At 41.8% G+C, this 230,686-nt stretch carries 213 protein-coding genes, 1 tRNA gene and 2 pseudogenes (1 of these 216 cut by a window edge); 107 read left to right on the top strand and 109 right to left on the bottom strand.

Features of this window, described 5'->3' with window-relative positions:
* From ACFQ3S_RS14785 to ACFQ3S_RS14775, 3 genes are all read right to left on the bottom strand, one after another.
* On the bottom strand, window positions 1-1,031 hold the 5' end (the start) of the coding sequence (locus ACFQ3S_RS14785) for a BamA/TamA family outer membrane protein (RefSeq protein WP_377165791.1). 1,546 nt of this gene lie to the left of the window's left edge; 1,031 of the gene's 2,577 nt are visible here — the first part of the coding sequence; the start codon lies at window positions 1,029-1,031; the stop codon falls past the left edge of the window.
* A 27-nt stretch (window positions 1,032-1,058) separates the two neighbouring features.
* Window positions 1,059-1,643 (bottom strand): Pycsar system effector family protein, encoded by a 585-nt coding sequence (locus ACFQ3S_RS14780; RefSeq protein ID WP_377165789.1) that lies wholly within the window; start codon window positions 1,641-1,643, stop codon window positions 1,059-1,061.
* 241 nt (window positions 1,644-1,884) lie between these two features.
* A complete protein-coding gene (locus ACFQ3S_RS14775; protein ID WP_377165787.1) occupies window positions 1,885-2,046 on the bottom strand; it encodes a hypothetical protein in 162 nt (53 codons plus the stop codon).
* A 131-nt stretch (window positions 2,047-2,177) separates the two neighbouring features.
* On the opposite strand from ACFQ3S_RS14775, the gene ACFQ3S_RS14770 reads away from it, so the two are divergent.
* Window positions 2,178-2,396 (top strand): hypothetical protein, encoded by a 219-nt coding sequence (locus tag ACFQ3S_RS14770; RefSeq protein WP_377165785.1) that lies wholly within the window; start codon window positions 2,178-2,180, stop codon window positions 2,394-2,396.
* Window positions 2,397-2,814: 418 nt separating this feature from the next.
* Here ACFQ3S_RS14770 and ACFQ3S_RS14765 read toward each other — a convergent pair whose 3' ends face one another.
* The gene (locus ACFQ3S_RS14765) at window positions 2,815-3,264 is read right to left on the bottom strand and encodes a Crp/Fnr family transcriptional regulator (RefSeq protein WP_377165838.1); all 450 of its coding nucleotides are present in this window, start codon (window positions 3,262-3,264) and stop codon (window positions 2,815-2,817) included.
* Between the two features lie 505 nt (window positions 3,265-3,769).
* Here ACFQ3S_RS14765 and ACFQ3S_RS14760 point away from each other — a divergent pair.
* From ACFQ3S_RS14760 to ACFQ3S_RS14715, 10 genes are all read left to right on the top strand, one after another.
* Window positions 3,770-6,325 (top strand): DUF5686 and carboxypeptidase-like regulatory domain-containing protein, encoded by a 2,556-nt coding sequence (locus ACFQ3S_RS14760; protein WP_377165783.1) that lies wholly within the window; start codon window positions 3,770-3,772, stop codon window positions 6,323-6,325.
* Window positions 6,326-6,544: 219 nt separating this feature from the next.
* Window positions 6,545-7,144, top strand: coding sequence for a TetR/AcrR family transcriptional regulator (locus ACFQ3S_RS14755; protein WP_377165781.1), 600 nt, complete (start codon window positions 6,545-6,547; stop codon window positions 7,142-7,144).
* A 211-nt stretch (window positions 7,145-7,355) separates the two neighbouring features.
* Entirely contained in the window at window positions 7,356-8,492 is a 1,137-nt protein-coding gene (locus ACFQ3S_RS14750; RefSeq protein WP_377165779.1) for an efflux RND transporter periplasmic adaptor subunit, read from the top strand.
* 24 nt (window positions 8,493-8,516) lie between these two features.
* Window positions 8,517-11,714, top strand: coding sequence for an efflux RND transporter permease subunit (locus ACFQ3S_RS14745; RefSeq protein WP_377165777.1), 3,198 nt, complete (start codon window positions 8,517-8,519; stop codon window positions 11,712-11,714).
* 124 nt (window positions 11,715-11,838) lie between these two features.
* Window positions 11,839-13,239, top strand: coding sequence for a TolC family protein (locus ACFQ3S_RS14740; protein WP_377165775.1), 1,401 nt, complete (start codon window positions 11,839-11,841; stop codon window positions 13,237-13,239).
* Window positions 13,240-13,476: 237 nt separating this feature from the next.
* Window positions 13,477-13,677, top strand: a complete 201-nt coding sequence (locus ACFQ3S_RS14735; RefSeq protein ID WP_377165773.1) for a hypothetical protein — start codon at window positions 13,477-13,479, stop codon at window positions 13,675-13,677.
* Window positions 13,678-13,718: 41 nt separating this feature from the next.
* On the top strand, window positions 13,719-14,120 hold the full coding sequence (locus tag ACFQ3S_RS14730) for a type II toxin-antitoxin system HicB family antitoxin (RefSeq protein WP_377165771.1): 402 nt from the start codon (window positions 13,719-13,721) through the stop codon (window positions 14,118-14,120).
* A gap of 22 nt (window positions 14,121-14,142) precedes the next feature.
* Complete coding sequence (locus tag ACFQ3S_RS14725; protein ID WP_377165769.1) at window positions 14,143-14,532, top strand: winged helix-turn-helix transcriptional regulator; 390 nt, start codon at window positions 14,143-14,145, stop codon at window positions 14,530-14,532.
* A gap of 194 nt (window positions 14,533-14,726) precedes the next feature.
* Window positions 14,727-15,614, top strand: coding sequence for a dienelactone hydrolase family protein (locus ACFQ3S_RS14720; protein WP_377165767.1), 888 nt, complete (start codon window positions 14,727-14,729; stop codon window positions 15,612-15,614).
* 152 nt (window positions 15,615-15,766) lie between these two features.
* The gene (locus ACFQ3S_RS14715; RefSeq protein WP_377165765.1) at window positions 15,767-16,492 is read left to right on the top strand and encodes a DoxX family protein; all 726 of its coding nucleotides are present in this window, start codon (window positions 15,767-15,769) and stop codon (window positions 16,490-16,492) included.
* A gap of 77 nt (window positions 16,493-16,569) precedes the next feature.
* Here the strand turns inward: ACFQ3S_RS14715 and ACFQ3S_RS14710 are convergent, their stop codons facing one another.
* From ACFQ3S_RS14710 to ACFQ3S_RS14665, 10 genes are all read right to left on the bottom strand, one after another.
* Window positions 16,570-17,211, bottom strand: coding sequence for a hypothetical protein (locus tag ACFQ3S_RS14710; protein ID WP_377165763.1), 642 nt, complete (start codon window positions 17,209-17,211; stop codon window positions 16,570-16,572).
* A gap of 164 nt (window positions 17,212-17,375) precedes the next feature.
* On the bottom strand, window positions 17,376-18,533 hold the full coding sequence (locus ACFQ3S_RS14705; RefSeq protein WP_377165761.1) for a formylglycine-generating enzyme family protein: 1,158 nt from the start codon (window positions 18,531-18,533) through the stop codon (window positions 17,376-17,378).
* Between the two features lie 63 nt (window positions 18,534-18,596).
* The gene (locus tag ACFQ3S_RS14700) at window positions 18,597-19,502 is read right to left on the bottom strand and encodes a glycerophosphodiester phosphodiesterase (RefSeq protein ID WP_377165759.1); all 906 of its coding nucleotides are present in this window, start codon (window positions 19,500-19,502) and stop codon (window positions 18,597-18,599) included.
* Window positions 19,503-19,621: 119 nt separating this feature from the next.
* The gene (locus ACFQ3S_RS14695) at window positions 19,622-20,317 is read right to left on the bottom strand and encodes a calcineurin-like phosphoesterase C-terminal domain-containing protein (RefSeq protein WP_377165757.1); all 696 of its coding nucleotides are present in this window, start codon (window positions 20,315-20,317) and stop codon (window positions 19,622-19,624) included.
* Window positions 20,235-21,017, bottom strand: a complete 783-nt coding sequence (locus ACFQ3S_RS14690; protein ID WP_377165755.1) for a metallophosphoesterase N-terminal domain-containing protein — start codon at window positions 21,015-21,017, stop codon at window positions 20,235-20,237. The genes ACFQ3S_RS14695 and ACFQ3S_RS14690 overlap by 83 nt, the downstream gene beginning before the upstream one ends.
* Before the next feature lie 121 nt (window positions 21,018-21,138).
* Window positions 21,139-22,638 (bottom strand): DUF5689 domain-containing protein, encoded by a 1,500-nt coding sequence (locus ACFQ3S_RS14685; protein ID WP_377165753.1) that lies wholly within the window; start codon window positions 22,636-22,638, stop codon window positions 21,139-21,141.
* A 29-nt stretch (window positions 22,639-22,667) separates the two neighbouring features.
* Window positions 22,668-24,170, bottom strand: a complete 1,503-nt coding sequence (locus tag ACFQ3S_RS14680; protein WP_377165751.1) for a SusD/RagB family nutrient-binding outer membrane lipoprotein — start codon at window positions 24,168-24,170, stop codon at window positions 22,668-22,670.
* A 10-nt stretch (window positions 24,171-24,180) separates the two neighbouring features.
* Window positions 24,181-27,618, bottom strand: a complete 3,438-nt coding sequence (locus tag ACFQ3S_RS14675) for a SusC/RagA family TonB-linked outer membrane protein (protein WP_377165749.1) — start codon at window positions 27,616-27,618, stop codon at window positions 24,181-24,183.
* Between the two features lie 98 nt (window positions 27,619-27,716).
* Window positions 27,717-28,736, bottom strand: a complete 1,020-nt coding sequence (locus tag ACFQ3S_RS14670; RefSeq protein ID WP_377165747.1) for a FecR family protein — start codon at window positions 28,734-28,736, stop codon at window positions 27,717-27,719.
* An 82-nt stretch (window positions 28,737-28,818) separates the two neighbouring features.
* Window positions 28,819-29,379, bottom strand: a complete 561-nt coding sequence (locus ACFQ3S_RS14665; RefSeq protein WP_377165745.1) for an RNA polymerase sigma factor — start codon at window positions 29,377-29,379, stop codon at window positions 28,819-28,821.
* A 176-nt stretch (window positions 29,380-29,555) separates the two neighbouring features.
* Here ACFQ3S_RS14665 and ACFQ3S_RS14660 point away from each other — a divergent pair, with 176 nt between their 5' ends.
* From ACFQ3S_RS14660 to ACFQ3S_RS14650, 3 genes are all read left to right on the top strand, one after another.
* Window positions 29,556-30,758 carry a serine hydrolase domain-containing protein gene (locus ACFQ3S_RS14660; protein ID WP_377165743.1) on the top strand — a complete coding sequence of 401 codons (1,203 nt, stop codon included), beginning with the start codon at window positions 29,556-29,558 and terminating at the stop codon, window positions 30,756-30,758.
* Between the two features lie 97 nt (window positions 30,759-30,855).
* Window positions 30,856-31,161, top strand: a complete 306-nt coding sequence (locus tag ACFQ3S_RS14655) for a YbaB/EbfC family nucleoid-associated protein (protein WP_377165741.1) — start codon at window positions 30,856-30,858, stop codon at window positions 31,159-31,161.
* A gap of 240 nt (window positions 31,162-31,401) precedes the next feature.
* The gene (locus tag ACFQ3S_RS14650; protein ID WP_377165739.1) at window positions 31,402-32,079 is read left to right on the top strand and encodes a metal-dependent hydrolase; all 678 of its coding nucleotides are present in this window, start codon (window positions 31,402-31,404) and stop codon (window positions 32,077-32,079) included.
* 55 nt (window positions 32,080-32,134) lie between these two features.
* Here ACFQ3S_RS14650 and ACFQ3S_RS14645 read toward each other — a convergent pair whose 3' ends face one another.
* The 3 genes from ACFQ3S_RS14645 to ACFQ3S_RS14635 all read right to left on the bottom strand — a co-directional run bounded on the left by ACFQ3S_RS14645 (window position 32,135) and on the right by ACFQ3S_RS14635 (window position 35,077).
* Window positions 32,135-32,323, bottom strand: a complete 189-nt coding sequence (locus tag ACFQ3S_RS14645) for a hypothetical protein (protein ID WP_377165737.1) — start codon at window positions 32,321-32,323, stop codon at window positions 32,135-32,137.
* Between the two features lie 70 nt (window positions 32,324-32,393).
* Window positions 32,394-33,656, bottom strand: a complete 1,263-nt coding sequence (locus tag ACFQ3S_RS14640; protein ID WP_377165735.1) for a glucose-1-phosphate adenylyltransferase — start codon at window positions 33,654-33,656, stop codon at window positions 32,394-32,396.
* Complete coding sequence (locus ACFQ3S_RS14635; RefSeq protein ID WP_377165733.1) at window positions 33,653-35,077, bottom strand: glycogen synthase; 1,425 nt, start codon at window positions 35,075-35,077, stop codon at window positions 33,653-33,655. The genes ACFQ3S_RS14640 and ACFQ3S_RS14635 overlap by 4 nt, the downstream gene beginning before the upstream one ends.
* A 314-nt stretch (window positions 35,078-35,391) precedes the next feature.
* On the opposite strand from ACFQ3S_RS14635, the gene ACFQ3S_RS14630 reads away from it, so the two are divergent.
* Complete coding sequence (locus ACFQ3S_RS14630) at window positions 35,392-37,890, top strand: MG2 domain-containing protein (RefSeq protein WP_377165731.1); 2,499 nt, start codon at window positions 35,392-35,394, stop codon at window positions 37,888-37,890.
* A 105-nt stretch (window positions 37,891-37,995) separates the two neighbouring features.
* Here the strand turns inward: ACFQ3S_RS14630 and polA are convergent, their stop codons facing one another.
* Window positions 37,996-40,812: a DNA polymerase I gene (polA, locus tag ACFQ3S_RS14625; protein WP_377165729.1), complete on the bottom strand. Its 2,817-nt coding sequence runs from the start codon at window positions 40,810-40,812 to the stop codon at window positions 37,996-37,998.
* Window positions 40,813-40,984: 172 nt separating this feature from the next.
* Window positions 40,985-41,548 carry a DNA-3-methyladenine glycosylase I gene (locus tag ACFQ3S_RS14620; RefSeq protein WP_377165727.1) on the bottom strand — a complete coding sequence of 188 codons (564 nt, stop codon included), beginning with the start codon at window positions 41,546-41,548 and terminating at the stop codon, window positions 40,985-40,987.
* A 320-nt stretch (window positions 41,549-41,868) separates the two neighbouring features.
* Here ACFQ3S_RS14620 and ACFQ3S_RS14615 point away from each other — a divergent pair, with 320 nt between their 5' ends.
* Window positions 41,869-44,142, top strand: coding sequence for a PAS domain-containing hybrid sensor histidine kinase/response regulator (locus tag ACFQ3S_RS14615; protein WP_377165725.1), 2,274 nt, complete (start codon window positions 41,869-41,871; stop codon window positions 44,140-44,142).
* Between the two features lie 115 nt (window positions 44,143-44,257).
* On the opposite strand, the gene ACFQ3S_RS14610 is transcribed toward ACFQ3S_RS14615, so the two are convergent.
* From ACFQ3S_RS14610 to ACFQ3S_RS14600, 3 genes are all read right to left on the bottom strand, one after another.
* Window positions 44,258-44,761, bottom strand: coding sequence for a DinB family protein (locus ACFQ3S_RS14610; RefSeq protein WP_377165723.1), 504 nt, complete (start codon window positions 44,759-44,761; stop codon window positions 44,258-44,260).
* 147 nt (window positions 44,762-44,908) lie between these two features.
* Window positions 44,909-45,601, bottom strand: a complete 693-nt coding sequence (locus tag ACFQ3S_RS14605; RefSeq protein WP_377165721.1) for a response regulator transcription factor — start codon at window positions 45,599-45,601, stop codon at window positions 44,909-44,911.
* A complete protein-coding gene (locus ACFQ3S_RS14600; RefSeq protein ID WP_377165719.1) occupies window positions 45,598-47,424 on the bottom strand; it encodes a sensor histidine kinase in 1,827 nt (608 codons plus the stop codon). The genes ACFQ3S_RS14605 and ACFQ3S_RS14600 overlap by 4 nt, the downstream gene beginning before the upstream one ends.
* 127 nt (window positions 47,425-47,551) lie before the next feature.
* On the opposite strand from ACFQ3S_RS14600, the gene ACFQ3S_RS14595 reads away from it, so the two are divergent.
* Complete coding sequence (locus tag ACFQ3S_RS14595) at window positions 47,552-48,385, top strand: T9SS type A sorting domain-containing protein (RefSeq protein ID WP_377165717.1); 834 nt, start codon at window positions 47,552-47,554, stop codon at window positions 48,383-48,385.
* A gap of 131 nt (window positions 48,386-48,516) precedes the next feature.
* Here ACFQ3S_RS14595 and ACFQ3S_RS14590 read toward each other — a convergent pair whose 3' ends face one another.
* Window positions 48,517-48,879 (bottom strand): DUF3127 domain-containing protein, encoded by a 363-nt coding sequence (locus tag ACFQ3S_RS14590; protein ID WP_377165715.1) that lies wholly within the window; start codon window positions 48,877-48,879, stop codon window positions 48,517-48,519.
* 77 nt (window positions 48,880-48,956) lie between these two features.
* Between ACFQ3S_RS14590 and ACFQ3S_RS14585 the strand changes: the two genes are divergently transcribed.
* From ACFQ3S_RS14585 to ACFQ3S_RS14570, 4 genes are all read left to right on the top strand, one after another.
* On the top strand, window positions 48,957-50,129 hold the full coding sequence (locus ACFQ3S_RS14585; protein WP_377165713.1) for a THUMP domain-containing class I SAM-dependent RNA methyltransferase: 1,173 nt from the start codon (window positions 48,957-48,959) through the stop codon (window positions 50,127-50,129).
* Window positions 50,130-50,624 (top strand): hypothetical protein, encoded by a 495-nt coding sequence (locus tag ACFQ3S_RS14580; RefSeq protein ID WP_377165711.1) that lies wholly within the window; start codon window positions 50,130-50,132, stop codon window positions 50,622-50,624.
* 123 nt (window positions 50,625-50,747) lie between these two features.
* Entirely contained in the window at window positions 50,748-51,020 is a 273-nt protein-coding gene (locus ACFQ3S_RS14575) for a helix-turn-helix domain-containing protein (RefSeq protein ID WP_377165709.1), read from the top strand.
* Window positions 51,021-51,072: 52 nt separating this feature from the next.
* Window positions 51,073-51,729 carry an HD domain-containing protein gene (locus ACFQ3S_RS14570; protein ID WP_377165707.1) on the top strand — a complete coding sequence of 219 codons (657 nt, stop codon included), beginning with the start codon at window positions 51,073-51,075 and terminating at the stop codon, window positions 51,727-51,729.
* A 176-nt stretch (window positions 51,730-51,905) separates the two neighbouring features.
* On the opposite strand, the gene ACFQ3S_RS14565 is transcribed toward ACFQ3S_RS14570, so the two are convergent.
* The 6 genes from ACFQ3S_RS14565 to ACFQ3S_RS14540 all read right to left on the bottom strand — a co-directional run bounded on the left by ACFQ3S_RS14565 (window position 51,906) and on the right by ACFQ3S_RS14540 (window position 61,084).
* Window positions 51,906-53,087 (bottom strand): PepSY-associated TM helix domain-containing protein, encoded by a 1,182-nt coding sequence (locus ACFQ3S_RS14565; protein WP_377165705.1) that lies wholly within the window; start codon window positions 53,085-53,087, stop codon window positions 51,906-51,908.
* Between the two features lie 29 nt (window positions 53,088-53,116).
* On the bottom strand, window positions 53,117-55,540 hold the full coding sequence (locus tag ACFQ3S_RS14560) for a TonB-dependent siderophore receptor (RefSeq protein WP_377165703.1): 2,424 nt from the start codon (window positions 55,538-55,540) through the stop codon (window positions 53,117-53,119).
* 228 nt (window positions 55,541-55,768) lie between these two features.
* Complete coding sequence (locus ACFQ3S_RS14555; protein WP_377165701.1) at window positions 55,769-56,704, bottom strand: hydrogen peroxide-inducible genes activator; 936 nt, start codon at window positions 56,702-56,704, stop codon at window positions 55,769-55,771.
* 119 nt (window positions 56,705-56,823) lie between these two features.
* Window positions 56,824-58,659 carry a glutamine--fructose-6-phosphate transaminase (isomerizing) gene (gene glmS, locus ACFQ3S_RS14550; protein WP_377165699.1) on the bottom strand — a complete coding sequence of 612 codons (1,836 nt, stop codon included), beginning with the start codon at window positions 58,657-58,659 and terminating at the stop codon, window positions 56,824-56,826.
* Window positions 58,660-58,779: 120 nt separating this feature from the next.
* Entirely contained in the window at window positions 58,780-60,243 is a 1,464-nt protein-coding gene (locus tag ACFQ3S_RS14545) for a DUF4270 family protein (protein WP_377165697.1), read from the bottom strand.
* A 16-nt stretch (window positions 60,244-60,259) separates the two neighbouring features.
* Window positions 60,260-61,084 carry a glycogen/starch synthase gene (locus tag ACFQ3S_RS14540; RefSeq protein WP_377165695.1) on the bottom strand — a complete coding sequence of 275 codons (825 nt, stop codon included), beginning with the start codon at window positions 61,082-61,084 and terminating at the stop codon, window positions 60,260-60,262.
* 158 nt (window positions 61,085-61,242) lie between these two features.
* Between ACFQ3S_RS14540 and panC the strand changes: the two genes are divergently transcribed.
* From panC to ACFQ3S_RS14500, 8 genes and pseudogenes are all read left to right on the top strand, one after another.
* Complete coding sequence (gene panC / locus ACFQ3S_RS14535; protein ID WP_377165693.1) at window positions 61,243-62,082, top strand: pantoate--beta-alanine ligase; 840 nt, start codon at window positions 61,243-61,245, stop codon at window positions 62,080-62,082.
* Between the two features lie 36 nt (window positions 62,083-62,118).
* On the top strand, window positions 62,119-62,469 hold the full coding sequence (gene panD / locus ACFQ3S_RS14530) for an aspartate 1-decarboxylase (RefSeq protein WP_377165691.1): 351 nt from the start codon (window positions 62,119-62,121) through the stop codon (window positions 62,467-62,469).
* Window positions 62,470-62,639: 170 nt separating this feature from the next.
* Window positions 62,640-63,617, top strand: a complete 978-nt coding sequence (locus tag ACFQ3S_RS14525) for a hypothetical protein (RefSeq protein ID WP_377165689.1) — start codon at window positions 62,640-62,642, stop codon at window positions 63,615-63,617.
* A gap of 61 nt (window positions 63,618-63,678) precedes the next feature.
* On the top strand, window positions 63,679-64,644 hold the full coding sequence (locus tag ACFQ3S_RS14520; protein WP_377165687.1) for an energy transducer TonB: 966 nt from the start codon (window positions 63,679-63,681) through the stop codon (window positions 64,642-64,644).
* A gap of 220 nt (window positions 64,645-64,864) precedes the next feature.
* Window positions 64,865-65,050, top strand: a pseudogene (locus ACFQ3S_RS14515) (carbamoyl phosphate synthase preATP-grasp domain-containing protein); the annotation flags it as partial.
* A gap of 17 nt (window positions 65,051-65,067) precedes the next feature.
* Window positions 65,068-65,445 (top strand): DoxX family membrane protein, encoded by a 378-nt coding sequence (locus ACFQ3S_RS14510; RefSeq protein WP_377165685.1) that lies wholly within the window; start codon window positions 65,068-65,070, stop codon window positions 65,443-65,445.
* Window positions 65,446-65,479: 34 nt separating this feature from the next.
* The gene (locus tag ACFQ3S_RS14505) at window positions 65,480-65,902 is read left to right on the top strand and encodes an SRPBCC family protein (protein WP_377165683.1); all 423 of its coding nucleotides are present in this window, start codon (window positions 65,480-65,482) and stop codon (window positions 65,900-65,902) included.
* Window positions 65,903-65,987: 85 nt separating this feature from the next.
* Window positions 65,988-67,175 carry a class I SAM-dependent rRNA methyltransferase gene (locus tag ACFQ3S_RS14500; RefSeq protein WP_377165681.1) on the top strand — a complete coding sequence of 396 codons (1,188 nt, stop codon included), beginning with the start codon at window positions 65,988-65,990 and terminating at the stop codon, window positions 67,173-67,175.
* Between the two features lie 232 nt (window positions 67,176-67,407).
* Here the strand turns inward: ACFQ3S_RS14500 and ACFQ3S_RS14495 are convergent, their stop codons facing one another.
* The 8 genes from ACFQ3S_RS14495 to era form a co-directional block, all read right to left on the bottom strand.
* Window positions 67,408-67,833 carry an endonuclease domain-containing protein gene (locus ACFQ3S_RS14495; protein WP_377165679.1) on the bottom strand — a complete coding sequence of 142 codons (426 nt, stop codon included), beginning with the start codon at window positions 67,831-67,833 and terminating at the stop codon, window positions 67,408-67,410.
* A 247-nt stretch (window positions 67,834-68,080) separates the two neighbouring features.
* The gene (locus tag ACFQ3S_RS14490; RefSeq protein ID WP_377165677.1) at window positions 68,081-68,848 is read right to left on the bottom strand and encodes a TerC family protein; all 768 of its coding nucleotides are present in this window, start codon (window positions 68,846-68,848) and stop codon (window positions 68,081-68,083) included.
* 92 nt (window positions 68,849-68,940) lie between these two features.
* Entirely contained in the window at window positions 68,941-70,296 is a 1,356-nt protein-coding gene (locus ACFQ3S_RS14485) for a hypothetical protein (protein WP_377165675.1), read from the bottom strand.
* Window positions 70,277-70,843, bottom strand: a complete 567-nt coding sequence (locus ACFQ3S_RS14480; protein WP_377165673.1) for a hypothetical protein — start codon at window positions 70,841-70,843, stop codon at window positions 70,277-70,279. The genes ACFQ3S_RS14485 and ACFQ3S_RS14480 overlap by 20 nt, the downstream gene beginning before the upstream one ends.
* Entirely contained in the window at window positions 70,843-71,400 is a 558-nt protein-coding gene (locus ACFQ3S_RS14475) for an RNA polymerase sigma factor (protein WP_377165671.1), read from the bottom strand. Before ACFQ3S_RS14475 ends, ACFQ3S_RS14480 begins: the two co-directional genes overlap by 1 nt.
* Before the next feature lie 339 nt (window positions 71,401-71,739).
* The gene (locus ACFQ3S_RS14470; RefSeq protein WP_377165669.1) at window positions 71,740-72,267 is read right to left on the bottom strand and encodes an AAA family ATPase; all 528 of its coding nucleotides are present in this window, start codon (window positions 72,265-72,267) and stop codon (window positions 71,740-71,742) included.
* Between the two features lie 25 nt (window positions 72,268-72,292).
* Window positions 72,293-73,594 (bottom strand): ribosome biogenesis GTPase Der, encoded by a 1,302-nt coding sequence (der, locus tag ACFQ3S_RS14465; protein WP_377165667.1) that lies wholly within the window; start codon window positions 73,592-73,594, stop codon window positions 72,293-72,295.
* Window positions 73,595-73,723: 129 nt separating this feature from the next.
* Complete coding sequence (gene era, locus ACFQ3S_RS14460; RefSeq protein ID WP_377165665.1) at window positions 73,724-74,602, bottom strand: GTPase Era; 879 nt, start codon at window positions 74,600-74,602, stop codon at window positions 73,724-73,726.
* A 78-nt stretch (window positions 74,603-74,680) separates the two neighbouring features.
* On the opposite strand from era, the gene ACFQ3S_RS14455 reads away from it, so the two are divergent.
* Window positions 74,681-74,753, top strand: a tRNA-Met gene (locus ACFQ3S_RS14455).
* Between the two features lie 175 nt (window positions 74,754-74,928).
* Here the strand turns inward: ACFQ3S_RS14455 and ACFQ3S_RS14450 are convergent.
* The 5 genes from ACFQ3S_RS14450 to ACFQ3S_RS14430 all read right to left on the bottom strand — a co-directional run bounded on the left by ACFQ3S_RS14450 (window position 74,929) and on the right by ACFQ3S_RS14430 (window position 78,765).
* Window positions 74,929-75,300, bottom strand: a complete 372-nt coding sequence (locus ACFQ3S_RS14450) for a hypothetical protein (protein WP_377165663.1) — start codon at window positions 75,298-75,300, stop codon at window positions 74,929-74,931.
* Window positions 75,273-75,785 (bottom strand): NAD(P)H-binding protein, encoded by a 513-nt coding sequence (locus ACFQ3S_RS14445; RefSeq protein WP_377165661.1) that lies wholly within the window; start codon window positions 75,783-75,785, stop codon window positions 75,273-75,275. Before ACFQ3S_RS14445 ends, ACFQ3S_RS14450 begins: the two co-directional genes overlap by 28 nt.
* Window positions 75,786-75,905: 120 nt before the next feature.
* Window positions 75,906-76,337, bottom strand: a complete 432-nt coding sequence (locus tag ACFQ3S_RS14440) for a hypothetical protein (RefSeq protein ID WP_377165659.1) — start codon at window positions 76,335-76,337, stop codon at window positions 75,906-75,908.
* A gap of 371 nt (window positions 76,338-76,708) precedes the next feature.
* Window positions 76,709-77,854 (bottom strand): hypothetical protein, encoded by a 1,146-nt coding sequence (locus ACFQ3S_RS14435; RefSeq protein WP_377165657.1) that lies wholly within the window; start codon window positions 77,852-77,854, stop codon window positions 76,709-76,711.
* A gap of 17 nt (window positions 77,855-77,871) precedes the next feature.
* Window positions 77,872-78,765, bottom strand: a complete 894-nt coding sequence (locus ACFQ3S_RS14430) for a TssN family type VI secretion system protein (protein WP_377165655.1) — start codon at window positions 78,763-78,765, stop codon at window positions 77,872-77,874.
* Between the two features lie 118 nt (window positions 78,766-78,883).
* Between ACFQ3S_RS14430 and ACFQ3S_RS14425 the strand changes: the two genes are divergently transcribed.
* Window positions 78,884-79,822 (top strand): type VI secretion system baseplate subunit TssG, encoded by a 939-nt coding sequence (locus ACFQ3S_RS14425; RefSeq protein WP_377165653.1) that lies wholly within the window; start codon window positions 78,884-78,886, stop codon window positions 79,820-79,822.
* On the opposite strand, the gene ACFQ3S_RS14420 is transcribed toward ACFQ3S_RS14425, so the two are convergent.
* Window positions 79,819-81,666: a hypothetical protein gene (locus ACFQ3S_RS14420; protein WP_377165651.1), complete on the bottom strand. Its 1,848-nt coding sequence runs from the start codon at window positions 81,664-81,666 to the stop codon at window positions 79,819-79,821. The two genes, ACFQ3S_RS14425 and ACFQ3S_RS14420, sit on opposite strands and share 4 nt — an antisense overlap.
* A 3-nt stretch (window positions 81,667-81,669) precedes the next feature.
* Window positions 81,670-82,104, bottom strand: coding sequence for a GPW/gp25 family protein (locus tag ACFQ3S_RS14415; protein WP_377165649.1), 435 nt, complete (start codon window positions 82,102-82,104; stop codon window positions 81,670-81,672).
* Window positions 82,105-82,304: 200 nt separating this feature from the next.
* Here ACFQ3S_RS14415 and ACFQ3S_RS14410 point away from each other — a divergent pair, with 200 nt between their 5' ends.
* The 18 genes from ACFQ3S_RS14410 to ACFQ3S_RS14325 all read left to right on the top strand — a co-directional run bounded on the left by ACFQ3S_RS14410 (window position 82,305) and on the right by ACFQ3S_RS14325 (window position 101,430).
* Window positions 82,305-82,823: a hypothetical protein gene (locus ACFQ3S_RS14410; protein ID WP_377165647.1), complete on the top strand. Its 519-nt coding sequence runs from the start codon at window positions 82,305-82,307 to the stop codon at window positions 82,821-82,823.
* A 5-nt stretch (window positions 82,824-82,828) separates the two neighbouring features.
* A complete protein-coding gene (tssO, locus tag ACFQ3S_RS14405) occupies window positions 82,829-83,323 on the top strand; it encodes a type VI secretion system TssO (protein ID WP_377165645.1) in 495 nt (164 codons plus the stop codon).
* A 42-nt stretch (window positions 83,324-83,365) separates the two neighbouring features.
* On the top strand, window positions 83,366-84,322 hold the full coding sequence (locus ACFQ3S_RS14400) for a PKD domain-containing protein (protein WP_377165643.1): 957 nt from the start codon (window positions 83,366-83,368) through the stop codon (window positions 84,320-84,322).
* A 16-nt stretch (window positions 84,323-84,338) separates the two neighbouring features.
* Window positions 84,339-86,720 carry a type VI secretion system protein TssR domain-containing protein gene (gene tssR, locus ACFQ3S_RS14395; protein ID WP_377165641.1) on the top strand — a complete coding sequence of 794 codons (2,382 nt, stop codon included), beginning with the start codon at window positions 84,339-84,341 and terminating at the stop codon, window positions 86,718-86,720.
* Between the two features lie 18 nt (window positions 86,721-86,738).
* Window positions 86,739-89,216, top strand: a complete 2,478-nt coding sequence (locus ACFQ3S_RS14390) for an ATP-dependent Clp protease ATP-binding subunit (protein WP_377165638.1) — start codon at window positions 86,739-86,741, stop codon at window positions 89,214-89,216.
* 98 nt (window positions 89,217-89,314) lie between these two features.
* Entirely contained in the window at window positions 89,315-89,755 is a 441-nt protein-coding gene (locus ACFQ3S_RS14385) for a type VI secretion system contractile sheath small subunit (protein ID WP_377165635.1), read from the top strand.
* A 38-nt stretch (window positions 89,756-89,793) separates the two neighbouring features.
* Complete coding sequence (locus tag ACFQ3S_RS14380) at window positions 89,794-91,182, top strand: DUF5458 family protein (RefSeq protein ID WP_377165633.1); 1,389 nt, start codon at window positions 89,794-89,796, stop codon at window positions 91,180-91,182.
* Window positions 91,183-91,300: 118 nt separating this feature from the next.
* Window positions 91,301-91,870 (top strand): NAD(P)H-dependent oxidoreductase, encoded by a 570-nt coding sequence (locus ACFQ3S_RS14375; RefSeq protein WP_377165631.1) that lies wholly within the window; start codon window positions 91,301-91,303, stop codon window positions 91,868-91,870.
* Between the two features lie 116 nt (window positions 91,871-91,986).
* A complete protein-coding gene (gene tssD / locus ACFQ3S_RS14370; protein ID WP_377165629.1) occupies window positions 91,987-92,388 on the top strand; it encodes a type VI secretion system tube protein TssD in 402 nt (133 codons plus the stop codon).
* A 78-nt stretch (window positions 92,389-92,466) separates the two neighbouring features.
* Window positions 92,467-92,859, top strand: coding sequence for a type VI secretion system tube protein TssD (gene tssD, locus ACFQ3S_RS14365; protein WP_377165627.1), 393 nt, complete (start codon window positions 92,467-92,469; stop codon window positions 92,857-92,859).
* 24 nt (window positions 92,860-92,883) lie between these two features.
* Entirely contained in the window at window positions 92,884-93,846 is a 963-nt protein-coding gene (locus ACFQ3S_RS14360) for a hypothetical protein (protein WP_377165625.1), read from the top strand.
* A gap of 7 nt (window positions 93,847-93,853) precedes the next feature.
* Window positions 93,854-94,456 (top strand): hypothetical protein, encoded by a 603-nt coding sequence (locus ACFQ3S_RS14355; protein ID WP_377165623.1) that lies wholly within the window; start codon window positions 93,854-93,856, stop codon window positions 94,454-94,456.
* 18 nt (window positions 94,457-94,474) lie between these two features.
* Complete coding sequence (locus ACFQ3S_RS14350) at window positions 94,475-96,238, top strand: type VI secretion system Vgr family protein (protein ID WP_377165621.1); 1,764 nt, start codon at window positions 94,475-94,477, stop codon at window positions 96,236-96,238.
* 3 nt (window positions 96,239-96,241) lie between these two features.
* Window positions 96,242-97,243, top strand: a complete 1,002-nt coding sequence (locus ACFQ3S_RS14345; RefSeq protein ID WP_377165619.1) for a hypothetical protein — start codon at window positions 96,242-96,244, stop codon at window positions 97,241-97,243.
* A gap of 25 nt (window positions 97,244-97,268) precedes the next feature.
* Window positions 97,269-98,429, top strand: coding sequence for a hypothetical protein (locus tag ACFQ3S_RS14340; RefSeq protein WP_377165617.1), 1,161 nt, complete (start codon window positions 97,269-97,271; stop codon window positions 98,427-98,429).
* A 1,196-nt stretch (window positions 98,430-99,625) separates the two neighbouring features.
* Window positions 99,626-99,892, top strand: a complete 267-nt coding sequence (locus ACFQ3S_RS14335) for a hypothetical protein (RefSeq protein WP_377165615.1) — start codon at window positions 99,626-99,628, stop codon at window positions 99,890-99,892.
* 945 nt (window positions 99,893-100,837) lie between these two features.
* Window positions 100,838-101,116: a type II toxin-antitoxin system RelE/ParE family toxin gene (locus ACFQ3S_RS14330; protein WP_377165613.1), complete on the top strand. Its 279-nt coding sequence runs from the start codon at window positions 100,838-100,840 to the stop codon at window positions 101,114-101,116.
* Window positions 101,117-101,130: 14 nt separating this feature from the next.
* Window positions 101,131-101,430: a HigA family addiction module antitoxin gene (locus tag ACFQ3S_RS14325; RefSeq protein WP_377165611.1), complete on the top strand. Its 300-nt coding sequence runs from the start codon at window positions 101,131-101,133 to the stop codon at window positions 101,428-101,430.
* A gap of 13 nt (window positions 101,431-101,443) precedes the next feature.
* On the opposite strand, the gene ACFQ3S_RS14320 is transcribed toward ACFQ3S_RS14325, so the two are convergent.
* Complete coding sequence (locus ACFQ3S_RS14320; protein WP_377165609.1) at window positions 101,444-101,593, bottom strand: hypothetical protein; 150 nt, start codon at window positions 101,591-101,593, stop codon at window positions 101,444-101,446.
* 85 nt (window positions 101,594-101,678) lie between these two features.
* Window positions 101,679-102,284: a hypothetical protein gene (locus tag ACFQ3S_RS14315; RefSeq protein WP_377165607.1), complete on the bottom strand. Its 606-nt coding sequence runs from the start codon at window positions 102,282-102,284 to the stop codon at window positions 101,679-101,681.
* 484 nt (window positions 102,285-102,768) lie between these two features.
* On the opposite strand from ACFQ3S_RS14315, the gene ACFQ3S_RS14310 reads away from it, so the two are divergent.
* The 10 genes from ACFQ3S_RS14310 to ACFQ3S_RS14265 all read left to right on the top strand — a co-directional run bounded on the left by ACFQ3S_RS14310 (window position 102,769) and on the right by ACFQ3S_RS14265 (window position 116,123).
* Window positions 102,769-103,110 (top strand): TonB-dependent receptor plug domain-containing protein, encoded by a 342-nt coding sequence (locus ACFQ3S_RS14310; RefSeq protein ID WP_377165836.1) that lies wholly within the window; start codon window positions 102,769-102,771, stop codon window positions 103,108-103,110.
* 89 nt (window positions 103,111-103,199) lie between these two features.
* Window positions 103,200-103,796: an RNA polymerase sigma factor gene (locus ACFQ3S_RS14305; protein WP_377165605.1), complete on the top strand. Its 597-nt coding sequence runs from the start codon at window positions 103,200-103,202 to the stop codon at window positions 103,794-103,796.
* 67 nt (window positions 103,797-103,863) lie between these two features.
* The gene (locus ACFQ3S_RS14300) at window positions 103,864-105,021 is read left to right on the top strand and encodes a FecR family protein (protein WP_377165602.1); all 1,158 of its coding nucleotides are present in this window, start codon (window positions 103,864-103,866) and stop codon (window positions 105,019-105,021) included.
* Window positions 105,022-105,286: 265 nt separating this feature from the next.
* A complete protein-coding gene (locus tag ACFQ3S_RS14295; RefSeq protein WP_377165600.1) occupies window positions 105,287-108,646 on the top strand; it encodes a TonB-dependent receptor in 3,360 nt (1,119 codons plus the stop codon).
* A gap of 4 nt (window positions 108,647-108,650) precedes the next feature.
* Window positions 108,651-110,030: a RagB/SusD family nutrient uptake outer membrane protein gene (locus ACFQ3S_RS14290; protein WP_377165598.1), complete on the top strand. Its 1,380-nt coding sequence runs from the start codon at window positions 108,651-108,653 to the stop codon at window positions 110,028-110,030.
* A gap of 4 nt (window positions 110,031-110,034) precedes the next feature.
* A complete protein-coding gene (locus tag ACFQ3S_RS14285; RefSeq protein WP_377165596.1) occupies window positions 110,035-111,261 on the top strand; it encodes a YdcF family protein in 1,227 nt (408 codons plus the stop codon).
* 13 nt (window positions 111,262-111,274) lie between these two features.
* On the top strand, window positions 111,275-112,480 hold the full coding sequence (locus ACFQ3S_RS14280; protein WP_377165594.1) for a DUF5689 domain-containing protein: 1,206 nt from the start codon (window positions 111,275-111,277) through the stop codon (window positions 112,478-112,480).
* 17 nt (window positions 112,481-112,497) lie between these two features.
* Entirely contained in the window at window positions 112,498-114,111 is a 1,614-nt protein-coding gene (locus ACFQ3S_RS14275; protein WP_377165592.1) for a glycerophosphodiester phosphodiesterase family protein, read from the top strand.
* Between the two features lie 5 nt (window positions 114,112-114,116).
* Entirely contained in the window at window positions 114,117-114,869 is a 753-nt protein-coding gene (locus ACFQ3S_RS14270; protein ID WP_377165590.1) for a hypothetical protein, read from the top strand.
* A gap of 12 nt (window positions 114,870-114,881) precedes the next feature.
* On the top strand, window positions 114,882-116,123 hold the full coding sequence (locus ACFQ3S_RS14265) for a hypothetical protein (RefSeq protein WP_377165588.1): 1,242 nt from the start codon (window positions 114,882-114,884) through the stop codon (window positions 116,121-116,123).
* 216 nt (window positions 116,124-116,339) lie between these two features.
* Here ACFQ3S_RS14265 and ACFQ3S_RS14260 read toward each other — a convergent pair whose 3' ends face one another.
* The 8 genes from ACFQ3S_RS14260 to ACFQ3S_RS14225 all read right to left on the bottom strand — a co-directional run bounded on the left by ACFQ3S_RS14260 (window position 116,340) and on the right by ACFQ3S_RS14225 (window position 126,645).
* Window positions 116,340-117,200: a hypothetical protein gene (locus ACFQ3S_RS14260; protein WP_377165586.1), complete on the bottom strand. Its 861-nt coding sequence runs from the start codon at window positions 117,198-117,200 to the stop codon at window positions 116,340-116,342.
* A gap of 45 nt (window positions 117,201-117,245) precedes the next feature.
* Complete coding sequence (locus ACFQ3S_RS14255) at window positions 117,246-117,446, bottom strand: hypothetical protein (RefSeq protein ID WP_377165584.1); 201 nt, start codon at window positions 117,444-117,446, stop codon at window positions 117,246-117,248.
* A gap of 83 nt (window positions 117,447-117,529) precedes the next feature.
* Entirely contained in the window at window positions 117,530-117,994 is a 465-nt protein-coding gene (locus ACFQ3S_RS14250) for a hypothetical protein (RefSeq protein WP_377165582.1), read from the bottom strand.
* Window position 117,995: 1 nt separating this feature from the next.
* A complete protein-coding gene (locus ACFQ3S_RS14245) occupies window positions 117,996-119,645 on the bottom strand; it encodes a hypothetical protein (protein WP_377165580.1) in 1,650 nt (549 codons plus the stop codon).
* 10 nt (window positions 119,646-119,655) lie between these two features.
* Window positions 119,656-120,525 (bottom strand): glycerophosphodiester phosphodiesterase family protein, encoded by an 870-nt coding sequence (locus ACFQ3S_RS14240; protein WP_377165578.1) that lies wholly within the window; start codon window positions 120,523-120,525, stop codon window positions 119,656-119,658.
* A gap of 1 nt (window position 120,526) precedes the next feature.
* Window positions 120,527-121,933, bottom strand: a complete 1,407-nt coding sequence (locus tag ACFQ3S_RS14235) for a RagB/SusD family nutrient uptake outer membrane protein (protein WP_377165576.1) — start codon at window positions 121,931-121,933, stop codon at window positions 120,527-120,529.
* A gap of 2 nt (window positions 121,934-121,935) precedes the next feature.
* Window positions 121,936-125,421, bottom strand: coding sequence for a TonB-dependent receptor (locus ACFQ3S_RS14230; protein ID WP_377165574.1), 3,486 nt, complete (start codon window positions 125,419-125,421; stop codon window positions 121,936-121,938).
* Between the two features lie 237 nt (window positions 125,422-125,658).
* Window positions 125,659-126,645 (bottom strand): FecR family protein, encoded by a 987-nt coding sequence (locus tag ACFQ3S_RS14225; RefSeq protein WP_377165572.1) that lies wholly within the window; start codon window positions 126,643-126,645, stop codon window positions 125,659-125,661.
* Between the two features lie 145 nt (window positions 126,646-126,790).
* Here ACFQ3S_RS14225 and ACFQ3S_RS14220 point away from each other — a divergent pair, with 145 nt between their 5' ends.
* Window positions 126,791-127,372 (top strand): RNA polymerase sigma factor, encoded by a 582-nt coding sequence (locus ACFQ3S_RS14220; RefSeq protein WP_377165570.1) that lies wholly within the window; start codon window positions 126,791-126,793, stop codon window positions 127,370-127,372.
* A gap of 222 nt (window positions 127,373-127,594) precedes the next feature.
* Here ACFQ3S_RS14220 and ACFQ3S_RS14215 read toward each other — a convergent pair whose 3' ends face one another.
* Together ACFQ3S_RS14215 and ACFQ3S_RS14210 are read right to left on the bottom strand one after the other, a co-directional pair.
* Complete coding sequence (locus ACFQ3S_RS14215; RefSeq protein WP_377165569.1) at window positions 127,595-129,328, bottom strand: alkaline phosphatase D family protein; 1,734 nt, start codon at window positions 129,326-129,328, stop codon at window positions 127,595-127,597.
* A 720-nt stretch (window positions 129,329-130,048) separates the two neighbouring features.
* Window positions 130,049-131,056 carry a hypothetical protein gene (locus tag ACFQ3S_RS14210; RefSeq protein ID WP_377165568.1) on the bottom strand — a complete coding sequence of 336 codons (1,008 nt, stop codon included), beginning with the start codon at window positions 131,054-131,056 and terminating at the stop codon, window positions 130,049-130,051.
* A 243-nt stretch (window positions 131,057-131,299) separates the two neighbouring features.
* Here ACFQ3S_RS14210 and ACFQ3S_RS14205 point away from each other — a divergent pair, with 243 nt between their 5' ends.
* Genes ACFQ3S_RS14205 through ACFQ3S_RS14195 form a run of 3 tightly spaced genes read left to right on the top strand, consistent with a single transcriptional unit; the run spans window position 131,300 to window position 133,276 of the window.
* On the top strand, window positions 131,300-132,094 hold the full coding sequence (locus ACFQ3S_RS14205) for a hypothetical protein (RefSeq protein WP_377165567.1): 795 nt from the start codon (window positions 131,300-131,302) through the stop codon (window positions 132,092-132,094).
* A 48-nt stretch (window positions 132,095-132,142) separates the two neighbouring features.
* Window positions 132,143-132,622 (top strand): hypothetical protein, encoded by a 480-nt coding sequence (locus ACFQ3S_RS14200; RefSeq protein ID WP_377165565.1) that lies wholly within the window; start codon window positions 132,143-132,145, stop codon window positions 132,620-132,622.
* A gap of 36 nt (window positions 132,623-132,658) precedes the next feature.
* Entirely contained in the window at window positions 132,659-133,276 is a 618-nt protein-coding gene (locus ACFQ3S_RS14195; protein WP_377165563.1) for a M949_RS01915 family surface polysaccharide biosynthesis protein, read from the top strand.
* A gap of 4 nt (window positions 133,277-133,280) precedes the next feature.
* Here the strand turns inward: ACFQ3S_RS14195 and ACFQ3S_RS14190 are convergent, their stop codons facing one another.
* The 9 genes from ACFQ3S_RS14190 to kbl form a co-directional block, all read right to left on the bottom strand.
* Window positions 133,281-134,132, bottom strand: a complete 852-nt coding sequence (locus ACFQ3S_RS14190) for a WG repeat-containing protein (RefSeq protein ID WP_377165561.1) — start codon at window positions 134,130-134,132, stop codon at window positions 133,281-133,283.
* 496 nt (window positions 134,133-134,628) lie between these two features.
* Window positions 134,629-136,311, bottom strand: a complete 1,683-nt coding sequence (locus ACFQ3S_RS14185; RefSeq protein WP_377165559.1) for a GH39 family glycosyl hydrolase — start codon at window positions 136,309-136,311, stop codon at window positions 134,629-134,631.
* Between the two features lie 27 nt (window positions 136,312-136,338).
* Window positions 136,339-136,890 carry a helix-turn-helix domain-containing protein gene (locus ACFQ3S_RS14180; RefSeq protein WP_377165557.1) on the bottom strand — a complete coding sequence of 184 codons (552 nt, stop codon included), beginning with the start codon at window positions 136,888-136,890 and terminating at the stop codon, window positions 136,339-136,341.
* A gap of 259 nt (window positions 136,891-137,149) precedes the next feature.
* A complete protein-coding gene (locus ACFQ3S_RS14175; protein ID WP_377165555.1) occupies window positions 137,150-137,734 on the bottom strand; it encodes a TetR/AcrR family transcriptional regulator in 585 nt (194 codons plus the stop codon).
* Between the two features lie 3 nt (window positions 137,735-137,737).
* Entirely contained in the window at window positions 137,738-138,154 is a 417-nt protein-coding gene (locus ACFQ3S_RS14170) for a hypothetical protein (protein WP_377165553.1), read from the bottom strand.
* Window positions 138,154-139,221: a phenylalanine--tRNA ligase subunit alpha gene (gene pheS / locus ACFQ3S_RS14165; RefSeq protein WP_377165551.1), complete on the bottom strand. Its 1,068-nt coding sequence runs from the start codon at window positions 139,219-139,221 to the stop codon at window positions 138,154-138,156. Before pheS ends, ACFQ3S_RS14170 begins: the two co-directional genes overlap by 1 nt.
* A gap of 9 nt (window positions 139,222-139,230) precedes the next feature.
* On the bottom strand, window positions 139,231-139,647 hold the full coding sequence (locus ACFQ3S_RS14160) for a PIN domain-containing protein (protein ID WP_377165549.1): 417 nt from the start codon (window positions 139,645-139,647) through the stop codon (window positions 139,231-139,233).
* A complete protein-coding gene (locus tag ACFQ3S_RS14155) occupies window positions 139,637-139,924 on the bottom strand; it encodes a DUF6364 family protein (RefSeq protein WP_377165547.1) in 288 nt (95 codons plus the stop codon). Before ACFQ3S_RS14155 ends, ACFQ3S_RS14160 begins: the two co-directional genes overlap by 11 nt.
* Window positions 139,925-139,967: 43 nt before the next feature.
* Window positions 139,968-141,158, bottom strand: coding sequence for a glycine C-acetyltransferase (gene kbl, locus ACFQ3S_RS14150; protein WP_377165545.1), 1,191 nt, complete (start codon window positions 141,156-141,158; stop codon window positions 139,968-139,970).
* Between the two features lie 129 nt (window positions 141,159-141,287).
* Here kbl and ACFQ3S_RS14145 point away from each other — a divergent pair, with 129 nt between their 5' ends.
* Together ACFQ3S_RS14145 and trhO are read left to right on the top strand one after the other, a co-directional pair.
* Complete coding sequence (locus ACFQ3S_RS14145) at window positions 141,288-143,801, top strand: DUF5686 and carboxypeptidase regulatory-like domain-containing protein (RefSeq protein WP_377165543.1); 2,514 nt, start codon at window positions 141,288-141,290, stop codon at window positions 143,799-143,801.
* Window positions 143,802-143,958: 157 nt separating this feature from the next.
* A complete protein-coding gene (gene trhO, locus ACFQ3S_RS14140) occupies window positions 143,959-144,927 on the top strand; it encodes an oxygen-dependent tRNA uridine(34) hydroxylase TrhO (RefSeq protein ID WP_377165541.1) in 969 nt (322 codons plus the stop codon).
* A 38-nt stretch (window positions 144,928-144,965) separates the two neighbouring features.
* Here the strand turns inward: trhO and ACFQ3S_RS14135 are convergent, their stop codons facing one another.
* The 7 genes from ACFQ3S_RS14135 to ACFQ3S_RS14105 all read right to left on the bottom strand — a co-directional run bounded on the left by ACFQ3S_RS14135 (window position 144,966) and on the right by ACFQ3S_RS14105 (window position 150,267).
* Window positions 144,966-145,589: a lysophospholipid acyltransferase family protein gene (locus ACFQ3S_RS14135; protein ID WP_377165539.1), complete on the bottom strand. Its 624-nt coding sequence runs from the start codon at window positions 145,587-145,589 to the stop codon at window positions 144,966-144,968.
* Window positions 145,586-146,404: an alpha/beta fold hydrolase gene (locus ACFQ3S_RS14130; protein WP_377165537.1), complete on the bottom strand. Its 819-nt coding sequence runs from the start codon at window positions 146,402-146,404 to the stop codon at window positions 145,586-145,588. Before ACFQ3S_RS14130 ends, ACFQ3S_RS14135 begins: the two co-directional genes overlap by 4 nt.
* A 133-nt stretch (window positions 146,405-146,537) precedes the next feature.
* Window positions 146,538-148,010, bottom strand: a complete 1,473-nt coding sequence (gene crtD, locus ACFQ3S_RS14125; protein WP_377165535.1) for a 1-hydroxycarotenoid 3,4-desaturase CrtD — start codon at window positions 148,008-148,010, stop codon at window positions 146,538-146,540.
* Window positions 148,010-148,444: a type II toxin-antitoxin system VapC family toxin gene (locus tag ACFQ3S_RS14120; protein WP_377165533.1), complete on the bottom strand. Its 435-nt coding sequence runs from the start codon at window positions 148,442-148,444 to the stop codon at window positions 148,010-148,012. Before ACFQ3S_RS14120 ends, crtD begins: the two co-directional genes overlap by 1 nt.
* The gene (locus ACFQ3S_RS14115; RefSeq protein ID WP_377165531.1) at window positions 148,444-148,671 is read right to left on the bottom strand and encodes a hypothetical protein; all 228 of its coding nucleotides are present in this window, start codon (window positions 148,669-148,671) and stop codon (window positions 148,444-148,446) included. The genes ACFQ3S_RS14120 and ACFQ3S_RS14115 overlap by 1 nt, the downstream gene beginning before the upstream one ends.
* 65 nt (window positions 148,672-148,736) lie before the next feature.
* Window positions 148,737-149,288, bottom strand: a complete 552-nt coding sequence (locus tag ACFQ3S_RS14110) for a type 1 glutamine amidotransferase domain-containing protein (RefSeq protein ID WP_377165529.1) — start codon at window positions 149,286-149,288, stop codon at window positions 148,737-148,739.
* 85 nt (window positions 149,289-149,373) lie between these two features.
* Window positions 149,374-150,267 carry a LysR substrate-binding domain-containing protein gene (locus tag ACFQ3S_RS14105; protein WP_377165527.1) on the bottom strand — a complete coding sequence of 298 codons (894 nt, stop codon included), beginning with the start codon at window positions 150,265-150,267 and terminating at the stop codon, window positions 149,374-149,376.
* Between ACFQ3S_RS14105 and ACFQ3S_RS14100 the strand changes: the two genes are divergently transcribed.
* On the top strand, window positions 150,250-151,623 hold the full coding sequence (locus tag ACFQ3S_RS14100) for a glycosyltransferase family 87 protein (RefSeq protein ID WP_377165525.1): 1,374 nt from the start codon (window positions 150,250-150,252) through the stop codon (window positions 151,621-151,623). The genes ACFQ3S_RS14105 and ACFQ3S_RS14100 overlap by 18 nt on opposite strands.
* Here ACFQ3S_RS14100 and ACFQ3S_RS14095 read toward each other — a convergent pair.
* On the bottom strand, window positions 151,620-152,576 hold the full coding sequence (locus ACFQ3S_RS14095; protein WP_377165523.1) for a hypothetical protein: 957 nt from the start codon (window positions 152,574-152,576) through the stop codon (window positions 151,620-151,622). The two genes, ACFQ3S_RS14100 and ACFQ3S_RS14095, sit on opposite strands and share 4 nt — an antisense overlap.
* A gap of 91 nt (window positions 152,577-152,667) precedes the next feature.
* The gene (locus tag ACFQ3S_RS14090; protein ID WP_377165521.1) at window positions 152,668-153,675 is read right to left on the bottom strand and encodes an aspartate-semialdehyde dehydrogenase; all 1,008 of its coding nucleotides are present in this window, start codon (window positions 153,673-153,675) and stop codon (window positions 152,668-152,670) included.
* Window positions 153,676-153,946: 271 nt separating this feature from the next.
* Between ACFQ3S_RS14090 and ACFQ3S_RS14085 the strand changes: the two genes are divergently transcribed.
* The 14 genes from ACFQ3S_RS14085 to ACFQ3S_RS14020 all read left to right on the top strand — a co-directional run bounded on the left by ACFQ3S_RS14085 (window position 153,947) and on the right by ACFQ3S_RS14020 (window position 165,472).
* Complete coding sequence (locus tag ACFQ3S_RS14085) at window positions 153,947-154,903, top strand: NAD-dependent epimerase/dehydratase family protein (RefSeq protein WP_377165519.1); 957 nt, start codon at window positions 153,947-153,949, stop codon at window positions 154,901-154,903.
* A 131-nt stretch (window positions 154,904-155,034) separates the two neighbouring features.
* Window positions 155,035-155,760, top strand: a complete 726-nt coding sequence (locus ACFQ3S_RS14080) for a YebC/PmpR family DNA-binding transcriptional regulator (RefSeq protein ID WP_377165517.1) — start codon at window positions 155,035-155,037, stop codon at window positions 155,758-155,760.
* 190 nt (window positions 155,761-155,950) lie between these two features.
* A complete protein-coding gene (locus tag ACFQ3S_RS14075; protein ID WP_377165515.1) occupies window positions 155,951-156,145 on the top strand; it encodes a hypothetical protein in 195 nt (64 codons plus the stop codon).
* Between the two features lie 25 nt (window positions 156,146-156,170).
* Window positions 156,171-157,016 (top strand): hypothetical protein, encoded by an 846-nt coding sequence (locus ACFQ3S_RS14070; protein WP_377165513.1) that lies wholly within the window; start codon window positions 156,171-156,173, stop codon window positions 157,014-157,016.
* Window positions 157,017-157,154: 138 nt separating this feature from the next.
* Entirely contained in the window at window positions 157,155-157,775 is a 621-nt protein-coding gene (locus ACFQ3S_RS14065; RefSeq protein WP_377165511.1) for a 1-acyl-sn-glycerol-3-phosphate acyltransferase, read from the top strand.
* A 2-nt stretch (window positions 157,776-157,777) separates the two neighbouring features.
* Entirely contained in the window at window positions 157,778-158,866 is a 1,089-nt protein-coding gene (locus tag ACFQ3S_RS14060; RefSeq protein WP_377165509.1) for a glycosyltransferase family 2 protein, read from the top strand.
* Window positions 158,867-158,868: 2 nt separating this feature from the next.
* Entirely contained in the window at window positions 158,869-159,495 is a 627-nt protein-coding gene (locus ACFQ3S_RS14055) for a carotenoid biosynthesis protein (RefSeq protein WP_377165507.1), read from the top strand.
* 112 nt (window positions 159,496-159,607) lie between these two features.
* Window positions 159,608-160,459, top strand: a complete 852-nt coding sequence (locus ACFQ3S_RS14050; protein ID WP_377165505.1) for a 4-hydroxy-3-methylbut-2-enyl diphosphate reductase — start codon at window positions 159,608-159,610, stop codon at window positions 160,457-160,459.
* 165 nt (window positions 160,460-160,624) lie between these two features.
* Complete coding sequence (locus ACFQ3S_RS14045; protein WP_377165503.1) at window positions 160,625-161,224, top strand: fatty acid desaturase; 600 nt, start codon at window positions 160,625-160,627, stop codon at window positions 161,222-161,224.
* A 109-nt stretch (window positions 161,225-161,333) separates the two neighbouring features.
* Entirely contained in the window at window positions 161,334-162,350 is a 1,017-nt protein-coding gene (gene hemH, locus ACFQ3S_RS14040) for a ferrochelatase (protein WP_377165501.1), read from the top strand.
* A gap of 281 nt (window positions 162,351-162,631) precedes the next feature.
* Window positions 162,632-162,817 (top strand): hypothetical protein, encoded by a 186-nt coding sequence (locus ACFQ3S_RS14035; RefSeq protein ID WP_377165499.1) that lies wholly within the window; start codon window positions 162,632-162,634, stop codon window positions 162,815-162,817.
* A gap of 80 nt (window positions 162,818-162,897) precedes the next feature.
* Window positions 162,898-164,370 (top strand): 23S rRNA (uracil(1939)-C(5))-methyltransferase RlmD, encoded by a 1,473-nt coding sequence (gene rlmD / locus ACFQ3S_RS14030; RefSeq protein ID WP_377165497.1) that lies wholly within the window; start codon window positions 162,898-162,900, stop codon window positions 164,368-164,370.
* A 95-nt stretch (window positions 164,371-164,465) separates the two neighbouring features.
* Entirely contained in the window at window positions 164,466-164,855 is a 390-nt protein-coding gene (locus ACFQ3S_RS14025; protein ID WP_377165495.1) for a hypothetical protein, read from the top strand.
* 110 nt (window positions 164,856-164,965) lie between these two features.
* A complete protein-coding gene (locus ACFQ3S_RS14020) occupies window positions 164,966-165,472 on the top strand; it encodes a phosphoribosyltransferase family protein (RefSeq protein WP_377165493.1) in 507 nt (168 codons plus the stop codon).
* Between the two features lie 92 nt (window positions 165,473-165,564).
* Here the strand turns inward: ACFQ3S_RS14020 and treF are convergent, their stop codons facing one another.
* A complete protein-coding gene (gene treF, locus ACFQ3S_RS14015; protein WP_377165491.1) occupies window positions 165,565-167,118 on the bottom strand; it encodes an alpha,alpha-trehalase TreF in 1,554 nt (517 codons plus the stop codon).
* A 119-nt stretch (window positions 167,119-167,237) separates the two neighbouring features.
* Here treF and ACFQ3S_RS14010 point away from each other — a divergent pair, with 119 nt between their 5' ends.
* Together ACFQ3S_RS14010 and ACFQ3S_RS14005 are read left to right on the top strand one after the other, a co-directional pair.
* Window positions 167,238-167,831, top strand: coding sequence for a YceI family protein (locus tag ACFQ3S_RS14010; protein ID WP_377165489.1), 594 nt, complete (start codon window positions 167,238-167,240; stop codon window positions 167,829-167,831).
* 289 nt (window positions 167,832-168,120) lie between these two features.
* The gene (locus tag ACFQ3S_RS14005) at window positions 168,121-168,537 is read left to right on the top strand and encodes a response regulator (protein ID WP_377165487.1); all 417 of its coding nucleotides are present in this window, start codon (window positions 168,121-168,123) and stop codon (window positions 168,535-168,537) included.
* Here the strand turns inward: ACFQ3S_RS14005 and ACFQ3S_RS14000 are convergent.
* Window positions 168,534-169,310 carry an MBL fold metallo-hydrolase gene (locus ACFQ3S_RS14000; protein ID WP_377165485.1) on the bottom strand — a complete coding sequence of 259 codons (777 nt, stop codon included), beginning with the start codon at window positions 169,308-169,310 and terminating at the stop codon, window positions 168,534-168,536. The two genes, ACFQ3S_RS14005 and ACFQ3S_RS14000, sit on opposite strands and share 4 nt — an antisense overlap.
* 89 nt (window positions 169,311-169,399) lie before the next feature.
* Here ACFQ3S_RS14000 and recJ point away from each other — a divergent pair, with 89 nt between their 5' ends.
* The 6 genes from recJ to ACFQ3S_RS13970 all read left to right on the top strand — a co-directional run bounded on the left by recJ (window position 169,400) and on the right by ACFQ3S_RS13970 (window position 175,020).
* Entirely contained in the window at window positions 169,400-171,097 is a 1,698-nt protein-coding gene (recJ, locus tag ACFQ3S_RS13995; protein WP_377165483.1) for a single-stranded-DNA-specific exonuclease RecJ, read from the top strand.
* Window positions 171,098-171,201: 104 nt separating this feature from the next.
* On the top strand, window positions 171,202-171,939 hold the full coding sequence (gene lptB / locus ACFQ3S_RS13990) for an LPS export ABC transporter ATP-binding protein (protein WP_377165834.1): 738 nt from the start codon (window positions 171,202-171,204) through the stop codon (window positions 171,937-171,939).
* 40 nt (window positions 171,940-171,979) lie between these two features.
* The gene (locus tag ACFQ3S_RS13985; protein WP_377165481.1) at window positions 171,980-172,195 is read left to right on the top strand and encodes a hypothetical protein; all 216 of its coding nucleotides are present in this window, start codon (window positions 171,980-171,982) and stop codon (window positions 172,193-172,195) included.
* Complete coding sequence (locus tag ACFQ3S_RS13980) at window positions 172,189-172,479, top strand: type II toxin-antitoxin system RelE/ParE family toxin (protein WP_377165479.1); 291 nt, start codon at window positions 172,189-172,191, stop codon at window positions 172,477-172,479. Before ACFQ3S_RS13985 ends, ACFQ3S_RS13980 begins: the two co-directional genes overlap by 7 nt.
* A gap of 116 nt (window positions 172,480-172,595) precedes the next feature.
* Entirely contained in the window at window positions 172,596-174,107 is a 1,512-nt protein-coding gene (locus ACFQ3S_RS13975) for a GH3 auxin-responsive promoter family protein (protein WP_377165477.1), read from the top strand.
* A gap of 76 nt (window positions 174,108-174,183) precedes the next feature.
* Window positions 174,184-175,020, top strand: a complete 837-nt coding sequence (locus ACFQ3S_RS13970; protein WP_377165475.1) for a sulfurtransferase — start codon at window positions 174,184-174,186, stop codon at window positions 175,018-175,020.
* A 115-nt stretch (window positions 175,021-175,135) separates the two neighbouring features.
* Here the strand turns inward: ACFQ3S_RS13970 and ACFQ3S_RS13965 are convergent, their stop codons facing one another.
* A complete protein-coding gene (locus ACFQ3S_RS13965) occupies window positions 175,136-175,300 on the bottom strand; it encodes a hypothetical protein (protein WP_377165473.1) in 165 nt (54 codons plus the stop codon).
* Between the two features lie 197 nt (window positions 175,301-175,497).
* On the opposite strand from ACFQ3S_RS13965, the gene ACFQ3S_RS13960 reads away from it, so the two are divergent.
* Window positions 175,498-175,995, top strand: a complete 498-nt coding sequence (locus tag ACFQ3S_RS13960) for a hypothetical protein (protein WP_377165471.1) — start codon at window positions 175,498-175,500, stop codon at window positions 175,993-175,995.
* A gap of 52 nt (window positions 175,996-176,047) precedes the next feature.
* The gene (locus ACFQ3S_RS13955; protein ID WP_377165469.1) at window positions 176,048-177,046 is read left to right on the top strand and encodes an acetyl-CoA carboxylase carboxyltransferase subunit alpha; all 999 of its coding nucleotides are present in this window, start codon (window positions 176,048-176,050) and stop codon (window positions 177,044-177,046) included.
* A 100-nt stretch (window positions 177,047-177,146) separates the two neighbouring features.
* On the opposite strand, the gene ACFQ3S_RS13950 is transcribed toward ACFQ3S_RS13955, so the two are convergent.
* Complete coding sequence (locus tag ACFQ3S_RS13950) at window positions 177,147-177,617, bottom strand: DUF4920 domain-containing protein (protein ID WP_377165467.1); 471 nt, start codon at window positions 177,615-177,617, stop codon at window positions 177,147-177,149.
* 296 nt (window positions 177,618-177,913) lie between these two features.
* Here ACFQ3S_RS13950 and ACFQ3S_RS13945 point away from each other — a divergent pair, with 296 nt between their 5' ends.
* Window positions 177,914-179,287, top strand: a complete 1,374-nt coding sequence (locus ACFQ3S_RS13945; protein WP_377165465.1) for an NHL repeat-containing protein — start codon at window positions 177,914-177,916, stop codon at window positions 179,285-179,287.
* A gap of 515 nt (window positions 179,288-179,802) precedes the next feature.
* Here the strand turns inward: ACFQ3S_RS13945 and ACFQ3S_RS13940 are convergent.
* The 4 genes from ACFQ3S_RS13940 to ACFQ3S_RS13925 all read right to left on the bottom strand — a co-directional run bounded on the left by ACFQ3S_RS13940 (window position 179,803) and on the right by ACFQ3S_RS13925 (window position 185,736).
* On the bottom strand, window positions 179,803-183,468 hold the full coding sequence (locus ACFQ3S_RS13940) for a sensor histidine kinase (RefSeq protein ID WP_377165463.1): 3,666 nt from the start codon (window positions 183,466-183,468) through the stop codon (window positions 179,803-179,805).
* A gap of 152 nt (window positions 183,469-183,620) precedes the next feature.
* Window positions 183,621-184,508, bottom strand: a complete 888-nt coding sequence (gene fabD / locus ACFQ3S_RS13935; protein ID WP_377165461.1) for an ACP S-malonyltransferase — start codon at window positions 184,506-184,508, stop codon at window positions 183,621-183,623.
* Between the two features lie 160 nt (window positions 184,509-184,668).
* A complete protein-coding gene (gene folE / locus ACFQ3S_RS13930) occupies window positions 184,669-185,310 on the bottom strand; it encodes a GTP cyclohydrolase I FolE (RefSeq protein WP_377165459.1) in 642 nt (213 codons plus the stop codon).
* 9 nt (window positions 185,311-185,319) lie between these two features.
* Window positions 185,320-185,736: a 6-pyruvoyl trahydropterin synthase family protein gene (locus tag ACFQ3S_RS13925; protein ID WP_377165832.1), complete on the bottom strand. Its 417-nt coding sequence runs from the start codon at window positions 185,734-185,736 to the stop codon at window positions 185,320-185,322.
* A 64-nt stretch (window positions 185,737-185,800) separates the two neighbouring features.
* On the opposite strand from ACFQ3S_RS13925, the gene mqnB reads away from it, so the two are divergent.
* The 3 genes from mqnB to ACFQ3S_RS13910 are packed head-to-tail and all read left to right on the top strand — an operon-like array spanning window position 185,801 to window position 187,557.
* Complete coding sequence (gene mqnB / locus ACFQ3S_RS13920; RefSeq protein ID WP_377165457.1) at window positions 185,801-186,481, top strand: futalosine hydrolase; 681 nt, start codon at window positions 185,801-185,803, stop codon at window positions 186,479-186,481.
* Entirely contained in the window at window positions 186,474-186,683 is a 210-nt protein-coding gene (locus ACFQ3S_RS13915; RefSeq protein WP_377165455.1) for a hypothetical protein, read from the top strand. The genes mqnB and ACFQ3S_RS13915 overlap by 8 nt, the downstream gene beginning before the upstream one ends.
* Window positions 186,684-186,699: 16 nt before the next feature.
* On the top strand, window positions 186,700-187,557 hold the full coding sequence (locus tag ACFQ3S_RS13910) for a menaquinone biosynthesis family protein (protein ID WP_377165453.1): 858 nt from the start codon (window positions 186,700-186,702) through the stop codon (window positions 187,555-187,557).
* A 96-nt stretch (window positions 187,558-187,653) separates the two neighbouring features.
* Here ACFQ3S_RS13910 and kduI read toward each other — a convergent pair whose 3' ends face one another.
* The 3 genes from kduI to ACFQ3S_RS13895 form a co-directional block, all read right to left on the bottom strand.
* On the bottom strand, window positions 187,654-188,484 hold the full coding sequence (gene kduI / locus ACFQ3S_RS13905; RefSeq protein WP_377165451.1) for a 5-dehydro-4-deoxy-D-glucuronate isomerase: 831 nt from the start codon (window positions 188,482-188,484) through the stop codon (window positions 187,654-187,656).
* Between the two features lie 97 nt (window positions 188,485-188,581).
* A complete protein-coding gene (locus tag ACFQ3S_RS13900) occupies window positions 188,582-189,355 on the bottom strand; it encodes an SDR family NAD(P)-dependent oxidoreductase (RefSeq protein ID WP_377165449.1) in 774 nt (257 codons plus the stop codon).
* Between the two features lie 33 nt (window positions 189,356-189,388).
* Complete coding sequence (locus ACFQ3S_RS13895) at window positions 189,389-189,856, bottom strand: nuclear transport factor 2 family protein (RefSeq protein ID WP_377165447.1); 468 nt, start codon at window positions 189,854-189,856, stop codon at window positions 189,389-189,391.
* Between the two features lie 252 nt (window positions 189,857-190,108).
* Here ACFQ3S_RS13895 and ACFQ3S_RS13890 point away from each other — a divergent pair, with 252 nt between their 5' ends.
* Window positions 190,109-190,300: a hypothetical protein gene (locus ACFQ3S_RS13890; RefSeq protein WP_377165445.1), complete on the top strand. Its 192-nt coding sequence runs from the start codon at window positions 190,109-190,111 to the stop codon at window positions 190,298-190,300.
* Window positions 190,301-190,411: 111 nt separating this feature from the next.
* Window positions 190,412-192,121 carry a sodium:solute symporter gene (locus ACFQ3S_RS13885; RefSeq protein WP_377165443.1) on the top strand — a complete coding sequence of 570 codons (1,710 nt, stop codon included), beginning with the start codon at window positions 190,412-190,414 and terminating at the stop codon, window positions 192,119-192,121.
* A gap of 267 nt (window positions 192,122-192,388) precedes the next feature.
* Here the strand turns inward: ACFQ3S_RS13885 and ACFQ3S_RS13880 are convergent, their stop codons facing one another.
* The 3 genes from ACFQ3S_RS13880 to ACFQ3S_RS13870 form a co-directional block, all read right to left on the bottom strand.
* Window positions 192,389-193,105 carry a pyridoxine 5'-phosphate synthase gene (locus tag ACFQ3S_RS13880; RefSeq protein ID WP_377165441.1) on the bottom strand — a complete coding sequence of 239 codons (717 nt, stop codon included), beginning with the start codon at window positions 193,103-193,105 and terminating at the stop codon, window positions 192,389-192,391.
* A gap of 92 nt (window positions 193,106-193,197) precedes the next feature.
* On the bottom strand, window positions 193,198-193,572 hold the full coding sequence (locus ACFQ3S_RS13875; protein ID WP_377165439.1) for a VOC family protein: 375 nt from the start codon (window positions 193,570-193,572) through the stop codon (window positions 193,198-193,200).
* Complete coding sequence (locus ACFQ3S_RS13870) at window positions 193,569-195,299, bottom strand: glycoside hydrolase family 3 protein (protein ID WP_377165437.1); 1,731 nt, start codon at window positions 195,297-195,299, stop codon at window positions 193,569-193,571. The genes ACFQ3S_RS13875 and ACFQ3S_RS13870 overlap by 4 nt, the downstream gene beginning before the upstream one ends.
* Before the next feature lie 225 nt (window positions 195,300-195,524).
* On the opposite strand from ACFQ3S_RS13870, the gene ACFQ3S_RS13865 reads away from it, so the two are divergent.
* Window positions 195,525-196,169 (top strand): porin family protein, encoded by a 645-nt coding sequence (locus ACFQ3S_RS13865; RefSeq protein ID WP_377165435.1) that lies wholly within the window; start codon window positions 195,525-195,527, stop codon window positions 196,167-196,169.
* 50 nt (window positions 196,170-196,219) lie between these two features.
* Here ACFQ3S_RS13865 and gcvP read toward each other — a convergent pair whose 3' ends face one another.
* The gene (gene gcvP / locus ACFQ3S_RS13860) at window positions 196,220-199,129 is read right to left on the bottom strand and encodes an aminomethyl-transferring glycine dehydrogenase (protein WP_377165433.1); all 2,910 of its coding nucleotides are present in this window, start codon (window positions 199,127-199,129) and stop codon (window positions 196,220-196,222) included.
* A gap of 219 nt (window positions 199,130-199,348) precedes the next feature.
* On the opposite strand from gcvP, the gene ACFQ3S_RS13855 reads away from it, so the two are divergent.
* Window positions 199,349-200,164, top strand: a complete 816-nt coding sequence (locus tag ACFQ3S_RS13855) for a DUF5672 family protein (RefSeq protein WP_377165431.1) — start codon at window positions 199,349-199,351, stop codon at window positions 200,162-200,164.
* On the opposite strand, the gene ACFQ3S_RS13850 is transcribed toward ACFQ3S_RS13855, so the two are convergent.
* Window positions 200,161-201,045: a glycosyltransferase gene (locus ACFQ3S_RS13850; protein ID WP_377165429.1), complete on the bottom strand. Its 885-nt coding sequence runs from the start codon at window positions 201,043-201,045 to the stop codon at window positions 200,161-200,163. The genes ACFQ3S_RS13855 and ACFQ3S_RS13850 overlap by 4 nt on opposite strands.
* Before the next feature lie 91 nt (window positions 201,046-201,136).
* Between ACFQ3S_RS13850 and ACFQ3S_RS13845 the strand changes: the two genes are divergently transcribed.
* Complete coding sequence (locus ACFQ3S_RS13845; protein ID WP_377165427.1) at window positions 201,137-202,972, top strand: ABC transporter ATP-binding protein; 1,836 nt, start codon at window positions 201,137-201,139, stop codon at window positions 202,970-202,972.
* 29 nt (window positions 202,973-203,001) lie between these two features.
* Here ACFQ3S_RS13845 and ACFQ3S_RS13840 read toward each other — a convergent pair whose 3' ends face one another.
* Together ACFQ3S_RS13840 and ACFQ3S_RS13835 are read right to left on the bottom strand one after the other, a co-directional pair.
* The gene (locus ACFQ3S_RS13840) at window positions 203,002-204,066 is read right to left on the bottom strand and encodes an acyltransferase family protein (protein WP_377165425.1); all 1,065 of its coding nucleotides are present in this window, start codon (window positions 204,064-204,066) and stop codon (window positions 203,002-203,004) included.
* A gap of 285 nt (window positions 204,067-204,351) precedes the next feature.
* A complete protein-coding gene (locus ACFQ3S_RS13835; protein WP_377165423.1) occupies window positions 204,352-204,723 on the bottom strand; it encodes a BlaI/MecI/CopY family transcriptional regulator in 372 nt (123 codons plus the stop codon).
* A gap of 152 nt (window positions 204,724-204,875) precedes the next feature.
* Between ACFQ3S_RS13835 and ACFQ3S_RS13830 the strand changes: the two genes are divergently transcribed.
* Window positions 204,876-206,276, top strand: a complete 1,401-nt coding sequence (locus tag ACFQ3S_RS13830) for an MBL fold metallo-hydrolase RNA specificity domain-containing protein (RefSeq protein ID WP_377165420.1) — start codon at window positions 204,876-204,878, stop codon at window positions 206,274-206,276.
* Window positions 206,277-206,450: 174 nt separating this feature from the next.
* Here ACFQ3S_RS13830 and ACFQ3S_RS13825 read toward each other — a convergent pair whose 3' ends face one another.
* From ACFQ3S_RS13825 to ACFQ3S_RS13770, 12 genes and pseudogenes are all read right to left on the bottom strand, one after another.
* Window positions 206,451-207,140, bottom strand: a complete 690-nt coding sequence (locus ACFQ3S_RS13825; RefSeq protein ID WP_377165417.1) for an SIR2 family NAD-dependent protein deacylase — start codon at window positions 207,138-207,140, stop codon at window positions 206,451-206,453.
* A gap of 14 nt (window positions 207,141-207,154) precedes the next feature.
* Window positions 207,155-208,201: an endonuclease/exonuclease/phosphatase family protein gene (locus ACFQ3S_RS13820; RefSeq protein WP_377165415.1), complete on the bottom strand. Its 1,047-nt coding sequence runs from the start codon at window positions 208,199-208,201 to the stop codon at window positions 207,155-207,157.
* A 114-nt stretch (window positions 208,202-208,315) separates the two neighbouring features.
* Window positions 208,316-209,881 (bottom strand): M28 family metallopeptidase, encoded by a 1,566-nt coding sequence (locus ACFQ3S_RS13815; protein WP_377165413.1) that lies wholly within the window; start codon window positions 209,879-209,881, stop codon window positions 208,316-208,318.
* A 790-nt stretch (window positions 209,882-210,671) separates the two neighbouring features.
* Window positions 210,672-211,163 (bottom strand): helix-turn-helix domain-containing protein, encoded by a 492-nt coding sequence (locus tag ACFQ3S_RS13810; protein WP_377165830.1) that lies wholly within the window; start codon window positions 211,161-211,163, stop codon window positions 210,672-210,674.
* Window positions 211,164-211,166: 3 nt separating this feature from the next.
* Window positions 211,167-211,508, bottom strand: a pseudogene (locus ACFQ3S_RS13805) (DUF6597 domain-containing transcriptional factor); the annotation flags it as partial.
* A gap of 10 nt (window positions 211,509-211,518) precedes the next feature.
* Window positions 211,519-212,067, bottom strand: a complete 549-nt coding sequence (locus tag ACFQ3S_RS13800; protein WP_377165411.1) for a cupin domain-containing protein — start codon at window positions 212,065-212,067, stop codon at window positions 211,519-211,521.
* Window positions 212,068-212,243: 176 nt separating this feature from the next.
* Window positions 212,244-212,468, bottom strand: a complete 225-nt coding sequence (locus ACFQ3S_RS13795) for an Arm DNA-binding domain-containing protein (RefSeq protein ID WP_377165409.1) — start codon at window positions 212,466-212,468, stop codon at window positions 212,244-212,246.
* Window positions 212,469-213,015: 547 nt separating this feature from the next.
* On the bottom strand, window positions 213,016-214,245 hold the full coding sequence (locus tag ACFQ3S_RS13790) for a PIN domain-containing protein (protein ID WP_377165407.1): 1,230 nt from the start codon (window positions 214,243-214,245) through the stop codon (window positions 213,016-213,018).
* A 12-nt stretch (window positions 214,246-214,257) separates the two neighbouring features.
* Window positions 214,258-214,560: a restriction system modified-DNA reader domain-containing protein gene (locus ACFQ3S_RS13785; protein ID WP_377165405.1), complete on the bottom strand. Its 303-nt coding sequence runs from the start codon at window positions 214,558-214,560 to the stop codon at window positions 214,258-214,260.
* A gap of 170 nt (window positions 214,561-214,730) precedes the next feature.
* A complete protein-coding gene (locus ACFQ3S_RS13780; protein WP_377165403.1) occupies window positions 214,731-215,570 on the bottom strand; it encodes an ImmA/IrrE family metallo-endopeptidase in 840 nt (279 codons plus the stop codon).
* The gene (locus ACFQ3S_RS13775; protein ID WP_377165401.1) at window positions 215,542-215,889 is read right to left on the bottom strand and encodes a hypothetical protein; all 348 of its coding nucleotides are present in this window, start codon (window positions 215,887-215,889) and stop codon (window positions 215,542-215,544) included. The genes ACFQ3S_RS13780 and ACFQ3S_RS13775 overlap by 29 nt, the downstream gene beginning before the upstream one ends.
* Window positions 215,886-216,566: a sigma-70 family RNA polymerase sigma factor gene (locus tag ACFQ3S_RS13770; protein WP_377165399.1), complete on the bottom strand. Its 681-nt coding sequence runs from the start codon at window positions 216,564-216,566 to the stop codon at window positions 215,886-215,888. The genes ACFQ3S_RS13775 and ACFQ3S_RS13770 overlap by 4 nt, the downstream gene beginning before the upstream one ends.
* A gap of 84 nt (window positions 216,567-216,650) precedes the next feature.
* On the opposite strand from ACFQ3S_RS13770, the gene ACFQ3S_RS13765 reads away from it, so the two are divergent.
* From ACFQ3S_RS13765 to ACFQ3S_RS13750, 4 genes are all read left to right on the top strand, one after another.
* Window positions 216,651-217,487, top strand: coding sequence for an SMODS-associated NUDIX domain-containing protein (locus tag ACFQ3S_RS13765; RefSeq protein ID WP_377165397.1), 837 nt, complete (start codon window positions 216,651-216,653; stop codon window positions 217,485-217,487).
* Between the two features lies 1 nt (window position 217,488).
* The gene (locus ACFQ3S_RS13760; protein WP_377165395.1) at window positions 217,489-218,631 is read left to right on the top strand and encodes a nucleotidyltransferase domain-containing protein; all 1,143 of its coding nucleotides are present in this window, start codon (window positions 217,489-217,491) and stop codon (window positions 218,629-218,631) included.
* Window positions 218,621-219,034, top strand: a complete 414-nt coding sequence (locus ACFQ3S_RS13755) for a hypothetical protein (protein WP_377165393.1) — start codon at window positions 218,621-218,623, stop codon at window positions 219,032-219,034. Before ACFQ3S_RS13760 ends, ACFQ3S_RS13755 begins: the two co-directional genes overlap by 11 nt.
* Window positions 219,035-219,126: 92 nt before the next feature.
* Window positions 219,127-220,359, top strand: a complete 1,233-nt coding sequence (locus tag ACFQ3S_RS13750; RefSeq protein WP_377165391.1) for a phospholipase D-like domain-containing protein — start codon at window positions 219,127-219,129, stop codon at window positions 220,357-220,359.
* Here ACFQ3S_RS13750 and ACFQ3S_RS13745 read toward each other — a convergent pair.
* From ACFQ3S_RS13745 to ACFQ3S_RS13735, 3 genes are read right to left on the bottom strand one after another with little or no spacing between them, the layout of a single operon-like run.
* Entirely contained in the window at window positions 220,303-222,591 is a 2,289-nt protein-coding gene (locus tag ACFQ3S_RS13745) for an Eco57I restriction-modification methylase domain-containing protein (RefSeq protein WP_377165389.1), read from the bottom strand. The genes ACFQ3S_RS13750 and ACFQ3S_RS13745 overlap by 57 nt on opposite strands.
* On the bottom strand, window positions 222,584-225,202 hold the full coding sequence (locus ACFQ3S_RS13740) for an Eco57I restriction-modification methylase domain-containing protein (protein WP_377165387.1): 2,619 nt from the start codon (window positions 225,200-225,202) through the stop codon (window positions 222,584-222,586). The genes ACFQ3S_RS13745 and ACFQ3S_RS13740 overlap by 8 nt, the downstream gene beginning before the upstream one ends.
* Complete coding sequence (locus ACFQ3S_RS13735; RefSeq protein ID WP_377165385.1) at window positions 225,159-225,485, bottom strand: helix-turn-helix domain-containing protein; 327 nt, start codon at window positions 225,483-225,485, stop codon at window positions 225,159-225,161. The genes ACFQ3S_RS13740 and ACFQ3S_RS13735 overlap by 44 nt, the downstream gene beginning before the upstream one ends.
* Window positions 225,486-225,858: 373 nt before the next feature.
* Here ACFQ3S_RS13735 and ACFQ3S_RS13730 point away from each other — a divergent pair, with 373 nt between their 5' ends.
* Both ACFQ3S_RS13730 and ACFQ3S_RS13725 read left to right on the top strand, forming a co-directional pair.
* Window positions 225,859-226,218, top strand: a complete 360-nt coding sequence (locus ACFQ3S_RS13730) for a plasmid mobilization protein (RefSeq protein ID WP_377165383.1) — start codon at window positions 225,859-225,861, stop codon at window positions 226,216-226,218.
* A gap of 7 nt (window positions 226,219-226,225) precedes the next feature.
* A complete protein-coding gene (locus tag ACFQ3S_RS13725) occupies window positions 226,226-227,398 on the top strand; it encodes a relaxase/mobilization nuclease domain-containing protein (RefSeq protein WP_377165380.1) in 1,173 nt (390 codons plus the stop codon).
* Window positions 227,399-227,491: 93 nt separating this feature from the next.
* On the opposite strand, the gene ACFQ3S_RS13720 is transcribed toward ACFQ3S_RS13725, so the two are convergent.
* Window positions 227,492-228,091, bottom strand: a complete 600-nt coding sequence (locus ACFQ3S_RS13720) for an RNA polymerase sigma factor (protein ID WP_377165378.1) — start codon at window positions 228,089-228,091, stop codon at window positions 227,492-227,494.
* Window positions 228,092-228,521: 430 nt separating this feature from the next.
* Here ACFQ3S_RS13720 and ACFQ3S_RS13715 point away from each other — a divergent pair, with 430 nt between their 5' ends.
* Window positions 228,522-228,734: a helix-turn-helix transcriptional regulator gene (locus ACFQ3S_RS13715; protein WP_377165376.1), complete on the top strand. Its 213-nt coding sequence runs from the start codon at window positions 228,522-228,524 to the stop codon at window positions 228,732-228,734.
* A 541-nt stretch (window positions 228,735-229,275) separates the two neighbouring features.
* On the opposite strand, the gene ACFQ3S_RS13710 is transcribed toward ACFQ3S_RS13715, so the two are convergent.
* A complete protein-coding gene (locus tag ACFQ3S_RS13710; RefSeq protein ID WP_377165374.1) occupies window positions 229,276-230,508 on the bottom strand; it encodes a site-specific integrase in 1,233 nt (410 codons plus the stop codon).
* Between the last annotated feature and the right edge of the window lie 178 nt (window positions 230,509-230,686).

The following is a 230,686-nucleotide window of genomic DNA, read 5'->3' as shown; positions in this document are numbered from 1 at the left end:
GCATAAACCTCGGGCGGCAGGCGTTTAAGTCCGGCTTCCAGCACCTGGTCAGTTTCTGCCTTTACAAACTCGTTAGCCAGGCGCACCCATTCAGCCTGGCTTAGCTGTGCGTTGGGGAAGGCGTTCATAAACCGCGTTTTATAAATGGCATACTTTACGCTGTTAATATCGGCATCGAAACTTTGCAGCGTGGGTGCCACGTAAGGCAGGGCCGATAGTTTGGGCAGCACACCATCGTTTACGTGAAACACCTGGTCGCGGTCACGGGGGATACCCACATAGTTTTTGCCCACGCCTTTTTTGTTATCTATCCATCGCCACTGATCTTCATGGCGGTCCCAGTCGCCCACTAATAAATCGAGCATACGGGCCTTTAAAAATTGCCTGCCATCAAAACCAATATCATTATCGTTTTGCAAATCGCGCAGTATTTTGAGCGTATTGTCCGATTTTCCGGCCGGTTCGCGTTCTTCCAGTAAAACCACCATGCCGGCAAAAACCTTGCTGTATTCACCCAAGGCGGCATCGGGTGCCATTACCCCAATAACCGGACTGGCTTGCGTTACACCAGCGGCATTGGCCAGCGGCGGCATTATTAAAGCCGAAAACGGGTGCTGGCTGCTCATGGCATCGTCTATCCAATCTACAGCAAAGGTGCCCTGCAAATTTGGGGGAAGCAGTTTTTCGGGCATCTTCTCTACACTACGGATCACATATTCCTTCCCTTGTTTATCGGCCAGGCGCAGAGATTTGGATTGCATGCCGCCGCCCTCGCGCAGCGGTTTCAAGCCACCATATACTTCCGATACTTTAATGAGTGGTAACTTTACCGGCGTACCCCACTCCTTACGGTAGCCCTCGCCAAACAACCAGCGGTGAAAACCGCTTACGCTATCATAAACGGGGTGTACTCTAACGGTAAGGCTGTCCTTAAAAATGGGAGCAGGTGCTTTAATGCCGGTTTTAGGCTGTGCATAGCCTAAGGTTGCGGCACCCAGCAACAGAATGATTAAAGTAAAATTCTTGATCATGACGGTGCAGGTTGAAATAGGTATTGTTTAGTGTTTTACGTTTAATAACGCGGCAATAAAAAAAGCCATGACCGAAGCAATAAGCCCGAACATAAATATATTGTATGACAGGCGCAGCAGGCGGTACTTTTTGCCTAATACCACCCCCTGTGAATAACCATCCATAATTAAATTGCCGTACAGCATATCGCGGTCTTCCATGGTTTTAAGCATGGCGGCTTTATAGTCGGGCAGGTTCATTTTGTAGAAATTGCCAAAAAATAGCAGGTTCACTTTATTGTCGTCCACGTCTTGCGGAGCAAATGTGCCGGGCGGTATATTTGGCCGGGTAGAAAGTATGGCAAACACCATCGCAACCAGGCTTATGGTAATGAGTAACAAGGTAGGCAGTGTTAAATACGGCTGATCTTCTAACCGGCGTACCAGCAAACTGATCACAGCCGAAAGTATAATGGCGTTCACGGTGATCATGATGTTGGCCTTGTTATCGGCCATGTCGCTCAGGCGCTGGTGATTGCTGCTGCTGACCCTGAACATGGTTTCTATCCCTTTATCGGGCAGGTCTTTCTTTACTTTATCGGCTTTTTCTTTCTTTTTATCTGCTGATGCCATGTTCTGTTGCTTTAATGAACTTAATAGTTAACGGTGCCATACTTGCCTTCATCAAAATCGGCGTAGGCCTGTGCCATTTCGGTACGGTGTTCATTATTAACGGGCCCGCATTATTATAGGCTCCGTGTAGGGTTCGCCGCCAAATAAGATGATACTGGCCGGACTAATACCGGGGTTGAAGAGTTCTATCTCAGCATCATCTTGTGCAAAAATAAGCAATTCACTGTTTGAAGTAGTATTGTCAGTTCACTTTAACTTCTGTGGCCGGTATAAAGGCCGCATATTGCAGGTCGGCTTTGGCGGGCAACATAAAATCCGGTTTAGGATTAAGCCTGATATAGCAAATAAACTGGCGGATGTAAGTTTTTACCGGCAATGTTCCTATACCGAAATTACCCTGCAAAGTTGCGGTAACGCCAGGCGTTTACGCATGATGTATAGCAAAAAAGGAATTGACAAATGTTAATGGGAAATGTATGTGAGAAATTTTGTGTATTTTTGAGTAGCACATAATTTCATTTATTCCTGAATTAAATGGCAAAAATCAGAGAGATGGTCATGGCTGTTAACCATGTAAAAATGGATGATGAGGATTCTGTTGATGTTGCCTTTTGGTTAAGTAAAACCCCAGGCGAAAGGCTGGAAGAAGTTTATCGCTTAAGACAACGCTATTTTACATGGGCCAACGGCTCGTTTCCTACTAAAATAGAAAAAGCGGTTCATCAAAAGAAGATGAAAATTAATAAAGGATAGTCTTAATCTACAAAACCCCAATTCTGTCATTTCGAGTGATAACGAAAAATCTTTTTCGAAGTTAGCTATCTTACAAACTCATCTTCATGAGGCACGAAGCAATCCTCCTGCGTATAAAAGTCGCCATTTTTCCTGCCGTGCAGCAATTGATTCGCTACAGATCGCCCAATGTCATTAAGTTAAGGTTTCATGCCCCGTTAGGGGCTACCTGTTTATAGCAATTTGGTGTACCTTAATTTTTTGCGCCGTAGGTGCTAACCTGTATAACAATTAAGGGTAACCTCTATGAGGTATAAAAGCATGCTTATTGTGTTTGCTACAAACAGGTAGCTCCTACGGAGCATCCTCAATCTTCCTCAACTTAACTACATTAGGCGCTCGCAAAGATGATCCTTTGTACTCGCACAAACAATCATGCTCACCCCTCCTTCTTACTCATTATACTATGCTTACGTATCCTGCTCAAGGTTTCGGGGGATATGCCGAGGTACGAGGCGATCATGCTTTGCGGGAAGCGTTGGATGAAAGCCGGGTAGGCATCTTGCAAGTGTTGGTAACGCTCTTCGGCCGTAAGGCTTATGGCGGCATGGATGCGGTTTTGGGTGGCAATGTTGGCGCGGCTGTCCAGCAGTTTAATCATCTCGGCAACAGCCGGTATTTTATCTATAAGCTCCTGCATCTGGCTATTGGTGATCGTTAATAAATCCGAATCTTCTACCGCGTCAACATTATACTTGGTTGGGGTAAGCAGGTTGAAACTTTCGTAATCGCCCATCCACCAGTTCTCTATCCCAAAACGTACAATATGCTCGTGACCTTTTTGGTCTACCGAATAAATGCGCATAGCCCCTTTTATTAAAAACCCGATGTATCTGCTTACATCCCCCTCTTGTAAATAATACTGCTTTTTGCGTAGTTTTTTTCAGTTTAAAGGTATCCTGTATCAGTTGTTTCTCATTATTACGGAGGGTTAACGATGAATAGTTTTCAATGTATGTAAATAGCGGCTCAAACATATGGGTAATGAGTAGTAACAAGTGCCTGGTTTTCAAATTAGTTAAAATTTGATAATATTATGAAGGTAACGTTATCAACCTCATTATAAATGTAAGCTAAATGTAATAGAATTATAATGGGATTGTAATACCGTGTATGGGGTGTTGCAACTTGTAAAATCTACGTGCAACTTTGCCCTGTACAACTTAAACACATGTTCACTAAGATCTCGAAAATCGCGGTCAGTCTGTCACTTACAGGTCACGAAACTACAACTCTTGACAAATATCAATAACATTTCTTAACAAATGTTATGGTGCAGCATCTTACCAATAGTTCAACTTTGTGTTGTTAAAATTACTTAGCCTGTTTGGGTCATGAAACTACTTACAAAAATTATTTTTTCACTACTAATACTTACCGGTACTTACCATTCGCTGTACGCCCAGGGCACCACAGTGAGGGGTACGGTAACCGATGCCAAAACCAAGGAAGGGTTGCCATTTGTAACGGTAACTTTTGCCGGGAGCAGCCAGGGGGCAGCTACCGATAATAATGGCCGATATACCATTAAAAGCAACGATCAGTTTCAGCAAATTAAAGTAACCTATGTGGGTTACAAAACGGTGTTACGCACCATTGAAGCCGGCAAAGAGCAGGTGATCAACATTGCCCTAACCGAAGACAGCCGCCAACTGACCGATGTAGTGGTTAAAGCCGGTAAGAAAAAGAAATACACCAACAAGGGCAATCCGGCTGTTGAACTGATACGCCAGGTAATAGCCCATAAAGAACAAAACCAGGTACAAAACTACAATTATGCCGAGTACAAACAGTACGAGCGCATGGTGTTTTCGCTAAGTAACCTGAGCGAAAAGTTTACGCAAAAAAAGATCTTTAAAAATTACCAGTTCATGTTTCGCCAGCAGGATTCAACTGCCATTGGCGGTAAAACATTGCTGCCTTTATATATGGAGGAGAAACTTTCGCAAAATTATTACCGCAAAGTTCCTTTTACCCAAAAGCAGGTGATAGAGGCCAATAAACAGGTTAAATACGATGAAAACTTTGTAGACAACCAGGGCCTCACCACCTACTTTAACCGCATGTACCAGGATATTAATATTTATGATAATAACGTATCCTTATTAAGCAATCAACTGCTAAGCCCCATAGCCGATCATTCTCCCGATTTTTATAAGTTCTTTATTACCGATACCATTAAAGATGTACAGCCTAACTTAATTGAGCTGAGCTTTACGCCGCGTAATACGGTTACCAAGCTGTTTGAAGGTAAGATTTATATTACCATGGATGGCAATTACGCCGTTCAAAACGCAGTATTAACGGTGAATAAAAACATCGATCTTAATTTTGTGCGCCAAATGGAAGCCACCCTATCGTTCGATAAAAACAACGATGGCCGTTACCACCTGAGCAAAAGCAATTTAAAAATTGAGTTTGGTTTGAACAAAAATAAAGGCGGCGGGGTGTTTGGCGAACGTTTGGTTACCATCAAAAACTTCGAGATCAACAACCCGCGCCCAAAGGTAATATACGATGGTCCGGCCCAGGTAATAGCTGCTAATGCTACCGATCAAAATGACGAGTACTGGATCAATAGTCGCCCCGATACGCTGGATGCCATAGCGGCCAGCGTTTACCATAATGTTGATAGCCTGCAAACCATTCCATCGTTTAAACGCACCATGGATATTGCCACGCTGGTACTGGCCGGTTACAAAAACTTCGGCCCGTTTGAAATGGGCCCGGTGAATACCTTTTACAGCTTTAACCCGGTAGAAGGTTTCCGCGCACGTTTGGGTGGCCGTACCACCACCGCGCTCAGCAAACGTTATTACTTTGAAACCTATGGTGCTTATGGTACCCGCGATCAAAAATTCAAATACTTTTTAAGCTCTACCTATTCGTTAAATAATAAGTCCATCTATTCATTCCCGCAAAATTACATTCGTGCAAGTTTTCAGCACGACACTAAAGTACCTGGACAAGAACTGGAGTTTGTACAGGAAAGCAACTTCTTATTATCCTTTAAACGTGGCGCAAACGACCAATGGTTGTACAATGATATTTTCCGCCTGGACTATGTGAAGGAATATTTAAATCACTTTTCGTACTCAATAGGTTTTAAAAAATGGAACCAAAGCCCTGCCGGTGCATTGGAGTTTCAAAACCTGCTGCCAAACGGAAGTTTAAACAACGTTAACTTAATTCATACCACCGAGCTATCATTAGGCCTGCGCTACGCGCCTAAGGAAAAGTTTTATCAGGGGAAACTTTACCGTACCCCTATACCTGATAAATACCCGGTTTATACCCTGCGCTATACGCAAGGCTTTAAAGGCCTGGTAGGCGGCGATTATGATTATCAAAACGTAGTAGGTAACATTAGCAAGCGTTTTTATTTGTCGCAATTAGGCTTTACCGATGTAAGCACCGAGGGCGGCTACCTGTTTGGCAAAGTGCCTTTCCCGTTGTTGGATATACACCGCGCTAACCAAAGCTACGCGTTTCAGTTCCAGTCGTTCAACTTAATGAACTTCCAGGAGTTTGTGAGTGACCATTACGCCAGCATCACTTTAGATCATAATTTTAACGGCTTCCTGTTTAACCGGGTGCCTTTATTAAAGAAGTTAAAACTGCGCGAAGTGGTGAACTTTAAAAGCCTTTGGGGCGCTGTACGCAGCGAAAACAACCCGGCTAACGATCCGTCGCTGCTGCGTTTTCCAACCAACAGTTCGGGGCAGGCTACTACCTTTAGCTTAAACAAAGGCGCCTACATGGAGGGCAGTGTGGGTGTGGGAAATATATTTAAAGTACTGCGTGTAGACCTGGTTAGGCGCTTTAGCTACCTGGATAACCCTAACACGCCAAAAATGGGTATCCGTACCTTTGTTAAATTCGACTTTTAAAACAATACCGGGACAGACAAGTGGATATTAGCGGGTGGTTAGCAATAATCCCCCCGCATATACACATGAACTGTTAGTTCTTTGAAATAGTAATTCGAAACAGCAATCTTCAATACATTACAATTCATCCACTTACAAATGACATTTGAATGAAACGGTAGGTTCAAATACTTTCTACATTTGCTTAACAGTGTTAAATGATTTAATGCACTTATAAAAATGGCCAGCAAAGACAGGATATTGAGATTGAAAGAAGAAACCAGGGTTAATATTCTGGATGCTGCGCTGCGCATTGGTAAGGAAGAAGGCTGGCAGGCGTTAAGCATGCGCAAAATAGCCGATATTATTGAATACACTGCCCCTATCATATACGAGTATTTTGCCAATAAGGAAGCCATTTTAATGGAACTTACTAAAAAGGGCTATCGTATTTTGGCTAATGATATGCAAACCGCCCGCAATGCGCACCGCCTGCCCGAAAAGCAGCTGGAAGTCATGTGGCTCACCTACTGGAACTTTGCCTTTGCCGAAAAAGAACTGTACCAGCTCATGTTTGGTATTGAGGTGAACTGTTGTGTTTTTGAAAATAAGATTGAAGAGGTAGAAGCCCCGGCCAATATGATATGCGAGGTTATACGCGAATTAATGGGCGACAAAAATGCTTCGGAAGACTTGATTTGTAGAAGATATTACACTTTTTGGTCGGTAGTACACGGTTTAATATCTATTAACCTGGTACGGCAGAGTGTGCCCGATGGCATTAACGAACAGGTTTTGAAAGATACCATTGGCGGTATTATACATGCTATAAAAGATTAATTAAAGTAACATTCCACATCATGATACAAGCTGATCAAACACTAAGTTCGTCATTCACTTAACTTAACACTGTTAAATAATTTAATGTTGTTATAATAGTGATAAAACGCCTGTTTTGTTGACTTAGGTCAGCAGCATATCGCATAATACAAGTACTTCAATACCCACAACTTTGACTACAATAAACAATTACCCCCAATCTTTAAAAAAAATGAAATCATTAGCATTAATACTAACCCTGGCCGTCCTTTACGGATGCTCGCCCAAGCCCGCGCAACAGCAGGCACCAGCCCCGCAAGCCTTACCGGTTAGCGAAGTACATATAGATACCGCCACCACTTACCAGGAATACCCTGCCTCGGTAGAAGGAGCTATTAACGTGGAGATACGCCCGCAGGTAAGCGGTACTTTAGACCGTGTTTACGCCGATGAAGGCGCTTACGTAGCCAAAGGCCAGCCTTTATTTAAAATTAACGAAAACCCTTACCGCCAGGCCTTAAACAACGCCAAAGCCAGCCTTCATGCTGCACAAGGCGCCTTGTCAAATGCCAAACTGGAAGTTGAGAAACTAACCCCGCTGGTACAAAACAAAGTAGTGAGCGAGTACCAGCTAAAAGCGGCCAAAGCGGCCCAGGAAATAGCACAGGGCAATATAGAACAAGCACAGGCCATGGTGGGCACCGCGCAAATCAACCTGGGTTACACTATTATTAAAGCACCGGTGAGCGGTTATATTGGTCGTTTGCTTAAAAAGCAAGGTAGCCTGGTGTCACCAACCGATGCCGAGGCTTTAACCCAGCTATCAGATGTGCACGAGGTACATGTGTATTTCTCGCTTGGTGAAAACGACTTCATCAACTTTAAAGCGCAAAACGCCGGTGGTACACTGCAAGATAAAATTAAGCACCTGGCACCGGTATCACTAATACTGTCAGACCAAAGCGCTTATACCGTACCCGGCCATATCGATATGATAGACGGTCAGTTTGATAAAACTACCGGGGCTATCACCGTAAGGGCCACTTTCCCTAACGCCAACGGTTTACTGCGCTCGGGCAATACAGGTAAGGTTAGGTTAAGCATGCTGCATAGCAATGTAGCTATTATTCCGCAGGATGCTACCATTGAAATGCAGGATAAAGTATTTGTTTACGCCGTTGGCGATAGCAATAAAGTAGCCAAACAGCCCATTACCATTGCAGGCAAAAGTGGTACTAATTACCTGGTTAACGGCGGTGTTAAAGCCGGCCAGCAAATTGTACTGAGCGGTATAGACCACCTGCAGGACGGCATGAAAATAAGCCCGCAAAAAGCACCTGAAAAGGAACCTGCTATCGTTAAAAATTAATTTTCAACGCTAAACATTAAAATCATGTTTCAGAAATTCATAGAAAGACCGGTACTCTCCACCGTTATCTCCATACTATTGGTGATAGTGGGTGTACTTGGCTTAACCAAATTGCCCCTGCAACAGTTCCCGGATATAGCACCACCTGCTGTATTGGTAGCAGCTGTTTACCCCGGCGCTAATGCCGAAACCGTGCTGCGCTCCGTAGCCCCATCGTTAGAAGAGTCGATAAACGGTGTGGAAAATATGAGCTACATGAGCTCTACCGCCAGTAACGATGGTTCGTTGGCTATTACGGTTTATTTTAAACAAGGCACCAACCCCGATCAGGCTGCCGTTAACGTGCAAAACCGGGTAGCCCAGGCAACCAGCCAGCTGCCCGCTGAGGTTATACAACAAGGTATAACCACTACCAAACAACAAAACAGTTTAATTGGTGCCATAGGTTTATATACCAACGACCCTAAAAAGTACGATCAAACCTTTGTAGCCAATTACGCGCAGATCAACATCATTCCCGAAATTAAACGGATACCGGGTGTAGGCTCGGCCGTAATATTTGGTGGTGTTAAAGATTACTCGATGCGTGTTTGGCTTAACCCCGGCCAAATGGCTGCTTATAAGGTTACCCCCGCCGAGGTAATGGGTGCCATACAAGATAAAAACCTGGAAGCCGCTCCTGGTAAACTGGGTGAAAGAAGCTCCGAAGTATTTGAGTATATTATTAAATACAAGGGTAAATTAACCAAGCCCGAAGAATACGGAAACATTGCCGTGCGTGCCAATGCCGATGGCTCGGTACTACATTTAAAAGACGTAGCCCGGGTAGAGTTTGGCGCTTACTCCTACACCAGTTCAACTCATTTAAATGGTAAAGACGGTATAGGTATAGGTGTAATACAATTAGCCGGATCGAACGCTAACGAAATTCAGATAGCGATTGATGAACTGATGGAAAAAGCCGCAAAAGATTTTCCGGCCGGTATTGAATATAACCAGTTTTACCGTACCAAAACCGCTCTCGACGAATCTATAAGCCAGGTTGAACATACCCTGGTAGAAGCCTTTATCCTGGTGTTTATCGTAGTATTCTTATTCCTGCAAGATTTCAGGTCTACCTTAATTCCGGCCATTGCGGTCCCTGTTGCAATATTAGGTACGTTCTTTTTCATGAACCTGTTTGGGTTCTCTATTAACTTACTTACCCTGTTTGCACTGGTATTAGCCATTGGTATTGTGGTTGATGATGCCATTATGGTGGTAGAGGCGGTACACGCCAAAATGGAAAACGAGCATTTAGGTCCTAAAGAAGCTACCAACTCGGCCATGCATGAAATTACTGGTGCTATTATCTCCATTACCTTAGTAATGGCCGCAGTGTTCCTGCCGGTAGGTTTCATGACCGGCTCTACCGGTATATTTTACAGGCAGTTCGCTTTTACCATGTCAATTGCCATTGTAATATCGGCTGTTAACGCGCTGACTTTGAGCCCTGCACTGGCCGCACTGTTTTTAAAGAGCAACCATGCCAACGGTAACGATGCTGCGGTTAAAAAGAGCTTTACGCAAAAGTTTTATGCCGGTTTCAACAGTAGCTTTAACGCTTTAACCAACCGGTATGTTGGCGGTATCAAATTTCTCATCAACCACAAATGGCTGAGCATGGGCGGCCTGGCTTTAATTGTCGTGGCTACCGTGTATATGGTACAAACCACCAAAGCGGGTTTTATTCCAACAGAAGATCAGGGTTTTGTAGCTATTGCAGTTTCAACCCCATCGGGTACTTCGTTAAACCGTACTACCAAAATGCTGGAACAAGCCGAGGTTCAGTTAAGGGCTTTACCGTCCGCTCGTTTTGTTACGGCTATATCGGGCTTCAACCTGTTAACCAACTCTAATAGTCCATCGGCAGCGGTAGTATTCGTATTGTTAAAAGACAATAAAGAGCGCGGCGAGGTTAAGGACATTAATGCCATACAGGATGTAATTAGAGGTAAACTGGCCGCTATTACAGGTGGCAGTTTCTTTGTATTTAGTTTCCCTACCGTGCCGGGCTTTAGTAACGTAGAGGCTTTGGATATGGTACTACAGGATAAAACCGGTGGCAAGCTGGATAAGTTTAGCGGGGTTGCCAATAATTTTATTGGTAAGCTGATGCAAAAACCCGAAATAGCTTATGCCTTTACCTCCTTTAAAGCCGATTATCCGCAACTGCAATTAGAGGTTAATGATGAAAAGGCTAACCAGCTTGGCGTAAATGTAAAAGATGTGCTGCAAACCATGCAGGCTTATTTTGGTAGTGCGCAAGCATCAGACTTTAACCGCTTTGGTAAATACTACCGTGTAATTGTACAGGCCGATGTGGCCGACAAAACCGACCCAGCATCTATTGACCGTGTATTTGTAAAAAACAAAACAGGCGAAATGGTGCCCATTAATACCCTGGTTAAACTAACGCGGGTGTATGGCTCAGAAACCGTATCGCGCTATAACCTGTTCAACTCTATTCAAATTAATGCTATTCCTAAACCGGGCTATAGCTCGGGAGATGCCATTAGAGCTATACAGGAAGTAGCTAAAGAGCAGTTACCGTCGGGCTTTGCCTACGAATTTTCGGGCCAAACCCGCGAAGAAATTTCTTCGGGCGGGCAATCGGCCGTGGTATTCATGCTTTGTTTGGTGTTTGTGTATTTCCTGCTGGCCGCCCAGTACGAAAGTTACATCCTGCCTTTCGCCATTATCCTGTCTATCCCTACCGGTATATTCGGTGTGTTTGCAGCCATTGGTTTAACCGGTATCGAAAACAACATCTACGTACAGGTGGCATTGATTATGCTCATTGGGTTATTAGCCAAAAACGCTATCCTGATAGTTGAGTTTGCCTTGCAGAGAAGGCGTAACCGCGAAGGTTTGGTTGCCTCTGCCTTGCAGGGAGCCAAATCGCGTTTGCGCCCCATCATCATGACCTCGCTTGCCTTTATAGCCGGTATGATACCCATGATGACCGCCACAGGCCCATCGGCACAAGGTAACCACTCTATTAGTATTGGTGCTGCCGGCGGTATGCTCTCAGGGGTTATGTTAGGTTTATTCATCATACCGGTACTGTTCGTCATCTTTCAGCATTTGCAGGAACGGATAAGCGGTGTGCCGGTGATTGTTAAGCATAATGATGCGCATGGCCGTACTGTTGAAGCCCATCACGAAGTAGAAGCACACTAAAGCACCCTCTAAATCTCCCTCGGGAGGGGAGACTTTAAGATAATAACCACAATATATAAGCAGCCTTTCAAAAGCCCTCCCTCCCGGGGAGGGTTGGGAGGGTCTCTTTTTAAAACATATAATCATGAAACATTACCTCTTTTTCGCTTGGCTCATAGTACTGAGCGCGTGTAAGGTATCAAAAGATGTGCAGGTGCCCGATCAGCAATTGCCCACAGCTTACCGCTCGGCCACTACAACCGATACCGCTTCTGTAGCACGCTTGCCCTGGAAAAGTTTCTTTACCGAAACTACCCTGCAAAACCTCATCGATAGCGCTATTACCCGCAACAACGATTTGCAGATAGCCGTTAAAAATATTGAATCGGCACAGTTAACACTGCGCCAGGCGCGTTTGGGCAATATACCAACCGTAACCTTAAATGTAACCGCTAATACCAATCGCCCGAGTGATAACAGCCTGAATGGTTTAAGCCTTAACCAGTTTTTAGGCAGCAAACATATTGAGGATTATACCGCGGCTGCCGCCCTTTCATGGGAGGCCGATATTTGGGGCAAAATCCGCAGCCGCAAGGCATCGGCTTTAGCCACCTATCTGCAAACCGAAGAGGCGCGCAAAGCTGTGCAAACTCAAATTGTAGCCAATGTATCGCAAGGGTATTACAACCTGCTGATGTTGGATGCGCAGTTAGGCGTTGCCCGCAAAAACCTCAAGTTAAACGATAGTACACTGCGCATTATCCGCTTGCAGTTTGATGCCGGCCAGGTTACCTCCTTAGCCGTGCAACAGGCCGAGGCTCAGCAATTGGCTGCTGCCCGTTTAATACCGCAGTTTGAGCAGGATATTACCTTACAGGAAAATGCCATTAGCATACTGGCCGGTAAACTGCCCGATGCCGTTACCCGCAGCAGCACGCTCGACAATGTGCCGGTATCGGCAACCCTATCGGCCGGGTTGCCATCAACCCTGTTAAGCCTGCGCCCCGATGTACGCAGTGCCGAGCTGGCCGTAAACCGAGCAAACGCCGAAGTGGGCGTTGCTAAAGCCGGCATGTACCCCGCATTAACCATTACCGCACAGGGCGGTGTAAACTCGTTTAGGGCCAGTAACTGGTTTAACATTCCAGCCTCCTTATTTGGTACCGTTGCCGGTGGTTTAACACAGCCGCTGTTTCAGCGTAAGCAACTGAAAACACAGTTTGAACTGGCCAAAGTAGAAAGGGAAAAAACCATTATACAGTTCCGTCAGCAGGTATTATTAGCCGTGGGCGAAGTAGCTGACGCGCTGGTACGGATAGATAAGCTGAACCAGCAACAAACTATTGCCGCTAACCGTGCCCGTACCTTGCGCCAGGCCACCGGTAATGCAGGCCTGCTGTTTAAAAATGGCTTGGCTAATTACTTAGAGGTTATTACCGCTCAAAGCAACGTGCTGCAAAGCGAACTGGAACTGGCCTCTATTAAAAAGGCCCAGTTAGATGCCACAGTAGACCTCTACCGCTCTGTTGGTGGTGGCTGGAGATAAGATAGTTTTTTAGATTAGTGATTGGTGGAAAAGGGGCATCCGGGTAACCGGTGTCCCTTTTGTTTTTTGCAACTGAAATTTAGTTGCAAAAATGGCGTATGTTTATTTATATTTGTGTTATCAGTTAGTAAAGCACATTCTGTGTTTAACTGATAGATCCCGAATAAAGTATTTAAAGGAATTAAAAGTAGGAAGGGAAATTTATGATAGAACAAATTTTGCAAAACACTAACACTAATGTCGCGAAAAGAAAAGCTCATCAGTCGGCTATTATCTGTTCCCAAAGATTTTACCTGGGAAGAGTTAGCTAAAGTATTGACCAATTTTGGTTATGAAGAATTTACAGGTGGAAAGACCGGCGGGTTAAGGCGAAAATTTATCGATCAGAATAAAAAATATTATTGGTCTACACAAGCCACATCCTGCCAATATTATTAAAGAATATGCAATAGGTCAGGTAATTGCAGATTTAAAAAAAAATGAACAAATTCAAGATGAACGACATCTTAAAATATAAAGATTACCATGCATCTGTACATTTCAGTACTAATGATGAGGTTTTTTATGGTAAAATTTTAGGCGTTAATGACTTGATAAGCTTCGAAGGCTCATCGGTTACAGAGCTTAAAACTGCATTTGAAGAAGCCGTAGAAGATTATTTGGAAACTTGCAACGCTATTGGCAAGCATCCCGATAAAAGCTACAAAGGTACATTTAATGTAAGGGTATCCAGTTTTCTGCACAAAGAGGCCAGTTTGTTTGCTGCTGCCCATAACCTTACTTTAAACGAATTTGTTAAAGTTGCGCTTTCGTTTACGCTTCAACATAAAGAAGATGTAAACCGAACAATAAGTGATGATGGCCCATTAGAATCGGTTTAGTGAAAATGTTTGAAAGAGAACTATGGAAATTAAAAGAGAAAGGATGGATCATAAATCGGAGGCCTGTATAGCCAGCATTAATGCTGTACGCGATGCCTTATATGTTTTAAACGGCAAATGGAAATTGCCGTTGATATTGGCGCTATCCAACGGCCCGCAAAGATTTAAGGATATTCAACGCGCACTGGGCGAAATTACGCCCAAAATATTATCGAAAGAATTAAAGGAACTGGAAATGAATGAGTTTATAAAACGTGTTGTATTTCCTGGTATGCCGGTTACCGTTACGTATGAAGTAACACCCTATAGCCGGTCTTTAGATAATGTATTGGATGAACTGAGGAGCTGGGGAATGCAGCATCGCCAGCGTATTGTAAACAGCAGGCGCAGCAAACTTGCCGAAACTGCCTGACTATGTAAACCTGTACAAGGTTAACACGATAAACCAAAAGCACGTATAGCTTCAATTTTAGCGGTTAACACCCATATTTGATCAGTATGCCTGTTAATTGATGTTTAATGGTTGCGTTTTAAGTAGCAATACTGTTACAGTTTGGCTGGCAAGCCTTTACACAGAAGTATTATATTTGAAACAAAGCCAATACCATGAGCCAAATTAATAAAGAAGATGTTAAGCAGGAAGTTTTTGACCTGTATGATGATTATGCGCACGACCGGTTAGACAGGCGTGCATTTGTACAAAAACTGTCGTTATTTGCCGTAGGAGGGTTAACCGTATCTGCGCTAATGAGTTTCCTGATGCCCGATTACAAGGGTAACGTACAGATAGGAGCCGATGACCCGCGCTTAAAATCGGAATATATCAATTACCCCTCGCCTAAAGGCGGTGGAACCATCAAAGGTTTATTATCCAAACCTAAGGATGCCAAGAATAAATTAGGCGGTATTATAGTTGTACATGAAAACCGAGGCTTAAACCCGTATATTGAAGATGTAGCCCGAAGAGCAGCTCTGGCCGGTTTTGTTTCACTTGCACCCGATGGCCTTACCCCACTGGGCGGCTATCCTGGTAACGATGATGAAGGACGTACCATGCAAAGCAAAAGAAACAAGGCCGAAATGGAGGAAGACTTTATAGCGGCTTACGAATACCTAAAAAAGCATAAGGACTGTAATGGCAAAGTTGGCGTTGTTGGCTTTTGTTATGGTGGTGGCATAGCCAATATGATGGCCGTGCGCGTACCCGACCTGGCCGCGGCCGTTCCTTTTTATGGCAGCCAGCCTACCGCTGCCGAAGTGCCTCAAATTAAGGCACCGCTGATGCTGCACTACGCCTCACTTGATACCCGGATAACTGCCGGCTGGACAGCCTACGAAGCTGCCTTGAAAGAGAATGGCAAAAAATATCAGGGCTTTGTTTACGAAAACGTAAATCACGGCTTCCATAACGATACCACACCCCGTTATGATAAAGCCGCCGCCGAACTTGCCTGGAAACGTACCATCGACTTTTTTAGCGAAAACTTAAAGTAGCGCTATTTTCAAATAAGATTAATAATATCAGCCTTGCAAGTTAAAATCTGCAAGGCTGTGTTATTTGTAGCCTGTATTAATTTGATATTGAAATAAAATATTAGCAAAATGAAAACAAATATTAACTTTGTATTTGAAAGTACTTTTATAATATGAAAATTATTGCCTCTATCGACAATTTACATACTCAAGTTAAAGCGAACCGGTGGATAGGTTATTTTACTATTTTTTGCCGGATAGCCTTAGCAGCTGGCTTTTTGCCCTCGGGTTATGTAAAGATAATTGGCGAGCGGTTTACCGATCTGCATAACAATCAGCCTATGGGTCATTACCTCGAAGCATTACACCATACGGGCTATTATTATACTTTTATTGGCATACTGCAAATAACAGCAGCCGTGTTGCTGCTCATTCCCCCAACAGCGCTGCTGGGTGCATTGCTCTATTTTCCTATCATTTTAAATATCTGCATACTCTCTTTAGCGGTACGTTTTGAAGGATCGCTTTTAACAGCGCCGTTAATGGTCATAGCCAATTTGTATTTGTTATGCTTGGATTATGATAAGTTGAAATTCATTTTCCCTTTTAATAAGCCGGTGCTTGCAAGCGTTGAGGTAAGCCCAAAAGTTATAAGTAATAAGTTTCCCACCCTGTTTTTCGCAGGAGTGTTTGCAACTGTTGTTTTATGGGGAGTCATCATCACGCATGTTTACGATATTATGCCCCGCAATACTATTAAAGGATGCAAAACGCAGTGTGACGACAATGCTAACCCCAACGCCTGCAATACCTTTTGTGAAAGCATCCATCTAAAAGGCGAAACTTTGGATAAGAGCCTTGATGCATATCATGAAGCCTTAAAGAAAACTAAACATTAGCTAAATGCGATGGCAAGGGGATAGCAACACTTAACTCATCGGCAATGGGTACATTTAAAGAAAAAGCCCTTTGCTCGCTAACGGCTTTTTCTTTTTAAAATCTCAGTCAATACATTACTATACAGATTTTTATCAATAGTTCTTAAAAACATAAGATCATATTTTGAGATACGATTCCATGTAAATATTTCAGTAGCTGTTTTGAAGGCCTCCCCATCATTATACTTTACTTCGATGTATAATACTAACGTTCCATTAGTATTACCAAGTTCTTGTAGATATTTCTCAGATATTGTTTTACGATGAAGTGTTGTTGTATTATCTTGTATATTCAAAAGACTACTTTCCCAAATCTCCAATAACTTGAGATCATTCAATTTGTGATAACTCCATGCTTCAATATGACATGAGACATCTTTAGCAACCTTTTGACCACCATTGTAAATTGGAATTGTGAACAACCTATTATCATTTGTTATAAGTTCCCCAAATTTTGGCGAGCTCATATACATTATTTCAGCATTTTTCTTATTACTTATAAAAGTCCAAATTGTTATTACAAGTGCGGCTGCAAAAAGCCACATCAGCCAATCTGCTGTTCTTGTAGTATTCCACTTATACCACTTGACAATTTCAACTTCGTTTTTAAAGCCTATTAAAGTGATTGCTGATGTAATCAAGAACATCAATATCGTCTGTATAAACTCTTTTGAAAACATATAATAAATATGTAGATTATTTTAACAATAAGTATCATTTTAAGCGTTTTTCTAATGTCAATCCACTTGGGATACCTACTTAACAGAATGCTGGAAAACTCTATGGCCGAACTTTTACAAAACAGTATTATTTAACGCCACAGATGCAAAGCTTTACATGCAATTTACCTAACCTGCACACACCTAAACCCTAAATGCTCCATCCCGCTATCTTCCGTACTGTTCATACGGCGGGCTGCGCGGAAACCGGAGCAGTAGCTGTTATTGCACAGAAACGATCCGCCGCGTATGACGCGTTTAATAGCGTAAGGCTCCTGCGGATCATAACTTCGGGCCGGTCCTTTCGGGTTTTTAGCCGGACTATTCTTATAATAATCGGGGTGATAAAGATCGTTACACCATTCCCAAACGTTACCAGCCATATCATACAAGCCATAGCCATTGGGTTTATAAGATTTAATCGGCGCGGCTAAATAAAACTGATCGTGCAGGGTATTTTTATAAGGAAAGTTACCTTCCCAAATATTAGCTTTAGCTACACCGGCAGTAACGGGTTCGTTTCCCCAGGGATATACTTGGTTTGATAATCCGCCACGGGCGGCAAATTCCCATTCTGCTTCGGTAGGCAGGCTTTTGCCAGCCCATTGGCAGTAAGCTTTAGCATCGTACCAGGATATTTGTATTCCCGGGTAATTACCTTTCCCTTTAATATTGCTTTTGGGGCCATGCGGGTGCCGCCAGTTGGCACCGCTTTGCCAGGTCCACCATTGGCTGAAATCGTTTAAATCAACTTCGTTTTTGGTGGAATGAAACACTAATGATGCTGCGATTAACAGGCTATCGGCAGGTTTGGGTGTACCGGGCGGTAGTTGTTTTTTGAGTTCGTTCCAGTCGGGTTTTTTTTCGGCAGTGGTTATGTAGGCGGTAGCTTTTACAAAAGCCTCAAACTGCGCGTTAGTAACTTCGGTAGCATCCATCCAGAAGCCGGTTAGCGTAACCCGGTGTTGCGAATATTCATCTATCGATGCTTCGCTGTTATTACCGCCCATTTGGTAGGTACCGCCGGCAATCCACACCATGCCTTTATGTTCAGTTAATTGACCGGGCTGTAAATCTTTTTGAGTTTGCAGCTTTACGGTACCAAAACGCGACGGGATATTAGATTCGCAGCATAATGCCTTTTTTGTTTTTGCCGAAGCCGGAACGTTTGTGGTGACAGTTACTTTCTGATCGGGCTGTTGGCACGATGTTAAACCGCATAACAAAAGCAGCATTACTTTGCATAAAGCAATAAACGGTTTAAAAGAATTTAGCTTTTTCACAGAAAGCTAAACTACAATTTTGATCTTATATCTTTATAGGATTTGATATGCTTTATCTCGAAATTACCTTACCAGCAAATCAGGATAATCAGAGATAATCCCATCAACGCCTAAAGCTTTTAATAATGTGATCTCTTCCTTAGTATTTACTGTCCACGGTATAATCTTCACACCTTTATCGTGGCATTGTTTTACCAGTTCGGCTGTTACCAATTTCGAGTTCGGGCTATAAATAAACGGCGTGAAACCCAGGTCGGTGAGGTTGTCGGCGAAGCTGTTCTTATTTTCGATAAGATAGGAAGTTTTAACCTGCGGATATTTTTGATGCAGCACCTGTATGGTACGCTTATCAAACGACTGGATCACCACGTAAGGCGTTATCTTTTTTTGCTCGATAACCCCCATCAGCAACTGCACAAATTTTTCGGGCGAGGGGTTGTAAATATTATCATTTTTAGCGCTGCTCTTGGTTTCTATATTGTAGAAAACCTGCGGCTTACTTTTACCTTTAACATAGCCTTGTACGCTATCAATCACATCGGCCAGTAGAGGGATTTGCGCCTTCAGCTTTTTCTGCTGTGGAAACTTATCATAGTACTTGCTGCCTACATCAAATTTAGCTATTTCTGCATAAGGCATTTGGTATAAAGCGTATTTCGAAGCTTCTTGTTTTGTTATTTCTTTGCCATCGGGCGTTAACGCAAACAGCGGATTAAAGCCATCATCGTGTGAGAGCACAACCTTACCATCAGCTGTAATATGCGTATCCATTTCCAACGTGGTTACGCCAATATCAACAGCGTTAAGCATGGCCGGTATGGTGTTTTCGGGCATTAAACCCCTGCCGCCACGGTGCGCCTCGGTATCAAATGCCGGAAATGCTGTTTGCTTACTGGTTTTGCTCATTTGGGCTTTACAGCTGGTTATGGTTAATAACGCGGTAAGGCTAATGCAGATTGTTTTGATCATGGTAGAAAGTAATTAAACATAAATGCAAGGTACAGACTTTACAGTATATCGGGCGCTACTACACTCCCTGTTTACTACAATTGCCTAATACCTTGCAATTAATATATAGAAAAAATCTATTACGCCTCCGCTTCGCTTTCGTATTTATCGCCAAAGCGGTCGGTAGCTACTACTTTAACTTTTTTAACCTCAGGTGCAAAGTGCGCTACAAACAAATGGTCGGTATCACGCGGTTCGGGGAAAGTACGGCCGGCCGGTAGTTTATCGCCTTTATATAAAGTTACCGCTATGGGGTCCATGCCATGTTCGTTCTTTAACACACCTTTGTACTTTCCGTCAAGCCAATACTCCACCTTCCATTGTGGGTCCCAATTATACACATTGGCTATCATTCGCTTTTGATCGGTAAGCTGGGCAACATTAATAGAAAGCTGGTTAGTCCTGTCTGTCTCCATACCTTTATAGTACCACTTTACCTGGTTGCCTTCTACGGTATAAACAGCATAACCGCGTGGAGTACCGTCTTCGCAAACAGGACCGGTCCACCAGGCACCGCACACGGTTCCGTGATTGTGTTCATAAATATTACCGTTGATGTTGTTGGCATTGAAGTGCGTATGACCCGACAGGATATGCACATTCTTAAACGGCTTTAACAATTTGTACAGGTCGTTCTTGTTTTCTACATGACTGAATACCGGTATGTGCAGGCAAATAAACAACACATCGTCTTTAGCTACATACTTCAGGTCTTTTTCCAGCCAGTTTAATTGCTGCTCGGTAACATAGCCATCGTACTCGCGCTCGCACATCATCCAACATTACATAATGCGCACGGCCACGGTTAAAAGAGTAATAAGTAGGTCCGTAAAACTTTTTAAAGGTTTTGTCGGATGTGGAATCATCGCCCTGGCGATAATCCATATCGTGGTTACCTAAACCCTGGAAAAACGGGATCCCGATTTGCCCTATAGCGGCGTTATAATCGCCGAACAGCTCATGGTTATCCCAAACCAAATCGCCTACGCCAATACCGTGTATTAACTCATCGGGACCAAAGCTGGCCACGGTTTGTTTGGTATCGGGTACCGATTGGGCCATCATTTGGGCCACATCTTTTTTATTCTTCACCTGCGGATCGGCCCACACAATGAAGGTGTGTTTGCTATCAGCTTTTTTAAGCGGCACCAGTTCAAAATTGAAACTGCCGCCCTGGCTTAGCCACTGGTAGTGGCGCGCAATATATTTATCGTGCGGAAACTCGTAACCCGATGGGATACTAATAAAAACAAACTCGGCTTTAGCATCGGTATTAAGCTGGTAGGTGCCGTCTTTGGCAGTGGGCACAATGTTAAAACCATCGCTCACCAGTACATTAGCCAATGGTTTACCTGCGGCAGTAACCTTGCCGGTAACTGCGGTTTTTTTACCGAATGCAAAGGTGTTTTTAAACGTTAGGGCTAATGCACCAGATATAACCAGCGAGCGTTGTATAAATAATCTGCGATTCATCATTTTCAAATAGGTAGTGCTAATTGATGTATTTGTAAAAGCCGGCTACTATTGAACCGGCTTATAAAAGTTGTTGATTGAAGTAAAAGTGAGCCGGTTCCAAATCATCCGGCATCATATAATATTAGTTTACGAGTGTTGTAAATCCAGTACCCACTTCAATGGTGCTCAGTGGCGATGTTGTAGTTAACGGAATACTGGTTACCGTACGGCCGGTTGTCCACCTGCCGGTTAAAGCATCATATACCCCGCCTAACTTACTGAAGTTACCTGTGGCCGGAAGCACTAATTTAGACGTGTTGGTACCGGCGCCGTAAAAGTTTTGCGTTTTGCGGGTACCTGCGTTTATAGTGCTGTAATAATCGGTATTGGTAATGCGGTACCCAATTTCGGGCGGGCCAGCAGCGTAAACCGTGCCGTTACCGCCGTACATAATCACATCTAAAGGCGTAGTATTTACATCAACCACAATACCGGCAAATACGCCAATACCGGCCACGTTACCACTATTGGCTAATAAGTTTGCTGTGGCTGTGCCAAAATCGGCCCCGTTTACGTTGGCATATTGGGTACTGCTGATCCAGTTGGCGGCACTTATATCAGTAGATGTTGAACCCCAGATATTTTTGTTACCCCCCACATAAAAGAACTGACCCTTTTTAACGGTACCCGATGTAAGGTTAATTTTATAGGTACGGGCTAAACCTACCGCCCAGCCATATTGCGGGGCCGGGTTTGTTCCTGCATTATTGGTAGTTACTACCGAAAAGTTAGTTTCCGAAAAGTTAATGTCTTTAGTAGCCAAAAACTGAATGTACTCCTGATTACCATCGCCGCCGCTCGGGTCGGTTAAGTAACCGGAAATTATAAAAGGTGACGGTTTAATTAAAGGTAAAGGAAAAGCATCATCCAGTACACGCGGCCAAATCTGCACGCTGGTAACTGTACCTGAAGTTACCACAACAGGTATGCCTGTGAAATTCGCACTGGCGGGCAAGTCGGCACCCGCAAATGTGGCTGTGGTTTCGGTATGCAGGGTTAACTTGCCAAAGCTGTCATTAATGATCTTGTCGCCCGCGTAAGTATCACCCGGTTTAGGTTCGGGCTCGGTTACGGCGTTACTAACCGATACCAGGGTGCTTTCATAAGCATCGGGGTTGGCTATAATGAGGTTGGAAGGTACTACCCGTAATTTGTGTGCAACGGCAGATGCAACCTTAGTAATTGCCGCCTCGTTTACGCCTTTGATTTGCAAAGAACCGTTTACCCTACCTAATGTGGCTCCGGTTACCTGTATAGCCACAGAATCACCAGGCACAAATTTAGTTGCTGCCGCGCCAATGGCCAGCGAAATTCCTCTAATACCTAATCTTCTTTCGTTTTGCACTACTAAAACACCGGCCGGGGCGTTACCCGAAGTTGCATCTGAAATTACGGTACCCACAATTTTAGATGCACCGTTCATGTTCTCTTCGTTCAGCACCACATCTGCACCTTTGTAAATTGCCCTAAGGTCATATACAGCAATAATAGGACTTAGCGTGGCACCAGGGTATTTGTCTTTTTGGCAGGCGTTAAAACCCGCACAAACTACTAACAGGAAGTATATATATATCTTTTTCATTTTTTATGATTTAAAATTTGAGCTATATATTATGGTTTTTGCCACCAAACTTGTGTAGAAATCAAATCAGCACCTTGTATGGCAACTGCCGCCCGGTAATTATCGGGGTTGGCCGATTGTACGTAAACCGGGTAGGTTAGGCGGGCGGGCATAACACCGTTATTGCGTAAGCCATTCCCTTTTGGCAAAACCGGGTGGCCTGTGCGGCGGTACTCAAACCATTGCTCAAAATCGGTAAAGAACATAGAATAGTATTTTTGCAGATGGATTTGCTCCATTTTGGCATCCAGCGTTCCGGCCTCGTTCCAGGCAATATCGCCAGCGGTTAAATAGGTATCTATAGGTGTTGCAAATGTTGGCACCCACAAGGTAATACCGGTTAAAACACCATTCTTATAATAGTCGTTAGCCGACCCTGTGATCCAGCCTTTGGCAGCGGCTTCAGCCAGTATAAACTGTAGTTCCGAAAAATTCATGATATTACCCAGCAAAGGCTCGGTTTGCAAGGTATTAGGCACATTGCTATCTGTAGCGTAAAAGTAAGATTTACCCTCTATACCCTGCCCGGGCGCATAACCGCTTGGCACGCCGACATAACTGCCTTGGAAAGTTGCAATACCCCAACGGCTTGGGGTAGATATTAAGCGCGGATCGGCCCAGCGGTTTAAATTATTAATAAAGAACTCGGCAATATCGGTAGCCCTAAAATCCTGGGCCCTTACGCCACCTACAAACGGTGATACCAGGTAACCTATACCCGTCCATCTTAAAACGGCCGAATCATCATTGGCAATCATTAGCGGGTATGTAGCCGCGTTAGTATTCACAATGTCTTTGATCTTGGCTATAGCAGTGGCAGCTATTTCGGCCTTGCCCGATATGCGCAGCAGTAACCGCAGGTACAACGTATTACCGAACTTACGCCATTTGGAAGCATTACCGGCATATACCGGGTCGCTGGCCGCGTTAACATTAGCCGAACCTGTTAATAACTTATTTGCTTCTTCCAGCTTTTTAAATATATCCAGGTAAATATCCTGCTGTCTGTCAAATTTTGGTGCAAAAATCCCTTGTTTCGCCTTGTTCGATTCGGAATAAGGAATATCGCCATACGTGTCAGTCAGCAAAGAATAGGTCCACGATTGACAGATCAACGAGATCCCCATATAAGTAGTGCTTAGGTTGGGTTCAACGCTGGCAATATCATAGATATCTTTAAAGTTGGTTAACTGAGCGTACCAGCCGTTCCAGGTATTATCGGCAGCAGAGTTGCGGATATCGTACCTGAAAGCACGGCCTTCGGCATCACTGGGGTCAACCGTTACCTGCATCAGTTCATTGTTTAAATTACGGCTGCGCAGCATGTTTATGGTTACCATATCTACCAGTGCCGGTGCCAGAAGCTGTTGAGGCAAGGCATTGGGCGTACCGTTGGGGTTTGTATTAATTTCAATAAAATCCTTTTTACACGAGGGCATAATTACCGCGCATAATACCAGGAAGAGTACCGTTTTTATAAATGTTGTTTTCATTGATAGGTTATTAAATGCCAATAACTATGTTAAAACCAAATGTGCGGGTTGACGGGAACTGTGCAATTTCAAATCCTTGCACAATATCAGTTCCGGCCAGTGTTCCAAATTCAGGATCAAATGCCGGCCAATTTGACCAGATGAACAGGTTACGACCGTATAATCCTACAGTTGCACGCTGTAATCCTAAGCGTTTAGTAATTTTCGGATTTACCGTATAGTTTAAGCTGGCTTCCCTAAACTTGATGAAATTAGTAGAGAAAGTGTTACCCTCGGCATTATCTATCCCGTAATGTGAGCGGTAATACTCATCTATGTTAGTTGCTATTACATCATTAGGGCGGTAAGAGCCGTCGGCGTTTTGTACTACACCGTTACCAATAATACCGTTGTATCGTCCCGGTAGTGTATTGGTGGTTTTACCTTGCTCAGCCAGTTTGTAGTTGGTTAAGGAGTATGCCACAGCGCCGTATTGCGCATCGAACAGTACGTTTAAATTAAACTGCTTGTATTTGAAATTACTACCTAAACTGGTTGTAAATTTGGGAGAGGTATTACCTAACTTAACCGGTGTAGTAGCAAGTAAAGCATAACCTGTTCTGCTATCGTAAACTATCTGTCCATCGGGCGACCGCTGATAACCCTGACCATACAAATCGCCAAGGCCTCCACCTACGGTGGCAATAATTTGACCGCCGCCTGTTGGCCCGCTGCGCAATAATACAGAGCTGTCGCCAAGTTCTTTAATCGTACCTCTGTTTGCAGTGAACGTACCAAAAACCGACCACTCAAAGTTTCTCGATTTAATCGGGCTTCCGTTCAGGGCAACCTCAACCCCTTTATTATTTACTACACCTAAGTTAACCGTGGCAGTAGAGAAACCGGAAGAGGCATCTAACCTTCTGCTCAAAATTTGATTGGAGGTATTACCTGTGTATAAAGCTACATCCAAACCTAAGCGGCTTTTGAACAACTTAATTTCGGCACCAACCTCATAGTTAAAGGTCTTGGAATAATTTAATTCGGGATTAGCCAGCAAGGAAGGATTTTGCAAACCACCCGGATATACACTACCTGCTGTTTCATAATTGAATGAAGTTAAATAAGGCGTGGTACCGCCACTACCCACACCGGAAAGCGAGAACCTCAGTTTTGCATAGTCAATAACGGCTGGCAGCTTAAAGGCCTCTGAAGGCAAAAAGCTTAAACTGGCCGAAGGATAAAAGAAGCTTACCTTATCGGTACGTTGGGGGGTAGCCAGGGTACTGGTCCAATCCTGACGGCCTGTTAAATCGAGGTACAAATAATCTCTGAAACTGGTAGAAACCAAACCATAAAAACCATTTAAGGCATATCTGGATTTATTGGGAAGGGTAACTAACTGGCCCGCATTGTTTGATAAGGTATATACACCAGGGAAAACCAATGAATCGGCCCTAACCTCATCTTTATTGTAGTTATTGCGTAGCATACTACCACCGGCCGTAGCGGTTACGGTAATATCCTTATTTATTTTCTTGTTGTAGCGTAACAGAAAATCGGCTCCAGCTTCTTGCGAATAAATATTTTGTGTGCGGAACGAACCTTTAGGTAACCTGGTACCAGCATCGAAAGGCCTTTGTTGTGAGCGTTGCTCATATCCCATATCCAGTGTTGCCCTAACCTGCAAACTCAGTTCTTTAGTAATGGCATAGTTAGCTTGTACGTTGCCAGTAATAGCGTTGCGGGTAGATTTGTTCAGGAACTCGTACGATACCGCGTAAGGGTTTTCGGGAAATGAACTGAACGGATAAAATATTTGACGATCGGTTTGTCCGTTTCTCCAGTAATTTTTAAGCCAGTTCAAATCGGCATTGGGCTGCCAAAAAATAAACCAGTACATTAAGGATTGGTTACCATAACCGGCACCCGGCAGGTTATCGCTCGATCTGTTGGTGTAGTTTACCTTAGAACTTATAGTTAACTTATCATTTACTTTCGAGTTTACCGATAGGGCCAGTGTGTTACGGCCATAACCTGTATTAGGCGTAATCCAGCTGTTTTTAACATTGGTTGCCGAAAAACGGGCTGTTGTTTTGTCGGTGCTACCATCTACAGTAACCGTATTGGTAAAAGTTTGACCCGTTTCAAAGAATTCACGGATCTGGTTTTTGTAAGGCACCCAGGGGGTTCTAACTGTACTGCGTACTTGCGTAACGGGGTCCAGCTGAAAAAATTGCTGTCCGTCAAACTTGGGTCCGTATGCCGAGCTGGTTGCGCTGGTACTGGCACCATCGGGCCCGGCCAGGTACGAATAATAGTTTGAACCGGCAGTACCCTGTCCGTATTCATATTGCAGATCGGGCCAGCGGTTAACACTTTCAAATGAGGTGTTGGAATTAATGGTAACGCCTAAGCCCTTCCTTTTAGAATTGCCGGATTTGGTGGTAATAATAATAGCTCCATTGGCACCTCGTTGCCCGTACAAGGCAGCTGCACCGGCACCTTTCAGCACGGTTACAGTTTCAATATCTTCGGGGTTAATATCATTAATATTGCTACCATAATCGGCCGGCATGTTATCACTGCTGGTACCGTAAGCGCTTTCGCCACTTACTGCGGTACGCCTGCCGCTTCCCTGGTTCACAATTATTCCGTCAACTACTATCAGGGCTTCATTATCGCCGGTGAGGTTTTTTTCGCCGCGTAAAATTATTTTGTTTGAACCCGCCGGGCCGCTGTTTGAACGAACCAGTGTTAAACCGGCCACTTTTCCCGATAAGGCATCGGTCCAGTTATTAGATATGGCATCAGTAAGCTGCTCAGTTTTTAAAGTAGTGGCCGAATAACCTAAAGCTTTTTGCTCGCGTTTAATACCCAGCGCTGTAACAACAACCTCGTTCAGTTCGCTCGAGCCGCGTTTAAGGCGTATCGTTAAATTACTTTGGCTACCGGTAACAGGTATGGTTTGAGGAGTATAGCCTATGTAGCCAATAACAAGCTGAGTACCAGCATCAACATTAGCGGTAAAGCGTCCTGCTGTGTTAGTAATAGCTAAAGTCTTTTTTTGATCATCACTAATGGTAACGCCAATAAGCGGCTGTGCATCATCGTCATCAATAACAGAGCCTTCAACCCTAACCGTACCCTGACTTTTAGCGACAATTAAAATGTTATTATCGTTTGATTCTCTATAAGTAAAGGCCGTGCCCTGCAATAACAGGTTCAAGGTTTCCTGCACGGAGCGCTGTGCGCGGCTAATATTAACTATTCGCTTATCGTTCAGCAGGTTATTATTATAACTTATAGATGTATTGCTTGCTTTTTCTAACTGTGTAATGGCATCTTTAAAGGTAATACCGTTGGCGCCAAAAATTATTCTTTTACTTAAAGTTTGGGCGCTAACCAAGGCCAGGCCTAAAAACAGTTGTAAAAAAACCAGTATGGTCAGGAACCATATCTTTTTCATATATTTACTTAATTTATGCTTGTTTTCGTGAGTTTAAATTGATTATGGCCGATGATTGTTACCAGCAATCTTCGGCTTACTTTAATAACAGGTAGTTGTTATTCCATTATTTTCCCTCCCTTTTGATTGTTGTTTGTTAAAAATACTTGATTCCCCTTTTGGGTATAGGCTATTCCCGAAAGCAGGCTGATGTTTTCCATTACTTCCTGTATAGGCAGGTTTTTAAATTTAGCGGTGAGCTTAATCTGCTGCAGATCGGGGTCGGTAAATTCAATTTTAACACCATAATGATGTTCTAACGCAACCGCAATATCTTTTAACGATGTATTGTAAAAAATGAGGTTGTTGGCCGTCCATGACCTTACCGCAGCAGCATCGGTACTATTAAATGCATACAAACCGCTTTGGGTATCAATTTCAATTTGCTCGTTAGGCATTAAAAATTTCACCAGCTTGTTTTTACCCTTTACGTTGGCCATAATGCCAACTTTGCCGGTACTTACCGTAACCGCAACTTTTCGGTTGGTAGCGTAAGCTTTTACGTTAAACGATGTGCCTAAAACAACCGTGGTTATGTTGCCGCTTTGAACCGTAAATGGCCTTTGGGCCTGGTGTACCACATCAAAAAATGCCTCACCGTTAAGGTAAACCCTCCGTTTATCCGTTTTAAAGTCCGACGCGAATTTGATGGTAGTACCTCCGGCCAGGTAAACGTACGAACTGTCGGGCAACATAATTTTGGAACGTTTGCCGTCGGCGTTTTTTATGGTAATATAGGGGGTTTGTTTACTGCTATGCTGTTGAAGTAATAGCCCGCAAGCACATATCAGCAAGCCAATTGCCGCGGCGTAAAGCCATTTAAACGCTGGCTTAACAATAGTGTTTTTAGTATTTGTTAAAGATTTGTTAAGGTGTGTTTGTATTCGCTCCCAGTTTTGAGAAGAATTTTTAGGTTGACTGAAGTAAAACTTCGATGCCTGAAGAATTTGTATAGTTTCACTAAACTCCAGCAAATTTTCATCGCTTTCCTCTATCCATTCCTGTAATTGTGTTAAACCATCATCTGTTATGGTTTTCTCAAAGTACTCAACTATTAACCGGTGTTTTTGCTCTTCCATTGCTTCTGTATGTAAAGACAGGTTTTGGCAACTTAATACGCAGCAAGGTTTGTTATGTAATTATTAAGAAATCTTTAACTGATTAATTGTACCGGTAAGAGTCTTTCAAGATAATACGGAGTTTTTTTACAGTTTGGTATAAAGTGCTTTCCACCGTCCTAACCGATATGCCTAATGTTTTGGCCACTTCGTATTTGTTAATATTGTCTACATGGCTCATTAACAGTACCTCGCGCTGCGAGGCCGGAAGTTGATCAACAACAGCAATCAGCTTGTTATAAGATTCGCGTCCTGTTAAAATGTGTAGTGGTGTTACCCTGTCGGGAATAGTATGGGTTTCAAATTCAATATCTTCAATTGAATCTACCGGAGCTTTTTTCTTTTGTAGGTAATTGAGCGATAGATTTTTAGTAGAAATAAAGAGATAACTTTTTACATTTAAAATTACGGCATTGGCCCGGTTATCCCATAATTTCATAAAAAGATTAGCAACAATTTCTTCTGCTATGGTATAGTCTTTAGTATAAACTTCACTCAATTGGCACAACGATTTATAGTGCCTGTCAAATAATGTTTTGAGTGATAAATCATCACCTTTTGCTAAAAGAGCAATCAACGCTTCATCTGTAAGTTGTTGGTACATGCCAGATCCTGTATATGCCTCCAAAGTTAAGGATGCAATGTTAGGCTAATGTTAAATAAATATTTTACCTCATTACCTGTTGTGTGATCCGGGCGAAAAATAATTTAAACAATACTTCATAACTGAAGTATAATTTCTGATTTTCGTCCTCGTTTAAAAAGTGTAGTTTCTGTATAATGATGTTATTGTATAAAAGTGTTTTAGCTGGCGTGCTGGCAATGGGTATATTAGCTTCTTGCTCACACGCACCTAAAAATGGGGTAACCAACGCCGGTAAACCATTTGAGCCGCAAAAGCTTTTACAATATAATCCTAAAGATGCCGACAAGGAGATAGACGCTTTTATGAAGCACCTGCACCAGAAAAGTGCATTTAACGGTAACGTATTGGTCGCTAAAAAAGGGAAGATCATATATGAAGGTGCTTTTGGCTGGGCCAACCACCTCACACGTGATAGCCTTAAATTAGGATCGAAGTTTGAACTGGCTTCCGTATCAAAAACGATGACCGGCACCGCCATCATGATACTTTGGGAACAAGGCAAATTAAAGCTCGACCAGGATGTGCGCGACTTTTACCCCAACTTTCCGTACGAGGGTATAACCATACGCTTGCTGCTTACCCATCGCTCGGGCATGATGAATTATGTTTACTTTGTAGACGGGCTGTACCGCTCGCAGCATTTGGATCAGAAAAAGGGCATCACCAACAAAGCCGTAATGGACCTGATAGCCCAATACAAACCGGCACCATTTAATAAACCTAACCTTAGATTTTTGTACAACAACTCTAACTACATGGTGCTGGGTTCTATAATTGAAAAAGTTACCGGCATGCCTTATTCACAATTTATGCAGGAAAATATCTTTAAACCTGCAGGCATGACGCATACGGCTGTGTACTCTAAAGCCGTTTACGATAAAATACCGGTAGATGTGGTAGGCCACGACCGCAACAGCTGGCGCTACTCGGTAGCACAAAACTTTTTAGATGGCCCGGTAGGTGATAAAGGTATTTACAGTACCATTGCAGATTTATACCTGTTTGACCAGGCACTTAAAGCCGGAAAGTTAATTAAAGCAGCAACGCAAGACTCGGCCTATACCGGTCGTAACACCGCCCTTCGCGGGCATTTTAATTATGGGTACGGTTGGCGTATATTTGAAGGGCCGGGCGAAAAAGTGGTGTACCATACCGGCTGGTGGCATGGTTTCCGGCATATTTTTTTACGCGACCTGAAAAACGATGTCACCATTATTTTGTTAGGAAACTTAGTGAACGGCAGTTTGTTGCATTTAGACGAACTGTACAAAATTACCGGCATGCCCGTTGTACGTAAAAATGCCTACAGCGGCACCGGCGATGCGGCGGAGGATTAAAGCCCCCCACCCCCTAAAGGGGGAGTAGCAATGCATGGGGCATATAATATATTATTAATTTACTTAAAAATCCCCCTTTAGGGGGTTAGGGGGCAACATGTTCGATAAACTATTTGAAGCACAGCAAAAAGCAGGCGAAGTTAAACAGCGCCTGGATGGTATCAACGTAACCGGTGAAGCCGAAGGTGGCAAAATTACGGTTACCGCTAACGGTAATAAAGTATTACAAAGTATTGCTATTGATGAAGCTTTCTTGAAAGAAGCCGATAAAGAGGAGCTGGAAGAGCTAATGGTGTTAGCCGTAAACAAAGCACTGGAGCAAGCCGAAAATGTAAACCAGGCCGAAATGGCCGCCATGACCAAAAACATGTTTGGCGATTTGGGCGGCATGTTTGGACAATAGAGGTAGCATTAATAAAAAAAGTTTATATTTATATATGGATGCTTCATTAAAATACAAACTGGTTGAAATTTCCTCATGATCAGGTAATGAAAGATATCAAGATTCTTTGCCTATCGTGCTGTAATTAACCGGCAGATAAGTTTTTATTACAGAACCAAAGGAAGCAATATTGAATTACTAATATTTTGGGATAATCGCTTAAACCCTAAAAAGCTTATAAATAACACAATATAAATACTTATGAAACTTACCTATTACGGACATTCGACCATCGAGATACAAACAGGGGGAAAGACCCTGCTATTCGATCCGTTTATTACCCCTAACGAACTGGCCAGACACATTGATGTGAACAGCCTGAAGCCAGACTATATCCTGATCTCTCACGGACACGGCGACCATGTGGCCGATTTGATCCCTATTCAAAAAAACAGCGGCGCACAGGTGATCTGTATTGCCGAAATTGCCGGCTGGCTGGAAAATAATGGCGTAGAAGGAGCCCACGGGATGAACATTGGCGGCAGTTTTGATTTTGATTTCGGCAGAGTTAAAATGGTTTATGCCCTGCACTCCAGCTCTATGCCCGACGGAAGCTACGGAGGTGTACCCGCTGGTTTTGTTATTTACGCGGACGGCAAAAAGATCTACTTTGCCGGCGATACCGCATTAACCTATGATATGAAACTACTGGCCGAAGAAGAACTGAACTGGGCAATATTACCTATCGGCGATAATTATACCATGGGTATTGATGATGCTGTTAAAGCTGCCGGTTTTGTGGCCTGTAATAATGTAATCGGTGTACACTACGATACTTTTCCGGTAATTAAAATTAATAAGGAAGAGGCTCAGGAGAAATTTTTAAAAGGCGGGCTTAATTTAAAATTGCCAGCTATTGGCGAAAGTATAGAATTGTAATTATTAACTACTCATAAAAAAAGGGCCTCCTGATATAATCGGGAGGCCCTTTTTTTTACATTTTCATGGTGTCTCTTTTGGTAGTATCTCTCTTGGTCTTCTTTTTCATTTTGCCATCTTTCTTCTTCTTTTTGATAGTATCTTGCTGCGTAGCATCAGTTTTTACCGAAGTGACAGAGCCATGTGCAAAAACGGTTCCGAAAGAGATAGCCGCAATGGCCATCATACAAATTACTTTTTTCATAACCAGCTGTTTTAAATGTTTTGTTTAACCATTAGTTAACAGCCGGTTTTGAATTTTGTTCCATTTTTTTTTATATAACAGTTCCGTTAGGTATCACCGCGCGTTTTTTAACTACTACAATTCCATCCTGTACGGTGTATGCGCCATAATCGCCATCTTCCAGTTTTTGTCCACAGTTAATGCATACGTCATTTCCTATGTAAACATTTTTATCAATAATGGCATTTTTGATCTTGCAGCGGTCGCCAATACCCATTATAGGCGTTTCACTTTCTTGCGATTCGGCAATCTGCTCCAGCGTTTGGTAAACATCGCCACCCATTACATAACAATTCTCAATTTCGGTATTAAAACCGATACGGGTACGGATACCAATAATAGACCGTTTAATAAGGCTGGCGTTGATGATACAGCCATCGGATATGATCGACCTTTCTAAGTGAGTGCCCGATATTTTTGATGGCGGCAACATGCGTGCGCGGGTAAATATATGGCGCTTATCGAACAGGTTAAACTGTGGTATATCATCCGTTAGGCCAAGGTTAGCTTCAAAAAAAGACGGGATAGTACCAATATCTTCCCAATAGCCCTCATACTGATAGCTGGCAACACGGTGGGTAGCTATGGATTGCGGGATAATTTCCTTACCAAAATCGGGGTGGTCGTTACCCTGCAGCAGTTCGTACAGGGCTTTACGGTTAAATATATATATACCCATAGATGCCAGGTAAAAACGGCCTTGTCCGGCCATAACATCACTCACTTCCGATGCCCAGCTTTCAAAACCACTTTTAGGTTTTTCAATAAAATCGGTAATCAGGTTCTCCTCATCGGTTTTTAAGATCCCAAAGCTGGGAACATCATTGGCATGTACCGGTATGGTGGCAATAGAGATTTCGGCTTTGGTTTCAATATGCTTCTCTACCATGTCCTTAAAGTCCAGTTGATAAAGCTGATCGCCCGAAAGGATCAGTACATAATCGAACTCATGCACCGAAAGGTGGTGCAGGCTTTGACGTACCGCATCGGCCGTGCCTTGAAACCAACCCACGTTTGATGGAGTTTGTTCGGCTGCCAGGATATCTACAAAAGAATCGCTGAAGCTGCTGAAGTGATACGTGTTTTTAATGTGTTTGTTGAGCGATGCGGAGTTAAATTGCGTTAACACAAAAATACGCTCAAAGCCCGAATGCAGGCAGTTAGAAATGGGAATATCAACCAGCCGGTATTTACCGGCAATAGGTACTGCTGGTTTGGAACGGGTTGCGGTTAGCGGAAATAAACGTGTTCCCTGGCCGCCGCCAAGCACAATGCTAATTACTTTGGAGTTCATATAATTGGTGTTAAGCTTTCATAAAGTAGGTTGTACTGTTTGGCCGACTGTGTCCACGAGAAATCCAAGGCCATCATACGTTTACATAACAACTGTAATTGCTCAGTGTTCTTATAAAGTTCAATTGCTCTGCTAATAGAGTAAACTATGTCATTTATATTACTTTCATTAAAGCAAATGCCATATCCTCCTTCATCGCCAAAGTCAATTACGGTATCAATTAAACCACCGGTACGGCGCACTATAGGAACGGTTCCGTAGCGCAAAGCATAGAGTTGATTCAACCCGCAAGGCTCTACGCGCGATGGCATGAGCAAAAAGTCGGCACCTGCATAAATGAGATGGGCCAGCTCCTCGTTATAGCCAATGTAGGTTTTATAATTATCAGGAAACAGATCGTTCAGTTGCGTTAGTGCAGCCTCTGTTTCCTTATCACCTGCACCCAGCATTAGTATATTTACCTCACCCGCGTGTTCGTTTAAGCTTTGGGTAAAGGCTTCGGGTAACAGATCGGCACCTTTTTCAACCACCAAACGGCCAATAAAGGCAATTAACGGCTTCTCGGGTGATAGGCCAAATCGTTTACACAGTGCCTTTTTATTGGTTAACTTACCTTTAGCTGGCAACAGAGGATCAATAGGCCCGGCAATCATAGGGTCGGTATAGGGGTTCCATACTTCGGTATCAATACCGTTAACTATCCCTTGTCCTTTGGCGCGTTCTATATAAAACAAGTACTCTAACCCATTGGAGTTATTGGATAGCTCCATTAAATAACTGGGAGATACAGTAGTGAACTTTGCCACACATTTAACGGCACAGGCCAGCGGGTTAATACCCCCGGCCCAATCCAGCAACCCGGCATAGTTCATGTCTACCTCGGGCAGGTAATTAAACTTTTCGTACCCGAATGCGCCGTGGTATTGCCCGTTATGTATGGTAAATACGGTGGCTGTTTTCGATAGTCTTTTGTACAATGCCGAATGCTGTAGCAGGAAAGGAATTAAACCTACATGATGGTCGTGGCAATGAATTATATCGGGCTTTTGCTGCGACCAGGTAATCCAATCTAAAAACGCCAGCTGAAAGGCAATAAATTGTTCGCGCTCATCGGGGTAGCTATACACTTCGGGCCGGTCTAATAAACCAGGAATATAGATCAAGAACAGTTCAAAACCTAATTTATTGGTACGCTCTTTCCAGATCTGGAATTCGTAACGGCGTTTCCCTAACAGGTTAGAGGCTTCAAACACTACATCAAACTCGTTTTCCTGAACAAATTTGCGATTGTAAAAAGGGAGCACTACGGCGGCTTGCAGGCCGGCCTCGTTCTGGTATTTAGGCAAAGCGCCTACCACATCGGCCAGGCCGCCAACCTTAGCTACCGGATAACACTCTGCTGCAAGGTGATAAACTTTCATTTGATAGGTATGAATGGCTCAATGTAAGCAAAAGTTCACTTACACAAACACAACCTGTAACTATTAAAATGTGTTTTACCAAAGTGTTAATTATTGCGTTAAATCTGTATGATTTATTTAACAGGATTTAAGCTTAACAAAAGTATCTTCAAGCCTTAACAAGGCGGTTACAGATAATCTTACAGCTGATCGCTGTTATTAAACACTTGTATTTGATAAATATGCAGGTACACAAAAACACCATTTTGTGTACATTGCTAAGCTGGGTACAATGCTTATATTTGATGTAATACCAATTACCAGCCACCACCTTCATGAATAGAGCTAAGTTTATGCTGCCTTGGGCTATAATGTTGTTATGTTTTTGCAGCACAACAGCCAATGCCCAGCAAAATCCGTCCATAAAATTTAAGCTGTTTTTTGAGAAAGTGTTTTTACACACCGATAGAAGCACTTACGTTGCCGGCGATAGTGTTTGGTATAAAGCTTACTTAACCGATGCCCAAACAGGTATGCTATCATATAATAGTGCTAACCTTTATGTAGAGCTGATAGCACCTGCGGATACTTTGGTGAGCCGGCAAATTATTCAACTTAAAGGAGGTTTAGGTAATGGTGATTTTGCCTTGCCCGATTCGCTCCCGATGGGAACCTATCGCCTGCGTGCCTACACTAACTGGATGCGTAACTTTGGGAATGAATTTGTGTTTGAGCATCGTATTACCCTATTAGGTAATGCCCTGCCAAACAAAGTAAGCCCGTCCGAAATCATAACACCTAACATTCCCCGGCAGCCCGATGCGCAACCTATTACTAATATTCCTGTTGGCTTTTATCCCGAGGGCGGTTCTCTGGTTAATGGCATTAATAGTTTAGTAACTGTTAAGGTTGAAGACAATGGTAGGGTTTCAGATTTTACTACTATAAAAGGCTCCGTTTATAATTCGTCCGGTAAACCTGTTGCCACCTTTCAGTGCGATTCGTTAGGCATAGCGCAATTTAATTTGCAACCCCAAAGCGGGCAATTGTACAAGGCCGCCGTAACCTGCGGCACAGCTGTATTTACGGTTAGTTTGCCAACCGCATTAAACCAGGGTGCAGCACTACACCTGGTTATAAACGGCAACAACGTGAAAGCGATGATTAGCTGTACCAATATCCTTGATACCTTGACCCCTCGGCAACTAACCCTTGCAGGTAAACACGCCGGAAAAACGTATTTTACCGAGCCTGTTGTTTTAAACGGTACAAAAGCAGAGATAGACATTCCTGTAGAAGTGCTGCCAGCCGGGGTAGCCAGCTTAACCCTTTACGATGCCGGGTTACACCCCCAGGCCGAGCGCCTTATTTTTATACAACCACAATATAGTCCCTTAACTATCCATACAGATAAGCCTGTTTACGGGCCTAAAGACAAAGTAAATGTTTCTTTGAAAGTTGTTGATGATGAGGGCAAACCGGCAGTGTCGTTCCTGTCATTAGCAGCGATAGATGCCAGTACTATTGATACCAATGCGGGCAATATTGCTACCTACCTGTTATTACAGTCGGAATTAAAAGGCCATATAAACCACCCCGAACGCTACTTTGATACGGCCAACGTTAACCGGCAGCAGCAATTAGATCAATTGCTGCTTACCCAAGGCTGGCGTAATTATTTATGGCGACAGCTTGCTGATACTGCTATTGCCATTACATATGCACCCGAAAATGGCTTTACGCTTACTGGCAGTTTACGCCAAAAGTTTGCCAATAAGCCATTGGTTAATAAGAAAGTAGTGGCGACTTTACTACAAGGCCGTAATGATAGCCACATGTATTTAGCCTTAACTGATAGTGCCGGCAAATACCGTTTTGACCACCTGCCTGTTAATGGTGAACGCAATGTAGAACTCTCTGCTTTGGATGACAAGCAAAAAAACATAGGTTGGCTTTTGGTGGATAGTATTAAACCAGATATTCTACCTGTTAAACCATTGCCTCAATTAAAAATGGGCGCACAACAGCAACTAATAACAAAAGCGCAAACTCAGATTGCACAGCAGCGGCAAGCCATACGCAATAGCCAAGCTATAAGGTTAAAAGCAGTAAATGTTAAAGGGCCGCGAACTGCTAATTCTCCTAATTATTCAGCTAACACCTATAAGCCAGACCAGATTTTTAATATCACCCCCAAAGATCATTCTTATAAAACTTTACAATGGTTTTTATTACAAAATTTAAAAGGAGCCTTAGCAAGCAATATAGATTCAGTATCTGGTATTTTAGTACCTGGAGTTGTGAGTATTCTGCCTGGAATGCCTCATAGTATGCTATTATCCCCTGTGTTAAGTATTAATGGAAGGGAGAATCTTTATGAAGAAAGTTCGGCCGAGGCTGACCGCAAAGTCATTTATGATTTACCTATTCAAAATGTTACCAAAGTGGTTTTTAAACATTTATACGGTATCTTATTTAAGCCGCAAAAACAAACTTCAGTTACTTTAATGCATGGCGATATTTATGTATTAGAACTTACACTGAAATCCGGCGCGTTAAAACGGCCCGATGTTACCAAAACTTCCATGGAAATTAACGGCTATTACCAGGCCCGCGAGTTTTACAAACCGGTTTATAATAGCCTGGCAAAAAGCAATACGCCCGACTATCGCTCTACGGTTCACTGGCAACCTCATGTGATAACTGATGCTACCGGCAAGGCCGTTATTAGTTACTACAACGCCGATGCAAAAACAACCGTTAAAGTAATTGTGCAGGGTATAACCGAAAAAGGCATACCTGTATTTGGCACGGCCAGCTATGCTGTAAAGTAGTAATAAACAAAAACGCCATGCCGAACTGCTTCAACATGGCGTTTATAACTTTGCTTTTGGGATGCTGAAATAAATTCGGCATCACCTATAACTGGGGTTTTATACTTAATGCGCTTCCAGCCAGTTAGCGCCAACACCCATTTCTACCATAATAGGCACCTCGGTTTTAATGGCGGTTTTCATGAAGTGGGCTATAATGGGTTTCACCGTTTCAATTTCGTGTTTAGGCACATCGAACACCAACTCATCATGCACCTGCATGGTCATGCGGGCATCCAGGTTTTGAGCCTTAAACTCGCGGTGAATGTTAATCATGGCTATCTTGATCATATCGGCAGCCGATCCTTGTATGGGGGCGTTAATGGCATTTCGTTCGGCAAAACCGCGCACGGTGGCATTGGCCGAATTAATATCGCGCAGGTAACGGCGGCGACCCATCAGGGTTTTCACATAACCGTTCTCCCTGGCAAAGTTCATGGTATCGGCCATGTAATTTTTGATGCCGGCAAACTGCACAAAGTACTGCTCAATAATATCGCTGGCTTCTTTGCGGGGGATGCCCAAACTTTGAGATAATCCAAAGGCCGACTGACCATAGATGATCCCGAAGTTTACTGCCTTAGCATTACGACGCTGTTCGCCGGTTACCTCCTCTAAGGCAATGCCGTACACGTTAGCCGCTGTTGCAGTGTGGATGTCGAGGTTCTTGGCAAACGCATCCAGCATGTTCGGGTCTTTGCTGATCTCGGCTATAATGCGGAGCTCTATCTGTGAATAATCCGCCGATAGCAGCAGGTGGTTCTCATTGCGCGGAATGAAGGCTTTACGCACCTCGCGGCCACGCTCGGTACGGATGGGTATATTTTGCAGGTTAGGGTTTTGCGAACTTAAACGGCCCGTGGCAGCCACCGCCTGGTTATAATTAGTATGGATGCGACCAGTTTTAGGATTTACCATTAAAGGTAACGCATCTACATAGGTTGATTTCAGTTTCAATAACTGGCGAAAATCCAGTATGTCACGCACAATATCGCTTTTACTGGCTAAAGCCAGCAGCACATCCTCACCAGTTTGGTACTGACCTGTTTTAGTTTTTTTGGCTTTAGGGTCGAGCATCAGTTTCTCAAACAACACCTCGCCTAATTGCTTGGGCGACGATACGTTGAATTTGACACCTGCCTTTTCGTAAACCGTTTTTTCCAACCGGGCTATGTCAATTTCCAGTTCTTTAGAAAATTCTTTAAGCGTTGGCTCGTCAATTTTTACGCCTTCAAACTCCACATCAGCTAAAACGTAAACTAAAGGGTTCTCAATTTCGTTAATGAGCTGATCGGCACCGGCGGCTTGCAGTTTAGGGACGAATACCTCTTTAAGCTGTAACGTTATATCGGCATCTTCACCGGCATAATCCTTTACTCGCTCTACGTCTACCTCACGCATGGTACCCTGGTTTTTACCCTTGGGGCCAATCAATTCGGTAATGGAAACCGGTTTGTAACCCAGGTAATTTTCCGACAAAATATCCATGCCGTGGCGGGTATCGGGGTCTAACACATAATGAGCCAGCAAAGTATCAAACAAGCTTCCCTGCACCTGTATGCCGTACCATTTCAGCACTAAAATATCGTACTTCACATTTTGCCCAACCTTTTTAATGTCGGCATTTTCCAGGATTACCTTAAACTCATCGGCAACGGCTTTAGCCTCCTCATAAACCGCCGAAACCGGGATATACCAGGCCTCGCCGGGCTTAATGGCAAAAGATAAACCCACCAGTTCGCAGTTATTAGCATCGATGCCGGTGGTTTCAGTATCGAAAGTTATTTCGGGTTGTTGCAGCAGCAAGGCTATCAAATTGGCACGCTCTTCGGGTGTGCTAACTAAATGATAGTTGTGCGGAACGTTCGTGATGTTCTTAGAGGCGATCTTAATTTCTTCGGGTTGGGCAATATCTTTAACATCAACCGAAAGGGTACGACCGTTGCCATCGTTAGGGTTGCTGAACAGGTCTTGTTGTCCGCCCGGACTTGCTTTATATTCGGTGATACTAAAGTCGTCGCCAAACACACGCCGGCCCAAAGTACGGAACTCCAGTTCGGCAAACAGCGGCTCCAACAGATCGCGGCTGGGGTTGCATAGTTCGAGCCCGGCTTCGTCTAACTCCACCGGCGCATCCAAAATTATGGTAGCCAGTTTTTTCGACATCAAACCCTGATCGACATACTTCTCTACGTTCTCGCGCATTTTGCCTTTCAGCTCGTGGCTGTGGGCAATAATGTTTTCCATGGAACCATATTGCTTGATCAACAGCTTGGCCGTTTTTTCCCCAATGCCGGGGATGCCGGGGATGTTGTCTACCGCATCGCCCCAAAGGCCCAATATATCTATCACCTGGCAAACTTCTTCAATTTCCCATTTGGCTTTTACTTCCTTTACCCCCATGATCTCCATATCATTCCCCATACGGGCGGGCTTATAAATGAAGATATTCTCAGACACCAATTGGGCAAAATCCTTATCGGGAGTCATACAGTAAACCTGGTAGCCTGCTTTTTCGGCCTTTTTAGCCAGGGTACCTATAATATCGTCGGCCTCAAAGCCATCGGAAGTAATAACGGGAATATTGAAGCCCAAGATCAGCTTGATGACATAAGGCATAGCAGCCGAAAGGTCTTCGGGCATTGCCTCGCGGTGACCTTTATAGTCGGCAAAATCAGTATGGCGTTCGGTTGGGGCATCTGTATCAAAAACCACGGCCATGTGGGTGGGTTTTTCTTTTTTCAATACATCCAGCAGGGTATTGGTAAAACCCATTACCGCCGATGTATTGATACCGCCCGATGTAAACCGCGGGTTTTTACTTAACGCAAAATGCGCCCGGTACATCAGGGCCATGCCATCCAAAAGGAATAATTTCTTCATTGATCAGAATTTACTGAATTTAAGAATTACCTGAATTAAGGAATTCTAAATCGGTTGATACAAAAATAGGATTAATGGTTATAAAGCCGCTATGTAAATAATTTTCTGCCGTTACACAAGCATTCTATTAATTCTTAAATTCAGTAAATTCAGTAAATTCAGATTCAGATAATTATTTAAAATCACACCCTACCACATGATCGTTCACCATACCGGTGGCCTGCATATAGGCATAGCAAATGGTGGTACCAAAAAACTTGAAGCCACGCTTTTTCATGTCTTTACTAATAGCGTCGGATATTTCTGTACGGGCAGGGATGCTGACCGGCTGGTTAATGATGGGCTTTCCATCGGGCATAAAGCTGTACAGGTATTTATCAAAAGAACCAAACTCCTGCTGCACTTTGATGAAGTTTTGCGCGTTGGTTATCGTCGTGGTAATTTTTAAACGGTTACGGATAATACCTGCATCCTGCATCAGGCGTTCTGCATCGGGCGGTTGCATGGCAGCAACTGCTTGCACATCGAAACCGGCAAATGCCTTGCGGTAATTTTCGCGACGGCGCAAAATGGTGATCCAGCTTAAACCCGCCTGAGCCGATTCGAGCACTAAAAATTCAAAAAACGTTTCATCATCATGCACAACCTTGCCCCATTCCTCATCGTGGTATTTCCTGTAAAGTGCATCGGTACCGCACCAGGAGCAGCGAGTTGGTTCATCAGGCAATTGGTTCATTAGTTCATAGGTTGAAGTGGCAAATTGCTAAAAATTTCTATCAAAAATTAAAAAGCTATCCGTTTATATGGATCAGTAGGTAAAGTTGGAGAAGAATGAAAAGTTTGTTGCACGATCCATCACGAGGCGATACGAATGACTTGCCCGGTTATCTATTTATATATAAGCCCTGTTTTTGCTGATGACCAAAAAGGAGTTTACGGCGAATGGTAACCAAAGAGCGTGTACTTTATTCAAAGCCTACTCTTTTGCTTGAAACGCACTTTAATCACAAAACAATTTAGCTCCAACAATCGTAAAAGAATTGTTACATTTATAGTATGGTTCCCCTGATTAAGCCAGTTGTGTTTGAACGTTGTTTAGATCATGTCCCTTGTATCTTATTCGAGATCAACGTATATAAGGACAGATGTGCTTTTAATTTTGTCAATCAGGCTATAGTAACAGAATTAGAATTAGAGATTAAGGATGCCATGAGCGACTTCAACGCTTTTACCGCCTTCTTAGATATTCCTGATCACGAATCTTTAACCCGATCTTTAAAGCAGAGCGCAAAAGAGCTTACGGATTGGCGCTGGGAAGGACAATTCCAGTTGCCTACCGGTAAAAGAAAGTGGCTGAAAGGAGCTGCAACGCCGGTACAGAAAGGCGATCATGCCTGTTTATACGGTTTTTTTACCGACATCACTCCGTACAAGCACATAGACAATATGCTGGTTGAAACCGGCAGGCTCACCAAAACCGGTGCCTGGGAGCTCGACCTGACGACGATGATGCCGTACTGGTCTGAGCAGGTTTACCGGATACATGAAGTTAACCCGGCCATTAAGCCCGACCTAAGTAAAGCCCTTAATTATTACAAGCCCGAAGCGAGGCCGGTCATAACAGCCGCAGTTAAAAAGGCTGTTAAGGATGGCACACCCTGGAACCTGGAATTGCCGATAATTACGGAAAAAGGTAACGAAACGTGGGTTAGAACATCGGGCAAAGCTATATTTGAGCAGGGGAAGGCCGTAAAGCTTTATGGCGTTTTTCAGGACATCACCGAACAAAAGATGGCCGAGGAAAAGCTAAAGGTAATCTTCGAATGCTCTACTGATGCGCACCTGCTGTTTGGCAAACAAGGCATTATTGACTGTAATAACGCAGCGATAGAGATGCTGTGCTGCCAAGATAAAGCACACTTGCTTACCCAGCATCCGGCCGTGTTTTCACCAGCATATCAACCGGACGGCAGGCGCTCCAACGAGAAATCGGTAGAGATGGACAGGCTGGGTTATGAAAAAGGCTATCACCAGTTCGAATGGCTGCACAAACGGATGAACGGCGAAGAGTTCCCGGTGCTGGTTACGCTCAGCCCGGTATCTATTCAGGGTGAGTCGGCACTGCTGGTGGTGTGGCATGACATTACCGACCGTAAGAAAGCGGAGCAGGAGCTCATCCGTGCCAAAGAACTTGCCGAACAGGCCGTGATAGCTAAATCACAGTTCCTTTCAACTATGAGCCATGAGATACGTACGCCCATGAATGCGGTTATCGGTTTTACCAACCTATTACTGCAAACAGAACTGAACGAACAGCAAACCCAGTATTTGAATGTCTTAAAATTCTCAGGCGAAAACTTGCTGGTGCTGATTAACGACATTCTCGACTTCAGCAAGATAGAAGAAGGCAAGATCGATTTCGAAGAGGTCGATTTCAACATGGAAGAGTTATTGGACAATATACGCCAGGCCATGCTGCACCGGGCTGAGGAGAAAGGCCTTCAATTGAAACTCTTTGTTGACAAAGACTTGTCTTTGTCGGTTACCGGTGATCCGGTAAGGTTAAGCCAAATCATGACCAACCTTGTTGCCAATGCCATCAAATTCACATCGGCAGGTAAGGTGACTATTTCGGCATCAGTTAGCAGTAAGGAACACAATAGCCTTACTATTGATTTTGAGATAGCCGATACAGGCATAGGAATACCACAGGAGAAACAGGAATTTATATTTGAACGTTTTTCGCAGGCATCTTCAGACACTACCCGCAAGTATGGCGGTACCGGTTTGGGGCTTACCATTACCAAAAAGCTGATTGAAATGCAGGGCGGTAACATCAGTGTAAGCAGCGAGGTAGATAAGGGCTCTGTTTTCAGTTTCAGTCTATCCTTTAAAAGGAGTGATCAGGTACTTGTGAAATCCGTCAAGGTCCCCTTGCTCAACTCTTACAGCAGCTTAAAAGGTATTCGGGTACTTATGGCCGAAGATAACGAGATCAATATTATGCTGGTGCGGCAGTTTATGAAATTATGGGATGTGGAATGTGACATAGCCTACAACGGCGCAATGGCTGTTCAGCAAGTGCAGTTAAAAGATTATGATATGGTGTTGATGGACCTGGAGATGCCCGAGATGGATGGCTACCAGGCAGCAGCCGCCATCAGGCAACTTGACGGGGAAATATACAAGTCTATCCCCATATTGGCACTTACCGCTTCTGCCATGTTGGAAATTAAGGACAAAGCATTTGAGTATGGCATGAACGACTATATTAGTAAACCTTTTAAGCCTGAGGATTTGTATGGTAAAATAAAACAGTACGGGAAGTGAGGTAAACTTTTTTGGGAGACAAAAATGTGGAGTACCCCCCCCCGCTGTCCGTAGTCTCCTGACTACGGACTACTAAGACCGCAGACTCCTGTCTGCCGAATAAACACCACTCTTTCTACCCAAAACTCCTATCATCTGCCGAAGGTCCGTATATGGATGGTACGGCAATATCGTTGAGACGCATATAAACGGTGAGTTGTCCGCGGTGGTGTACCCAGTGGTTCAGGGTGGAGCTGAGCTGTTCGCGCCTGGTGGAGGTAAAAATGGTTTGTCTGTTGGCTTTGAGGTAAAACGGTGCATCCATACCGCCGTCGGTAATGTTTTGCAGGGCCGCATGGGCTTGCTGCAGGTTATCCTGAAAATGATCGAGCACTTGTTGCGTGGTTCTGGCTTCAATATGCTTAAATGTGGCGAAGTCAATCTCCTCATCTTGGGCTATGTGGGCTATCCACAACGGCATTTCGGCCACCAGCAAAGTTAAATAGCCCATTTCCATCGATTTAGGGTGCGGCTTCCAGCCAAACAGTTCGGGTGTTATGCGTTCCAAACATTTCTGGGTAGCCGGCGTTTCGGCATCCAGTTCTTTCAGGTATTCCTGTGCTAAAAAACTATCATTCATGGCTTTAAGGTTTTCATGAATAACAATCACGCATAAAAAAGGTTGGTAGATATGCTTTTTAGTCAAGCAATACTAACTACGACGTCCTATGTTTGGCGTTATCACCACCCATGCCTAATCCTCCGGCTATTTCATCGCATCTGGCGCTTAATTCACCAGTAATTTATATCCGCGCCCGTGTACATTAATGATCTCCACACGGGGGTCTTCTTTCAAATACTTGCGAATTTTACTTAAAAAAACATCCATACTACGTCCGTTAAAATAATTATCGTCGTTCCAGATGTTGAGCAGGGCTTCTTCGCGGGTAAGCACTTCGTTGGTGTGGAGGCAAAGCAGGCGCAGCAGCGCGGCCTCTTTAGTAGATAATTTTTGCTGGCCGGCATCCGAACTGATCACCTGTGCCATAAAGTCAAAATCGTATTTGCCTATTTTAAATTTAGTAGGCTTTTCCTCTTCTTTAGTACCGGTAGTTGCCGTGCGTTTTAATAGCGCGTTAATACGTAGCAGCAGTTCTTCTATACGAAAGGGCTTGGTAATATAATCGTCTCCGCCCAGGTTAAAGGCTTGGGTTTTATCATCTATCATGGCCTTGGCCGTAGCAAATATGATAGGTACCTGCTGGTTCATTTTCCTGATTTCTTTACCCAATGTAAATCCATCTTTTTTGGGCATCATCACATCCAGTATCAACAGGTCGAAATCACTTTTAGTAAATTCCCTTAATCCCTCGTCGCCGTCTTTGCTCAATACAACTTCAAACTTGCCTTTCAGTTGCAGGTAGTCTTGCAACAGCGTACCCAGGTTTGCATCATCTTCTACCAATAGGATTCTCTTCATGCAGTTATATTGAATTTCAGTTCAAACTCAGAGCCTTTTTCTTTTTCAGACCGTACGCTAATCATCCCTTCCAAACGCTTTACAATGGTGTTTACATAGCTCAGGCCCAGGCCAAATCCTTTCACATCGTGCAGGTTGCCGGTAGGTACGCGGTAAAACTGTTCAAATATTTTGGCCTGCTGATCGCGGCTCATGCCTATTCCCTTATCGGCCACACGTATAACCAGCTGGTTGTTTTTATTAAGGGTGCTAATAGTAAGTTCAGGATTTTCGCGGCTATATTTAATGGCGTTATCAACCAGGTTATAAATCACGTTCGAAAAATGCAATTCGTCGGCCTCAATAACCGAGTAGTCGGCATCCAGGTGCAAATCTACCTGGGCGTTGTTCTTTTGTAATTTAAGCTGCATACTATCCAGCACATCCATAATCAGCTCGTTCACCTCAACCGGTTTCTTATCCAGTTTAAAGTCGTTCTTTTCAATGCGTGCAATGTTCAGTACCCTTTCAATATGGCTGCCGAGGCGCTCGTTCTCTTCATAAATAATATCGGCCAGGCGGGCAACACGGGCATGGTCGGCAATAATTTCCTTGTCTTTTAACGCCTCACTGGCTATCATTATGGTTGATACCGGGGTCTTAAATTCATGCGTCATATTATTAATGAAATCGGTTTTCATTTCCGAGATCTTTTTTTGACGCAGGATAGAGAAGATAGTATAGCCAAAGCAAAAGATAAGCACCAGCAATAACCCGCCGCTAATAGACAGCATATAGGTCATGGTGTTTAAAATGTGCGAGCTTTTATCGGGGAAAAGAACACGGAGCTTACCCGGGTCGTTAATAACATCCTGAGCGAAAAGAGGTGTTTCATAAGTATCGGGTACATTAAAAACCGGCTTTTCACCCACCATATCATAAGCTTTAGAAAATATGATCGAATCGTTAGTAGCCGTTCTTATATCGTAACTGAATGGTAGGGTAATACCTTTATTATGCAGTTCGTACCGTAACAGCGAGTCTATCCACAAAGTATTTACCCGGTTTTTCAAAGGCTGATCGGCTTTTTTATATTCTTCGGCCAGGTTTTGCATTACCGTAACCTGCGTGCTTTTAAGCTGGGCAATAGAATCGGCCCGGAGCATTTCTTTAATTTGATTGGCGCGGCGTTCTTTAAGCTTGCGTTCGTGCTCGCGCTGCCAAATAGGATTAATGTGGGTTACCGCCACAACCTGCCTGCCCAATTGCGGATCGGCATAGTAATAGTACGAGGTATCATATTTTTGCAGGCGACTGCTTTTTTTTCCCTGACGACCCTTTAAAGGAATGTTAGTGATTTCGGGTGGTAGCTGACGCTGATGAGTAAGGCCGAATTCATCTATATACTCTTCTATACGAATGCGAACGTTCACCATGTCTTCCTGCGGCTGGCCGTAAAGTTCTTCATCGAGTTTGCTGCGCATAATAATGCTTCGCAAACTATCGCGCAGCTGGGCAATTTTACGCGAGTGCGTTTCCCTATCACTTGTTTGCGCTTTAGCCGATAGCTTCTTTTTAACGGTTTCGGGCTTTTTTTTGACAATAACAACGCGGGTAGAATTAGCTTCTTGCGTATTGCTGTCCATCTTTTTGTTTAAGAACTGGTTGGCATCCTGGCGCGAAAGCTTTGATACCACAACATTAAGCGCCTCTCTTACCGACCTATCGAACAGTTTGGTTTGCAACTGGTATGATTCGCGCAGAAAAAAGTATTGCATAGCCATTACACCCAGCAGTGCAAAACCCATGAGGCCAATAATTAAACCAATGCTCCTTTTCTTCATTACTTCAACAAAAATAATTTAATTACACTGTGCTAACATCATTTTAACAAAATTTAACACATACTCACAACTCACTGAAAACGAATAGCTTTACCTTTACGCATTGCTCACCCTAAATTTTTGGATCATGAAAAAACGTTTGTTAAAACCGGGTTTTGAAATGCTGTTTTCGGCCGGTATTGTAGCGGCACTTGGCTTGCCGCAATTATTATTTGCGCAAGACCGTAAAGCGGTTAAAAAGGAAATCAATATTGTTATTAAGGATAACGACACTACCTTCAACGGCAAAAATTTAAAAAAGATGGCTCCCGATGAAAGGCAGGATGCCCTGGCCGAGATCAATAAGACCGTGAAACCACATAGCCCGCAACGCCTGGAGTTTAACACACGCCAGAGCATTAACATTAAAGGCCACGATGGTATAAAAAGCGTTTATACTTATCGCCGCGATTCATCACGCCGATACGCAAATCCGACTGATGGACTTACAAGCCGCTTGCCCAACGTTAACTTCGGGATGGAAGGCCCTATTAAAGAACGATTAAGGCCCGAGGAGCGCCCATTACGGATGCGCAATTTTAGCAGGCAAAACTCACAAACGTTCGACTTTAACAATGTTGGTAAAGATGGCATTAACACGCATGTTAGCTACCAGGTTACCGAAGCCGGTGTGGAGGATGCTAAGAAGTTTGCCGGCTTAAATACCACCAGTACCCTGGAACTGCAGGATCTTACCTTTACGCCGCAGTTTACGGCCGGCAAAACCGTTTTAAGCTTTACCCTACCCGCTAAAACCGCAGCCGATGTTCAACTGACCGATAGCGAAGGCAAAATCATTTGGAAAGACAAAACCGCATTGGCCGGTTTCAGCAAAACCTTTACCTGGGGACTGAACGGCGTGTACTACCTGGTAGTAAAGCAAGGTGGTAATGCGGTGGTAAAGAGGATAGTTAAGGAATAGAATTAAGAGTACAGAGTCAGGAGTCAAGAAGCCTTTTCATACCTGAATATAACAACATAAAGGCCATTCGATCAAATCAAATGGCCTTTATGTTGTTGTCTATACTCTTAAATCTGTATTCTTGATTCTAATTAAAACGGCAGATCGTCATCATCCGGTGTGGAATTAATATCAACCGGGGCTGCATGCTCAGGGGTTGCGCTGCTGGCGCCGCCGCTTAACACATTGATCTTCCATAATTGCATGGAGTTAAAATAGCTTTTTTTGCCTGTTTTATCCGTCCACGGGCGACCTTTCAGGTTAAAGAAAACCTCCACATCATCACCCGCGCGTACATTATCTAACAGGTTGCAACGATCCTGAATAGCTTCAAACTTTAAGTACTCAGGGTATTGCGGATTTTCAATATATTCTACGATGAGTTCTCTCTTTTTTAACGACTCAGTTACCTGTTGCGTAGGCGCTACTTCGTGTACTTTACCTTTAATATCCATAATGATGCTTATAAAACGTAAAGTTAATAGTTACAATTGTATTTCGGGCATTTTTTAATTCATAAATTTGCAGCCACATGAATGTTTTCGAAAACAAAAGTAAGATTATTATCACCTGCAATAAACGCCTGTCTTATTACCTGCAGCAAGAGGTAGAAGCCCTGGGTTTTACTATAACCCGTACTTTTCAAACCGGTGTTGAATTATTAGGTACTGTTAATGATTGTATCCCCCTTAACTTAAACCTGCGCTGCGCCAGCCAGATCCTGTACTTGTTGCACAGCTTTGAAGCGGCCGACCCGCAACGCCTCTATAATGAGCTGGTACAAATAGAATGGGAAAAGCTGTTAGACTTTAACGGCTATTTCTCCATTACCTCCAACGTAAACAACGAGCATATTTTAACACCGCTATATGCCAACGTTAAGGTAAAAGATGCCGTGGTAGATCGTATTAAAGCCCAAAAAGGCATCCGCCCAAACTCTGGTCCCGAATTAAACAAAGCGGTATTACACCTGTACTGGCAAGATGATAAGGCCGATATTTTTGTAGATACCAGCGGCGAAACCTTAGCTAAACACAGCTACCGTAAAATACCGGGCAAAGCGCCTATGCTGGAAGCCCTGGCCACCTCAACTATTATGGCTACCAAGTGGGATATGCAAAGCACCTTTATTAACCCTATGTGCGGTTCGGGCACGTTGGCTATTGAGGCCGCGTTGCTGGCTACTGATAAGCATCCCGGCTTGTTTAGGATGAACTATGCCTTTATGCACCTAATGGGTTACGATGAGCAGGTGTTTTTTGCCGAACGCCGTAAGCTGAAGGACAAGGCTAAAAAAGCCGCTAATTTTAAGATCATAGCTACCGATATATCAGAAGATGCCGTGGATATTGCCCGTAAAAATGCCAATACCGCCGGTGTAGAACATTTGATAGAGTTTGCCGTTTGTGATTTTGCCGACACCCAAGTGCCCGAAGAAAAGGGGGTGATTATGTTTAACCCCGAGTACGGCGAACGCTTGGGCGTACATAGTAAACTGGAAGCCACATACGCCCGCATTGGTGATTTTATGAAACAGCAATGTAAAGGTTATCGGGGTTATGTGTTTACGGGCAACCCCGATCTGGCTAAGCGCATTGGCCTGGCCGCTACCCGCCGCATCGAATTTTATAACGGTAAGCTCGACTGCCGTTTATTGGAATATACCATATACGAAGGCAGTAAACGCGAACCAAAAGCAGAATAAATGAAACGTATTATTTTTTTAGCCTTAATGTTATTTTCGGCTGTTTACAGTAAGGCCCAGCAAAAGGGCATGGCTTTCCCTTTTCAGGGTGGTAAGGACGTAATGATGGATTACTTTAAAAACAATGTAACCATCCCCGATGAAGTTAAAAAGCGTAAAGCTACAGGTACGGCCGTGCTCAAATTTACAGCCGATACCAAGGGTGCTATCCAAAAAATTGTAGTGTATTATGCTGATGATTATTTGATAACCCTTCCTTTTATTGACGCGCTAAAGAAATCGGACCGTAAATGGATCATCCCCGATGATGAAAAACTACACGATTTTATTATATCCTTTACAGTGAACCTAATTATACCTGCCGGTAAGGCAAGTGCGGCCGTACAAAAGCAGGTTTACGATTCTTACACAAAGCGTCAGCCTGTTTTTGCTACCAACCCGGTTCCTTTAGGTGTGGCTACATTGCTGCCTGCTATTATTACTACTTACGAATAAAGCGGATAATTTCTTAACAGATTTTAATAATTAATAATTTTATTAACTGCTGTTTAAAAAAAACGGTTTTCCAAAACCGCTGGTTGTTCAACTTCGTAAATCCGGTATCAATTAGAAGATACTATGATAAAGGAAGTAATTAATAACAAGATTAAAACCGTTGCTGTTAATGTTAGGAAGATTAGGGAATACCGCAATTATACGCAGGAGTATTTAGCCATGAAATTGGCCATTTCGCAAAACGCGTACAGTAAAATTGAATTAGGTTATACTAAAATAACGCTGGAGCGCCTTTATCAAATAGCTCAGATACTGGAAGTTGACCTGATAGAATTGATTAAGGCCGAAGACAGCGAAGTAGTGCAACTGCTAAACCATAGCTCAGTAAGCGCTTAAATTATTTTATGGCTGTTATATTTGCATACTTCAAATTATCAATATAACAGCCATGTATTCTTCACAACAACTTATCCGTCAAACAGCAGCCTATGTACGCCAAACTTTGCAAAACGCCGAAGGGGGGCATGATTGGTGGCATATTCTACGCGTATGGAACAATGCTAAGCTGATAGCTAAAACCGAACCTGCCGATATGCTGGTGGTTGAACTGGCCGCCCTGCTGCACGATATTGCCGATAGTAAGTTTCATAACGGTAACGAGGATATAGGCCCGCAAACGGCTGTAGCTTTTTTACAACGGATACAGACAGATGCCATGGTTATACAGCAGGTGGAGCTTATTATCCGAAATATGAGTTTCAAGTCGGGCTTTGACGGTCATCAATTTTACTCCCCCGAACTGGCCGTAGTGCAAGATGCCGACCGCCTGGATGCTATTGGTGCTATTGGTATTGCCCGTGCTTTTAACTATGGCGGATTTAAGGGCCGTGAATTATACAATCCCGAAATTGCCTCCAATTTGCAAATGAGCAAAGAGGAATACAAAAACACCACAGCGCCAACCATCAATCATTTTTATGAAAAGCTGCTGCTGCTAAAAAACAAAATGAATACCCCAACCGCTAAAAAGCTGGCCGAGCAAAGGCACTTTTTTATGGAAACCTACCTGGAGCAATTTTATGCCGAATGGAATGGTGCGCGCTAATAAGCGGGAAAACACCAACCATTCCCCCGGCCCCCTAAAGGGGGAGGGCTGTTGCATTTTGATCTTTTAAACGTTGTCCGGTCAAGCGTCTACGCTTGCTTTAATCAATTTAAGCGAAAGACGCTTGAATTTGCTAAATATATTAATAATGCAATCAGCCCTGAATTCAAGAGAGGCTATCGTTTATTCACGGTAGCTTCTGCCAAATGATGTTGCGTTTTCTTATGCGCTATCTCTCTTACTTTTTGGCCTTTGGGTTTCTTTTTACGTTTACCCAGCCATATCATAAAGCCGGTAACGGGTAGGCTGGCACTAATTAAACTGGCTATAAAAGCTATTATTTTACCGGGTAACCCTGCAATTTGCCCTACGTGTATATCGTAGTTCATATTACTGAGCTTCATACCCGTGCTTTTTTGGGCATTAGGCAGGTAGCTAAGTAGCTGGCCGGTATATTTATCAAAGGTGTAAAAATCATTAAATGCATATCGAAGCGATTTTTCATAGGCTGTGGTGCGCAGGGTTCCGTCGGCTTTTAAACCCTCAAAAAAAATATACATTTGCGCGTTAGGCGATTGTTTGGTTACCTGTGTATAAGCCATATCAATAACGGGTACTTTTGGCATTAGGCTTTTGTTTAACGAATCGGAAAAGAACTCTTTTTTTTCTGATTCGTAATTTTTTCCCAGGTTGCCCGCCTTGTATATTCCTTTTTCAACCCAATCAAAAGCGAAGGAAAGGCCTGTTATAGCTAAAACAATAGCGATAACCGCTGCATAAAAGCCCAACACGTTGTGCAAATCGTAGTTGATCCGTCGCCAGTGGCTGCCCCACTTAATAGTAAAACTACGTTTGCGATCGGTTTTGCGTTTGGGCCACCATAGTACAATACCGGTTATCATTAATATAACAAATATAATAACCGAAACCCCAACGATCATTTTACCTACTGGCGCGGGTAGCAGCAAGTATAGGTGAATGTATTCCACCACAATAAAAAAATTGGTGCGCGGGTTCTCGTCGTGTAAAAACTTACCGGTATAAGGGTTGAAATACAAAAAATGCAAGGCTTTCTTTTCGTCGGTTACGCGCACCTGTGCCGAGCGTGTTACGCCCATATAAGCTACCGAACCTACTTTACCTTTGGGTATTTGCTTCAAGGCAGCCAATTGCAGCACCGAGGGTTTAATATAAGGCGAGGTGTTAACCGGTACGTGGCGGTAATTGTACATGGCATCCTGTATTTCGTCCTGAAAACAAAAGATACACCCGGTAATGCTCACTATAAACACCACAAGCCCGGATACTAATCCGAGCCAGCGATGTATAAACAGCACAGCTTTTTTAAAAGCAGTCATATATATATATTATAGTTTGGTGATAGGTATTAAAATTTGAAGGTGAGGTTGGCTACTAAACTGCGGGGCAATTGCGGCTCAATGGTTGTCCACCCTTTATAATAATCTTTATTGGTTAGGTTGTCCACCTTAATACCCAAACGGTATTGTTTGGCATTATAAAAGGCAGTAGCGTTCAACACCGTGTAGGCAGGCAGTGTAAATTCGCCAGTTGCAACAGTATTGGTTATAATATTTTTACCTGCGTAATTACCTCCAAAACCAATACCAAGGCCGCTAAATTTACCTTTGGGTTGTGTATAGCTAATCCATGCGTTAACCAAATCGGCAGGGCCGGCACTAACTGGTCTTCTACCCAAAACAGAAGCATCTGCATCCGTGAATTTGCTGTTGTTGTGGCTGTAGCCGGTTACGATGTTTAATCCTGCTACCGGGTTAGCAATCAGGTCCAGTTCAAATCCTTTACTTTTTTGGGTACCATCCTGTATGGTTATGTTAAATGGTTGACCATTGCGCACAACCGATTCGGTACGGGTGGTGTTATTAACCGATATATCATAATAACTGGCAGTGAAAGCCAGGTGATTGTTAAACACATCAACTTTAATTCCACCCTCTAACTGGTTGGCCTGTTGTGGTTTAAATATCCCCGAAATATCTGGCAAAGGCTGTGTAACCGGTGCAACGTTGCGAAAGCCGTTCATATAATTACCAAACAACGAAACCTGGTTTTTAATCACTTGGTAAACTAACCCAAACTTGGGCGAAACGGCAGTTTGCTTGTAATCTCCTGTAGTTGTATTATTTGCCAGGGTATAAGTTCCCTTATTACCAAAACGGTCTACACGTAAACTTAACATGGCCATTAACCTATCGGTAATGTTCAATACATCTGATGCGTAAATGCTGTACACATTGTTTTCGGTATTGTTTTTTGTATAGCCGGTGGTTGATGCGCCTATGCGGGTTATTAACGATGCGCGGTTGATATTTACATAACGCGGATCGTTACGCACCGAACTTACCTGGTCAAATAATATATAAGGTGAATTGCTGTTATCGGTTCTTTGGTTAAGGAAATCTAAACCAACTACCAGGCGGTTACGCAGGTTGGCTATTTTAAAATCGCCCACAAAGTTTTGCTGAACATCAAATGCATCGCTGGTAGAGTTTTGCAAACTGGCGTAGCGGTTAAGCAAAGTATCGCTTGCACCTATGTACATGACGTACTGGTTAAAGCCATCGGTTTTACGGTTACTCCGCGAAAAACTGGTTTGGGAGGTCCACTCATCTGAGATGCGGTAATTAGCGGCGCCGCGTATATTGATAACCGGTGTTTTAATGGTAATATCGTTACTGGTGTACGACCGGTTAAAATCGAAGTTAAGCTCATTGGGCGTACGGGCAATTAACTGGCGGCCACGATTTAAAAACACCATGAGCGGGTTTGTACCTTCATAAGTGTACACCTCGGCATCTAAGTTTAAGGTAAGCTTTTCACTGGCGCGGTATTCTAACGAAGGTGCTACAAAAAACGACTTGCGGTAACCTACATCCTGAAAGCTATTTTGATAATGGTAGGCTGTATTAATACGGCCTGATAACTTTTTGTCTTTACTGATAGGGCCGTACACATCGGCGGTTAAGCGGCTGAGGTTAAAATTACCTGTTGAGTAAGATGCCTGGCCGCCAAACTCGCTTACCGGGCGTTTGGTAATGATGTTAATCAATCCGCCAAAGTTGGTTAACGCGCCACCGAACAATGTACCCGACGGGCCCTTGATGACCTCTATTTTTTCGATATTAGCCGGATCGATATCACCGTTGGTTAAACTGGCAATACCATTGATAAGGGTAGGTTGTATGGTAAAGCCCCGCAGGGTATAGTATGCGGCACCATCACCAGCGCGGCCGGTTGATGACCACAGTTTATCGAGCCCAGACGTGTTCTTTAACGCATCTCCTATGTTGGTGGTAATTTGTTCGGTTAACAGCTCTTTTGAAATGGTAGTGTAAACCTGTGGATTCTCGAGGTTTGTTAACGGCATTTTAGATACGTACGGACTTTTGCGTGTAGCCAGTTTATTGGTTTTGTTACCGGTTACATTTACAGCGTCCAGTTCGGCTATACTGGTATTTATGCTAACTATTGCAACCGTAACCGTTTGCCCGGCGGTAACCGTTACCGGCACTTCCACGCTCTGCACACCCACGTACGATACCATTAATGTGTAGGTACCGGCAGGTGCCCGAAAATTGTAATCACCGTTTTCGTTGGTGATGGTACCATACTTGGTGCCTTTTAAACCAACGGAAACATTATCGGCCGGTTTGTTATCGGAGGTGTAAACTTTTCCTTTTACCGTACCGCGTAATTGCTGTGCATATGCACCAGATACGGACGTTATTAAAAATGTAAAGGTAATGAGTAAGGCTTGATAGATATTTTTCATTTATTTGGACTAATTATAAATAATGTCGCAAAACTATTGAAATGTTCCGAAAAATGAAAGTTATTTTTAATTAATCTAAATAAGCCGATAAATAATGGCTTGGAAACCTATGATGACACAGCGCAGTTTTTTACGCGTTGAATAAAAATACGTGCGAGATAATGCGGAATTATAAAGTTTTTAAATGAGTATTTGAGGAATAATGAAGCAAATTAGCAGTTACACCTCCTAAATATCCATCACTTCTTTCTTTTTTTTGCTGCGCAGCTTTTTGGGGATAAAGTGCAGGATCTCATTTTTGAGGGCTTCGATCATGCGGCGTTTTAAGAAGTTTCGCTGTATTACAATGCTCACTTCCCTGGCCGGCTCGGGCGATTTAAAGTAGCGGATACGGTCTAACTGCTTCTCGCTCAGGTCGTCTAAAGCCAGTTCGGGCAGTATGGTAGCTCCGTTGTTTTGGTCAACCATTCGCTTCAGCGTATCCACACTACCGGTATTGTATTCAAAATGCTGAAACCCTTTGGTAGATTTACGCCGCTGGCAAATATTCAGCACTTGTTCGCGCATGCAATGGCCTTCGTCCAGCACCCAAAGTTCCTCAACGTCAATGTCTTCGGGGCTAATATTTTTCTTTTTATAAAGCTTGCTGGTTTTAGAAACATAAGCTACGAAGTTCTCATAAAACACCGGGATTTCGGTCAGGTTGTTCTCGTGCAACGGGGTGGAAAGGATGCCGCAATCAATCATGCCCAGCTTTAATTGCTGAATGATATGTTCGGTGTTTTGTTCCCAAACCACCAATTTAACTTGCGGGTATTTCTCCACAAACCGGCTGATAATGCGGGGTAGTAAATAGGGGGCAATTGTAGGTATAATCCCTATTTTCAACTCACCAGACAACTCTTTTTGACGGTCGGTAACTATCTCCTTGATCTTATAACTTTCGGCCAGCATTAAACGTGCCTGGGCAATAACTTCCATACCCACCTCGGTGGCTACAATAGGCTGGCGGCTACGGTCAAAGATTTTAACACCCAGCATATCCTCCAGTTTTTGTACTTGCATACTTAGCGTAGGCTGGGTTACAAAACACTTTTCGGCAGCTAAAATAAAACTTTTATAAGTGTCAACTGCAACAATATATTCGAGTTGGGTAATGGTCATTGGTGGTTCATGGTTGTTGGTTGATAGTTCATGGCATATAGTTCGTGGTTAATAGTTAATAGCAATTTTGCTCCTAAGTTCTACTATGAAGCATTAACTATCAACCATTAACCCAACACCTATTCTACCGTTACCGATTTAGCCAGGTTACGGGGCTGATCTACATTACAACCGCGCATTACGGCTATATGGTAGGCAAGTAACTGTAAAGGTATAGTAGCCAGCAATGGCACAAATGGTTCGGCGGTTTGCGGTATCTCTATTACATAATCGGCCATGTTTTTAACTTCGGTATCACCTTCGGTCACAATAGCGATAATATGCCCCCCACGGGCTTTTACTTCCTGTATATTGCTGATCACTTTTTCGTACGATGAATGCTTGGTAGCAATAACTACCACCGGCATATCCTCATCAATCAGGGCTATGGGCCCGTGCTTCATTTCGGCGGCAGGATAGCCTTCGGCATGTATATAGGAGATCTCTTTAAGCTTTAAAGCACCTTCCAAAGCAACCGGGAACGAACTGCCCCTACCCAAAAACAAGCAATTGGTTGAATTTTTAAACTTTTCGGCAATCATCTTTATGTGATCGTTAGCCTTTAAAGCCTTTTCAACCAAATCGGGGATCTCATTAAGTTCGGTTAAATACTCTATCAGTTTGTTACGGGTAATGGTACCACGCTGCTGGGCTATATAAAATGCAATTAAGGTTAGCACGGTTACCTGAGCTGTAAAAGCCTTGGTAGAGGCCACACCAATTTCGGGGCCGGCATGGGTATATACACCAGCATGGGTAGTACGTGGTATAGATGCGCCCACCACGTTACAAATACCGAATATGGTAGCACCTTTTTCTTTAGCCAGCTCAATAGCAGCCATGGTATCGGCTGTTTCGCCCGATTGGGAAATGGCTATCACCAGATCTTTTTCGCCAATAATAGGGTTACGGTACCTAAATTCTGATGCATATTCCACTTCAACCGGTACACGCGCATACTCTTCAATTAAATACTCGCCCACCAGGCCGGCATGCCACGATGTACCGCATGCTATGATAATAATGCGATCAACATTTTTAAGTTTATCGGTATATTCCTTAATACCGCCTAACTGCACTTTACCCTGTTGAGGGTATATACGGCCTCGCATACAATCGCGGATAGAACGTGGTTGTTCGTAGATTTCCTTGAGCATGAAGTGCTCGTAACCGCCTTTTTCCAGCATTTCCAATTGCAGGTTTAAATGCTGGATATAAGGCGTTTGTACAGTGTTATCGATGTTTTTGATCAGCAGATCATCTCTACGGATGTAAGCAATTTCGTTATCATTTAAATAGATCACATTTTTGGTGTACTCTACAATTGGGGTAGCATCCGACGCTATGAAGTATTCGCTCTCGCCCACACCAATTACCATAGGGCTGCCTTTACGGGCGGCTATCAGTTCGTCGGGCTCATCGGCGCTCATAATTACTATGGCGTAAGCGCCTACCACCTTATTTAGGGCAATACGTACCGCTTCGCGCAGTTCCAAACCGGTTTCGGCCTGTATATCTTCTACAAAATGGATTAGCACTTCGGTATCGGTATCGCTTTTAAAGGTGTGGCCTTTAGCTTTCAGGGCTTCTTTAATTACCGAGTAATTTTCAATAATGCCGTTGTGTATAATGGTTAGCTTACGGTTGCCCGATGAATGCGGATGTGAGTTGCGGTCGCTTGGGGCACCGTGGGTAGCCCAGCGGGTATGGCCCATCCCTAACGACCCCTTCATGTCAATATCTTTTACAAAGTTCTCCAGGTCGCTTACTTTGCCCGCCTTTTTGTAAACCTTGAGTTCTTTATCTAACAAGGCTACGCCGGCACTATCGTACCCCCGGTACTCTAACCGGTGCAATCCTTTAATTATAATGGGATAGGCATCTCTAAAACCTACATAACCTACAATTCCGCACATATATAAAATTTGATATAAATGTATTAAAACGCAAATAAATGCTGAGCAGTATGAACAAAAGTACCGCTAATTTTCAAATATAGTATTGCAAAAAAAATCCCCGGAGGCCGGGGATTTTGATTAATTATTTTTAGTATAAATTACATTGAGCTTTATTCGCTGAGGCGAACTTTTATCGCTGCCTACCAGGATGACCCGCCCCGCTGTTTGTATGGTTGAAGCAATATCAACCAAGCCTACAGAAGCCCGGTTTGTAACGTCAATAGGAGCAATATAGGTACCATAATCTATCAGCCTTTCTTTTAAAAGGTCTTGCAGGTAACCGGTTATTACGAAGTGATATTCCCTGGTGTCGGCTAAGTAATTGCCTCCAAACACATTAGCACCAAAATAACGAGCGTCAAGTGGTGTAAGCGACCCTGAGCCGCTAATATCGGCATTGGCATCGGGTACGCGTACTTTTTGCTTGGCTATATTTAGCCGGTACAAGGTAAGTAGCTGCTGTGGTACAAAGGGCGGAAGATTGGTACCAGCCTGGGCGGTAACCACCAGTTCGGCCCGGTTAATGGCTATGGTGTTTAAATCGGCAGTACCAAACAGTGTTTTCAAATTAGGGAAACTCACCTTTGCGCGCAAACCCGCTAAACCCTGCAAATACACTAAATTATTGGAACCTGTAGCTGGGTTTATAGCATCTTTAACTGCCGTTGGATAAATAGTATTAGATTGGTTTATGTAACGTTGCTTAACCTCACCAATATGTGTACCAAAAGTCAAAGTAACTACTCCAGTATCAATTACTCCGCCGTTATCTGCACGGTAGTACACATTTACCCGGCTCGAATCGAGGTTAAACATGAGTGTACCACCAGTTTCGGCTGTTTGGTTTCGCTGCAATGCCAGGTAAAAACCATTAATAGCCGTTTGAAACGCAGAGTTGGACGTAATGGCTGCAGGAGTACTGAAAAGAAGATTAGGAACAAAGGTTTTATTTAACGCAACCCTTACGTGGGGGGCAACCGTTCTTAATGTATCTTTTCCGCCTGTTACAAAGCTCAAAGTTTTAATAACGGTATTAGGCCTTGCGTTAAACACTGCATTTTTAGATGCATCGTTTAACGGTGTAGCCGGCTGTTTCAACTTCGACTGGTTATTGCTGTAATATGCCTGATTATTATTTAGCTTCGCATTTAACTGGTAAACATTTACTTTGTATCTCGAATTTAACGAATCGCCGTAAAAGCCAGCGGCATAGCGTAATTCCATAACAACCGAATCGGTTGTTATGGTACCGCTTGGTACCGTGTAAGCTATGCCGTTTGGTAAGTTAAGCATAGTAGCAATACTGGCCTCTGTTTCGCCAAGAAGCGGATCTTTAAACGCCGACAATGGCGTTTTAGCTATTCCTACCGATAGGGGAGCATTATCCGTATCCGTTTTAACCACAATATCATCATAAACCAATAAGGTACCGTTCAGCTGATTGGCACCTACGGGCAAGCCTATATCGTTCTGATTTTTACAACTACCTAAAATAAAAAGACTTATCAACAGGGTTAATAAGTCTAATTTTAAAAATTTCATATATACTTTCAAATTCTTATGCAACGTTCACCAATTCATCGGTGGTAATTTCGTCGTAAAAATTGTAATAATTTTCGAAATCAGCGGTCGAATTAAATTCTAAAACAGGTTTTTGGCTGTTTTTAACATAATTTAACACATCCGCATCAATAGTTTCACTGGCTAAAACAACCGCATCGCTGTACTGAATAGCACCCTCGTGCAAAGCGTTATTAGTGCCTGCTTTAAATATCTCGGTATGTTGCTCGGTCATATCGCTCATTACTGCTTTTTGAGCAAAATCAGCATCCAGCATTTCGGTAAAGGCATTTTCATAAACCGAGTACACTACTTTTGAATGTTTAAAAGTAGGATCATCCTTATAAGTGGTTTTTAAATAAGCCGGAACCAAAGCACTCATCCAGCCGTGGCAATGTACTACATCGGGTGCCCAACCTAATTTTTTAACGGTTTCTAACGCGCCTTTGCAAAAGAAAATCATGCGCTCATCATTGTCGGCATAAAATTTACCGTCTTTATCGCCAAATACATGTTTGCGTTGAAAATATTCTTCGTTATCCAGAAAATATACCTGCATGCGTGCTGCCGGTATCGAAGCCACTTTAATAATCAGTGGATTGTCATTGTCATTAATAATGATATTCATACCCGACAAACGTATCACCTCATGTAGCCTGTTCCTGCGCTCATTGATGTTTCCAAAACGGGGCATCAGGATGCGAATCTCAAAGCCTTTGTCCTGCATAGCCTGTGGTAGCTGGCGGGTAATTTCAGAAATTTTGGTGAGTTCAAGGAAGGGAGACATTTCATGAGTGATGAACAGAAGCTTAGATTTACCCATCTCTATATCAATATTAAGTTATATGTAAAGAACCTCAAAAAAATTTGAGTGTGCAAATATACACATTATCTTATAAACTATCAACGTTTTATGCAAGTTAGTTTTGGATTTGAGTAACTATTTACACACCTTTGCCCGCTTTTTATTTATTGTATTAGTTGAAAATATTTAACACCAGGCACGGCGTACAGCAGTACTTACAGCAGCAACAGGCAGTAGGCCACAATATAGGTTTTGTGCCTACTATGGGCGCATTGCATCAGGGCCACCTGTCATTAATTAAACAGGCGCAGCAACTGGCCAGTGTAGTGGTTTGCAGCATATTTGTTAACCCTACACAGTTTAACGACCCCAAGGATTTGGAAAAATACCCGCGACCAATTGATGCCGATATAGAAAAATTGGAACATGCGGGTTGCGATGTGCTGTTTAACCCGGCCGTTAACGAGATGTATGCCGGCAATGAAAGCTGGCATTTGGATATAGGCCGGTTAGAACATTTGCTGGAAGGTGAGTTCAGGCCTGGCCATTACCAGGGTGTAATGCAAGTGGTTAATAAGTTATTTACTATTGTGAAGCCCGACTGGGCGTTTTTTGGTCAAAAAGATTACCAGCAGGTAATGGTAATTAACCAAATGATTAGCCGGTTAAACCTGCCGGTTAAACTGGTAATGTGCCCCATTGAGCGCGAACCTAACGGGCTGGCCATGAGCTCTCGTAATATACATTTAACACCCGATGACCGGGTACACGCCCTGGTATTATCGCGGGCTTTAACCCAAGCTAAAGCAGCCTTTAAAAAGGGGGATGACCTATTAGCCATTCAGCAACAGGCTACGGCATTAATTAGCAGTGAGCCGGGTACCCTGTTAGAGTATTTTGAAATAGTTAACGGCGAAACATTGCTGCCTGCCACACCCGATAGCCGCGGAATAGTTGCCCTGGTAGCCGCGCGCGTGGGCAACACCAGGCTCATTGATAATGTGATAATACGGTGATAACATGCTGTTATTTTTAATTACTAACTTTGCTTTATGATTATTGAGGTTTTAAAATCCAAAATTCATCGTGCTAAAATAACGCAAGCCGAACTGAACTATGTAGGTAGCATTACTATTGATGAAGATTTGATTGAGGCGGCGAATATTATCCCTAATGAGAAGGTGCAAATTGTGAACAATAACAACGGTGCACGTTTTGAAACTTATGTTATTAAGGGAGAACGTGGAAGCGGTACGGTATGCTTAAATGGTGCTACCGCAAGGCTTGCCCAGGTGGGCGATATTGTCATCATTATGTCGTACGCCAGTATGGATATGGATGAAGCACGCCAGTACGATCCTATTTTGATATTTCCTGATACAGATAATAAATTAATTCGATAGATTAGGAGCCTGTTTAAGAGATTGTCATCTCAAACGATAGTGAAAGATATTGTACAGACCAGCATGTAGCCAATATTGGTTGTAGTAACCATATTTCTCGTAACCTCGAAATGACAGGATATTATAAATTTAGACAGACTATTAGCCCTGATTTATTTGAATTACGTTTGATGAAATTCCTACTAACTATATGTTATTTATTTGCTGCCAATTTTTGCTTTGCTCAAAAAACGAAAACGCAGCAGGTTTTCTATTTTAAAAACAACGGCCAAAAAGTATCCGCTGTTGATAGTGCCGATTATATACGCGCTATTAACCTGCCCGATTCGGGCTCAACCTTGTTTGGTATTGTTGATTATTACCGCAACAGCAAGCCCAAACTAATGGGCAAATCTTCCACTATCGATCCTCCTGTTTTTGAAGATCAGTGTGTTACCTTTTACAGTAACGGCAAGCGCGAATCGGTTTTTAACTACTCGGGCGGTACGTTAACCGGTATGGGCTATCTTTTTTATCCGAACGGAAAAATGCATGCCAGCCTGGAGTACGATACTGCTGCCAATAAATCAACCGAAGAAAAAGTACGCATAATTAGTTGTTTGGATACCACCGGTAAAGCACTGGTTACCGACGGCAACGGTCGTTATGTAGATTACAATATTGCAACAGGTGCCGTAAGTGAAGAAGGCCCGGTAAAAAACGGCCGACCCGATGGCGAGTGGCATGGTAGTTACCCGGGTGAAAAAGTTTCTTATACCGATACCTATCGCGAGGGCAAATTTGTTTCGGGCTATTGCCTTACCGCTACAGGGACCCGTTACAACTACACTTCACGTCAGCAATCCCCGGCGTTTAAGGGTGGTGATGCCGCTTTTGTGGCCCTTATAAAAAAGAAGTTCAAGTACCCGGCCACTTTAAAAAACAAATCGTCCATGGCCGTTATGTCTTTTATTGTTGATAAAACCGGTAAAGTGAGCAATGCCCGCTTTTTAGGTAATATTACCCCCGAAATTAACAAGATTATTACCGCGGCCATTAATGCTTCCCCCAACTGGACACCCGCTATTCAAAATGGCCTGCCGATAAATTCGTCGTGGATCGTATCTGCTACTTTTGGAACGGTTGCGCCGGTTAAAAAGGGGAAATAGTTTAAGGTATTTCAACCGGATATTTGTCCAAAGTATCCTCCAAATATATTACAACCTTACAATGAAAACCTTAATTATAGCATTGCTTAGCTTTTTGCTGCCGGTTATTGCACAAAAAAAAAGTGTAATTTTTTATAAAAAAGACGGCAGCCAAGCTTCGTCAAGAAAGGATGCAGAATATAGCAGAGTGGTAAAAGAACCCGAAACCGCGACAGACTTTTATACCGTTCAAGAGTATTATATGGACGGGAAACTTAAAGGCGAAGGCAAGGCAATAAGTTTATCGCCCTACAAGTACGAAGGCCCTTACACAAATTACTATCCTAACGGCAACAAAAAAAGCGTGCTTAATTACAACAGTAACGTTTTAAAGGGTAAGCAAAGCTATTATTATGTTAACGGTAAATTAAATGAGGTTAGGGTTTATCCTGATTCGTCCGCACAAAGTAACACAACACCTAACAGGCAATATTTTATTGAAACGTATAACGATACCACCGGAACGCCCTTAATTACAGGGGGCAACGGTTATTACAAAAACACAACAGGCGGTAAAATTAAAACAATAAACGAAGGCCCTGTTAAACAAGGTTTAAAAGACGGTGAATGGACAATTACAGTAGGCAAAGACAGTATTTTGGTTAAGGAGGTTTATGCCAAGGGTATATTTGTGCGCGGAAACTCGAAATTTGCGAACGGCGAAACTTATTCTTATGACAAACCTGATAGGAAAGCTGAATTTGCAGAAGGAACCAAAGTATTTTATCAGTTATTAGGAAAAGCACTGCGCTATCCATCAGTAGCGGTAGAAAATCGTAAACAGGGCCGAGTCTACATTAGCTTTAATATTCAAAAAGATGGTACGCTCAGCGATTTTAAACTGGTAGGAACTGCGCCCGATGAATCCTTAGTAACAGAAGCAATTAGAGTAATCAGTATATCGTCGCCCTGGTTACCAGCTATGCAATACGGCCGTGCGGTAAGTGCTAAATATACTATTCCGGTAGTGTTTATTTTAGATAGGTAGATACAGTGCCCTCACCTATATTAAATATAAAATTTTTCAAACAGATACCCTCTATTCTCTTATCTTTACATCCCGACGCTGAAGTCGGGATTTTTTGTTTCAGCGCATAGAAAAACCAGTCGATAGTCCATAGTCTATAATCCTTAGCTGTTACCCTGCAGCACTGGCATTGACGATAGACTTTAGACTGAGCCCTAAAGACTTTAGACTACAAAAAACTATGCCCAAAGATACCTCCATTAAAACGGTACTTATGATCGGTTCAGGCCCTATCGTTATTGGTCAGGCTTGCGAGTTTGACTACGCCGGTTCACAAGCCGCCCTTTCGTTAAAAGACGAAGGCATCTCTGTTTCCATTATCAACAGCAACCCAGCTCCTATTATGACCGATAAGGTTATAGCCAACACTAAAAACCCTTAATCATGAAAAATAAGATTCTATTTGTATTATGCCTGCTTTTCGGGCTGATGTTTATTAATGCCGGGCTTAATAAATTTTTTAACTACATGCCTATGCCTAAAGATATGCCCGCAAACATGGTTAGCTTAATGAAAGCCATAACGGATATCAGCTGGCTCATCCCCCTGGTTGGAATTGTTGAAATTATAGGAGGTGTGCTATTCATCATTCCTAAGTGCAGGGCATTGGGGGCAATAATCATCTTCCCGATAATGGTGGGCATCTTGTTAATTAACATCATATCGGCACCGTCGGGTTTACCTGTAGCAGGGGTATTAATGGCTATCAACATTTGGGTAATTATAGAAAACAGGGAAAAATACCTACCTATGGTAAGTTAATTATTTATCGCAAAAAAACCAATAATTTACTTCAATGGAAACGCCTTTTACAAAGATTAGCGTACAAACTAACGTTATGGCCCCGGTAAGCAAAGTTTGGGAAACATGGACCACTCCTGAACATATTACGCAATGGAACAACGCCTCGCCCGATTGGCATACACCCGTTGCCGAAAACGATTTACAGGTAGGCGGTAAATTCTTATCGCGCATGGAGGCTAAAAACGGCAGCTTTGGATTTGATTTTGAAGGCGTGTACGATGCCGTGGTAACCCATGAGCTTATCAGCTATAATTTGGCTGACGGCAGAAACGTAAAAGTTATTTTTATTGATAAAGGCTATCAAACAGAAGTAATAGAAACTTTTGATGCTGAAAACGAAAACCCCATTGAAATGCAGCGAGGCGGTTGGCAGGCTATATTAGATAACTTTAAAAATTATACCGAAAGCAGGTAGCACGTTAACCAATACCTGGGTTGTTTCAAATAAAAAATACCTTGCACTGAAAATGATTTAAGCTGGGCTGCTTATCTTTGTAGCTATGTTTGAGGTATTCCTGAAGAAAGGTAAAGAGAAAGCAGTGCTGCAACGCCACCCCTGGGTGTTTTCGGGCGCTATTGAACGTGTAAAAGGTAAGCCGGCCAATGGCGACATGGTGAAGCTGCTGGATGCGCAAAACCGTTTTATGGCCTACGGTTTTTATAACGATCAATCGCGCGTGGCCCTGCGCCTGCTGGAGTGGGATGAAACCGTAACGGTAGATGATAGCTGGTTTCGCCAAAAAGTGGCTACAGCGGTAGAGAGCCGCAATTACGTACTGCAGTCGGGCAAAACCAACACCTGCCGACTTATATTTAGTGAGGCCGATTACCTGCCAGGTTTAATAGTGGATAAATACGCCGATTATTTGTCGGTACAGATCCTCACATCGGGTGTACAAAATAACATAGCCGTTATTATTGATGAGCTGCAGCAGCTGCTGCAGCCTAAAGGTATTTACGATAAGAGCGATGCTTCGTCGCGTGCGCACGAAGGTTTGGAAACCGCCAACGAAGTACTGGCCGGCAACCCGCCGCCCGAAATTGTACAGGTGAAAGAGAACGGTATTGTATATGGCATTAACATTGCCGAAGGACAAAAATCGGGGTTTTACTGCGACCAGCGCGATAACCGCAATTTATTAGCTGCTTACGTGCAGGACAAAACCGTACTTGATTGCTTTTGCTATACCGGTGGCTTTACGCTCAATAGCCTGCGGCAAGGTGCCGCAACCGTTACCAGTGTAGATAGCTCTGCCCTGGCTATGGAGACCCTGCGCCAAAACATAGAACTGAATGGCTTAGATGTAACCAAACATACCGCCATACAAAGCGATGTGAACAAACAACTGCGCCGGTTTAAAGAAGAAGGCCAAATGTTTGATGTGATTGTGCTCGACCCGCCTAAATATGCACCATCGCGCTCGGCTTTGCTGCGTGCCTCCCGTGCCTATAAAGACCTAAACCGTGTTGCCATGCTGTTGCTCAACAAAGGCGGCCTGCTGGCTACGTTCTCCTGTTCGGGCGCTATGGATATTGACAACTTTAAACAAGTACTGGCCTGGGCTGCCTTAGATGCCGGCAAACAGGTGCAGTTCATCCACCAGTTTTGCCAACCCGAAGACCACCCGGTACGGGCTTCTTTTCCTGAGGGGGAGTATTTGAAGGGATTATTGTGCAGGGTATATTAGAGGTTTAACCGCGTTGATATTCGAAGCTCATCCCTCCCTGGGGAGGGCGGGGAGGGGTTTATTCGCTTGGTAAACTGCTTTATTAACCCCTCCCTCCCTACGCTCTTTCCAGCCGCACCCCTCCCCAAGGAGGGACTTAGCTGCACCTATCAAATTTCCGAAGTTCATTTCTCCCTAGGGAGGGCAGGGAGGGGTTTGATCCGCTTACTTAGCTAATTTACCTATTAAGAACTCAATCATCCAACAAACTCACATTAAATTCCTTCGGCAGCTTAATGCTTCTATCATGCTTTACCAGTTCGATAATCTTCGTTTCAATAGTTCGCAAAACATTAAACCTTTCATACTTTACTTCCGCTTCGCTAAACCGCAGAAACTTTACGCCAAAACTTTCTAATTTCTGCTGACGAATTTCATCATCTGCAACGGCTTCTTCGTGGTTGTGCGATAAGCCGTCTACTTCTACGGCCAGCATTAATTCTTTGCAATAAAAATCTACGATATAATTATCGAGGCAGCGTTGTCGGTCAAAGTCGAAGGCATATACACCGCCGTTTTTTAATTCATCCCACAAAAGCACCTCACCTAATGTCATGTTTTGGCGGAGTTGTTTGGCAAGCGGCATTAAGGCCGGGTTGTATAGAATGAATTTGACCATGTGGTTTAATGAAGTTTCATTTAATAAAAGGGGGCTATCTGAATTTTTAAGTTCATCCCTCCTTGGGGAGGGCGGGGAGGGGTTTTATCCGTTTGCTTAGCTAATTTATTATACCCCTCCCTCCCTACGTTCTTTCCAGCCGCACCCCTCCCCGAGGAGGGATTTAGCTGCACCTATCCCTAAAACTCCCGAAGTTTATCCCCCCAGAGGAGAGCAAGGGAGAGGTTTCGCCACCACATCAGCACAACTATTTTTTAATTTCTACCTTTTTCTTTTCTTTCTTCGAACGCATTTTTAAGTTAAGCAGTTCAACCAATATGGCAAAGGCCATAGAGAAGTAGATGTAACCTTTAGGTATTTCCTGATCGAAAGACTCCGCCAGTAAGGATACGCCGATGAGCAACAGAAAGCTTAGCGCCAGCATTTTTACCGTTGGCCGGTTGTTTACAAAGTTGGCAATAGGCGTGGCCGCCCACATCATAATAATTACCGATATTACCACGGCTCCTATCATCACCTCCACATGGTCGGCCAGGCCTACGGCGGTAATCACCGAATCGAGTGAGAATACGATATCAAGAATCATGATTTGCACTATAGTACCCCAAAACGAATGTGGTTTGGCATTTGCTTCGCCTTCTTCGTCTTGATCCATATTTTCGTGGATCTCGTGACTGCTTTTGTAAATGAGGAACAATCCACCTACCAGCAATATAATATCTCGGCCAGATAGGGCCAGGCGTTCTACCCATTCGGGGTTGTTAATGTTTACCAAATGAGCCAGGTTAATAAACGGGTCGGTTAACTTCATTACCCAGCTAATAGAAAGCAACAGCAATATCCGGGTAATCATAGCACCGGCCAAACCCAACTTACGGGCTTTGCCCTGCTGTTTAACTGGTAATTTGCCTGCTTGTATAGAGATGAAGATAATATTATCTATACCCAATACAATTTCGAGCAGGGTTAAAGTGGCCAGCGAAATCCACGCTTCGGCATTTGTAAGTAGTTCCATTATTTTTTGAATGCAGCTTTCTTGGAGGGCTAAAATAACAAAACCCCTGCCGTATTAAGACAAGGGTTTAACATTTTGTTGAATTTGTAATATCAATCAAACTTTACGCTTCCGTAGTTAGATTTGATGGTAATTACCCTATCAGAGTTACCTTTATTAACCTGGCCCTTAAAAGTGCGGGTTGAGGTGTAATGACGGTCGTTATCGGTAGGGGTACGGCTAATTACTTTTACCGCTGCATTATCATAATCAAAGCTACCAAAGTGGGTGGTTACATCAAAGTCGTAATTGTCTTTCAGGTTAAGGGCTATTTTGGTAAACTTGGCATCAACGCTCAGCGTTTTAAAGTTTTTATCAAATTCGCCAACCCTTACGCCATCACCGTAGCGCACATTAATATCGCCCGATGATTTCAGCTTATCTATATTCATGGATGAAAAGCTTACGGTAGCATTCAGTTTATCGGCCGTGCCTAACAGTAGTTTACCATAGCTCACATTAATATCACCGCTTATAAAAGACTCGATACGGGCCTCGCCAAAACGCACTTTGATATTATTATCGGTATTGGTTAACTGCTGCCCAACCAGGTTACCGTACGATAGGTTTACAGTTACTTTGCCAGAAAGATCGGGCAGGGTAACGGCACCAAACCTGTTAGTAATGTCCAGCTGGCTTTTAGCCGGCATATACACCGTGTAATTAACTTCTATTTTACGGGTATGGTTTTTACCCGAGCTTAACCAGGTACCAAAGGTGTTATTGCTTCGGTCTGTAACTTCGTAATTGGTTTTAAACGAAACTACTGAGTTATCTTTACTATCGGTAATGCTGATATTGTCAAGCAATTTCTGGGCATCATCATCTTCATTGGCATAAGCTTTGATCTGCACATCAACCTTTACCTCGTTTTTGGTCCAGGTATTTACAGTTACTTTGCCGTAAGTGTTATTGATCTGTAATTTATCGTTGCCGCTTACCGAATAGCTTTTGCTATAAGCTTTGGTCTTCTCCTTTACTTCGCCGCTTTTAACTTTTTCCTGCAGGTTTTTATCATCGCTGTAGTTAAAACTAAAGTTGGATGATTTGGTTGAGTTCAGGTTTTCCAGCCCTTTAAAGTTAGGACTTGAAAGGTACGCGTTTGGCGACACCATGTTTCCCAATCCTTTACTTAAACCTGAAATGTTAACTTCGTTAATGTGGGCCAGGGCGCGTCCGCTAAGTTCTTTGGAGAGCCTTTGTAGCTCCGCAGAATTCTCTTTAAATTTTTCGGTCTGTAGCTTTTGCATCTGCTTTTGCAGGTCTTGCATTTGCGTTTGCAGTTTTTGCATTTGCTTATTAAAATCGGTCTCTTCTTCAGCCTTTTTTTGCTGAGCAAAGCTACCTTGGGCGGCCACTACAAAGACCAGCATCAAAAGCAGTTTGGGGTTAAATATTTTTGGTATCATTTCTCTGTTCGTTTTTTTGTTCGTTAAACTGTTCTATCACTTGTAATTGCTGGTTCAGCACCTCGGTTTGTATCTGCAAGTTCCGGATCATTGCACGTAAAACACGTTCCTGGTTAGGGCTGGTGGCTAAATCGCGTTTAAGTTTTTTGTATGATGCTTCCATCTTTACAATCTCGCCGCTAAACTCACGGTACAGCTGCGGATCGCTTTTGGTTAATTCTTTCAGTTCGGTACGCTTGGTTTCTATCAGCGATGCATATTGCACCTGTTGTTTGGCGTACTCGGGGTTAATAGCAGCTAAATCGACACCTGCATGTTTATTACTGCGCAGGTAAACGGCAAAACTAACACCCATTACTACGATGATCATGGCAGCTACCCGCATTACAAAACCTAATGAAAATGTTTTGGCTACACGCTTTTGCGGCATATCAGCCTCTGTGGCGGGTAACTTCTCTTCAATACTCTCCCACAAATTTGCACGTAGTTCTATATCGTCAAATTCCTCGCGGTTGGCTTTAATAAAATCTTCTAATCGCTTGCTCATTATGCTACTCCTTTTATTCTTAACATTTCGCTTAGTTTTCTTTTCGCTCTCAAAAACTGAGTTCTTGAGGTGTTTTCTGTAATGTTCAATATATGTCCAATTTCTTCGTGGTCATATCCTTCGAGCAAATATAGTGACAGTACAACGCGGTAACCCTCGGGCAGTAGTTGCATAGCTTGTTTAACCTGAGCCACTTTATACTGCATGTCTTCCTCATCGGGCTGCTCTTCGCTGGGTATATTCTCCAACTGCTCGCTTTCCATTTCCACCCATTCTATTTTACGCTTGCGCAAGCAATTGATAGAACGGTTGACCACAATTTGTTTAAGCCACAGGCCAAAAGTGGTTTCCTGCCTAAAATCCTTCACCTTGCTAAAGGCATCTAAAAAAGATTCCTGAAGAACATCTTCGGCCTCATCTATATTGTTCAATATCCTGAAGGCCACGTTTAACATAGCCTTAGCATATAGGCGGTACAATTCATAGCAGGCTTTTTTGCTCCCCTGCTTACACTCAACTACCAGCTGATAGTGCTTATCTATGTATATGGCTTCCAAATTGTGATTAGCTTTCGTATTAATAGACGCGGCATTTTTGGCTGCGTTGCACCTAAGCTAAAAAAATGTTAAATAATTATTAGAGGTGCGGGGGAAAATCAGGTACGTAAGATGGTAGTATCTCCATTTTTTAATGAATGAACAGGAATAGTTTGATTGTATTGGGTGTTGCCTTCGGCCAGGGCTATCCGTTTTCCTTCATTTCGCTACGCTGCGTTCCGGGCTTTACACTGCTATTCCTAACGCAAACTGCATATTGTCTGAATCAGAATTTGCTGAATTGAAAAATTAACAGAATGTAATGTGGTTTGCAAGATCGCACAGGTATATTGGTTGTCGTTATATTTTCAAAAAACCATCAATAGCATTAACGGCAGCATCGTAACGGGGCTGACCAATTCCTGATATAACCACGTAGTTAGCTTTTAACACTTGGAGTTCCTGATGCCATACTTGCATAAAATGTTCGCGCTTGGTGGGGAAGTTACGCAAAGGATCATCTTGCCAGGGCAGGTCGATGTTCAAGAGCAAGTAAAAATCGTATTTGTGGCGCGGCAAAAGTTCGAGCACCTCGGGCGGAGCCTGTCCAAACATTTCATCGCTCCATATTTTAATAGTGATAAAAGTGGTATCGCAAATGAGCAGCTTGTTGGCTTGTGGCAGTAACTCATTTTCGAGCGCCAGCTGACCGTAAAACATGTTGATCTCATCTTGCCAGGTACACTCGGCCGTTAAAGCCTCGCAATAACCACGGGCAAACTCGGGCACCCAAACAGTTTGGTAATGTTTAGCCAAGTAAGCCGACATGGCCGACTTACCTGTACTTTCGGGCCCAACAATGGCTATTTTAACTATGTGCCGATCCATGTATTATAGCTTTATAAGCAAGCGCTTATTTTTGCCTGAAAAAGACTTGGATAGGTACTCCCGAAAAATCAAAGTTTTCGCGTAGTTTGTTTTCAATGTAACGTTTGTACGGTTCTTTAATATATTGGGGCAGGTTACAAAAGAAAGCGAACATGGGCGATGTACCCGCAATTTGGGTAACGTATTTGATTTTTACGTGCTTGCCTTTTAACGCCGGCGGCGGATAGTTTTCAATCAGCGGCAGCATCACATCGTTCAGCTTAGAAGTCGGGATCTTTTTAGCCCGGTTCTTGAAAACCATATCGGCCGTTTCAATCACCTTTAACAAACGCTGCTTTTCGGTTACCGAAGTAAATACGATAGGCACATCCACAAATGGCGCTATTTTCTCGTGGATCATTTCCTCGAAAACTTTCACCGTTTTGGTATTCTTTTCAATTAAATCCCACTTATTCATCACCACCATAATGCCTTTTTTGTTCTTTTCGGCCAGGTGAAAAATATTAATATCCTGCGATTCGATACCTTCCTGGGCATCCACCATCAGGATGATCACATCGGCTTCTTCCAAAGCCTTAATGGTACGCATAACCGAATAAAACTCAATATTCTCCTTTACCTTAGTTTTTTTACGCATCCCGGCTGTATCAATCAGCATAAACTCATGACCGTAACGGTTGTAGTGTATGTGGATACTATCGCGCGTGGTACCTGCAATGGGGGTTACTATGTTGCGGTCTTGCCCAATCAATGCATTGATAATGGATGATTTGCCCACGTTAGGGCGACCAACAATAGCGTACTTTGGTAGGCTGTTCTCCTCAGCAGGTTCATCGTCAAAGGTTTTGATCAACTCATCCAGCAGTTCACCCGTGCCCGATCCGGTCATGGAGGAGATGTTGTAAAGCTCACCTAAACCTAAAGCATAAAAGTCGGTAGCATCGGCTTGCTGCGAGGTATTATCTACCTTATTCACTACTACAAAAACCGGCTTTTTACCTTTACGCAAAATGGAGGCTATCTCGTCGTCCAGGTCGGTTATACCTGTAGTTACATCTACTACAAACAAAATGGCGGTGGCTTCTTCAATGGCAATAACTACCTGCTCGCGTATGGCAGCTTCAAATACGTCTTCCGAATTGGCCACATAACCGCCGGTATCAATTACGTTAAAGCTACGGCCAACCCATTCAGCAATGCCGTAATGGCGGTCGCGCGTAACACCGCTAAAGTCATCAACAATGGCTTTACGGCTTTCGGTAAGGCGGTTATATAAAGTGGATTTGCCCACATTAGGGCGGCCCACTATGGCTACTATGTTACTCATGTTTATTTATCCAAGAGTCAAGAGCCAAGAACCAGGACCAGCTTCAACTGGCGGTATATATGGTTCTGTCTTTTAACTCTATTTATATATTTATACTTGTATCTTATTTCTTGGCTCTTGTATCTGAGCTTAATCTTCGTACCCAAATTGTTTCAGGTAGTTCTTTTTACTGCGCCAGTCGCTTATTACTTTTACAAAGGTCTGTAAGAAAACTTTGCGCTGAAAAAAGTCTTCCATGCTGCGGCGGGCGTAAGTACCCACAATTTTCAGCATCTCGCCGTTTTTACCGATCAGGATATTCTTTTGCGAGTCGCGCTCTACTATAATTTCGGCGCTAATCTTATATAAAGTTTCGCTTTCTTCAAAAGCAGTAATAATTACCTCGGTACTATAAGGTATCTCTTTTTTATATTGTTTAAATACCTGTTCGCGTATCATTTCGGCCGCAAAGAAGCGATCATTGCGATCGGTTAAAAAATCTTTTTCATAATACGGCGGATGCTCAGGTAAATTCTCTACCACAAAATCCATCACCCCGCGTATATTATGATCCATTGTGGCCGATATGGCAAAAATAGCTTTAGGGTTCAGTTTTTCCTGCCAGTAATCTACCTTGGCCTTTACAGCCTCGGCATCACTTTTATCTATCTTATTAATCAGTACTGCTAACGGTGCCAAATTACCTTGCAGTTTTTCGAGCACATCGCCTTCGTCGTGCGCTTCATTAATATCGGTCACAAACAGGATTAGGTCGGCATCTACAATAGAACCCGATACCTGGTGCATCATACTTTCCTGTAATAAATAGTGCGGCTTAATAACACCGGGGGTATCCGAAAACACGATCTGGTAATCATCAGCATTAACAATACCCATAATACGGTGACGCGTAGTTTGCGCTTTTGGGGTGATGATGGACATCTTTTCACCTACGAAAGCATTCATTAGGGTGGATTTGCCTGCGTTAGGCTTACCTATTATGCTTACAAAACCTGCCCGGTGACTCATATAAAAATAATTAAAAATAAATTTGGAGTACAAAGAAACGAATTATATCTTTGCAGTCCAATAAAAAAACAAATATAGTGCGGGATGGAGCAGTTGGTAGCTCGTCGGGCTCATAACCCGAAGGTCGTAGGTTCGAGTCCTGCTCCCGCTACCGGTAAAGCCTCTGATGAAAATCAGAGGCTTTCTTTATTAAAATTGCAATTTTGCAAGAGATTTATTTCTAAACTTTACAATTTCGATAGCACAAGTTTGCTTTTGGGTTCGAGTCCTGTTCGGTATCATCTTATAGAAGTAAAAACAATGTCCATATTGGATATAATTTTAAACTAACTTAAGAATGCATCTTTGTGCTCTTTTGCAAAGTCAAGAAAGGAACGAGGCTGATGATTGGTCAGTCGAAAAACATCTTCATTAAGGTCTTGATCATGGTTTTTGGCAACCACTTCTGCATATTGTTCAACGAGACCATTCGCTAACCATCGGGATGCTCCGGTGATCCTCAATAAAACGCGAAAGGCCAATGAAGGTAAATTTACATAACGTACTTTCTTGCCTGTGGCCTCTGCTATTTGTGAAGCGATCTCCTTCATGTCTAACGTTTCAGGGCCATTGAGATAGTAGGTAGCTCGTTTGTGATGGTCTTCTGTTAAAACATGGTAAGCAACCCTTCCTATATCCTGCGCATCGATATAACCCACCAGCCCGTTACCGCCAATTTGGGGTAAAATCCTTTGGAGATAGGCTTAGTCATGGTTAAAAAGTTTTGCATAAACGCAGTTGGTTTGAGTATCGTCCAGGCTATACCAGATGCACGAAGGTGGTGATCAATATGCGCATGAGTCTTAGCCCATGGCACTGATGACCTCAAATTCGCGTCTGACGCAGAAACTTTAATGATGTAAGAAATTTGTTCTTGTTTCGCCACGTCAATGACATTCGTTTCACATTGAAGTTGGTTCTCAGTGGGTGGACTGACCAAAAATAAAAAAGTACATCCTTTCATAGCCGATCGCAAGCTTTCCGGATCTTCAAATTTGCCCAAAACTGCGTCTACACCTTGTTTACGGAATTTTTGTAATTGATCTTCCTTTCGGCACATTGCACGAAATACTTTTTTGTTCTCAGCCAGTAATTGACATAGCTTTTGCCCAATAACACTGGTTGCTCCGGTTACTAAAATCATAAGTTATTTGTTTTGTTTGTGTATTTATTTTTATTGTTGTATAAGTAATCCTATCTATTTGTCTTCAACTTTTCATTCAAAATACCAAAATGACTAACGGTCACTTTTTTGGTAAAAAATTTAATTTTTCATTCCCGCTACTAAAATTTCTGAATAAAGTTTAAGCAAATCTTCTCGTTGAAGTTTCTCAATTTCCTCGATGAACACCTTCTTTGCTTCTATAAAATTCATCAAGCCCATACAGCTTCCCCATATCATATAAGTACAGTACGAAGGATCTAAATCTTTTTTAATTAAGCCTGCCGACTGGCATCGTATCAGGTGTTCGGTAAAATATTTTTTCAACTCTAAACTTATACTTAAATAGCCCTGAATGTTACTGTTGAAGTCAGGTCTTTCCATGTAAATAAATAGCTCAAAATATTTTGGATACTTTAAGTAGTATTTATAAAAGGCCATGATTAATGCTTGAAAAGCTTTCAACGGTTCGTTTTCTTTTTCCACCGCTGCTTTAAAGTAGTCAAGCAATATCTTGAGTGCCTTAACACTCATCTCCGCAAATATATCATCCTTACTTTTATAATACTTGTAGATCGTGCCCTTGGCAATATCATAGTTGTTAACCTACTAAGCGGCGCAAATAATCTAGTAACTTTACTATTTGTTAAGAAGGCGATGAGAAAATTAGTGCCTGGCCTGTTAGCTGAAAGGATGCTTGCCGAAACAAAGGTGTGCTGGCAGCTACAGATCTCCCTAGTAAGGAGGATCGCCTTTGAACTGGGTTTTAACAACCAATCGCATGACCTTAGATGTTTCTGTTGAAATTGAAATTTGTGTGCTATTTGGAAACTATAAATAAGACTCTAAAACGAATAAATCCCATTTAAGGGCTTTTATTCGTTAATTTACTCTCTTATATCGTATTAATCCAGCAAAGTCCAGCTGCGTTTGGCTTGTACCGTTTGTACCATTTGCTGCTCTGCAACAACAATGTTTTCCTTGCGTTGGCCAATATATTCTAAAGTGCTTAATTTATTCCAAAGCGCTGTAAGAACCCGCAAAAACTCATCAACTACGGTCATGGAGGTGCGGATATCATGATGGTTATATACCACTTCAATTAAACGGGCCAGCAACTCTTCAAAATTACCAGGGGTAACATCTTTCCATTCGTAAAAATATTTAAGCAGCTCTTCCCGCTCATTTCCGGCTATACTTTTAATTGAACTAAAGAAAATATGCGCCATTTCCGAAAAATAGCCCACCAACACTATAGGTGGTTGCTGAAAGGCCACATTGCGATACGAAAAATAAATGCGGGCTATGTAATCCAGCATTTTATCGCACAGCATTTTCACATTTTTTCCAATAGGCGAAATGGTATCCTTAGACGTTATCTTGTCGATAATACGAAACGATAATAACTGAAACTCATTTAATTGATTGCTGAAAAGTTCGTAATACTTAATCAGGTCGATATGGCTCGTTAATGTATTACACGGCGGTATATAGTCGGCAATGAGTTGTATGCCAGTACTGCTGCGGGTAAACTTGCCAATTTCTAAGTAATGATTGTTCTTGCTGCTAATTTGTGATGCCAGCAAGATAGTGATGCCATAAAAACTATTGACTTCAGGATATCTTAAAGGAGTTTCTTCTGGGTCGGGTTTGCCGACCGGTACCCTTTCGTGTGGGTTAACGGTTAGCACAATAAAATAGGTTTCAACGGCATCACTTACAGCATCCTGGGTAAAATAGTGGGTGTAAGTAAATTCTTCGCCAAGCGCTTGTGGCGTTATATTAATGCGATAACCTTCTGATGTTACGGCATTACATTGCCTTATTTTTACCTGTATATGGTTAGAAGCCCGTTCACTGATTTGGATATCTAACGACGAATTTTCGCCGTTAAAGGGAGCCAGTAAACCGAAGTTGTTATAATTTAATGCCAGGGAATTACTGTCTCTTACAATATCCTGAATAAAGTTATCTGTTTGCACAAAATGACCACTTGAGATCTTCATGCCGTCAATCCAGTTTACAGATTTATACTTTAATGGTAAATACATAATATAGGTTTTATTACTTATAAATAAACGGCTTCATCACCTTTACGTTCGGTTACACTAGCAACTTCCGAAACCCTTTTGGCAAAAATGGCGAAAGATTCAGTTATATGGTTCTGTTCTATATCCAAGTCGGGGTCTACAAACTGTCTCTGTTTAAAAAAGGATGGTTTAATATAAAATATCCACTTAAAATGCTCCGAGTTTGATTGTGTATATTGTATAGGTGCTTCCGGAAATTTCAGGTTGTAATCATCAATAAATTTTTGAAACCACAGCCCAAAATTCATGTTGCGTGGTGCTTTGGCTTTTACCTTGAGCGGCTCATTGTCGTTAGTATTTTTATACAGGTTTACCTCTAATACCAACAGGCGGTTAAAATCGAGGTGCTCCATGCTAATATCGGCCGGAACCGTAGGGTACTGCCATACTTTGTATATTTCTAATGGAATGTTTAGGAAAGCAATGTATGCCCACCAAAACAGCGTTGGCAATAAAAATACAAATACCGACGAAGCTGCCCAAATTCCATATTTGAGATCGTTGAGCCAATCAAAAGCTAATTTAAATAAGAACGCACCAAGCAGGCAGGTAATTAAACTGCAAATTATAAAAAACCATTTGCGTTCGAGCAGTTCTGATTCAAAATGAATACTGGCCAGCCATACAAATACAATACCTAAACTAACATAATACAGCTGACAAATGATGTAGCCCCATGGCATAAACTGAAGATCCAGGAAGCCTAAAAACCCGGGTAAGCCAAGCGCTACACCGGTAAGCAGCATGGTTACAATCAGCTTTTTGTTGTTTAAAACTTTGTTCTTTTTATTAATAACTGTCATAATTGCTGTTGCAACCATGAAAATTACCGGAAAGAGCAGGTAACGAATAAAAAAGGATTTAACGTCCATAAAAGTATAGGTCTGTATATATAGAAAAAGTCCACTTAATTAAATGTGAACTTTTTCTAAATCAATTACCAATAATTGGGGTTATTTGTTTTATAACCAAGTACAAAAAACAGGTTAAATGATTATTAGCCCAAATCAACTCGAAACAGATTTTAAAGCCGTTACCTTAGCAGCCGAACTTATTGAACAGGGAAGCGCTACTGCCGACAATGTGGTAATACTACCCCTGGGCCCTAAAAAGCGGGCTTATGCTAAAGAAATAGCTAGCATAACCAGTTATACATCGGCCTACCGTAACCGGGAGATGTTGGCTATAAATATTAATCGGGAAGGGTTATATGACATGTTGCCCGAAGGATTATTTCACCAGTCGCCGGCTTCGAGCGTAATGATTACCGAGGAGGCAATGATTAAAGACATTGCCGCCCGCCGCGAAGAAGAAAAACAGGCCCGGTTATTTTTTGCCCCCCTGGAAACAGAGTTATACCACATTCGTACGGTGGTTGAGCTTTATGAAAGCCGTTTGGATAAAAAAAGTAATTATGATGAGCTTGTAAATATTTTTTTAAAAGAATGGCGCGAGTTCAAGTGCTTTACCAACCAGCAAATGGTTATATTAATGCATGTTTTGCCTGTAATACATGATCAGCGCAACAATCTCCAGTTCATTAGCAGTGTGCTGAGTATTATGTTCCATGCTAATTTTGAATTGCTGTATGAGCTAAAAAGCGCAAATCCCACAACAGCCGAAACCAACCAGTTAGCAACCAAACTCGGCACGGGTGTGTTGGGTGTGAATTTTATAGCAGGCCAGGTGTTTGAGCCAGAAGAAGAATTGATTATTACTATTGGCCCGGTTACTGCAAATCAAATGCTTAATTATTTGCCTGGAACACGTACCGCACAGGCATTACATGTGCTACTCTCCTACTTTATACCACTGCAAACTACAGTTAGCACCAAGTATGTTTTACAACCCGACTTTCAAAAAACGGTGCTGGGTTTTGAGCAGGAAAACTCATGCCTCGGCTTTACCACCTATCTTGGCAGTAATTAGCTCTTAACAAACAAACGGTAATTAGAATTAATAACACTCCTGCTAATTAACTTCGATTCTAATAACGTTAATAAGGTATCCCATTCTTCTACCGATAGTTTTACCTCGTCAGCAGGTTTTAAATACACATCAACAGTTTTTTTAAAACCTTCTTTTGGGTTACTCGATACCACTAACCCTTTGCCTATTTTTACATCGGTTACCTTATTGCCCAGTTCATAAAAGCAAAAGCTTATTAAATCGGCCTGGGTAACAATACGGTCTTTAGTAGTGAGTCCGTATTTATAAGCCTGCACACGTTCGGTTGCACCGAGGCTATCGCGCCCGCCAATGGTCGATGTCATTAAGCGCAAGCTGTCGGCTTTAATTTTCAGTGTTTCAAACTGCTGTAAACGTGCACCTCTGCGTATGTTATTTGCTGCATTGGCCAGGGTGGTCCAATACTGTAGGTAAAGCATAGTTGCTTTACTACTTGGTTTTACTATAAGGTAATTAAACGGCTCATGTCCATCTTCGGCCATGCGTGTTTTTTTCTCTATCAGGGCAAGGTTCTGTTCCAAGGTTTTCAATACACTGTTTAAAAAATCTGTCCCGTAACTGGCAAAGGCGGCTTTTTCGTCGCGTAGTAACTCCAAAAGATAATCTATAGTTTGTCGGGCATTGCGCGAATCAAATCTTTCGGCACCACCATTGCGTATCGAATAACTACCTTCAAAATTTTGGGTTGCCTGTGTGTAAGGTATTTCACTGTAAAATACATTTCTGTCGTCGTGCACTTCTTTAACCGATAAAAAGTGCTCTTTTTTAGATACCTTAATCGGTATAATATTATTAACATCCCTTAAACGGTACTTATGTTCGTGCCGTTTCCTGTTGAGTACCGGAAAGCAATTTAAAGAAACCTGCAGGTCGTCAATTATACCGGGAGATATAGCGGCCGGGAAAGAGAGTTTTAACCAAACGCAAGACTGCAATCTGCTCAGCTCAGCCGGATTAAACATATCTGTAAAAGCATCCGGAAATGTTTGACGGTAACCGCTAATATCGGTTAGCTTACTGTCGGTTATTGATATAAAACGGTTGTTGTAATACTCCTTAATATCACGGGTGATCAGGTTAATTACATCCTGCTCGTAAAAAACCGGACGGTTTCCGGCATTCAAATCTTCTTTATAAATAAGGCCGGGTAGGGTTTCAATCTCCTCGTTATTAGCATAACACTTTACAACAAAAAGCAGCTTATAAAAGTCATCGTTAGCAGCATAATCCGACCATTCAAAAAATAATGCCAGATTTTGCAGGTTATTTAAAGCTGGGGCACAATCAATTCCTAACCATAGCGTATTCGGCTCAACATTTAATTTAGAAGATGCAGTTAATACCGTATTACGCCTCATGGCATCATCATACTCGTATAAGTGAATGCCGGTGCAGGTATAACGTATACTGGAATTAAACAAGTTCACTTCTCCAGCAGGAGAAAAAAACACATCGTTATCCTCTGATCGTGAGGTCTCTGCAGATGATTGCCTTTTATAAAAGAAGTGATTATTTATAGTGACGGTCTCCTGTGTTTCTACCGGCTGCCCTTTAAGTACAGCATGGGCCGGCAAAGCCGACGTAAGGTAATCGGACGCTAAAATGCGTGATATCTTGCTCAGTACCCTGTTCTCCAGGTTCTTTACATCGTTCGATACGTTAAAAAGTTCCGTACTTAAAGCCTCTACCAAAAGCCTTACCATGGGATCAATGTCGTTAATATTGGTAGTGCCCCAATAATCCATGGCATTACGCAACATCCGGGTCCTAATGTCTTCTTTGGTATTAAATAGTATAGTGCTCATAGTTTAGGCAGATAATGGACTTAAAAATAAAGAGGTGGTAAATACATAGTTTTCGCCGGTTTGCTGCATTTTACCGCTTATTACAATCTCTACTTTCTTTTTAATTTCACTTACGTTTCTTAGTGGATAAAATTTGTTCACTTCTTTAATATGCACATCAATGTGCACATCATAAATACGTTGTTCATACTGGGTTATTGAGCGTAAAAGTGATTGTCTCAACTTCTCCTCCCACATACTTTCACTAATTATGAGCTCAAAATCGAGATCCCATATCTCACAGCCAAAGTCGGGCTTAAAGCGGTGCTCGCCGTAACGGGTAAAAATTATCAACTCAATGTATTGAGAAATGGAAGCTCCAACATCTTGCTTATCAATATCTTGTCCGTTAAATATATTTTTTAAACTGAACGGCTTTTTGTATAAGGGTATAGGCATAATGTATGCGAATTATAACTACAGGTTTAAATTTTACTTACTAGTAAACAAATCATTTCTTAAATAGTTGTAAGTACAATCTTACAGGTTAAAAAGAAATCTGTAAGAGGAATGATTTAAGCACCAGAAATTCTGAATTGTGCTTAATAGTGCTGGGGAAATTTTAGAAGATTCTTAAAAACTTTTGTTGATAGATTTTAATGAAGCCAGTAAATAGTAGTGATCTGCGCAATGCTTACCTAAGGTTCATATTATACTTTATAATCTCAATTGCGTTTAGCATTTGGGTTTTATATTCCTTTTTTCTTACCTCAAACCGCGAAATAGCCATGCTCAACGAGCGGGTAAAACAGTCGGACAATCTTATTGCCGTACGGAACGATATTAACAACAACTTCGATATTATATTACAGCGCATGAAGCAGCTATCCCAATATACCAGGATGAATGCCGAGGAAATGAATAACCAAACCTTGCTGCTCAACGATATACAAGAGAGTAACCTTAAAATACAGGATAAGCTGCATCAAAACCCTGTTGCTTTAAAGAGTTTTGAACTATACAAAAAATTAAGCGATAATATCTCGACTGTTGCCAATGTTAAAGATTCACTGTACACAACGCGGTTTCAAATTGAAAGCCTGCGTTCGCAACTTGAGTCATGCAACCGTACTAATAGATCGGCAGTTAGCAGAATTAGAGGACATTTCGGACGATAACTATTATGATGAAGTTTAGTGTTAAAGAAAGACGGGAGAAGTTCCTTTTCTTTTTAGGTATGTTCTTGTTTACAGCCGTTGTTCTGTGTGTTGCGATATTTTATAACTATAGTAACGACAGCGATATATCAAAAGAAGAGTTTTCGAAACGTTTACAAGAAGAGAACCGGTTTGAAGCGGCTGTTGAGGAAGCCCTGCCTACTGTTGACACCACCTATGCACGTATTGTAAAATTCAATCCAAATGTACAAGCATTGTTTTTGGAAAATGATATCAAAAATTCTATTACAGCTATACGCTCTTATTACAATGCACGCCCTTACGATACACGGTATAAGTGCTTTATTTATGCCTCCAAAATACAGGAGAACCTGTTTTATGATAAAAGAGAACTCCGAGGCAACTCATACAACGACATTGTTCGCTTGAACAAGCTTTTAGACGATTGCAAGCTTTCGACTCGTCAATTGCAACAAAGCCTTAGCTCTCCCGGGCGATAAATAACTAATTGATTCTGTTTTATTAATTATAACCTAAAACCAATGCAAGACGATAACAACAGCGGAAGACCTATTAACACCAACAGGCAAAACTATCTGTTCCTTTACATTATAGTTACCATCCTGCTTTTAGCTGGTCTTATTTTTTTACTTAAAAGTTCGCTATTCGACAAAAGAACCGTTAATGCCCGTATTTTAAAGGATGAGATCTTTTTAAACGAGGATCTGGTTTATTCAGACAATACAAGCAATGCTAAATCATGGCTTTGGGAGTTTGGTAACGGCGATCGCATTAAACAGCAAAATGGCAGCTACCGGTTTAAAAAACCAGGAGCTTATATTGTAAGGGTAACGGTTGATGGTAATATGCAGCAACAATTCCCTATTAATGTTAAAGATACCATAGTAAATGCGGTTAGAGACACCCTTTTAACCATAAACGGGCCTACACGCGGTATTGTAAACGAAGAAATAAGACTTGAGGCTCAGGGTAATGCCCGAATCTACGAGTGGTCTTTCGGCGAAACCGGCCGGGTTGATATTAAAGGCCCTACTGCTCTTTACATATATCATAACCCGGGTACTTATTTTGTACGCTTAAGAGTTGATAATGCCAGTAGACCTGTGTATCACAAAATTTTGATCACCAATCCCGATTCTACCATTAACGCTATAGTTGCACCGGGTGAAGGTGAACAAAAAGTGGTTGATGATATACGCGCGCACTTACAGGCTATAGCCAACGGTGCCGATTTCAACAATCACTATTACTACCTGGTAAACAAATATTTTTGCGGTGATGAAAAGGTAGCCGTAAATATGGACAGCAACGGGGAAAAAAAGCAAACCGATTTCTACTCTTATTGCATGCGTTTAACCTTTGGTGGAGGCGTAACCATTGATGAGGCTCAGGTTGCGCTCAAAGCCAAATCATCATGTTCAAACCTGCTTACTGTTAAACAGCATTCTACTACAACCGGTGTTAAATCTACAAAATAACTAGCCTATTCCAGTTATGAAAAATATATTATCTGCTTTTGCCCTGCTTATAGCTTTAACGGCCAGCGCACAGTCGCCAGTATCTATCAAAAAAAAGGTGGCTACCATGCCCGAGGCCTTCGAGAAGCCTAATAGCAAAACCAATGTGTACGATGACGGTAGCACCACATCGTTACCATGGATCGTTTTCTCCGACCGAGATGAAAATTACACTTATACTGCACCGGGCGGATCGTTAGTGATGAAAAAGATAAAGTTTATGGAGCCGTTCTATGTAAGTTCGGCTCGTAACGGATATGTTAAACTGATTAAATACCAGCCAGGTATTGTACAAGGGCGCAAGCTAACTAACAAAAAAGGTGCGCAAAGCTACGGCTGGATCAGTAAAGACAAGGTGCTGCTATGGCAATCGGCCTATGTAAGTGCCAGCAGCGGTTATGCCGAAAAGGCAATAGCTGTAGTATCGGGCAAATTACCTTTAGCCTCTCCTGCTACTTATTATGATCGTACCGATTCACTTTATGTATTCGATTCTCCTGAAATGGAGCATAAAAAATCGAAGCTTGCCTTACACCAATTACTATATATATTTAAAAAATCGCCCGATGGTAAAACCCTGTTGGTAGGTTCTGAGCCGCAATTAATTGCCGATAGCGCCGCCCGTAGTGTTTACGGCTGGGTACCTGCCGATGCCGTACACAATTGGGGCAATAGGTTATACATAGGGTCGGCTAAAACAGGATATAATACCGATGATTCTGTAGCAGCTATCATTAACAAATCCTTACAGTTTACCGGGCCGGGCAAAACTTCTTTTACTTTCGACCCGCTTATAGATCAGGATCAGCCATTGCTGCGTAGTATTCCAGTAATCTCATATCCGGCAGCAGGTGCGGCAACCGGTAATATGGAATTGGGCATTGCCACCGATGTTTACGATAAGTCTAATAACAGCATCCTGAACATTAAAGGCGGGCATTTAACCTACAAAGACTACCTCGCCATCCGCAAAAACATTCGTAAAATCAATGTGGTATTTGTGGTAGATGGTGGTAGTTCTATGCGTAACTATTTTTCGGGATTAACCAGTACCATCCAATCTTTTGAAAACGTATTTAACAGCTATCATAAAGGCAACCAAATTAGCTATGGAGCGGTGGTTTATCGCAGTTCTAATAATTGCTCTATTGGTGGAATTGAAAAGCAGGCATTTAATACCGATTACCGTAAAGTAGTTAGCTTTTTAGATAAACAAGCCAGCTTAACCAATTCATCCTGCATTGCTGCAGCTAATAGTCAGCCGGTTTTTGATGGCTTACACACATCGTTAAGTATGTTTAACAACCATAAAAACGAAACTAACTTAGTTGTACTGATCGGAAGCACCGGCAACAGCATGGAAACTACATCGGTATATGACATGGCTACCGAAGTAGCTAATGCCGATGCCCGGTTGCTGGCCATACAAGTATATAGCGACTATAACCCTATTTACAATGATTTTGTAATACAGTCGCGTAAACTGGTATCTGAATCGGCCACCCAACTGGCCGAACGTAAAAAGAACCGTATGGTGGTTGGTGAAGGCTTAAGCAACACCCAGCAATTCAACGTTTCACTGTCCGATTCAATTTCCTTTTACCTGGATTACCCTAAAAACAGTTTAATTCAAGGTGCGGTTATTTTCCCGCCAAAAGGTGTAATCAAGTCTAACCAGGCTATGGACGGCGCATTAAAACGCCTGATGCAGGAAACCCAAACTGATATTTATACACAGGTTCATTCTTTAGATAGCGCGTTCAGGTTAACCGGCCGTGAGCACCGTTATGTAACACCTGTAGTTATGTCGCAATTGCAGGCACCCGTTTCTGCCGATTTGGGCGACAACCTGCCGCATAACGCCTTTAAGTATTATTTAACGGCACAGGCACCAACTAATATAGTATCCAGCAATCCTGCCGAGTTACAATACCTGCTTATTCTCAACGAAACTGAGTATAAACAAATGAATGATGTGCTCTCCATGATGATTGGCGAAAACCTGCAACAGGATGCCGGCAATTACCGCAAAAAGCTCTTTAAAAACTACCTGAACATTGTTCGCCAATACATGGGGCAAAAAGATGCTTCCCGGTCTGAAATTAAGAATATGATGCTGAGCGATTACATTCAAAAAACTACAGGTATGGTAGTTCCTGCCAGTGTAAAAGAACAGTTTAAGTATAAGGTAATTCATTTAAAGCGTAACAGCAGCATGCCGCAGGCACAGTTTGAGGCTTATATTAATTACCTGATCAAGAGCCGCAACACTATTAAGCAACAAGCTTTACTGCAACAGCACTTTACCTCTAATGGTAAATTGTATTATTATATCACCCAGGCAAACTGGAAAAATTAATACCCAACCTGTAAAATCATGAGCGTAATCAGTTTAAGCGAATCGGTTAAAACCGGAGTTAGGGTAGCCCAGTCTTTAGCTAAGGAGTACCATCACAAAGAGTTTGGCCCCGCCCATTTATTAAAGGGCTTAATGCACCAGGAAGTGGGGTTAAGAAACTTTTTGACTTCTATTGATAAGGATACTGCCTACATAAGCGATTGGGCCGATGTGCGAATGGAAGAATATCCGCAGTCGATCACCGTACCCGATGAAATGTTAGGCAACAATGCGGTTAAAGTAGTATTTGACGAGGCCGATAACGTACGGGTAAAGCTTGGACTGGATGCCATAACCCCTGTATGTATCCTGATTGCGCTTACTAAACCTAATGTAGGTTTTGATGCCGGGCAATTAAAATCGTTTCCTTTAAAGGAAAAAGAACTGCTGGATGTTTACATACAGGATGAAGGTGTTCAAAATGCAATAGCACCATCGGCTGGTGGTGATAGTAATGCTGGTTCAAGTAGTAAAAGCACCGCAGCGTTATTTAAATATTGTGTAGACCGTACCGATCTGGCACGCCAGGGTAAAATAGATCCAATCATAGGCCGCGATAAAGAAACGCGGATGATTATGGAAATATTAAGCCGCCGCACCAAGCCAAACGTAATCATAACCGGTGATGCAGGGGTGGGCAAAACCGCACTGGTTGATGGCTTTGCATTAGATATTATTAATAATCAGGTGCCGCAATCATTACTGAACGTAAGTTTATTTGAGCTGGATCTGGGTTCGCTTATTGCCGGTGCATCTTACAAAGGTGAGATAGAGGACCGGTTGAAAAACATTCTGAAAGAAATTAAGCAGTTTGATAAGGCCATCTTATTTATCGACGAGATACATACCCTGTTAGATAATAAAGGCCCTATTGGCGGAGGTGTTGGCAACCTGCTTAAACCTGAATTGGCTCGTGGAGAGATCACTGTTATTGGCGCAACCACCATTGATGAGTACCGCAAAATAATAGAACCGGAGCAGGCGTTCAGTCGTCGTTTTGAGGTATTGCAGGTAAACGAGCCTGATATTGATACCGCTATAAAAATGCTGGAAAAACTGGTACCTTATTATGAGGAACACCATGGTTTGAAAATCAGTAACGATGCCGTTCAGGATTGCGTACGCTTGGCCAAACGGTATATGAAAGATCGTCGCCTGCCCGATTCGGCTTTCGACCTCATGGACCGTACCATGGCTGCTATAAGGCTGATGAACGACACCTCAGACATGACACTGGCCGAGCTGAAAGAAAAGTTCAACACCCTTAGAGATGCCGAAGAGGACACCAGCACAAGCGAATACAAATGGCTTTACAGCTTAATGCAAAATAAAACCAGTGCGGTAATGCTTGGTAAGTTAGAAGACGATACGCAAGTTAGCGCTTTTGAAAATGCTGAGGAATATATAGAGTATTTCAACCGCAACCTTCCTTTACTGGAAGAATTGGCCCAAAGTAAAGCCAGCGAGGTGGATAAGCAGGATATTGCCGCCATTATATCTTATAAAACCGGCATCCCGCTGGGTAAAATACAAGCACAAGAAAAGGAAAGGCTTCTGAACATGGAAGGCTTCCTGAAAAAGCGGGTTGTTGGACAGGATCAGGCTTTAAAAGCTGTTGCTGATGCCATCCTCGAATCGCGCAGTGGTTTGAATAAAAAGGGGCAGCCCATTGGCTCGTTCTTTTTACTCGGCCCAACCGGTACCGGTAAAACCGAACTGGCCAAATCCATTGCCGATTTTCTGTTTAACGATGAAAAGGCAATGATCAGGTTCGATATGTCGGAGTTTAAGGAAGAGCATTCGGCTGCATTGCTTTATGGCGCGCCTCCGGGGTATGTAGGTTATGAGGAAGGTGGCTTGCTGGTTAATAAAATACGTCAGCAACCTTACTCCGTGTTGCTCTTCGACGAAATCGAAAAAGCACATCCATCCGTATTTGATATCTTTTTGCAGATACTTGACGAAGGTCACATGCATGACAGATTGGGCAAAGAGGGCGATTTCTCTAACTCATTAATCCTGTTTACCTCCAATATTGGCAGCGAATGGATTGCCGAGCAGTTAACCCAGGGACATTTGCCAACATCTAACCAGTTAATGGAAGTAATGGCCGGCAAATTCAGGCCGGAGTTTTTGGCACGGATCTCTGAAATTGTTCCCTTTAAACCTATTGCTGAAGAAAACGTAGTTAAGATATTTGAGATACAGCTCAAGAGCCTGGTAGAATCTTTAAATAAAATGGGCATCGATTTTTCTATAAGCGATGATGCCAAAAGCATGCTTGCCCTGAGCGGCTTTACACCTAAATACGGCGCAAGGCAGTTATCAGGTGTAATTCGTAACCAATTAAGGCGGCCAATATCCAAATACATTATTTCGGGTGAGTTAAAAAAGGGGCATACCATAAGTATTGGCAAGCTCCAGGAAAACGATGAACTAACCTGGACAATTAATTAATTATTAGCTGGTTAATACATTGTTGTTTGCAAAAACAATTTTGACCAAAAAGCATTTACTAAATAAACAACAAGCATACACCACTTTATCCCATACCTATGTTTAATTACGAAATAGGAGGAAACGAAAAAAAAGTCGATACCTCGGAAGCATTTGGTGAGATATCTCCCAATAAAACATTGTTTATACAAAAACTTACAGATAATGAGCCCCTGCGGCCTGAAAAGGTTGAAGGTTTAAAAACAGTAGAAGAGGTTTTTGAACATTATAAACCTAATGTTAATGTAGCCCTTGATAAGCAAGATGGTTCGGTGGTTACCGAAAACCTGAAGTTTAACAATCTGGGTGATTTTGGTGTTAAAAATTTGGTGCAACAAAGTAGCTACTTACGCAAGCTAAACATAGAGCGCGAAATGTACATGAACATCATTAAACAGTTAAAAACAAATAAAACGTTAAAAACTACGCTTGATAACGAAGAAACAAGAGCGGCCTTTGTAAGCGCACTTAAAAACTTTGTTAAAGAACTTGACCAATAACATCCCCGATACAATCCTAAACAGTAACACATACCATTATGGCAACACCAAACGAGCAAGCCTTAAATGAAACCTCATCGGCGCAAGGGTTTAAACCCGCCGAAAAGGCTGCTGAACAAGAACTAACATTAGCACAAAGTTTAGATAAACTGTCGAGAGTTGGCGGATTTGATTTATTAGAAACCACAATTGACGGTTTGCAAAACTTAAATCCTGAGCGCAAAGCACGTAAGCAAATATTTTTAACCGACGACGAAAAGAAACAAGAGCGTGAGGAGCTTAAACAGAAATTAAACCAATGGATAAATGCCCTGGAAACAGGTACATCTGTTGGCGAAATGGTTGAAAACAGCACTGAAAACCTGCAGCTTGCCGATGAAAACTTAAATAAAAATGTTCATAACGTTCTGGAAAGTACTCGTGAACTGGAACAAGCTTACCGTTCGCTGCATTTGTTTTACAAGAACACTGAAGCAGACAAGGTTAAGAATGTTACAATTATGAATGCCTCGCTCGACCAATTGAAAGAGCTGGATAACCCAAGGTTTATTGAGTATGTAAGCGATGAGCTGAAACAAAATTACGACCGTTTAGATCTGCGCCAAAATTATTCCATCATGGTAGTCCCTGGTTACTTAGGATCAAACAAAGTGGTAGAGCGTTGGTCGAAAATAGCATTTGAAAATAAGGTCATGCTGGTTACGGACTTTGCTGACCTTGATCAGCCGGATGATGTGATAGATTTGTTTACATCGGCCAACTTAACTGGTGGGGATGCCTTTAAATCGAACACCATTATGACCTGTAACTGGATGGTTGGGCGTAGTAAGGTGGCCGAAGTAGGCGAAGAGGACGATCTATACGTACCTGCATCTGCCGCTTTAGCCGGTAAAATGTATTATACACTAATGTCGCAGGTTACCGCAGGTAAAAAGCATGGTGCGGTAAACGAAGTGGATGGTGTGCGTTTCGACTTGAAAAAAAGCGAGATCTCTCACCTGGAAAGAATAGGCTTGGTACCAATGGTAAACGAATACGGTAAAGTAATGGCCTTCTCTGCTAAAACCTTATTTAACGGCGATAACATAGGCTTGCAAACCTATTCGGTAGTACGTGTATTCGATTATATTACAAAAGTGCTGTTTGACTTTTTAAACAGACGTGCTTTTGAAAACTGGACATCCAAAACTGAACAAGACCTGCGTTCGCAAATTGTTAAGTTCCTGGATAACATTCAGGGTCCCGATCGTTTAATAGAGCGTTTTAAGATCATTAAATTTGAGCGTGACGAAGTACAAAAAGACAGGATTCATCTGGACATCAACATTACCCCTTATTTCCCGGCCAAAAGCTTCGTAGTAAAGCTGGACGGACATAAAGGAGAAGATGGCAGCGCCACCTGGAATACTGACTATAAACAACAGTAGCTAAGTGTAATTTAAAGAGCCCGCATTGTAAGCAATGCGGGCTCTTTAAATTTTATGTTACGGTCAGGTTAACAAGCCGTTGTCTTTGCTTTTATTATCTGTAATTTTGTATAACAAAATGAAACAGGTAGTAATTATAAACGCAGACATTAACAAGGGTGAAATAACCCAGGCGCTTATCGATGCCTATCGTAACGGTGCTGAGAGTGTACAGGCCGTAATTAAAGAAATTGTAATTACTAACTTAAGGTTTAACCCTAATCAACAGCTTCCAGACCGTGTTGCCGAAATTGAACCCGATTTAGCAGATGCCATAGCAAAGCTCAAGTGGGCCAGCCATATCGTAGTATTTTGTCCGGTGTTCAAGCAATCAATAAACTTTAAAATCAAAGGCTTTTTTGACCGGGTGTTTTTACCTCATTGCGTATTTGTGTCAAGCAAGGATAGCTTTGACGGTAATTTTTCCGGACGCTCCGCACGAATTGTATCCATATTGGATGAAGAGGCCTGGAAAAATTGGCAATCAACACAAAAAGCAACCTACCTATCCATCAAACGCTCTGTACTCGAAAAGCGAAATATAAAGCCAGTGCATACCAGCACAATAGGTCACCTTTACACTATTGAAAATGAATACGCTCAAAAATGGCTAAAAAAGCTGTTTAACTTCGGCGCAAAACTTTTGTAAAAAATAATTATAGGGTAATAACCTTTTTCTCAAACAATATAATTCCCCGCTTGTAGTTAATGTACAAAATAAGCCGGTGGTCGGCTTATCATTATTAACCTTCAAAATTTATCGTTATGGCTTTCAAAGCAAGATTAAATTTTTCGGGCAAAGAGTACGATGTGCTTAATTGCTCTTATGCATTAAATCGCGATGTTGACTCAAAAGGACGCCCGTCTTCAGGAGTTTACGGTGGAACAATTGATATTGAAGTCGAGTCGACAGAAGATACTTCAGTAATCGAATCAATGGTTAACAATCAGTACAAGCCACTTGCCGGTACACTGTTAATCAAGAAATCGGAAGAAGATTCTAAAATGAAAGAGCTTACTTTCGAGGATGCTTACATTGTTAAATATTCTGAAGGTTTAAACATTATTGGTGATACACCAATGAGTTACAAGTTCACTATTTCTGCACGTAAGTTGAAGCTGGGTAATGCAGAGCATGTGAACGATTGGCCAGGTGTAAACGCCTAAGGCGATCATTCTTAAATGAACTGGGCTTTTACTTTTTAAGTATCTGACCTTTTTATAAACCATTAAACATTTAATATTATGGCTTTCAAAGCAAGAATTAATATAGGTTCAAAAGAGTTCGACGTATTACAGTGCAGCTATGCTTTAAGCAGAGATGTTGATGCCAAAGGGCGTCCATCTTCAGGTGTATATGGCGGTACAATTCAGGTAGAGGTAGAATCTACAGAAGACACTTCGGTTATTGAATCGATGGTAAATAACCAATACAAGCCACTAAGCGGTACTATTACTTTTAAAAAATCTGAAGAAGATGCCAAAATGAAAGAATTAACTTTTCAGGACGGTTACATTATTCAATATAACGAAGGACTATCTATTGTTGGTAATTCACCAATGTCTTTGAGTTTTGTGATCTCAGCACGTACCTTAAAAATTGGTAATGCTGAGCACGAAAACGACTGGCCTAAATAGAAATAACCAACATTAAGATACTTAATGATACGGAGAGGATGGAAAGAATCTTCTCCGTTTTTTATTTCCGATCATTTCTTTCGTTTTATGAAAAAGAAAAGGATAATTAAGCCAGGATCTCCAACAATTAAAAAGAAGATAAAATCTATAGCTCCAACAGCCATGGAGTATATTATGCTTTTTAATACCTGCGAGATAAGGAAAGAAAAAATTGCTGAGATTGATAAGGTTATTGATGAAAAGATTGTAGTAAACCGCAATAGGTATGAGGGCATAAGCAATTTAGTAAAAGGTGGTGGAGCTAACAATAACTCATTGTTTGGTAACCAGCCTTTATTTCAATCTTCATACATTCCCTTTTACAATCGTTTTAATACAGCGCCAGCCATGGTTGGTTCAGCATTTAACGTTAATCCTTTCGCTACTAAATTATCCCAAGACATCTTTTCCAGCCGCACATCAGATGTATTCAAAAATAATTTTGTGGATAACAGCAATGTTTTCGGCTTAAATAGGGATATTTTTTCGGGTGCAACTTTTACCAATGGTGCAGGTGTGCCCTGGTATTTTATAGCTTGTGTGCATTACCTGGAGTGTTCCTTCAGTTTTAAAAAGCACTTACATAACGGCGACCCATTAACCGGATATACTGTACACGTACCTGCTCATCGGCCCAAAGTTGGCCATGCTCCTCCGTTCACCTTTGAAGAAAGTGCGGTTGATGCCATCAAGCTCATGAAGTATGACCATGTTACCAATTGGAGCCTGCCATTCATCTTGTTAAAACTGGAGGGTTATAACGGTTTCGGTTATAACAGGAAAGGTATTCGTACACCTTATTTATGGAGCTATTCTAACCATTATACCAAAGGTAAATACGTTAAAGATGGCGTTTACGATGCCAATGCCGTTTCGAGCCAGTTGGGGGCGGCTGTAATATTAAAGAGGATGGAACAGCGTGCTTTAATAAATATACCACGAAACTAAACCTCGTATGAGTTTTATTAAGAAGTTGAGTTATTATTTTGCTTTGCTCTTTTTAGTACAAACGGCTCAAGGCTGCGTTGGTAAACAACAAACCCATGCATCTACAGACAGCACCCCGGTTATAAATAAAAACCCGGCTATTAGGGTCAACACCATAGGGGACGAACAACTGTTCAGAAACTGTTTGGCAAAATTTAAAACTGTTGTAAAAGTTAAGAACAAAGCTGCAATAACTGCGTTTTTTAATTTCCCGCTGCAAACCTTGCCTCAATGGACCAATGATGAACTGAAAAATTCGACAATAATGCCTCAAGAAGGACTGATAAAGCAAGCGGAGTTTTCAACCTATTTTAATGATATTTTCACTAAAGATGCAATTAAGCTTATAGCGGCAAGCAAAGAAGACGATTTATCGGAGATTGAAAAAAAAACTTCTGAAAACTATTATATAACCTTAAAACAAGTAACCGATAAAGGCAGCATCTTATTTGAGTTGCAAAAACAATACACGCAGAACAACGGCCAGGAAACCTTATTTGGATTTGTATTTGGAAAAGTTAGAGGTACATATAAAATTATAAGTTATTACCGTCCTTGGCCTTTAAAATAACATACTAAGCCTCATAACATGGAAACCAAGATAAGAATTGATATTAGCATAGAGGGCACGCCCATAACGCACTTTTCGAGTTTTAACCTGGATCAGCGCTTTAATGAACACCATACCTTTCAACTGCGTTTTAACCACGACCAGATAGAAAATACCAATAAGATAACGCTCGAACGTTCAAAAGATTTTATTGGTAAAAACCTTACTGTTCAGTTTGGCCGGGGCGAAGATTATGAGCACCAATTCATCGGTAAAATAACGCGTGTAGAAATTGCACAGAGCCACGGCTTCCAAGGTGATATTGTAGTTAGCGGATTTAGCCCGAGCATACTCATAGACCGCGGACCCGATTTGGGCTCGTATTTAAATAAAGATCTTAAAACCATTGTAGAAAAAGCAACAGCCGATGCGCCTCAAAACGATTTGAGTATGAACATTGCGCCTGCATATACATCGCCTATCGATTATATTATTCAGTATCGTGAAAGCGATTTTGAGTTTATCAATCGCCTTTCGGCCGAATACCATGAGTGGTTCTATTATGATGGAGTAAAGTTGAATTTTGGTAAACCTGCCAAGTTGGATGAAGCCACGCTTATTTACGGACGTGATTTGCACAGCTTACAATATGGCATGCAAATAGCCCCGCTTAATTACAAAAAGTTTTCTTACCATTCTCAGCAAGATGAGTTGCTGAGTTCGCAACCTTCCGGCAATAGTGGTGGTTCTCCCGATCTTTCTCATGCTATCGACGCTTCGAACCAGGTGTACAGCAAGCGCTACAACGAACCGCTGGAAGTAAGGGTAAACTCGCAAAAAGAAATAGACACGTTCGTAAACGATGAGCATAAGGCAATCGTATCCGAGTTGTTGAATATCATGGGCAATGGAGATAATCCGCGTGTTAAACTTGGCAGCATTGTAAGTATCAGCACAAGTATGCGCGGCATAACAGGCTTTGAAGTGCAAGATTTTGGCAAGTTTTTGGTAACGGCCGTGTATCACCAGTTAGATGGTGTAGGTCATTATCAAAATACATTCGAAGGTGTATCTGCAGATAGCGAAAAGTTAGCGGTTAAGCAAGTGCAAAAGCCATCGCCCGATATGCAGTTGGCTAATGTAGTTGACAATGATGACCCTCAAAAACAGGGCCGCATTAAAGTTAAGTTTAAATGGGAATGTACGTCAAACGATGTAACCGAATGGCTAAGAGTAATGACACCAGATGCCGGAACATCTGATAAAGTAAGCCGAAACCGTGGTTTCGTTTTTGTGCCTGAAAAAGGCGACCAGGTTATCGTAGCTTTTGAAGAAGGAAATGTTGCCCGCCCTGTGGTGCTTGGTAGCGTTTTTCATGGAAAATCCGGAATTGGTGGTGGTGGCGGAAATAATAGCAAAAGCTTAAGTTCTAAAAGTGGACATTCGCTAAACCTGAATGATGCAGGTGGAATTACATTTATAGATAAAAGCAAGCTTAACCATATTGAAATAGATGGTACGAATCAAATAACCATCACTGCTGATAAAACAATTAAGTTGGTAACTGGAGGGGAAGGCGGAAGTTCAATCACTTTAAATAGTGATGGCACCATTGACATTATTGGTAAAGTAATTAACATACAAGGCACCGATGCTATTAATGCGAATGCGGGAAAAATGACAGGAAGCGCGGTAAATATTGGCAAAAAAGCTACTACTGTTGTCAATATTGGTGCATCAACACTTTTAGCAGATGCAAGTGGCGAACAAACATTAAATGGAAGTAATGTAAATATCAATTAACCTATGAACAATGATAATAATCCTATAGACTATAAGAGATGGAGCTTTTTACCGGAAAAAGATAATGGCACACAAGCCATTAGTAAATCAAATAATAACGAACCAGAACAAGAGAAAAAGCTAATTGTAAATTTTAAACAATTATCTGCAGGTAAAAGCTATAGAAGTGAAGCCCTTTCATTGATGCGAATAGATGACGTTATTGTAAGTAAGTCATCTACAATGACAGATTTTAAGCTTACTGTTGAACAAACAGATCCTTACAATGTGGTACGAATTGAAATATCAAACACTCATGTAGATAATAGTGTAGAGGAGTTAAATCAATTTAATGGTTTGCTGTACAAAATAGCGAGTGTTAAAAACAACTTGATATTAAAAATAGACAAACTTGGGTCCATTATTGACGTTTTAAATAAACAAGAGCTGCGCGAGAAATGGTTAGAAGTTAAAGCAGAATTGAGGTCCAATCGTAAATTTTCGATGCTTAAGCCGGAAGATCAGGAAAAAATATTTAATGGCGGTGATGAGGAATACTTAAACAACTTCGACATAGTTGAATTTTTAAATAAAGGATACACTATTTATGCAATGCTGTTTATGGGCTATTGGCAAGAGTACAACTTAAAAACAACTTATCCTTTAAGCACGAAGTATAAAAGCTCAACCCTATTTAAAGATTATATAGTACCACTGGAATTTGAAGTAAAGCTGAAGCGCTACAATGCAGAAAGAAATTTCAGTGAATTGGAAATGCAAGGAATTGAACCTGACAGTTTAGATATGAATGAATTAAGGAAAAGATATCAGGAAAGTTATCCTTTTGCCAAGGTTGATTTGCAAGAATATAATTATGATTGTGAAATTAATTGTGATATCGAAAATAGCAGTGGTTTAATCAGAAAAATGAACGCTACTGTATTTGAAAAAGCTGGCAGTATAGAGATGTTCATGGACTGTAATATAAAAGAGCTGAGAGATGAAGAAAGCAATATTACCGAGTAAAATTTACCTGGTTTGCAGTAGCGGAATGATGAAAGCCGAATTGCAGGTCATCAGTCAAAAAACAGTTTTTAATGACGCAAAAAACAGGCTTATTGCTACTAAAGATGATCGCTTCGGCGATTTTATATGTAAATATGCTTTAATATTAGGTGCTTTAGTTGCCGGAGCAATGGTAGCATCAGGAGGAAGTCTTGCTGCTATTATTGCTACAGTGGTTATAGCTACAGGCATTAGCCTGAGTATGTGTGCTATTGTAAATTTATTTAATGGAGGAGGTTGGAAAAAAATCCACCCGACGGCTTTTGTCGAGAAAAAAAATGTTCTTACTGACAAATCTTATTTTAGTTGCCCGATAGGTGGAACCATTATTCCAATATATGATAAGAACATTGCCTCCCGACAAGCAGAGATTTTCAGAAATAAGGCGATAACAGAAATAAGTATGTCGTTCATAGGCGGTTATCTTCTCGGAGGATTTATAACCACAAGTATTGCTACTCAAGCTGGATTTGGAACAGTTGCCAGTGGTTTAGGATTTGGGTTTGCAGTAAATGCCGGGGTAAGCTGGTTGCAAGATGAAACAAAAGATGGCTATTTTGGAGAAATGACTAAAGAGCAAAAAAGTAGCCCCCTTTATCAGGATAGTTCTGCAAGCTCGCAAGACATGTCATACTATGCGCCAAAAATGACAGGCGATGAAAATGTCGTTAAAACCACTACCAATGCGACCAGCCTCAATGAAAACAAAGAGACAATCATCAGGCAAGGAACCGAGGATGCACAAAGTCGTAGGGTTAATCCGGACCAGGGGTCTTTAAATAACCCTTATAACCGTAACAAATTTAAAGCACAAGAAAATGCTATCAAAGCAAGCCACGGGAAACATAACTATAGAAGAAGCCAGGAGTGGATAAACCTGCAGAGGGAAAAAGCAGCATATAATCGTAGTTTAGGACAACAGGAGTTAAAAAGCCAGCATACAGAAAATCTTAAGAAAGGTGGAAGAGGCTTTTTAGAGGGTTTTAATCCTAAATCAGCATCCGGAGGACTTTTTTGGGCAGCAACCGTTGCAGAAACAGCAAGTAGTTTTCTTCAGGAAGCAGCACAAAGACAACTTTTGTTAGATGCCATAAACGCAGAAGCGAAAGCTAAAAATAACATCGGAGTTTTCGCTGAAAAGGTTTAAGGTTAATGTTTACATCTATTAAAATATCAAAGTCAATATATGTAACAGGCGCGATTTTTACGTGTATGCTGTTGCTATTAGTGCTTAAAATTATAATTAGTTACAGTAATCTTCGCCAAGTTGATGGAAGTATTTCAAGTATAACATTTGAAGCAGGACGCAAAAGTACATTGCAAATTAGGTTATCAAACGATTCGCATTTATATTATCAGAAGTATCAAAAAAGATTTAAGCCAAGTGCTGTCAATAACTTAAAAAGAAGCGAAAAAATTTCATTTTTCACTTTACCAACTCCGTTTCACAAAAAAGCCGCTATAAGTAATTTAGGAGACCAGTCAGATTTTCAGTACTATCCAATTTTTTATCTGAACACTTCAAAAGGCGTGCTACAAATTATTTATTTTTATATTTATTCAAGTGGGACGTTCGGGTTCTTATTTATTCTCTCTGTAGTGCTCTTTATGATCTCGGCCTTTCCCTTGGTTCTACAGAAAAATTTATATATCAGAGTACCTCTAGTGATTTTAGCTTGTTTTCTAGTTTGGCTGGTGTATTAATTTTTCGTTAAGAAGGGTCGAGTGTTTCAGGCAACTGACTAAAGAAAGATGAAAACTTATCTGCAATATCTGTTAACAAGTTTGCTTACCGTTGAGTTTTATATTAGCCGTTTTTGGGTCGCAGGCTAAGTCATGGTACGGTATACTTGCTACTTATTCAGATAATTTACTGCCGTACGGTGGAAATTGTGGATAGCTTTAAAGTGTAGTTACAGGTTGGGCTTGATTTTGAAAAACATGCTCGATGTCGGCTGTTGGTTCAATTAAAAGATCGGTTTGTTTACCTGAGTAATGTTTTGCAAATTTTAAATTATAATTTGAGCAAAGCCTGCATTAGGTTAGGCATATACCGGTGCAGTAGCCAAACTTTAATAGAAAACAATGACACTCACAAAGAAGATCAGGCATTTATACACGCGTTATTTAACCTTACCAGACTAGCTACTTTGAATAATTAAATCAGATGGGTTATAATATAGTAGCAAATAGAAGTTAGCAATTATGAATTGGCTTAAAGGTATGAGCGGTTATCTGGGATATGTAATTGGCGCCGTAATTATATTGCCGCTTATATTGGTGGGATGTAATAAGCTGTTTGTAAAAAATAACAATGATGCAATCAATTTTGTGGAGCCTTAAATGAAAAACATAACGGAGGTTAAATTGACAATTCCTAAAGTAAAATCTTTTTCAGATGTCCAATTTAAAACCGAAATAATCACAATCAAGTACAAGGAATATGGTACTAATAAACACCCTGTAATGTGTTTTGCTGTAAAAAATATACAGCCCCAGAGACCAAATCCAGATGTATATCAATTTGAAACTTTAGATGAGCAGTTTAAGTACAATACCTTTATGTACTTAACTTACGCTATGCCTCACAAAGAATTTGAACATATATAAAATGCGCTAAACATTAAGTCGAATACAAGCCTTTCCGCACCAACAGGAGCGTTTCAGTATCCAAGGTAAAGCAAACCACTCTCCTAAAACCGGGAAATGGTAAGGCGGTATACCTCCAAGGCGGTTTTAGCCATTGCTTGTACATTTTTTCGATGAAGACGGGTAAAGCGATGCCACGTTGACCGGTATTTATAACAATCGAGTCTAATGTACAAATACCGGAAGAAACGATACATAATAGCATGACCAAAACCGCCCAACTTGCAGTTGTAAGTGGCTTGGCGAACTTACAAAGGGCACTCATTTAATGGCTAATTCCGTGCTGCCAAGGCCAACTATGTCTGAAGGTGTTGGCGGGTTTAGAACTTAGCTAAAGGGCAAAATAAAACCACTTCTAAAGTAGTATCAGATTTCTTTAAAACAGTAAGAATAACTTATATTGTTAAACGTTTTCTCAGCATACTGAAGCGGCAAATGCAATTACTTACCTTGCTAGCCCGCTGGCTTCGGCTACTAATGGCGCTGCCATAAAAGCTGAAGCAGGATTATAAAGCGTATAATTTAATTGAACAGTTTTCATGACGCATTCAAACATTAACACATTATTGACACCTCTTGTTCACGTGATTAAAGTTGTTATATTTATCTTATAATGGGCAATACCTTGTGTTTAATGTAACATTATCCTCAAAAAAGAATTTACCTTTATCCGTTAATGGTGCTTATTAAACCTTCAGCATTTTCAACTGCCTGACAATCAGCTAAAAAGTTCGACTTTTGTCCTTTTCCCGCTACCTGGAAATGAGGCAGTTACGTTAATACGTAGCTGCTTTTGTTTTTTCTGGTCATACAGTGTTCGTGCGGCACATGAATTCCTTTTTTAGGTGAATAACAATTTGATAAAATAATGCTTGTCATGCGTCATATAACGTGTTACATTTGTATATGATCGAAAGCATCCGTCACAAAGGTTTATTATTATACTATACCGAAGGAAGCGGAGCGAAGTTGCCAGCTAATCAATTGGCTAAAATATCACGGTTCCTTGACGCGCTGGATGCGATTACATCGGAAGACGATATTAAGCAATTAGGGTCAGGTATTCACAAATTGACCGGAAATTTAAAAGAGTTTTGGTCAATTAAAGTAACAGCCAATTACCGCATCATATTCCGGTTTGAAGATGGCAATATTCATGATGTCGATTATATCGACTATCACTAAAAGGGGGAATTATTATGTTGAAGCGCAAATTACCGCCCAATCATCCGGGCATCATTCTAAAAGAAATGTTCATTACTGAACGTGAATTGACCATTACCGAAGTGGCCGAGGGTTTGGGCATGGCACGAGCCAACCTTTCCGCTATCGTTAACGGGCATACCGGCATCAGCCCCGAACTGGCAATAAAACTATCGGAAGCCTTTGGCAATACCGCGCAGTTTTGGGTCAACCTGCAAAATAATTACGAATTGTGGCATGCAGAGCAAAAAGTTGACCGCAATAGCATCCGGCATTTTTATCAGGCTACTGCCTAATATTCCTTATCGCCTAATCGTCCTTACTGCCTATTTTTGCCGTAATGGCGCGGTTGTAAATAGACCTTATAATAATCAGCTGATTGGTTACCGTGCTTTCGCTTAACGGTTTGGCTGGCTGTTTCTCATTTTGTCGGAACTTTTTCGCTTGCCTTAGAACCACTAAGTAGCGGTGTAATAAATCGACCGTTATATCTGGAAGGTGATTTTTCCACCAATGGTAAATTCATGGAAGCGTTTTAGACGGCCTACATCCGTTTTATAAAATATCCGAAATTCCACCAAAGTTTATTAACAAAACTTTCTATTTTGAAGGGCGATGTATCAAGGAAGCTTTGATATTCAATATCAAGCAATTCATAACTTTGTAATTGTCCCCGTTCTTTAAAGTTATTTAACAAACCTTCGTAAACCAAGGTAATCTCACTGTCTTTCAATTTAGGGATATATCCATCAAATGACAACTGGAAGTCCGTATAATTCAACCTAAGTTTCGAAAAATCAACGCCCCGCAAATAAAGTTTTGTTCGTTTATTTGTCTGCACTGTAGTCAAGTTTTCCCCAGCACCAACTAAGTTAATATAACTTTTAACAGCAATATCATTCAAAATGATTGTTTGAGGAAGTGTTCCAATAGTTATTTTATCGCAAAAAATGTCAGTAAGAAATAGCTTCTTTTTCACATGCCCAATATTTAAAACTTTACATGTATTTCTTTGTGCTTCAAAAAGAGAATCTATTACAGAATCTTCAAAATTTATATCAGCGTTTGGTATCGCAATGTCAACTGCATAAACCTGATTGGCAAAAAAAGAATGAAAGTTTAAATCTTGATTTGATTTAATATCCAACATGTACAGCTGGCCTTTGACCCTACTAGAAGAAAAGTTTACTTTTTTAGTAAAAACACCTTTTTTAAAACTAAGTGCTCTAAAAAATCCACTGAAGAAAATTGCGCCTCACAATTAAATCTTAAGCCATAAAAATTTGGTGTAGTTAATACTTTGACGTTAGCAAATGACTTATATCCGCCCGCAGATAATATTGTTCTTTTAACAGTATCAATAACTTCGATTTTGGGAATGTAGAATGGGCTATTCAGAAATTTGCCTTCAGTATGGATTGGATTCTTCCAGATGGTGTCGCTTAGGTCTAATGAAATATTTTGTGTGTAGCCGGATTTGATAGTAGAAAAGAATATAAATACCAGCAAAAAAAATCACTTTTCATTATTATACAAAGTGCTAATGCCAAATTGAGGAAAATTTATTTCTTAGTTTACGGATAAGAAAAAATTAAAGCTTATTTATTGCAATCTCTCCTATAAAAATAACATAAATTCCAGATCAGCCGGTAAATAATTTTGACCAGGCTCTGGTTGGCCGCTTAGCAGGTGTGCAGGTGCTACAGACCACAGGTGACCCAGGACGTATGGCTACTTTCCGGGTAAGAGGTACCAAATCATTAACAGCTGGTAACAGCCCGCTTGTGGTACTTGACCGCATCCCACTTGATGCGCAGGTACAGGTGATGGAGCTGGTGAATACTAATGACATTGCATCAAGCGAAGCACTGAAAGATGCATCGGCCGCCGCTATTTATGGTTCAAGGGGTGCTAACGGAGTGGTTATTATTACACCAAACAGGGTGAGGAAGGCCATGCTTAAAATATTTATTTAAAAGCACCAGTATAGATTTTTATGTATAGGTTTATTTAACATTTTGCTAATATTGAAACGTTTCCTTTGTGTAATCAATTTACATATAGCATGGGTGCCCAATCAGCTTTGAACGATACGGAACTTCAACTGTTGCTCGTTAACGGCAAAGAAGAGGCGTTTACTGTGCTATATGACCGATATTATCGACCGCTTTACCTTTTTGTCTTTAAACTCATAAAATCTGCAGCGCTTTCAGAAGATATAACCCAGGAAATATTTTTGAAATTGTGGACCAACAGGCTACAGCTTGAAAAAGTGCAGTCGTTTAAAGCTTATCTTTTCATCAGTGCCCGTAATCATGCTATAAATTGCTTAACAAGGGGGTTCAAGACAGAAAGTGCCTCTTCAGAAATTTTAGCTGCTTACTTCGACCAGTACAATTCAACAGAAGACCATTTGCTGAGTAAAGAATATCTGGCATTTTTAAATCATCAATTGTCACTGTTGCCTGATCGTACCAGACAGATATTCTATATGTGCCGTGAAGAAGGAAAGTCTTACGAAGAAGCTGCAACCGCTATGGGCATTTCGCGCAATGCGGTAAAAAATCACATGGTACATTCTATGAAGGTTTTGCGTATGGCAGTAGAGAAAGACCTGGGTATTTCGCTTACTGTATTGCTGGCGGTTTTGCTGAAAAAATAAATAAATTTATTTTTAATCCTTGCTACCCTCCGCGTGCCTTTTTGTGTCTTAGATACAAAACGCACACATGGATAATCAGCATTACAGACAACTTGTTCACCGGTACCTAAATAATCGGGCCAGCGCTGAGGAGTTAGAAGTATTTGCCGACCTACTTAAAAAAGGCGAACTACAACCTTATTTACGAGACGCCTTAAATGCAGAGGCAGGCATTAGTCAGTTAGACGAACAAGCATTTGAACCCCATACTGTAACCCGCAAACTTACTCCGGTATGGTTTAAATATGCTGCGGCCGCAGCAATGCTGATATTTGCATCTGTATCAACTTATCTATTATTGCACCCATCGGCACCTAAACAATTTATTGTTAACCAAAACAAAAATAATAATGATGTTAGTCCGGGTGACAACAAAGCTATCCTGACTTTAGCAGATGGAAAGCAAATGATACTCACCGGACGTGCTAAAGGGGTGATTACCACTCTACATGCGGCTAAGGTAAATCAGGTTTCAGATGGGCAAATTGCTTATCAAACCCTTAATAGCAGATCGGTACCCATCCAACAAGCCCTTATCTACAATACGGTGAGTACACCGCGGGCCGGTCAATACCAGGTGGTACTGCCCGACGGTACACAAGTTTGGCTCAATGCAGCATCATCCATCCGTTTCCCTGTTGAATTTTCCGGAACTGAAAGGCGGGTTTATATAACAGGCGAAGTGTACATGGAAGTGTCCAAAAATAAAGAAAAGCCATTTTATGTAGAAACCGGCGCACAAACCATCCGGGTTTTGGGCACGCATTTCAATGTTAATGCTTACCCTGATGAACAAGGAATTACTACTACGCTATTAGAGGGTCGCATACAAATATCAAACGGCCGGTCGCATCAATTACTCCTGCCAGGTAACCAGGTAAAATTATTACATGAAAAATTCTCTTTTGAGCCGGCTTCGGATACGGAAGGAGCTGTAGCCTGGAAAAACGGTTTCTTCAAATTTTATAAAACCGACCTGCCCACACTTACGCGGCAACTTGCCCGCTGGTATGACATTGATGTTGTGTACCGAGGTGCTATACCACAACACAAATTTGTTGGCGAAATTAAACGCAAAACCAACCTCTCTAACGTGTTGCGAATTTTGGAAACAAGCGGCGTAAAGTTTAAGATCGATAATAAGACATTGTATATACAACAAGCCCCAAACAAAAGTGTAAACTAAAAATAAGCCGATGAAAACCTAATAGATATCCTTAAAGTCCTAAAAACCGGAGATGCTGGTCACACCCCCGGTTCAAAAATTGGGCACGAATACTTATTGCTGAAACAAAAAATTTCTTAATCCCAAACGATGCAAAAATATGCAATTTTCTAAACATGGGAAGGGCCTGATTAATATTGCCTTTTCCTTTTTCAAACTATTTTTTGATATGCCTCCTAAAAAACTTTTAGTGCTTGTGCTGTGCCTTGTAAATTCATTGAGTGTAATGGCGCAAAAAATATCATTATCCTATAAAAATGAGCCGTTATATAAAGTGCTCGACGATGTGAAAAAGCAAAGCGGCTACGCTGTGTTTTACGATTATACCTTATTAGAACAGGCCAGCCCGGTTAATATTTCAATTAAGAATGCTGAGCTTGTGGGCGCGTTAAATGAACTACTGAAAACCCAACCCTTCAGTTATAAAATCATTGAACAAACTATCGTCATCAGTAAAAAAGAAGAGCAACGCAGCGGTGTTCGCTCATCCATACAAATATCTGGTACGGTAAAAGACGAACGCGGTGAACCTTTGCCTGGTACTACCGTAATGGTTAAAGGACGTAATCAGGCGGTTATCAGTAACCAGGATGGTGGCTATACATTAATTGCAGAGGTAAATGAAAGCCTCGTGTTTTCTTTTGTTGGTTATAAAAAACTGGAGATCCCTGTTAATGGACGAGCGGTAATTAATGCCGTTTTAGAACAGGATGCGGCCAGACTGAACGATGTATTAGTAGTGGGTTATGGCACACAGGAAAGAAAGGATATAACCACTGCCATATCTTCATTAAAGGCTGAGGATATTAATAATTATCCGGGCGTAGGTATAGATAAGGCACTGACCGGTAAAATGGCCGGGGTACAGGTTATTGAACCGGGCGGTGCACCCGGCAGCGGTATTTCTATCAAAGTAAGAGGAACAAGTACGGTTACTGCCGGAACAAGCCCGCTTTATGTGATAGATGGTGTACCGATGTCAGATCAGGATGATAACGCTACCGGAAAGCGCGTTAACTCATTAAACGACCTTAATTTAAATGACGTTGAATCGGTAGATGTGCTTAAAGATGCATCTGCATCGGCCATATATGGTTCACGTGGTTCAAACGGTGTAATATTGATAACTACCAAACGCGGAAAAAAAGGCAAACCGCAAATAAGCTACAATGCATTCGGCGGCTGGCAGCAGGCCAGTAAAAAAATTGACATGCTGGATGCTTACGGCTTTGCGCAACTGGTTTACGATTCACATAATAATACTTACCTGGATTTGCTGGCAGATCAGGGAAAAACCGGTTCTGTAAACGATGGTAACGATGTACGCCGTGCTAAAATTGGTAATACTAGTGCCGCATTTATACCGCCCGACTTACTTCCGTATTTGAACGGTGAAACCGGCCTGATCAATACCGACTGGCAAGATCAGGTGCTGCGAAAAGCCCCTATACAAAGTCATTCACTATCGGTACGTGGCGGCTCCGATAATATTAAATATTACCTGTCGGGCAACTATGCAAACCAGGAAGGCATTGTGATTGGCTCCGGCTATAAAAAGTACAACGGCAGGCTCAATTTAGATGCTACTTATGACCGGTTAAAACTTGGTACGTCGTTAAACTTTACAAATAACATTTACGATTGGGTACCCACCGAAGGCCGCTTTAACGATGAGAATATTGTGTCGGGCGCGTTGGCTATGTCGCCTACAATGCCGGTATATAACGCCGATGGCTCTTATAATTACGCGCAGTACAGCTGGGGATATTCAAGAGCACAGGTGGTTAACCCTGTAGCCCTGGCGCAATTAAAAACCGATAGAATGAATGAGTTAAGGCTGGTGAGCAACATATTCGCTCAATACGATTTAACAAAAGATCTTAATTTCAGAAGCTCATTTGGCGTAAATGTAAAAGACTGGCAAAGAGAGCTTTTCAGGCCTTCTACATTACCCAGTACATCTACGTTAACCGTGCCGTCAATACCTACAGGCACTTCACGAACTAAGCGAAACCTGAATTGGGTATCCGAGAATACTTTCAATTATAAGAAAAACATGAACGGGCACAGCATTAATGCCGTAGCCGGGTTCACTGCTCAAAAGGAACGGTCTGATGCCAATCTTATATCAGGAACCGGTTATCAGAACGACCTGGTGCAAACGCTTAACTACGCCACAACCATTACCGATTGGTCATCTACCGTCCAGGAATGGTCACTTTTATCCGTTTTAGGCCGTGTACAATATAGTTATCAGGGTAAATACCTTCTTTCTGCAGCATTAAGAACGGATGGATCTTCGCGCTTTGGATCTAACAATCGCTGGGGCTATTTTCCATCGGCCTCTGCAGGCTGGAACATCTCCGAAGAAAAATTCATGCAGAATTTACCCTTTATAAGCACACTCAAATTAAGAACAAGTTACGGGGTTACCGGTAATTTTAGTATTGGCAACTATGCCTACCTCTCCCAAATAGGCAGGGATAATTATATCCTCGGCTCCGGTGATGGCAGCCTTGCCCCGGGATATGTGCCCTCTACCGCCGGTAACGAAAACCTGAAATGGGAGAAAAATGCCATGCTGAACATAGGAGCCGATATAGGCCTCTTTAATAACCAGTTTAGCCTGCAGGTAGATGTGTATAACAGTAACACTTCCGACATGCTGCTAAATCTGCCGGTTCCCGGAACTTCTGGTTTTCGTACAGCCATACGCAACGTGGGAAAAGTAAACAATAAAGGTGTAGAATTAACACTGAGCACCGCGCACCAGTTTGGCAGGTTCACCATGAACCATAGTGCCAACTTTTCTGCCAACCGCAACAAGGTGACTGATTTGGGGGGCCTTAATGAAATAGTTTCCACCAGCGACAACGTTATCTTTTTTGTTACCCGTGTAGGGCAGCCTATCGCATCTTATTATACGCTGGTTACCAACGGTGTTTACCTGAATGCTGCCGATGTAAGCAACCCCGCTAACACCCCGGTACCTGGTGCCCGTCCGGGCGATTTTAAATTTGTGAACCAGGATGGCAATAGCGTGATTGATGGAAACGATAAGGCTGTTACCGGCAATTACCAGCCTAAGTTTACCTATGGGTATTCGGGTAACTTTAATTATGCCTGGTTTGATTTGAGTGTGGCCATGCAGGGCACTTACGGCAATAAGATAGCGAATATATATAAACGGTACATCGACAATATGGAAGGTAATACCAATAATATGGCTGATGCGCTCAACCGGTGGGTATCTGAGCAAAATCCCGGAGACGGGCAAACCGTACGCGCAAACCGCACTGCCAAAGGCCTCAACGGGCAAATCTCCACCTGGCATATCGAAGATGGTTCTTATCTGCGTATCCGCAACATCACTCTTGGTGTAACCCTGCCACGAAAGTTGACCAGGAGTACGGGGTTCAGCAAGATCCGCCTTTACACGGCATTACAAAACCCTTTCACTTTTACCAAATACAGCGGCTACAATCCCGAGGTTGACAGCCGGGATAATCCGCTTACTCCCGGGGTAGATTATGGTACTTACCCAATTGCAAAATCTTACAACCTTGGTGTTAACCTTGAATTTTAAAGACATGAATAAAATATTAAGATTATTTTTTCTGCTTACAACTGTGGTTTTATATTTCAGTTCCTGTCAGAAATTTCTGGAGATCGAACCAAAATCCGACCCAACAACTGCTTCTTATTATAAAACAGCCGATGATATAAGAAATGCGATTAACGGTAGTTATGCATCGCTCCAAGGCCGAAACCAGTATATGCAGCATTTTATTACCCTGATGGAAACCCGTTCTGACAATGTGTCGGACAACAATTCGGGCGGTAATGCCGGGCGCGATTATAACATTGACCGTTTTATTGCAGGCTCAGACAATGTGGTGTATTTAGAAGCCTGGCAAAGCATTTATAACGCTATATACCGTTGTAACCTGGCATTGGCAAATTTAGATGTGGTTACCAATACTGCCCAGCGTAACCAGTATGAGGGTGAGTTACGCTTTTTAAGAGCGTTAAATTACTTTAACGCCGTACGCTTATGGGGCAATATCCCCCTTACGTTAACACCTGTTAGTCCCGAAGAATCGTACAGTTTAATTAGAAACAACCAGGCGGAGGTTTATATTGCTATAGAAACCGACCTACGCCTTGCAGCAGCTAACTTACCGTTGAATTTTACAGGGGCTGATTTGGGCCGTGCTACACAAGGCAGCGCTAAAGCTTTGCTCGGAAAGGTGTACCTCACAGAGAAAAAATTTGTTGAGGCATCGGGTGTATTACAGGAGGTGATTAGTAGTAAACAGTATGATTTGTTACCCAACGTTGCTGATGTATTTTCCTCGGCTAATAAAATGAACAAAGAAATTGTATTTGCGGTGAGGTACAATAAATCGGTAGTTGACGAAGGACATCCGGTGCTTACCTATTTTGATGGTCCGGTGTTAGACCCCGCTTTATTAAACGCCTATCAAAGCGGCGATGCACGTCGGGACTTGCTGAACACTGTAGCATCCAATAGCCGGAACCCGGTAAAAAAATACTTTGATTCGTTTGATTTAAACACAAACAATGTAGGTAACGACTTTCCGCTGCTCCGTTATGCCGATGTGCTACTGATGTGTGCCGAAGCCCTCAACGAACAAGGATATAGCAGCACAGGTTTGGCCATTACCTACCTAAACCAGGTAAGAATAAGGGCAAAAGCAACTGAGTTTATAACTGCCAACTTGCCAGATCAGGGTAGTTTTCGCAATGCTGTTTATCAGGAGAGAAGGCTGGAGTTGCCGTTAGAGTGTCAGCGCTGGTTCGATCTTGTGCGTACTAATACAGCAGCACAAGCCATGCAAGCGGTAAGTCTCACAATTCAGCCTTGGCAATATTTGTATCCCATACCACTTACCGAAGTTCAGATTGTGAATAATCCGCAGACTTTTCCGCAAAACCCCAATTATTAAGGATATGTTAAACAGGATATTTCTTTTACTGCTCTTAATTGGCTCGGCAAGCAGCATTAAAGCTCAATCTTTTGACCGCAATTATAAAGCTAAAACAAGCGGAAGCTATGTGCAGGATAAAAACTTTTATTTGTTGACAGTTATCCAGCAAAACCCTGAATTAACTGAATTGCTGACAAGGCAGCCAATGCTGAAGGCGGTATATGCTGCTAAGAAAGCCGTGCTTGACAGTTTGGAAATGTCGCCCGAATATGCGAAACGGCAACTGGCTGCTTTAAAGTTCAGCGACGTTGACCTGCAACGTATTTTAACAGCGGCAGATCTGCCCGAATGGGAAAGGGTCATCAAAACTGATATGAAGCCTTCGGGTTACTTCACCCGCTTTGAGGGCCAAAGCGAAAAGGATTTTATGAAGGCCGTGCTCAGGCAAACCTTAACCGGTATCAACCATATCATCGACGTATATGGATTGGGTACCATGGGCAGGTTTCCCGCAATAGATTCTGCATTCTACGTAACCGGATCGCTTGCTTACCATAAAGCACTTATAGAAGCATTAAAGAAAAGCCAACCCGTGGGTAACCTGTTTTTTGAGCCATCATTACAGGCGGCGCTTGTTTTACTGGCTATTAACAAGCGTGATGAAGCCGCCCGGTTTGAACCCATGACTTTGGGAGAGAACCGTAAGACTGCAGAAAAGATTATGGTAACCAATTGGAGCCGTTATCCTTATGGTGCAATAGTGGTACCCGGTAACGGGCCTATTGGAACAGAGCGCCTAAGCAAAAATGGTAAAACGCGACTAAAATTGGCCGCTGAAAGATATGACAGGGAACAGGCCCCCTTTATTATTGTATCCGGTGGAAACGTTCACCCTTTTCAAACACCTTACAACGAAGCACTGGAAATGAAAAAGGAGCTTATGAGTATGTATAAGATCCCGGAAAGCGATATTATTATTGAGCCGCATGCCCGCCATACCACTACTAATATCCGTAATTGTAACCGCTTGCTTTATCATTACGGCTTTCCTATCGGTAAAAAAATGCTGATTACAACCGATAAAAAGCAGGCTGATAAAATTGCTGTTTCAGAATTTATAACCCGCTGTATAGAAGAGATCGGCCATCAGCCTTTTATTCAACTGGCCAGAATTTCCGATTTCGACCTGGAATACCTGCCGGTTATACAATCCTTATTTCTTGATAACACAGACCCTTTAGACCCTTAAACATAATAACATCATGAAAAAAATCATACCTTTTATATGCCTGCTCTACATTATAGTAGTATTGGCAGCATGCCGTAAAACTGAGCCAACGGTAGCTTCAGTAACAATGCCGACAGACATTATTCAGTTGAAGGCCCTTTTGAACACAGATGCGGCAACTAATAGCAGCGTTCTGGTGCCTGATGGTTTTAATATTACCGGCACGGTAATTTCAAACACCTTACAGGAAGATAATCAAACAGTATATCTGCAAGATACAATTTCCAACCGGGGTATCAGGGTACGTTTCGGCAGCGCACATAATTTCAGGGTTGGAGACGTTGTTCAGGTGTATGCCGCCAAACAAAGACTTTCCGCAACTCAAAACGACTATGAATTGAGCAATGTGCCACTCATTTATGCCAACCGTACAGCTGCCGGAACGGTATCACCAAGAAACACTAATGCTGCTGAATCTGCCACTAATTTTAAAGACTGGGCGGCCACTCTGGTAAGGCTAAAAGCCATGAAAAAAACAGCCACCCTAAATGACAGTACATTTGTGTTACGGGATACCTTGAACGGGGCCACTATACAAACGCTTGTAAGTAAACGGTTGAACTATGTGCTGCCAGATAGTATGCAATTCATTACCGGGTATCTTACACGTGCCAATAGTAACCTGCAAATTAAAATACGTACGGCTGCCGACGTAATCAAATATGCGGTTACGGTAGCCGATACTTTAAGAGAAGGTTTTAATATCGGGGGCTTACCCAGTTATGCCAGCGGCGACCAGCGCTACACTGGTTTCGATTCGGGTGATTGGATATTCAATGATGCATCGGTACTGGCACCGAATGAAGTAAACGACCTGCGCAATGGTAACGGTACCGTACGGTTAAGAGGAAGAACCGCGGGCGGTGGTTATATTCAAACGCTATTTGATATTAAAGGTCTCAAAAAGATCCGTTTCTTATTCGGACAAACTAAATTGAGCGAAGGTGCGGATGAAAGCCAGCCTACCACGGTTGAAACATTTATCTCAAAAAATAGCGGTATTACCTGGACTTCGATCGGTTTAAAGACAGGTGTTAAGGGCAGCTTTACGCTGGCTGAGTATGCTGTAACATCCCTGCCGACAGAAAATGTACGCGTTAAAATTGTGAATACATCTTTTCTGCGGTCTACAGGCAACCGGTTGCGCATCAATGTTGACGATGTAGAGTTCATACGCTAATTCTAACAATAGCTTATATGAAGAGAGTAAAAATGCTTATAGCTTGCATGGTTGCAGGTTTATGGTTTATGCCCTGGAGCACCCGGGCGCAAACCTGGCCGGCTAAATTAGATCTGGCCTCGCTATTCTATGTAGGTGCTGTTACCAACAACGGAATTGTTGGCACGGTTAATAAGGATGGGTACATTACGGTTACCGTAGAAGACAAGCGCAGCCAAACTATACTTTACAAGGTGACAACCCGTGTGAGTACAAGTACTTTTGCCGGTCAGGGCGATACGCTTTCCCGAAGTGCTGTTGGCCCTGGGGGAACTTATTTTCCACCAACCTGGTTCAGTAAAGATATTAAAAGGTCAGCATTTGCTATAGACAGGTATTATTACGACAGTGTTACACAATACCCTTACCAATTTTTGTATCATCCTGTTGATGTTAATATCATTGTAAAATCGAGCAACGCCCAATTACAATTAGTTAAGATACCCGGTATAGGTATTGTAAACGCCCAAGGTGGCAATAACCTTTTTGATGCGGCACACTACTGTTACGACCTGACGAAAACAGCAGATTGCCAGTGCTCGGCCTGGTTGCGTATGAAACAACCTGACGTTACTAAGAAAAGTGACCTGATTATAGCCGCACACCGTGGCATATGGGGTTATGATCTCGGAAATGGAAATCCGGAAAATTCAATATCATCTTTACAGGCCACGCCTGCAGTTACGCCGGTGCTGGAGTCGGATGTAATGATCACCAAAGATGATTCGCTGATCATTAGTCATGATTATAACTTAAACCGGCTTTCTGATTACACCGGGCCCGATACAAATTATTTGTTCAATATGTATATGAGCCAGGTTTCTGGCTTACAGTTACGGAAACGCAATGAGGCGATCAGTACTGACCATTACTTAAGTTTCGATCACCTGATGCAGGCGCTTGTGACAAATAAGCTGGTTTTAACCATCGACATCAAAGATGTTAGGGCGAGATATGACTTGAATGGTAATTGTGTTGGTAATTGTGAGTACGATCCGAAGACAAATCCGAAAGCAGATTCGCTGATACAGGTAAGCTGGAAAAAAATATTTAACAGATGCGTAGCTATTGCCAAAGCCCGTAATGCCTTGTCTTACATTGCTTTTAAAGTAAACAAAGATTGGGACTATATTAAAACCTGCGCTTCAGCGGAAGACCTCTCAAAAATTTTATTCATGCCGGTGATACAGCCGGTAAGGGATACGATCGGGTTTCGAAGAATGGGTAGAGCTATTCAATTTGTAGATTCCTGGAATAACAAAGCGGGGAATCGGGTAATTGCATTTGAAACTAATTTTAAACAACTGAATAATGTTTTTCTTAAACCGTTCACGTGGCAGGGATTGTATTACCAAAACTTGCTCGACTATGTGTACACCACTACAGGGCTAAGGCCGGGCTGCTATCCCGAAGAGCCGATGGGGCCGAGGGGGATCGTAACCCGCTGGGCAGACTGGCTAATTAAAGACCCCGGAGTTGATATGCGTGGCGACCATTATAAATTGATGTCCATCCCTTATGGCAAGATCATGGTATTGACTACCGACCGCCCTGACGTATGGTCACAAATAGAGATCATGTATAACAAATAACGCAGATGAAAAATTATCTTAAACAAGCAGCAACCTTGATGGCTATGTTAGTGCTGAGTATGATCAGCTTTTTTTCAATGGCTCAGGGTCCTTATAGCTACAACACACCAAATGGTACTCAACAAATCGCTCAAGTAGTACCGGTGTATAATGAACCAATGGTTACGCTGCGGCCGGCCCAATGGGCAGCTATCACCGATTCAACCCTGAAAGGTATAGAAATCGATTGCGCTTTCCACATGGACCTTTCCAAGAAATTTCCTGTTATTACTATTTTTTCGGCAACAGGTGTTAAAGCATTGGAAATCAATTATTTTAACAACACCCTGATCTTCAGGAGATACAAAAATCCGACAGATTTTTATGACTATCAGTTGCTTGATCCGTTGTTTTATACTAATACAGGTAATTCGGGTATATGGAATTTTAAGATATACATGACTGCTTCTTTCTTTTGGATTCAAAGTAAAGGCCAGCAGGTGCCTATAGGTAACTTTCTGACACCAGTCTATTTCGGGGTAAATGCGCTTACCGATCAGCCGATGAAAGACCTGTTGACAAGGGGCTCAAATGCTTATATCCAAATAGGCGCACCGGCCGAGGTCGGTTTTTACTTGAGAGGTAACATCACGGTGTATGCCTTTAATCCTACTGATTTGATGGTAAATATCCAAAACAATTTTTCTAACCTCACAGGTAGCAGCCCTAAGCCTTTTACACCCCTTTCGGATGATGACGCTTATGAACAATTAAACTAATTTACAAATATCATGAAAAAGACGATAGTAAAACAACTGAGTATAAATGCCCTAATATTTGCAATTTCTCTTACTACAACTGCAAACGCGCAAAAGCAAAAAAACAACCGTAAACCGGGGGCAAATTCAGCCAGTACCGCCCGCAGCAATGGGTCGCGTACGGCAGACAGTTATGACGCTGTTGATTATTATTCTTATTATAAAGGTTCGAATGAAGGGCGCAGGGGGACGCTGCATGCCGAAGCATCTGCCATTGCACTTAAAAGCCTGAGTGATAGCTGGCCTATTCGTTTTGCTATAAACAATACCGCGGCTTTCCAGATCATTAAGGGCACGGGTGGTGAGCCGATATTTTTTGGGGAAGGAAACTCCAATAAATTTATCGGTTTCGGATCTCTTACTTTTTTCGGCGGCAACAAAGGTAAAGGTAACAATACTGATATACCCGGATTATTGGTTAACTATACGAGTGGCATGCAAAGGGTAGGCGTTAATACAAGTTCGCCAGCTTACAGGTTTGAGGTGGTAGAAGCATCAGATGCATGGGGTAACGTATTAACCCGTCCTAACTATGCTAAAATTGGTTTTAAAAATTCTGGATCTATCGGCGGAGTGGGAACTATAAACAGTTATCCTTTAGGTTTTTATGTAAATAATATTCAGGTAGGAACTTTTTTAAACAACGGTAATTTTGGTATCGGTAATACTTCCCCGGTACAAAAGTTGCATGTAGATGGTAACACTTATCTAAATGGTAATGTAGGCATAGGTGTGTCTGCTCCAACCCAAAAGTTGCAAGTGCAGGGAAACGCTTTAATCAATGGAGCCGTGGGTATTAATAACGACATGACAGGTATTTCTCAAAGTAATTTGAATAAATACAGCATGTTTGTTAATAAGGGCATTTTAAGTGAAGAATATGCGCTCGGCCCCCGCAGTTCCTGGGCTGACTTTGTTTTTTCAACGTCTTACCGCTTACCCCGGTTAGACGTTGTTGAACAATTTATAATATCAAACCACCGTTTGCCGGAAATGCCTTCGGCTGAAGAAGTAAACAATACCGGATATTCTCTGCATGACATGAATGTAAAACTGCTCCAAAAGGTTGAGGAACTTACTTTGTATATGATAGAGCAACAAAAACAAATTGAGCAATTGAAGTCAGACCTAATGCAGCAGAAGGCTCTTATTCAGCAGAATGAAGTAACCAAAAGGCAAACCAACAGGAAAAAATCGAATATTGTGAGAGATTGAGTTAGGATATATTGAAATGGAGAATACCCCACGGTATTCTCCATTGTCGTAACAAGCTCCTTGATCATATCATCTAAGCTTAACCTTCAGAGTTAATCCAACTTCTCAATCTTCTCAATCCTGGATTTAACTTGCTGAAAAACAGTTAAAAAGTTCGACTTTTGTCCTGCTCCGCTACCTGGAAATGTCAAAAGCCCTTAGTAACCAGTAAAGGCATCACTTCTTTGAGTTCTCCAATTTTCTTAATCTTATTTCCAGAAGTTGATGCTTCTCAAGGCTCTTTTTAAGTGCAATAATCTCTTTTTGCTGTTCAATTGAATACAAGGTTAGTTCCTCTATTTTCGATAGTAGTTTAACGTTCATATCATGTAAGGAATAGCCATTGCTTTTAATCTCCTGTGCTGACGGTATCCCGGGCAAGTGACCATTAATTGATATAAATTTTTCTAAATCTATATATGTTAATAAACTATAGTCTTTTTTGAAAATATAGTCGGCCCAGTTATCTTTAGGCCCAATTGCATAGTCTTCGCTAAGAACACCCTTCATAACAAACAAATTGTATTTGTTCAAATTGTCACTTTTTACAGCACTTAAATTGGTGCCGATGCCAACCTGACCTTCCGAGGCAACAAAAACTTGTGGAATATCACTGGCATTTACCATGCCTCTGTTTCTGGTGAAAAAGGCAAGGGGGCCCGCTCCTATATATCTTGTCCATCCCGTACCCGGTCCAAAAAATGTTGGATCGCCATTAACTCCCCTAATTACTTCAAAAGCGGGAGTTTGATTAACTTTCAAAGTTATTTTAAGATTATCTGCATCGGTACCCAAAGTAATGCCGGTAGAAGAAGCTCTTAAAGATCCTTTTTGCCCTGTCATTTCTCCACTTTTATTATACAAATAGTAATCATTTGCAGTGTACGAATCTTCAATTCGCGACCCCGAGGCTTTTTGCACCTTGGTTTTGCTTTGTGCAAAAATATTATAAGGAGAAGTTATCATAATTATTGTTGCACAAATGCATACCAATTGCATTTTGATGATTGTGGATTTTAAAAGTTGATTTGCTTTCATGACTTAATGTTATGTTATATAATTTTAAATTTCCATTGATAATAATTAGTGATCATCGATAGCTATTGCAGCGCCCGGTGCAATTGACGAGTAAGGCGTTACGGCCGAAAAGTTGCTTTGAATATTGTCGCGAAGTGCCTTGTAACTGAAGTTACTGGTTGACCAGCCACCGAAAGTTGTAGATTTATTGTTAGGATCACCCATGAAAATTTCGTATTTGATGTCTTTTGACAGAAACTTAGCCATGTTTGAATTACCTGGTGAGTCTATTCCAAAATATATCGGTGTAAGATAAGTCCCGATACTTTTATTATTAACGGGATAGGTTTCTACCCAAAAGAAAAAGCCTGTAAAAAAACAGCTATAGTCCATGTTTTTCCCTTAACAGGATCGAAAAGCTGATCCTGCACTGTAAAGTCGTAGTAGTGGGATTGGTCTTTATATCGACGAAAAATTAATGAATTACTTTGATAATATATTTGAACATAATTACACACCCCCACATCCGTCTTTGATCTATAGGTAAAAAGCAAATTTTTTTTATTAAAATCAAAAGTGCAGTTTATGCTAAATTGTAACCCATTTTCGTCGTTGTTAAGTTTAGTGAACGAAGTGGCAGGAATTACACAAGTGTTAGCATTATTACAGCTACTAACCCAACCTGATGATGATATAGGTGTCCAGTATTTAAAAGGTGGCATCCATTGATTAGCCTGACCAAAGGCGGGTACGTTCAGTAATATTGTAATGAATAGCAGCCATGCAATTTTTAACGTTTTTGATTTCGGTTTCATCTTATTGGCGGTTATAAAGGTTTTGAATTTCCAGCCAGATATCAGGTCTGTCTGTTGTAAGCATCATAATGTTAGAATATGGAATAGACATAATTTGTAAATGATCTCCTCTGATGTCCCGTCCCAGGTCTTTTATCATCCACTGCGCCCAACGATCAACAATACCCCTTGGCCCCATAGGTTCTTCGGGATACATAGCGGGCCTCAAACCGGTATTGCGATAGATATATTCCCAAAGATTTTGATAGTAGGTGTGGTTTATGGTGAAAGGCTGGAGAAGCTGGCTCTCTTTTTCTTTAAAATTGGTTTCAAAGCCCATAAGGCGATTGCCCGCTTTGCCCACCCAAGAATCAACGAACTCAATAGCTTGCTTCAAGCTTTTGTTCCCTTGAATTACCGGAAAATATAATATCCGCCCCCTATCAGCTTCGTCAATTTTATCTTTTATCTCATCGAAATCATAAGGGCATTTAACGGCAATGTAGGACAGGCCACTACCGTTATTAACCTGTTTGGCTAAAGCAACACACTTGCTTAAAATAGTTTTATAACTTTCTTTTATCTTTTCGTCTGCTGCTTTGTTTTGCTCAAGTGTACCCGTTACATTGTCGTACTCGCAGTTAGATACACAATACGCCTTATTATCTGCACCCTTGGCATATCTTGCTTTTAGTTCTTTGATATCTACGGTGAGAACAATTCCGTTATCTTTAACCGCTTGAACACAGTCTTTAAATAACAAATATCTGGTTTGGGGGTAAACGGTAGAATTTCGCTTTCGTAATTCCCATGCTGTTATAGCATTCGCAGGGAGATTAAAAAAATAGGTGGCGTCATTATAAGTACTATTGGAGGTACGTACCAGGTTATAATCATGACTTACTACCAAATCACTTAGGTTTTGCAATTGCATAACGTCTGATTCGATAATTTTGGTAACAGGCGGCGTGGCCACGATAGATCGTAATGAATTTTCTGGATCTCCGTTACCCTGATCCTGCCCCCACACACCCCTGTGGGCAATGGAAATAAGGTCCGCTTTCTGGTCTACTTTAGGATGCTTGATTCTTATCCAGATATTACAAGGTGATTCTGCATTTTTGCTCAAATCGTAGCAGTCGTGTGAAGGGTCAAAAAGCGTATTTCCTCCATTAGAATCTATTATTCCGATCCCTGGAATTTTGACCGCTTCCAGTTGAGCATTTACTACCTCTACAGCAATAATTACGTTAAGCGGATATTGTAATAGCTGATACGTAAGCGTTCCGGTATGTTGTGAGCGGTATTTATCTATGTTAAATACTGCTGTGAACATATCTTTACTGTTCCACTCTGCAGGGTAATATTCAGCACCCATGCCTATTTCATTCTTCTCAGCATTATGTACCAGCAAATTGCCGTAGCCAGAGAAAAAGCTGGAAGATGCATTTAATGTTGCCTGATAGACGATAGTTTGATAATCTGTAGCAGTAACGGTTACCTTAATGTGGCCACCAGTATTAACATTTCCCTTTATTCCATTGCTATTATCCGCGTCATCACTAAATATGCGTCGAACGTCGACTTTAGCATTCCAGCTTTGCGCGTACGATTGGAAAAGAGAACCGTTACAGAGGAAGATTAAAATCATCAAAAATTTCACTGTTTTCATACCTATACTTTTAATGCTTATTTCTGGATTTTAAATAGCGAAGCAGTTCTTTTGGCCGGTCGGTCTGTATAATGCTTGCACCGTGGGCAATTATCCAGTCCCAACTGTCCTTGGTGTTGCCCAGTTCAACTGCAAGATCATCGTCGTGTCCTCCGTTAAGAGAAGCCCAGAGGGAGTTAATCCAAATACGGGCTCCTGATGTGGTGATCCATCGCGTATCATTTAGGCATGAAGAAGTATCCTTGCTAAAAATTAATTCAAAGGCGTATGGCTTCATGTTTTCTATATAGTTGCTAATTACTTTGCGGGCATCAGGCCGGTCAAGGTTTACAACAGCCATGTATGTTATCTTTCCGATTAGGTGAGGGTATTTTGTTTTTAAGCTGTCGAAAGGAGCCTCTGATTTAAAAATAGCTTGACCGAGCGTACCTGTTTGCTTTAAAACCTGATAAGCTTCATTAAAGTAAGGGTAGCTTTTGTCGAGGTTCACCTTAACTTTTTTTTGCTTCAGCGCAAGCATAGCCTCTTCTAATGTGGGAATGGTATTGTACCGGGTAACCCGGCCAAGACCATTTTTCAAGCGTAATTTTTTTAGCTCTTCAAGCGTATAATCGTTAGGCCTGCCTTTGCCATTGGTGGTTCTGTCTATCGTTTCATCATGCATAATTATTAACTTACCGTCCTTGGTCGCTTTCAAATCAAGTTCAATAATATCCACACCCAATTCAGCGGCAAGCACAAAGGCTCTTACAGAATTTTCAGGGGCGTTACGCCAATCCCCGCGATGAGCAGCAACCTCAACAGTTTGGGCAGTCACATTCTCAAGCGTTGCTTGCATCAAACCTAAGGCAAGCAACAAATAACATAATGTGCCTTTCATTTCAATAGCCGGGATTTTGTGAATACAGTGCCGGGTTCTTCATTACCTCAATCTCGGATTGCGGCACCGGATATAAGTATTGGTAAGGCTGGATCATTAACCGGGTAAGTCCTGAATTTTGCAAGGCTGTAATAGCTGTGTTGGTTCTTACAAGGTCAAACCATCGGTGAAGCTCCAGCGGTAGTTCGAGCCTGCGCTCGTTGAGTACCGCGTCTCTGAAAGTGGCCTGATCGGTAAGTTGCGTAGACGTATAAACCGATACTTTTGCACGTGTACGTATAGTATTCAAGTATTTAAACTGGTCACTGTTCACGTCGTTGGTGTAACTAACCTCGTTTAACGCCTCTGCATACATCAGTAAAACGTCGGCATAACGTAGTACGATAAAATCTGTTCCCAATTGCCTGTTGGTTGCATCGAAGGTATCATAGTATTTTTTGACCGGCTGTGTATTGGCATCAACCGTTTGCGTATTCAGCAAGTCACGCCGGGTATCGCCTGCAACAAAAGAACTTAACAGCTTAGGATCGAGCACTGGCTTGTTGAAATAATACTGCATGGCATGGCCCTGCTGCGGTATAGTTTTCTCGTAATGCACAGCAAAAATCACCTCGGCGTTCAGCTTGTTGGTAACTACAAACACATCAGCCACATTAGGTAGCAATGCATACTTGTATGGGTTGGTTGCCGGAGGTACCAGTTCTCTAAGTGTGCTGACCGATTGCGCCCATTTTTGTTGGGTAAGATAAACCTTACCCAAAAGCGCTTTGGCTGCTCCAGCAGTGGCTCTTCCCTGATCTGCCCGTACCGAATAGACCGGCGGAAGTAAAGTTGCTGCTTTGGCCAGGTCCAACTCAATCGCCGCATAGATACTTTGTATGGGACTGCGGCCGATAGTCAGCGCTTCATCGGTACTTACCGGTGTTAGGATAAGTGGTGCTGCCCCCCATAACCGCACAATGTTGAAATAGTTAAGCGCCCTCAAGAAAAGAATTTCTCCCTCATACTGATTTTTCAGTGCTGCATCAGAAACTACATCCAGATTTGCAAGGGTATTGTTACAGCGGGATATGTCAGCATAAGAGGCCTTATAAGCATCGCTTACTGTAGCGTTATCTGACTTTGCCAGAAATCGGTCAATATTGTAATCGCGCCCGGCATTGCCACCGGGGTTTTGATCTTCAACATTATCAGACCGTGCCTCCATCAGCGTAATAAAACGGTCCTGGTACATCGCACTGCCCTGCAATGGAGCGTATGCCGCACTAACCGCGTTGGTAACATCTGCGGTGGTCTTATAAAATCCTGCGGCCGTAGGCTGTGAAAGTGGCGTAAGCGTTAAAAAGCTTTTTTTACAGGCGCTTAGCATGCCAACAATAAAAAATAATATTGCAAATTTTGTTTTCATGATTATAGGCTTAAATTTAAACCGAATACATATGATTTACTCAACGGATAACTTCCGTAATCAACTCCGGGAGTCAAGGGATTGGACTCTGAACTGATCTCGGGGTTATACGCGCTGTACTTAGTAAAAGTGAATAGATTAGTGGCTGTAAAGTAAAGACGTACTTTTGAGAAACCGGCCTTTGACACCCATTTGACTGGCAGGGTAGCACCCAGTGTTAAGTCCCGCACACGCAAATAAGAACCATCTTCAATACCGTAGGTAGAAATGGTTGCGTTTAAGCCTCTTTGATTACGATTGGCACGAGCGATCAGGCCATTACCAGGTTCAGCTTCGGAGTAAAAGCGGTTGAGCGCATCCGTGGTATTATTCACAAAGCTTTCACCGCTATTAATGTAGCGTCCCTGTATGTTCGCTATTTTATTACCATAAATTCCCTGTAAAGCCACATTCAGGTCCAAAAACCGGTATTGTAACTGACTGGAGAACCCATAGGTGAATTTTGGCATGTAGTTGCCTGTAATAGCCCGGTCATTGCTACCGTCAATAATTCCGTCACCATTCTGGTCGATAAATTTGAAATCGCCTACTTTAGCGCCAGCCACTTTGGCATTCGCAGGGTCGTTCAATTCTGCCTGGCTTTTGTAAACGCCGTTATATACAAGGGTATAATAATTGCCAATAGGCTGTCCAACTTGCGTAATAAAGTAAATTACACCCTGTGCCTGGGTAATAATCGATGTAGGGCCGCCAAGGTCAAGAACTTTGTTACGGTTAAACGAGATATTAGCACTATTGGTTAACCTGAATGCTCCCAAACGGTTGTCGCCGGAAAGAGAGATCTCCAAACCTTTATTGTTAACCTTGCCAATATTTTTGATATTTGTGTTGTAGCCCGAACTCTGCGGCACGGGTACCTGAAGCAGGATATTGCTTGTATTGTTGTTATATACATCAATAGTGGCGTGCAAACGTTCGTCAAAAAATCCGATGTCTGTACCGATATTGAAGGCAGATGTTCTTTCCCATCCCAGATCATCATTGCCGGCGGTCGACTGGTAAAGACCGGAAGCCAATGTTGCAGAACCCGGAGGGCCAAAAACATAATTTGATTGACTCAGGACAGACAAATAAGCGTAATTATTGATCTGGAAATTACCTGTGAGGCCATAGCTCGCCCTGAGTTTTAATGAACTAATTAGTTTCTGATCTTGCATGAATTTCTCGCGATCAATATTCCACCCGGCTGAAACAGAGGGAAAATACCCATACTTTTTACTTGGACCAAATCTGGAAGAGCCATCTGCTCTTACAGCCGCCGATAGCAGGTATCTGTCATTAAAGTTGTATTGCACCCGCGTTAATCCCGAAAGTAGTGACCATTCTTCCGTTTGCGACGAAAAACTGCTGATTGCCGTAGCTGCATTCAACGTTTTTACCAGGTCATTTGGAAAACCGGTTGCTGAGACGTTTTGTGATGAACGGCTTTCCCGCTGAGCTGACACAGATGCTATTGCCTTAATGCTGTGCTGTCCCCATTGTTTGTTAAAGGCTAAAGTATTTTCGGCCACCCAATTAACTAAGCTTGTATTGCGATAGTTGCCGGTAGGTATTGAAACGGCTAATGATGGCGAAACTTGGGGCAGTGTTGACGGCCTGAAGGCGCTTCGGTTAAAGTTGTCGATGTCAACGCCAAAAGAGATTTTATTAGATAGCTCAGGCGTAAAATTGTACTGTGCAAATATATTGCCCAGCATTTTGTTTTCCGCTGTAAGATCTGATTTAAGCTTTGCCAGTGCTACAGGGTTAACAGATTGGGATTGGCCATATTGCCAGTTATATTGATTGAAATTGTAAGAACCGTTTGCATTGTACACCGGAAAAAAAGGAGATGCGGTTAATGCACCGGAAACAATGTTCTCGTTACTGCTAAAGCGGCCTTCGGTAGGCTGAAACTGTAAGTTTTGGTAAGTGTAATTTATACTTGTACCCAGTTTGAATTTTCCGTAGGAAGCGTCGAGGTTAACACGGCCGCCGTAGCGTTTGAAACCGCTTTCGAGAACGACACCCTGTTGATCCATGAAATTTCCTGATACATAATATTTTACGTTATCAGATCCGCCAGTCACAGAAAGTGTGTGGCTTTGAGTTGGCGCTTTCCGGAAAATTGCATCCTGCCAGTCGGTATTAGTTAAACCTGTTTGTCCGTTCAAATAAGGGAATATTTCGGGTGGAAGCAAATAGGACTGGCTAACACTGTTGGCTGCAGCACCCAGCTTGGAAAGCCGGGTTGCGTTATTGTCATCTGCACTGCCGGTAAGATTTCTGTCGGCAAGCAAATCGAAGTAAGTATTATTGTGCGCATCGTAGATCAACCTGGAATATTCGTAAGCGTCCAGCATCCGAATTTTCTTATTAGTCTCCTGAAAACCGTAGAATGCATTGTAGTTAATAACCGGCTTATCTTTCTTTCCACGCTTGGTAGTAATAATAACAACGCCGTTTGAGCCGCGTGATCCGTAAATGGCTGCGGCAGAGGCGTCCTTCAGCACGTCTACACTTTCAATGTCGTTCACGTTAATAGCATTGAGCGGGTTCAGTCCCAAACCAGGACCATTAACACTATTATCTGATAAGGGCAAACCGTCAATCACGTATAAAGGGTCGGAGCCGGCGGTGATAGTAGCCTTGCCCCGGATCGCAATGGCTATAGGGGCGCCGGGGGCTCCGTTGGGTTGCAGTATTTGTACACCAGCCATTTTACCGGTCATGGCTTTGTCTACCCCTGTTGCCGGGAAGTTATTAATGTCACCACTTTTGAGGGAACTGATGGCTGTCGTTACATCTCTTCTGGTCTGAGTTCCGTATCCTACCACCACAATATCGGCAAGTTGGCTGCTTTCGGGCTCCAGCCTGACATTGATCTCCGTAGCGTTATTGACCGTTCGCGTTATGGTCTTGTAACCTATAAAGGAGTAAATCAATGTTTCCCCTGTCTCCACTGCAATGCTATAAAGGCCTTCATTGTTCGTCATCACAATACTGCGTCTTTCCTTTACAGACACGGTAACACCTGATAAAGCATCATTTTTTTCGTCTGTTACTTTTCCGGTAATTTGGATTGCCTGCCCTTGAACCATTGGTGAAGCAATGGATTTAGGCGTCGCTTTATCCTCGTTCAAAACAATACTTTTTCCGATCTGAACGAAAGACAGCCCGACCGGGTGAAGCAGATGCATCAAAACCATTTGTAGTGAAGCGTCTTTCACGTTGATTCCTTTTGTTTGTTTACCCTTAAGTAGGTTGTTTTCGTAAACAAAGTGGTACTTGGTGGTTTTCTCGAGGTCTGCCAAAACACGCTCTATTGCCGTTCGTTTGATATCCAATGATACCTTAACATCTTGTATGCTTTGCCCATGCGTGCTTCCGGCAAGTAGGGAGAGAGCAGAGGTAAGCGTGATAATAACGGCCAATAATGATATTTTCATGATTTGCAGGCATTGCCGCGTGTTGAAAATGTTGTTTCTTAGATCTGGAAAGGACAAAAGCCTTCCTTTTCTCTTTCTTTCCGAAAGAAATTTCATAGATTTGAATAGATTTTGATCGTAAATACTTGGGTTGAAGTCATTGAACCGTTTTGTCTCGTCCACAAAGCGGTTCGCTTTTTTTAGTCAATCTGGTTATTATTTTGTCATATAGTTTTATTAAGTATTAATTTATATTAGCTATAAAAAGGTGATAACATTTGTTCGGTTATCCAACCGGTACCTTAGGTGCTTCATCGCCCCCATGATGGTAAGTACTTCTTTAAGGGTAGTTCCCTCATCAAAACTGGCTGTGAATCGTGCAGTTTTTAATTTCTCTGACTTAATAACTACCTGATAGTTGAACTTTGCGGATAGGCGCAAACCAATGTCTTGTAAAGACAGATTATTAAAAATTAATGCTCCATTTTGCCAGGCTGTTTCTTTAATGGCATCCACTTTAACGATCGCGCTTTTGCCTGTTGCCGATTGATAAATGACCTGATCATTAGGGAGCAGAGTACCGATGGAATGTCCATCAGCAGCTACCCCTACTTTTCCCCTTGTAACAGTTACCGTTTGCTCAAGTGCGCCTTTGTAAGCATTTACTAAAAAAGCTGTCCCCAATACATGCGTCGAAACTTTGCCGCTATAAACATTGAATGGCTTTTCAATATCATGAACGACATCAAAGTACGCCTCTCCCTGAAGGTACACTTCACGATTCTTTACGTTGTAACTTGATGAAAATTTAAGGAAGCTTCCGCCATTCAGCCAAACACGTGTGCTATCAGGAAGAACGACCATAGTAACCCTGCCGTTCATTGCGGTGCGGGTATAATAAATATCCTTATTGCTTTTTCGGTTAGTTAAAAACCAAATGGTGATAGAAAGGAAAAGCAAAAGGCTTGCTGCGGCTAACCAGCGATAAGGATACATGCGCCTCAACTTTACCTCTGTAATTTTACCATCTTTATGTGGGTTCTTTTCTAATGCGCCTATTTTAGCAAGTATTTGATGGATTGAACGCCGCTCGGTTTGTTCCAGCATGTGCGGATCATTTCCGTAAAAGCTATCGCGTTCGTGATCGAAGGCGGCATACCATTCCTCAATCAAACGCTTTTCTTGGGCTGAGCATTTGCCTGAAAGGTATTTATCGATCAGTTGGTGAAGTTGTTTCTCTTCCATTCTAATCTGTTATTGCACATTCAGGAAGTTACCGCCATCCGTAACTTCAATTATTTAATATTTAATCTTTGCTTCATGTAATCTTAACACAATTGAGCTTTTTGCTTAATCTCGACCCAGTACTTTTGCTGTAAACTTGCCGTTCATGTCATCAGACAAAGAGCTATTGAAAAAAATCTCAGAAAAAGACCAAAGTGCTATGGCAGCCCTGCATAGCAGGTATTTTCTGACACTTTGTAAAACTGCTTTTAAACGTTTGCGGAATGAACAGGCCGTCGAAGAAATCGTGCAGGATGTATTTGTAAATGTTTGGATAAAAGCAACGGATTTAGAGGTTACCGGTGATCTCAAAGCATACCTCTTTGCCACATTAAGAAATAAAATATTGCACGAAATACGCAGAGTATCCATTGCTGCAAAGGCGACATCTTCAATCTATGATGATATGAACACGGCAACTATTCCTTCGGGTACCGATTATTTGGAAGCAAAGGAGCTTGAACAAAGATTATTTTTGGCCATTAAAAAACTACCCCCCCAGTGCCAAGAGGCATTTACCCTCAGCCGTTTTGAGCAATTATCTTATAAAGCGATAGCAGAACGAATGAATATTTCGGTGAATACTGTTGAGAAACATGTTGGCAAAGCACTGAATATTTTAAGAAAAGAATTGGGGCGATTAGACATTTCGCTCATTTTGCTTTTAGTGATGTTATCAAACAAATGATTTCTCCCCCCCAACAAAATCGCTTTTAAATTAACCTGACCAAGAAAGGTAAGAACAATCGAGATGATTGAGCTATGCATTGGTCAAATATTGTGTTATCAGATTGCTTAAAATGTAGTTAGATAAACAAACTGATAAGTAATTGTCAAGAAGATTATGCTTAACCTTCTTGACAACGTTATATCACAGGTATATTCGAACGTTTATAGCAGGCAGGAAAAGTTATGATTCTATTACCGTTCTACCGGTTACTGTTGCTGTGTTTTTGCTGATTATGGTATTCACATAGCGCCACTCAGACTTGGCCTCGGTTGCGGTAAAAGAGGCCATTACATACCCTCTTCTGGATGCGTCAACATATTGCAGATCATCTATCAGTAAAGTATTCACTTGTTCAAACCCGGCAAGAGTTGCGGCATTGTTCCCAAAAATAGCCTCAAACCCAGGTGAAGAAACAGATGAAGTGGCAAACTCTGTTCCTGCTTTTTTTTCGTTACCGTCTGACAGAATGGAATACCATGCATTGTGTGTATCTCCGGCCAGCGAAACAAGTTTTTTATTAGGCACGGCCGCGTAAATCATTTCCCGTTCGGCCGGGTAACCGTCCCAGGCATCCAGGTTATAAGGCAATACCGTTTGCACCCGTGCTTTTTCGGCGGTCGTTAAGCTTGGATCGCCTGCCAGTAAACGGGTTTTGATGGTTGCCAGTTCGGTGGCTATTTTATTGTATTGGGCAAATACAGCAGGATCGGTAGTGCCCGAAGCAATTTGTGCGGTGAGTATAAGCTGTTCGGCCGGAATAAACATTTTACCCATGAGCACCTGGCTGCCTAATACCTGCCATTTGCTGGTACTGCTGTTTATTTTAGAAACCAGCCATCCTTTTTGTTCCTGACCAAGTATAGAACGGGCTGGGTTTTGCCAGTCGGTTAGGAATTTGCCGGTATTTAAACCTGTTGGTGTTAGGTAATCGTTATAACTCAATTGCTTGTCGCGGCCAATAATCCGGGTATCCATCATGATCAGGTTAACAAGGCTTCCTATCTCAAAGTTCCGGTATATTTTGGCATTGTCAGTTACCCGGGCGGGCAGGTATTCATGCCAAACCTGTATAGCGCTCAATTTTCTGGTATTGAAGTCGCCCTCGTTAGCCTGGTGGTTTTCAGCACCGTCTTTATAAGCGTCGTTGGCTACTTCGTGGTCATCCCATACACAAATAAACGGCTTTAACTGGTGTGCTTTCTGTAGCTGCTCATCGCTCCTGTATTGGCGGTAACGTTCGCGATAATCGGCTAATTTGGTAATTTCGCCTGCCGGCTTATGTGCCCGGTTCAGCGTAGTAATTGAGGGGTTTGTGCCATATCCTCCTGCCTGGTACTCATAAATATAATCCCCCAAATGCACCACAAAATCGGCGTCAGATTCGGCAACGGCACCATAAACATTAAATAAACCAGCCTGGTAATTAGCACAGGATACCACGGCCATTTTCACTATGGATGTTTCGCCTGCAGCAGGTAACGTCTTGGTTTCCCCGGTTACAGATACGGCCTGGGTGGTGTCACTTCTAAAGCGGTAGTAATATTTGGTATTGGAAGTTAGTTTGCTTACATCAACATGCACCGTGTAGTCGCTGTTCACATCTACTTCTACGGTTTGGCTAACCACCAGGTTTTTGAAGTCTTTGTCTTTGGCAACATCTAAAATAATTTGCGGCTTGCCCTGTTCCTGGGTTGCAGGGGTGTAGCGTGTCCATAATATTACTTTATCTTGCGATGGGTCAAAACTGGCTACACCCTCTTTAAAGCCTTGTCCTTCATAAACGGTATTATCATCATCGTCTGTTTTACAGCTGGTAAAGGCCGATGGTAATAAAACTACTCCGGTTGCTGCAATTACCGAATTTCTTAAAAATCGGCGGCGGCTTAAGTTGTTAAGTGCGTTTTTTGAGCTCATGATTAGCTATTATTTTCAGCTAATTTATCTGGTACAAGTTTAGCCAGCATCAACCCAGAGTAACCGTTTAGTTAACTTTTTTGTTAAGTTACATCCATAGAATATAATTCACACGTCAGCTTATTATTTAATTAAGTTGGAATGAACTAAGAGAGAGCTTAGCCTGCATTATCCTGCTATAATATTTATAAATCGGATGGTGCAAATGTCAAAGCCGCCAGAATCAATTTGTTAGTGTTGATCTTATTGGGGGTAACAAATTGTTTGGCGACGATGGCTCGAACATTAAAAGAGGCATAGTTTACAAACATGAAAATTTAATCATAATTACCCCGAATATTTTATAAGGCCAATAATAAACGTAATCTTTTTTTGAATTGTTGACGTTTGCTCCCCAGGCTCGAGCCGGCACAACATCAGTAATTAACTATTTGCAAGCAGGCGCATTTAGCAAAATAAGATGGAAAGGCCTAATTGCTTCTTTATTTAACTTGTCTCTTCTGTACGCAATTTCTTGAATATCATAATATAAGTTCAAATTTCCCTTTTCTTCTACTTTGATAATCAGGCAGTAACAGTAACCGCCTTTGTGTTTTTACATTAACTTGCTATTTATAAAGCAAATTAACTCCGCAGCAAAATTCAACATAGCAGTTGGATAACCAGTATTTTAATAGTATAATTTTTCAGGATAAATAGCAGTGATCATATTTTTCTTGCTCATCCACCACTTAACATGATCGTGTTTACTTCCTGTACAAAACGCTCCACATTGCTGGTTTTATAAAAATTTTGAAGAACTATTACTTCCTGCTTTTCAGCGCCTGGTTTTAGGAAATATAGCTGCACTTCGGTTCCCGAATAAATAAAATTCATCGATTTTCTGACGGTTTGAACACCATTAAAATCATCAAATGAGTAGCGTCTGTTGCTTAATCCAATCGGGCTTTTTCTCTCCAGCGTCCGTACTGTGGTATCCAGTGTAATATTAGTATAGCCCGCCAAAATTATTGCCGGACCACCCACAATGGTAAATATCAGCATACAGATCCGCCCAATAGATAAGTCATGACCCAGCCACGCACCAGGTGTAAGTTCATGAATACCTATGGCTAACAATGCCAAGCCCAATAAAGTACTGCCAATCTTGTTCTTCTTAAGTAAGTACTTGCCATCTTGTTCTTCGAAGTACTTATAACTCGTAATAGGTTCGGTTACATAGTCTGAAGGGGAGTCATGTGCATCTAAATAACTATGTATAGTAGTAGCGGCTTCTTCTACAAATGCTACTGCATTTTGGTCATCATTTTTTGTGTAAGCACAAGAAACGAGGAGGCCTTTTCCGTATTTGTTATCTTTCCTGAACAGGCGGTATTTATAAGAACCATAAAGATTAGATACCGGACTAATGCCTTGCAGTTTGGCAAAAGGGATGGTAGTTACCGGTATAAAGCCCATCAGCAATTTACGCATGTTGCCTTTACGGTTGTCAAATACTATAGATGTACCTGCAAATCCCCAAAACAACACAACCGTTAGCAACAGCACCAAAACCAGCGGCAACGAATCATTAATGGTGGTATTTTGATATTTGACATACAAAAGCAGGATAACTGCAAAGCATACGGCAAGTACGCCGCTTAAAATATACGATAGGCCGTAAGGATAAACGGTTACACGGTCGGGTTCCAGTTTCCAGCGGGTTTGTGATAGCGATTTAACAGACATGCGGTATAAGTAAGTTGTAATGCAGCAACAACATATACTAAGCGTTGGTTTGGAAACATTTTCAAAAGTTTGGAGAAACTTTTGCTTTTTTAACTGTTTAGCATTGTAACTACTTGAAATTATTTACTTACTTATATGATGCGTTTACAACCTTTAACATCCAATTTGAACGGTTAAAAACTTTGGTAATGAACCTTTGCCAAAATTCAATATCTACAAAGAAATAATAAACTCTGATCACCAATGAAAAAAAGATTCTTGCTCCTGCTTGTAGTTTGCATTATTCTTGTAGCGGTAATTATTAACAACACGGCAAATGCACAACCTACTGGCACCACTAACTTTTATAGCAGCGTAAAAAACTACAACCTTGCCACATTATGGCGGGCAAACCGCCTAAGATTAATTAACCTTAAAGAATTTGAGCCTTTCCCGGAAGCATATGGAATAATTGGAAAAAACAACCAGCGGTTTTATATTCATTACACCTCCGTTCTTAAAGATCCGGCGAACGCTTACCGTTACCAGGTACAAGGCAAAACGCGTGTAGGTAAAGTGGTGCGGCCATTTACCGGTACCATAACAGTAATACAAGCCGGAATTTACAAACCGGGTAATAATTCTTATGCACCCGATACTTATAAAGGTTACAAGAGGGGTAAATTACTATGCCATGTAACTATTAACGAAAGCACATCTACACCAGAAAGCGGTACAATTAACGGAAAGCTAACTACCGATTTTTGCATAAATATGCAAAACCAGCTATTATACGACACACTGGACTTTGGGATAGATGGTTATGGGAACAACTATTTTACCGGTAGTTTAGTAAATCACACAACAAAGGCAGCACAAAAGCTTCAATACGGCGATTACAATCTTTCAGGCTCGGATTTTAGCGATGTGGATGGCATTACCGTTCCTCTTCAGTATGAAAAATACGGCTGGCAAAGTTTTGTGGATGCCATACCCAGCGATTTACGCCCGGCAAATAAAGCTGCCATAGCCGAAGAAAAGCGGCAATGGTGGAAATAATTTGATACTTGACCTATGATATTCAATAAAATTAATATGTTTTGCTTAATGAGTTTTCTTATGCTGATGTGTTGCGTTAGGGAAACTTTAGCGCAGGATAATTATAATACCGAAGTGCCTAAAGACATCATTATACTAAAAAGCACTAAGGATTATAAAAATGCATTGGTTACGGCCAAACAAGCAGCAGCCCGGTTACATAAAAAACTGGATCTGCGGGGCCTTACCCCAAATAAAAAGATTGGCTTAACCATGAGTAAGGCTGATTGCCTTGGAAGCGGCGATGGAGACGACTTAGGTTACCCGTGCTACACGGCTCGCGGAGATGGAAGCGCATTTAATGACAGCTATATTTCCATTGAGTACAGCGATGCTTATAAAGGGTTTGCAAAAGGATTTTATGTGGTAGTTGCCGCTATAACTGATGTTAAATCGGCCAACATGAAAGCACAGTTAACCCGAATCCATAAAATATACCCCGATGCTTATGCCAAACGCACCTACATTTGGTTTGGCTGTATGCACTAAAATATATGATCAGTTCAGTAATTAATTTATCAATACATGCGTACTATTCTTTCTGTCACACTACTTTTTATCAGTGCCTGGGTTAATGGTCAAATTAAAACGCAACCGATGGCCAGCACCAATTTGCCAAAAAACATACGCTACCAGGGCAAACCGGTGCAGTTAATCAAATACCAGGACAATACGGGTAGTTACTTAGCCATAACTACACAAACCGGAACACAGCCGCAAAAAGGTGATGATGAATTTAAACAGGCCCATCTTTATGGTTATGTGTACCAGTTAAAAGATGGAGGCTCGCCTGTACTATTATGGCAACTGCATGATATGGTTACTGATTGTAACTTGGATATGGTAGCTAACTTTATACCGGGTTCGTTAACCATTATCGACCTGGATAAAAACGGGAAAGCAGAGGTATGGGTGGCCTACCGGCTAAGCTGCCGCGGCGATGTAAGTCCAAGTGAATTAAAGATCATTATGCATGAGGGAACTACCAAATATGCTAAAAGGGGCATAGGAAAAATAAAGGTTGGCAATGCTATTCAGCATGATGGTGGTGTAATTACCAGCGATGAGTTTAAAAAGGCACCGGTCAGTTTTAAAGTATATGCTGGTAAGCTGTGGGATAAGTATGTGCTGGAAACTATGTAATGACTTACTTGGTACTTTTTAACGCAACACCTATAAGTTTGTACCCATTAGCTGTTTTTAAAAACGAAAAGTGTTCCTGGTAATTTAGCTGATGGCTGGTAGTGTAATGGCTGGTTATCACATCAAATGATGGAAATTTTGCTTCGTTAGCATCACCGCAATCCGTGTAAAAGACTTTAAAGTTTTTACTATCATAAATGTAAGGATTAAGTGCTTCACTTACCGTGAACACTTCTACCTTGCGTTGATTAACAGCACCCATCTTTTTTTGCAGCACAGCACTGTATTGTTTTGTAAAGGCGACTTTGTTATATGGTTTTCTAATGGTTTGTTTCCATAAGCCTTCTACTATAAGTTCATCAAAGCAATATGATGACAACTTTCCGGCTTGCAAACCAGTTATAAACTGTTGATAAAACCATTTTTTAAACTCCTTTTGATAGTTAATAAATGTGTAGTACTTGTTGTTTTTAGTCTTGAAGGAGGTATGCAGAGTTGTATCGGCAGGGCTATCAGCAATTTTGCACGAATACCAGTTTAAGTGATCGGTGACCATCAAATTAATATTATCGGCTACAATTTCACCTTGCCTATTAATCAGTGCAGTTTTACCGTCCCAGCTCCAGTGCTCGCAGCCGGCTTTATATGGCGTACCATCTGCACAAACACGTTTACCATCATGCACCACCAGGGCAAGTCCGTTATAAAAAGGCCGCGCATCATTGTAATTTGCCCTAATAGCTAAATTGCCGTTTTTTCCTAAAAAACCAACCTTATCTGTAACCGGGTCACGAAACCTGATAGCATCTTCCTGCTCGCAATCGTATGTCATGTCCCATACGTACAAACTGTCCATTCCTACTTTTCTCCCGTTTTTTAACAAGTAATAAGATTTGTTATTACTATTATCCCTAACTGCAATAATATTTCGGAAAGTAGAAGCCCTGGTAAATCCATTAAAGCGTGCCGGGATCTTAATTTTCCCTTTAGCATCCTTAAAACCGTAAAGCTCTTTTTTTACGTCGTAGTAGCTGTACCAGTTGTTGGGTGCTTTGTGCCAAAGCCGAAAGCCAAAGCCCTGATGTAATATTAAAAAACAGAAGAAAACTGATAATACGCATAAAAATTAATCATGTTTTTAAACAGCAAATACTGAAGTTTTTTTAATTAGCCTTAAAGAGCCCTCTAATACGATATTAAGCAAACAGGTGTATCACCAAACTTTAAAGCATGCCATTAGCGTTGCACACTCGCTAATGGCATAATATTACCGGAAGGCAGTAAACAACTAATTATGCTATTTAAGGGGCTACAATAAATACACTGACTTGTACTTAAAAGTGCTTCGCCGGCTACCAGTCAATTTTTACTAATGACACGGCCTGGGCCGGTAAAACAATTGTTTTTTGTAAACGACCGTTCAACACCTTAACCTTTTGCGGTTTATTTAACAAGGCCAGTTGCCCTTCTTTTTCTAATGCGGCAATTTGCTTGGCATCGGGCTTTAAAGGCGACCCCATTTTTTTCCATAACTCATAGGCATTACTATGCCGGTCATCAATCATGTATTGGGTTAACATAACGGTTTTAGCGGTAATTCCGGTAAAACTGAGGTTTACATTCTGGGTATCGCTCCTTTTATCCATATCATGATAGTTCCATAGCATAGCTGTGGCTGTACGTCCGTTGGTGGCGGCCAGCGCGCCCACATCACTTGGGCCGCGTACGCTCGAATCTAACATGGTTTTTAAATTATACATACCGCCAGCATCAACCTGTACCCGTTTGCCGGTCATTTTGCCAAACATTCTGAAAACATTGAGCACAGGCTTATCTACGCCGTTGGTGGCCAAATCGCGAAAGCCGTAAAACCAGGGCTGGTCTTCAAACTCAAATGCCCACGTTACCGCCCCTATTAAGTTTAAGCCATAAGCATCGGCCAGTTCATATTTACGTGCGAAAGCAGCGGCGGTATAGCTCGAATACATTGTGCCGTTGCGGTAAGCATTTTGCGGATCGGTAGCCATGCCGCAGGCTGCGCAACCTTCTGGGTCAGATTCGCCTATGATAATAGGGATATTTTTTAATTGCGGATAAGAGGCGATTACCTTAAAATTATCGGCAATGTTGCGGAGCTGTGCACGTACATCCATGCGTACGGTGCCATTATTTAAACGCGGCGATCCTTTGGCGTGAAATAATACCAGATCTAAAGGGGTGCCGGTTTTGCCGGTAGCGTAATTGGTACCGGTAAGGCAATGGGCAATAAAATCGTTCAAAAATTTTGCACCGCCGCCGGTTACGTTGGCGCCGCCTATTTTTGCCGTTGGCAGCGCTTTTTTAACGGCCATAGCCGAGTAATCGTACAGCTTAAAAAATTCTTCTTTGGTCCCTTTCCAGTAGGCCTGGTTAGGTTCGTTCCAAAGTTCCCAATACCAGCTTTCTACCTCTTTAACACCGTAGCGTGCCACAGAATGCTTAACCCATTGATAGATCAGTTCGGCCCATTTATCGTAATCCTTCGGCGGATAGGCCCAGCCGGTATAGATCTTATCGTAACGGTCGCCGGGTTTCCAGTTATGCTGGTAAGGTTGCGGTTTGGTTGACAGGGCCTCGGGCATAAAACCGATCTGGGCAAGCGGTTTCATTCCCCTTTTTACGTAAGTATCAAATATACTGTCTACAATGGTCCAATTATAAACCGGTTTGCCTGCTGTATCTTCGGTATAGGCATTGGTCGATCCCCATTTAAGTGCAGGCTTACCATCGCCCGAGCTCAGCAGGCTATGCACCCGCACAAAAACAGGTACCGGGCTTAGCTGCGCTATTTCGGTAAGCAGCTTTTTGCCGTCTTTCATGTAGGTATAGTTGGGCTCATCGTACCCAAACCAGGCCCATATAGGTTTCATAGGACCTGTTTGACGGGCAAGGTCGACATTAACGCTTGATGTATTTGCTATGGGTTGGCTTTTAACGTTTTGCGCCAGCAAAGCCGCTACTAAAAATACAAATGTGGTTAGTTTGTTTTGAGGCATAATTAAATGGGGTTAGCAATATGGTTTTTATAAAAATATATCAAGGTAGCTTACTTCATCGGTAATGGGTTTAATGCCGTGTTTTTGCAGCGCGTTAAAGTACAGGCTGTCTCCGGCTTTTAAAAAGTATTCTATTTCGCCTACCTGCATCTTCATTTTGCCGGTAATAACGTACACAAACTCTTCGCCCTCATGGGTAAGCAGGTGCGGTACTACTTGGTTTTTTTTGGCAACAAACAAAAACGGCTGCATTTTTTTGTTGTGATATTCTGATGCGAAAGGATATATGCTGTACCCTTTTTCGGTCGGGGTTAAATTGGCCTCTGCTTTATCCCTTACTGTAAAAACAGTACTTAACCAAGTCTCCTGTTCCATTAATGCCGAAACAGATGTACCTAACGAAGTGGCTATTTTAACCAGGGCGGCAACGGAAGGTACAGTATGATTGTTCTCAATTTTAGAGATCATGCTTTTAGATAAGCCGCAACTATCGGCAATATCTTGTAGGGTACGGTTTTGGGCAATGCGCAACATTCTTACCCGGTCGCCAATGCCGGTTTGTACTTGGGTATCGGTCATTAAGTTGGTTTATTGGTTTCAACAGGTCAGCGTCAAATGTAACGGCAAAATGCGGGAAGGAGAAACTTTTTGTGGAAAAAGTTTATTAAAATTCAACTTTGTTGAATTTTAATATGATTGCGTAATGGTACAATGTTTTACCATTTTACACGCGCTCCACACCAGCCCGTAAAACATCAGCAAAAAATGAATAAAAATGAAGTTTTTTGAGGTTTTAAGTAAAAAATAAGAAAATATTTGAGGCTGGCTAAGGCAATGCTTAGTTAATAGTAATGGCTGCCTTAACGAGGTAAGGCAGTATCTCTTTTTGAAAAGATACAAAATTTTTACGCACATCGCTATCGCTAACCGAAGTAAAGGCGAAGCTAAACACGATATTTTTGCTGCATTTAATTAAAAAACGGATGCGTTGCTGGTAGCTGTCGTGCTTGCGGATACCGGTCATTGAGGTAAAAGAACTAACCAGCAGATCTTCCAGCTCGTTACTTAAATTACGCAAAAACTCCTGAGAGTTAGTAGACTCGCGAATAAAATCCCAGCCAATAAACTCATTGCAAACCGTGTACGACAGACGGCAGGTTTTCATAATAAGGTTGCTCAGGTGTGTTTCTTCGTCCAGGTCGGGCGTATCGGTATGAATCAGCTCGTCAACACTTACCTGTATATAATCCATTAACAGTGAGTGTAATATAGCCTCTTTGCTGTCAAAATACTTATAGATGGTGGCTTTGGCTATCTTGGTTCTTTTGGCAATTTCGTTAACACTGGTTTTATGGTAACCGAATTTTCTAAACAGTTCTTGCGATGACCGTTTAATGCTTTCTCTTATTTTATCGGCTTCCATGTATCAATTAGATACAAATATGTTAAAATTATTGACATATACACTATATGGCTTCAATGAGCGCGTTGCAGGCGCTTTTACCGGCGAACCATCGCTCAACAAAAACTTAGAACCACTGCAGGCATCAGTTGCGGTGAGGCCGGTATCATCAATAGTAACCGCACAGCGTTTTTCGGGTTCAAAGCTGCTGCAACGGTCATAGACCACATAGTTATTGGCACCGGTACGGTATATAATTAAACCGGCAACCCCATAACCATTTACAATTACAGAGCCACCCGGGCTATTAAGTTTGCTTAAACTTGGTGTATTCAACGGTGCCTGAAAGTTAACGCTTACACTGGGTATATAACTGCCGTCGTCTTTTCCACATCCTGCTGCACCTATCACCACCAAGAAAAGACAAATCAGTTTTCTCATTATACAATATCAGATTTAAATTGCTTCAAAAAGCGCACATCGTTTTCAGAGAACAGGCGCAGATCGCGAATCACATACTTTAAGTTAGTAATACGTTCTATACCCATACCAAACGCGAAGCCGGTATATTTTTTAGAGTCTATTCCGCAATTTTCCAATACGTTAGGGTCAACCATACCGCAACCTAAAATTTCTACATAACCGCTATATTTACACATGTTACAGCCTGCGCCTTTGCAAATGGTGCAAGAAATATCCATTTCGGCCGATGGCTCGGTGAATGGAAAATACGACGGGCGAAAACGCACTTTAGTGCCTTCGCCATACAACTCCTGCACAAAGTGATACAAGGTTTGCTTTAAATCGGCGAATGAAACGTTTTCATCAACATACAAACCCTCCACCTGGTGAAAAAAGCAATGCGCACGGGCCGATATTGCCTCATTACGGTAAACCCTGCCCGGCATAATAGCCCGGAACGGCGGTTTGCCGCTTTCCATCATGCGTACCTGTACCGATGAGGTGTGGGTACGTAAGGCATAAGCCCCTCCACGGCCCTCCCCAGGAGGGAGGGGGTTAGTATTATCATCAGGCTTAGTGATAAAGAAAGTGTCCTGCATATCACGTGCCGGGTGTTCTTCGGGGAAGTTAAGGGCAGAGAAATTATGCCAATCGTCTTCAATCTCTGGTCCTTCGGCAACCACAAAGCCCAGGCGTTTAAAAATGTCAATGATCTCATTACGCACTAAGGATAACGGGTGGCGTGAACCAACCGCGAAGCCTTCGCCCGGTAGTGTTAAATCCTGCTGAGAAGTGGCCTTAGTTACTTGTGAGTCGAAATGCTCTTTCAATAACTGGTATTTGCCTTCGGCCAGCTGCTTGAACTGATTAAGTACCTTACCTAACGTGCGTTTTTCTTCAGGCGTGGTGCTTTTAAACTGCTCAAACAGGTCTTTAATAAGTCCTTTAGTGCCTAAATATTTTATACGGAAAGCTTCCAATTCATCAGCGTTAGCTGGTGAAAAAGCTTCTATTTCAGTGGTATATTGATCTATTTGCTCCTGCATGTTCAGGGGTTATAATGTTTGTAAAAATTGTTCGGCCGTTAATATGGGGATAGCTGAGTGCTTATAATCTTTGGTGTTGCGGGTGATGATTAAATCACAATGGTATTTTTGAGCTATAAAATGTTGTAACGAGTCTTCAAAGTCTGTAAAGGAACTGTTTATTGCCAGTGTAATAATATCTTTTTCAAAAGGCAATACATTCATTTCTTCACTTATGATCATAATACTTTCTTTAACTTTTAACTTCCCTACACGCCCGGTTAATACATAATTTAAGTTAGCAATAATTAAAGTGGATGTATTTAAAATGAAACCGTCAATTTTACTTTGTGCAAGTAAAATTTGTGTGAATTTTGAATAGGGTTCTCTTTGTAGGAATAAGTCGAGTATGATATCACTATCAACAAACAAATTGCTATAGGCCATATTTCTCTTTTAAAAATTCATGCTTTGCTTCTTTTAAATCAAAATCTTCAGGAACCTTCCCTTTCAAAATTCCAGTCAATTTTTTTATGTTTTCTGAAAGTTCAATATGCTCAAACTTTTTTAAGACGGGATTCTCATCATTGATTTCTTGGTGAACTTTTTCGTTAACAAAATCCGAAAATAATTTAGAAACACTTATATGATGTTTATTAGCATAGCGTTTCGCTTTTGCAATCAAATCAGGTTCTACACTTAAAGTTAATTTTGATGCAGCCATCTTAATTTAATTTATACGTGCAAATATAAATAATCTGCACGTATTATTTAATCACACCTAACTCTTTACCCACCTTGGTAAACGCTTCAATAGCTTTATCTAAATGATGCTGCTCGTGTGCGGCCGATATTTGTACACGGATACGTGCTTTACCTTGCGGAACTACCGGATAATAAAAGCCTATCACATAAATACCTTCCTCCAGCATACGGGCGGCGAACTGTTGAGATAGTTTAGCATCATACAACATTACCGGTACAATGGGGTGTACGCCCGGTTTAATGTCAAAACCGGCAGCGGTCATCTTTTCTCGGAAGTATTGGGTGTTCCTTTCCAGCTTGTCGCGCAAAGTGGTGGCTTCACTTAGCATATCCAGCACGGCTATAGACGCGCCTGCAATAGCCGGTGCCAGGGTATTGGAGAACAGGTATGGGCGCGAACGTTGGCGCAGCATGTCAATGATCTCTTTACGGCCCGATGTAAAACCGCCCGATGCACCGCCTAAAGCTTTACCCAGTGTGCCGGTAATAATATCTATGCGGCCCATTACATGATGGTGCTCGTGCGTACCCCGACCGGTTTTGCCTAAAAAGCCCGAACAATGGCATTCGTCTATCATTACCAGTGCATTATACTTGTCGGCCAGATCGCAAATTTTATCTAACTGGGCTATGGTGCCGTCCATAGAAAAAGCGCCGTCGGTTACAATAATACGGTGACGAAGGTCTTGCGTAGCTTTCAATTTCTCTTCCAAATCGGCCATGTTATCATGCTTGTAGCGGTGGCGTTGTGCCTTGCACAGGCGCACTCCATCAATAATAGAAGCATGGTTCAGCTCGTCGGATATAATGGCATCCTGCTCATTGAACAGAGGCTCGAACACACCGCCGTTGGCATCAAAAGCAGCAGCATATAAAATGGTGTCATCGGTGCCTAAAAACTCCGATAGTTTTTTCTCCAGATCTTTATGCAGATCTTGTGTGCCGCATATAAATCGTACCGATGACAAGCCGAAACCATGTGCGTCCATAGCGTTTTTAGCGGCCTCAATTACTTGGGGATGCGATGACAGGCCCAGGTAGTTATTGGCGCAAAAATTAATCACTTGCTGCCCGCCCAAAACTTTAATATCAGCCCCTTGTGGCGAGGTAATAATACGTTCTCTTTTATAGAGCCCGGCATTTTCTATATCAGCTAATTCCTGCTGTAAAACCGGCTTTAAGGTATTGTACATGGTATAATATTTAAAGTGTAAAAGTAAGTATAATCTCACATTATGACTTAATTAACTCATTGTTAGAAATTAATTGTGTGTGAAACAAACATTTTACCTGTAAAAGCTATATACTTATACAATTCAATCATGAGAGCATATTTATTTTTTATATTTTTTTGTGCAGCTACTGTACAAGTTTACGCCCAAACCTATAGGTTATCGGGTAAAATCACCGATGAAAAAAACAACCCGGTTTCATTCGCTTCTATATACATCCGCAATACTACCTATGGCAGTACGGCCAATGAGGATGGCGATTATGAGTTTAAACTCAAACCCGGAACTTACACCGTAGTTTACCGCTACGTAGGTTACCTGGAACATATAGAACGGGTGACCGTTAATAGTGTGAACGAAGAGCGAAATATCCGTTTAAGTAGTGAGCCCTTTGCTTTACAGGCTGAAGCCGGAAGTGGTAACGAGGCTGATCCGGCCTTAAACATTATGCGCAATGTGATAGGCAAGCGCCAGTTTTACATGAACCAGGTTGATGAATACTCATGTGCGGTATTTGTAAAAGGTGTGCAACGTTTGGTAAGCGCCCCAAAAGCGCTCATGAATAATAATGTATCAAGAGCTTTGCAGTTAGACGCCACTGGCAAAGGAATATTGTACCAATCGGAGTCCATATCACAATATAATTTCAAAAACCCCGATTATGTAAAAGAAGTAATGATCTCCTCAAAAGTGGCTGGTCAAAACACGGCTTTTAGTTACAATAAGGCATCCGATCTGCAGGTTAATTTTTATAAAAACAACTTTGAGATTCAGGGTTTAAGTGCTCGTGCTTTCGTATCGCCCATTGCTGATAACGCTCTTAAATTTTACGACTACAAACTGCTGGGCCGTTCTATAAAAAGTGGTAAACGTATCGCAAAAATTCAGGTAATCCCTAAACGTAATAATGAAGCGGTTTACCAGGGCGATATTTATATTACCGAGGGCGACTGGCGCATTTATAGCATAAACCTTTTTTTGACCAAGAAAGATGCTAACATCAACCTGGTTGATACCTTAGAGATCAGTCAGCAATACATTCCGATAACCGATAGCGTATGGTTGCCCACCTCGGCCCTATTTAATTTTAGGGGCGATGTGTTCGGTTTTAAGTTTAAAGGCTACTACCTGGCCATGTATAACAATTACAACTTAAACCCAGGGTTTAAAAAAGGATTTTTTGATGGAGAAGTAATGCGGATAGATACATTGGCCAATGCAAAAAACAGCCGCTATTGGGATAACAACCGCCCTGTGCCACTAACCGCGTTAGAAGAGCGGGATTATGTGCGTAAAGACAGTATTGGTCGCATTCAAAGCACGCCTCGTTATCTCGATTCGCTCAACCGAACACGAAATCATTTTAACCCGCTCGATTATGCTGCCTTTGGTTACCAGTATTACGATCGTAATAGCAGGCAGTCGTTTTATATGTACCCTATATTTCAAACCATATTTTATAATACGGTAGAAGGTTGGGGTATTAATTCTAAAGTGCATTATATTAAGGGTTTCGATAACGGTCAGTCATTCTCTGTTACACCAAACATACGTTATGGCTTTGCGGCTAAATTATTTAGTGCCAACATTGGGGCCAGTTACAATTACGATCCAAGAAACCAGGCCGTTTTTCAGGTACGTTTTGGTAGTGATGTGCTGGATTTGAATAACGCCGGTACACGCTCGCTCATTTTTAATACCATGAGTTCTTTATTAAGCGAAAATAATTATGTAAAACTTTACCGTACACGTTTTGGCTTAGTGGCTTGGCAACGCGAGCTAACCAACGGCTTATTGTTTAATGCACAGATGTCGTATGCCGAACGCAGGCAGTTATACAATACCTCTTTCAATCATATTACCGATGTTAAGGATAGAACCTACACGGCAAATAACCCGCTGGCTATTCCACCAGATGTAGAGTCGGAACTATTTCCCACCAACCAGGCTTTAACGGCTAAGGCGTCATTAACTTACACTTTCAGACAACAATATGTAACCCGCCCCGACGGCAGGTATATTGAGCCATCACGCTTTCCTAAAGTGCGGTTAAACTACCGTAAAGGCATCAGTGGTGTATTAGGTTCGGATGTAAACTATGATTTTTTATCGCTGGATGTATTTGACGACCGGATGCAGGTGGGCTTATTAGGCTACTCCGCATTTAAGGTTACTGCCGGTACATTTTTAAACCGCCGCAACTTATACTTTATGGATTATAACCACTTTTTTGGTAACCAGGGTACCGTATTTAATCCAACCATCGGTAGTTTTCACTTCCTGCCGTTTTATACCTATAGCACCGACCGTGCATTCTTAGAAGCGCATTATGAGCATAATTTTGCCGGTAATTTACTAAGCAAAGTGCCGTTCATTCGCAAACTAAAACTGGAAGAAGTAGTTGGGGTTAACTACCTGGCACAAGCTGGTAATGTTTCTTACTCCAGTATAGGCAATGGCAGTTTAACCCAGCCTACCAAGGGTAATTATTCAGAGTTTTACCTCGGTGTTCAACGCTTTATATTTAGAGTGGATTATGGTTTTGCATTCGACGGCAGCCGCAAATTGGTACAAGGATTCAGAATTTTCTACGGCATAAGGTAAGTTAGATGTGCAGATTTTTTGATGTGCAGATGTGCAAATAGATAAAACACAGTTATAAGAGGGGAAGTTCCACCTTATCTGTACATTTGCACATCGTTCTTCAAATCATTATCTTTGCACCTCATTAAACGCTGTTTGAAGCAGTATCAATGTTATTATGGCAAAGTATAATACCCTACTGTATTATTGTTATTCAACAATAACCGATGCGGAGCAATTTGCTGCCGATCATCTTAAATTTTGTAAAAGCTTAGGTTTAACCGGCCGTATCATTGTTGCCGAAGAAGGCTTAAACGGTACCGTATCGGGCCCGGCCAACGCTTGCCAAACTTATATAGAAACCGTGCATGCCGATGAGCGTTTTGCCCACACCGATTTCAAGATCGATGAGGTGGATGAACCGTCGTTTCTTAAAATGCACTGCCGGTACAAATCGGAGATTGTACACTCCGGCTTACGCGATCCAAATATGATTGATCCTAAAAAGCAAACTGGTAAGCATTTAGAGCCAGCCGACTTTTTAGCCATGAAAGACCGCGAAGATGTAATAATCCTGGATGTTCGTTCTAATTATGAACATTCGGTAGGTAAGTTTAAAAATGCAGTTACCCTGGATATTGATAATTTCCGCGATTTCCCTTCTAAAATAAATGAGTTAGCCAAGTACAAGGATAAAAAAATCCTGACCTATTGCACCGGTGGTATCAAGTGTGAAAAAGCCTCGGCTTTATTGCTGCACGAAGGTTTCGAAAATGTATATCAACTGCACGGCGGTATCATTAAATATGGTAAAGAAACCGGTGGCGAAGACTTTGAAGGAAAATGCTATGTGTTCGACAACCGCCTTACTGTAGATGTAAACCAGGTTAACCCGGTGGTTATTTCTACCTGTTATAACTGCGGTAACCATACCGATAAAATGATTAACTGTGCAAACCCCGAATGCAACGAACACTTTACGCAGTGCGATGAATGCGGCACCAGGTTGGAAGGCTCCTGCTCAACCGAATGCCAGAGTAACCCGCGCAAACGGATATATGATGGTACCGGCTATTATGTAAAAGTTCCGCAACCAATAAATATCGCCAAGAAAAGCAAGCTGCCGGTTTCTGAGTGCATAACGTAAGTGAATAGATATTCGCAATAACGGGTTATTGACTTTCCTTAATGTTCTATATTAACCTGGTTAGCCAGGGCCTTGCGGTGAAATTCATTAATATTTTTAACCAACTGCTCAAAAGAAACTTCACCCGCTGCGCCGCAATCAAACAGGTGAATAAAGGCCGACGGCTTGAGGCTTTCAAAATAATCGATTAATACGCAGGAATACACGATTTGGCAGGGCTCTTTAATGTGTTTAATTAAGCGTTCTATGCCTTTTTCTATGTTAATGCCAGTGGCATGGTTTGATGCTAATTCCCCCTGCGGAAAAACTACGACGAGGTTTTCAGGATTATTCAGCAAATCAGCCGCGTAGTGCAGCGATTTCAGCATTTCGCGGGTACCTTTTTCAATGGAAAAACCGCCGAAGAGATTAAACAGCATCCGCTTTTCGAGGTGATCGTGCTGCATCATTATGTACAGCTTGCGGTTTAAGTGGTAATAAGCCAGGTAATTGCCAAAAAACCCATCCCACCAGCTGAAGTGGTTGCAAAGCAATAGTACCGAATGACCTTCCTTTGGCTTAAAAGGCATCACCACTACCCTATTAAAGGCTTTATGCATACGGTAGCGCATGTATTTGGCAAACCAGTTGCTAAAAAGGTTATTGCGGCGGGCGGGTATCATAATTTACAATTTACCAGGTATTCGTCTAACTGTGCGGTAACCAGCCAATGCCCCATCGGTACTTCGTGTACCACAGGGTTATCCAGCCTGCTCATAAAAGCCGCGGCAGAGTTTATAGGGAACAACATATCGTGTTTGCCAAAAATAAAATGACATTTTATTTGGTACCGGTTTATTTCATTGGTTATTTTAACCACATCGGGCTGCAACTGTTTGATGAGGTTAAGGGTATAATACACATCCTGGCGTTTTTGCGGGGTATCCATTTCGCTGTACGCTATTTTGTAAAGGCTTTCATCAATAAACTTAACTTTCTTTAAGCTGTTTAATACACTTGGGGCCAGCCATTTACTTTTGGTTACCGTTTTAAATAACAGCTTACCTACCGGCTGGTGCATTAAAAAATTAAACCCTTTATATACCGATAAGCCATCGGGAGCCATCAATATTACCTCATCAATCCATTCTGCATAGTCTTCCATTAATACCAAGGCTATATTGGCCCCAATAGAATATCCCATGAGGCTGATGCGCTGGCGACCGTTGATATAAAACCATTCTTCCAGGTAATTTCTGACCATGTTTTTGGGCATACCCTTCAATATTTGCTGCTCGGTCCAGTTATCCAGTTGTGTTTGGCCATGAAAGAAATGGTCGAAACTGTAAACGCGGTACTGGCTCAGTATGGATTTTTGCAGCACCTCAAACTGGCGCCCCGTCATCCCATAACCGTGAAAAGCCAGCATAGGCCTGGTGCCCGTGCCATATTCGTGATAGTGTATTGTGCCTAAATTGGGTAATTGCAAAAAAGCCATTGTTAAGGCAATGTTAGGAATTTTTGTCTGAACCGGAATTTAAAGAATTAAATAATTTACAGAAGGCTAAGCACACTTTTATTCATCAGATATATTCAATTCTGTAAATCTTACAAATTTTTTAACTTCCGGTTCAGACAACCCACTCGCTCACAATTTTAGCCGATAATAACGCCAGCGGAATACCCCCGCCGGGGTGAACGCTTCCACCGCAAAAGTACAGGTTGCTGATAGTGGCAGAGCGGTTAGCATGGCGCAAAAACGCGGCAAACTGGCTATTGGAACTGGTGCCGTATAACGACCCCTGGTAAGAAGAAGTGCGGCTTTCTATGCTGCGGGGGTCGAGGATGCTTTCGTTAATAATTAGCGGGACTATCTCTTCCCCTAATTGAGCCGAAAGCTTTTGAACGATATTTTGTCGTGCTTCGGCTATCAACGTATCCCAATCCTGCCCGGTATTGGCGGGTACGTTGATCATCGTGAACCAATTTTCACAGCACGGGGGCGCATCATTAGTTTGATATTTGGAGCTGATGTTGAGATAAACGGTAGGGTCGTGGTAAATGGCCTTCTCATTCCAGATGGCTTTAAATTCAGCCTCGTAATTGGCGCTGAAGAAAATATTATGCAGATCGAGTTGCGGAAACTGCTTATTAATTCCCCAGTAAAATATTAATGCCGAGCTACTGCGCTCCTGGCTCAAAATATTTTCGGGAAACAATTGCGGGTGTCCTGAGAGTAATTTACGGTAAGTGAACCACACATCCATGTTAGATACCACCACATCGGCCAAATGCAAATCACCCTTCACCATTAACCCTTCCACCTTTTTGCCTTGCACTACTATCTCATCCACCGGCGAATTGTAATGAAATATAACACCTAAATCTTGAGCCAGCCTAACCAAGCTACTGGTAATGCTATACATCCCACCATCAGGAAAGTAGGCACCAAAGTGCTGCTCCAAATGCGGGATCACATTCAGCGTAGCCGGGGCCTTATAGGGGTTGGAACCATTGTAAGTGGCATACCTGTCGAAATACTGTACCAGCCGTTTATCTTTAAAAAAACTTCGGTTGGCCTGGTGCATGGTCCTGAATGCATCAATCTGAAAAAGCCTCAGTATAGATTTCAGCGTTTTACTACTTAGGTAGGTTTGCAAGCGATGTAACGACTGCTCTAAAAAAACATGATTGGTTATATCGTAAATGCGACTGCTATTGCGGTAGTATTTATGTGTGAAGATTGCAGGTTCTCCGGTTTTAGCCTTTACCTCTTCAGCAAACTGTTGCTCATCGGCATAGGCCTTTAGGTGCGTGCCATCGGGGTAAAAGTAATGACAAACCACATCCAGCTTTTGGTACGTAAAATAGTCTTCAGGTTTTTTACCTGCCAGCCGAAACAAGTCATCCACATATTGCGGCATGGTAAACAAACTCGGCCCGGCATCAAAACGGTAGTCTTGCTGCTCAAACTCCGATAACTTGCCGCCTGCATAACTATTGGCCTCAAACACCTCTACGGCGTATCCTTTAACGGCTAAACGTATGGCGGTGGCTATACCGGCTATACCGGCTCCAATAATAAGGGCTTTTTGTTGTGGCATTAGTGATCAAACGTGGGGAGGTGCTCCATTGCAAAGAAATCATGAAGTAACTTATCAGCTGTTACAGTAATATCAATCTGATGTTTTACCGAAAGTACGGATGCAAATTGTACAGAATCCAAGGCACTTAAACCTTTAGAGCCATATTTAATTAACAAGGCTTGTGCAGAACTGATGATTTGATTGTCGACCGTTATGAATTTATATTGAATAAAATCAGCATTAAAACTATCTATTAAGGCTTTTGCTTGATTTTCGTTAATAAATTTAGTTCTAAACTTATTATAAACTGCCGAATAAAATTCGACTTTGGTAATTTCTGAAAGAAAAATTTCTGTGATGGTATTTTTGTTGAATAGCTCATCCAACTCATTGGTGCCATCTTCTTTAAAATATAATTTAAACAACGATGATGTATCAAAAAAAACACGCATTATTCAGTTTTTCTTTCTTCAATTACAGCATCCGAAAAACTGGTATGCACATTTTTAAGCAATTCACGGGTTTTGTTGAATGAAAACATATCAAGAGTCAGTCTTTTTTCTTCCACTACTACCTCTTCATCCATAAAAGTTACCATCACCTTTACAGGCTTACTGGTCGATACATTTTGCTCCAATGTAATTTGTCCATTGTTATAAATACCACTCAATTGTACCATAATCAAAAATACAAAAAAAGCGGACAATAATAGTCCGCTCAATTTTCTTAATACTAAAGTTAACTTTATACTTCATGCACACCTTCGCCAATTTCTTCGATCATCTTTTTGTTAAAAGCACTCAAATCGGCTGGGGTGCGGCTGGTTACCAGGCCATTATCGGTTACTACTTCTTCATCAACCCATTCGGCACCAGCGTTTATTAGATCGGTTTGCAATGATGGGTACGAAGTTAATTTTCGGCCTTTGAGCATACCGGTCTCAATTAGCATTTGCGGGCCGTGGCAAATAGCGGCAATCGGTTTGCCTTCGTCTAAAAACGCCGATACAAAGGCTATCGCATCTTTATTTTGGCGCAGCTTGTCGGGGTTTAATACGCCGCCTGGCAATACCAGGGCATCGTAGTCATCGGGACTTACATCGGTCAGTACCTTATCTGCATCCACTTCAATGCCCCATTTGTCTTTGTCCCAAGCTTTAACTTTTCCACCTTTGGGCGATATGATATGTACGGTTGCACCGGCGGCTTCCAATGCATCTTTAGGGCTGGTTAGCTCAATTTGTTCAAATCCTTCTTCTGTAAGGATCGCTACTTTACTATTATTTAAATTTGCCATGTTATAGTATTCTTATGAGTGCATGCACTTCATGTACTGCACTAATACTACAGAGGCAAAAATTTAAAGTTTTACGAAAATTAATTTATTGATATTCTAACGCGTAATTCATAAAATTACTGGTGAGGCCATAATCTTCGGTACCCTTGCGGCGAATGAAATAAAAGTTACGGGTTATTTTCAATCCGTCGATAGGCACTTCCACCAAATCGCCTTCGGCCAGTTCACGCTTAATAGAAGGGCGGGGCATAAAGCCTAGGCATTGGTCGGCCAGTAAAAAGTTCTTTAATGCCTCAGTACCTCCCAGGCGGATCTTTACCGACAAATCTACCGGCTTAATATGATGATCGGACAGGGCTTTTAAAAGCGCATTCAGCGTACCCGAACCTCTTTCGCGCACGGCTAAGGGAGTTTTAACGAACTGCTTCAATGTTAGCGTTTTACCGGCCAGCGAACTTTTAGCCGAACAAACGGGAATAACCTCATCGGTCATGAATGGTTGGTAAGATACGTTGGTAAGCTTATTATCCACCTCAATAATGCCGATATCCACCTCGTGGTTCAGCAGGGCATTTAATATATATTCCGAATTACGGTTAACCAGCTGCACGCCTACATTAGCATATTTCTGCTGAAAGCCTGACAAAATAGAAGGCAAGATGTAAAGTGCAATTGTGGTGCTGGCCCCCAAACGTAGATGCCCTGCCGCGTAAGATTGATTACTGAGCAACGCCATATCGTACTCGGCCTTGCGCTCAATTTCGGTAGCCTGCAGCAAGTATTCGTTTAGTTTTTGACCGGCATCGGTAAGCAAAATGCTGTTGCCTTTACGCTCAAACAAAGGAAGCTTATACTGATCTTCAAGCGCCTTAATATGTTTGCTGATTGCAGGCTGTGTAATAAACAGCACCTGTGCCGCTTTAGAAAAGCTCAGGTTGGCGGCAACTTCTAAAAAAACACGGTGCGAAAAGGAGATCATACGAACAAGAAGAATAATACTAAGCCAAAAGTATATTTTTTATGCCAGATAATCTATGTAGATGCCAATGGTGTAGCAAAAGCACTAAATACTTACCTTAGCGAAGTACTTTTACGTAACCTTAAATTAATGCGCTTTAACAAAACCTACCTTAATATATTCCTGGTTGTGGTATCGGCAGTGTTTGCGGTAATGTCGTACAACCGGGGTATGCGGGCCGATGTTAACGGCGATTACCATATTTACTGGGAAACCGGCAAACATTTTTTAAGTGGTGAAAAGATCTATACGCCCGGACTGCTCGACGGGGGTTTTACTTATCCGCCTTTTGCCGCCTTATTTTTTAGCCTGTTTTCCGTATTTCCTTTTCCTGTTTCCGCGTTTTTATTCGGTTTTTTAGTGAATTTCGGTTTATGGATCGTGTCGTTTATCCTGGTGAAAAATATCTTCGCTGTTTTATACCCCAATGAAGATATAACCCTTCCTATTACCCTTGCGCTGTTACTTTCCATTGCTTTTTACTGGCATAATTACATTTGGATGAATGCCAATATGCCGGTGCTTTGCTTAACCCTGCTGGGAATTTTATTTTACCTGCACAAGCAGTTTACGGTTAGCTACCTGTTTTTAATGGCGGCTACCTTTTTCAAGATCACGCCCATTTTATTCCTGTTTTTTGCGGCTGTAAAACGCGGACCTAAAGACTGGCCGAAGATCATATTAACCGCACTGCCTTTTATTATTATCCCCGCCGTATTACGCGGACTTACTACTGGCATAAACGATTGGAAGGATTATTACGAAGCCTTTGTTGCCCCGTTTAGTAAAGGGCAGATAGATGAGAATATAATAAGCCTGGGCATACCAGCCTTGCTCAACAAAATAAATACCGGCAATGCCGAAGTAGGCATTGCACCAATTATGCATTTGCAAATCGCAACGCTGAAACTCATTATCCTCGCATTTCAGCTGCTGGTTATGGGAGCGCTTACGGCTAAGTTTATATATGACCGATACGTCAAAAAAATAGAAGGCTTTTCGGCAGCCGATATATGCCTCATATTTATGATACCATTATTGCTTCCGGGCAGGGTGTGGGCGCACCATCACGTTTGTACGGGCTTTATTTATACGTATGTTTTTTTTATCCTGCTTAAACAAAAGCGCGTCGTACTTTTAGTAACGACATGCTTTTTATGTCTATTGGCTAATGGGATTACCAAAGGAGCCATAGGCCAAACGCTTACCGATCTTCTTAAGCATTATGCCTATGTAACGCTATTGATGTTGTATGTAAGCTGGTTGATTTTATTGCTTGGTTACCGGGAGAAGCATTATAAGTTGGCTAAAAACTAATTGCTGGCTGGCTTTTCACAACGTTTTTTTATTACCTCTAAAATCATTTCATTAAAATCATTCAAAATATAGTCGGCCCACCAGCGGCTATAGAAATTCAAGTTAGTAGTAATACGGTATTTGCATTCAAGTGTGATTTTCATTTGTCCTTTGCCAAGGGGTGTTATGGCATAGCTGCCATTAACCATATCAAAATAACGTCCGCCAATCATTACATGTTCATCTAACGTGGTAGGGGGTATTGAAGTAGGATTGATCTTAATTGCATAAGCAAAGCCTTTGCCTTCACGCCATTGATTAATAACTTCGTTAAACCTAATTCCTTTTTCCCAGGTTATGCTTCTTATCCCGCCTACGCCTTCATGATCGAGCTGGCCGTTTAATGGTTTTGGAATGCCTATCAGGTGAATAAAATGCGCTTCAATTTCGTTGGATTTAATGTTTTTAACATTCTTGATGTTTTCCCAAACTTTGGCTTGATTGGCCTTAACCATGATGGAGGTAGAAACATTATAATATTGATTAGTCGCAGGAAAAAATCCTTCAATAATTAATACTATAAATGGTAATAGCAACGAAGAATATAAAGAGGTTTGATTGCCGGTCTGCTTTAATTTAATTAGCCTGAAAATGAAAGCACCTAATGATCCTAATAAAATAAAGGGACCTATAATTATAACTAAACATATCATTCCCTCAAATTCATGAAAGAATGAAATGTAAAAAAAGGAACCAATTATTATCCAGGGCTTAATTAAATAGCTTTTGTAGGATTTAAGTTGTTCTTTAGTAGAGAATAAAACAGGGATAGCTCCTAAAATTAATGGAAGAATAAATATATAGGCAATTGATACATTCTTCTCAGTCAGAGTTACAATTGCTAATGTGATAAATGCATAAATTAAAGCTGAAAATAATCCAACAAAAAGCGTCTTAAATCGTGAAGGTTTCATGCAGTAATATAGTACCTGTAAAAAAAGGATAGCCATAAGCTACCCCTCAAATATTAACTTCCTAATACCTCCTTAAAGAGGTTATAAAGGCTTACGCTTCTACCCCTTCGCCTACCAAATTCTTGGCAACCAAATACTCCGCAATTTGTACGGCATTGGTAGCAGCACCTTTACGCAGGTTGTCTGATACTATCCAGCAATTCAGCGTATTAGGCTGGGTTTCATCACGGCGGATGCGGCCTACAAATACTTCGTCTTTTTCGTGTGCTTCCAGCGGGGTTGGGTATTTTAAGTTGGCTACATCATCAATCACCACAACGCCAGGTGCTTTACTCAACAAGTCGCGCAGTTCGGTGAGGTCGAAATCGTTTTCAAACTCCACATTAACCGATTCGGAATGACCGCCCATCACCGGGATACGAACGGTAGTAGCCGTAACACGGATACTATCGTCGCCCATGATCTTTTTGGTTTCCAGCACCATTTTCATTTCCTCTTTGGTGTAACCGTTATCCTGGAAAACATCGATATGCGGCAATACGTTCAAATCAATTTTGTAGGGATAAGCCATTGGCCCATCAATACCTTTACGCTCGTTAAACAACTGGTCGACCGCCTTAACGCCGGTACCGGTTACCGATTGGTAGGTAGAAACCACCACGCGTTTAATTTTATATTTATCGTGCAGTGGCTTTAAAGCCACTACCATTTGTATGGTGGAGCAGTTAGGGTTAGCTATAATTTTATCTTCGGCGGTTAACACATCTGCATTAACTTCAGGCACTACCAGTTTTTTAGTAGGGTCCATACGCCAGGCCGATGAATTATCGATCACCGTAACACCGGCCGCCGCAAATAATGGGGCCTGCTCTAACGAAGTACTGCCACCGGCCGAAAACAAGGCAATATCCGGCTTTTGCTTTATCGCATCGGCAACAGAAACCACCTTGTATGGCTTACCCTTATAGATAACTTCTTTACCTATACTTTTTGCGGATGCCACCGGGATTAACTCTGTTACCGGAAAGTTGCGTTCTTCCAGAATCTGCAACATTTTAGTGCCTACCAAACCGGTAGCGCCTACTACTGCGACTTTCATTGTCTCGAATATATGATGTTAATTAAAAAATATTAATTTTCAAATGTAGTATTTTAAAAAACAAACCTGGCGTAAAACCTTTATTTGTAAGCTATTCAGGCCGTTTTTACTAAGTCCCCTAACAATTACTAACGAAATAAAATTTGCCTAATCGGGAGATATTATAAAATTAGGGTTAACTTATATTTATTAAACCGGGATATTTAAACCCACTTTGTTAAGTTGATTTAGGGCATTTTTTTACATTTGTGTTGTCCAAATAAAATATGGCATGAGCGAGAAAATTTTAGTGATAGGCGCAAACGGTCAAATTGGTACCGAACTGGTAATAGCTCTACGAAACGAGCATGGTGCTGAGCAGGTGATAGCGTCGGATATTAATAATCCGGCTTACGCCATACGCAACAGCGGCCCGTTCGAGTTTGCCAACGTGCTGGATAAGGAAACGCTGCATCACCTTTTTCAAAAACACCAGCCCACACAAGTTTACTTATTAGCAGCCATGCTATCGGCCACCGGTGAACAAAAACCTAAATTAGCCTGGGACCTTAACATGAACGGCTTATTGCATGTCTTGGATTTAGCCGTTGAGTTTAAAACCGCTAAAGTTTTCTGGCCGAGTTCCATTGCCGTTTTCGGTCCGCATTCGCCCAGGCAAAATACACCGCAGTATTGTGTAATGGACCCAAATACGGTGTACGGTTTCAGCAAACTGGCCGGCGAACGCTGGTGCGAGTACTACCATACCAAATACGGGTTGGATGTACGCAGCATCCGTTACCCGGGCATTATAAGCTGGAAGGCGGCTCCCGGCGGCGGCACTACCGATTACGCCATCCACATATTTTACGAAGCCTTAAAAACCGGCACTTATCAAAGTTTTCTTTCGGCCAATACGGCCTTACCCATGATGTATATGGATGATGCCATACGTGCCACATTGAGCTTAATGAATGCTCCTACCGAAAGATTAACCATTCGCTCCAGCTATAATTTAGGCGGCGTAAGCTTTACACCCGATGAGCTGGCTGCTGAAATTAAAAAACAAATGGCCGATTTTACGGTCACCTATGCCGATAACGATCCGCGCCAAGCCATTGCCGATAGCTGGCCGCAATCCATTGACGATAGCCAGGCTAAAAAGGATTGGGACTGGACTCCCGAATACGACCTGCAACGGATGACTACAACCATGCTGGAAAATTTAAAGAATAGCTTAGTTTTGTAATCATTTTTTGGATTGCACCGATTTAAGGATGATTACACCGATTTTTATCTGTGGAATCATGAGAAACATCAGTGTAATCCCCTAAGTAATCAACGTAATCATACCAATCAATAAAAATCAACGGTATAACCATGGGAAGAGCATTTGAGTTCCGTAAAGAAAGAAAGTTTAAGCGTTGGGCCAAAATGGCCGTACAGTTTACCCGTTTAGGTAAAGAGATAGTGATGGCCGTTAAAGAAGGAGGCGGTCACCCCGAAACCAACTCACGTTTACGTACGGCTATGCAAAATGCCAAGGCGGTAAATATGCCTAAAGACCGTGTGGAGGCAGCCATTAAACGCGCCACCAGTAAAGACGAATCAAACTACGAAGAAATTGTATATGAAGGCTATGCCCCGCATGGCGTAGCCGTACTGGTAGAAACCGCTACCGATAATACCAACCGTACCGTTGCCAATGTACGCAGCTACTTCACCAAAGTAGGTGGCACCTTAGGTAAAACCGGCTCGCTGGATTTTATTTTCAGCCGTAAATCGGTTTTTCGTTTTGAGCCGGGGGAGCGTGATTTGGAAGAATTGGAATTTGAACTGATAGATGCCGGCCTGGAAGACCTTTTTGTGGAAACCGACGAAGAAGGCAAGGACGTAGCCGTAGTGCATGCCGCTTTTGAAGATTTTGGTAAAATGCAAAAGACTTTGGAAGGTATGGGTATCGAACTTCAATCTTCGAAACTGGAACGCATTTCGCTATCCACAACCGAAATTAGCGAAGAAGCCGCCGTTGACGTCATGAAACTCATTGACCGATTGGAAGACGACGACGATGTGCAGGCGGTTTATCATAATATGGCGGAGTAAAACCTCACCCAACCCTCTCCACAAGGAGAGGGCTTTAACAAACACCGTTAGTTAATAAAACATGTCATTGCGAACGTAGCGTGGCAACCGCACGCTGAAATAAACGCGTGCAACTGCCACGTTGCTATAGCTCCTCGCAATTACATAGTTAGTATGCTCAATACATAAATTCGAAATTCAAAATCAAAAAATGCCCTTATTCACCTCACGTAAGCAGCAAGCCAACATCAAATTAGCCTTTCAGGATGATATGTTGCTGGTTGAAAAACCGGATGGCAAGCAGCAGGCGTTTCCACTGGCTTTTTTCCCGGCGTTAATGAACGCTACCGAAGAGGAAAAAAAGAATGGGAGCAAACCACTACCGGCATCCGCTGGGAAAAACTAAATATTGATATTAGCATTTAAATAGGATGATACTGTTCGAGGAGTTTTTTAAAAAGAAGAAGATCAACTTAGCTGCCTTACAACAAGACGACCAGGAACTGTTTTCCGAATTTAAAGATCACTACGAGCAAATGGGCGAAAAAAGTTTCGACCATACCAAAAAATACTGGTTTAACAAGTTACGCCGGCAATATCCGCTACCGCCGGAGGTGAAGGCCGAGAGGTTGCGCCCGGAGAACCAGATAGCAGAGCAAACCGTTGCCGATACGCTAACGGAGCCATCAATAACCGACAATGCGCCCGATATGCACCAGGCTCAGTTAGCGGCAGCAGAAAATAAGCCTGCTGAACCGGCACCAAAGATGGGCTTTAAACCTAAATTTAAAGCGGCTTCGCCAGTACAAGCCTATGCGCCAGAAGAAGCCACGCCACAGCAAACTCCTGAAAATAATGAGGCTACGCCCGCCGAAACACCTGCTGCCCCTAAGCCCAAGCCGGGTTTTAAGCCGCGTTTTAAAACTGGTGTAACTAACAGCCAACCAATAGAAAACACAACGGAGACGCCATTAATAAATAATGCCCAACCGGAAGCATCGACAAATAAGCCGGATAACCCTATAAATCAAACTACCACTCCACCTAAAACAGATTTAGAGCCACATTTTAAAGCTGGTGTTACTAACATTAAGATTACACCGGAAATTGAAAAGCCAGTGGCCCCAGAAACAGTAAAGGCAGAAGTGGTTACACCTACTGTAGAACCACAAGCTGAGCCTACCACCGAGCCCGACGGACCCCCGGCACCAAAGCCTGCTTATAAGCCACGCTTTACGCCGAACATGATAAAGCGTAAACCGCCCGAGGGAGAATAATTATATTTAAGCTACATTTAAAGTGTACCGTGTAATTAGTTGGTCGCTATGCATCCCGTGATAGATACTTGCAATGAACTTTGTTATGCAAAAACTCCAGCTTAGATCAAAAATCTATTACTATATTGCCGTTAAGATATGATCTATCCAAAAAATAATAAACCCATCCGTTGGTTCTTTCACCACTATATCAGGTTAATTATTAAAGGTAATTTCCAGGCATTCAAGTATAACCATATCAAGGTTGATGCCAACAGGTCCGTGTTGCTATTAGCCAACCATTTTGGCTGGTGGGATGGCTTTTTGCTCTACTGGCTCAACCATTTACTGCTCAAAAAAAAGTTTCACATTATGATACTGGAAGACACCGTTCGCAAAGTTTTTTTCCTGAAATATATGGGTGCGTTTTCGGTAGTTAAAAACTCCAGGTCAATGATGGAATCGCTGGCTTACGCGGGCCAACTGTTGCAAGATCCTCAAAACATGGTACTCATTTTTCCGCAAGCCAGGTTATATTCTAACTTTGTACACGATATGCATTTTGAACGCGGTTTGCTTCGTATAATAAAAAAAGCGGCCGGTAAATTTCAGTACGTTTTTGCTGCAACTTTTATCGAATACTTTCAGCACAAAAAGCCCACTGTAAACGTTTATGTGCAAAGCAGCGTTATTGATACAGAGTCGATAGATGAACTGAAAGATCTGTTTCAAACCCATTACCGATCGGCAAAGCAGCTTCAAACACAAATTATAATATAACAGTGATTATTGCATTAGCTATTGTTTTCATTTTCCTGATACTGCGTTTTGCCGTAACCCTTTTTAATTTCATATCCGATCCTAAACTGCGTAAGGTAAACCGTATGCATCACGAACTGGTTTCGATACTTATACCCGCACGCAACGAAGAAGATAACATCCTTACCCTGCTTCGGTCTATTGAACAGCAGGATTACCAGAACTATGAAGTTATTATACTGGATGATGATTCATCGGACCGTACTTACGCCATTTGCGAAACGTTTACCGCTAACCTACCGCGTTTCCGGGTAATAAAAGGGCAACCGCTTAAAGATGGCTGGCTTGGCAAAAATTTTGCCTGCTACCAGTTAGCCCGGGAAGCCAAGGGCAAATACCTGTTGTTTTTAGATGCCGATGAGCAGGTTTATAAAGAACTGATTAATAGTGCCGTGCACAGAATAGCATCAAAAAATCTTGCCCTTTTAAGTTTATTTACTAACCAGGACATGCGCTCGTTCGGCGAAATTGCGGTAGTGCCGCTTATGCATTATATACTGTTGAATTTGCTGCCTTTACGCTTAATCTATTTAGCTAAAAATCCTTCTTTCGCAGCGGCAAGCGGCCAGTTTATGCTATTTGATTCTGCTGTGTACCACCGTTATAAATGGCATCAGTTATCAAAAAACAGGGTGGTAGAAGATGTTGAAATTATGAAGATGGTAAAAGCCGAGGGGTTAAAAGGCGAAAGCTTATTGGCTAATGGCCTTATTAGCTGCCGTATGTACACCAATTACCAGGATGCTATCAGCGGATTCAGTAAAAATTTTCTGGCACCTTTTAATTATAGCATACCGGGCTTTTTGTTTTATCTCTTATTAATTATAGGCGGGCCATTATTGGTTTTTTCTACCTTAAACCTGCAGCTTATATTAATGATGTGCGGATTAATTTTACTTACCCGCATTATGATCTCTTTAGCATCGGGTCAAAATGCCTTTTACAACAGCCTTTTACACCCTTTACAAATGCTGAGTTTATTATTTATAGGCGTTTTTGCCATTCAAAACCACTTAACCAACAATACCATGTGGAAGGGACGACGGGTATGACCATGAGTAAAATCAGCGTATCTGTCATCATTATCATCTTATTTCATGTGGTAGGGCTGGTCGGTTTTTTCGTTCCTGCCTTAACGCCTTTGTTTTTACGGCTGGTGCCCTTTCATTTATTACTGATGCTGGCCGTTATTATAGCCAACCATTACCGGTTTGATGAAAAGTTTGCAGGCTTCGTACTGCTTATTTTTTTGGGAGGTATAGCAGCCGAGTGGATAGGGGTACACAAACATTGGATTTTCGGCAATTATTATTACGGGCAAACCTTGGGCACCAAAGTTTTCGATATACCATTAATGATAGGCGTAAACTGGTTTATGCTTATTTACGGCACCGGTGTACTCATGGTAAGGAGCAGACTCAAAAGTATGCCGGCCAGGGTTATTAGCGGGGCTGCGTTATTAGTACTGTTAGATTTGCTGATTGAGCCCGTAGCTATTAATTTTGACTACTGGCATTGGGCCGAAAGTGTAGTGCCCTTAAAAAATTACCTGGGCTGGTTTGCATTGAGTGCGTTATTTTTGTACGTGTTTGAACTGTTTAAATTTAAGCAGCAAAGTATTGTTGCTCCTATACTCATCATGTTGCAGTTCGCATTTTTTGTATTGCTACAATTGGCGTAAGCCCAACCCCAAGTTGCGCCCGGCAAGTAGGGTGAATGAAAATAAGATTAATTAGCCCTGGCTCCCGGGGAGTGTTTGAAGGTGCCTTTTTTTATTGTAATTTTGTAACCACATGGGAACATATCAGTTACAGGTAGAAATAGATCAGGATTCGGGCTTTTGCTTTGGGGTAGTTTACGCCATTGATATGGCCGAAGAAATACTGGCCGAAGTGGGTTATCTGTATTGCCTGGGCGATATTGTGCATAACGATGAAGAAGTAGAACGCCTGAAGGCCAAAGGCCTGCGCATTATTGACCATGCCGACCTGATTGACCTTCATAACGAAAAAGTACTTATTCGTGCGCATGGCGAAGCACCCGATACTTACCGCCTGGCACTTCAAAATAACATAACCTTAATTGATGCCTCTTGCCCGGTAGTGCTTAAACTGCAAAACCGTATTAAAACCTCGCACGATAGTAAAGAAAACATATTGATTTTTGGCAAGCATGGCCATGCCGAGGTAATAGGTTTGCAAGGGCAAACCAATAATGAGGCTATGGTTTTTCAGGATATTGCCGAATTGGATAATGTAGAGTTGCCGCAGCAAATTACGTTGTATAGCCAAACAACCAAAAGCACCGAAAAATTTTACGCCATAAAAAACGAACTGATTAACAGGGGTTACGAGGTAAAAGCCAATGATACCATTTGCCGCCAGGTATCAAACCGGGATAAGGACCTACACACGTTTGCTGTCCGCTTTAACAAAATAATTTTTGTATCGGGTAAAAAATCATCAAATGGTAAAGTACTGTTTGAAGTTTGCCGCAAATTTAATCCCGATACTTACTTTGTTTCTTCTGTTGATGAGTTAAAAGCCGATATGTTTTCGCCCGGCGATACCGTAGGCATCAGCGGAGCAACATCAACCCCCATGTGGTTAATGGAGCAAATTAAGAGTGAGTTAGAGAAATATTGAACCCCCATAAGCCCCTAAAGGGAACAAAAGTGTAATTTCAGCGTTGTAAGAGGTAGTACAAACGCCATGCATAATTCCCAAACCAAACTTCATCATACTCCCCTTTTAATAGAATGGGGTACTTTTATAGCTTTGATAGTTATAATTTGTTGGGTAACCTCCACCATGTTATTAATGCAATGGACGGTTAATTTTGCCAACCCGCTTTTATACTTATTAATTTTAGTGCAAATGCACTTGTACACCGGCTTATTTATTACTGCTCATGATGCCATGCACGATACCGTATCGGCTAATAAAACTGTTAATAATACTATAGGGTACGTGGTTACTTTTTTGTATGCCGCCTTTTTTTATTCTAAACTTTATACAAAACATCATAAACACCATAAACATGTACATTCCCATGATGATCCCGATTACCACGAAGGTAATTTTGTAGCCTGGTATATCCGCTTTATTCGCAATTACCTTTCTATATGGCAGGTAATTTTTATGGCAGTGTTGTTTAATGTATTAAAAATATGGGTACCGCAGTCCAATTTGATTTTATTTTGGGTACTACCATCGTTACTTAGCACGCTGCAGCTATTTTATTTCGGCACTTATCTACCGCATAAAGGTGAGCATAACAACCAGTACCACTCGCGTACGCAAAGCAAGAACCATGTGCTGGCATTTTTCACCTGCTACTTTTTCGGCTATCATTATGAGCACCATGCTTCGCCGGCCACACCCTGGTGGAAGTTGTGGCAGTTAAAATAGTTTAACCCACCACCAGCTAAAGGGTAGTATTACACCCGCTTGACAAAATATTTTAGATATTTGTACACCCAATTATGCTCCCCCTTTAGGGGGCTGGGGGGCTTGTTTTATGAAAAAAGGAGTTTTAATAGTTAATTTAGGTACGCCCGATAGCCCTAAAACGGCAGATGTGCGCAAGTACCTCGGTGAGTTTTTGATGGATGAGCGCGTAATTGATATTAACGCTTTTAGTCGTACCCTGTTAATTAAAGGGATCATTGTTCCTTTCCGCGGACCAAAATCGGCAAAGTCTTACAAAGAGATCTGGACCGAAGAGGGATCGCCGTTAATGGTTTACACCCTTAAAACTACCGAACTCCTTAAACAACGCCTGGGTGATGAATACCATGTAGAAATGGCTATGCGCTACCAAAGCCCGTCGGTACAATCGGCCTTGGATAAGCTTCGTGCCGCACAGGTTACCTCTATACAGGTTATTCCATTATTTCCGCAATATGCATCGGCATCCACGGGTTCGGTACAGCAAAAGGTAATGGAAATTGTAAGTAAATGGCAAACCATACCCAGCATCAGTTTCTTAAATTCTTTTTATGATAACGAGCAGGTGATAGAAGCATTTGCTCAAAATGGTGCCAAGCATAACCCCGAAACATACGATCATATCCTGTTCAGCTTTCACGGCTTGCCACAGCGGCAAATGAAAAAAGCAGATGAAACTAAACAACATTGTTTAAAAGTTGCTAATTGCTGCGAAACCATAACTGGCGCTAACCGGTTTTGTTACAGTGCGCAATGCCATGCTACTGCTAAGCTCATAGCCGAAAAATTAAATATCCCTAAAGAAAAATATACGCTTACCTTCCAGTCTCGCCTGGGCCGCGACCCCTGGATGCAGCCATACACCAGCGAGGTGGTAGCCGAAATGGCTAAAAAAGGTGTAAAAAAAATGCTCGTATTTTGCCCGGCCTTCGTAGCCGATTGCCTGGAAACTGTTTTTGAAATATCGGTAGAATACAATGAAGAATTTATTGCTTTAGGCGGCGAGCACATTCAACTGGTAGAAAGCCTAAACGATTCGCCTTTATGGATAGATGCACTGGAAGGAATAGTTAAAAAAGGTTTTTAAAACGCACCTTGAAACATTACTGCGTGGAGCTAAACCTGGTACAACCAATAACCGGATCTCATAAATATTAATGAAACCGATAGCAAATTGGTGATCTTGTTAAAAAAATGCTTAAACGGGGGCTGCCAGCTCATTTCTTTTATATGATGTGGATGTGTAGCAAAATATGCATTTATTTGGTGGGTTTAGTTTTACAAACACTTAACAAATATTTCACAATACCGATTTGGTTTTTGGTATAAATAATCGTTAATTTGCACATATCTCAAACATATAAAGTTATGAGTCGCGAATTGATAGAATTTTCAAACCTGATAGATGAGCAGTTTGAACCCGATAATACTGGTAGCGATGAACTTTGGCTTACCATACAAAGCTGGTTTGACCCGCAATCTGCAAAAGAGCTTCAGGTAAGTCCTCTTCAGGGGAGAGCACTTGAAGAAAACTTTACCCGTCGGGCTTCCTGAAACCTGTTTACAGCAAAATATATTTAAAAGTCCTCTCCTTTGGGGAGGATTTAGGCGGGGTTTTCTAAATTTGCAGCCTGATGAGAAAAGGCAGAGGTAATACGCCCAACCTAAGGTTTGAAGACGTAGCAGTTATTGATATTGCCGAAGAAGGCAAAGGTGTAGGCAAAACTCAGGATTTTGTACTGTTTATAGAAAAAGCCGTACCAGGCGATGTGGTGGATGTTGAGGTTTACCGCAAAAAGAAAAACTTCGGCGAAGCCAAGATCATTGCTCTTAAACAACACTCCGCACACCGTACCGACCCTTTTTGCGAGCACTTTGGTACCTGCGGCGGCTGCAAATGGCAACACATGACGTATGATGCCCAACTACAGTTTAAGCAAAAAGCCGTTACCGATGCCCTTACCCGCCTGGCGAAACTGGATGTTAGCCATACCATGCCTATTGTAGCTTCGCCGGCCGACCGCTACTACCGCAACAAACTCGAATACACCTTTAGCAACAAACGCTGGCTGAACGACGGTGAGAACCGTACCGACGAAGCTTTGGAGATGAACGCGCTGGGCTTCCACATTCCGGGCAGGTTCGATAAAATTCTGGATATTAACCACTGCTACCTGCAAGCCGATCCATCTAATGATATACGTTTGAAAATCCGGGATTATGCGCGGTTGTACAACATCAGCTTTTACGATATTAAAGGGCATACCGGCGCATTAAGGAACTTGATTATCCGTACCTCATCAACCGGTGAGCTGATGGTGATCGTTGTGTTTGCTTATGCTACAGAGGATGAAGTGAACAGCCTGATGGGTTATGTAGAAAAGGAGTTTCCGCAAATCACTTCTTTGCTGTATATCCTCAACCAAAAAAAGAACGACACCATTTTTGACCAGGACGTAATAGCCTGGAAAGGCCCAGAGTATATTCATGAGCACATGGACGAGATCCAGTTCAGGATTGGGCCAAAATCTTTTTACCAAACCAACGCCATTCAGGCCAAACGCCTTTACGAAATAGCACGCGATTTTGCCGGCTTCACCGGAACCGAACTGGTTTATGACCTGTACACCGGCGCGGGCACTATAGCCAACTTTATAGCCAAACACGTAAAAGAAGTTATTGGCGTTGAATATGTGCCGCAAGCCATTGAAGATGCCAAGGTAAACTCTACCATCAACAACATTTATAACACCAAATTTTACGCCGGTGATATGAAGGATGTGCTGAATGCCGATTTTGTATTGGAACACGGCAAACCCGATGTTATTATTACCGATCCGCCACGGGCTGGCATGCACGCCGATGTGGTAGACCGCCTGATGGAAATTGAAGCCGGAAAAATTGTGTACGTAAGCTGCAACGCGGCCACACAAGCCCGCGATTTAATTATTTTAAAAAGCAAATACCACGTTACACAAATACAACCGGTAGACATGTTTCCGCATACACAGCACGTAGAAAATGTGGTTTTGCTGGAGTTAAGGAGTGAGGAAGACTGGGATATAGGAGCGGGGATAGAAGTTTCGGGGAGCGAGGAAGAAGAGTAGCCCCTCCCAAACCCTCCCCGGGAGGGAGGGCTTTGAATGTATCTTATAAAAATTAAAAAGTCTCCCCTCCCGGGGGAGATTTTGAGGGGGCTCACATGGAACCAGAAGAACTGTTAAACGACGATAACAACCGCAAAAAGGAAACCCCGCTGAAAAGCCTGGAAACCGACCTGCGGTTGTATAGCGAATCTATTCGCGAAATAGCGGTGGAAATTATGGTGGAAGGATTAACCTCTTACCCCATATTTGTGGCGCACCAGCACGAGGTAAAACTGGGTGAAATGATCCTGGATAAGAACGACCTCAATACCGATTGGACCATCAATGCCTCTACCATGGAAGAGTTCGTAGAAAAAGGCATCATCAAAAAAGAACTGCAGCAGCGCTTTATAGATACTTATAAAAACCCGCACGAAATGATGTGCGTTTTTGTGATAGTGCCCGAAGGCGCCAACTTTGTATTTTTTCCATACGGTAAAGAATAATATATTTGAAACTGTTGTCGGTTGCCTGTTGTGAGTTGTCTGTGAAAGCAATTCGGATATAACACTAATGCCGACAACTGAGAACACACAACCAACAATAAGCCACCACCATGCCCGAAAAGCTTTTAATACTCAATCATCAGCAAATACAGCAAAAAATTGACCGCATTGCCTACCAGATACTCGAAGACAACTTTGAGGAAAAGGAAATTATGATAGCCGGTATTTTATCGCAAGGGAGTGTTATTGCACAGCGCATAAAAAATGTGCTGGATGGTATTGCGCCTTTTACCAGCACCATGATCAACATTAAACTGGACAAAGATAGCAGCACCCTGCAGTTTACCGCCGATACTGATATTACAACCTGCAGCAATAAAGTGGTAATTTTAGTTGATGATGTATTAAACAGTGGCAAAACTTTGGCTTACGGTTTTGGTGTTTTTTTAGATGTGCCTCTTAAAAAATTGCGGACTGTGGTGCTGGTAGACCGTAACCACAAAAGCTTCCCAGTAAGTACCGATTTTGCGGGCATGGCGCTATCTACCGTTATCAAGCAACATGTGTACGTATCCTTGAGTGAAACCGGAGAAGAGGATGCGGTGTATTTGGGGTAGCGTTTAATATGAAGGCACAAAGTATTGTGTCTCTACGTATGCAAATCCCATTGTAGAGACACAATACTTTGTGTCTCCCTATAATTACCGGCCTACTCCTTATATATATTCATCAGCTTCAGCAACACACCGTTCGTCCAGCCAAAACCATCCTGTAAAGGGTATTCCCCGCCACCTGCTTTAGCATCAGCATGTTGAATATCATACTTTTCTGATAGCTTTCCTGATTTGTTGAACTCTCTAATATTCAGGTTCATCCAGCGTTGAGCAATCAATTTAGCTAAACTATCTTGTTTGTAGTTACGCAAACCCATTACCGTTACATATTGCAAAGGTGCCCAACCATTGGGCTGATCCCATTGCTGGCCGGTATTGTTTAATGTAGTGGCCACACCTCCGGGCTGCAAAAACTTTTGGCTAATTAACATGGCTACCTTGTGCGCCTGCGTACTGGTGGCCATATTAAAGTACAACGGAAAAACAGTGGCAATACTTATTTGGGAAGATGTGGCTTTATGTTGCCAGTTATAATCGCGGAAGCAACCGGTTTTATTATCCCAGCAATATTTTATTAGGGCAGCTTTCCTTTTGGCGGCTTTGGCGAAGTATGCATTGGTTTGTTCCTTATCACCGCTTAGCTCGTACGAGCGTGCAATCACCCGTTCCAAATTATACAACAGGCTATTTAAATCAACCGCTACTAAACTGGTGGTTTGTATGGTAGGCAGTGTTTTACCATCAGTCATCCAGCGACTACTGAAATCCCAGCCCGATTCGGCCGCGGCGCGTATGTTGCGGTAAAAATTGGCAAGCTTTTGTTTGGTTTCTTTGGCAGCCAGTACATCTTCCCGGTACGACTCTTCCCTGGGTTGCGTACTGGCATCCCAATAACGGTTTAATAAACTACCATCGCTCATACGAACGGAATGTTCGAAAGCGCTACCTGCTTTCAGCTTGGCGGCACCATTCATCCAGTAATTATATTCTTTAATTAACTGCGGACGGTAGGTAATTAGTGTTTTCGCTCCTTTATGCTTAGCAAGCAGTTGCACCATTAACGCAAAAAACGGCGGCTGCGACCGGCTGATGTAATAAGTACGGTTACCGTTAGGTATATGTCCGTAAGTATCTATAAGGTAAGCAAAATTTTTTACCATGCTTTCTATCAGGGTAAAGCGCTTGCTTTCCTCTAACCCTAACATGGTGAAGTACGAATCCCAATAATATATTTCCCTAAAACGACCGCCTGGTACTATATAATCATAATTTAGCGGGATTAGCGATGTGCCCTTTACTGTATCGGCCACGTGTTGCAAAACAGTCCATAAAGTGTCAATATGTTTATGGATGCCTGCTTGTATATTGCTATGGTAAACGGTACTGCTTTGGGCAGGGGTAGTAAAGTATTGATGCGTAAAATCTTTTAAACTGAAGCCTATGCTATCTTTTGATCGTTGGTACGCTTTAAGTATTACAGCCGGTTGCAGCCGAGGAGATGCATCTACAAAGGTTTTACCATCGGGGTAAATTTGCTGCATTTGCACCGCATCAAATAAACCTGGGTATAATTGGGCGGGTGTATTTGTTTGAGCATAGGTGAATATTGAACAAAAAATAGTAATATGCAGCCATAATAATGTTTTCATACAACTCATATTTTATTAACCGCTTAAAACCAAATTTGTCATAAAAAAGCAAAGAAAAAAATAGATGTTTAAACATTTAATTTATTGCTATATCTTTACAACATAATCATAAACACAGCATGAAAAAATTAACAACCTTATTTGTTGCAATTATTGCGGTAGCCTTAGTTGCATTTAAACCGGTGGCACCTTCAACCTTTAAAGTTGATGCTGGTAAAAGCAAAATTGAGTGGACAGGTAAAAAAGTTACCGGCCAGCACACAGGCACTATTAAATTAGCATCGGGCGAAGTTATTGTGAACGGCAAAGTACCAACCGGCGGTAAATTTACTATTGATATGACCAGTATGGACAATACCGACCTGCAAGGTGGCGGTAAGGATAAATTAATGGGACACTTAAAATCTGATGACTTTTTTGGTACCGAAAAATTTCCTACTTCAACTTTTACAGCCACTAAAATTGCCCCTGCAGGTGCTAATAAAGTTAACGTAACCGGTAACCTAACCATTAAAGGCAAAACCGCAGCTATAACATTCCCGGCTACCTATACTTTAGCCGGCAATACTTTAACCGTTGTTGCATCTGATGTTAAAGTTGACCGTACCGTGTACGACATTCGTTACGGTTCTAAAAGCTTTTTTGAAAGCATTGGCGATAAAGCAATTGACAACGATTTTCTTCTGAATATAACTTTAGTAGCTAACAAATAAACATTTTAACTATCTTCAAAAAAAGGTATTGGAAAATCCAATGCCTTTTTTTATGAGAAAACTATACGCTATTTTACATGTAATATAATAGCTTAATATATAATACGTTAAAGATTACTGACTGGCAAACTACTGGTTTTAATAAAATATATTTGGTAGCTCGGGGCTAACTTTACATATTTACTACCTTAGTAAATAATTCTGATCAGGTTCAGTAGCAATTATTTTACTTAAAACTTTTAGGAGTGAAACATTTAGGTATAACATTCCGTATAAAAATTATATGATAATGAGCGACTCCAAACCCATAAGCATACTACTTGTTGACGACGACGAGATTAACAATTTCATATCGATTAAGCTAATTAAAAAAGCTTTGATCTATACGGAGATTACCGCCTGTTTAGACGGCAGTTACGCCATAAACCAATTGTTGGAACTGCAGAAAAAAGACTCCAACAGTTTGCCCGATTATATTTTGCTGGATATTAACATGCCTATTATGAATGGCTGGGAGTTTTTAGATGAGTATAAACGCCTGAATATCGATCCGTTGGGTAAATGCAAGATTTTTATAATCTCATCATCGGTTTTCAGTAACGATATTAACAAAGCCAAATCATACGACCTGGTAAAAGATTTTATATCCAAACCGTTAAACGTAGATAAGATCAAAGAACTATTTGCGGTAGAAAAAACCGTTTAAAATGTATAGGGCGAAACGTTAAAAGTTTCGTCCTTGTAATTTACCAACCCAACCGCGGTTGATTTGGCATGATAAAACAGGCACACCCAGTTATCGGTTGCCGCTTTTTGTCCGTACTCGTCACGTAACAGCATAGCCTTGCGGCCGTCATAATCATACTTAGCGGCAAACTTTCTTATCAGTTGCTCTGGCTCGGGCAATTCATCGCCTCCAAAAAAGCATTTAGTACCTTCGTCTTCCAGTAAAAACACCTGGTGATATTGCGTATGCCCGCCCGATAGTTGATAGCTGATACCCGGCTTTAATTCACCGTCCCCTTCCACAAATTCTATTTTAGCCATCTTTTCTAACGTTTCAAAGATAGGAATGCGGTATGATGACGATTTACCCGACATGCCATAATCCCACTCCCCTTTTTGTATTACATGTATAGCCTGCGGAAAGCTGGGTTCCAGTTTACCGTTGCGCTCAACTACCAGCCCGCCGGTATGGTCATAATGCAGGTGAGATTGCAGTACCAAACTTACTTCGCCCGGCGCATAACCAGCCTCCCTGATGTGCTGATGCAATAAAAGTTCGCCTTGAGCGTCTTTATAACCTAAGCCGCTGTCCAGCACAATTAGGTCGCGTTCGGTTTTAACCAAAAACGGGTTTACATGAATAAAGAGCGAACCCTTACGGTCTTTTGCATCGTCGGTATCAGGGTTAAAGGGTACAAACTGTTTAGAAGAATCAACCGAGTATGAGCCTTCGCCTAATGCAAAAATTTCCATATTTATAGGGTGCGGGTGTTATGCAAAATGTACCTTTGCCAGGTTATACAAACCAGGCAAATCTTATTAACGGTTCAAAGCACAAAAGTATGCAAAAACGGTGGGCGCAAAAGCATAACCCCGATATTAATGCGGTAAAAGAGCTGTCGGCCCAATTAGGTATTGATGAGGTATTGAGCAGCCTGCTGTTGCAGCGCGGCATATCTACTTACGAAGGGGCCCGCCACTTTTTCAGGCCCGATATCCGCCACCTGCATGATCCTTTTTTAATGGCCGGTATGGAACAAGCCATTGAACGCATTGACATCGCTATGCAGGCCGGCGAAAAAATTCTCATTTATGGCGATTACGATGTAGATGGCACTACCGCCGTTACTGTGGTGTATGGCTTTTTCAACAAGCTTTATAATCATTTAGCATACTACATACCCGACCGTTATCAAGAAGGTTATGGCGTATCTACCCAAGGCATTGACTATGCAGCCGAAAATGGCTTTACGCTAATTATTGCTTTAGACTGCGGCATAAAATCAAATGATAAGGTAGCTTACGCCAATACGAAGCATATAGATTTCATCATTTGCGACCACCACACACCAGGCGATGAACTGCCCGATGCCGTTGCCGTGCTCGACCCAAAACGTGCCGATTGCGAATATCCTTACAAAGAACTTTCGGGCTGTGGTATAGGCTTTAAACTAATACAAGCTTATGCTCAAAAGCACAATATGCCGTTTGAAAATATTACTCAATACCTCGACCTGGTGGTAACCAGCATAGCCTGCGATATTGTACACATTACCGGCGAAAACCGTACCCTTGCAAGCCACGGCTTACTAAAGTTGAATACCGAGCCCAGCACAGGCATTAAAACGCTGATGGAATTAGCTGGCAAAACTGCTAATTATTCTATTGCCGATATTGTGTTTACCATTGGTCCGCGCATCAATGCCGCCGGACGAATAGATGATGCCAAACATTCGGTAGAGTTACTACTGGCCGATGATATAGACCTTGCCAAAGAAAAAGGGATGCTCATTAGCGTTAAAAATACCGAGCGCAAGGAGCACGATCTGGCTATAACCGACGAGGCGCTGACTATGATAGCGGCGGATGTGATTATGCAGGAACGTAAATCGACCGTGGTGTTTAACGAAACCTGGCACAAAGGCGTGATAGGCATAGTGGCCTCGCGCCTTACCGAAAAATACTACCGGCCTACCATTGTGCTTACCCGCTCTAACGGCCATGTGGCAGGTTCGGCCAGATCTGTAGTGGGTTTCGATTTATACGAAGCTTTATGCGGTTGCAGTGACTTGCTCCTCCAGTTTGGCGGGCACAAATATGCAGCAGGTTTAACCATGCGCCCCGAACAGGTAGAAGCTTTTACCCACCGTTTTGAAGAAGTGGTAAGCGCCACCATTACCGAGCAGCAGCTTACCCAGGAAATACAGATAGATGCCGAACTACAGTTAACACACATTACGCCTAAATTCTTTAGGGTGCTCACCCAATTTGGCCCTTTTGGGCCCGAAAACATGTGCCCGGTGTTTATCAGTAAACAGGTAACCACTTATGGTAGCATTAATATGGTGGGCAGCAATCATATCAAAATGACGGTGTGCCAAAACGGCTCACCTCTGTTCGATTGCATTGCCTTTAACCAGGGCGAGTGCATTGAGCAGATTCGCCAGGGAAAGCCTTTTGATATTTGCTACACCATAGAAGAAAACATTTGGCGCGATAAGCGTTCTATACAATTAAATATTAAAGGAATACGGTGTTAGGTATGTAGTTGCCAGTGGCCGGTTATGAGTTGCGGGAAGCTTCCTTAAACTTTGAGCAGAGTTACATGCAACCAAAAACCCCGCACCCCGCAACACACACAAAAATGAATTTACGTGCCGATAACCTGGTCAAAAAATATAAGCAGCGCACCGTAGTTAACGATGTTAGCTTCAACGTATCGCAGGGCGAAATTGTAGGATTACTTGGACCTAACGGTGCCGGTAAAACCACATCGTTTTATATGATAGTAGGTTTGATTAAGCCTAACGAAGGTAAAATTTACCTGGACGATCAGGAAATAACCAACGACGCCATGTACCGCCGTGCCCAAAAGGGTATTGGTTACCTGGCACAGGAGGCTTCGGTATTTCGTAAGCTTACCGTAGAAGACAATATTAAGGGTGTGTTGGAAATGGGCACCATGACCAAAGCACAGCAAAAAGATAAACTGGAAGAGCTCATTGATGAGTTTAGCTTACATAAGGTACGCCGCAACCGGGGCGACCTGCTCTCGGGTGGTGAACGCCGCCGTACCGAAATTGCCCGTGCCCTGGCTGCCGAACCTAATTTTATTTTGCTGGATGAACCCTTTGCGGGCGTTGACCCCATTGCGGTAGAAGAGATCCAGGCTATGGTAGCCAAACTCCGCCACCGCAACATTGGAATCCTGATCACCGATCATAACGTACAGGAAACTTTGTCTATTACCGACCGTGCCTACCTGCTGTTTGAAGGAAAGATCCTGGAATCGGGCGTACCGGAAGTATTGGCCGCTAACGAGATGGTACGTAAAGTTTACTTAGGGGCAAACTTTGTACTGAAACGGAAAACTTTTATTTAAAGATTGGTTATATAAAGAGTGTTTTGCGTAAATTAGTATAATGGAACTCATCATCGATTTTGATAAAATAAAAGACCCTTCAAAACGGGAGTGGTTAATAACGTCTCTAAAATTAATGCATATTGGGTTTCAAACATCGGAGAAACCACAAACCATAACTCAATACAATAATGATCTTGAAAAGGGTGATAGTGAAATTGAGCAGGGTGATTTTATTACTGCAACTGATTTAAAAACTGAATCAGATAAGTGGTAGTAGTTTGGAGCAACAGTGCAAAGGCCGAACTTAAAAAAGCTTATGAATATATTGCTTTAGATTCGTTGCAGAATGCGCAAATTGTTAGAGACACATTGATAGATCTAACAATCGCTTTGCCAAAAAATCCTGAAAAACACCCTTTAGATCAATTCAAAAAAGACAATGATGGTAGCTGGAGAGCTTTTGAAAAGTACCATTATCGCATTTCATACCGAATTTTGAATGAACAAATCCGTATAGTACGATTACGGCATACCAGCAAATCTCCCCTGCTTTATTAACGCTTATTTTCTTAATAGTTTAATAAATGAGCTTTTACACTTATTAACACTATCTGCGATTATCATTAATTTAAAAACGAATTAAAACTTTTTGTTTATTTTCGGCATCACCATATATGACCATTTTAAACTCTGTTGTTACCTGGCTCATGAAAAAGCGCATCCACCAAATCGAGCTTTTTATGAAATACCCCAATGATGTTCAGGCCGAATGGTTTAACCAATTAATAAGCAATGCCGAAGATACCGAATGGGGAAAAAAGCACCATTACAAGAGCATTAAAACCATTGCCGATTTCAAGGAACGCGTTCCTCTCCAAAATTACGATACGCTAAAACCTTACATTGAGCGCATGCTCAAAGGTGAGCAAAATGTATTATGGCCATCAGAAATTCGTTGGTTTGCCAAATCATCGGGTACCACCAGCGACCGCAGTAAATTTATTCCGGTAAGCGAAGAATCACTGGAAGAATGCCACTTTAAAGGTGGTAAAGATATGCTGACCATTTACTGCAATAACCGGCCTGATGCCCTGCTGTTTACCGGTAAGGGCTTAACATTAGGCGGCAGCCACCAGGTTGGGCAGTTAAACTCTGATACCTTTTTTGGCGATCTTTCGGCCGTAATCATGAAAAACCTACCCATGTGGGCCGAGTTTTACCGCACACCCGATCTTACCATTGCCCTGCTTGAAAACTTTGAAGAAAAGATAGAGAAGATGGCGCATGCCACCAAAAGTGTAAATGTAACCTGCATTAGCGGTGTGCCTACCTGGAATATTTTACTGTTTAAGCGTATCCTCGAAATTACGGGTAAAAACAACCTGCTGGAGGTATGGCCTAACCTGGAACTGTATTTTCATGGAGCCGTTAGTTTTACGCCTTACCGCGAACAGTTTAAAAAACTGATCCCCAATAACGATATGTACTACCTGGAAACCTATAACGCGAGTGAAGGTTTTTTTGGGATACAAGACCGTGAGGAACCCGGTGATATGCTATTGATGCTGGATTATGGTATTTGGTATGAATTTTTGCCTTTGGAAAATTTGCACGATGAAAATCCAGATACACTTACCCTCGATGAGGTAGAAATTGGTAAGAACTACGCGCTTATTATTAGTACCAATGCCGGTTTATGGCGTTACATGATAGGCGATACTGTGCGTTTCACCTCGCTCGATCCTTTCCGTATACAGATAACCGGCCGTACCAAGCATTTTATGAATGCCTTTGGCGAAGAGATCATTATTGATAATGCCGAACGTGCCTTAGAGGAAGCCTGCCGCCAAACCGAAGCCACCATACGCGATTATACCGCGGCACCGATCTACTTTACCGATAGTAAATGCGGCAGTCACGAATGGATTATTGAATTTGACCGTAAGCCGGCCGAGTTTGACCGTTTTGTTGACCTGCTGGATGAAACACTGCGGAAAGTAAATTCTGATTATGACGCTAAGCGTTTTAAAGACATGGCCCTGCTACGCCCTAAAGTACATACCGTACCCGAAGGAACTTTTGTTAATTGGATGAAACAGCGGGGCAAATTTGGCGGTCAGCACAAAGTTCCCCGTTTAGCCAATAACCGGGAATACGTGGATAGTATTCTGGCTATGATGAATTAACATTAGCATATTTGGAAAGGATATTTAAAAAAAACATAAACATCATCCTTATATTTAACTTATAAATTTCCATCCTATGTTGCCCTTAATAGAAGCCGAGGAGCTAAAGCAGTTAGATAAAAGCACTTATACCTTGATAGATACCCGTGGGTTTGGAAACAGCCGCGAACACTATGAGCAAGGCCATTTGGAAGGTGCTTTGTATGTTGACCTGGAAGACTTAGCTGCCCACCCCGAAGATGCAGCTAATGGAGGCCGCCACCCTTTGCCAGAGTTGAAAGATTTTGCCGCTTTATTAGGTCGCCTGGGTATTACACCTCAAACGCATGTAATTGTGTACGATGATAAAGCCGCGGCCAACCCCGCGGCCCGCTTTTGGTGGATGATGAAAGCGATTGGTCACCCGCTAATACAGGTGCTTAACGGCGGCTTGCAAGCCGCTGTAATTGCCGGCATCTATCCGGTTACCGGGTTTCATTCTCCGCTTCAACCTGCAGTATATCCAATACCTGCAAATTATGCAAATACCGTTACTATTACCGAAGTTGACCGGGCTGTAAAAAACCGCGGCCAAATAGTAATTGACGTACGCGAAAAGCCACGGTACCTGGGCCAAACTGAACCTATTGATTTAATAGCCGGACATATACCCGGAGCCATTAATGTACCTTACCTAACCAATTTAGGTGCCGGTAACCGCTACCTTAACGCAAATGAACTCAAAGAGCAATACCAGGAAATTTTTGGCGATGTTAAGCCTGAACAGGTAATAGTGCATTGCGGATCGGGTGTTACAGCTTGCCATACCTTGCTGGCACTGGAGCAAGCCGGTTTAACAGGAGCTAAATTATACGTTGGCTCATGGAGTGAGTGGTCGCGCAGAGATTTGCCTGTTGCTACGGATGAGAAATAGTTGCAGTATTTAAACAGTGGCGGTAGTTTTAAGCGGTAGTTGCAGTTCCGGTCCTAATTAAGATGTTTATAGAACAACAAACCCGGGATCAGTTAAAACCCGGGTTTGTTGTTTGTTAGTTACGGTGGTACCTGTTGTAGTTACTATTGTACGGGCCATGATGCTTATCGTAACGGCCTCGGTATTCATGCCTTACGTGCCTGTGCTGGGTTGTCATACAGCTACTCAACGAGCCTAATACCGCTGCAAATAATGCTATTATTAAAATGCTCTTTTTCATGATCTTTATTGTTTTATAAAAATTAGAGGGCGATTTAATTGAATGGATTAGCGGGTCATACAAATGTTACCATTGAGTATTGATGTCGTTTATTCGCTATTTTGCAAATACTGAAAACCCTCCGCCCTCAAATCTGTACCTTAATAAGGTGTATCATCAAAAAAAAATGAACACTTTTGAAAGAAGATTATAAGCCTATGTATAAAATATTACTTTCCATGATATTACTATCAGCAGGTGTATTTACGGCGAGGGGCCAAACCGATAGTGCTACCGCGCCATCACCTATTAAAACCTTAACGCTCAAGCAGTACGCCAATTATCAGAAAGGGCCAACCCTCATAGAAATGGCCTTGCCCGCCACCTTAAACCGTTATCCTATGCCGGCAGATGTACTTTTTTATCAAAAAGAATTAAAACTAACTAAAGAGCAGGTAAAAAAGATCAGAACCATCAGCGATTATCTGCAGTTAAAAAAAACAGAGATAGGCCAGTCTGTATTAAGGAACGAAAAGAAGTTGGACGACCTCTTTCGTTCACAAACAGTGGATGAGGGCAGTATAACCTTTTATGCCAACCGCTACGGTTTATACGAGGGTGAATACCGTACATCGGTATTATTAGCTTGCTATAACACCTACAATGTACTCAACCCGCAACAAACAACGCAGTTTTGGATGCTGAAAAAACCGTAATTACACTTTTGACAATCAATTTAGTTAACTTAGCGCCCCGTTACACAGGATTATGAAGATTACGTTTGATTTTGAAAAGCCGTTGGCCGATCTGCAGCAGCAGATCGACAAGATAGAACAGGTAGAGGAAAAGACCAAGGTAGATATGTCGGCCACGTTAAACGAGTTACAAGAAAAGTTTGACGCAGTTAAAAAGCAGGTTTATACTAACCTTAGCGGCTGGCAAAAAGTGCAGATCTCGCGTCACCCCGACAGGCCTTATACTTTACAGTATATTGAGCTGATGTGCGACGATTTTATTGAACTGCACGGCGACCGCACGTTTGGAGACGATAAGGCCATTATAGGCGGATGGGGATCAATAGGCGGACAAACCGCTATGTTTATCGGCCACCAAAAAGGGCGGAATACAAAAGACAGGCAATACCGTAACTTTGGTATGGCCAACCCCGAAGGTTACCGCAAAGCCCTGCGCCTGATGAAAATGGCCGAAAAGTTTGGCAAACCCGTTATTACCCTGATAGATACCCCCGGTGCATTCCCTGGTTTAGAAGCCGAGGAACGTGGCCAAGGCGAAGCTATTGCACGTAATATTATGGAAATGTCTGTGCTTAATGTACCGGTTATTTGCGTAATTATAGGCGAAGGCGCATCGGGTGGTGCAATAGGTATTGGTATTGGCGATAAAGTGTACATGTTGGAACACACCTGGTATTCGGTTATTTCGCCGGAGTCGTGCTCCTCTATTTTATGGCGTACCTGGGATTATAAAGAACGTGCTGCCGAAGTTCTTAAACTCACTTCAACCGAAATGTTTAAGAATAAACTGATAGATGGTATTATAAAGGAGCCTATTGGCGGTGCCCATCAAGACCCTGTTGCTATGGCCGTGATCTTGAAAAAGCAATTGCTTAAAGACCTGAAAGGACTTAAAGACCGCAACGTTGAAGAATTAGTAAATGAGCGTATAGAGAAGTTTTGCGCTATGGGTGTAGTAATTGAGGATGAGCCGGTAGTTGTTGCTCCTGCACCGAACAACGAGGGCGTTTAGCTATACAGGCCAATATAATTTTATAGAGCTGCGCTTTATGAGCGTGGCTTTTTTTTGTAGTTAAGTGAACAAAACCGGACACTTTCGGTGTAAAAACAGTTTATTTATTCACCATGAGTCCTACCACTTCAAAGTTTAACCGTTGCTTAGGATCAGTTTTAACGGTATGCTGCTTTTTACCGGTTACGGTATCGCCGGCAAGTTGTTGTTGGTCATCGGCAATAAACTGCTTGGAGGCAATACCCGATATAATAACCTCGCGGCCTTTAAGCTCTTTAGGCAAGTTAATGTTGTAGTTCTTAAAATGTGCTGCTATGGTACGGCCATTTCCTGCGTCTAATATAAACCAGCCGCCTTTTGGTTTAGTAACGTTAATTACTTTACCACTTACAGTTACGCTTGTGCGGGTGCGTTTACCCATAAATGCCTCAAGTTTAGAAGCCTGCATTAGTGCTACTAATGTAGGTTTGCTGCCATATACCATACCATGCGGTAAGGCAACTTTTTTTTGTGCGCTTGCGGTAAATGCCGTTATTAACACAAGCAACACCTTGAATAATAAGTATTTCATTTATGTATAACCTCCAGTAAATAAACAAGCATTGCAACGCTTAGTTTTTTTTAAAGCTATTTACCTAAAAATCTACCTTAACAATTTTTAACACTTACAACACTGTAATACTGTTGAAGAGTTGCGTAATTAGCAGCTTAATTAAGGCTACGGTTTTTAACCTGCGTTATAATAAGTATTTTTGTGAACGCACGCATCTTGTAACAGAGGAGTAGCAATAACGGAATATTGAGCGTATAAGTAATTGAACCCTGTGTTGCGGTTATTAAAAGTGTATTATTGACGAATTAACTGGTATGATATTGAAAAATTTTTCCTTGCTTAAAAATAACCTTTTTATTGGTTTTATAGCTCTGGCTATTTTAGCCGTTGGCTGCAATAAAGATGCAGAAACTGTAACGCCCGTTATACCGGCTATTGAAACTATACCTGTAATTGCTAACTTAACAGCAGTAACAGCTCAAAGCGGCGGCATAATCAGCAACCTGGGCACAGGTTTAACCATTACCGCTACCGGAGTTTGCTGGAGTTCGACCAACCAAACCCCAACCACTGCCGATTCTAAAACCAGCGATGGCACAAACGCTGGTTTCAAAAGCATACTAACAGGATTAACCGCTAATACCAGGTATTATTTAAGGGCATACGTACAAAACGAGGCAGGTACCGGATATGGCAATGTAGTTACTTTTATCACCAGCAGCACCACGGCCGATACTACCGTAACCGTATCTACCTTCGCCGGTAATAACAACGGCGGTTTTGTTAATGGCACGGGTACTTCGGCATCGTTTAACAGCCCGCAGGGGGTAGCAGCAGATGCAGCAGGCAATTTATATGTTTCCGATTCTTTTAATCACGTGATTCGCAAAATTACTGCTGCAGGTGTTGTAAGCACTTATGCCGGCAACGGCGAGTTAGGTTTTTCGGGTGGCAATAATAGTACAGCTAAATTTTACAGTCCGCAAGGTATTGCTGTTGATGCAGCAGGCAACGTGTATGTGGCCGACCAGGGCAATAATGCCATTTACAAGATTACCCCAACTACTACTACAATACTGGCCGGCAGCGGAAGTTCAGGGGCAGTGAACGGGACGGGCACAGCAGCCAGTTTTAGCGCACCACAGGGTATTGCTGTTGACGCGGCAAGTAATGTTTATGTAGCCGACCGCAATAACAACCTGATTCGTAAAATTACAGCCGCAGGCGTGGTAACTACATTTGCCGGTAACGGAGCAGCCAATTATTTGAACGCGGAAGGAACAGCAGCGGCATTCAGGCGCCCGGTAGCGGTTGCAGTTGATGCAACAGGTACGCTTTATGTGGCCGATCAGGGGAATTTTGCCATACGTAAAATAACATCGGCGGGAGTGGTTAGCACTTTATTAGGCAATTCCATTATATCGGCACTTTTAAATACACCTGCGGGCATAGCGGTAGATGCACAAGGAAACCTGTTTATAACCGATCAAAGCGGTCGTATATTAACCATTACCAGTACCAACATACTGTATAGGTTAGCCGGTAAAGCAGATACTTCAGGCTTTTTGGATGGATCAAAATCCACCGCATTATTCTCGGGTCCGGTTGGTATTGCTATTAATGCCGCTAAAAATATTTTTGTTGCCGATTATAATAATAACCGTATCCGTAAATTAATGGTGAACTAATTTACAGATAACAAAATTTGCGATGTACATGTTATCTGTATATAATATTAGCTGATAATTGCTCCGTTTCTTTATTATTAAGCTCTTTTTATAAGATCAAAGCAGGCGTGGACTACCGCAACAGGCGAGTGATTATGGTTATTTGTAAATTCTGTTCATGCCGTTGAGTAATGGCATTACAGGCGTTAATGAGTTTGCGCTGAGTTATTTAATGGTGTATCTTTTTAACAGGTTTCCTAAAGTTCATAAGTAAACATTTGATTATTATATCGCTTACGCGTAGTTTATCTTGAATGATCGTAAAAGTAGCCTTCTAAATTCTTCCATTTACCCGGCGATTTGAAGTTCCCATTCTTTTCAAACAGAATTAAGATTCGCTAATTTGTATCTTGCGCTTTGTAGTATTGCTTATTTATCCGCAGCTATGTAAGCGGCGCATTTAGTAACGGCTTTATTAAAAGTAACAATCCTATGTTTTCTAACAAACTCTCTTAATATTATTGAGCTGTAATATTCTATCCTTTAAATTCAGGAAAGTTCAAATAAAATGTTGTTCCCCCACCTATTACAGTTTCGTACCACACCTTGCCACCTGCATTTTCTATAGAATTTTTTACGAATGCTAATCCTAAGCCTGTACCCGAACTTTTAGTAGTAAAATTTGGCTCGAATATACGCTCACGTACGTTTTCGGGAATTCCGTTGCCATTGTCCTGAACTTTCAGGAGAATGCTATTGCGGTTAATAGTATAGTTAATATCAATTATGCCAATACGTTCGGGTGGCATGGCCTCAATAGCGTTTTTAAGCAGGTTGTTAAAACAACGCAATAATTGGTCGCGGTCGGCATTAATCATAAAAGGCTGTTCGGGCAGTTCAAAACCTATTTGCACATTATCCATGTGCTTAAATATGGTTACTGCTTGGCCCAGTGTTTCAAACAGGCTTAACCTTTCCATTTTGGTATCGGGCATTTTGGCAAAGGCCGAAAATTCCGAAGCGATAGATGACAGGCTTTCTATCTGTTCCACAAACGATTTGCTAAAACGCTCAAATTTCAAATCAAACTTAGGGTCTTTATCCCTCCACGATTTTTCGAGCAGCTGCAAGCCCAACTTTAAAGGCGTAAGCGGGTTCTTAATTTCGTGGGCAACCTGCTTGGCCATTTCGCGCCAGGCACTTTCACGCTCAGATTGAGCCAAACGTTGTGCACTATTTTCCAGCGCGGCAATCATTTTATTATACTCTTTTACTAATGAGCCAATCTCATCATCACGTTCCCATTTTATAGGCTCATTTTTTTTCCCGTAAATGGTTTTACTAAGGTTATGTTGTATAAAGCTTAACGGTGTTGTAATTTGGCGGGCAATAAATACTGCAAAAATACCAATTGCGATAAATATCAGCGCATAAATATTGATCATAGCATTTAAAAACGACCCTATGCGTTCGCGCTTATCGGCCATGTTAGAAAAATAAGGTAATTGCAAGTAAGCGGTAGTTATGTTTTTGGTATTACGGATAGGAACATAAGCTGTTTTATAATCCAATCCGCCTATACGCTCATCATTAATTAATAATGATTTTTGAAACTTACTAAGTAATATATATGCCTTGGCATGCATACGCTTACCTAATATACCATAAGCATAAATTTTGGGTTGGGTTGACAATATGGGTACTCCCTCCCGGTTAAAAAGAATGAGATCGGTTGAAAAATTATCGGCGAAAACATTGAATTTTACTTGGGTGGCTTCATCAAAACGTAGATCTTCGGGAAAGGAATTCTCAAACTTGGCGCTTATGGTAGTTACTTTGGCACTTATCATCTCATCCTGCTGCTCCTGGTATTGTGCGGTAATTGATATATAGGTAATTATACCAACTAAAACCAAAGTTGCCACCACCGCAAATATCATAGAAAATTGGATACGGGTTTTATAAAGCAGGTGCTCGAAATTAGCTCTGAAATTCCACCTGATACTATTTGTGGTAATTTTAATAATAGTGATACGGTTCCACAACCAGCTAACTAAAATAACAACAGCACTAAAGGTAAGCAGCATTACAAAAAAGAATGTTAACGAGGCCAAATAAGCAAATAGATCATTTTCGGGCTGCGATACTACAATAACCTTACGTACGCTGGGCTGGTAAACTAAATGGCTCCAGCGAGTTAAACGCTGGTACCAGGGCTTTGTACCATCGTTGTCATACGTTGTTTTAAACCTATACTGTTTAGGCTTACCCTTAAACTCATTATTAAATATATTGTAATCGTACTTGCCATTTTGGCTAAGCAATCGCCCGTCACTATAAAATGCATAAGAGTATTCTTTAAACTTAGAATCGAGCTTAAGCTGGTTATCGATCAGCAACTCGGGGAAACTACCATTAGCATGAACCGGTTTTGATTTAAGCTCAATAATAATTGTTCCAAGGTTAGTTTCTTTTTCATAAACAGGCAGTATGGCAAAGTAGCTTTGAAAGCCGAAGTTTTCGTTTTCGCGATAGAAATAATCTGATACTTTAAAGGAACTAAAGATCACCATATCCTTAAAATCACTTAATACATATTCGTTATCAGCCAGTATAGGTTGTCCGTTACCGTTAAACTCATGTATCTTACAATCATAATCTGATAGGTAACCATCGAAGTATAGCTTTTGAAAACGATTTTTCAGGTAGCCGTTACTATGATTGCCTTTTTTAAAATACTGCTTTAATATGGGGTCGTGTACTATCTGCTTTTCAACAGTTTTAAATACCCTATTAATTTTAAGGTTATTACCATTATTTAATTGTTCAACCAGTTGCTTCCGGGTTACTTTCTCTTTTACCGATTCGAAATAATTAAGCTTAACAGAAGCTATGAGCGCACATATTAAAATGATTACTACGTATGATACCGCATTAAGCGCCCCGGCATTATACCGGATAGCGTAAACCCTAACCAATACCATTACGGCCCATAAAACATAAAACCACGTAAAGCCATAATAGGCAGATAAACCAGTTGCAAATAATATTATACCAACAAAAACACCCAGCTTAGTACGGTAGTTAATTGCAATAAAAAAATTTACTGCCAGTACAATTTCTATAAGCAGGTAAAATATCAAGAATCCAAAGCAAGCCATTAGCACACCTAACATACTATAACCTGTTAGGTTAAGTACATTATTTACATCAAAATTAATTTGCGAACCTATTACCAGTTCTTTAAACAAATTAATTAAACCGGTAGATGCAGCCACAAGGAGCAATACTCCACCAATAAAAATGGTATAGCCGGTAAGTTGATTGGGCGAGCGGCTAATTATTTTGTGCCTGTTATGGTAGATGTAAGCTACTAACCAAAACAACAATAATACATTGAGGCAAAAATCGCCAAAGGTTGGAAAAAGCTTATTAAGCGAGTAAAATTCAGGGTCGAACAGGTTTAAGCTGGCACTAAAATCGGGAATGTGGAAATACAGGCTAATACCCCTGATCAACATTATACTTGCGGCAATCAGCATAAATGCTATCCATATCTTTTTAATATGAATAAAATAATTACAAACACTGGTAACAAGTAAACATAGCGTAACTAAACCGGATACCCATAAAGCCAGTTCCCAGCCTAAGTAGCTATAATTTACCGCCTTATTATTGAGTTTAACCGAAAAAAGATATGCTTTGTGTATGTTGTGAATGTGGTAAACATCCTTATCGGCAAGGTCTGCAATTTCCAGGTTATTACTTTTAAGCAGCTTAGGCTCAAATGTGTTAGTTAAATACTGGTTTTGAAAACGGAATTTACTTTTTACAAAAATGAATGCAACCGCCGTAAAATTACCCTCTGTTTTCCGAATAGCCTCGTAATAACCATTGGGCTCTTTTATAAAAGAACTACCTTCTTTAAACTTTTTATAACTCTCGGGTATAACCTTAACACCCGACCAGTAAGTTAGCTTATCATTTTTATAGGTAACCAGCCATATACGGTTTACAATGGTAATGTCATCTATTTGCGCCAATGCTTCGCTGCTGCTATCGGGCAAAGTTTTCAATTGCTGAAACTGCTTGCCCTTAAACATTTTTTCCACCAGCTTTTCCTGTTGCTGCAGGTTGTTTTCTAAAGTATGCGCACTTTTTATAAAACCATTATACGGAGTATAACTATTGCGTAAAACCATTGCGGTAAACAATAAACTGGTACATAACAAAGCCAGTAATACACGTATTTTAGCAAAGGTGGTCAACTTTAACTTGGTAGCAAGATGTTTGTAGATATCAAATATATTATAATAAATAAAAGCCACTTTAGTTTGTGGCTTTTATTTATTATTTACGCGTTAACGGTTAAACTGGCTGTTGCAGCGTTGCGGTCAACTTTTTTAACCAAGCCCTGTAAAACATTACCCGGGCCAACCTCTGTAAACGAGGTAGCACCGTCTTTTAACATAAGTGTTATGGTTTGCGTCCAGCGTACCGGTCCGGTTAGTTGGGCTATTAAATTTTGTTTAATGAGTGTAGCATCGGTGTAAGGCCTGGCATCTATGTTTTGATAGATAGGACAAACAGGCTCCTGAATGTCGGTATTTACAATAGCAAGTTCCAGTTCAACACGTGCACTCTCCATTAAAGGCGAGTGAAAGGCTCCACCTACATTTAAAACCAGCGCACGTTTGGCACCGGCTTCTTTTAACAATTCACACGCTTTTTCAATACCGGCAATAGTACCCGATATAACCAGCTGACCGGGGCAGTTATAATTGGCCGGAACCACCACATCGCTCACACGCTGGCAAATATCTTCAACAGTAAAATCATCCAAACCTAATACGGCTGCCATAGTAGAGGGCTGAAGTTCACAAGCTTTTTGCATAGCATTGGCACGTGCGGCTACCAGTTTTAAACCATCCTCAAATGATAAGGCACCGGCCGATACCAGGGCAGAAAACTCACCCAGGGAGTGGCCGGCCACCATTTCGGGTTTAAAATTCTCACCCGCAACTTTAGCCAATATTACCGAATGTAAAAAAATAGCTGGTTGAGTTACATTGGTTTGTTTCAGGTCTTCATCGGTGCCGTTAAACATAAGGTCGGTTATGCGGAAACCCAATAGGTTGTTAGCCTGCTCAAATAGCTGCCGGGCCACGTCATTAGTATCGTACAGGGTTTTACCCATGCCTACAAACTGGGCACCTTGCCCCGGGAAAATATATGCTTTCATTCTTATTTAGAATTTCGAAAGTTCAGTTTCGAATTTGATTTATTGATAATTGGTTGTTTGCTGTCTGAACCGAAATTTAAGAATTTGTGGAATGAACAGAACTCCTAAAATGATATTAATTCTGTCCTCTCTTTAAATCTTATAATTCCGGTTCAGACAATTAACTTAGTTTAGAGCTTATCAGTTGTAAAAACTCTGTTCTGGTTTTTTCTTTAAAAAACTCACCACTAAATGCCGATGTGGTAGTTACCGAATTTTGCTTTTGCACTCCGCGCATGCTCATACAAAGGTGACGGCACTCCATAACTATACCTACGCCTAAAGGTTGTAATGTGTTCTGTATGCAATCGCGGATCTCGTTGGTTAAACGTTCCTGTACCTGTAAACGACGCGAAAACACATCCACAATACGCGGTATTTTACTCAAACCTACCACGTGCCCGTTAGGAATATAGGCCACATGTGCCTTGCCAAAAAAGGGCAGCATGTGATGCTCACACATAGAATACACTTCAATATCTTTTACTACCACCATTTGGCTGTATTCTTCCTTAAACATGGCAGAAGTCAGGATTTCTTTAGCATCCAGATTATAGCCTTGGGTTAAGAATAGCATGGCTTTTGCCATACGCTCGGGGGTTTTTAACAACCCTTCGCGCTCAGGATCTTCGCCAATATGCGTTAATACCTGTAGGTAATTGGCCGATAGGTTTTCAATAAGTTCAGGATTATAACGGTCTATTTTTTTATACCCGTCAATTCCCGCATCGCGGCTCTCCAGGTTGTCGTCTTCGTCAATCATCAAATTGTGTTATTCGCCAAAGTACTCGGCACTATTATTTTCGGTTTCAAATAGCCTTACAGCGTGTAAAAAAACACCCTCGTGCGCTTCAATAGGTGCTTTTAACTGGTTAAATATCTCTATACAAAGTATTTCTGTAGAGGCCATTTTACCCTGCATAAAATCTACGTCCATGTTGAGGTTTTTATGGTCTAATTTTTCAATCACATAATCGTTTATAATAACTTTCAGGTCTTTTAAATCAATTAAATAACCGGTTGCATGGGTAATTTGCCCTTTTACGGTTACATGTAAATAATAATTATGGCCATGCCAGTTGGGGTTGGCACATTTACCAAAAACTTCTTTATTTTTCTCTGCGCTCCATTCCTCACGGTACATGCGGTGTGCGGCATTAAAATGCTCTTTACGCGTAATATAAATCATCATAACATTTATTGGGTGCAAATATACAAAACAAAAACAGGCAAGTTGTTTTATCTTAGCCTTCATGAATATATTAGTAGTAGCTGCTACGAGGGAAGAAGTAGGAATATTAGTTGATGGTTATCAGTTGACAGTTATCAGTAATAAGACGCTCGGACAGTCAACAGAAAACAGACAACAGACAACAGAAGTCCTCATCACCGGCGTAGGCATGACCGCTACGGCTTATGCCCTGGGCAGGCACCTTGCAAACAACCATTACGACCTTGCTATTAATTTAGGCATAGCCGGAAGTTTCGACCGCAACATCCCGTTAGGCGAAGTGGTTGAAATTGTGCAGGATACTTTTACTGAATTAGGTGCCGAAGATGATACCCGCTTTATTACTTTAGATGCTTTGGGCTTTGGGCAAACCGTTTTTAAAACAGATGCCCACCTATCTAATTACTACCCGGAGCATGGTGTTTGGCAGGTTACCGCCGCAACCGTAAATACCGTACACGGCGAAGAATCGTCTATTGCTAAGTTGCATCAGCGCAGTAGACCGCAGTTAGAAAGCATGGAAGGAGCCGCCTTCTTTTATGCATGTGAACAGGCCGGCGTACCGGCGCTACAGATCAGGGCGGTGTCAAATTATGTAGAAAAGCGTAACCGCGATGCCTGGAAGATAGGGTTGGCCATTGAAAATCTGAATACATTTGCGGTGGAACTGTTGAACACATTAAAAGCTGATAAAGATGTTTAAAGATTTCTTCGACCGTTTTAAGAGAAAAGATAAAACGTTAAGTGACGTTTCTTCTGATGGTGGTTCCGATAACAATGCCGACTCCGGATTTTTTGACTTGTTTAACTTCCATCACAATTCTGACTCCGACGACAATGGCTCTTGCGATGATGGCGGTGACAGTGATTGTGGAGACGGTGGAGGAGAAGGCGGCGGTGATTAACTATAAAAACTGAACTATGAAACTAACCCTCGGCTTTTCGCCTTGCCCAAACGATACGTTTATTTTTGATGCCCTTATTCACTATAAAATTGACACTGAAGGATTAGAGTTTGAGGTGTTTTACGATGATGTGGAGACCCTAAACCAAAAGGCTATGCGCGGGCAATTGGATGTTACCAAATTAAGCTATCATGCTTTTGCCTATGTAGCCAACCAATATGTTTTACTGGATGCCGGTAGCGCCTTAGGTTTTGGCGTGGGACCGATATTGATTTGTAAAGGGGATCCAGAGGCTCTTCGCTCGCAACTCACCACTCACCACTCACCGCTCACCATTGGTATTCCTGGTAAATACACTACTGCCAACTTTTTACTGAGCCTGGCTTTTCCGCAAGCTACCAATAAACAGGAACTTGTGTTTTCGGACATTGAAAATGCCTTGCTTGAGGAACGTATTGATGTAGGCCTCATCATCCACGAAAACCGTTTTACTTACCAGGATAAAGGGCTGAAAAAAATTATGGACCTGGGCGATTACTGGGAAAAGCAAACCGGTATAGCTATCCCCTTAGGTGGTATAGTGGCTAACCGCAACCTGCCACCTGATGTGCAGCACAAAGTTAACCGGGTGCTGCGCCGTTCGGTAGAGTTTGCCTTTGCTAACCCAAAATCGGGCCTGGAATTTATTCGCAGTCATGCGCAGGAAATGAGCGAAGAGGTGATGTATAAGCACATCCACCTGTATGTTAATCAATATTCGCTCGATTTAGGCATTGAAGGAAAAAAGGCTATTCAATTACTTTTTGATACCGCTAAGGAAAAGGGTGTAATACCGGAGATCAAAGAAGGATTATTTTTGAGTGCTAATGCGTAATAAAAAAAATCGAACGTTATATAACCCGAAACCCCGTTAAATGAGGTATCATAATCTTACTAACGTTCGATGATCAACTTTATAAAGTAGTGTTGGCTACTTAATGTCTACCACTGCCAGCGGATCCATGTCGCTGTAAACCTGGTTTTCGCCGGCCATGCCCCAAATAAAGGCATAGTTGCTGGTACCACAACCAAAGTGTACCGACCATGGTGGAGAAATTACGGCGTTGTGGTTTTGCAGTACTAAACTTTTAGTGGCTTGCGGCTCACCCATAAAATGGAATAAACGCTGGTTTTCGGGCAGGTCGAAGTAAAAATAAATTTCGGTACGGCGGGTGTGCGTATGCGGTGGAACCGAGTTCCATACGCTACCGGTTTCTAACACGGTTAAACCCATTACCAACTGGCAGCTGCGAATGCCATCCAGGTGAATATATTTGTAAATGGTGCGTTTGTTAGAAGTGGTGATATCGCCCAGTTGTACCGGGGCGGCTTCTTCCTTGGTCATTAAACGGTTGGGGTAATTGGCATGCGCCGGGCTGCTCAACAGGTAATACACAGCCGGGTTAGCGGCATCGGTACTTTTAAAGCTTACATCTTTAGTGCCTTTACCTAAGTACAGGCAGCTCATTTTGTCTACATCATAGGTTACGCCGTCGGCTACTACTACACCGCTGCCACCTACGTTAATAATGCCTAATTCGCGGCGCTCTAAAAAGTACTCGGCTTTCAGTTCTTCGTTGGTTTCTAAAGTAACTGAGCTGTTAACCGGTTTTACACCACCCACAATTACGCGATCGTAGTGTGAATACACAGTGGTTATTTTATCGGCCTGCATTAACTCTTCCACCAAAAACGACTCGCGTAGTTCCTGGGTGGTCATGCGGCTTACTTCTTTCTTGCTATTTTCAAATCTTACTTCCATTGGGTAAAGTTATCAGTTGGCTGTTGCCAGTTTTCAGTTTTTATTTCTTGTGTCAAAGAAAGTCTTGGCTCTTGTTTCTTATCTCTTGATTCTATCCTTATCTTCCCATCCAGCCGCCATCCACGGTAAGGATGTGCCCGCTTACGTAAGCGCCTGCCTCGGATGCTAAAAATACGGCAGGGCCTTTAAAGTCTTCCGCTTCGCCCCAGCGGCCTGCCGGTATCCGGTCCAAAATACTTTTGCTGCGGTCGGGATCATTACGCAGGGCTTCAGTATTATCGGTAGCAATGTAACCCGGTGCAATACCGTTTACGGTTACCCCTTTAGAGGTCCATTCGTTGGCTAAAGCCTTAACCAAGCTACCCAAAGCGCCTTTACTTGCGGCATAACCCGGTACATTAATACCACCCTGAAAAGTTAACAGCGAGCAAGTAAAAATAATTTTACCACTACCCGCCTCTATCATTTTTTTACCCAGTTCGCGGGCTAAAATAAACGGGGCATCCAGGTTAAGCGAGAGTACATTGTCCCAGTATTCGTCAGGGTGTTCGGCAGCAGGTTTACGCATAATGGTACCGGCGTTGTTCACTAAAATATCTATACGCGGGTTTTCGGACTGTAGTTGGTTAATAAACGTATATACTCCATCGCGGCTGCTTAGATTAGCCTGGTAGGCTTTAAACTTACGGCCCAAGGCGGTAACCTGTTTTTCAATATCGCTGCCCTGCAGTTCAACCGAACCCGATACCACAATAATATCGGCACCGGCTTCGGCCAAGCCAATGGCCATACCTTTACCAATACCTTTATTGCCGCCGGTTACCAGCGCAGTTTTACCCGTTAAATCAAATAGCTTAGATAGATCACTCATTTTGTATGATAATAAATTTAGATGTTTGTTTAATTAGGCTGCTACGGGATATTTAATAGCCTGCCGTGCCAGCAATACCCATTGGCCTTTTACTTTTTGCCATACCAGCAAAATCAAAAGCTTTACCGTACCGGGATCTTTACCTTTATCATGCGTATTGCCCGATAGCGTATGACGCACAATGGCCGTACTACCCGACACCTGTATGGTTTGATCGGTAAACTCCAGGCTGGTAAAATCGGTATCGCCGCTGATGAACGAATGCAAAAATTCTTGTTTGTTCTGTATTTTACCGCCAGAGTGTCCAAAGGTCAATTTATCAGATGCCATGGCCGAAAGTTCGGCACTATCGGGTTCTACCATTAACTTGCGGATTTTTTCAACAGCTTGCTCTACATCCATCTTAGCGTTAGCTTTTGGTTTTTTTTGCGCTTTAAGCGATAACGTGGTAGTGGTCATGAGTAAAATAACAGCAAGTTTGAGCAGTGTGGTGTTCTTCATGGATTATAATCTCTTTATAATTATATTCGCTACCAGCTAAATTGGTTTTACTTGCCGGTAGCATTACAAATGTAAGGGGTTCTTTTATAGTTAAAACCCCCTAACACATATTTATTTATCATAATACAGATACGTCCGGGTGCAATCGTTTGCATAAAAGCAGCATCTTCATTTATTTTAAACTTCTGCACAACAAAGTTTTGTATCCATGGGTTAATCAGCTACTTTTGTACATTAAGATAAATATACGACATGTCACACCATCACCATACCGAAGAAAAAAATTACGATTCATACTTTTACATAATTGCCTTGTTAACCGGCATGTTTGTAGGTTTTGTTATTGACAGGGGCTTAATTTACATCCCAATTGGTGGTGTGTTAGGTTTGTTAACCGCAGCATTATTTATCAAGTTTTTGGTAAGAGGCCGTCATGATGCCTGATAGGCAGGAACTTCCCTCTTTTATACGCACATGGAACCAGCTTTACGGTATAATTATCGTGTGGCTGGTTTTTTTAATTTTCGTATTTTGGCTCATTACCATCTCCTTTAAATGAGCCTGCCCGATTGGATTGTTTTAGCCGTTACGCTGTTTGCCATAATTGCTTATGGTATTTATAAAAGCAGCGGCAGTAAAAATCTGGATCAGTACCTGGTTGGCGGTCGCTCGTTGCCCTGGTACCACATCGGCCTTTCGGTAATGGCCACACAGGCCAGTGCTATCACTTTTCTTTCGGCACCCGGCCTGGCTTACGCCGATGGGATGCGCTTTGTACAGTTCTACTTCGGTTTGCCACTGGCCATGATCGTGCTGTGCATCACCTTCGTGCCCATCTTTCATCAATTAAAAGTATATACCGCCTACGAATATTTGGAGCAGCGCTTCGATCTGAAAACACGGGCATTAACCGCCTTTTTGTTTTTGCTACAACGTGGCTTATCTACCGGCATTACTATTTATGCACCATCTATAATTCTGTCTACCATATTACAAATCAACGTGGTTTACACCACCCTGTTTATAGGCACGCTGGTCATATTTTATACAGTTTACGGAGGAACCAAGGCGGTATCATACACGCAGGTGCTGCAAATGAGTATTATTTTTGCGGGAATGTTTTTGGCCGGGGTGGTGGTAGTAAAGCTACTGCCAGATGGTGTTGGATTTAAAAATTCGTTGCAATTAGCGGGCAAGCTTAACCGCATGAATGTAATTGACTGGAAGTTTGACCCCAAAAACCAATATAATGTTTGGAGTGGATTAATAGGCGGTTTCTTTTTGCAGCTCGCCTATTTCGGTACAGACCAAAGCCAGGTGGGCCGCTATTTAACCGGCAGTTCGGTTGGGCAAAGCCGTATAGGTTTGCTCATGAACGGGTTGATTAAGATCCCGATGCAATTTTTGATATTGTTGATAGGTGTATTGGTGTTCACCTTTTACCAGTTTAAACAACCGCCGCTGTTTTTTAACCGCAACGAAGTTAAGCTGATCAAAGAAAGTAAGTATGCGAGCCAATACCAAAAACTGGAACAGCAATACAACTCGGCATCTCTGCAAAAAAAGCTCAAGGCTGATGATTTGGTTAAGGCGCTCAATAGGGATGATAAACAAGCCGTAATTACTGCACAGGCTGGCTTGCAACAATACCAAACTCAAACCGATACTCTGCGTAAACAAGGCATAGCCCTAATAAAACAGAACAACGCGCTGGCAGAAGTAAATGACACCAACTACATTTTCCTGAGCTTTGTAACCGGTTACCTGCCTAAAGGATTGGTAGGCTTGCTAATAGCTATTGTGTTTTTAGCTTCGATGGGGTCAACGGCCAGTGCGCTAAATTCGCTGGCCTCCACTACAGTGGTAGATATTTATAAACGTGTGATTAACAAAAATGCTACCGACCAAAACTATGTAAACGCATCGCGCCTGGCTACTATATTTTGGGGAATCGTTTGTTTGATAATGGCTCTTTATGCCGGGCAGTTAGGTAATTTACTGGAAGCCGTTAACAAGTTAGGTTCTTACATGTACGGCACCATGCTGGGCATATTTGTGGTAGCCTTTTACCTTAAACACATAACAGGTAATGCCGTTTTTATTGCCGCTTTATTTACCGAAGCCATAGTGGTTTACTGCGGATGGAAAGAGGTGATGGCTTATTTATGGCTGAATGCTTTGGGTTGCATCTTATTGGTATTGATAGCCTTGCTTATTACTCCTTTCGTAAAACAAAAAAATCAGGCTTATGGGCCGGATTTGTAATGTTAATATATGAACATAAGCCTTTGCTAATAATGCTTATCAAATTAATTGTTCATGCCTCTACAAGCTGAGCATCACGGTTCAAGCAATTTATTATTTCTCCTACAGATGCCACCTGAATTTAAAGCTCAAACTGGCAGTTGAATGATAGATATATAGCGGGTAATGTTAACAAGAAAAATCTATTCTAAATGATTAGTGTTCATCTACCCGTCAGAAAACATCTCTCATTCGTTTGAGACGACCAACAACGTTTTTTTAAACTTACTACGTTAAGCGTTGCAAATACATTTGAATCGTATTCTCCAAACCGTAGTATAGAGCATCGCAAATGAGGGCATGGCCTATGCTTACTTCCTGTAAGCTGGGTACGTGTTGGGCGAAGTATTTCAGGTTTTTTAAATCCAAGTCGTGACCCGCATTTAAACCTAAACCCACTTTTTGAGCTATTTCGGCAGCCTGAATATAAGGAGCGGCAGCCAGTTCAATGCCCTGATGATAATGGCTGGCGTAGGCTTCAGTATAAAGTTCCACGCGGTCGGTACCGGTTTCGGCGGCGGCTTCTACCATATCTTTCAGCGGGTCTACAAATAACGATACGCGGATGCCTTCATCATGAAAGCACTTGACCATATCCTGTAAATAGCGTTTGTGCGTAATGGTATCCCAGCCATGGTTGGAGGTTAACTGGTTAAGGACATCGGGCACTAAGGTCACCTGGTGAGGCTTAACCGCCAGTACCAAATCAACAAACTTCTTTTCCTCGCAATTACCTTCAATATTAAACTCGGTGGTAACGGTTTCCTTTAAAGCGTACACATCATCGTAACGTATATGGCGCTCATCGGGCCGTGGATGTACAGTGATGCCTTGCGCCCCAAAGCGTTCACAATCTTTAGCAACTTGTATTAGATCGGGGTTGTTACCTCCGCGCGAGTTACGCAGGGTGGCTATTTTGTTAATATTTACAGAAAGGCGGATCATCGGCAAAAATGTTTAGTGCAAAGTAAATCTTTATCTATAACACTTCAATACCCTTTGAGATTGTTTTATGTGTAAATTATCTGTTCAAAAAATTAGCTTTGAGTAAGGGTGATCATTACTCCAAAGCCATCAGGGTCGGGGTAAAGTGTGCCGTTAGCATTCCAGTATGGGTTTTTTGCAGGGATTGGGGTGATGCCACTTGCTGCAAATTTCTGCTTTAAATGTTCAACTTCTTCCATGCTGTTTAAGTAGAACACCAGCAGATCGTCTTCATCGGGATGGTGCTCCGGGACTTCTGCAGAGGTGGTAAATTCCAGGTGCCAGCCGGTGTTTTTCAACCCGAGGAAAATACCATCGTAACCATTATGGTCTTCAAAGTGGCCTAAAATTTTTAGGCCTAATATATCGCAGTAAAAACGGACGATAGGTTTAAGATTAGCAGTGTGCCGTGCAACCCTTAATTTCACAACGCAGGGTTGATGTTTACAATGCCCGAACCGTTCACAAAAAAGGTATTCACCGTTACCGGCAGCTTACCCATAGGCGTAAGCTGCCTGCTGATTACTTTAGCCGCCGATATTTGCATGCCTTCATCTTTTTGATAGCAAGCCAGCAAAATACCGCTTTTTTCGATGCCCGGTATAGCGGCCAGCGTGTAAGGGTTGGCGAATACACTGATAGCCGTGTTAGGTAAAGCGGCTAATTGTACAATACAGTTTTTAACGTCGTTGTTAAAATCGAGCTTGCTGCCCGGGCGCAAACGGGTATCATGAACACCCACAATTACCTGGCTGTAACCTTTTAAATCGAAAAGCAACTTGTTTACCTCTGTAGAAGACGCGCTTTTTTCGAGGTTAAATAAGGTGCTGTTGGCATACGTTTTAGCTAACTCCTGCTGATACGGGGTAGCCGCTCCGGGACCAATACTTACCAGCGCCGTACGCTGGGCAAAATTAATACGTTGCAGCAGGCCGTTATCTTGTAACAGGGTTACGGCAGCATCGCTCAGTTGTTGTACCAGGTTTTTAGCTGCCGGGCGGTTAAGGTCTTCTGTAATACTTCGCTCATCAGCAGGCTGGTATTGCTGTAAACCGGCAAAATATTTAGCGGCTAAAACCTTGCGTACCTTGGCATCCAGTTCGGCCTCAGCTATCAGGCCTTTGCGTATGGCTACCTTAATTTTTTTAATAGCCCTACAAGAGTTTTCAGACAGTTCGATGATGTCGGTACCGGCCATAAATGCACGCAGATCGGCCTCGCCTTCCGGGAAGTATTTAACTACGGCTTTCATCTCCATGGCATCAGATACAACAAGACCTTTAAAGCCCAATGAATCTTTTAATAACCCGGTTATAATAGGTTGTGATATGGAAGATGGTAAATTTTTGGTAGCATCAAGCGCGGGTATGTTCATGTGCGCAACCATTACGCCGCTGATGCCGGCCTCTATGGCTTGCTTAAAAGGGTATTCCTCTAAAGTATCTAAACGCGTACGCGAAAAATTGAGGAGCGGCAAATCAAAGTGCGAGTCTACATTGGTATCGCCATGGCCCGGAAAATGTTTGGCCGTAGTGAGCAAGCCACACTGCTGCATCCCCTGCATATAAGCAATGGCACGAAGTGAAACTTTATACTTATCATCGCCAAAAGAGCGATAATTAATTACCGGGTTGTTGGGGTTATTGTTCACATCAACCACGGGGGCAAAGTTCATGTGGGCACCAATGCGCTTAAAATCGTATGCTATTTGTCGGCCCATCTGGTTAAGCAGTCTTTCATCCTGTATGGCACCCAGCGTCATCTGATAAGGGTACGATATGGTAGAATCCAGTCGCATACCCAAGCCCCATTCGCCGTCCATGGCTACAAGTAACGGTACGTGAGCAAGTTTTTGGTATTGGTTAGTTAATGCTGCCTGCCTAACCGGCCCGCCCTGAAAGAATACCAGTCCGCCGATTTGCTCCTTTTTAATGACTTTGGCCACCGAATCGGAATAGGCTTTACCCCGGTTGGTATGCGCCCTGATAAAGAACAATTGGGCAACTTTATGCCTACGGTTCAGTTTTTTAAAAACCGAATCTACCCATTCGTTCTGGGTGTTGAGCGAAGAAATATAATCGGCCTGTTGTGCAAAGCTGCCTGCTGCAACCCCGGTTAACAGCGCGGTAAGTGCAAAACGTAATTTTAAATACATGGTCATAACTTACATCAAAAGTAAGGAATTAATTAGCCCCTCCCAAACCCTCCCCGGGAGGGAGGGCTTTAAATAAGCTTTATTGAAGTCTTCCCTCCCGGAGGGAGATTTAGAGGGGGCTATTCCCGGGAAGGGTTAGGGGGGCTTCTTTTATTTTTTTGCTAAATAAACCTCAGCCATTTAATCGCATCTATAAATCATTCAGTTTTTAATTAAAACTTATACATGATGAAAAAAATATTTTTTATAGCAGCCATGGTGCTGCTCATAGCCGGTACCGCCGATGCACAACGCCGGGGTTACCGCAAACAACGCGCATCTGACGATTATTACCAGCCGCGTATCGGTTTAACGGGAGGGCTGAACATTGCCAATACGGTAAGTTCGCGCAATTCCGATTTTAGTACCGATACTAAATTGGGCGCTAATGTGGGCTTATTTGTAGAAATCCCTATTGTGTACCCGCTATCTTTTCAGCCCGAAATACTGTATTCGCAAAAGGGGTACCGCGCCAATACCGTTTATGGCGAATTTGCCCAGCGTGCCAACTTTATCGACGTACCTATTTTGGCTAAAATTAAATTGGCACCTGCGTTCAATGTACTGGTTGGTCCGCAGGTATCGTTTTTAATGAATACCCGTAACACATATTATAATGGCTTCAACGTAGTTTACCAAGACCAGTACAATTACAATGGCGATAAAACCTTTGTTGGCGGTGTATTAGGCATAGCGCTCGACTTAAACAAAAACGTTGACCTTCGCGGCCGCTACACTATAGATTTCCAAGAAAATAATCCTAACGGCAGCTCTGGTGTACCCGATTACCGTAACCAGGTTTGGCAAATTGGCTTAGGCTTTAAATTTTAATACAATCAATAACTAATAAGGCTCTTAAAAAGAGCCTTATTAGTTATTGATCAAGTACCGTATTCGGGCGTAGTTACTTCACTTTCTTCAAACTCGTAATCAGTTAGCGGAGGGCAAGAACAAATAAGGGTACGATCGCCGTAAGTATCATTCACCCGGCCTACCGATGGCCAAAATTTGTATGCCGCTACATAAGGGAGTGGAAAAGCCGCTTTTTGGCGGGTGTACGGATGGCTCCACTCGTTACCGGTAATTACGGCCGCAGTATGTGGCGCGTTCTTTAACGGGTTATCGGTTTTATCTAATAAACCATTTTCCACATCGGTAATTTCGTGACGGATGGAAATCATGGCATCACAAAAACGATCCAGTTCATGCTTAGGTTCCGATTCGGTTGGCTCTACCATTACAGTACCAGCAACCGGGAAAGAAACCGTTGGCGCATGGAAACCGTAATCCATTAAACGTTTGGCAATATCGGTTACTTCCACACCAAAGTTTTTAAAGCTGCGGCAATCCAAAATCATTTCGTGTGCGCAGCGGCCGTTGGCACCGGCGTACAATACTGGGTAATGTTCCTCTAAACGGGCTTTAATATAGTTAGCGTTCAGGATAGCGTATTTGGTAGCGTCGGTTAAACCGTCGCCGCCCATCATAGCAATATAAGCGTGCGAAATGATCAGAATTGAGGCTGAACCCCAGGGCGCTGCCGAAACAGCCGGGATAGATTTACCCTGATCGATATTTACCACTGCATGGCCGGGCAGGTAAGGCACTAAATGCTTAGCTACACCAATTGGGCCCATGCCTGGGCCACCCCCACCGTGAGGAATACAGAAAGTTTTATGTAAGTTGAGGTGGCAAACATCGGCACCAATATTGGCCGGACTTGTTAAGCCTACCTGTGCATTCATGTTGGCGCCATCCATGTAAACTTGTCCGCCGTAGGCGTGTATAGTTTCGCAGATTTCGATAATAGATTCCTCGAATACACCATGGGTAGATGGATACGTTACCATTAAACAGCTCAGTTCATTTTTGTATTGCTTGGCTTTGGCTTTCATATCGGCCACATCAATGTTACCGTTATCATCGCAACGTACCACCACAATCTTCATACCGGCCATAGCTGCCGAGGCAGGGTTAGTACCATGTGCCGATGATGGAATCAAAGCTATATTACGGTGATGATCGCCCCTGTCGTTATGGTAAGCACGGATCACCATTAAGCCAGTGTACTCACCCTGGGCACCGGCATTAGGTTGCAGGCTCATGGCAGCAAAGCCGGTAATTTCGCTTAACCATTTATTCAGTTCGTCGAATATTTGCATGTAACCGCCGGTTTGGTCGGCCGGTGCAAATGGGTGCATTTTGCTAAGTTCAGGCCAGGTTACTGGTATCATTTCGGTGGTGGCGTTCAGCTTCATGGTGCATGAACCCAATGCGATCATCGAATGCGTCAACGACAAATCTTTAGCCTCTAACGATTTAATATAACGCAGCATTTCATGTTCCGAATGGTGCGAGTTAAATACCGGATGCGTTAAGAAGGCTGAAGTACGTTGCAGTTCGGCCGGAATTACGGTTTCCAGGTTAGCTTTCAGTTCGTCGAAATTTACATCGTTCAGCGTTTTACCTTTTACTTTGGCAAAAAAGCGGATGATAGTATTGATATCCTCGGGCGATGTAGTTTCATCTAAAGCAATGCTCACCGTTGAACCATTGTAATGCAGGTTCATTTCGTTGTTCAGCGCTTCAGATTTAATAGGGTTAGCCAAAACACCCAACTCAAATTTAACGGTATCAAAATAGCTGCTGTTCAGTTGCTCGTAGCCTAACTCACCTAAAGCTTTAGCTAATAAAATTGCCAAGCCATGCATACGTTGAGCAATTAAGGTTAAACCCTGCGCACCATGATACACGCCATACATACTGGCCATTATAGCCAGCAATGCCTGTGCGGTACAAATGTTTGACGTTGCTTTATCTCTGCGGATGTGTTGCTCGCGGGTTTGCAAAGCCATACGCAGTGCATAGTTGCCGGCACTATCAATGGTTACACCGATGATACGGCCCGGCATCGAGCGTTTATACTCATCTTTAGTGGCAAAAAACGCTGCATGCGGACCACCAAAGCCCATAGGTACGCCAAAACGCTGGCTGGTACCCACTACAATATCGGCACCCCACTCGCCCGGAGGAGTTAACAGCACCAGGCTCATTAAATCGGCCACTACGGTCAGCTTAATGTTTTTGGTGTGGGTTGTGGCGGCAAAATCGGTGTAGTTATAAACCGCGCCATCTTTAGCCGGATATTGTATTATGGCACCGAACATCTCGTCAGTCAGTTCAACCGCACGGTGATCGCCAATAATTAGTTGGATGCCGTAAGGCTCCGAACGGGTTTTTAAAATGTCTATAGTTTGCGGAAATACCTCTTCACTTACAAAAAAGGTATTGGCTTTTAAGTTTTTACGCAGGCTGTATTGCATAAACATGGCCTCGGCTGCAGCGGTGCCTTCATCTAATAACGAAGCGTTTGCAATCTGCATACCGGTTAAATCCAACACCATGGTTTGGTAATTCAACAGGGCCTGTAAACGGCCTTGTGCAATTTCGGCCTGGTAAGGGGTATATTGGGTGTACCATCCTGGGTTTTCGAGGATGTTGCGCTGAATAACGCCCGGTACAATTACATCATAATAACCTTGGCCAATGTAAGTTTTAAATACCTTGTTTTTCGATACAGTTTGTTTCAGCGTATTCAGATAATCGAACTCGCTTTTAGCGGCGGGTAAGTTTAGCGGATTTTTTAACCGGATCTTCTCGGGAACCGTTTGATCGATCAGTTCATCTAATGAATCTACACCAACAGTTTTCAGCATTTTAGCTGTGTCTGCATCATTTGGTGCAATGTGTCTGGCTTGGAATTTCTCCTGGTAATCAATATTCAGTTTCATGAAACGGGATGCCCTTTTTGTGTGCCGTAAAGGTACAATTTTAAGCAGGCATTAACAATTTGTAAAGGAATACTGACAATAGAATTGCTTAGCGCACAAGCAGGTATTGCCTTACATTTACAGGTGACGAGCATAAATAATTTAATTATTTTAGCACTTGGCATTCCGGTAAAATAATATCCTGTTTAAGTGGGTGTTTTTGTAATTTAAATTTGCTACATGGTCAACGCTTTAAAAAAAGTTGCTGTAATAATTCCTTTCTATCAAGATACAATTTCGGGTTATGAAAGCATCGCTCTACAACAATGTGCCAAAGTTTTGGGCAAGCATCCGGTTATAGCCGTTAAACCCGAAAGCCTTACCCTGCCTGAAGCTACCGCATATTTAGCTTTTACCAATGTGGTGAGCTTTAACGACAGCTACTTTGAAAGCATAGCCGGGTACAATCGACTGATGTTATCGGACGAATTTTACTGTCGGTTTTTAGATTATGAGTACATCCTTGTTTACCAGTTAGATGCCTTTGTTTTCAGCGATCAGTTATTGCATTGGTGTAATAAAGGCTTTGATTATATAGGCGCACCCTGGCTGCGCGATATTGAGCATGGTGATTGGTTTAAAGCCGCCAAATCCAAGCTGCAATATTATGTGCATACCCGTTACAATGTGCAAAAAAACGGTGAACCCAGCCCTAAACAGTTTGAAAACCGGACAGGTAATGGTGGCTTCTCGTTACGTAGGGTACAAAGGTTTCATGAACTCACTATAAGCAGACAAGCAGCTATTCAACGATATTTAGCCCAAAGCGGCAAGCATCAGTATAATGAAGACGCTTTTTGGAGCGTTGAAGTGAACCGCAAAAAAAAGGTGCTGAACATTCCTGACTATAAAACGGCTGTAGGTTTTGCTTTTGAGAACTCGCCGCAGCGTGCGTTAAATTTAAACCAACAGGTGTTACCTTTTGGCTGCCATGCCTGGGACAGGCATGTGGCGTTTTGGCAACCTTATTTTGAAAACTTTGATTACCAGATTTAGCCGTTAGGAACAGCCTTATACAGCCGGTAAATGTGCTTATTAAGCTTGAAAAAAAGCGCTTGAAATTTACGCCGGTATATAGTGCAATGCCATAAGGCTTGGTAAACCTTCACCATAGGAACTTCCGCCTTAATAGCTTGCGCAATAAAACTGTAAAAGGTTTCACGCTCGGCAGTTAGCTGGTCTTTAGAGGTCAGCGGCTGTGTTTGTGTGGGTAAGTGCTTATGCCATTTATTATACAGCTTTAAGATTTCATACACCCATTTTTTGTCGAAATTTCCTTCCGAAAAATGGTGCATTAATACTTCATAAGTTACTGCAACTTTATAATGCTGACCTACGGACAGCGAAAAATCAATATCATAAGCATGAAAACCGGTAAAGGTGTACTCATCGAACGGTATTTGCAGGGCAACCGCCCGTGGGCTACACATCCAAACGCCATCAATACAAACCACCTCAGTAAGCTTTTTGTTATCAGGATTACGGTAGTAATGCCGAAGTTCTTGAGTATTCTTATATCCCTGCAATATGTTCACATGGTCGGTTAAAATGCCGGCGCCATGCCAGCCTGATGGTGCAGCAGCTTTATAGGTACTACCGGCTACACCCAGTAAGCCTAACTGTGCATCGGCGTTAAAAATTCTTATTACCTGTTGGCCCCAGTTTAGTGTTTTAAACTCTACATCTTCATGTACAAAACAAAGCATATCATATTGGGCCTGCCTGGCACCCTGGTTATAAACAGCGCATATTCCGTAGGTACCATTACTATTATCAATACCCAGTATTTCGAACGGAACGCCTATGGTGTCGGCTATGCTTTGGCTCACAGCGGCCAGCATACTTTTATTGACCGAAGAAATTATTACAGAGATCATGGCAAGGCGCTATTAACATGGTAAAGCTATAAAATATATTAGCAGAGCCCGTTGTTTAAAATTTAGTTAATTTTGCAGATCAAATTTTTGGATGAAAACTTATTTCCGGTTACTTACCTTTGCCAGGCCAATTGAAAAATTTGCTATACCATATATAATCTGCACCATATTTGCCGTAATCTTCAATACTTTAAACCTGGCCCTATTAGCTCCGTTACTGCAAACGCTGTTCTCTCCTGATAGTAAAGAAAAAGTATCGGCCATACTTCAGGCCGGGCCACCATCGCCACTTAATTTAAGCGCTTACTTTACTTACTATGTTGATGTACTGGTAGATCGTTATAACAATTGGGGCGCTCTCCAATTTGTGTGCGGGGTTATTGTACTTTCGGTAATTTTAAGCAATTTATTTAAGTATTTTGCACAACGTACTATGGAAAATATGCGTGCGCATACTTTACTTAACCTACGCAGGGCCGTATTTGGAAATGTAATGAATTTGCATTTAGGCTATTTTAACAACGAGCGTAAAGGAGACATTATATCTAAAGTTGCTTCTGATGTGCAAACTGTACAGTTTTCGGTAACCGGTACCTTACAGGTAATTTTTAAAGAGCCATTGCAAATGATAGCTTACCTGGTTACGTTATTTGCGCTATCAACCAAACTAACCTTATTTTCATTGCTGGTAATACCTATATCTGCTTTCGTAATTTCGCGTATAGTTAAAAAACTAAAACAGCAGGCTGTATTGTCGCAGGAAATATATGGTAATATGATCAGTTATCTTGATGAAGCATTATCGGGTATCAAAATTATTAAAGCATTTAATGCAACAGAGTTTACCAAGCAAAAATTCCAGAATGAAAATGCTCGTTATACAAGTGTTATAAAAGCTATGGCCAGGAGGCAGCAACTGGCATCGCCTGTATCAGAAGCACTAAGCGTTTCAATGGTGGCAGGAATTGTTTTGTACGGTGGGTACTTGGTTCTTAATCACCAGTCTACGTTAAATGCGGCTGCATTTATTGGCTACATAGCTGTATTCTCTCAATTAATGAGACCCGCTAAAGCTATTTCCGATTCTTTTACCACCATACACTCGGGTATTGCAGCCGGTGAACGTGTTTTAGAATTGGTTGACGAAAAACCCCTGATTAATGATGCGCCAGATGCGATAGCCTTAAATGAATTTAAAGAGGGCATCCGGTTTAACAATGTATCGTTTGCCTACGGCGATAATGAAGTATTACACCAGTTGAACCTACAAATACCAGTTGGTAAAACGGTAGCTTTAGTAGGCCCATCTGGCGGTGGTAAATCAACTTTAATGGATTTGATTCCACGTTTTATGGATCCCAAGCAAGGTGAAATTTTAATAGACAGGCACGATATTAAAAAGGTGACCATGAATTCGCTGCGTGCTTTAATGGGTGTGGTAAACCAGGAATCCATTTTGTTTAACGATACCATTTACAACAACATCGCTTTTGGTAAACCCGGTGCTACGCCCCAGGAAGTAGAGGCCGCCGCGCGTATTGCCAATGCCCATTCCTTTATCCTCAAAACCGAAAATGGTTATCAAACCAGCGTGGGCGACAGGGGTATTAAACTATCGGGTGGACAAAAACAGCGTATTTGTATTGCACGGGCTGTATTGAGTAACCCACCAATTATGTTGTTGGATGAGGCTACCTCGGCGTTGGATACCGAATCGGAAAAACTGGTACAGGATGCGTTGAATAATTTGATGAAAGACCGCACATCGGTAATTATTGCTCACCGTTTAACTACGATACAAAATGCCGATATTATTATAGTGCTTGAGGATGGGCGCGTTGTGGAACAAGGCTCACATAGTGCATTGTTAATGAATAATGGGCTGTACCGTAAACTGATAGATTTGCAAACTTTTCAAATGGAATAAATGCAGCACTATACTTTATGTTATTCAACCTAATTACCCACCAGGCGCTTTGCCTTTGTATAATTAATTAGTTTAACTATGGTCCAGGTTATGCTGTAATTAATGAGTATAAGCGCAATATTGTACAATATAAAAGATACTAAGCTAAACTTAGCTGGTTCTATATGTAAAGGCCTTAATATTTCGGGGGTGGCAAACACTAAAACAATGGCATGTACAAGGTAAATGCCAAAAGTAGTTTGCCGTGGCTGCAATACATCCAATGCCTTAAACGTCCTTATTTTTAAGAGCAAAGCAAATACCGATAACGAGTATAATATATTGCTAAAGCGTAAAGTATTATAACCATGAATACTTTTACGGGCCATAATCAGCAATATTTCCTGGTAGGCCATGGCATACGTAATGGCAATTAGTATAATAAGCAGCCAGTAAGGTACTCCCTTAATATATTGCTCTACAGTCAGCCAGTTTTTACGCAGCTGTGCCCCCAGCCACAAAAAGAAAACAAACCCTAATATAGCTGTGGTGTGCGCGGGGTTAACCCAGTTAAAATAAACGTTCACGCTATAAAATAGGGTAAAGGCTAAAAACACAGTACCTAACTTTACAGAATACAGATACTTCTTAAATATCAACAATAGGGTAATGCTTACCATAAAATTGATAATGAACCAGTAATTACTATACAGATAAACCATCTGAATTTCATTCCAGATGTTCTCCCAGTTAAAGCGGTCGTCGTGATACATATTGGCCTTTACCTGCAGGTTGATCATGTAACATACAATAAACATCCCCGACCAAAATAACCAGGGCCCAAACGTATTGGAGAAACGGCGTTTAAGATACTCCCCCGGTGTATAATCGGTAAACTTGTCGCCTATTAAAAAACCGGCGAGTAAGAAAAATGCGATGGTACCAAATTTGGTGGTTTGCGCCATACCGATATTAACCCAGTAATTAGCAGAACCTATTACCGGGTTTGTACCCAAACTATGCTCGGCCACAATAGCTATCATAGCTATGGCCCGTATATGATCTATAAAATCATAGCTCTGTTTTTTGGGTGCCAGGGTAACCGGATCGGGCATGTATATAAATAGATGTATAGAGGCAAAAGTACAACTGCTTGTTATAATTCTAACTTATTAACAGCAATTAACCATATTTGCTTGTAAATATATGGCTACAAATAAAATGCTTAACAAAGCTCTAAGCAAGGTTGGTGGTATCCCTTTTGTTAAATATAGGGTTTCAATAATTAATATGACGATATTATTATAACAAATTTTTTAAAAACAGCCCCCTCCGTAAAACAAAATCAGGTACAGATTACTCAACAGTAATTAATGCCACCAAGTCATAGTAGTAGTGCTTTATTTATCCTTAAACTTTTCTATCAGTTTCATGATCTCATCGGCTTCTTTCACATTTATTTTTTCCTTTTGCACAAAAAACGAGAACATGCGCTTTACCGAATTATCGAAATAGCCGTTCAGTAATTTATCTGATGCAAAGTTTTGATATTCGTCTTTACTGATAATGGGATGGTATTCATGGCTTTTACCATAAGCCGTATGGCCTACAAAACCCTTGGTTTCTAAAATCCTTATAATGGTAGATACCGTATTGTAAGCCGGTTTTGGCTCTGGCAATAGGTCTATCACATCTTTAACATAACCTTTTTTGATCTGCCAAAGCACATGCATCAGTTGTTCTTCTGCACGGGTTAGCTCTTTAATTTCCATAGTACAACTTATTTAACAGGCTGATAGTTAGCAAATAACCTTACAGCTACATAATATATAAAACTACAACTAATTTATTAGTCAAACAAAAAATTTTACGGTTGCCGACTTTTAGTTTTTAAAGCAGTTATTTGCTTACTAATTTATACCAGATGCATATCACATTTCATGGGGCAGCCCGCAACGTAACCGGAACAAAACATATAGTACAACTAAACAACGGAACTACCATACTGCTCGATTGCGGCATGTTTCAAGGCATGGGCGATAAAACCGACGACATGAACGAACACTTTGGTTTTAACCCGCTCCAGATCAACCATCTGATACTAAGCCATGCCCACATTGACCATTGCGGCCTCATCCCTAAACTGGTGGCTCAAGGCTTTGAAGGACAGATATTTTGCACCGCCCCTACTATGGATCTTGCACGCATCCTGCTGATGGATTCGGCCAGGATACAGGAGCAGGATGCCGAATACATGAACCGTAAGCGCAAAGAAAATCAAGCACCTTTAACCGCACTGTACACCGAAGAGCAGGCTATAGATGCCCTGCGCCTGTTTAAGATAGTAGACTATAACCAGGAAGTAGAAATTACTCCCCAAGTTAAGTTTACACTTACCGATGCCGGGCACGTAATAGGCAGCGCGGCCATCCACCTTACCATAGTTGAAAACGAAAAAGAAACCCGCATTACGTTTAGCGGCGATGTAGGCCGTTACGGCGATCTGTTGCTGCGCAGTCCTGAACCTTTTTCGCAATCTGATTATATTTTGCTGGAAAGCACTTACGGCGATTCGTTGCATAAAGACCTTGGGCCTATTGAGGATGCCTTGCAGGAGATCATCCATCATACCTGTATAGAAAAACGAGGCAAAGTTATTATACCCGCCTTTAGTGTTGGCCGTACGCAGGAACTGCTGTTTGCCTTAAACACACTGGAGCTGCAAGGTACTTTGCCCGATGTAAATTACTATGTGGATAGTCCGCTATCTGACAAGGCCACCCAGGTTATTAAAGACCACCCTGAGGTTTACAATAAAGAGGTTGCTGAGATCATGAAGACGGATCATGATGTTTTCTCCTTTAAAGGCCTGCGCTTTATAGAAAGTGCCGAAGAATCAAAATCGCTGAATGATGACGCACGGCCTATGGTTATCATCTCCTCATCGGGCATGGCCGAGGCCGGCAGGGTAAGGCATCACATCCGAAATAACATCGATAACAAAAAGAACACCATACTTATTGTGGGCTACTGCGAACCAAACTCGTTAGGAGGCCGATTGGTAAGAGGTGATAAAGCAATCCACATTTTTGGCGATGAATACGCTGTTAAAGCCGGAGTAGAGGTGATAAAAAGCATGAGCGCCCATGGCGATTATGAAGACCTGCTCCACTTTTTAAGCTGCCAGGATCCTAAAGAAGTAAAAAAGATTTTCCTGGTACATGGCGAATACGATACCCAGCAAAACTTTGCCGAAAAACTGAAAGAAAATGGATTTAATGATGTGGTGATACCATACCAGCATCAGCGGGTGGATTTGGAGTAGATTCATGGTTCATGGCCAGTAGGTTATAGTTTATTAAAAAGCTTCAAACTAAAATGTTATTGCAAGGAGCGGTAGCAACGTGGCAACCGCACGGAGCACTTAAACGCGTACGGTTGCCGCACTAAGCTTGCAATGACAAGGTTTTTTAATAAAATTTTTTTACCTCTTGATTACCTACTCATCCCCCATCAATTCCTGCACCAACTTCACCAACCCAACCGTTGCCTTCTCTTCAATTTTATACACAGACCCATAATTGCGCACCTCTGGAATCTTAGGATCGATGATATACTTGGGAACTTCGACCGGTACATAATCAATTAACCCTGCTGCCGGGTAAACAGCCAGAGAAGTGCCTACCAGTATGAAAATATCGGCCGTGGCACATAAGCGGGCTGCAGGTTCTATCATAGGCACATCCTCGCCAAACCAAACTACATGTGCCCGCAATGGTGAACCTAACTCGCATACCTCATTCATTTTAATTTCCCAGCCATTAATGGGATACGTTAACTTAGGATTAGCGCTCGATTGTGATCGGGTAATAACGCCATGCAAATGCACAACGTTGGTAGCGCCTGCCCGCTCATGCAAGTCGTCGATGTTTTGGGTGATAATAGTTACGTCGTACTTCTCCTGAAGTTTTGCTAATGCGTAATGTGCCGCGTTAGGCTGCGCTTCCAATACACCTTTACGTCGCTGGTTATAAAAGTCCTGCACCAGTTCGGGATTACGTGCCCAGGCTTGCGGAGTAGCTACGTCTTCAATGTTATAACCTTCCCATAAGCCGTCGCTATCGCGAAAAGTTCTCAGGCCGCTCTCGGCACTGATCCCCGCTCCTGTAAGAATGATGATCTTTTGCATAGTAGTGGTGCTATTTAAATCTTGGCTTTCTTCTCTTCGGCTTCCTCTATGTCTTCCGCATCGGGTTTCATAGATTTTTGCTGGATAGCAGCCTCGGCTTCATACTGCAAATTTAAATAAATAGGAAAATGATCTGACCCAAAGTTGCTTAACCTCTTTATTTGCTTGAGCTTGAAGTGTTTGGAAGTAAAGGCATGATCTAACGGAAAACGTAAAAATGGGTAATGCGCGTTGAACGAATTAAAGAATCCCCGGCCCCGGCGCGGATCAAGCAAGCCACTCATTTTGAGGAACAGTTCGGTGGTATAACTCCAGGCCACATCATTCAAATCGCCGGCTACTATTACCGGGGTGGTGCAGCCTTTGGCCAGATCGGCCACCAGCAATAGCTCCTTATCGCGCTCGGTAGAGCGCACATTTTCGCCTGGTACAGGCGGCGTAGGATGCACGGCGTAAAACTGCACTACTTGTCTGTTGGGTAGCCGTATTTGTGTATGTATTGATGGGACATCTTCTTCTACCAGGTACTTCACCTGCGGATCTATCAGTTCCAGTTTAGAATATAGCAGCAGGCCGTAAGTATTCTCTAAAGGCACCTTAACATGGTGTGGATAAGTATCCTGTAATGCTATAGTTTGCTGCTCCCAAAGCTTATTGGTTTCGAGCAATACCACTACATCGGGGTTGGCCTTTAGCACTTCTGCAACGCAGCCTTTTTTGTTAGTATTGTCCTCAAACACATTGGCTATCATAATACTGATGCTTTGCTTGGGCAAATCTTTATTAACGGCATATACTTGCTTTTTGCCTATTACCGTAAATGGCAATATCAGGTTAAACAAGTAGATGATATTAACTAATTGCGCCACAACAAACACCCAAAATACGGTTACTGAGCCTTTAAAAAAATATGCCCATAAAGTGCCGATTACAATATTGAGCAACAGTTTTTGCAATCGGGGATAATCAAACACCCGAAAGATCCAGTAATCGTTCCTTACCAGCGGCAATAGCGTACAACAAAGCAAGAAAGAGCTAAAAATGAGCAGAAAAGTATTCAAGTTAAAATGTTTAGATTTTTTGCTAAGCTAAAAATATTGCCAATTGTTTTAAAACATAAAAAGCAGGTAGCCCTTGCGGCACCTGCTCTTAATCACAATAGAACTGTTTTAATCTTAGTTTGTGCCGGCTGTTTTGGGTGCCTCTTTGCGGGGCAGCATTTCAGCGCGCTGAGCTGTGTTGTAAACAAACGATGCCACAATAGTAGCAGCTTGTTTAAGGTCGTCTTCTACTAAACGGTCATAAGTATCTTGGTTACTGTGGTGGGTACGGGTATTATAATCCATACCTTCCTGTATAAACTGGAAGCCGGGTATGTTAACACCATCAAAAGACTGGTGATCGGTACCGCCGGTGTTACTGATAGTTACGGTTGAAGCGCCTAAATCTTTAAAGGGCTCTAACCAGCTTTGAAAAATTGGACCAACAGCCGCATTACCTTGTAAATACACACCACGTATTTTACCAGTACCGTTATCTAAATTATAGTATGCCGATAGTTTACTTTGCTCTTTCTTTAAGCTGTCTTTTTTACCAAAGTGTGCGGCCACATAACCACGTGAGCCGTATAAGCCCTGCTCTTCTGAACTCCATAAAGCAATGCGGATGGTACGTTTAGGTTTGAAGCCAATGGTTTTTAATATACGCATAGCTTCCATCATTACCGCGCTGCCTGCAGCGTTATCGGTTGCGCCGGTACCTGCATGCCACGAGTCAAAGTGACCGCCCAGCATTACCACTTCTTCTTTCAATTTTTTATCAGTGCCCGGTATTTCGGCTATTACGTTATAGCCTTGCAGGTCATCGCTGTAAAACTGGGTTTGTACATCGGCTTCCATTTGTACTTTTTGGCCGGCACGTAGCAAGCGCACAATGCGCAGGTAATCTTCACCACTGGTTTCCAGTTCGGGCAAAGCTGCTTTGGCCGTATCGGCGTATGATGCACCGTTGGTGGTAAACACTGTACCATCGGTACCACGGGCCTGGCTTAATATCAAACCAGCACCTTCTTGCTGTAAAAACGTATTGATAGCGCCACGCATAGCCATAACTTTACGGCGGGCAGCCATCATGGCTTCCATTTGTGGATTACCACCAGCCCTTGGGCCACGGCCACCACCAACCTGAGGGGTAGCACTTGCCATTTTGGCTAATTCTTCATCAGTGTACCGGGAAAGATCAGGGTTTTTGCTACGCACTAAAGGGTTGGCAGCATCGAAAACTACAATTTTACCTGCCAGTTTACCTTTATATTTAGCCATATCGGTAAGCGTGTCTATCTTCACCAATACCACATCGCCTTTAATGACACCTTTGGTACTGCTGGTCCAGGCTTTAGGGATTGCTATAATAGCATGATAATAAGGCACAGTGATGGCAGCGTAGTTTTTATTAACCTGCCAGCCTTTACCAAACTTACCCCATGGCTCTAATTTACCGTTTACCAAGCCGTACCCCTGTAACTCTTTCAATGCCCAATTTTGCGCATTTTTTAAACCAGGAGAACCCGACAAACGCGGACCGGCCACATCAGTTAAGTAGAAAGCTGTTTTCATTACTTGTGAATGATTAAGGCCTTCGTCACGTATTTTTTGAACTATAGCCGGGTCAACCGACTCTTGTGCCAGTGCCGAAAGGCTTATACCTAAAGTTATCAGTGAAAAGAGTAGAGGGTATTTCATGCTTGTCGAACTTTTAATTATTAATAACACAAACTTATTCATTTAATGTACAATAAATCCAAATAAACAATAAAATAATTGTTGATAATTCAAATAATTTATAGTAAAATGATTAAACAAGCAAAAAAATTGTTTTAAAAGCCTGTTTTACTAAAAATCCTGTTTTTGTAAGGGAAAACTAAGATATAAGCTTATTCGTGTCTAATTGGAAATAAAAAAATTTTTAAATACCGCCTTTTCGTTATGATCTGTTTAAATCCTAACACTTAGGGCATAAAAAAAGCGCCTAAATCATCGATTTAAGCGCTTTAGATAGGTTTTGTCACCTTTTTGGCGGAATGGACGAGTCATGAACTGCGTTCATAAGTCATTCATTATCTGAATATTATATTTAAAAAAATCCAAGTACTTTATGAATCACGCAATAAAAAACTTTATGACTCTAAATCGTTGATTAAATATAGGAATAATTATAAATATTCGTTGGGTTTAATTCTGAATAATCACCTATGTAATTCAGCAAAAGATGATTGCTTTTAGTTATTTGCATTATGCTTGAGATGGTTCGATTCCCTTAAGGCCTATGGAAGATTTGAGGCTTTTTTGTTGACGTAGGCATTTATGCATAAGGCAGTCGTAGGTCGACGACGACAATCATATTTCTTATCTCAGGCTTTGACGGATATTGGTCAGATCTCAAATTTGTTGACAGCTGAACTCTCAGAACGTTTAATGCCAAGGTTGACAGGTTATCGGATAAAACACGAAGAGATGATGAAATGTTGAATAGTTAGGTTTCCGAAATCCCGAAAGTCTTTTCAGGGCCGCGATCGGCTGCAAGGTAATAAGCTGCTGGTGTAAGGCTGGTGAACTCTTTAAAATCGCGCACCAAATGCTGGTAGTCATAATAGCCCAGGTCGATAGCTATAGCAAACCAGTCTTTCTGAGGCTGGCCGTTTTTAATCTTCATCGCATTTTCAAACCGCGCAATGCGTGCGTATAATTTGGGGCTAATACCCTCGCGGTCCATAAACTGGCGGTAAAATTGCCGCTGGCTCAAGCATGCCTGGCCAGCCAACCAGTCGAGCGAATGGCTATTGGGATGGTTTAATAAATAATGACTGACTTTATCTACGGGCAACCACTGCTTTCTGGAGCGACCAACCAGGTGCAACAAAAAATCTTCCACGATGGGAATCATATCTAGGTAATTACTGGTATTTCGCAGCCGTTCGTTTACCTTGATGATTTCGTTAGAAAAGACCGATTCTGCGTCGACCATTTGGTTCGTCAATTCATAAGAAGGGATCCCTGTTAAACGGAATAACGCCCCTGGTTGAAATACTACCTGGAAGACCAGGAAGTTGCGGCCCACATAACGATTGGTGGCAATTGTCTGCTGACCTATCAGTCGGGAACAAGTGCTTGTTTCCAGCTTACCATTAAATCCATACTCTACCTGTTCCGGGTCCCTTGGCATAAATGACAAACAATTCTCGGCTCTCGGCCAGTATGCTTTAACCGGTAATTCTACCATCTCTGCCGGAAAATGACACCCTACTATCTGGTACCGCCTTACATAAGCAGCAAGGGCAGGCGACGGCGTACGGTAATCATAGATACCCATGGATAATTGGTTAAAACTTTAATGGCGGTCCAACAATTTTCATCCCTTGCGCTTCAAATAATTTTTTGGCCTCTGCTGGCTGCGGGATACCTTTGGTGACGGCTAAAGTTCGGAAAAAATCTTCCATATTGCCGGCTGGAGAAAAAAAGAAGAGCATTTTACAATACGGGCCGGTTTGACACGGCGCGTGCGGTGTTCCCCTTGGTATAAAGATGGAATCTCCGGGACCTAAAAGATGTTGTTCAGTTCCCAGTTGGAACAAGTGTTCGCCTTCCAGTACGTAAAACACTTCATCCTGTAAAGGGTGGATATGCAAGGGAGGGCCGCCTTTTTCATGACCCGTATATTCTGTTATCGACAATTGACCATTTGTATCTTTACCCGATACCTTGATATCTATTGGGCTGTTACCATAGAGCAGCGTTTTTTCGTTAAAACGGTTCCTGCCTTTTTTTAGGATATACCCCTTTACTTTAAGGGGGGCAGCAGTAAGCCTTTTTAACGAAGCTGACAAAACGCCGACTAGCAACGCTGTCTTTAAAAATGTTTTTCTTTCCATACCCAAAGATCGGAGTTCATTAGGGACGGTAGGTGGTAAGGAATGGACATCTTTAGCGTCATTAAATTCTCCGCACGGTCCATGTCCGTTTCGAAGCGGGCGTAGGTTCGAGCCCTGATCTTGTTACCGAATCAGACAGCTTGGATAAATCTAAGCTTGTCTGATTTTTGTTGGACCTAAATCACTGTTAATCTGAGGTAATTGTAAAGCGCCTTAATTTCTTTTTTGGTTCCAACGGCACGCCCTGAATGACTGTTCCATTTGGTGGGGTCGCAATCCCGGCCAGCGGACATATCTGCACGTTTACCATTAACCGTAATGCGCATGTAGATGGGCATTGCACCCCCTTTATCGTTTTTTTGCTTTCTGATATAGAAAAGCAGATGGACATTACTGTTCATAATTACAAGCTTAAAAGTTAAATAAAAGTAAGTTGTAACGTTCCTTTATCAAGATGTTAGATCCAATTACATCTTGATGATCAATCAATTAAAAGCAATTCGGTGCGAAGTGTTTTCCAATTTGGTACGCACCGAATTACGCTCATTTTTGTTGCGTTTTGGTGCATAATATGGTGTTTTGATGTCAAATAAAAACGATGTAAACTATTAATTTGCATCGTTTTAGCATATTTTGGTATTGTTTTTTGTAGTCCGTAGGGGAAAGATATCGAACCGCTTTTTAGAAGATTTGAGACGTTTGGCAAGTTGAAAAACATATTTTATAACAAGGAATAAATGTATTCGAACTACTTTTCTTTGTAAAGAAGCAAAAGAACTAAATACAAAAAACAAAATTGTAATCTTCCTTAATCAGATTTGTGGTGGTTAAAGCACAAGTTGCGGAACCGAATGATTTGATTTGTTTTAATTTAGTTTGACAGAACTACAATCAAATAAAGGTAATAATTAGAGTGCTGACAATAGTTCTATAAACAAGCCTTGATTATCAATCGCCATATTCAGCATCTTGATTATATTTTACACATTCACCGCACAAACCATTAGCTGTTATTGATTCTACATTATCGCCACATTGTATACATTCATGCTCTACCATAATTTCATATTCGCCTTCATAAACCATCCCTTTTCGGTCTTTTTCGGCATGTAAAATGAATTTAAAGTTACATGAAGGGCACTCAATAGATTTGTTATAATCATCAATAACAATTAGTTCATCGCAATCAGGGCATTCAAGGAAGTCAGTACCGCAATGATCACATTGAGCTGTTTGCAAAATAATATATGGATTGGTTGACGGTTGCGGTTCAAATATTCGCAACTGAGACTTGTCTAACGTGTCTGTTAATTTTCTCGGATCATAGACTTCATGTCTGCCATTGTAATCAATATTAGAATAGTCAAAATCGCAAATTTCGCAATGTCGCAAATCCGCTTCCTCAATAATTTCCTCTACTTCTGGTGTTAATAGTTCTGATTCTAATGAACGAAGTAAAGGCGTAAGGCTATGATGAAATAAGGTTTTACTCCGTTTTAATATTTCAATTAGATCCGGGTGAATATTTTCCTTTTTTGCAGGATCTGAAAAATCCCCAGAGTTACTGGAAACAAAAAAGGATTTTGGCATAAACTCAATTGATTCCTCGTCGAAAGGTAAATCCCAAACAACTTTCTCATTTGTCTTTATGTGATCAACCATACTCAAAAGGTGTAATGCGTCCGCCATGCTATTACGCTTATCCCCAACAAATGGAGCTTTTTTGTCTAAAGCCATTTTAGCTGCCTCTACCATATGGGCGTCTATAATGTCAATTGTTTTTGTTTTAGTCTTTAAAAAAACTTCAACCTTTGCAATGTGCTTGGTTTCCGCTTCTATTTTTTCATCTGAAGTAACTTTGATGCTATCTACTAATTTATCGATTGTATCGTTTTCTTTTGGAGCGAAATCTTTTACCGATTTTAAATATGCGATATGAGCTTTTGACTTCTTTTCTATATCATCGATACGATCTTTTGTATGAGTTTTATTCCTTTCGAACTCCTCAAGAATTTTTTCGTTAACAAGCACAACAAGTTGCCCATCATCGACTTTTTTCTCAATGAAATCTATTAAATCATATTGAAAATCGTAATCATGCTTTTTCGAAAGCACATTAAATCCGTTTGAAAGATATATCCAGTTATTAGTATCAAGAAAAACGAAAACCTTATCCATAGAGTTGCTAAACTATTTTGTCGATTGTTCTAAATATCGCTGTTTGATCTTCAAAAGTTCGACAAACTCTTGGTCTTTTTTAATCCTCCAAAATGTCCATCCACTGACGCTTACATTCCTAATAGCTCTCGCAGCCCCGCTTGGATAAGGGAACAATTTTTCCTTTCCATCAATCATTAAGGTAATAGATCCATTTGCATTTAACGTACCTGTAATGTTGCTATCTGATGCGGCAAACAAGGTGGTACCTGCTTGAATTATACCTGCTTGAATAAGCATTTCTAACGTTACATCCTGTTGCTCTTGATATTTCAATTTTCTAAACTTTAGGCCAAAGTAATAACAATTATTGAATAGATAACTTCTCTACAAAATCATTAATTAAGAAGAAGTTTGTAGCTTAATTCAAATAATTTCTATTTTAATTATGACCAATTCTCATAATGTTTGGGTGTATGACTATACAGAATTAATTATACTTAGTGCTAGTACCATATTATAGTTAGTACCATATTTTGTTTTTTTGCATATATGCAGAATTCTTTAAGGCGAAAAGTATTAGGTTCATGGTCGGTATAGTTAAACCAGTCCTCTGCATATAGATCATTTTGAGGTGCTGTATATTCAATTCCGCTTTTATAATATTCGGCAGTGACTGAAACACCAGGTATCGACCCTTTAATGGATTTTAAATACTTAAATTCAAAGTCATCGCTTTCCCAGCGCCAGGTTATCTTGCCATCCTTACTGCAAATAACCATAATCGGCACTTGTTCACTATGTACATAACGTAACAAAAATGCAGTAGCGCTCACTTCATATTTACCTGTCATAAAATTGATCAAGTCCGGCCCGAATGCTTTGCGAAAGCAATCGGCTTTAAAGCGCTCCTCAGGCATTAACAAGCAACTGGCAAAGTAATCAGCTTCTTTTTCCACGATATTTTCTGACTGAAAATTTGTGTAGGATGGATGAGACGGAGTTAAACCGGCTTCTAGGGCGATACGATGTTCATCTATGAAATAGTGCCCTAACTCGTGGGCGAAAGTAAATCTTGAACGAGGGCTGTTTTGCGGCGCTTTATCTAGGTTCATGTAAATATGAAATTCCCTGCTCAAATGCTCCAGCATCCCATCGAAATAATCTTCGTAATTACTGTAGTTAAAGGTAATACCACCCATTATGGCGATGTGTTCGGGTAATATGGGCAAATTGGGGCAATAGAGGTCAGCGACACCTCGCGCTAACGAAGACAAGACGCGTTTTCTTGAAGTTTTCAGTAGCGTTATTGAAGGATTATTTGTTTTTCGACTTGTTCCGGTCATCTAACATTTTTTGTTTTAAAGCGTCTGTTGGTGCTTTTCCTTCGCGCGCAGCCTGTGCCATATTCTGAGATACTTCTTCGTCAACGGGTGAAGCTATAGTCCAATTCTTTTCGATTCTGCCTCGTTTAAGGATCTCATCAGCTGAGGGTATGGTTGAAATAGCGTTGCGGATTTCCTTTTTATGGCATTCTTCAAAACGTTCAATTTCATCATCGGATACAGGAAACAGATAACCGTTGCCTCTGAAAGATTTGATCAGCCTGCGCTCAAACTCAGAAAGGTTATCCAAATTTCCCGGAACTAATTTTAGATCAGTCATTTCTTTGTTTTTGATAGTAGATAATTTACCTGTTGTTGTAATTTTTCAAGTGCCCGTTTTTTGATTTGCCGTCGATTGGGTTCTTTTATATTAAAAATAGTATTAATTCTATCGATTACATCAGATGGGATGTTTTTTCCGTCCTCGCTAAACTGATAACACATCAATAAAACGCCTTTTTCTTTATCATTTAACGTTGCAAGTGCCTGGTTTAATATCTCTTTTTCATAACATTCAGTGATTACCGGCTCTTCATGATCAATAGCCGATTCGAGAACCAAGATATCTTCTATAATTGCCAAATTAGAACTGGCTTTAATTTTTCTAAGTTCTAAGTGCAGTTCGTTTTTGGCAATACCATACAGCCAGCGTTTTATATCGTTGTCAATTTTTGGAGAATCCTTATTGTCGGTTTTAAACTGTGCGGCTTTGAGATAGGCATTGCACAAGCTGTTATTAAAAATAACTTCAGCTAATCCATCGTACAAACCATCATAGGGTTTGCAGACATTTTTACAGGCTACCATAAAAGCAGCGGAGAATTTTTCATAAAATACATTAAACGCCAGGTTCGCTACAGCAGGCTCGTCTTCATTCATGCCCATATATTCCATAAGCGTAAGATTTGATTCCTTACGCAGGTCTGCTAAAGACACGAATGAAGAAGCGTCATCCATCTGTGGTTTGGTTTAGTATATGATATTCCGTGACAAGATACAGCTTTGTCACGCTTTTTCATATACCTATACAAAAGAGCAACTATGACAATATATTACTTCATTTCATTTTTATTCCTGGGGATATTCATCTTCTTCGGTGATGGCTGGATTACTAATAAAACAGTAAGCGATACCTTTCATGAACTGGCTGTCGGAGCCTTTGGTGCGCTATTAGGTATGGCTATTAATACCATTATTAATCTAAGAAGTAAGCTTTGGGTTTGCTTTTTGGCATCTACCCTTTACCGGTTTAAGCATATCAGGATTTCTGCGGCCTATATTTTTAAGATAGAGATTGACGGTAAATACTTGCTGGTCAAAGGCCGGAATATAGATCAACTGCAACCAGTGGGCGGGGTTTATAAAAGATTACCGGATTCGTCTAAGTTTTTTCAGGAGCTGGAAATATTAGATGACAAGCAAATACCGATTTGTGATACCACCCGCCATGATTTGCGAATACGGGTAAAGGGTAGTCGGTTGCACAAGTTTTTAGAATGGTTTGATTCTAATCAGGACCGGGAGATATCACACTGGCGAGAGTTCTGCGAAGAACTAATTCTGCCCAATATTTTAAGTGGCACCGTATTTCCGCATATAAACTATAAGTTTCTGCACAGGAACCCACTTTATATACATCAGTCCGTTTTTTACGGATGCCCTGAGATTTTATTACACGAAGTGTATGAGTTGTTGCCTACCAGTGCCCAGGTAACAGCCTTAAAACATTTAATGCAGGCACAACAAACTAATTCTCCATTCCAGTGGGTGACAGAAAACACGATCCGGAGGTTGGGTTACTTACACGATAACACCAAGCCCTTTGCTGTTGCTGAACACGCGACTTCACTATTTGATAAAGAATTTAAAATAAAATAAGATGAATAAGATGTATATACCACAAACGTTCAATCAACAATTAGATGACCTGTTGAACCGTATTGCTGAAAAACTTCAACTTGATGATACGAGAAGGGCATCAGCAGAAAGAAGTTACGATGCCGTATCAGAATGGATTGAAGCCGATACCGGTTTTTTCAAAAATGTCCCGTTTGATATTTATCCCCAAGGCTCTTACCGGATCGGTACAAATGTAAAGCCACTACAGGGTGACGAATTTGATTTGGATATTGTGATACACATGACCATACCATACAGTGGCTTAGACCCGGTGGAAGTTTTAAATCAACTGGAGCGCAGGCTGCGGGAACATGGCCAGTATGAGACTATGTTAAAAAGGAAGAACAGGTGTATCAGAATCGTGTATGCTAACCTGTTTCATATCGACATACTGCCAGGTTTTCAAGAATCTCCACTCGACTTAAATCGTATTGTAGTGCCTGACCGGTCATTAAGAGACTGGACACCGAGCAATCCAAAAGGGTATGGTGACTGGTTTCAGTCAAAGTACATCAAGCAAGAACAAATGTTGTTGGAGAAGGCGTTGCGTGCGGAAGATTTGCCTGAGCAGATACCTTATCATTTAATGCAGCCCTTACAGCGAGCAGTACAATTAATAAAACGTTACCGGGACATTTATTTTAAAAGTAACCCGGATGCTGCTACCTCCAGCATCATTTTAACAACTATTGCCGGGATGTTTTACAACGGTGAGCGGTCGGAATATGAAGCAATAAAGGGCATTGTAAACAGGGCAAATGAGGCTGCCAAAGGTTTGACCGGACGGGTATTACATATTGTTAACCCTGCAAATCCTAATGAGATTTTTTCCGACAAGTGGATTAACGAACCGCATCTCTACAGGAGCTTTATCCAGTTTATTGCAGATTTTAAAAAGCTATGGGATAAAATCGAAAGTGCCAAAAATATACCGGGTATAATCGATATTCTTAAAGAGATGTACGGTGAAAACACTAGTACAAATTCGCTGATTGAACAGTCCGATTATATCTTAAAAGCCCGGAACAGTAGCCAGTTAGGTGTAGCCAGGCAAGGAGGCTTGATCACCGGGCTTACATCGACCTCCGCAATTGTAAAACCTAACAATTTTTATGGCAGCTGATTTTAGAGGCACCAAAAAACTAACGGCCATGCAACAGTATCTTGATTTTAAACAAAATTTGCCAGGCTGGCAAATTCAGTCTCGGCCGAACGGGTTTTCAGCAAAATCAGTCATTCAGCCAACACCGCTGAGTGACTATTATACGGTTCGGGTCACTTATAAGCAAGATTGTTCGCCGGTGATAAAAGTTTTGAATAACCAGCTGAAACCGCGCCAGCCTAAAGGAAAAATTAAGCACACTTATGCAGATGGATCATTATGCCTTTATTATCCTAAAGCTAGAGAGTGGACGCCTAATGACTTGATTTCTGAAACTATCGTGCCTTGGATCTCCGTCTGGCTTTATTATTATGAACTGTGGATCGCTACTGGAAATTGGCTAGGCGGTGGTATTGAACATTAACAAACAGAATTGTCTACAAAACTCTCACGCAACTGGTGCTGATTATATATATTTACGTGCTACATTTACTCTCTTATAGGCAAACTTAAACCATGGAAATCAAATTTATAGGTCAAGGACTTGATCCAGAAAGTGAGCACACCGCCGGGAATGTTATAATTAATTCCCTAAATGATATTGCATACACATCATTTAATGCTTTTGTAGCATTTGTTAGCACTGGTGGGTTAAAGAATATCCTTGATCAATTAAATGCGTTTATTGAGCGCGAAGGAAAAATACGTCTGTATGTAGGGGTTGATTTGAACGCCACATCTAAGGAGGTACTCGAACAATTGCTTGCTTTGGGTATTGAAACATATGTAATTTACTCCCCTAATAACATAATTTACCATCCTAAAATTTATACGTTTGAAGGCGGCGAAGTATCGAGAGCAATTGTAGGATCTACCAATTTAACAGAAAGTGGACTATTTCAAAATATTGAAGCGGCGGTGTGTGTAGATTTTCAAAAAGAAGACGAAATGGGCGCCGAATTTATTTCTGATATCTACGATCACTTTAACTCAATCATAAATGTTAAACACCCCAGTTGCTGCCGTCTAGATCAAGAGGTATTAGATATTCTTATTGAAAGTAAAGTAGTCATGCCCGAGGCTGCCGTCAGAGCAAAAGCTAATAAGATCAAAAAAGAGTTTGAACAAAAAGATGCTAAAGCAGATGTCCGTTTGAAACAATTATTCGGAAAGGTAAAACCAAAGCGGCCCCCTAAAGGTTACAAAAAATCCGTTACCAAAAAGGATCTTGTAGTTGAAAAGGGGCATGTTGAAGTAGAAGTTGCAGATCAAATAATCGATCTTTCTACTGGTGCCATGTGGATTGAAACAGGACGAATGACCGGGGGATCAAGAAATATTTTAGACTTATCCAAACACGGAAAGCTTGATGGTATAGATAAATTTGGCAGCGTTAGTTTTTTTGGCCTTGATCCAGAGGCAGCGGATACTCGCAAAGATATTACCATCTCTTTTGGAGGAAAAAGTTATATCGGTAACACAATATTTTATACCCCAGGAAATAGTAACTGGCGTTTTAGAATGAATGGCCGCACTGAAGAGGGAGAGAAGCTTACGACATTTGCAAAGCCAAACCTTGGTGAACATGGAGGGTTTCAATATTCGATCTTAATATTTACAATATTGGAAGATGATTTGTACAAGTTAGAAGTTGTTGATCAAGGTGAGTTGTCTGGACTTGTTGATAATTCTTCAATTTGGGCAAAGGGTGGGCATGGCAACGGAAGAGCTTACGGATTGATCCGATAATCTTTCCGCATATTGCGTTAAAAACCAGATTTTATCTTCCTCGTTGTATTGCTTAGGAAATTCATTTACAATCAACTTGATCTCAGCTTTTGATAAGTTATAAAGGATCATAAATCTAAGATCGAGGCTTCTTAATAGATCAATACGCTCCGATTTTGTCGGTTTTGTTAAATTCAATTGCTCAAACAGAGGATGCAAACGTTCATCATTGTATAGCAAAGAGTAAATTATCTGGTTTATATCTGCCTTTACCTTTGAAACTTCTTCCGGATGCGGTACGGGCATTTGGTTAACAACAGATTGTGTTAGATCTATACCGCTTAATTTTTTCTTTAGTATATAATCAAATACAATCGAATTAAACAAACCACACAAGTATAGTATATTTTCAGGATTGGTAGTCAAAAACTGAACTGATTGAATGGCGGGAATGAAAGGTAATATTGTCGCTATACAAGTACGTGTATTTGTTGCAGAAGTCAGGCTTCTCCAGGCTAGCATAAAAGGTTCGTGGTGATTCTTAGATAGCTCTTTCCACTTATCTCTACCAATAAAAAACCGAGACTGCGGTATAATTTTATTATTGAGAGGCCGTGCACTCGCCTTACTGCCATACATTTCATTCTCTGACATGCCATTAAAACCTGCAAATTTTCCATTAAATTGGTAAAAGAATTTACCTTCGTAGATTGGCAGACTATTATCGCTAGGTCTTTTAAAAATGTCTTTAGCGTGGGAATTTAGATGGACAATCCTGCCGAATTTAGCATACTCAACTGTGTTGAACGCAGGAAATTTATTAGCCAATCGCAACAGTAAATCAGCCTCTTTTTCATTGCTAAAATTGGGAAGCATGCCAGATAATGGATTGAGGCGCTTCAAGTCTTCATAATTAAGTTTAATCATTTGAGTTTCAGCATTTATGTCTTCCGGCGAACTGAGATTCATCGCAACTTGAAAATATTCTTTTTCTGGCCTGCCTAATAATAAGAAACAAAAGCGCTCTCGGCTATCAATATTGAAGATCTTCCTTCGATTAATAAAATCATAAACTGCTATTATGTGCTGATTTTTGACTAAATAGTTAAACAGTTTTTTGTTAACCTGGCTTGTTACCAGGCCGCTTTTTATTATCAAACCTACAACACCATTGGCTTTCTTTAGTTGCACAGCTGCATTTGTGAACAAAGCATAGGTATTAAGTTCTCCTCCATTAGATAAGGAAAAAAATGAATCATTCTTCAGTGCTTTCTTTGCGATTTCTACTTGATCTTTAAAATTACTAGGCAAACTATTTACTGCAAATTTCTTTTCCTCAAATCGAATTTTTTCCCACGGCGGGTTACCCAAAATAATATCATATTCTCGTAATTTGCTTTTATCTAAAGCAAGTCCTTGATGATATATATGACCTCTGGCAAAAAGTTCCTGCTTCGTTTTTTCAACCACCGGCGACGCAGATTGCAAAAGAAAGTTAGCATGATAGAAATGATCACTGATATCCATATATGCTTTTGGCTGTCCTGTTTCCAATAACAAATTAAGTTTAGCTACTTCAAGAGCGATGCAGTCTACGTCAATTGCATAAATGTTTCTGGCTATACGTTGCAGCAAGGAAGATTTTTGATCAATTTCTAATCCGTTTTCTATTCCCCAAAAGTGAAAAAATCGGATAATTTCTATCAGAAAATTGCCCGCCCCACAAGAAAAGTCCGCGAATTTCAATTGACTGATTTGCGTTTCACTTGGATTGTTAGCATTCAAATAGGATGTAATCGTGCGATACGTTACAATACGAGCCAATGCTTTTGGCGTATAATAGCTTCCCAGTTTATTACGGTAATGCTTGACAGCACTGAATTTGTTTTGTTGATGCTCTTCCCCCGTTTCGATGCCAAGCAGTGTTTCATAAAGGCTGGAGATGTCTATATCAATATTTTCATTCCAATCTTTGAAATGATCTTCAAAAATCTGAATGATTTCGTAATCTGTAGCAGCGATAATTGTAGAAAAAAAGTTTGATTCTGCGAATGTGGTCTTAAGCCATTCGGAAACAGAGGTAAATCGTGTCTGCTGGTTTGCTTCATTTAATTGCTGCTTGAAAAAAATGCCAGCAATAAAAAGTGCACGTACGTTAAACCTTCGTTCGTTAAAAACCTCAGGATCTGCACCATCCGTCTTAGCCAAACATGCCTTTAAAATTGTTGCATATAGTGCAAGTGCCTTATTCATGATATGCTTGTCCGACTGTTAGTTGTTGTCTTTCCATGCTGATTAGTGGTTTATTAAAAAAGCTGAGCTTATGGTGAATATTTAATAAATAATCAATCTTCTTAGACAACGTCTCCTTCGATGGTAAAAAATGGTAACGGTTAAGTAATTTGTTTACGAGCGCATCTATGTTTAATTCTTCAAATTTATAGATGCTGATTTGCTTCACGCCAAGTTCATACAAGACGATTTTGTGTAATAGATCATCATAATACTTAACTTTTGTTTGCTTTAAAAGGCTTATATTTTTACGTGCTAACTCTAATAAGACGGATGGATGAACGTCCAATTTGTGTGCTAAATCTTCAAAAATACTTTCACTGCCCATTGAGAAGCCATTGATTGTACGGCTAGTTGAAAGGCAATTTATGTCAATACTTGAGGCGATTAAATTGTCCAGTTGATGTGCGTCAACTGTCAACCCGCGTTTGGATTTGGCAAAAGGATTTGCCCCTACCACTTTGTGAATCTCATTTAATTCAATGGGGTTAAAATTATATTGCTTGGTAATCTCATTTTCGATGTCTGCCTCCAAATGAAGACGTTGATAGTCGCTTTCGAGATCAGCAAGTAATTGTCCTTCTATAAATGTTTCTACATTATCGATAGCTTGATAGTCAATGTGTCGAAACTCAAAATTAGGAAGTTTGTGTGCAAGGTAAAATTCTTTCAAATTGAGACATTTTGAACTTTTCTTGGCTAAGGTTTTGGAGTTCAAGATACCTGGAGCCACAGGGAGTTTTGCAATGTAACCAGCGCTAATCGTAAATTTCGGATTAATCTTTTTTAATAGAAATGTAGCCACTCGCGAATTCAGAAAGGCCATGTGTGCAAATACGTTACCTTCATGTACTTGTATCCCTGGGCCTGAGGCGATAAACACTTGTCCCGGTTTAAGCACGCGTACATTAAGCCCAAGTGTTCCAGTATCGCTATATACTAACTGGGTTAAAGCCATTTTACTAATATTGCGCAAAGCGCTGCCTTTATTAGCTTTAACCTTTTCGGCGTTTTCTCCCCAATAAACTTTGTAATAATTCAAACCAGCCCATTTACTAAAACCACCACCCTTACTAACTAGTTTCCAATCAGGGCTACCATTGACTTCCCAGGCAAATTTTACAAAGTTTGCATTGTCACCAGTCGATGTGCCTTGCATAGGGTTTCCATAGTTACCGTAAGTTTCTAATTTCTGGATATTATTAAAGCGGTGCTCAAACTGATAATTAAATTCAAAGCTATGATTCTTTACAAATTGTTGCTGGTTAAGTTTGAAAATTACTTCATCAGGAAATTGTTTTGTTGCGAGTAAGTAGCGTTTTTGACTTAAATCAGTTTGTCGAAGCTCAACAAAACTGGTCTGGGGGTCCACTGATGCGCCAATTATAAGTAATGCAATATTGGTTTTTTCTCCATTTATATCCTCAAAAGCATTTGTGCCTAAGTCAACACATGTACGCAAATGCTGCTGCGACAGAAATAATTTGCGAAACCCTTTTAGCGATGAAAGATACATCCAGTTATTTTGCGCAACCAAACCAGCTACATCACTTGAGCCCATCCTTTCTACGATTCGCTGTAAGAACGACACGCAAAGATCTGACTTACTTTCTGGATAACGGGCAAACAAAAACTGTTTAAGGTCGATATCCATATCACGTTTACCCATAAAAGGAGGGTTAGTTAACCATATTTTTGTTTGTCCTTCTCTCTCCAATTTTTTCAATAAACCGTTGAATGTTTGCCCCCTAATGCGGCTGGATTGTACAACTGGTGCAAGAAAGCCAAGTTTGTCATTTTTAATACCTCCAAAAATATATATTCCAGTAATTTTTGCAGGAATTGCATGCCTACAAGCTCTAACAAAAAGGGCTAACGACGCTATGCGTGAAAGTTCAGGGTCAAGGTCATAACCTAGGATTCCGGTATTAAGGATAGTGTCTGTAATTTGCTGTGCACCCCACTCAGGGAATAATTGTTGATAGCGATCTCGGAGGACTTCATAGCTGTATAGTAAAAAATTGCCTCCACCTGATGCGCAGTCAATCACAACAGTATTCAAAATACTTTTAGCATTGACATCTTTAAGGCATTCGTCTACTAAATAACGTACCATGTAATCGTCGGTAAAAAATTGGGTAGTTAAAAGAAGTTCTCTACCTTCAATTTTTGCATTTCCGTGTCCAATTTTTCCAAAAGCCGCCTTTTCATCAACGCGTTTTAAAAATTGATAAGCCCACGCGATCAGTTTCTCAGATTCATCGCCAGCTAGATTAACAAGATTATTGATCTTTTCAGAAAATTGATCCAATAAGTCTGCTGGTAACTTTTTGCAAGTTGCGAGATAAATTTTGTGTAAATCTGGAAACCTGCTTTTTAACAATGAGGTCTCTGTACCTTTTGTAACCAGCGTATTATGAGATAGCGTAACTTTTGCGATAAAAATCGCAAGGAAAGTACTAATTTCCTGTGCTGGGATATCTATATGGCTTGCGGTTAACTTGCCAGTAATATAATTTAGAAATATCTTAAGATTTTGTTTCATGACTTCTCTGTTTGCCTGTGTTTGCATAAGCTTTAAGCTCTTCACTGACCAGCTGTATGGCTTGGAAAGTAGTTTCATTGACACCATACTCCTTCAGAATTTTTTCAGCAGTTTGTTGGGCTTTCAAATCACCCTCAGCAACATTATAATATTTAGCTATACGGACAATCTGCTCGTTAGTAGGTAGACGGTCGCCGCGTTCTATTTTACTTAGCAGCGGACTGTCAATGTCGGTGCCTTTTGAAACCTGGTGTAAAGTTTCTTCCTTTTCTTTGCGTAATTCACGAATGTAATGGCCTAAGGCAGACATGATTAATTATACAGTTAATGACTTGTCAAGATTTGTCAAATTAAAGAATTGGTTTTAATATATGAAAGTAAATCGGCAAATAATTTAATATGACCTATAGTTAAATATTTCATAGCCGTAAAACTCGTAAGCAAATAAAGCAAGCCATGTTTTGGTCGGACCAAAACGCTTGCCGGGACACCCGGGCCCGGTATGCTTTCACTTTGTTCTGCATAAAAATTTTGATAGGGAGCGGTAAATAAATATCTTTGGATATGGCATAAATGCCGGGCCGTTTCGCGGCTGATAAACGCAGGTTAACCCTGCGGCCCTTACGGGTTTCGATATTGCTCAATGCCTTGAGCAATTCTTCCAAACAGTTTTCAGCACAATTATGGCGAGGCCAAAAGTTCCCCCTTCAGAAAAGCGGTCGTTAAAAATCACTTTCAGGGTTACCGAAAGACAACGGCAACGGCTGTTGATCCTTGCGGACGCGTGTGGCACTAAGCCAGGCGAGTTGGTCAGGACTAAAGTATTTAAGGGGCATTTCCCACCTATGCGCTTGCCCAGGATTGACGAGAACACTTACGTCGAATTAAAAAAGATCGGTATTAATTTAAATCAATTGACAAGGCATGCCAACTCGGGCAGGCTGCCTTTGGGCATTGATAAAACTCTTGCCGCACTGTTGCGGCAGGAAGAAAAGATTTTAAGGATCTTATTGAAAGATGATAGCGGAACAGATCATAGGTAAAAGCTTTATGAATGCGTTAGACTATAATCTCAGAAAGTTTAAACTCAAAGATATCAGCCAAAGAGCCGAACTCCTGGAAACGAACTTTTCAGCAATGGATTTAAGCCTGATCAAAAAGGAAATCAATCTCGTCAGACGGATGCGCCCGGCAGTGGGCAATTATGTCTATCATACCAGCCTCAATTTTTCACAGGAAGAAAATGAGAAGCTAAGCAATGATAAACTACTTGCCATCGCCAGTGACTATTTACAGGGCATGGGTTTTACAAACAACCAGTATATGATATTCCGGCACTATGATGCCGGCCACCCACACATCCACCTATTGGCAAATCGTATCAAGTTTGATGGCGGGATCGTATCGGACAGCAAGAACTATGACCATAGCGAAGCTTTATCAAGAAAGTTAGAACGACTACATGATCTTAAGCCGGTAACGCAAAGTAAATATGTAGCCATACAAACATCCCCGAATAACGTAAAGGTATTCCCGACCAAAAGTACTTTCAGGCGTTCGCCTAAAAAAGATGAGATAGAAATGGTGCTCCGTACCGGACAGGCATCGCATAAAATGTTGGTTCAGGAAAAGCTGTCGCTTATCCTGAACCAACCGAAGCGGAGCATGCCCGATTTCATCCGGCAATGCGAAGCTGAAGGTGTATACCTGCTTTTTAACCAGGCAACGACCGGGTATATCAGCGGCATCACCTTTTTTTATAAGGACTTTAAAGCAAAGGGCCAGGCATTAGGTAGCCGCTTCAAATGGATGGAGATCGTAAAACAATTAGATTATGACCAAAACAGAGACCGTCAGAGCATTATTGAAGCTAACAGCAGAACAATATCAAAATACGGGGACCTCACCCCGGCAGGAAACGGAAACCCAGGAGACGGAAGAAGAAACGATAGTACAACTGCTGTTCCTCATGCAGAAAAACTCGTCGAACTCGGCCAGCCACATTTCCAAGATAACGAAAACACAGGACGAGATACAGAAACGGATGGAGCAAATAGAGCTGACAGCGGTGAAGCAGACCGCTTACCTGAAACAGATCCGGGCTTTAGTGATTCTAATAGGGGTGATATTACTGATTGGCGTGATGCTGGCCATGGCATTCAAATTTCAGATGATGAGGATGATGCTTTAAAAAGAAGGAAGCGTAGGAATATTGGCAGGTGATTTTTTTTATTTAGCCAGTTACTAAGCTAATTTTGTTGCCATTGTTTTTTTTCTTTTTTTGCTGGCCAGTCAGCACTCGACAGTTTAGAGAAGCTAATTAATGTGCCTGAATAGACCGGTAATGATCAGAGCTATTAACAGGTCATCATTTAATTTTAAATATTCTCTGAGTGCTTTGTTTGCCTGTACGATCTGATTCCGTACGGTTGAGGTGGCTATGCCCATTTCCAGGCTTACTTCTTCGTAGCTTTTACCTTCTAACTTACACAATGTGTAAACCTGTCTTCTTTGAGGAGGCAGGCTTTCTATTGCGTTTTTAAGGAGTTCGTTGTTTTCTTTGGTAATAATGGTTTCCTCCGCAAAGGTGTCAAATGCGGTGGATGACATGATCAGGCGTTCTTTTAACCGCTTATCCGCAGTAATTTTACGAAAATGCCCGTACACTAAATTTTCCGCGATCTTATATAGATAGGACTTGAAGGAACTTTCCGCATTTATGCTGTGCCTCTTTTCCCAAATCTTCAAAAAAAGGTCTTGTAACAGTTCTTGGGCGATGTCGTCGTCTCTTACCAAACGCAGGATATTCCTATAAAGTTGGCGGCTGTAAAGGTCGTACAGTTGCGTAAAAGCCAGTTGGCTACTTTGCTGTAGTTGATTGATTAAAAGCTGTAGTTTTTCATTATCCGAAGCCATACCTTTGCATTTGATAAGAAAATCAATAGTAAGCCATAAAGGATATCACCGGACTACAAGTTGCAATAGGGCCGGCGACCCACATGGTTATTGTAGCTAGGCTCTGGTAAACCCGTTATCTCTTTCAAAATAACCCTCAACAATAAACACAAGCGAGCACCAGCCCTATAGCGATATAGGTATGATGCAGCACTTACGCTCGCCGAGGTTAAATTTACCAGATTTAGATGCGAGGCTTGTGTGCAATCTTATCTTAATAGATTAGACTACAAAATCAATTTTCTGATTAATAAATTTATTTAAAAAATGTAATAAACAATGTAAAAACAAATTTAAATAAAATATTACATTATTTTATTAATGTAATACGTCAATTTTTACAAAAAATCACTTTATTACAGGGTGTTATATTTGTTTTACATCAATAAAAATGAGTAAAAACATCTATAACCGAATTAAATCTGTCTTAGCCGAAAAGGGTAAAACCAACATAGATTTGGCCGGTTCGTTGAATATTACTCCTGAAACTGTTTCGAGTTGGTGTACTAATTCTGCCCAGCCGTCTGTAAAAAGACTATTTGAAATATCAAAGGTTTTAGAAGTAGATGTGAGAATGTTATTAGTGTCAACTAAAGAGCAATAACACTAAGTAAAAGCGGCATTCATTCATAATAAATTGGGGTTATTGTTTTAAAGTTGGGTCATTCCCTCGCAACAGGCAAATTGCTTCGTTACGCCACGCGCATTCGCACCGGGCTTCATTCACAATCAGCCTTTTTGCACGCACGCCAGGAATGCTATTCGTTCCTCATTACATACCTGCCTTATCCCTATGCTCCAAATTATATAACAGGATTGAACAATTGATTATTATTTATCAGTTGGGGCTTTAGGACGATGCATTTCCATCACACCGCCACCACAAAATTAGCACCGCTGTAAAACCGTCAAGGGTTTATAAATGATGCGCTTTTTGATTTGTTTTTTTGCGGTCGCATCACCCTTGACCGTTTTCCGGCTTGCTGCTGCCAGTTGTTTAAGCGATGCAATGGCTTGGCACGGCCTGATATCTAACGTTTGTAACAACAGGATCTGCCTTATGAGAATGATTAGCTTGTTCCTCCATATATTACAGGGCAACAATTGCGAGCCATTGTAGCAATCGGGTCGTAATCTTCTATTGGTTACAAGAACAGCTCTTTTTTTTGCAATCTTATTTTAAGCCTGTTCATGTCTTCACTTACCTTAAGGTCGAGCGTCTTTGCATAATGTTGCGTTTGCTTAATAGTAGCATGGCCAAGCATTTTCGAGACGGTCTCTATCGGTACCCCATTACTTAAAGTCACAGTCGTTGCAAATGTATGACGTGCCAAATGATAAGTAAGCTCCACTTGGACACCGCAACAATCTGCGATCTCTTTGAGATAAGAATTCATCTTTTGATTGGTAAGTACTGGTAACACGGCACCGCTGACTATGCATTTCGGATGGCTATCATATTTTTTTATTATTTCGACAGCCTCCGCTAATAGCGGGATTCTTGATATAGCATTTGTTTTTTGCCTGTTAATAAAGATCCACAACTCTCCGTCTACACCAATTTGTATATCTTCCCGCTTTAAATTTTTGACATCGACATAGGCTAAGCCGGTATAACAGCTAAACAGGAAAATGTCCCTGACATTGCTCAGCCTTACATTTTCAAAATCCTTTTCGGCGATACGTTTAAGTTCTTTATCAGTCAACGCTGTTCTTTCCACCGTTTTTCTCGTCAATTTGAAATTGGAGAAGGGATCTCCCGGCAGCCATTTATTTCTAACACAAATCAGCACTATCTTTTTGAAATTGACTAAATATTTCATCGAAGTATTGTGATCGCAGTTCCTGACTGTTTTTAACCAGAATGCATACTGTGAAATAAATTCGTGGTCTAGATCTTTGATATCCCTGTCTTCGGTTCCATACTTCCACTTGATAAAATCCCGGGTGTGGTTATAGGAAATGCTGTACCGCTGCATGGTGCTTGGTGCGAAGTCAACTCCTTGCAATGCTTTCATTTGTGCATTATGTTCTGTAAACACGTCAAGGATCTTCCTCCGCTGTTCTACGTTGCCGGTAAGTATGTCCTTAATTACCTGTGCGGAAATTTCCCGATCCGCCTCTATGAGAGATCTTTTGGCCTGGAAAATTCTTAATTCTAATGCATTCAGGAATTGATTGAGTTCTTTCGCATCTTCACGTGTTCCGATCGCCCGTGCAGCCGAAGAGTTCCACTTCGTGGGTTCCCATTTTCTCTTAGATGATAATTCTACCGATCTGCCATCAACAGTGATCTTGAGGTAAACATAAAGCGGGCCTTTTTTTTGAGTTTTGGACTGTTTTAAATAAAAAAGTAGTCCGAAGCTTTTTTCTAACATAAACTAACATTTAAAGGTTAAACAAATGTCGGTTTAGAGTGTCATTCAAACAAGATGTCCACGCGGCGAACATGCTCATTGTCAATTTATTGCACGTTTTTCATTGCGTCTTTTTGGATCAGTCCGAAAAGTTGGGGGAACGAAAGCTTAGGCATAGATTTTAGTAAGTCTAAAAAGG

The organism is Mucilaginibacter terrae (genome assembly GCF_042679325.1).
In the GTDB taxonomy this organism is placed as follows: Bacteria; Bacteroidota; Bacteroidia; order Sphingobacteriales; family Sphingobacteriaceae; genus Mucilaginibacter; species Mucilaginibacter terrae.
The sequence above is the reverse complement of the archived record's forward strand: the minus strand, read 5'-3'. Positions and strand labels throughout refer to the sequence as shown.

What these genes read in the sequence shown, in the direction of transcription:
- ACFQ3S_RS14780 (WP_377165789.1), bottom strand. Translation starts at nt 1,643, where the DNA reads ATGGCATCAGCAGATAAAAAGAAAGAAAAAGCCGATAAAGTAAAGAAA.
- ACFQ3S_RS14770 (WP_377165785.1), top strand. Translation starts at nt 2,178, where the DNA reads ATGGCAAAAATCAGAGAGATGGTCATGGCTGTTAACCATGTAAAAATG.
- ACFQ3S_RS14760 (WP_377165783.1), top strand. Translation starts at nt 3,770, where the DNA reads ATGAAACTACTTACAAAAATTATTTTTTCACTACTAATACTTACCGGT.
- ACFQ3S_RS14755 (WP_377165781.1), top strand. Translation starts at nt 6,545, where the DNA reads ATGGCCAGCAAAGACAGGATATTGAGATTGAAAGAAGAAACCAGGGTT.
- ACFQ3S_RS14750 (WP_377165779.1), top strand. Translation starts at nt 7,356, where the DNA reads ATGAAATCATTAGCATTAATACTAACCCTGGCCGTCCTTTACGGATGC.
- ACFQ3S_RS14745 (WP_377165777.1), top strand. Translation starts at nt 8,517, where the DNA reads ATGTTTCAGAAATTCATAGAAAGACCGGTACTCTCCACCGTTATCTCC.
- ACFQ3S_RS14740 (WP_377165775.1), top strand. Translation starts at nt 11,839, where the DNA reads ATGAAACATTACCTCTTTTTCGCTTGGCTCATAGTACTGAGCGCGTGT.
- ACFQ3S_RS14735 (WP_377165773.1), top strand. Translation starts at nt 13,477, where the DNA reads ATGTCGCGAAAAGAAAAGCTCATCAGTCGGCTATTATCTGTTCCCAAA.
- ACFQ3S_RS14730 (WP_377165771.1), top strand. Translation starts at nt 13,719, where the DNA reads ATGAACAAATTCAAGATGAACGACATCTTAAAATATAAAGATTACCAT.
- ACFQ3S_RS14725 (WP_377165769.1), top strand. Translation starts at nt 14,143, where the DNA reads ATGGAAATTAAAAGAGAAAGGATGGATCATAAATCGGAGGCCTGTATA.
- ACFQ3S_RS14720 (WP_377165767.1), top strand. Translation starts at nt 14,727, where the DNA reads ATGAGCCAAATTAATAAAGAAGATGTTAAGCAGGAAGTTTTTGACCTG.
- ACFQ3S_RS14715 (WP_377165765.1), top strand. Translation starts at nt 15,767, where the DNA reads ATGAAAATTATTGCCTCTATCGACAATTTACATACTCAAGTTAAAGCG.
- ACFQ3S_RS14710 (WP_377165763.1), bottom strand. Translation starts at nt 17,211, where the DNA reads ATGTTTTCAAAAGAGTTTATACAGACGATATTGATGTTCTTGATTACA.
- ACFQ3S_RS14700 (WP_377165759.1), bottom strand. Translation starts at nt 19,502, where the DNA reads ATGATCAAAACAATCTGCATTAGCCTTACCGCGTTATTAACCATAACC.
- ACFQ3S_RS14695 (WP_377165757.1), bottom strand. Translation starts at nt 20,317, where the DNA reads ATGATGTGCGAGCGCGAGTACGATGGCTATGTTACCGAGCAGCAATTA.
- ACFQ3S_RS14690 (WP_377165755.1), bottom strand. Translation starts at nt 21,017, where the DNA reads ATGATGAATCGCAGATTATTTATACAACGCTCGCTGGTTATATCTGGT.
- ACFQ3S_RS14685 (WP_377165753.1), bottom strand. Translation starts at nt 22,638, where the DNA reads ATGAAAAAGATATATATATACTTCCTGTTAGTAGTTTGTGCGGGTTTT.
- ACFQ3S_RS14680 (WP_377165751.1), bottom strand. Translation starts at nt 24,170, where the DNA reads ATGAAAACAACATTTATAAAAACGGTACTCTTCCTGGTATTATGCGCG.
- ACFQ3S_RS14675 (WP_377165749.1), bottom strand. Translation starts at nt 27,618, where the DNA reads ATGAAAAAGATATGGTTCCTGACCATACTGGTTTTTTTACAACTGTTT.
- ACFQ3S_RS14670 (WP_377165747.1), bottom strand. Translation starts at nt 28,736, where the DNA reads ATGGAAGAGCAAAAACACCGGTTAATAGTTGAGTACTTTGAGAAAACC.
- ACFQ3S_RS14665 (WP_377165745.1), bottom strand. Translation starts at nt 29,379, where the DNA reads ATGTACCAACAACTTACAGATGAAGCGTTGATTGCTCTTTTAGCAAAA.
- ACFQ3S_RS14660 (WP_377165743.1), top strand. Translation starts at nt 29,556, where the DNA reads ATGATGTTATTGTATAAAAGTGTTTTAGCTGGCGTGCTGGCAATGGGT.
- ACFQ3S_RS14655 (WP_377165741.1), top strand. Translation starts at nt 30,856, where the DNA reads ATGTTCGATAAACTATTTGAAGCACAGCAAAAAGCAGGCGAAGTTAAA.
- ACFQ3S_RS14650 (WP_377165739.1), top strand. Translation starts at nt 31,402, where the DNA reads ATGAAACTTACCTATTACGGACATTCGACCATCGAGATACAAACAGGG.
- ACFQ3S_RS14645 (WP_377165737.1), bottom strand. Translation starts at nt 32,323, where the DNA reads ATGAAAAAAGTAATTTGTATGATGGCCATTGCGGCTATCTCTTTCGGA.
- ACFQ3S_RS14640 (WP_377165735.1), bottom strand. Translation starts at nt 33,656, where the DNA reads ATGAACTCCAAAGTAATTAGCATTGTGCTTGGCGGCGGCCAGGGAACA.
- ACFQ3S_RS14635 (WP_377165733.1), bottom strand. Translation starts at nt 35,077, where the DNA reads ATGAAAGTTTATCACCTTGCAGCAGAGTGTTATCCGGTAGCTAAGGTT.
- ACFQ3S_RS14630 (WP_377165731.1), top strand. Translation starts at nt 35,392, where the DNA reads ATGAATAGAGCTAAGTTTATGCTGCCTTGGGCTATAATGTTGTTATGT.
- polA (WP_377165729.1), bottom strand. Translation starts at nt 40,812, where the DNA reads ATGAAGAAATTATTCCTTTTGGATGGCATGGCCCTGATGTACCGGGCG.
- ACFQ3S_RS14620 (WP_377165727.1), bottom strand. Translation starts at nt 41,548, where the DNA reads ATGAACCAATTGCCTGATGAACCAACTCGCTGCTCCTGGTGCGGTACC.
- ACFQ3S_RS14615 (WP_377165725.1), top strand. Translation starts at nt 41,869, where the DNA reads ATGGTTCCCCTGATTAAGCCAGTTGTGTTTGAACGTTGTTTAGATCAT.
- ACFQ3S_RS14610 (WP_377165723.1), bottom strand. Translation starts at nt 44,761, where the DNA reads ATGAATGATAGTTTTTTAGCACAGGAATACCTGAAAGAACTGGATGCC.
- ACFQ3S_RS14605 (WP_377165721.1), bottom strand. Translation starts at nt 45,601, where the DNA reads ATGAAGAGAATCCTATTGGTAGAAGATGATGCAAACCTGGGTACGCTG.
- ACFQ3S_RS14600 (WP_377165719.1), bottom strand. Translation starts at nt 47,424, where the DNA reads ATGAAGAAAAGGAGCATTGGTTTAATTATTGGCCTCATGGGTTTTGCA.
- ACFQ3S_RS14595 (WP_377165717.1), top strand. Translation starts at nt 47,552, where the DNA reads ATGAAAAAACGTTTGTTAAAACCGGGTTTTGAAATGCTGTTTTCGGCC.
- ACFQ3S_RS14590 (WP_377165715.1), bottom strand. Translation starts at nt 48,879, where the DNA reads ATGGATATTAAAGGTAAAGTACACGAAGTAGCGCCTACGCAACAGGTA.
- ACFQ3S_RS14585 (WP_377165713.1), top strand. Translation starts at nt 48,957, where the DNA reads ATGAATGTTTTCGAAAACAAAAGTAAGATTATTATCACCTGCAATAAA.
- ACFQ3S_RS14580 (WP_377165711.1), top strand. Translation starts at nt 50,130, where the DNA reads ATGAAACGTATTATTTTTTTAGCCTTAATGTTATTTTCGGCTGTTTAC.
- ACFQ3S_RS14575 (WP_377165709.1), top strand. Translation starts at nt 50,748, where the DNA reads ATGATAAAGGAAGTAATTAATAACAAGATTAAAACCGTTGCTGTTAAT.
- ACFQ3S_RS14570 (WP_377165707.1), top strand. Translation starts at nt 51,073, where the DNA reads ATGTATTCTTCACAACAACTTATCCGTCAAACAGCAGCCTATGTACGC.
- ACFQ3S_RS14565 (WP_377165705.1), bottom strand. Translation starts at nt 53,087, where the DNA reads ATGACTGCTTTTAAAAAAGCTGTGCTGTTTATACATCGCTGGCTCGGA.
- ACFQ3S_RS14560 (WP_377165703.1), bottom strand. Translation starts at nt 55,540, where the DNA reads ATGAAAAATATCTATCAAGCCTTACTCATTACCTTTACATTTTTAATA.
- ACFQ3S_RS14555 (WP_377165701.1), bottom strand. Translation starts at nt 56,704, where the DNA reads ATGACCATTACCCAACTCGAATATATTGTTGCAGTTGACACTTATAAA.
- glmS (WP_377165699.1), bottom strand. Translation starts at nt 58,659, where the DNA reads ATGTGCGGAATTGTAGGTTATGTAGGTTTTAGAGATGCCTATCCCATT.
- ACFQ3S_RS14545 (WP_377165697.1), bottom strand. Translation starts at nt 60,243, where the DNA reads ATGAAATTTTTAAAATTAGACTTATTAACCCTGTTGATAAGTCTTTTT.
- ACFQ3S_RS14540 (WP_377165695.1), bottom strand. Translation starts at nt 61,084, where the DNA reads ATGGGTAAATCTAAGCTTCTGTTCATCACTCATGAAATGTCTCCCTTC.
- panD (WP_377165691.1), top strand. Translation starts at nt 62,119, where the DNA reads ATGATTATTGAGGTTTTAAAATCCAAAATTCATCGTGCTAAAATAACG.
- ACFQ3S_RS14525 (WP_377165689.1), top strand. Translation starts at nt 62,640, where the DNA reads ATGAAATTCCTACTAACTATATGTTATTTATTTGCTGCCAATTTTTGC.
- ACFQ3S_RS14520 (WP_377165687.1), top strand. Translation starts at nt 63,679, where the DNA reads ATGAAAACCTTAATTATAGCATTGCTTAGCTTTTTGCTGCCGGTTATT.
- ACFQ3S_RS14510 (WP_377165685.1), top strand. Translation starts at nt 65,068, where the DNA reads ATGAAAAATAAGATTCTATTTGTATTATGCCTGCTTTTCGGGCTGATG.
- ACFQ3S_RS14505 (WP_377165683.1), top strand. Translation starts at nt 65,480, where the DNA reads ATGGAAACGCCTTTTACAAAGATTAGCGTACAAACTAACGTTATGGCC.
- ACFQ3S_RS14500 (WP_377165681.1), top strand. Translation starts at nt 65,988, where the DNA reads ATGTTTGAGGTATTCCTGAAGAAAGGTAAAGAGAAAGCAGTGCTGCAA.
- ACFQ3S_RS14495 (WP_377165679.1), bottom strand. Translation starts at nt 67,833, where the DNA reads ATGGTCAAATTCATTCTATACAACCCGGCCTTAATGCCGCTTGCCAAA.
- ACFQ3S_RS14490 (WP_377165677.1), bottom strand. Translation starts at nt 68,848, where the DNA reads ATGGAACTACTTACAAATGCCGAAGCGTGGATTTCGCTGGCCACTTTA.
- ACFQ3S_RS14485 (WP_377165675.1), bottom strand. Translation starts at nt 70,296, where the DNA reads ATGATACCAAAAATATTTAACCCCAAACTGCTTTTGATGCTGGTCTTT.
- ACFQ3S_RS14480 (WP_377165673.1), bottom strand. Translation starts at nt 70,843, where the DNA reads ATGAGCAAGCGATTAGAAGATTTTATTAAAGCCAACCGCGAGGAATTT.
- ACFQ3S_RS14470 (WP_377165669.1), bottom strand. Translation starts at nt 72,267, where the DNA reads ATGGATCGGCACATAGTTAAAATAGCCATTGTTGGGCCCGAAAGTACA.
- der (WP_377165667.1), bottom strand. Translation starts at nt 73,594, where the DNA reads ATGAGTAACATAGTAGCCATAGTGGGCCGCCCTAATGTGGGCAAATCC.
- era (WP_377165665.1), bottom strand. Translation starts at nt 74,602, where the DNA reads ATGAGTCACCGGGCAGGTTTTGTAAGCATAATAGGTAAGCCTAACGCA.
- ACFQ3S_RS14445 (WP_377165661.1), bottom strand. Translation starts at nt 75,785, where the DNA reads ATGATTTTAGTAACCGGAGCAACCAGTGTTATTGGGCAAAAGCTATGT.
- ACFQ3S_RS14440 (WP_377165659.1), bottom strand. Translation starts at nt 76,337, where the DNA reads ATGAGTGTTAAGGCACTCAAGATATTGCTTGACTACTTTAAAGCAGCG.
- ACFQ3S_RS14435 (WP_377165657.1), bottom strand. Translation starts at nt 77,854, where the DNA reads ATGTATTTACCATTAAAGTATAAATCTGTAAACTGGATTGACGGCATG.
- ACFQ3S_RS14430 (WP_377165655.1), bottom strand. Translation starts at nt 78,765, where the DNA reads ATGGACGTTAAATCCTTTTTTATTCGTTACCTGCTCTTTCCGGTAATT.
- ACFQ3S_RS14425 (WP_377165653.1), top strand. Translation starts at nt 78,884, where the DNA reads ATGATTATTAGCCCAAATCAACTCGAAACAGATTTTAAAGCCGTTACC.
- ACFQ3S_RS14420 (WP_377165651.1), bottom strand. Translation starts at nt 81,666, where the DNA reads ATGAGCACTATACTATTTAATACCAAAGAAGACATTAGGACCCGGATG.
- ACFQ3S_RS14415 (WP_377165649.1), bottom strand. Translation starts at nt 82,104, where the DNA reads ATGCCTATACCCTTATACAAAAAGCCGTTCAGTTTAAAAAATATATTT.
- ACFQ3S_RS14410 (WP_377165647.1), top strand. Translation starts at nt 82,305, where the DNA reads ATGAAGCCAGTAAATAGTAGTGATCTGCGCAATGCTTACCTAAGGTTC.
- tssO (WP_377165645.1), top strand. Translation starts at nt 82,829, where the DNA reads ATGATGAAGTTTAGTGTTAAAGAAAGACGGGAGAAGTTCCTTTTCTTT.
- ACFQ3S_RS14400 (WP_377165643.1), top strand. Translation starts at nt 83,366, where the DNA reads ATGCAAGACGATAACAACAGCGGAAGACCTATTAACACCAACAGGCAA.
- tssR (WP_377165641.1), top strand. Translation starts at nt 84,339, where the DNA reads ATGAAAAATATATTATCTGCTTTTGCCCTGCTTATAGCTTTAACGGCC.
- ACFQ3S_RS14390 (WP_377165638.1), top strand. Translation starts at nt 86,739, where the DNA reads ATGAGCGTAATCAGTTTAAGCGAATCGGTTAAAACCGGAGTTAGGGTA.
- ACFQ3S_RS14385 (WP_377165635.1), top strand. Translation starts at nt 89,315, where the DNA reads ATGTTTAATTACGAAATAGGAGGAAACGAAAAAAAAGTCGATACCTCG.
- ACFQ3S_RS14380 (WP_377165633.1), top strand. Translation starts at nt 89,794, where the DNA reads ATGGCAACACCAAACGAGCAAGCCTTAAATGAAACCTCATCGGCGCAA.
- ACFQ3S_RS14375 (WP_377165631.1), top strand. Translation starts at nt 91,301, where the DNA reads ATGAAACAGGTAGTAATTATAAACGCAGACATTAACAAGGGTGAAATA.
- tssD (WP_377165629.1), top strand. Translation starts at nt 91,987, where the DNA reads ATGGCTTTCAAAGCAAGATTAAATTTTTCGGGCAAAGAGTACGATGTG.
- tssD (WP_377165627.1), top strand. Translation starts at nt 92,467, where the DNA reads ATGGCTTTCAAAGCAAGAATTAATATAGGTTCAAAAGAGTTCGACGTA.
- ACFQ3S_RS14360 (WP_377165625.1), top strand. Translation starts at nt 92,884, where the DNA reads ATGATACGGAGAGGATGGAAAGAATCTTCTCCGTTTTTTATTTCCGAT.
- ACFQ3S_RS14355 (WP_377165623.1), top strand. Translation starts at nt 93,854, where the DNA reads ATGAGTTTTATTAAGAAGTTGAGTTATTATTTTGCTTTGCTCTTTTTA.
- ACFQ3S_RS14350 (WP_377165621.1), top strand. Translation starts at nt 94,475, where the DNA reads ATGGAAACCAAGATAAGAATTGATATTAGCATAGAGGGCACGCCCATA.
- ACFQ3S_RS14345 (WP_377165619.1), top strand. Translation starts at nt 96,242, where the DNA reads ATGAACAATGATAATAATCCTATAGACTATAAGAGATGGAGCTTTTTA.
- ACFQ3S_RS14340 (WP_377165617.1), top strand. Translation starts at nt 97,269, where the DNA reads ATGATGAAAGCCGAATTGCAGGTCATCAGTCAAAAAACAGTTTTTAAT.
- ACFQ3S_RS14335 (WP_377165615.1), top strand. Translation starts at nt 99,626, where the DNA reads ATGAAAAACATAACGGAGGTTAAATTGACAATTCCTAAAGTAAAATCT.
- ACFQ3S_RS14330 (WP_377165613.1), top strand. Translation starts at nt 100,838, where the DNA reads ATGATCGAAAGCATCCGTCACAAAGGTTTATTATTATACTATACCGAA.
- ACFQ3S_RS14325 (WP_377165611.1), top strand. Translation starts at nt 101,131, where the DNA reads ATGTTGAAGCGCAAATTACCGCCCAATCATCCGGGCATCATTCTAAAA.
- ACFQ3S_RS14315 (WP_377165607.1), bottom strand. Translation starts at nt 102,284, where the DNA reads ATGTTGGATATTAAATCAAATCAAGATTTAAACTTTCATTCTTTTTTT.
- ACFQ3S_RS14305 (WP_377165605.1), top strand. Translation starts at nt 103,200, where the DNA reads ATGGGTGCCCAATCAGCTTTGAACGATACGGAACTTCAACTGTTGCTC.
- ACFQ3S_RS14300 (WP_377165602.1), top strand. Translation starts at nt 103,864, where the DNA reads ATGGATAATCAGCATTACAGACAACTTGTTCACCGGTACCTAAATAAT.
- ACFQ3S_RS14295 (WP_377165600.1), top strand. Translation starts at nt 105,287, where the DNA reads ATGGCGCAAAAAATATCATTATCCTATAAAAATGAGCCGTTATATAAA.
- ACFQ3S_RS14290 (WP_377165598.1), top strand. Translation starts at nt 108,651, where the DNA reads ATGAATAAAATATTAAGATTATTTTTTCTGCTTACAACTGTGGTTTTA.
- ACFQ3S_RS14285 (WP_377165596.1), top strand. Translation starts at nt 110,035, where the DNA reads ATGTTAAACAGGATATTTCTTTTACTGCTCTTAATTGGCTCGGCAAGC.
- ACFQ3S_RS14280 (WP_377165594.1), top strand. Translation starts at nt 111,275, where the DNA reads ATGAAAAAAATCATACCTTTTATATGCCTGCTCTACATTATAGTAGTA.
- ACFQ3S_RS14275 (WP_377165592.1), top strand. Translation starts at nt 112,498, where the DNA reads ATGAAGAGAGTAAAAATGCTTATAGCTTGCATGGTTGCAGGTTTATGG.
- ACFQ3S_RS14270 (WP_377165590.1), top strand. Translation starts at nt 114,117, where the DNA reads ATGAAAAATTATCTTAAACAAGCAGCAACCTTGATGGCTATGTTAGTG.
- ACFQ3S_RS14265 (WP_377165588.1), top strand. Translation starts at nt 114,882, where the DNA reads ATGAAAAAGACGATAGTAAAACAACTGAGTATAAATGCCCTAATATTT.
- ACFQ3S_RS14260 (WP_377165586.1), bottom strand. Translation starts at nt 117,200, where the DNA reads ATGAAAGCAAATCAACTTTTAAAATCCACAATCATCAAAATGCAATTG.
- ACFQ3S_RS14255 (WP_377165584.1), bottom strand. Translation starts at nt 117,446, where the DNA reads ATGGCTAAGTTTCTGTCAAAAGACATCAAATACGAAATTTTCATGGGT.
- ACFQ3S_RS14250 (WP_377165582.1), bottom strand. Translation starts at nt 117,994, where the DNA reads ATGAAACCGAAATCAAAAACGTTAAAAATTGCATGGCTGCTATTCATT.
- ACFQ3S_RS14245 (WP_377165580.1), bottom strand. Translation starts at nt 119,645, where the DNA reads ATGAAAACAGTGAAATTTTTGATGATTTTAATCTTCCTCTGTAACGGT.
- ACFQ3S_RS14240 (WP_377165578.1), bottom strand. Translation starts at nt 120,525, where the DNA reads ATGAAAGGCACATTATGTTATTTGTTGCTTGCCTTAGGTTTGATGCAA.
- ACFQ3S_RS14235 (WP_377165576.1), bottom strand. Translation starts at nt 121,933, where the DNA reads ATGAAAACAAAATTTGCAATATTATTTTTTATTGTTGGCATGCTAAGC.
- ACFQ3S_RS14230 (WP_377165574.1), bottom strand. Translation starts at nt 125,421, where the DNA reads ATGAAAATATCATTATTGGCCGTTATTATCACGCTTACCTCTGCTCTC.
- ACFQ3S_RS14225 (WP_377165572.1), bottom strand. Translation starts at nt 126,645, where the DNA reads ATGGAAGAGAAACAACTTCACCAACTGATCGATAAATACCTTTCAGGC.
- ACFQ3S_RS14220 (WP_377165570.1), top strand. Translation starts at nt 126,791, where the DNA reads ATGTCATCAGACAAAGAGCTATTGAAAAAAATCTCAGAAAAAGACCAA.
- ACFQ3S_RS14215 (WP_377165569.1), bottom strand. Translation starts at nt 129,328, where the DNA reads ATGAGCTCAAAAAACGCACTTAACAACTTAAGCCGCCGCCGATTTTTA.
- ACFQ3S_RS14210 (WP_377165568.1), bottom strand. Translation starts at nt 131,056, where the DNA reads ATGTCTGTTAAATCGCTATCACAAACCCGCTGGAAACTGGAACCCGAC.
- ACFQ3S_RS14205 (WP_377165567.1), top strand. Translation starts at nt 131,300, where the DNA reads ATGAAAAAAAGATTCTTGCTCCTGCTTGTAGTTTGCATTATTCTTGTA.
- ACFQ3S_RS14200 (WP_377165565.1), top strand. Translation starts at nt 132,143, where the DNA reads ATGAGTTTTCTTATGCTGATGTGTTGCGTTAGGGAAACTTTAGCGCAG.
- ACFQ3S_RS14195 (WP_377165563.1), top strand. Translation starts at nt 132,659, where the DNA reads ATGCGTACTATTCTTTCTGTCACACTACTTTTTATCAGTGCCTGGGTT.
- ACFQ3S_RS14190 (WP_377165561.1), bottom strand. Translation starts at nt 134,132, where the DNA reads ATGGACAGTTTGTACGTATGGGACATGACATACGATTGCGAGCAGGAA.
- ACFQ3S_RS14185 (WP_377165559.1), bottom strand. Translation starts at nt 136,311, where the DNA reads ATGCCTCAAAACAAACTAACCACATTTGTATTTTTAGTAGCGGCTTTG.
- ACFQ3S_RS14180 (WP_377165557.1), bottom strand. Translation starts at nt 136,890, where the DNA reads ATGACCGATACCCAAGTACAAACCGGCATTGGCGACCGGGTAAGAATG.
- ACFQ3S_RS14175 (WP_377165555.1), bottom strand. Translation starts at nt 137,734, where the DNA reads ATGGAAGCCGATAAAATAAGAGAAAGCATTAAACGGTCATCGCAAGAA.
- ACFQ3S_RS14170 (WP_377165553.1), bottom strand. Translation starts at nt 138,154, where the DNA reads ATGAGAAAACTGATTTGTCTTTTCTTGGTGGTGATAGGTGCAGCAGGA.
- pheS (WP_377165551.1), bottom strand. Translation starts at nt 139,221, where the DNA reads ATGCAGGAGCAAATAGATCAATATACCACTGAAATAGAAGCTTTTTCA.
- ACFQ3S_RS14160 (WP_377165549.1), bottom strand. Translation starts at nt 139,647, where the DNA reads ATGGCCTATAGCAATTTGTTTGTTGATAGTGATATCATACTCGACTTA.
- ACFQ3S_RS14155 (WP_377165547.1), bottom strand. Translation starts at nt 139,924, where the DNA reads ATGGCTGCATCAAAATTAACTTTAAGTGTAGAACCTGATTTGATTGCA.
- kbl (WP_377165545.1), bottom strand. Translation starts at nt 141,158, where the DNA reads ATGTACAATACCTTAAAGCCGGTTTTACAGCAGGAATTAGCTGATATA.
- ACFQ3S_RS14145 (WP_377165543.1), top strand. Translation starts at nt 141,288, where the DNA reads ATGAGAGCATATTTATTTTTTATATTTTTTTGTGCAGCTACTGTACAA.
- trhO (WP_377165541.1), top strand. Translation starts at nt 143,959, where the DNA reads ATGGCAAAGTATAATACCCTACTGTATTATTGTTATTCAACAATAACC.
- ACFQ3S_RS14135 (WP_377165539.1), bottom strand. Translation starts at nt 145,589, where the DNA reads ATGATACCCGCCCGCCGCAATAACCTTTTTAGCAACTGGTTTGCCAAA.
- ACFQ3S_RS14130 (WP_377165537.1), bottom strand. Translation starts at nt 146,404, where the DNA reads ATGGCTTTTTTGCAATTACCCAATTTAGGCACAATACACTATCACGAA.
- crtD (WP_377165535.1), bottom strand. Translation starts at nt 148,010, where the DNA reads ATGCCACAACAAAAAGCCCTTATTATTGGAGCCGGTATAGCCGGTATA.
- ACFQ3S_RS14120 (WP_377165533.1), bottom strand. Translation starts at nt 148,444, where the DNA reads ATGCGTGTTTTTTTTGATACATCATCGTTGTTTAAATTATATTTTAAA.
- ACFQ3S_RS14115 (WP_377165531.1), bottom strand. Translation starts at nt 148,671, where the DNA reads ATGGTACAATTGAGTGGTATTTATAACAATGGACAAATTACATTGGAG.
- ACFQ3S_RS14110 (WP_377165529.1), bottom strand. Translation starts at nt 149,288, where the DNA reads ATGGCAAATTTAAATAATAGTAAAGTAGCGATCCTTACAGAAGAAGGA.
- ACFQ3S_RS14105 (WP_377165527.1), bottom strand. Translation starts at nt 150,267, where the DNA reads ATGATCTCCTTTTCGCACCGTGTTTTTTTAGAAGTTGCCGCCAACCTG.
- ACFQ3S_RS14095 (WP_377165523.1), bottom strand. Translation starts at nt 152,576, where the DNA reads ATGAAACCTTCACGATTTAAGACGCTTTTTGTTGGATTATTTTCAGCT.
- ACFQ3S_RS14090 (WP_377165521.1), bottom strand. Translation starts at nt 153,675, where the DNA reads ATGAAAGTCGCAGTAGTAGGCGCTACCGGTTTGGTAGGCACTAAAATG.
- ACFQ3S_RS14085 (WP_377165519.1), top strand. Translation starts at nt 153,947, where the DNA reads ATGAGCGAGAAAATTTTAGTGATAGGCGCAAACGGTCAAATTGGTACC.
- ACFQ3S_RS14080 (WP_377165517.1), top strand. Translation starts at nt 155,035, where the DNA reads ATGGGAAGAGCATTTGAGTTCCGTAAAGAAAGAAAGTTTAAGCGTTGG.
- ACFQ3S_RS14075 (WP_377165515.1), top strand. Translation starts at nt 155,951, where the DNA reads ATGCCCTTATTCACCTCACGTAAGCAGCAAGCCAACATCAAATTAGCC.
- ACFQ3S_RS14070 (WP_377165513.1), top strand. Translation starts at nt 156,171, where the DNA reads ATGATACTGTTCGAGGAGTTTTTTAAAAAGAAGAAGATCAACTTAGCT.
- ACFQ3S_RS14065 (WP_377165511.1), top strand. Translation starts at nt 157,155, where the DNA reads ATGATCTATCCAAAAAATAATAAACCCATCCGTTGGTTCTTTCACCAC.
- ACFQ3S_RS14055 (WP_377165507.1), top strand. Translation starts at nt 158,869, where the DNA reads ATGAGTAAAATCAGCGTATCTGTCATCATTATCATCTTATTTCATGTG.
- ACFQ3S_RS14050 (WP_377165505.1), top strand. Translation starts at nt 159,608, where the DNA reads ATGGGAACATATCAGTTACAGGTAGAAATAGATCAGGATTCGGGCTTT.
- ACFQ3S_RS14045 (WP_377165503.1), top strand. Translation starts at nt 160,625, where the DNA reads ATGTTATTAATGCAATGGACGGTTAATTTTGCCAACCCGCTTTTATAC.
- hemH (WP_377165501.1), top strand. Translation starts at nt 161,334, where the DNA reads ATGAAAAAAGGAGTTTTAATAGTTAATTTAGGTACGCCCGATAGCCCT.
- ACFQ3S_RS14035 (WP_377165499.1), top strand. Translation starts at nt 162,632, where the DNA reads ATGAGTCGCGAATTGATAGAATTTTCAAACCTGATAGATGAGCAGTTT.
- rlmD (WP_377165497.1), top strand. Translation starts at nt 162,898, where the DNA reads ATGAGAAAAGGCAGAGGTAATACGCCCAACCTAAGGTTTGAAGACGTA.
- ACFQ3S_RS14025 (WP_377165495.1), top strand. Translation starts at nt 164,466, where the DNA reads ATGGAACCAGAAGAACTGTTAAACGACGATAACAACCGCAAAAAGGAA.
- ACFQ3S_RS14020 (WP_377165493.1), top strand. Translation starts at nt 164,966, where the DNA reads ATGCCCGAAAAGCTTTTAATACTCAATCATCAGCAAATACAGCAAAAA.
- treF (WP_377165491.1), bottom strand. Translation starts at nt 167,118, where the DNA reads ATGAAAACATTATTATGGCTGCATATTACTATTTTTTGTTCAATATTC.
- ACFQ3S_RS14010 (WP_377165489.1), top strand. Translation starts at nt 167,238, where the DNA reads ATGAAAAAATTAACAACCTTATTTGTTGCAATTATTGCGGTAGCCTTA.
- ACFQ3S_RS14005 (WP_377165487.1), top strand. Translation starts at nt 168,121, where the DNA reads ATGAGCGACTCCAAACCCATAAGCATACTACTTGTTGACGACGACGAG.
- ACFQ3S_RS14000 (WP_377165485.1), bottom strand. Translation starts at nt 169,310, where the DNA reads ATGGAAATTTTTGCATTAGGCGAAGGCTCATACTCGGTTGATTCTTCT.
- recJ (WP_377165483.1), top strand. Translation starts at nt 169,400, where the DNA reads ATGCAAAAACGGTGGGCGCAAAAGCATAACCCCGATATTAATGCGGTA.
- lptB (WP_377165834.1), top strand. Translation starts at nt 171,202, where the DNA reads ATGAATTTACGTGCCGATAACCTGGTCAAAAAATATAAGCAGCGCACC.
- ACFQ3S_RS13985 (WP_377165481.1), top strand. Translation starts at nt 171,980, where the DNA reads ATGGAACTCATCATCGATTTTGATAAAATAAAAGACCCTTCAAAACGG.
- ACFQ3S_RS13975 (WP_377165477.1), top strand. Translation starts at nt 172,596, where the DNA reads ATGACCATTTTAAACTCTGTTGTTACCTGGCTCATGAAAAAGCGCATC.
- ACFQ3S_RS13970 (WP_377165475.1), top strand. Translation starts at nt 174,184, where the DNA reads ATGTTGCCCTTAATAGAAGCCGAGGAGCTAAAGCAGTTAGATAAAAGC.
- ACFQ3S_RS13965 (WP_377165473.1), bottom strand. Translation starts at nt 175,300, where the DNA reads ATGAAAAAGAGCATTTTAATAATAGCATTATTTGCAGCGGTATTAGGC.
- ACFQ3S_RS13960 (WP_377165471.1), top strand. Translation starts at nt 175,498, where the DNA reads ATGTATAAAATATTACTTTCCATGATATTACTATCAGCAGGTGTATTT.
- ACFQ3S_RS13955 (WP_377165469.1), top strand. Translation starts at nt 176,048, where the DNA reads ATGAAGATTACGTTTGATTTTGAAAAGCCGTTGGCCGATCTGCAGCAG.
- ACFQ3S_RS13950 (WP_377165467.1), bottom strand. Translation starts at nt 177,617, where the DNA reads ATGAAATACTTATTATTCAAGGTGTTGCTTGTGTTAATAACGGCATTT.
- ACFQ3S_RS13945 (WP_377165465.1), top strand. Translation starts at nt 177,914, where the DNA reads ATGATATTGAAAAATTTTTCCTTGCTTAAAAATAACCTTTTTATTGGT.
- ACFQ3S_RS13940 (WP_377165463.1), bottom strand. Translation starts at nt 183,468, where the DNA reads ATGGTTTTACGCAATAGTTATACTCCGTATAATGGTTTTATAAAAAGT.
- fabD (WP_377165461.1), bottom strand. Translation starts at nt 184,508, where the DNA reads ATGAAAGCATATATTTTCCCGGGGCAAGGTGCCCAGTTTGTAGGCATG.
- folE (WP_377165459.1), bottom strand. Translation starts at nt 185,310, where the DNA reads ATGATTGACGAAGACGACAACCTGGAGAGCCGCGATGCGGGAATTGAC.
- ACFQ3S_RS13925 (WP_377165832.1), bottom strand. Translation starts at nt 185,736, where the DNA reads ATGATTTATATTACGCGTAAAGAGCATTTTAATGCCGCACACCGCATG.
- mqnB (WP_377165457.1), top strand. Translation starts at nt 185,801, where the DNA reads ATGAATATATTAGTAGTAGCTGCTACGAGGGAAGAAGTAGGAATATTA.
- ACFQ3S_RS13915 (WP_377165455.1), top strand. Translation starts at nt 186,474, where the DNA reads ATGTTTAAAGATTTCTTCGACCGTTTTAAGAGAAAAGATAAAACGTTA.
- ACFQ3S_RS13910 (WP_377165453.1), top strand. Translation starts at nt 186,700, where the DNA reads ATGAAACTAACCCTCGGCTTTTCGCCTTGCCCAAACGATACGTTTATT.
- kduI (WP_377165451.1), bottom strand. Translation starts at nt 188,484, where the DNA reads ATGGAAGTAAGATTTGAAAATAGCAAGAAAGAAGTAAGCCGCATGACC.
- ACFQ3S_RS13900 (WP_377165449.1), bottom strand. Translation starts at nt 189,355, where the DNA reads ATGAGTGATCTATCTAAGCTATTTGATTTAACGGGTAAAACTGCGCTG.
- ACFQ3S_RS13895 (WP_377165447.1), bottom strand. Translation starts at nt 189,856, where the DNA reads ATGAAGAACACCACACTGCTCAAACTTGCTGTTATTTTACTCATGACC.
- ACFQ3S_RS13890 (WP_377165445.1), top strand. Translation starts at nt 190,109, where the DNA reads ATGTCACACCATCACCATACCGAAGAAAAAAATTACGATTCATACTTT.
- ACFQ3S_RS13885 (WP_377165443.1), top strand. Translation starts at nt 190,412, where the DNA reads ATGAGCCTGCCCGATTGGATTGTTTTAGCCGTTACGCTGTTTGCCATA.
- ACFQ3S_RS13880 (WP_377165441.1), bottom strand. Translation starts at nt 193,105, where the DNA reads ATGATCCGCCTTTCTGTAAATATTAACAAAATAGCCACCCTGCGTAAC.
- ACFQ3S_RS13870 (WP_377165437.1), bottom strand. Translation starts at nt 195,299, where the DNA reads ATGTATTTAAAATTACGTTTTGCACTTACCGCGCTGTTAACCGGGGTT.
- ACFQ3S_RS13865 (WP_377165435.1), top strand. Translation starts at nt 195,525, where the DNA reads ATGATGAAAAAAATATTTTTTATAGCAGCCATGGTGCTGCTCATAGCC.
- gcvP (WP_377165433.1), bottom strand. Translation starts at nt 199,129, where the DNA reads ATGAAACTGAATATTGATTACCAGGAGAAATTCCAAGCCAGACACATT.
- ACFQ3S_RS13855 (WP_377165431.1), top strand. Translation starts at nt 199,349, where the DNA reads ATGGTCAACGCTTTAAAAAAAGTTGCTGTAATAATTCCTTTCTATCAA.
- ACFQ3S_RS13850 (WP_377165429.1), bottom strand. Translation starts at nt 201,045, where the DNA reads ATGATCTCTGTAATAATTTCTTCGGTCAATAAAAGTATGCTGGCCGCT.
- ACFQ3S_RS13845 (WP_377165427.1), top strand. Translation starts at nt 201,137, where the DNA reads ATGAAAACTTATTTCCGGTTACTTACCTTTGCCAGGCCAATTGAAAAA.
- ACFQ3S_RS13840 (WP_377165425.1), bottom strand. Translation starts at nt 204,066, where the DNA reads ATGCCCGATCCGGTTACCCTGGCACCCAAAAAACAGAGCTATGATTTT.
- ACFQ3S_RS13835 (WP_377165423.1), bottom strand. Translation starts at nt 204,723, where the DNA reads ATGGAAATTAAAGAGCTAACCCGTGCAGAAGAACAACTGATGCATGTG.
- ACFQ3S_RS13830 (WP_377165420.1), top strand. Translation starts at nt 204,876, where the DNA reads ATGCATATCACATTTCATGGGGCAGCCCGCAACGTAACCGGAACAAAA.
- ACFQ3S_RS13825 (WP_377165417.1), bottom strand. Translation starts at nt 207,140, where the DNA reads ATGCAAAAGATCATCATTCTTACAGGAGCGGGGATCAGTGCCGAGAGC.
- ACFQ3S_RS13815 (WP_377165413.1), bottom strand. Translation starts at nt 209,881, where the DNA reads ATGAAATACCCTCTACTCTTTTCACTGATAACTTTAGGTATAAGCCTT.
- ACFQ3S_RS13810 (WP_377165830.1), bottom strand. Translation starts at nt 211,163, where the DNA reads ATGGTCGACGCAGAATCGGTCTTTTCTAACGAAATCATCAAGGTAAAC.
- ACFQ3S_RS13800 (WP_377165411.1), bottom strand. Translation starts at nt 212,067, where the DNA reads ATGGAAAGAAAAACATTTTTAAAGACAGCGTTGCTAGTCGGCGTTTTG.
- ACFQ3S_RS13795 (WP_377165409.1), bottom strand. Translation starts at nt 212,468, where the DNA reads ATGAACAGTAATGTCCATCTGCTTTTCTATATCAGAAAGCAAAAAAAC.
- ACFQ3S_RS13790 (WP_377165407.1), bottom strand. Translation starts at nt 214,245, where the DNA reads ATGGATAAGGTTTTCGTTTTTCTTGATACTAATAACTGGATATATCTT.
- ACFQ3S_RS13780 (WP_377165403.1), bottom strand. Translation starts at nt 215,570, where the DNA reads ATGACCGGAACAAGTCGAAAAACAAATAATCCTTCAATAACGCTACTG.
- ACFQ3S_RS13775 (WP_377165401.1), bottom strand. Translation starts at nt 215,889, where the DNA reads ATGACTGATCTAAAATTAGTTCCGGGAAATTTGGATAACCTTTCTGAG.
- ACFQ3S_RS13770 (WP_377165399.1), bottom strand. Translation starts at nt 216,566, where the DNA reads ATGGATGACGCTTCTTCATTCGTGTCTTTAGCAGACCTGCGTAAGGAA.
- ACFQ3S_RS13765 (WP_377165397.1), top strand. Translation starts at nt 216,651, where the DNA reads ATGACAATATATTACTTCATTTCATTTTTATTCCTGGGGATATTCATC.
- ACFQ3S_RS13760 (WP_377165395.1), top strand. Translation starts at nt 217,489, where the DNA reads ATGAATAAGATGTATATACCACAAACGTTCAATCAACAATTAGATGAC.
- ACFQ3S_RS13755 (WP_377165393.1), top strand. Translation starts at nt 218,621, where the DNA reads ATGGCAGCTGATTTTAGAGGCACCAAAAAACTAACGGCCATGCAACAG.
- ACFQ3S_RS13750 (WP_377165391.1), top strand. Translation starts at nt 219,127, where the DNA reads ATGGAAATCAAATTTATAGGTCAAGGACTTGATCCAGAAAGTGAGCAC.
- ACFQ3S_RS13745 (WP_377165389.1), bottom strand. Translation starts at nt 222,591, where the DNA reads ATGAATAAGGCACTTGCACTATATGCAACAATTTTAAAGGCATGTTTG.
- ACFQ3S_RS13740 (WP_377165387.1), bottom strand. Translation starts at nt 225,202, where the DNA reads ATGCAAACACAGGCAAACAGAGAAGTCATGAAACAAAATCTTAAGATA.
- ACFQ3S_RS13735 (WP_377165385.1), bottom strand. Translation starts at nt 225,485, where the DNA reads ATGTCTGCCTTAGGCCATTACATTCGTGAATTACGCAAAGAAAAGGAA.
- ACFQ3S_RS13730 (WP_377165383.1), top strand. Translation starts at nt 225,859, where the DNA reads ATGGCGAGGCCAAAAGTTCCCCCTTCAGAAAAGCGGTCGTTAAAAATC.
- ACFQ3S_RS13725 (WP_377165380.1), top strand. Translation starts at nt 226,226, where the DNA reads ATGAATGCGTTAGACTATAATCTCAGAAAGTTTAAACTCAAAGATATC.
- ACFQ3S_RS13720 (WP_377165378.1), bottom strand. Translation starts at nt 228,091, where the DNA reads ATGGCTTCGGATAATGAAAAACTACAGCTTTTAATCAATCAACTACAG.
- ACFQ3S_RS13715 (WP_377165376.1), top strand. Translation starts at nt 228,522, where the DNA reads ATGAGTAAAAACATCTATAACCGAATTAAATCTGTCTTAGCCGAAAAG.
- ACFQ3S_RS13710 (WP_377165374.1), bottom strand. Translation starts at nt 230,508, where the DNA reads ATGTTAGAAAAAAGCTTCGGACTACTTTTTTATTTAAAACAGTCCAAA.